The organism is Pseudomonas putida, from assembly GCF_028682175.1.
Taxonomy (GTDB): domain Bacteria; phylum Pseudomonadota; class Gammaproteobacteria; order Pseudomonadales; family Pseudomonadaceae; genus Aquipseudomonas; species Aquipseudomonas putida_AD.
Genome location: NZ_JANHKS010000001.1, coordinates 115,343 through 344,196, shown reverse-complemented (window position 1 = coordinate 344,196; position 228,854 = coordinate 115,343). Strand labels below are relative to the sequence as shown.

The 228,854-nt window shown below is 58.9% G+C and carries 210 protein-coding genes, 6 tRNA genes and 3 pseudogenes (1 of these 219 cut by a window edge); 130 read left to right on the top strand and 89 right to left on the bottom strand.

Annotated features, from left to right (window positions below; translation table 11 throughout):
- Window positions 1-153: 153 nt before the first annotated feature.
- The 3 genes from NPS29_RS01580 to NPS29_RS01570 all read left to right on the top strand — a co-directional run bounded on the left by NPS29_RS01580 (window position 154) and on the right by NPS29_RS01570 (window position 4,005).
- A complete protein-coding gene (locus tag NPS29_RS01580; protein ID WP_274130274.1) occupies window positions 154-1,206 on the top strand; it encodes a LacI family DNA-binding transcriptional regulator in 1,053 nt (350 codons plus the stop codon).
- 177 nt (window positions 1,207-1,383) lie between these two features.
- Window positions 1,384-2,544, top strand: a complete 1,161-nt coding sequence (locus NPS29_RS01575) for an L-talarate/galactarate dehydratase (RefSeq protein WP_274130273.1) — start codon at window positions 1,384-1,386, stop codon at window positions 2,542-2,544.
- 93 nt (window positions 2,545-2,637) lie between these two features.
- Window positions 2,638-4,005 (top strand): MFS transporter, encoded by a 1,368-nt coding sequence (locus NPS29_RS01570; RefSeq protein WP_274130272.1) that lies wholly within the window; start codon window positions 2,638-2,640, stop codon window positions 4,003-4,005.
- A 123-nt stretch (window positions 4,006-4,128) separates the two neighbouring features.
- Here the strand turns inward: NPS29_RS01570 and NPS29_RS01565 are convergent, their stop codons facing one another.
- The 3 genes from NPS29_RS01565 to qhpR all read right to left on the bottom strand — a co-directional run bounded on the left by NPS29_RS01565 (window position 4,129) and on the right by qhpR (window position 7,540).
- Window positions 4,129-4,830, bottom strand: coding sequence for a FadR/GntR family transcriptional regulator (locus NPS29_RS01565; RefSeq protein ID WP_274130271.1), 702 nt, complete (start codon window positions 4,828-4,830; stop codon window positions 4,129-4,131).
- Between the two features lie 65 nt (window positions 4,831-4,895).
- A complete protein-coding gene (locus NPS29_RS01560) occupies window positions 4,896-6,209 on the bottom strand; it encodes a C4-dicarboxylate transporter DctA (RefSeq protein ID WP_274130270.1) in 1,314 nt (437 codons plus the stop codon).
- A 278-nt stretch (window positions 6,210-6,487) separates the two neighbouring features.
- Window positions 6,488-7,540 (bottom strand): AraC-like transcriptional regulator QhpR, encoded by a 1,053-nt coding sequence (qhpR, locus tag NPS29_RS01555; RefSeq protein ID WP_274130269.1) that lies wholly within the window; start codon window positions 7,538-7,540, stop codon window positions 6,488-6,490.
- A 473-nt stretch (window positions 7,541-8,013) separates the two neighbouring features.
- Between qhpR and eat the strand changes: the two genes are divergently transcribed.
- Genes eat through eutC form a run of 3 tightly spaced genes read left to right on the top strand, consistent with a single transcriptional unit; the run spans window position 8,014 to window position 11,625 of the window.
- Window positions 8,014-9,366: an ethanolamine permease gene (eat, locus tag NPS29_RS01550; protein WP_274130268.1), complete on the top strand. Its 1,353-nt coding sequence runs from the start codon at window positions 8,014-8,016 to the stop codon at window positions 9,364-9,366.
- 27 nt (window positions 9,367-9,393) lie between these two features.
- Window positions 9,394-10,785: an ethanolamine ammonia-lyase subunit EutB gene (locus tag NPS29_RS01545; RefSeq protein WP_274130267.1), complete on the top strand. Its 1,392-nt coding sequence runs from the start codon at window positions 9,394-9,396 to the stop codon at window positions 10,783-10,785.
- A gap of 21 nt (window positions 10,786-10,806) precedes the next feature.
- Entirely contained in the window at window positions 10,807-11,625 is an 819-nt protein-coding gene (gene eutC, locus NPS29_RS01540; RefSeq protein WP_274130266.1) for an ethanolamine ammonia-lyase subunit EutC, read from the top strand.
- Between the two features lie 123 nt (window positions 11,626-11,748).
- On the opposite strand, the gene NPS29_RS01535 is transcribed toward eutC, so the two are convergent.
- Window positions 11,749-12,903 carry a gamma-butyrobetaine dioxygenase gene (locus NPS29_RS01535; RefSeq protein WP_274130265.1) on the bottom strand — a complete coding sequence of 385 codons (1,155 nt, stop codon included), beginning with the start codon at window positions 12,901-12,903 and terminating at the stop codon, window positions 11,749-11,751.
- Between the two features lie 17 nt (window positions 12,904-12,920).
- A complete protein-coding gene (locus NPS29_RS01530; RefSeq protein ID WP_274130264.1) occupies window positions 12,921-13,892 on the bottom strand; it encodes a DMT family transporter in 972 nt (323 codons plus the stop codon).
- Between the two features lie 208 nt (window positions 13,893-14,100).
- On the opposite strand from NPS29_RS01530, the gene NPS29_RS01525 reads away from it, so the two are divergent.
- The gene (locus tag NPS29_RS01525; protein ID WP_274130263.1) at window positions 14,101-15,009 is read left to right on the top strand and encodes a LysR substrate-binding domain-containing protein; all 909 of its coding nucleotides are present in this window, start codon (window positions 14,101-14,103) and stop codon (window positions 15,007-15,009) included.
- 12 nt (window positions 15,010-15,021) lie between these two features.
- Here NPS29_RS01525 and argC read toward each other — a convergent pair whose 3' ends face one another.
- Complete coding sequence (gene argC / locus NPS29_RS01520) at window positions 15,022-15,945, bottom strand: N-acetyl-gamma-glutamyl-phosphate reductase (protein ID WP_274130262.1); 924 nt, start codon at window positions 15,943-15,945, stop codon at window positions 15,022-15,024.
- A gap of 114 nt (window positions 15,946-16,059) precedes the next feature.
- Between argC and NPS29_RS01515 the strand changes: the two genes are divergently transcribed.
- The gene (locus NPS29_RS01515) at window positions 16,060-16,944 is read left to right on the top strand and encodes a LysR family transcriptional regulator (protein WP_274130260.1); all 885 of its coding nucleotides are present in this window, start codon (window positions 16,060-16,062) and stop codon (window positions 16,942-16,944) included.
- A 238-nt stretch (window positions 16,945-17,182) separates the two neighbouring features.
- Here the strand turns inward: NPS29_RS01515 and NPS29_RS01510 are convergent, their stop codons facing one another.
- The gene (locus tag NPS29_RS01510) at window positions 17,183-19,315 is read right to left on the bottom strand and encodes a cytochrome-c peroxidase (RefSeq protein ID WP_274130259.1); all 2,133 of its coding nucleotides are present in this window, start codon (window positions 19,313-19,315) and stop codon (window positions 17,183-17,185) included.
- 27 nt (window positions 19,316-19,342) lie between these two features.
- Between NPS29_RS01510 and NPS29_RS01505 the strand changes: the two genes are divergently transcribed.
- From NPS29_RS01505 to NPS29_RS01455, 11 genes are all read left to right on the top strand, one after another.
- Window positions 19,343-19,774, top strand: a complete 432-nt coding sequence (locus NPS29_RS01505) for a hypothetical protein (RefSeq protein ID WP_274130258.1) — start codon at window positions 19,343-19,345, stop codon at window positions 19,772-19,774.
- Between the two features lie 306 nt (window positions 19,775-20,080).
- Window positions 20,081-20,968, top strand: coding sequence for a YghX family hydrolase (gene yghX, locus NPS29_RS01500; protein WP_274130257.1), 888 nt, complete (start codon window positions 20,081-20,083; stop codon window positions 20,966-20,968).
- 89 nt (window positions 20,969-21,057) lie between these two features.
- The gene (locus NPS29_RS01495; RefSeq protein ID WP_274130255.1) at window positions 21,058-22,182 is read left to right on the top strand and encodes a saccharopine dehydrogenase NADP-binding domain-containing protein; all 1,125 of its coding nucleotides are present in this window, start codon (window positions 21,058-21,060) and stop codon (window positions 22,180-22,182) included.
- 117 nt (window positions 22,183-22,299) lie between these two features.
- Window positions 22,300-23,115: a hypothetical protein gene (locus tag NPS29_RS01490; RefSeq protein WP_274130253.1), complete on the top strand. Its 816-nt coding sequence runs from the start codon at window positions 22,300-22,302 to the stop codon at window positions 23,113-23,115.
- 560 nt (window positions 23,116-23,675) lie between these two features.
- The gene (wecB, locus tag NPS29_RS01485; RefSeq protein WP_274130251.1) at window positions 23,676-24,908 is read left to right on the top strand and encodes a non-hydrolyzing UDP-N-acetylglucosamine 2-epimerase; all 1,233 of its coding nucleotides are present in this window, start codon (window positions 23,676-23,678) and stop codon (window positions 24,906-24,908) included.
- A gap of 157 nt (window positions 24,909-25,065) precedes the next feature.
- Window positions 25,066-27,273 (top strand): cellulose biosynthesis cyclic di-GMP-binding regulatory protein BcsB, encoded by a 2,208-nt coding sequence (locus NPS29_RS01480; RefSeq protein ID WP_274130250.1) that lies wholly within the window; start codon window positions 25,066-25,068, stop codon window positions 27,271-27,273.
- A gap of 14 nt (window positions 27,274-27,287) precedes the next feature.
- A complete protein-coding gene (locus NPS29_RS01475) occupies window positions 27,288-29,408 on the top strand; it encodes a glycosyl transferase family protein (protein WP_274130248.1) in 2,121 nt (706 codons plus the stop codon).
- The gene (locus tag NPS29_RS01470) at window positions 29,405-31,372 is read left to right on the top strand and encodes an NfrA family protein (protein ID WP_274130246.1); all 1,968 of its coding nucleotides are present in this window, start codon (window positions 29,405-29,407) and stop codon (window positions 31,370-31,372) included. The genes NPS29_RS01475 and NPS29_RS01470 overlap by 4 nt, the downstream gene beginning before the upstream one ends.
- A 19-nt stretch (window positions 31,373-31,391) precedes the next feature.
- Entirely contained in the window at window positions 31,392-32,237 is an 846-nt protein-coding gene (locus tag NPS29_RS01465) for a hypothetical protein (RefSeq protein WP_274130244.1), read from the top strand.
- Between the two features lie 202 nt (window positions 32,238-32,439).
- Window positions 32,440-34,257 (top strand): allophanate hydrolase, encoded by a 1,818-nt coding sequence (gene atzF, locus NPS29_RS01460; RefSeq protein ID WP_274130242.1) that lies wholly within the window; start codon window positions 32,440-32,442, stop codon window positions 34,255-34,257.
- A gap of 159 nt (window positions 34,258-34,416) precedes the next feature.
- Window positions 34,417-35,124, top strand: coding sequence for a GntR family transcriptional regulator (locus NPS29_RS01455; protein ID WP_274130241.1), 708 nt, complete (start codon window positions 34,417-34,419; stop codon window positions 35,122-35,124).
- Between the two features lie 53 nt (window positions 35,125-35,177).
- Here NPS29_RS01455 and NPS29_RS01450 read toward each other — a convergent pair whose 3' ends face one another.
- Together NPS29_RS01450 and NPS29_RS01445 are read right to left on the bottom strand one after the other, a co-directional pair.
- Window positions 35,178-35,381, bottom strand: a complete 204-nt coding sequence (locus tag NPS29_RS01450) for a DUF2790 domain-containing protein (protein WP_274130239.1) — start codon at window positions 35,379-35,381, stop codon at window positions 35,178-35,180.
- Between the two features lie 809 nt (window positions 35,382-36,190).
- Window positions 36,191-37,402: a CynX/NimT family MFS transporter gene (locus tag NPS29_RS01445; protein WP_274130237.1), complete on the bottom strand. Its 1,212-nt coding sequence runs from the start codon at window positions 37,400-37,402 to the stop codon at window positions 36,191-36,193.
- A 151-nt stretch (window positions 37,403-37,553) separates the two neighbouring features.
- On the opposite strand from NPS29_RS01445, the gene NPS29_RS01440 reads away from it, so the two are divergent.
- Window positions 37,554-38,360, top strand: a complete 807-nt coding sequence (locus NPS29_RS01440) for an AraC family transcriptional regulator (RefSeq protein WP_274130235.1) — start codon at window positions 37,554-37,556, stop codon at window positions 38,358-38,360.
- A gap of 179 nt (window positions 38,361-38,539) precedes the next feature.
- Here the strand turns inward: NPS29_RS01440 and NPS29_RS01435 are convergent, their stop codons facing one another.
- Window positions 38,540-39,667 carry an alkene reductase gene (locus tag NPS29_RS01435; RefSeq protein ID WP_274130233.1) on the bottom strand — a complete coding sequence of 376 codons (1,128 nt, stop codon included), beginning with the start codon at window positions 39,665-39,667 and terminating at the stop codon, window positions 38,540-38,542.
- Between the two features lie 133 nt (window positions 39,668-39,800).
- Between NPS29_RS01435 and NPS29_RS01430 the strand changes: the two genes are divergently transcribed.
- Window positions 39,801-40,730, top strand: coding sequence for a LysR family transcriptional regulator (locus tag NPS29_RS01430; protein WP_274130231.1), 930 nt, complete (start codon window positions 39,801-39,803; stop codon window positions 40,728-40,730).
- 45 nt (window positions 40,731-40,775) lie between these two features.
- Here NPS29_RS01430 and NPS29_RS01425 read toward each other — a convergent pair whose 3' ends face one another.
- Together NPS29_RS01425 and NPS29_RS01420 are read right to left on the bottom strand one after the other, a co-directional pair.
- Complete coding sequence (locus NPS29_RS01425) at window positions 40,776-41,663, bottom strand: dihydrodipicolinate synthase family protein (protein WP_274130229.1); 888 nt, start codon at window positions 41,661-41,663, stop codon at window positions 40,776-40,778.
- A 26-nt stretch (window positions 41,664-41,689) separates the two neighbouring features.
- A complete protein-coding gene (locus tag NPS29_RS01420; protein WP_274130227.1) occupies window positions 41,690-42,472 on the bottom strand; it encodes an aldolase in 783 nt (260 codons plus the stop codon).
- Between the two features lie 151 nt (window positions 42,473-42,623).
- Between NPS29_RS01420 and NPS29_RS01415 the strand changes: the two genes are divergently transcribed.
- On the top strand, window positions 42,624-43,175 hold the full coding sequence (locus tag NPS29_RS01415; protein WP_274130225.1) for a helix-turn-helix domain-containing protein: 552 nt from the start codon (window positions 42,624-42,626) through the stop codon (window positions 43,173-43,175).
- A 1-nt stretch (window position 43,176) separates the two neighbouring features.
- Here NPS29_RS01415 and NPS29_RS01410 read toward each other — a convergent pair whose 3' ends face one another.
- The 6 genes from NPS29_RS01410 to NPS29_RS01385 all read right to left on the bottom strand — a co-directional run bounded on the left by NPS29_RS01410 (window position 43,177) and on the right by NPS29_RS01385 (window position 50,482).
- Window positions 43,177-44,073 (bottom strand): NAD(P)-dependent oxidoreductase, encoded by an 897-nt coding sequence (locus NPS29_RS01410; RefSeq protein ID WP_274130223.1) that lies wholly within the window; start codon window positions 44,071-44,073, stop codon window positions 43,177-43,179.
- 96 nt (window positions 44,074-44,169) lie between these two features.
- On the bottom strand, window positions 44,170-45,009 hold the full coding sequence (locus tag NPS29_RS01405; protein WP_274130221.1) for an ABC transporter ATP-binding protein: 840 nt from the start codon (window positions 45,007-45,009) through the stop codon (window positions 44,170-44,172).
- Window positions 44,997-45,800 carry an ABC transporter permease gene (locus NPS29_RS01400; RefSeq protein ID WP_274130219.1) on the bottom strand — a complete coding sequence of 268 codons (804 nt, stop codon included), beginning with the start codon at window positions 45,798-45,800 and terminating at the stop codon, window positions 44,997-44,999. Before NPS29_RS01400 ends, NPS29_RS01405 begins: the two co-directional genes overlap by 13 nt.
- A 15-nt stretch (window positions 45,801-45,815) precedes the next feature.
- Entirely contained in the window at window positions 45,816-46,802 is a 987-nt protein-coding gene (locus tag NPS29_RS01395; RefSeq protein WP_274130217.1) for an ABC transporter substrate-binding protein, read from the bottom strand.
- Window positions 46,803-47,170: 368 nt separating this feature from the next.
- Window positions 47,171-48,814: a GMC family oxidoreductase gene (locus NPS29_RS01390; protein ID WP_274130216.1), complete on the bottom strand. Its 1,644-nt coding sequence runs from the start codon at window positions 48,812-48,814 to the stop codon at window positions 47,171-47,173.
- Between the two features lie 177 nt (window positions 48,815-48,991).
- On the bottom strand, window positions 48,992-50,482 hold the full coding sequence (locus NPS29_RS01385) for an aldehyde dehydrogenase (RefSeq protein ID WP_274130215.1): 1,491 nt from the start codon (window positions 50,480-50,482) through the stop codon (window positions 48,992-48,994).
- 283 nt (window positions 50,483-50,765) lie between these two features.
- Here NPS29_RS01385 and NPS29_RS01380 point away from each other — a divergent pair, with 283 nt between their 5' ends.
- Window positions 50,766-51,671 carry a LysR family transcriptional regulator gene (locus NPS29_RS01380; protein WP_274130214.1) on the top strand — a complete coding sequence of 302 codons (906 nt, stop codon included), beginning with the start codon at window positions 50,766-50,768 and terminating at the stop codon, window positions 51,669-51,671.
- 101 nt (window positions 51,672-51,772) lie between these two features.
- Here the strand turns inward: NPS29_RS01380 and argE are convergent, their stop codons facing one another.
- From argE to NPS29_RS01365, 3 genes are all read right to left on the bottom strand, one after another.
- Complete coding sequence (gene argE / locus NPS29_RS01375; RefSeq protein WP_274130213.1) at window positions 51,773-52,945, bottom strand: acetylornithine deacetylase; 1,173 nt, start codon at window positions 52,943-52,945, stop codon at window positions 51,773-51,775.
- Window positions 52,938-53,612, bottom strand: a complete 675-nt coding sequence (locus NPS29_RS01370) for a DUF1028 domain-containing protein (protein ID WP_274130212.1) — start codon at window positions 53,610-53,612, stop codon at window positions 52,938-52,940. The genes argE and NPS29_RS01370 overlap by 8 nt, the downstream gene beginning before the upstream one ends.
- A gap of 178 nt (window positions 53,613-53,790) precedes the next feature.
- Window positions 53,791-55,185, bottom strand: a complete 1,395-nt coding sequence (locus NPS29_RS01365) for an aspartate aminotransferase family protein (RefSeq protein ID WP_274130211.1) — start codon at window positions 55,183-55,185, stop codon at window positions 53,791-53,793.
- Window positions 55,186-55,340: 155 nt separating this feature from the next.
- Here NPS29_RS01365 and NPS29_RS01360 point away from each other — a divergent pair, with 155 nt between their 5' ends.
- From NPS29_RS01360 to NPS29_RS01345, 4 genes are all read left to right on the top strand, one after another.
- Window positions 55,341-55,946: a TetR/AcrR family transcriptional regulator gene (locus NPS29_RS01360; RefSeq protein WP_274130210.1), complete on the top strand. Its 606-nt coding sequence runs from the start codon at window positions 55,341-55,343 to the stop codon at window positions 55,944-55,946.
- A gap of 147 nt (window positions 55,947-56,093) precedes the next feature.
- Complete coding sequence (locus tag NPS29_RS01355; protein ID WP_274130209.1) at window positions 56,094-57,140, top strand: class I SAM-dependent methyltransferase; 1,047 nt, start codon at window positions 56,094-56,096, stop codon at window positions 57,138-57,140.
- 152 nt (window positions 57,141-57,292) lie between these two features.
- On the top strand, window positions 57,293-58,603 hold the full coding sequence (locus tag NPS29_RS01350) for a flavin-containing monooxygenase (RefSeq protein WP_274130208.1): 1,311 nt from the start codon (window positions 57,293-57,295) through the stop codon (window positions 58,601-58,603).
- 66 nt (window positions 58,604-58,669) lie between these two features.
- Window positions 58,670-59,104 carry a RidA family protein gene (locus tag NPS29_RS01345; protein WP_274130207.1) on the top strand — a complete coding sequence of 145 codons (435 nt, stop codon included), beginning with the start codon at window positions 58,670-58,672 and terminating at the stop codon, window positions 59,102-59,104.
- 130 nt (window positions 59,105-59,234) lie between these two features.
- On the opposite strand, the gene NPS29_RS01340 is transcribed toward NPS29_RS01345, so the two are convergent.
- From NPS29_RS01340 to NPS29_RS01330, 3 genes are all read right to left on the bottom strand, one after another.
- Complete coding sequence (locus tag NPS29_RS01340; protein WP_274130206.1) at window positions 59,235-59,828, bottom strand: TIGR00730 family Rossman fold protein; 594 nt, start codon at window positions 59,826-59,828, stop codon at window positions 59,235-59,237.
- 31 nt (window positions 59,829-59,859) lie between these two features.
- Window positions 59,860-61,275: a PLP-dependent aminotransferase family protein gene (locus tag NPS29_RS01335; protein WP_274130205.1), complete on the bottom strand. Its 1,416-nt coding sequence runs from the start codon at window positions 61,273-61,275 to the stop codon at window positions 59,860-59,862.
- A 90-nt stretch (window positions 61,276-61,365) separates the two neighbouring features.
- The gene (locus NPS29_RS01330; protein ID WP_274130204.1) at window positions 61,366-61,980 is read right to left on the bottom strand and encodes an FMN-dependent NADH-azoreductase; all 615 of its coding nucleotides are present in this window, start codon (window positions 61,978-61,980) and stop codon (window positions 61,366-61,368) included.
- Between the two features lie 198 nt (window positions 61,981-62,178).
- On the opposite strand from NPS29_RS01330, the gene NPS29_RS01325 reads away from it, so the two are divergent.
- Window positions 62,179-62,631 (top strand): carboxymuconolactone decarboxylase family protein, encoded by a 453-nt coding sequence (locus tag NPS29_RS01325; RefSeq protein ID WP_274130202.1) that lies wholly within the window; start codon window positions 62,179-62,181, stop codon window positions 62,629-62,631.
- Between the two features lie 91 nt (window positions 62,632-62,722).
- The gene (locus NPS29_RS01320; protein WP_274130201.1) at window positions 62,723-63,043 is read left to right on the top strand and encodes a DMT family transporter; all 321 of its coding nucleotides are present in this window, start codon (window positions 62,723-62,725) and stop codon (window positions 63,041-63,043) included.
- A 185-nt stretch (window positions 63,044-63,228) separates the two neighbouring features.
- On the opposite strand, the gene NPS29_RS01315 is transcribed toward NPS29_RS01320, so the two are convergent.
- From NPS29_RS01315 to NPS29_RS01305, 3 genes are all read right to left on the bottom strand, one after another.
- Complete coding sequence (locus tag NPS29_RS01315; protein ID WP_274130200.1) at window positions 63,229-63,483, bottom strand: hypothetical protein; 255 nt, start codon at window positions 63,481-63,483, stop codon at window positions 63,229-63,231.
- Window positions 63,484-63,683: 200 nt separating this feature from the next.
- Window positions 63,684-65,174: an MDR family MFS transporter gene (locus tag NPS29_RS01310; protein ID WP_274130283.1), complete on the bottom strand. Its 1,491-nt coding sequence runs from the start codon at window positions 65,172-65,174 to the stop codon at window positions 63,684-63,686.
- Between the two features lie 49 nt (window positions 65,175-65,223).
- On the bottom strand, window positions 65,224-66,279 hold the full coding sequence (locus NPS29_RS01305; protein WP_274130199.1) for an HlyD family secretion protein: 1,056 nt from the start codon (window positions 66,277-66,279) through the stop codon (window positions 65,224-65,226).
- 240 nt (window positions 66,280-66,519) lie between these two features.
- Between NPS29_RS01305 and gltX the strand changes: the two genes are divergently transcribed.
- The 9 genes from gltX (at window position 66,520) to NPS29_RS01260 (ending at window position 71,553) form a co-directional block, all read left to right on the top strand.
- Complete coding sequence (gltX, locus tag NPS29_RS01300) at window positions 66,520-68,001, top strand: glutamate--tRNA ligase (RefSeq protein WP_274130198.1); 1,482 nt, start codon at window positions 66,520-66,522, stop codon at window positions 67,999-68,001.
- Between the two features lie 234 nt (window positions 68,002-68,235).
- A tRNA-Ala gene (locus NPS29_RS01295) sits at window positions 68,236-68,311 on the top strand.
- An 85-nt stretch (window positions 68,312-68,396) separates the two neighbouring features.
- Window positions 68,397-68,472, top strand: a tRNA-Glu gene (locus NPS29_RS01290).
- A 53-nt stretch (window positions 68,473-68,525) separates the two neighbouring features.
- Window positions 68,526-68,601, top strand: a tRNA-Ala gene (locus NPS29_RS01285).
- Between the two features lie 52 nt (window positions 68,602-68,653).
- Window positions 68,654-68,729, top strand: a tRNA-Glu gene (locus tag NPS29_RS01280).
- Window positions 68,730-68,896: 167 nt separating this feature from the next.
- Window positions 68,897-69,436 carry a TetR/AcrR family transcriptional regulator gene (locus NPS29_RS01275; protein ID WP_274130197.1) on the top strand — a complete coding sequence of 180 codons (540 nt, stop codon included), beginning with the start codon at window positions 68,897-68,899 and terminating at the stop codon, window positions 69,434-69,436.
- Between the two features lie 83 nt (window positions 69,437-69,519).
- Complete coding sequence (locus NPS29_RS01270) at window positions 69,520-69,960, top strand: acyl-CoA thioesterase (protein ID WP_274130196.1); 441 nt, start codon at window positions 69,520-69,522, stop codon at window positions 69,958-69,960.
- A gap of 75 nt (window positions 69,961-70,035) precedes the next feature.
- On the top strand, window positions 70,036-70,995 hold the full coding sequence (locus NPS29_RS01265; RefSeq protein ID WP_274130195.1) for a tRNA dihydrouridine synthase: 960 nt from the start codon (window positions 70,036-70,038) through the stop codon (window positions 70,993-70,995).
- Window positions 70,996-71,109: 114 nt separating this feature from the next.
- Window positions 71,110-71,553, top strand: a complete 444-nt coding sequence (locus NPS29_RS01260; protein ID WP_274130194.1) for an Hsp20 family protein — start codon at window positions 71,110-71,112, stop codon at window positions 71,551-71,553.
- Between the two features lie 178 nt (window positions 71,554-71,731).
- On the opposite strand, the pseudogene NPS29_RS01255 reads toward NPS29_RS01260, so the two are convergent.
- Window positions 71,732-73,819: pseudogene (locus NPS29_RS01255) on the bottom strand (putative bifunctional diguanylate cyclase/phosphodiesterase); the annotation flags it as partial.
- An 87-nt stretch (window positions 73,820-73,906) separates the two neighbouring features.
- The gene (locus NPS29_RS01250) at window positions 73,907-74,800 is read right to left on the bottom strand and encodes a LysR family transcriptional regulator (protein WP_274130193.1); all 894 of its coding nucleotides are present in this window, start codon (window positions 74,798-74,800) and stop codon (window positions 73,907-73,909) included.
- A 158-nt stretch (window positions 74,801-74,958) separates the two neighbouring features.
- Between NPS29_RS01250 and leuC the strand changes: the two genes are divergently transcribed.
- From leuC to asd, 4 genes are all read left to right on the top strand, one after another.
- Window positions 74,959-76,383 carry a 3-isopropylmalate dehydratase large subunit gene (gene leuC, locus NPS29_RS01245; RefSeq protein ID WP_274130192.1) on the top strand — a complete coding sequence of 475 codons (1,425 nt, stop codon included), beginning with the start codon at window positions 74,959-74,961 and terminating at the stop codon, window positions 76,381-76,383.
- 10 nt (window positions 76,384-76,393) lie between these two features.
- The gene (gene leuD, locus NPS29_RS01240; protein WP_274130191.1) at window positions 76,394-77,032 is read left to right on the top strand and encodes a 3-isopropylmalate dehydratase small subunit; all 639 of its coding nucleotides are present in this window, start codon (window positions 76,394-76,396) and stop codon (window positions 77,030-77,032) included.
- Between the two features lie 141 nt (window positions 77,033-77,173).
- Complete coding sequence (gene leuB / locus NPS29_RS01235; protein WP_274130190.1) at window positions 77,174-78,256, top strand: 3-isopropylmalate dehydrogenase; 1,083 nt, start codon at window positions 77,174-77,176, stop codon at window positions 78,254-78,256.
- An 80-nt stretch (window positions 78,257-78,336) separates the two neighbouring features.
- Window positions 78,337-79,449 carry an aspartate-semialdehyde dehydrogenase gene (gene asd, locus NPS29_RS01230; protein ID WP_274130189.1) on the top strand — a complete coding sequence of 371 codons (1,113 nt, stop codon included), beginning with the start codon at window positions 78,337-78,339 and terminating at the stop codon, window positions 79,447-79,449.
- Between the two features lie 797 nt (window positions 79,450-80,246).
- On the opposite strand, the gene NPS29_RS01225 is transcribed toward asd, so the two are convergent.
- Window positions 80,247-80,573: a hypothetical protein gene (locus tag NPS29_RS01225; RefSeq protein ID WP_274130188.1), complete on the bottom strand. Its 327-nt coding sequence runs from the start codon at window positions 80,571-80,573 to the stop codon at window positions 80,247-80,249.
- Window positions 80,574-80,656: 83 nt separating this feature from the next.
- On the bottom strand, window positions 80,657-81,568 hold the full coding sequence (locus NPS29_RS01220; RefSeq protein WP_274130187.1) for a LysR substrate-binding domain-containing protein: 912 nt from the start codon (window positions 81,566-81,568) through the stop codon (window positions 80,657-80,659).
- Window positions 81,569-81,687: 119 nt separating this feature from the next.
- Between NPS29_RS01220 and NPS29_RS01215 the strand changes: the two genes are divergently transcribed.
- From NPS29_RS01215 to pstB, 9 genes are all read left to right on the top strand, one after another.
- Window positions 81,688-82,812, top strand: a complete 1,125-nt coding sequence (locus NPS29_RS01215; RefSeq protein ID WP_274130186.1) for an NAD(P)/FAD-dependent oxidoreductase — start codon at window positions 81,688-81,690, stop codon at window positions 82,810-82,812.
- A complete protein-coding gene (locus tag NPS29_RS01210) occupies window positions 82,802-83,143 on the top strand; it encodes a (2Fe-2S)-binding protein (RefSeq protein WP_274130185.1) in 342 nt (113 codons plus the stop codon). The genes NPS29_RS01215 and NPS29_RS01210 overlap by 11 nt, the downstream gene beginning before the upstream one ends.
- Window positions 83,136-84,560: an FAD-dependent oxidoreductase gene (locus NPS29_RS01205; protein ID WP_274130184.1), complete on the top strand. Its 1,425-nt coding sequence runs from the start codon at window positions 83,136-83,138 to the stop codon at window positions 84,558-84,560. The genes NPS29_RS01210 and NPS29_RS01205 overlap by 8 nt, the downstream gene beginning before the upstream one ends.
- Window positions 84,557-84,913, top strand: coding sequence for a RidA family protein (locus tag NPS29_RS01200; protein ID WP_274130183.1), 357 nt, complete (start codon window positions 84,557-84,559; stop codon window positions 84,911-84,913). Before NPS29_RS01205 ends, NPS29_RS01200 begins: the two co-directional genes overlap by 4 nt.
- Before the next feature lie 133 nt (window positions 84,914-85,046).
- Complete coding sequence (locus tag NPS29_RS01195; protein WP_274130182.1) at window positions 85,047-85,823, top strand: ABC transporter substrate-binding protein; 777 nt, start codon at window positions 85,047-85,049, stop codon at window positions 85,821-85,823.
- Window positions 85,824-86,228: 405 nt separating this feature from the next.
- Window positions 86,229-87,245, top strand: a complete 1,017-nt coding sequence (gene pstS, locus NPS29_RS01190) for a phosphate ABC transporter substrate-binding protein PstS (protein WP_274130181.1) — start codon at window positions 86,229-86,231, stop codon at window positions 87,243-87,245.
- A 73-nt stretch (window positions 87,246-87,318) separates the two neighbouring features.
- Entirely contained in the window at window positions 87,319-88,314 is a 996-nt protein-coding gene (gene pstC / locus NPS29_RS01185) for a phosphate ABC transporter permease subunit PstC (RefSeq protein ID WP_274130180.1), read from the top strand.
- Entirely contained in the window at window positions 88,311-89,189 is an 879-nt protein-coding gene (gene pstA / locus NPS29_RS01180) for a phosphate ABC transporter permease PstA (RefSeq protein WP_274130179.1), read from the top strand. Before pstC ends, pstA begins: the two co-directional genes overlap by 4 nt.
- Window positions 89,189-89,968 carry a phosphate ABC transporter ATP-binding protein PstB gene (pstB, locus tag NPS29_RS01175; RefSeq protein WP_274130178.1) on the top strand — a complete coding sequence of 260 codons (780 nt, stop codon included), beginning with the start codon at window positions 89,189-89,191 and terminating at the stop codon, window positions 89,966-89,968. Before pstA ends, pstB begins: the two co-directional genes overlap by 1 nt.
- A 262-nt stretch (window positions 89,969-90,230) precedes the next feature.
- Here the strand turns inward: pstB and NPS29_RS01170 are convergent, their stop codons facing one another.
- On the bottom strand, window positions 90,231-91,163 hold the full coding sequence (locus NPS29_RS01170) for a LysR family transcriptional regulator (protein ID WP_274130176.1): 933 nt from the start codon (window positions 91,161-91,163) through the stop codon (window positions 90,231-90,233).
- Window positions 91,164-92,369: 1,206 nt separating this feature from the next.
- Between NPS29_RS01170 and NPS29_RS01165 the strand changes: the two genes are divergently transcribed.
- The 4 genes from NPS29_RS01165 (at window position 92,370) to NPS29_RS01150 (ending at window position 94,481) form a co-directional block, all read left to right on the top strand.
- On the top strand, window positions 92,370-93,170 hold the full coding sequence (locus tag NPS29_RS01165) for a glucose 1-dehydrogenase (protein ID WP_274130175.1): 801 nt from the start codon (window positions 92,370-92,372) through the stop codon (window positions 93,168-93,170).
- 12 nt (window positions 93,171-93,182) lie between these two features.
- Window positions 93,183-93,392: a DUF2945 domain-containing protein gene (locus NPS29_RS01160; protein ID WP_274130174.1), complete on the top strand. Its 210-nt coding sequence runs from the start codon at window positions 93,183-93,185 to the stop codon at window positions 93,390-93,392.
- A gap of 148 nt (window positions 93,393-93,540) precedes the next feature.
- Window positions 93,541-94,035 carry a type VI secretion system amidase effector protein Tae4 gene (locus NPS29_RS01155; RefSeq protein ID WP_274130173.1) on the top strand — a complete coding sequence of 165 codons (495 nt, stop codon included), beginning with the start codon at window positions 93,541-93,543 and terminating at the stop codon, window positions 94,033-94,035.
- Window positions 94,032-94,481 (top strand): type VI secretion system amidase immunity protein Tai4, encoded by a 450-nt coding sequence (locus NPS29_RS01150; protein ID WP_425312422.1) that lies wholly within the window; start codon window positions 94,032-94,034, stop codon window positions 94,479-94,481. Before NPS29_RS01155 ends, NPS29_RS01150 begins: the two co-directional genes overlap by 4 nt.
- Before the next feature lie 60 nt (window positions 94,482-94,541).
- On the opposite strand, the gene NPS29_RS01145 is transcribed toward NPS29_RS01150, so the two are convergent.
- The 5 genes from NPS29_RS01145 to NPS29_RS01125 are packed head-to-tail and all read right to left on the bottom strand — an operon-like array spanning window position 94,542 to window position 100,526.
- On the bottom strand, window positions 94,542-95,969 hold the full coding sequence (locus tag NPS29_RS01145) for a DUF2723 domain-containing protein (RefSeq protein WP_274130172.1): 1,428 nt from the start codon (window positions 95,967-95,969) through the stop codon (window positions 94,542-94,544).
- A 40-nt stretch (window positions 95,970-96,009) separates the two neighbouring features.
- A complete protein-coding gene (locus tag NPS29_RS01140; protein ID WP_274130171.1) occupies window positions 96,010-96,990 on the bottom strand; it encodes a lysylphosphatidylglycerol synthase transmembrane domain-containing protein in 981 nt (326 codons plus the stop codon).
- On the bottom strand, window positions 96,987-97,733 hold the full coding sequence (locus NPS29_RS01135) for an SDR family oxidoreductase (RefSeq protein WP_274130170.1): 747 nt from the start codon (window positions 97,731-97,733) through the stop codon (window positions 96,987-96,989). Before NPS29_RS01135 ends, NPS29_RS01140 begins: the two co-directional genes overlap by 4 nt.
- 28 nt (window positions 97,734-97,761) lie before the next feature.
- A complete protein-coding gene (locus NPS29_RS01130; RefSeq protein ID WP_274130169.1) occupies window positions 97,762-99,078 on the bottom strand; it encodes an FAD-binding oxidoreductase in 1,317 nt (438 codons plus the stop codon).
- Window positions 99,075-100,526: a UbiA family prenyltransferase gene (locus NPS29_RS01125; RefSeq protein ID WP_274130168.1), complete on the bottom strand. Its 1,452-nt coding sequence runs from the start codon at window positions 100,524-100,526 to the stop codon at window positions 99,075-99,077. Before NPS29_RS01125 ends, NPS29_RS01130 begins: the two co-directional genes overlap by 4 nt.
- 316 nt (window positions 100,527-100,842) lie before the next feature.
- Here NPS29_RS01125 and norR point away from each other — a divergent pair, with 316 nt between their 5' ends.
- On the top strand, window positions 100,843-102,402 hold the full coding sequence (gene norR, locus NPS29_RS01120; protein WP_274130167.1) for a nitric oxide reductase transcriptional regulator NorR: 1,560 nt from the start codon (window positions 100,843-100,845) through the stop codon (window positions 102,400-102,402).
- A gap of 205 nt (window positions 102,403-102,607) precedes the next feature.
- On the opposite strand, the gene NPS29_RS01115 is transcribed toward norR, so the two are convergent.
- On the bottom strand, window positions 102,608-104,044 hold the full coding sequence (locus NPS29_RS01115) for an MFS transporter (protein WP_274130166.1): 1,437 nt from the start codon (window positions 104,042-104,044) through the stop codon (window positions 102,608-102,610).
- 128 nt (window positions 104,045-104,172) lie between these two features.
- Here NPS29_RS01115 and NPS29_RS01110 point away from each other — a divergent pair, with 128 nt between their 5' ends.
- A complete protein-coding gene (locus NPS29_RS01110; RefSeq protein ID WP_274130165.1) occupies window positions 104,173-105,492 on the top strand; it encodes an Nramp family divalent metal transporter in 1,320 nt (439 codons plus the stop codon).
- Window positions 105,493-105,642: 150 nt separating this feature from the next.
- Here NPS29_RS01110 and NPS29_RS01105 read toward each other — a convergent pair whose 3' ends face one another.
- Together NPS29_RS01105 and pbpG are read right to left on the bottom strand one after the other, a co-directional pair.
- Entirely contained in the window at window positions 105,643-106,101 is a 459-nt protein-coding gene (locus NPS29_RS01105; RefSeq protein WP_274130164.1) for a DUF2214 family protein, read from the bottom strand.
- A 179-nt stretch (window positions 106,102-106,280) separates the two neighbouring features.
- Window positions 106,281-107,216 carry a D-alanyl-D-alanine endopeptidase gene (gene pbpG, locus NPS29_RS01100; RefSeq protein ID WP_274130163.1) on the bottom strand — a complete coding sequence of 312 codons (936 nt, stop codon included), beginning with the start codon at window positions 107,214-107,216 and terminating at the stop codon, window positions 106,281-106,283.
- Between the two features lie 281 nt (window positions 107,217-107,497).
- Between pbpG and NPS29_RS01095 the strand changes: the two genes are divergently transcribed.
- Complete coding sequence (locus tag NPS29_RS01095) at window positions 107,498-108,058, top strand: hypothetical protein (protein ID WP_274130162.1); 561 nt, start codon at window positions 107,498-107,500, stop codon at window positions 108,056-108,058.
- Window positions 108,059-108,154: 96 nt separating this feature from the next.
- Here the strand turns inward: NPS29_RS01095 and NPS29_RS01090 are convergent, their stop codons facing one another.
- Both NPS29_RS01090 and NPS29_RS01085 read right to left on the bottom strand, forming a co-directional pair.
- Window positions 108,155-108,337 (bottom strand): hypothetical protein, encoded by a 183-nt coding sequence (locus NPS29_RS01090; protein WP_274130161.1) that lies wholly within the window; start codon window positions 108,335-108,337, stop codon window positions 108,155-108,157.
- A 237-nt stretch (window positions 108,338-108,574) separates the two neighbouring features.
- Window positions 108,575-108,925, bottom strand: coding sequence for a hypothetical protein (locus NPS29_RS01085; protein WP_274130160.1), 351 nt, complete (start codon window positions 108,923-108,925; stop codon window positions 108,575-108,577).
- A 227-nt stretch (window positions 108,926-109,152) separates the two neighbouring features.
- Between NPS29_RS01085 and NPS29_RS01080 the strand changes: the two genes are divergently transcribed.
- The gene (locus NPS29_RS01080; protein WP_274130159.1) at window positions 109,153-109,968 is read left to right on the top strand and encodes a shikimate 5-dehydrogenase; all 816 of its coding nucleotides are present in this window, start codon (window positions 109,153-109,155) and stop codon (window positions 109,966-109,968) included.
- A gap of 215 nt (window positions 109,969-110,183) precedes the next feature.
- Here NPS29_RS01080 and NPS29_RS01075 read toward each other — a convergent pair whose 3' ends face one another.
- Window positions 110,184-110,852: a YceH family protein gene (locus tag NPS29_RS01075; RefSeq protein WP_274130158.1), complete on the bottom strand. Its 669-nt coding sequence runs from the start codon at window positions 110,850-110,852 to the stop codon at window positions 110,184-110,186.
- Between the two features lie 119 nt (window positions 110,853-110,971).
- Here NPS29_RS01075 and NPS29_RS01070 point away from each other — a divergent pair, with 119 nt between their 5' ends.
- Together NPS29_RS01070 and NPS29_RS01065 are read left to right on the top strand one after the other, a co-directional pair.
- Window positions 110,972-111,481 carry a DUF1993 domain-containing protein gene (locus NPS29_RS01070; protein ID WP_274130157.1) on the top strand — a complete coding sequence of 170 codons (510 nt, stop codon included), beginning with the start codon at window positions 110,972-110,974 and terminating at the stop codon, window positions 111,479-111,481.
- Between the two features lie 77 nt (window positions 111,482-111,558).
- Window positions 111,559-112,716 carry an MFS transporter gene (locus NPS29_RS01065; RefSeq protein WP_274130156.1) on the top strand — a complete coding sequence of 386 codons (1,158 nt, stop codon included), beginning with the start codon at window positions 111,559-111,561 and terminating at the stop codon, window positions 112,714-112,716.
- Here NPS29_RS01065 and nhaR read toward each other — a convergent pair.
- Window positions 112,713-113,609, bottom strand: coding sequence for a transcriptional activator NhaR (gene nhaR / locus NPS29_RS01060; RefSeq protein WP_274130155.1), 897 nt, complete (start codon window positions 113,607-113,609; stop codon window positions 112,713-112,715). The genes NPS29_RS01065 and nhaR overlap by 4 nt on opposite strands.
- 127 nt (window positions 113,610-113,736) lie before the next feature.
- On the opposite strand from nhaR, the gene NPS29_RS01055 reads away from it, so the two are divergent.
- Window positions 113,737-114,501: a TerC family protein gene (locus NPS29_RS01055; protein ID WP_274130154.1), complete on the top strand. Its 765-nt coding sequence runs from the start codon at window positions 113,737-113,739 to the stop codon at window positions 114,499-114,501.
- Window positions 114,502-115,017: 516 nt separating this feature from the next.
- Entirely contained in the window at window positions 115,018-115,704 is a 687-nt protein-coding gene (locus NPS29_RS01050) for a cysteine peptidase family C39 domain-containing protein (RefSeq protein ID WP_274130153.1), read from the top strand.
- 148 nt (window positions 115,705-115,852) lie between these two features.
- Here the strand turns inward: NPS29_RS01050 and NPS29_RS01045 are convergent, their stop codons facing one another.
- On the bottom strand, window positions 115,853-117,136 hold the full coding sequence (locus NPS29_RS01045) for an NAD(P)/FAD-dependent oxidoreductase (protein WP_274130152.1): 1,284 nt from the start codon (window positions 117,134-117,136) through the stop codon (window positions 115,853-115,855).
- Between the two features lie 205 nt (window positions 117,137-117,341).
- Here NPS29_RS01045 and NPS29_RS01040 point away from each other — a divergent pair.
- Window positions 117,342-117,418: transfer RNA gene (locus NPS29_RS01040), tRNA-Val, on the top strand.
- Window positions 117,419-117,625: 207 nt separating this feature from the next.
- Here the strand turns inward: NPS29_RS01040 and NPS29_RS01035 are convergent.
- The 3 genes from NPS29_RS01035 to NPS29_RS01025 all read right to left on the bottom strand — a co-directional run bounded on the left by NPS29_RS01035 (window position 117,626) and on the right by NPS29_RS01025 (window position 119,469).
- Window positions 117,626-117,844: a hypothetical protein gene (locus tag NPS29_RS01035; protein WP_274130151.1), complete on the bottom strand. Its 219-nt coding sequence runs from the start codon at window positions 117,842-117,844 to the stop codon at window positions 117,626-117,628.
- Window positions 117,845-117,997: 153 nt separating this feature from the next.
- A complete protein-coding gene (locus NPS29_RS01030; protein WP_274130150.1) occupies window positions 117,998-118,333 on the bottom strand; it encodes a hypothetical protein in 336 nt (111 codons plus the stop codon).
- 95 nt (window positions 118,334-118,428) lie between these two features.
- Window positions 118,429-119,469 (bottom strand): hypothetical protein, encoded by a 1,041-nt coding sequence (locus NPS29_RS01025; RefSeq protein WP_274130149.1) that lies wholly within the window; start codon window positions 119,467-119,469, stop codon window positions 118,429-118,431.
- Window positions 119,470-119,698: 229 nt separating this feature from the next.
- Between NPS29_RS01025 and NPS29_RS01020 the strand changes: the two genes are divergently transcribed.
- The 3 genes from NPS29_RS01020 (at window position 119,699) to NPS29_RS01010 (ending at window position 120,978) form a co-directional block, all read left to right on the top strand.
- Window positions 119,699-119,775 (top strand) — tRNA-Val (locus tag NPS29_RS01020).
- 231 nt (window positions 119,776-120,006) lie between these two features.
- The gene (locus tag NPS29_RS01015; RefSeq protein ID WP_274130148.1) at window positions 120,007-120,561 is read left to right on the top strand and encodes a DUF4174 domain-containing protein; all 555 of its coding nucleotides are present in this window, start codon (window positions 120,007-120,009) and stop codon (window positions 120,559-120,561) included.
- 72 nt (window positions 120,562-120,633) lie between these two features.
- Complete coding sequence (locus tag NPS29_RS01010; RefSeq protein WP_274130147.1) at window positions 120,634-120,978, top strand: 2-oxoacid ferredoxin oxidoreductase; 345 nt, start codon at window positions 120,634-120,636, stop codon at window positions 120,976-120,978.
- A 567-nt stretch (window positions 120,979-121,545) separates the two neighbouring features.
- Here NPS29_RS01010 and NPS29_RS01005 read toward each other — a convergent pair.
- Entirely contained in the window at window positions 121,546-122,178 is a 633-nt protein-coding gene (locus NPS29_RS01005) for a DUF5666 domain-containing protein (RefSeq protein ID WP_274130146.1), read from the bottom strand.
- A gap of 148 nt (window positions 122,179-122,326) precedes the next feature.
- Window positions 122,327-123,793, bottom strand: coding sequence for a D-alanyl-D-alanine carboxypeptidase/D-alanyl-D-alanine endopeptidase (dacB, locus tag NPS29_RS01000; protein WP_274130145.1), 1,467 nt, complete (start codon window positions 123,791-123,793; stop codon window positions 122,327-122,329).
- Between the two features lie 317 nt (window positions 123,794-124,110).
- Here dacB and NPS29_RS00995 point away from each other — a divergent pair, with 317 nt between their 5' ends.
- Entirely contained in the window at window positions 124,111-124,455 is a 345-nt protein-coding gene (locus tag NPS29_RS00995; protein ID WP_274130144.1) for a YggL family protein, read from the top strand.
- 68 nt (window positions 124,456-124,523) lie between these two features.
- Here the strand turns inward: NPS29_RS00995 and NPS29_RS00990 are convergent, their stop codons facing one another.
- The 3 genes from NPS29_RS00990 to NPS29_RS00980 form a co-directional block, all read right to left on the bottom strand.
- Window positions 124,524-128,156, bottom strand: a complete 3,633-nt coding sequence (locus NPS29_RS00990; protein WP_274130143.1) for a transporter substrate-binding domain-containing protein — start codon at window positions 128,154-128,156, stop codon at window positions 124,524-124,526.
- 8 nt (window positions 128,157-128,164) lie between these two features.
- Window positions 128,165-128,641, bottom strand: a complete 477-nt coding sequence (locus tag NPS29_RS00985) for a response regulator transcription factor (protein ID WP_274130281.1) — start codon at window positions 128,639-128,641, stop codon at window positions 128,165-128,167.
- Window positions 128,642-128,919: 278 nt separating this feature from the next.
- Window positions 128,920-129,831, bottom strand: coding sequence for an abortive infection family protein (locus NPS29_RS00980; protein ID WP_274130142.1), 912 nt, complete (start codon window positions 129,829-129,831; stop codon window positions 128,920-128,922).
- A 359-nt stretch (window positions 129,832-130,190) separates the two neighbouring features.
- Here NPS29_RS00980 and NPS29_RS00975 point away from each other — a divergent pair, with 359 nt between their 5' ends.
- Window positions 130,191-131,027 (top strand): hypothetical protein, encoded by an 837-nt coding sequence (locus NPS29_RS00975; protein WP_274130141.1) that lies wholly within the window; start codon window positions 130,191-130,193, stop codon window positions 131,025-131,027.
- Window positions 131,028-131,165: 138 nt separating this feature from the next.
- Complete coding sequence (locus NPS29_RS00970) at window positions 131,166-132,389, top strand: hypothetical protein (protein ID WP_274130140.1); 1,224 nt, start codon at window positions 131,166-131,168, stop codon at window positions 132,387-132,389.
- A gap of 69 nt (window positions 132,390-132,458) precedes the next feature.
- On the opposite strand, the gene NPS29_RS00965 is transcribed toward NPS29_RS00970, so the two are convergent.
- The gene (locus tag NPS29_RS00965) at window positions 132,459-133,157 is read right to left on the bottom strand and encodes a hypothetical protein (protein WP_274130139.1); all 699 of its coding nucleotides are present in this window, start codon (window positions 133,155-133,157) and stop codon (window positions 132,459-132,461) included.
- 855 nt (window positions 133,158-134,012) lie between these two features.
- Here NPS29_RS00965 and NPS29_RS00960 point away from each other — a divergent pair.
- The gene (locus NPS29_RS00960; RefSeq protein WP_274130138.1) at window positions 134,013-134,231 is read left to right on the top strand and encodes a hypothetical protein; all 219 of its coding nucleotides are present in this window, start codon (window positions 134,013-134,015) and stop codon (window positions 134,229-134,231) included.
- Between the two features lie 284 nt (window positions 134,232-134,515).
- On the opposite strand, the gene NPS29_RS00955 is transcribed toward NPS29_RS00960, so the two are convergent.
- Entirely contained in the window at window positions 134,516-134,956 is a 441-nt protein-coding gene (locus tag NPS29_RS00955) for a helix-turn-helix domain-containing protein (RefSeq protein ID WP_274130137.1), read from the bottom strand.
- Between the two features lie 257 nt (window positions 134,957-135,213).
- Here NPS29_RS00955 and NPS29_RS00950 point away from each other — a divergent pair, with 257 nt between their 5' ends.
- From NPS29_RS00950 to NPS29_RS00935, 4 genes are all read left to right on the top strand, one after another.
- The gene (locus tag NPS29_RS00950) at window positions 135,214-135,960 is read left to right on the top strand and encodes a metallophosphoesterase (protein ID WP_274130280.1); all 747 of its coding nucleotides are present in this window, start codon (window positions 135,214-135,216) and stop codon (window positions 135,958-135,960) included.
- A 14-nt stretch (window positions 135,961-135,974) separates the two neighbouring features.
- On the top strand, window positions 135,975-136,283 hold the full coding sequence (locus NPS29_RS00945; RefSeq protein WP_274130136.1) for a hypothetical protein: 309 nt from the start codon (window positions 135,975-135,977) through the stop codon (window positions 136,281-136,283).
- Between the two features lie 81 nt (window positions 136,284-136,364).
- On the top strand, window positions 136,365-136,874 hold the full coding sequence (locus NPS29_RS00940) for a hypothetical protein (RefSeq protein WP_274130135.1): 510 nt from the start codon (window positions 136,365-136,367) through the stop codon (window positions 136,872-136,874).
- Window positions 136,875-138,130: 1,256 nt separating this feature from the next.
- Complete coding sequence (locus NPS29_RS00935) at window positions 138,131-138,838, top strand: DUF6957 family protein (protein WP_274130134.1); 708 nt, start codon at window positions 138,131-138,133, stop codon at window positions 138,836-138,838.
- Window positions 138,839-140,268: 1,430 nt separating this feature from the next.
- Here the strand turns inward: NPS29_RS00935 and NPS29_RS00930 are convergent.
- Window positions 140,269-140,517 carry a hypothetical protein gene (locus NPS29_RS00930; protein WP_274130133.1) on the bottom strand — a complete coding sequence of 83 codons (249 nt, stop codon included), beginning with the start codon at window positions 140,515-140,517 and terminating at the stop codon, window positions 140,269-140,271.
- Window positions 140,518-140,642: 125 nt separating this feature from the next.
- Between NPS29_RS00930 and NPS29_RS00925 the strand changes: the two genes are divergently transcribed.
- The 3 genes from NPS29_RS00925 to NPS29_RS00915 all read left to right on the top strand — a co-directional run bounded on the left by NPS29_RS00925 (window position 140,643) and on the right by NPS29_RS00915 (window position 141,800).
- Complete coding sequence (locus NPS29_RS00925) at window positions 140,643-140,975, top strand: hypothetical protein (RefSeq protein WP_274130132.1); 333 nt, start codon at window positions 140,643-140,645, stop codon at window positions 140,973-140,975.
- A 239-nt stretch (window positions 140,976-141,214) separates the two neighbouring features.
- Window positions 141,215-141,439 (top strand): DUF6555 family protein, encoded by a 225-nt coding sequence (locus NPS29_RS00920; RefSeq protein ID WP_274130131.1) that lies wholly within the window; start codon window positions 141,215-141,217, stop codon window positions 141,437-141,439.
- 130 nt (window positions 141,440-141,569) lie between these two features.
- Window positions 141,570-141,800, top strand: coding sequence for a hypothetical protein (locus NPS29_RS00915; protein WP_274130130.1), 231 nt, complete (start codon window positions 141,570-141,572; stop codon window positions 141,798-141,800).
- A gap of 167 nt (window positions 141,801-141,967) precedes the next feature.
- Here NPS29_RS00915 and NPS29_RS00910 read toward each other — a convergent pair whose 3' ends face one another.
- Window positions 141,968-142,201, bottom strand: a complete 234-nt coding sequence (locus NPS29_RS00910; RefSeq protein WP_274130129.1) for a hypothetical protein — start codon at window positions 142,199-142,201, stop codon at window positions 141,968-141,970.
- A 181-nt stretch (window positions 142,202-142,382) separates the two neighbouring features.
- On the opposite strand from NPS29_RS00910, the pseudogene NPS29_RS00905 reads away from it, so the two are divergent.
- Together NPS29_RS00905 and NPS29_RS00900 are read left to right on the top strand one after the other, a co-directional pair.
- Window positions 142,383-142,577 (top strand): annotated as a pseudogene (locus NPS29_RS00905) (DUF4113 domain-containing protein); the annotation flags it as partial.
- Window positions 142,578-142,599: 22 nt separating this feature from the next.
- A complete protein-coding gene (locus NPS29_RS00900) occupies window positions 142,600-142,839 on the top strand; it encodes a hypothetical protein (RefSeq protein ID WP_274130128.1) in 240 nt (79 codons plus the stop codon).
- Here NPS29_RS00900 and NPS29_RS00895 read toward each other — a convergent pair.
- Together NPS29_RS00895 and NPS29_RS00890 are read right to left on the bottom strand one after the other, a co-directional pair.
- Window positions 142,836-143,066 carry a hypothetical protein gene (locus NPS29_RS00895; protein ID WP_274130127.1) on the bottom strand — a complete coding sequence of 77 codons (231 nt, stop codon included), beginning with the start codon at window positions 143,064-143,066 and terminating at the stop codon, window positions 142,836-142,838. The genes NPS29_RS00900 and NPS29_RS00895 overlap by 4 nt on opposite strands.
- Before the next feature lie 470 nt (window positions 143,067-143,536).
- Entirely contained in the window at window positions 143,537-144,325 is a 789-nt protein-coding gene (locus tag NPS29_RS00890) for an alpha/beta fold hydrolase (RefSeq protein WP_274130126.1), read from the bottom strand.
- Between the two features lie 279 nt (window positions 144,326-144,604).
- Here NPS29_RS00890 and NPS29_RS00885 point away from each other — a divergent pair, with 279 nt between their 5' ends.
- Window positions 144,605-145,267: a TetR/AcrR family transcriptional regulator gene (locus tag NPS29_RS00885; protein WP_274130125.1), complete on the top strand. Its 663-nt coding sequence runs from the start codon at window positions 144,605-144,607 to the stop codon at window positions 145,265-145,267.
- Between the two features lie 528 nt (window positions 145,268-145,795).
- On the opposite strand, the gene NPS29_RS00880 is transcribed toward NPS29_RS00885, so the two are convergent.
- The 3 genes from NPS29_RS00880 to NPS29_RS00870 all read right to left on the bottom strand — a co-directional run bounded on the left by NPS29_RS00880 (window position 145,796) and on the right by NPS29_RS00870 (window position 149,309).
- The gene (locus NPS29_RS00880; RefSeq protein WP_274130124.1) at window positions 145,796-146,287 is read right to left on the bottom strand and encodes a helix-turn-helix domain-containing protein; all 492 of its coding nucleotides are present in this window, start codon (window positions 146,285-146,287) and stop codon (window positions 145,796-145,798) included.
- Between the two features lie 98 nt (window positions 146,288-146,385).
- On the bottom strand, window positions 146,386-147,216 hold the full coding sequence (locus tag NPS29_RS00875) for an AraC family transcriptional regulator (protein ID WP_274130123.1): 831 nt from the start codon (window positions 147,214-147,216) through the stop codon (window positions 146,386-146,388).
- Between the two features lie 1,157 nt (window positions 147,217-148,373).
- Window positions 148,374-149,309 (bottom strand): DMT family transporter, encoded by a 936-nt coding sequence (locus NPS29_RS00870; RefSeq protein WP_274130122.1) that lies wholly within the window; start codon window positions 149,307-149,309, stop codon window positions 148,374-148,376.
- Between the two features lie 100 nt (window positions 149,310-149,409).
- Between NPS29_RS00870 and NPS29_RS00865 the strand changes: the two genes are divergently transcribed.
- The gene (locus NPS29_RS00865; RefSeq protein ID WP_274130121.1) at window positions 149,410-150,264 is read left to right on the top strand and encodes a LysR family transcriptional regulator; all 855 of its coding nucleotides are present in this window, start codon (window positions 149,410-149,412) and stop codon (window positions 150,262-150,264) included.
- 287 nt (window positions 150,265-150,551) lie between these two features.
- On the opposite strand, the gene NPS29_RS00860 is transcribed toward NPS29_RS00865, so the two are convergent.
- Window positions 150,552-151,481 carry a LysR family transcriptional regulator gene (locus NPS29_RS00860; RefSeq protein ID WP_274130120.1) on the bottom strand — a complete coding sequence of 310 codons (930 nt, stop codon included), beginning with the start codon at window positions 151,479-151,481 and terminating at the stop codon, window positions 150,552-150,554.
- Window positions 151,482-151,609: 128 nt separating this feature from the next.
- Here NPS29_RS00860 and NPS29_RS00855 point away from each other — a divergent pair, with 128 nt between their 5' ends.
- On the top strand, window positions 151,610-152,326 hold the full coding sequence (locus NPS29_RS00855) for an SDR family oxidoreductase (RefSeq protein WP_274130119.1): 717 nt from the start codon (window positions 151,610-151,612) through the stop codon (window positions 152,324-152,326).
- A gap of 652 nt (window positions 152,327-152,978) precedes the next feature.
- On the opposite strand, the gene NPS29_RS00850 is transcribed toward NPS29_RS00855, so the two are convergent.
- On the bottom strand, window positions 152,979-153,911 hold the full coding sequence (locus NPS29_RS00850) for an AraC family transcriptional regulator (protein WP_274130118.1): 933 nt from the start codon (window positions 153,909-153,911) through the stop codon (window positions 152,979-152,981).
- Window positions 153,912-153,996: 85 nt separating this feature from the next.
- Between NPS29_RS00850 and NPS29_RS00845 the strand changes: the two genes are divergently transcribed.
- Window positions 153,997-154,962, top strand: a complete 966-nt coding sequence (locus NPS29_RS00845; protein WP_274130117.1) for an oxidoreductase — start codon at window positions 153,997-153,999, stop codon at window positions 154,960-154,962.
- 9 nt (window positions 154,963-154,971) lie between these two features.
- Here NPS29_RS00845 and NPS29_RS00840 read toward each other — a convergent pair whose 3' ends face one another.
- The 3 genes from NPS29_RS00840 to NPS29_RS28780 all read right to left on the bottom strand — a co-directional run bounded on the left by NPS29_RS00840 (window position 154,972) and on the right by NPS29_RS28780 (window position 156,483).
- The gene (locus tag NPS29_RS00840; RefSeq protein WP_425312419.1) at window positions 154,972-155,238 is read right to left on the bottom strand and encodes a hypothetical protein; all 267 of its coding nucleotides are present in this window, start codon (window positions 155,236-155,238) and stop codon (window positions 154,972-154,974) included.
- Between the two features lie 36 nt (window positions 155,239-155,274).
- A complete protein-coding gene (locus tag NPS29_RS00835; protein WP_274130116.1) occupies window positions 155,275-155,526 on the bottom strand; it encodes a hypothetical protein in 252 nt (83 codons plus the stop codon).
- Between the two features lie 642 nt (window positions 155,527-156,168).
- Entirely contained in the window at window positions 156,169-156,483 is a 315-nt protein-coding gene (locus tag NPS29_RS28780; protein ID WP_274130115.1) for a DUF6021 family protein, read from the bottom strand.
- A gap of 223 nt (window positions 156,484-156,706) precedes the next feature.
- On the opposite strand from NPS29_RS28780, the gene NPS29_RS00825 reads away from it, so the two are divergent.
- The 3 genes from NPS29_RS00825 (at window position 156,707) to NPS29_RS00815 (ending at window position 158,376) form a co-directional block, all read left to right on the top strand.
- The gene (locus NPS29_RS00825; RefSeq protein WP_274130114.1) at window positions 156,707-157,084 is read left to right on the top strand and encodes a termination factor Rho; all 378 of its coding nucleotides are present in this window, start codon (window positions 156,707-156,709) and stop codon (window positions 157,082-157,084) included.
- A gap of 105 nt (window positions 157,085-157,189) precedes the next feature.
- Window positions 157,190-157,621, top strand: coding sequence for a DNA methylase (locus NPS29_RS00820; protein WP_274130113.1), 432 nt, complete (start codon window positions 157,190-157,192; stop codon window positions 157,619-157,621).
- Window positions 157,618-158,376 (top strand): DUF72 domain-containing protein, encoded by a 759-nt coding sequence (locus tag NPS29_RS00815; protein WP_274130112.1) that lies wholly within the window; start codon window positions 157,618-157,620, stop codon window positions 158,374-158,376. The genes NPS29_RS00820 and NPS29_RS00815 overlap by 4 nt, the downstream gene beginning before the upstream one ends.
- A 116-nt stretch (window positions 158,377-158,492) precedes the next feature.
- Here the strand turns inward: NPS29_RS00815 and NPS29_RS00810 are convergent, their stop codons facing one another.
- Together NPS29_RS00810 and ligD are read right to left on the bottom strand one after the other, a co-directional pair.
- Window positions 158,493-158,717, bottom strand: coding sequence for a DUF2188 domain-containing protein (locus NPS29_RS00810; RefSeq protein WP_274130111.1), 225 nt, complete (start codon window positions 158,715-158,717; stop codon window positions 158,493-158,495).
- Between the two features lie 23 nt (window positions 158,718-158,740).
- Entirely contained in the window at window positions 158,741-162,196 is a 3,456-nt protein-coding gene (gene ligD, locus NPS29_RS00805) for a DNA ligase D (RefSeq protein WP_337993873.1), read from the bottom strand.
- A gap of 169 nt (window positions 162,197-162,365) precedes the next feature.
- Between ligD and NPS29_RS00795 the strand changes: the two genes are divergently transcribed.
- Window positions 162,366-162,596, top strand: coding sequence for a hypothetical protein (locus NPS29_RS00795; protein ID WP_274130110.1), 231 nt, complete (start codon window positions 162,366-162,368; stop codon window positions 162,594-162,596).
- 257 nt (window positions 162,597-162,853) lie between these two features.
- A complete protein-coding gene (locus tag NPS29_RS00790) occupies window positions 162,854-163,114 on the top strand; it encodes a DUF1652 domain-containing protein (RefSeq protein ID WP_274130109.1) in 261 nt (86 codons plus the stop codon).
- 314 nt (window positions 163,115-163,428) lie between these two features.
- Here the strand turns inward: NPS29_RS00790 and NPS29_RS00785 are convergent, their stop codons facing one another.
- Together NPS29_RS00785 and NPS29_RS00780 are read right to left on the bottom strand one after the other, a co-directional pair.
- Window positions 163,429-163,944 (bottom strand): DUF4142 domain-containing protein, encoded by a 516-nt coding sequence (locus NPS29_RS00785; RefSeq protein WP_274130108.1) that lies wholly within the window; start codon window positions 163,942-163,944, stop codon window positions 163,429-163,431.
- 150 nt (window positions 163,945-164,094) lie between these two features.
- Complete coding sequence (locus NPS29_RS00780; RefSeq protein WP_274130107.1) at window positions 164,095-164,394, bottom strand: RcnB family protein; 300 nt, start codon at window positions 164,392-164,394, stop codon at window positions 164,095-164,097.
- A gap of 490 nt (window positions 164,395-164,884) precedes the next feature.
- On the opposite strand from NPS29_RS00780, the gene NPS29_RS00775 reads away from it, so the two are divergent.
- Together NPS29_RS00775 and NPS29_RS00770 are read left to right on the top strand one after the other, a co-directional pair.
- Window positions 164,885-165,445, top strand: a complete 561-nt coding sequence (locus NPS29_RS00775) for a Gfo/Idh/MocA family protein (protein ID WP_274130106.1) — start codon at window positions 164,885-164,887, stop codon at window positions 165,443-165,445.
- Between the two features lie 2 nt (window positions 165,446-165,447).
- Window positions 165,448-165,990, top strand: a complete 543-nt coding sequence (locus NPS29_RS00770) for a Gfo/Idh/MocA family protein (RefSeq protein ID WP_337993872.1) — start codon at window positions 165,448-165,450, stop codon at window positions 165,988-165,990.
- Between the two features lie 86 nt (window positions 165,991-166,076).
- On the opposite strand, the gene NPS29_RS00765 is transcribed toward NPS29_RS00770, so the two are convergent.
- Window positions 166,077-166,880 carry an EAL domain-containing protein gene (locus tag NPS29_RS00765; protein WP_274130105.1) on the bottom strand — a complete coding sequence of 268 codons (804 nt, stop codon included), beginning with the start codon at window positions 166,878-166,880 and terminating at the stop codon, window positions 166,077-166,079.
- 149 nt (window positions 166,881-167,029) lie between these two features.
- Between NPS29_RS00765 and NPS29_RS00760 the strand changes: the two genes are divergently transcribed.
- Window positions 167,030-167,200 carry a hypothetical protein gene (locus NPS29_RS00760; RefSeq protein ID WP_274130104.1) on the top strand — a complete coding sequence of 57 codons (171 nt, stop codon included), beginning with the start codon at window positions 167,030-167,032 and terminating at the stop codon, window positions 167,198-167,200.
- 120 nt (window positions 167,201-167,320) lie between these two features.
- The gene (locus NPS29_RS00755) at window positions 167,321-167,755 is read left to right on the top strand and encodes a DUF1810 domain-containing protein (RefSeq protein WP_274130103.1); all 435 of its coding nucleotides are present in this window, start codon (window positions 167,321-167,323) and stop codon (window positions 167,753-167,755) included.
- Window positions 167,756-167,786: 31 nt separating this feature from the next.
- Here NPS29_RS00755 and NPS29_RS00750 read toward each other — a convergent pair whose 3' ends face one another.
- Complete coding sequence (locus tag NPS29_RS00750) at window positions 167,787-168,131, bottom strand: hypothetical protein (protein WP_274130102.1); 345 nt, start codon at window positions 168,129-168,131, stop codon at window positions 167,787-167,789.
- Between the two features lie 503 nt (window positions 168,132-168,634).
- On the opposite strand from NPS29_RS00750, the gene NPS29_RS00745 reads away from it, so the two are divergent.
- Window positions 168,635-169,018 carry a DUF6388 family protein gene (locus NPS29_RS00745; protein WP_274130101.1) on the top strand — a complete coding sequence of 128 codons (384 nt, stop codon included), beginning with the start codon at window positions 168,635-168,637 and terminating at the stop codon, window positions 169,016-169,018.
- A 254-nt stretch (window positions 169,019-169,272) separates the two neighbouring features.
- Window positions 169,273-169,527 carry a DUF1652 domain-containing protein gene (locus tag NPS29_RS00740; protein WP_274130100.1) on the top strand — a complete coding sequence of 85 codons (255 nt, stop codon included), beginning with the start codon at window positions 169,273-169,275 and terminating at the stop codon, window positions 169,525-169,527.
- 336 nt (window positions 169,528-169,863) lie between these two features.
- Here NPS29_RS00740 and NPS29_RS00735 read toward each other — a convergent pair whose 3' ends face one another.
- The 5 genes from NPS29_RS00735 to NPS29_RS00715 all read right to left on the bottom strand — a co-directional run bounded on the left by NPS29_RS00735 (window position 169,864) and on the right by NPS29_RS00715 (window position 175,402).
- A complete protein-coding gene (locus tag NPS29_RS00735; RefSeq protein ID WP_274130099.1) occupies window positions 169,864-170,298 on the bottom strand; it encodes a GFA family protein in 435 nt (144 codons plus the stop codon).
- A gap of 815 nt (window positions 170,299-171,113) precedes the next feature.
- The gene (locus tag NPS29_RS00730; RefSeq protein ID WP_274130098.1) at window positions 171,114-171,365 is read right to left on the bottom strand and encodes a hypothetical protein; all 252 of its coding nucleotides are present in this window, start codon (window positions 171,363-171,365) and stop codon (window positions 171,114-171,116) included.
- A 111-nt stretch (window positions 171,366-171,476) separates the two neighbouring features.
- Window positions 171,477-172,259 carry a substrate-binding periplasmic protein gene (locus NPS29_RS00725; protein WP_274130097.1) on the bottom strand — a complete coding sequence of 261 codons (783 nt, stop codon included), beginning with the start codon at window positions 172,257-172,259 and terminating at the stop codon, window positions 171,477-171,479.
- A gap of 1,144 nt (window positions 172,260-173,403) precedes the next feature.
- Window positions 173,404-174,597 carry a PAS domain-containing sensor histidine kinase gene (locus tag NPS29_RS00720; RefSeq protein WP_274130096.1) on the bottom strand — a complete coding sequence of 398 codons (1,194 nt, stop codon included), beginning with the start codon at window positions 174,595-174,597 and terminating at the stop codon, window positions 173,404-173,406.
- The gene (locus NPS29_RS00715) at window positions 174,587-175,402 is read right to left on the bottom strand and encodes an alpha/beta fold hydrolase (RefSeq protein ID WP_274130095.1); all 816 of its coding nucleotides are present in this window, start codon (window positions 175,400-175,402) and stop codon (window positions 174,587-174,589) included. The genes NPS29_RS00720 and NPS29_RS00715 overlap by 11 nt, the downstream gene beginning before the upstream one ends.
- 836 nt (window positions 175,403-176,238) lie before the next feature.
- Here NPS29_RS00715 and NPS29_RS00710 point away from each other — a divergent pair.
- The gene (locus NPS29_RS00710) at window positions 176,239-176,931 is read left to right on the top strand and encodes a hypothetical protein (protein ID WP_274130094.1); all 693 of its coding nucleotides are present in this window, start codon (window positions 176,239-176,241) and stop codon (window positions 176,929-176,931) included.
- 538 nt (window positions 176,932-177,469) lie between these two features.
- Here NPS29_RS00710 and NPS29_RS00705 read toward each other — a convergent pair.
- The 3 genes from NPS29_RS00705 to NPS29_RS00695 form a co-directional block, all read right to left on the bottom strand.
- Window positions 177,470-178,747, bottom strand: a complete 1,278-nt coding sequence (locus tag NPS29_RS00705; RefSeq protein ID WP_274130093.1) for a DUF2254 domain-containing protein — start codon at window positions 178,745-178,747, stop codon at window positions 177,470-177,472.
- Between the two features lie 55 nt (window positions 178,748-178,802).
- Window positions 178,803-180,155, bottom strand: a complete 1,353-nt coding sequence (gene nhaA, locus NPS29_RS00700; RefSeq protein ID WP_274130092.1) for a Na+/H+ antiporter NhaA — start codon at window positions 180,153-180,155, stop codon at window positions 178,803-178,805.
- Between the two features lie 215 nt (window positions 180,156-180,370).
- A complete protein-coding gene (locus NPS29_RS00695) occupies window positions 180,371-181,291 on the bottom strand; it encodes a LysR family transcriptional regulator (protein ID WP_274130091.1) in 921 nt (306 codons plus the stop codon).
- A gap of 346 nt (window positions 181,292-181,637) precedes the next feature.
- On the opposite strand from NPS29_RS00695, the gene NPS29_RS00690 reads away from it, so the two are divergent.
- Window positions 181,638-182,603 (top strand): nitronate monooxygenase, encoded by a 966-nt coding sequence (locus NPS29_RS00690; RefSeq protein ID WP_274130090.1) that lies wholly within the window; start codon window positions 181,638-181,640, stop codon window positions 182,601-182,603.
- Window positions 182,604-182,792: 189 nt separating this feature from the next.
- Here the strand turns inward: NPS29_RS00690 and NPS29_RS00685 are convergent, their stop codons facing one another.
- Window positions 182,793-183,515 carry a cyclase family protein gene (locus NPS29_RS00685; RefSeq protein ID WP_274130089.1) on the bottom strand — a complete coding sequence of 241 codons (723 nt, stop codon included), beginning with the start codon at window positions 183,513-183,515 and terminating at the stop codon, window positions 182,793-182,795.
- Between the two features lie 250 nt (window positions 183,516-183,765).
- On the opposite strand from NPS29_RS00685, the gene NPS29_RS00680 reads away from it, so the two are divergent.
- From NPS29_RS00680 to NPS29_RS00625, 12 genes are all read left to right on the top strand, one after another.
- Window positions 183,766-184,515, top strand: coding sequence for an SDR family NAD(P)-dependent oxidoreductase (locus NPS29_RS00680; protein WP_274130088.1), 750 nt, complete (start codon window positions 183,766-183,768; stop codon window positions 184,513-184,515).
- Window positions 184,516-184,851: 336 nt separating this feature from the next.
- Entirely contained in the window at window positions 184,852-185,757 is a 906-nt protein-coding gene (locus NPS29_RS00675; protein ID WP_274130086.1) for a hypothetical protein, read from the top strand.
- Window positions 185,747-186,586 (top strand): MBL fold metallo-hydrolase, encoded by an 840-nt coding sequence (locus NPS29_RS00670; protein ID WP_274130085.1) that lies wholly within the window; start codon window positions 185,747-185,749, stop codon window positions 186,584-186,586. The genes NPS29_RS00675 and NPS29_RS00670 overlap by 11 nt, the downstream gene beginning before the upstream one ends.
- Window positions 186,587-186,626: 40 nt before the next feature.
- Complete coding sequence (locus NPS29_RS00665; protein ID WP_274130083.1) at window positions 186,627-187,406, top strand: SDR family NAD(P)-dependent oxidoreductase; 780 nt, start codon at window positions 186,627-186,629, stop codon at window positions 187,404-187,406.
- Between the two features lie 56 nt (window positions 187,407-187,462).
- Window positions 187,463-188,692, top strand: a complete 1,230-nt coding sequence (gene fahA, locus NPS29_RS00660; RefSeq protein WP_274130082.1) for a fumarylacetoacetase — start codon at window positions 187,463-187,465, stop codon at window positions 188,690-188,692.
- A gap of 239 nt (window positions 188,693-188,931) precedes the next feature.
- Window positions 188,932-189,741, top strand: coding sequence for a cyclase family protein (locus NPS29_RS00655; protein WP_274130081.1), 810 nt, complete (start codon window positions 188,932-188,934; stop codon window positions 189,739-189,741).
- Between the two features lie 39 nt (window positions 189,742-189,780).
- A complete protein-coding gene (locus tag NPS29_RS00650) occupies window positions 189,781-190,575 on the top strand; it encodes a cyclase family protein (RefSeq protein WP_274130080.1) in 795 nt (264 codons plus the stop codon).
- Window positions 190,576-190,592: 17 nt separating this feature from the next.
- Window positions 190,593-191,510 carry a 3-hydroxyacyl-CoA dehydrogenase family protein gene (locus tag NPS29_RS00645; protein WP_274130079.1) on the top strand — a complete coding sequence of 306 codons (918 nt, stop codon included), beginning with the start codon at window positions 190,593-190,595 and terminating at the stop codon, window positions 191,508-191,510.
- A 206-nt stretch (window positions 191,511-191,716) separates the two neighbouring features.
- On the top strand, window positions 191,717-192,118 hold the full coding sequence (locus NPS29_RS00640; RefSeq protein ID WP_274130078.1) for a hypothetical protein: 402 nt from the start codon (window positions 191,717-191,719) through the stop codon (window positions 192,116-192,118).
- 526 nt (window positions 192,119-192,644) lie between these two features.
- Complete coding sequence (locus NPS29_RS00635) at window positions 192,645-193,586, top strand: helix-turn-helix domain-containing protein (protein ID WP_274130077.1); 942 nt, start codon at window positions 192,645-192,647, stop codon at window positions 193,584-193,586.
- A 69-nt stretch (window positions 193,587-193,655) separates the two neighbouring features.
- Window positions 193,656-194,258: a glutathione S-transferase N-terminal domain-containing protein gene (locus NPS29_RS00630; RefSeq protein WP_274130076.1), complete on the top strand. Its 603-nt coding sequence runs from the start codon at window positions 193,656-193,658 to the stop codon at window positions 194,256-194,258.
- Between the two features lie 128 nt (window positions 194,259-194,386).
- Window positions 194,387-195,097: an IclR family transcriptional regulator gene (locus NPS29_RS00625; RefSeq protein ID WP_274130075.1), complete on the top strand. Its 711-nt coding sequence runs from the start codon at window positions 194,387-194,389 to the stop codon at window positions 195,095-195,097.
- Between the two features lie 12 nt (window positions 195,098-195,109).
- On the opposite strand, the gene NPS29_RS00620 is transcribed toward NPS29_RS00625, so the two are convergent.
- On the bottom strand, window positions 195,110-196,513 hold the full coding sequence (locus NPS29_RS00620; RefSeq protein ID WP_274130074.1) for an MFS transporter: 1,404 nt from the start codon (window positions 196,511-196,513) through the stop codon (window positions 195,110-195,112).
- 352 nt (window positions 196,514-196,865) lie between these two features.
- Between NPS29_RS00620 and NPS29_RS00615 the strand changes: the two genes are divergently transcribed.
- Entirely contained in the window at window positions 196,866-197,783 is a 918-nt protein-coding gene (locus tag NPS29_RS00615) for a helix-turn-helix domain-containing protein (RefSeq protein ID WP_274130073.1), read from the top strand.
- 166 nt (window positions 197,784-197,949) lie between these two features.
- Window positions 197,950-198,852: a DMT family transporter gene (locus NPS29_RS00610; RefSeq protein ID WP_274130072.1), complete on the top strand. Its 903-nt coding sequence runs from the start codon at window positions 197,950-197,952 to the stop codon at window positions 198,850-198,852.
- A gap of 43 nt (window positions 198,853-198,895) precedes the next feature.
- On the opposite strand, the gene NPS29_RS00605 is transcribed toward NPS29_RS00610, so the two are convergent.
- Window positions 198,896-199,768: an arginase family protein gene (locus NPS29_RS00605; protein ID WP_274130071.1), complete on the bottom strand. Its 873-nt coding sequence runs from the start codon at window positions 199,766-199,768 to the stop codon at window positions 198,896-198,898.
- Window positions 199,769-200,493: 725 nt separating this feature from the next.
- Between NPS29_RS00605 and NPS29_RS00600 the strand changes: the two genes are divergently transcribed.
- The 4 genes from NPS29_RS00600 to NPS29_RS00585 all read left to right on the top strand — a co-directional run bounded on the left by NPS29_RS00600 (window position 200,494) and on the right by NPS29_RS00585 (window position 204,812).
- Window positions 200,494-201,735 (top strand): carbohydrate porin, encoded by a 1,242-nt coding sequence (locus tag NPS29_RS00600; RefSeq protein WP_274130070.1) that lies wholly within the window; start codon window positions 200,494-200,496, stop codon window positions 201,733-201,735.
- 360 nt (window positions 201,736-202,095) lie between these two features.
- Window positions 202,096-202,887 carry a histidinol-phosphatase gene (gene hisN, locus NPS29_RS00595; RefSeq protein ID WP_274130069.1) on the top strand — a complete coding sequence of 264 codons (792 nt, stop codon included), beginning with the start codon at window positions 202,096-202,098 and terminating at the stop codon, window positions 202,885-202,887.
- A gap of 454 nt (window positions 202,888-203,341) precedes the next feature.
- Complete coding sequence (locus NPS29_RS00590) at window positions 203,342-204,106, top strand: SDR family NAD(P)-dependent oxidoreductase (protein WP_274130068.1); 765 nt, start codon at window positions 203,342-203,344, stop codon at window positions 204,104-204,106.
- Window position 204,107: 1 nt separating this feature from the next.
- Complete coding sequence (locus NPS29_RS00585) at window positions 204,108-204,812, top strand: FadR/GntR family transcriptional regulator (RefSeq protein ID WP_274130067.1); 705 nt, start codon at window positions 204,108-204,110, stop codon at window positions 204,810-204,812.
- A 1-nt stretch (window position 204,813) separates the two neighbouring features.
- On the opposite strand, the gene NPS29_RS00580 is transcribed toward NPS29_RS00585, so the two are convergent.
- Window positions 204,814-206,031 carry a DUF3422 domain-containing protein gene (locus NPS29_RS00580; RefSeq protein WP_274130066.1) on the bottom strand — a complete coding sequence of 406 codons (1,218 nt, stop codon included), beginning with the start codon at window positions 206,029-206,031 and terminating at the stop codon, window positions 204,814-204,816.
- 697 nt (window positions 206,032-206,728) lie between these two features.
- Here NPS29_RS00580 and NPS29_RS00575 point away from each other — a divergent pair.
- The 11 genes from NPS29_RS00575 (at window position 206,729) to NPS29_RS00525 (ending at window position 221,790) form a co-directional block, all read left to right on the top strand.
- Entirely contained in the window at window positions 206,729-207,145 is a 417-nt protein-coding gene (locus NPS29_RS00575) for a GlcG/HbpS family heme-binding protein (protein ID WP_274130065.1), read from the top strand.
- 46 nt (window positions 207,146-207,191) lie between these two features.
- On the top strand, window positions 207,192-208,859 hold the full coding sequence (locus NPS29_RS00570) for a choline dehydrogenase (protein WP_274130064.1): 1,668 nt from the start codon (window positions 207,192-207,194) through the stop codon (window positions 208,857-208,859).
- 153 nt (window positions 208,860-209,012) lie between these two features.
- Window positions 209,013-210,506, top strand: a complete 1,494-nt coding sequence (locus NPS29_RS00565) for an APC family permease (RefSeq protein WP_274130063.1) — start codon at window positions 209,013-209,015, stop codon at window positions 210,504-210,506.
- A gap of 81 nt (window positions 210,507-210,587) precedes the next feature.
- Window positions 210,588-211,379 carry an SDR family NAD(P)-dependent oxidoreductase gene (locus NPS29_RS00560; protein ID WP_274130062.1) on the top strand — a complete coding sequence of 264 codons (792 nt, stop codon included), beginning with the start codon at window positions 210,588-210,590 and terminating at the stop codon, window positions 211,377-211,379.
- A 148-nt stretch (window positions 211,380-211,527) separates the two neighbouring features.
- Complete coding sequence (locus NPS29_RS00555) at window positions 211,528-213,603, top strand: hydantoinase/oxoprolinase family protein (protein ID WP_274130061.1); 2,076 nt, start codon at window positions 211,528-211,530, stop codon at window positions 213,601-213,603.
- 28 nt (window positions 213,604-213,631) lie between these two features.
- Entirely contained in the window at window positions 213,632-215,296 is a 1,665-nt protein-coding gene (locus NPS29_RS00550) for a hydantoinase B/oxoprolinase family protein (protein WP_274130060.1), read from the top strand.
- Between the two features lie 2 nt (window positions 215,297-215,298).
- The gene (locus tag NPS29_RS00545) at window positions 215,299-216,501 is read left to right on the top strand and encodes a pyridoxal phosphate-dependent aminotransferase (RefSeq protein WP_274130059.1); all 1,203 of its coding nucleotides are present in this window, start codon (window positions 215,299-215,301) and stop codon (window positions 216,499-216,501) included.
- A 28-nt stretch (window positions 216,502-216,529) separates the two neighbouring features.
- Entirely contained in the window at window positions 216,530-217,357 is an 828-nt protein-coding gene (locus NPS29_RS00540) for an NAD-dependent epimerase/dehydratase family protein (RefSeq protein WP_274130058.1), read from the top strand.
- A 5-nt stretch (window positions 217,358-217,362) separates the two neighbouring features.
- Window positions 217,363-218,559, top strand: coding sequence for an NAD(P)/FAD-dependent oxidoreductase (locus tag NPS29_RS00535; protein WP_274130057.1), 1,197 nt, complete (start codon window positions 217,363-217,365; stop codon window positions 218,557-218,559).
- A 26-nt stretch (window positions 218,560-218,585) separates the two neighbouring features.
- Entirely contained in the window at window positions 218,586-220,271 is a 1,686-nt protein-coding gene (locus tag NPS29_RS00530) for a thiamine pyrophosphate-binding protein (RefSeq protein WP_274130056.1), read from the top strand.
- A gap of 67 nt (window positions 220,272-220,338) precedes the next feature.
- Entirely contained in the window at window positions 220,339-221,790 is a 1,452-nt protein-coding gene (locus tag NPS29_RS00525; protein WP_274130055.1) for an NAD-dependent succinate-semialdehyde dehydrogenase, read from the top strand.
- 18 nt (window positions 221,791-221,808) lie between these two features.
- Here NPS29_RS00525 and NPS29_RS00520 read toward each other — a convergent pair whose 3' ends face one another.
- The 3 genes and pseudogenes from NPS29_RS00520 to NPS29_RS28770 all read right to left on the bottom strand — a co-directional run.
- Complete coding sequence (locus tag NPS29_RS00520) at window positions 221,809-222,534, bottom strand: FadR/GntR family transcriptional regulator (protein ID WP_274130054.1); 726 nt, start codon at window positions 222,532-222,534, stop codon at window positions 221,809-221,811.
- Between the two features lie 106 nt (window positions 222,535-222,640).
- Window positions 222,641-223,396 carry a methyl-accepting chemotaxis protein gene (locus tag NPS29_RS28775; RefSeq protein ID WP_425312424.1) on the bottom strand — a complete coding sequence of 252 codons (756 nt, stop codon included), beginning with the start codon at window positions 223,394-223,396 and terminating at the stop codon, window positions 222,641-222,643.
- A 102-nt stretch (window positions 223,397-223,498) separates the two neighbouring features.
- Window positions 223,499-224,614: pseudogene (locus tag NPS29_RS28770) on the bottom strand (HAMP domain-containing protein); the annotation flags it as partial.
- Window positions 224,615-225,167: 553 nt separating this feature from the next.
- Here NPS29_RS28770 and NPS29_RS00510 point away from each other — a divergent pair.
- Complete coding sequence (locus NPS29_RS00510) at window positions 225,168-225,737, top strand: TetR/AcrR family transcriptional regulator (RefSeq protein WP_274130052.1); 570 nt, start codon at window positions 225,168-225,170, stop codon at window positions 225,735-225,737.
- Between the two features lie 73 nt (window positions 225,738-225,810).
- Here the strand turns inward: NPS29_RS00510 and NPS29_RS00505 are convergent, their stop codons facing one another.
- Window positions 225,811-226,215, bottom strand: a complete 405-nt coding sequence (locus NPS29_RS00505; protein ID WP_274130051.1) for a helix-turn-helix domain-containing protein — start codon at window positions 226,213-226,215, stop codon at window positions 225,811-225,813.
- A 427-nt stretch (window positions 226,216-226,642) separates the two neighbouring features.
- Here NPS29_RS00505 and NPS29_RS00500 point away from each other — a divergent pair, with 427 nt between their 5' ends.
- The 3 genes from NPS29_RS00500 to NPS29_RS00490 form a co-directional block, all read left to right on the top strand.
- Window positions 226,643-227,392 (top strand): SDR family NAD(P)-dependent oxidoreductase, encoded by a 750-nt coding sequence (locus NPS29_RS00500; RefSeq protein WP_274130050.1) that lies wholly within the window; start codon window positions 226,643-226,645, stop codon window positions 227,390-227,392.
- A complete protein-coding gene (locus NPS29_RS00495) occupies window positions 227,385-228,146 on the top strand; it encodes an SDR family oxidoreductase (protein WP_274130049.1) in 762 nt (253 codons plus the stop codon). Before NPS29_RS00500 ends, NPS29_RS00495 begins: the two co-directional genes overlap by 8 nt.
- Window positions 228,147-228,297: 151 nt before the next feature.
- On the top strand, window positions 228,298-228,854 hold the start of the coding sequence (locus tag NPS29_RS00490; protein ID WP_274130048.1) for a hydantoinase/oxoprolinase family protein. It continues 1,522 nt past the right edge of the window; the window shows 557 of its 2,079 coding nt (coding positions 1-557); its start codon is at window positions 228,298-228,300; its stop codon lies beyond the right edge, outside the window.

The following is a 228,854-nucleotide window of genomic DNA, read 5'->3' as shown; positions in this document are numbered from 1 at the left end:
ACGCACAAAGGGAAGCCATTTCACAGACCCCGTAGCAGCCGGGCTTGCCCGCGGGAGCGATCCTGCGGGCGCCGCGAACGTATTCGAGTGCTTGTCCCCTCAGGCTTTGTTAAATTCCTTCCCTTGCGTTCTCCTATGTAACCGGAACCCTTCATGCCGAAAAAACCAGGCAAGCCTGCCGGGCTCGCGTCGTCCACTGTGCCGAAGAAGGCCTCCAGCCTTACCTTGATCGATGTCTCGAAAGTCGCGGGTGTTTCACCCATGACCGTGTCCCGGGCCTTGAACCGGCCTGATCTGGTGACCGAAGAAACCCGGGCCAAGGTGCGTGAGGCGGTGCGCCAGACCGGTTACGTGCCGAACATGATGGCCGGCAGCCTGGCGAGCAACAAAAGCCGCTTGGTGGCGATCTTCCTGCCAACCATCGCCAACTCGATCTTCGCCGACACCGTGCAGGCCCTGATGGACCGCTTGACCCAGGCCGGCTACCAGACCCTGCTGGGCCTGACCGGCTACGACCCCGATCAGGAAGAGAAACTGCTCGAAGCGGTGCTGGGTCGTCGTCCCGACGGGATCGTGCTGACCGGCACCCTGCACACCGAATCCAGCCGCGCGCGCCTGGCCCAGGCCGGCATCCCGGTGGTCGAGGCGTGGGACTTGAGCGAAGACCCCATCGACATGCTGGTGGGTTTCTCCCATGAACAGGTGGGTGAGGAAACCGCCCGCCATCTGCTGGGCAAGGGCTACAAGCGCTTCTCCATCGTCGCCATCGGTGACCCCCGCGGGCTGCGCCGCTTGAACAGCCTGACCGCCGAACTAAAGAAGCACGGCATCGACGATGTGCCGATGGAAGTCCTCGCGCCACCGGCCACCTTGCAGGTGGGCAGGGAAGGGCTGGCCGGATTGCTTGATCGTGGCGTGTCCACCGATGTGGTGGTGTGCAGTTCCGATACCGTCGCCCAGGGCGTACTGGCGGAGGCGGCGAGCCGTGGCCTGCGGGTGCCCGAGGATCTGGCGGTGATGGGTTTCGGTGACCTGAGCAGTGCCGCCCAGGTGTACCCGGCGCTCTCGACCGTGCGAGTCGATGGTAACCGCATCGGCCTGCAGGTGGCCCAGGCCTTGCTCGACCGCTTCCAGAACCAGAGCCCAAGCGCCTCGCCCGTGCGGGTCGATACCGGGTTTACGCTGATCGACCGCGCCAGCACCTGATCCCCGATTTCGCTCTCAGCCGACCAAACGCGCTATTGAATGATTGCGCAATCAGTGTAAGATCCGGTCCATGGTGATCCGCTTTTCCCGTGCGATCGCCTTTTTTACCGGTTCGTATGATTGCGCAATCATCGCCTTCAAATTTCCCATGCTGCATCCGATCAGGGGCGCGAATCCATGCTCGTACAACAAGAAAACAACCACAGCGGCGACAACGACCAGATCACCTGGGTCCAGGTCTCCCTGGTATTCCTTCCGCTGGCCAACCCGATCAGCGACGCCAAGGTGTTGACCGGGCGCCAGAAGCCTATGACCGAAATCGCCATTCTGGTGGCTGAAATCGAAACCAAAGACGGCCATCGCGGCCTGGGCTTCAGCTACTCCAAGCGCGCAGGCGGCCCGGGCCAGTTCGCCCACGCCAGGGAAATCGCCCCGGCGCTGATTGGCGAGAACCCAAGTGACATCGCCAAACTGTGGACCAAGCTGTGCTGGGCAGGGGCTTCGGTCGGCCGCAGCGGCATGGCGACCCAGGCCATCGGCGCCTTCGATGTGGCGTTGTGGGACCTGAAGGCCAAGCGCGCCAATCTGTCGGTAGCGCGTCTGCTGGGCGCTCATCGCGACTCGGTGCGCTGCTACAACACCTCGGGCGGTTTCCTGCACACGCCGCTGGACCAGTTGCTGCACAACACCGACATGTCCCGGGAAAAGGGCATCGGCGGCATCAAGCTGAAAGTGGGCCAGCCCGACTGCGCCATCGACCTGCACCGCGTGGCGACCGTGCGCAAGCACCTGGGCGATGACTTCCCGCTGATGGTCGACGCCAACCAGCAGTGGGACCGCCCGACCGCCCAGCGCATGTGCCGCCGCTTCGAAGAATTCAACCTGATCTGGATCGAAGAGCCGCTGGACTGCTACGACGCCGAAGGCCACGCCGCGCTGGCCCAGCAGTTCGACACGCCGATTGCCACCGGTGAAATGCTCACCAGCGTGGCCGAGCACGCCGAGTTCATCAAGCTGCGCGGCGCCGATTTCCTGATGCCAGACGCCCCACGGGTTGGCGGTATCACCCCGTACCTGAAAGTCGCGGCCATGGCCGAGCAGGCCGGTGTGATGCTCGCGCCGCACTTCGCCATGGAACTGCACGTGCACCTGGCGGCGGCGTACCCGACCGAGCCGTGGGTCGAGCACTTCGAGTGGATGGAGCCGCTGTTCAATGAACGCCTGGAAACCCGCGACGGCCGCATGCTGGTGCCGACCCGTCCGGGCCTGGGGCTGTCGCTCAGTGACCAGGTCAAGGCCTGGACGGCACACACCGTCGAGGTCGGTTCTCGCCCCTGACTGAACCCGGCAACAACGTTTGTGCATGACCGGGAGCGCCTCCTGTGGGGCGCTCTTGTGGCCGATCTATAACAACAAGATGAGGGCTTTCATGTGGAACATACCAACACCGCAAGTGCAGCCGCCCCGGCTGCCGCTGCTGCAACCGCTGTGCGCAGCAAGGTGCGTTTCGGCATTCTGGCGATGCTGTTCATCGTCACCGCAATCAACGTCGGCGACCGCGCCACGCTGTCGATCACAGGCTCCGCGCTGACCGAAGTGCTGGGCATCAACTCGATCACCCTGGGCTATATGTTCTCGGCGTTCGCCTGGGCCTATGTGCTCGGGCAGTTGCCGGGCGGCTGGTTGCTCGATAAGTTCGGCTCGGTGCGGGTGTACGGGCTGTCGCTGTTTCTCTGGTCCACCATCACGGTGGCGCAAGGGATGATCGGCTTCTTCTCGGTGCCCGTGGCCATCGGCACGCTGTTCGTTCTGCGCTTCCTGCTGGGCTTGATCGAGGCCCCGGTGTACCCGGCCAACAGCCGCATCGTCGCGGCGTGGTTTCCGTTGCAGGAACGCGGATTGGCGACGGTGATCTTCAACTCGTCGATGTACATGTCGGTCGTGTTGCTCGCGCCGGCCATGGGTTTCATCGCGCACCGCTATGGCTGGGAGCATGTGTACTGGTTCATGGGCGGGTTGGGGATAGTGGTCAGCCTGATCTGGTTCAGGTTCGTGAAAAACCCGACCGAGCATCCCTCGGTCAACCGCGGCGAGCTTGAGCACTTGCGTGAAGGCGGCGCTCAGGTGGACATGGACAAACCCAGGGAAAAGGGCGCGTTCGTGCCGCGTTTCTCGGACCTCAAAGTGCTGCTGAAAAGCCCGATGATGTGGTCGATTTACCTGGGCAAATACTGCGACACCTCGCTGCAGTATTTCTTCCTGACCTGGTTTCCGGTGTACCTGGTCAAGGGCCGCGGGCTGAACATCATGGAGGCGGGTGCCATCGCCGCTATCCCCGGCATATGCGGCCTGCTCGGCGCGCTGTGTGGCGGTGCGGTGTGCGATTTCCTGATCCGCAAGGGCTTCTCGCTGTCGGTGGCGCGCAAGATTCCGCTGGTGTGCGGCATGACCATGGGCGCAACGCTGGTGTTCTGCAACTTCACCGAATCGATGTGGGTGGTGACGGCGCTGATGTCCCTGGCGATCTTCGGCAAGGGCGTGGTGGCGGTGGACTGGACGCTGGTGTCGGACACCTCACCCAAGGAAATCACCGGCATGGCCGGAGGCCTGTTCAACATGTTCGGTAACTTCTCGGGGATCTTCACCCCGATCGTGATCGGCTACATCGTGCAGTCCACCGGATCGTTCTCCGGGGCGATGTACGTGGTGGCGGCCCACGCGCTGGTCGGGGCGCTGGCGTTCCTGAGCATGGGCAGCCTGCGGCGGCTGGAGTTGCAGCGTAAGGTGACAGGGGCTTGAGGTCACCCTCTATCCGTAGCAGCACGGCTTGCCGGCGGGGGCGGTGTGTCAGGCACCACAGATGTGACTGATCCACCGCTCCCGCCGGCAAGCCGTGCTGCTACGGGGCGTTGTGGCGTGAGGTCAATCCTGCCGTGGGATATCCAGATGGACCTCCATGCGCTGGCCTTCCTGCAGGATATGTTCGCGCATCAGCTCACTGGCACCGGCGCTGTCCTTGTTGCGGATGGCGCGCACCAGCGCTTCGGTTTCCTTGAGCCGTGCGGCCAAATGTTCCGGGGTGTTGCGCAGGGTCGGCGCGCATTGCTTGAGGGCCTGGCTGGTCTGCTGGACCATGTTGTGGAAGATCGGGTTGGACGTCAGGGCGAACAGCTGTTCATGGAAGGCGATGTAGGCGTTGCTGCCCGATTCGCTGTCCTGGTCTTCCAGGGCATCGCGCATGTCCATCAGGGTCAGGCGCAGCTCGGCGATTTCCTTCTGGCTGATCGACTGCGCCAGCAGGCTGACAATGAAAGGCTCCAGCGTGTAGCGCAGCTGCATGACATCGGCCAGTGTCGCGTCGGCCACCCCGTTGGCGGCCATGGGCTTGGTGCCCTGAGCTGACGGCTCGTCCAGCACCACCACGCCTTTGCCCGGCATCGAGCGCACCAGCCCCAGCGTCTCCAGCACGATCACCGCTTCGCGCAGGCTCGGTCGGCTGATGCCCATTTGTTCGGCCAGTTCGCGCTGGCCCGGCAGCATGTCGCCGGAGCGCCATTGCCCGCGGGCCAGTGCCGCCCGCAATTTTTCTACTACGCCGTTAACGACGGTCGATGAACTGATCATCCTGTTGTTCCTGATCGGTCAGTGAAGCGTCAGAGGGCGTCTTGTGGACGCCCGGTGCGAGCGCTTCAGAATTCCTGTTGGTGAAGGGGATTGGGCGTTTTCTTCGCTTGAAAGACAAAGCCCTGTTTACTGGCCAATACGTTGTTGGCGCGTTTCACGTCGATGTCGCGTTCCCAGCGCGCGATGGCGACGGTGGCCACGCAGTTGCCGATGAGGTTGGTCAGCGCCCGGCCGATGCCCATGAACCAGTCTACGGCCAGTACCAGCACCAGGCCCACCACCGGAATCGCCGGCACGGCGGTCAGGGTAGCGGCCAGGATCACCAGCGCCGACCCCGGAATCCCGTGGGCGCCTTTGGAGGTAATCAGCGACACCAGCAAAATCGTCAGCAGGTCGGTGAACGCCAGCGGCGTGCCGGTGGCATTGGCGATGAAGACGATGGCCAGGGTCAGGTAGATCGAGAAGCCGTCCAGGTTGAACGAATAACCGGTTGGAATCACCAGACCCACGGTCGAGCTGCCGATGCCCATGTGTTCCAGTTTGCGCATGATCTGTGGCAGTACGGCGTCGGAGGAGGCGGTGCCCAGCACGATCAGCAATTCTTCGCGCAGGTACTTGAGGAACGGCAGGATTTTAAGCCCCGAAGCGCGCATCACGCCGCCCAGGATGATCAGCACGAACGCCGAGCAGGTGAGGTAGAACAGCGCCACCAGGCTGCCCAGGTGCTGCAGCGACTGCACGCCGTATTTGCTGGTGGTGAACGCGATGGCGCCGAACACGCCAATGGGCGCCAGGCGCACGATCATGCCCATGATGCGAAACACCACGTGGCTCAGTTCGTTGATGAGTCGCGAGATGCCGCTGGCTGACTCGCCCACCAGGTTCAGGGCGCTGCCGAACAGTACGGCGAACAGCAGCACTTGCAGGATGTTGTTGTCGGCGAAGGCGCCGATCACCGAGGTCGGGATCAGGTCCATGAGAAAGGTGGACGCGCCATGAATCTGCTTGGTGCGCTCGGTGAGGTCGCCCATGTCGGCCACGGAGAGCTGATCCAGATGGATATTGGCGCCGTTGCCCAGGCCCGTGCCGTAGGCGACGATCAGGCCGATGACCAGTGCAATGGTGGTCAGCACTTCGAAATACAGCACGGATTTGAGGCCGATGCGGCCGACCTTTTTCAGATCGCCTGCGCCGGAAATGCCGCTGACGACCACGCAGAACACGATCACCCCGATGAGCATCTTGATCAGCTTGATGAAGCCGTCGCCCAGGGGTTTGAGCTGCGAGGAGAATTCGGGGAGGGCCAGGCCGCAGATGATGCCGAGCATCAATCCGATGACGACCTGAAGGAATATCGAGCGGGAGCACCATTTAAGCATGATGAGGATCTCTAGTCGGTGTCCTGACCGGGCGCGGGTGCCTCTGGCCGGACTTAATTATTGTGGTCTTACCGGTATGTCCAATGCAGGGTCAGTCTAGGCCCGTGTTTGGGGTTTTCACAAGAGGAGGGTATGAAAGATCTTACCGGTCTTACCAGTGGTTGCGCAGTTCCGCAAATCCCGTAGCAGCACGGCTTGCCGGCGGGAGCGGTGTGTCAGGCGGCACATGGGTAGCTGATCCACCGCTCCCGCCGGCAAGCCGTGCTGCTACGGGAAGCTTAAACCGTGGGAGTGCGCCACTGCTTGGGACTCACCCCAAACCAGCGCTTGAACGCGCGGGAGAACGCGCTGGTTTCCGAATAGCCGAGCAGGGAGGCCAGTTGGGTGACGCTCATGTGGCCTTGCTTGAGGTGGGCGATGGCCGAGTCCTGGCGGATCTGGTCCACCAGTTGGGTGAAGCTCAGGCCCAGGTCGCGCAACTTGCGTTGCAGCGCCCATTCGGACAGGCCCAGGTGATGGGCGATCTCGTCGAGCACCGGTTCGCCCAGGTGCAGGGTGGCGAGAATCGATTGGCGGGCGCGTTCCAGCAGAAGCGGTTCGCCGCCGGTATCACCCAACTGGCGAATGGCGTCCTTGATCAGCATCAACAGGATCGGGTCGCTGCCAGGCATTGCCTTGCCGATGATCTCGGACTTGGGCACCAGCAGCGAATTGCAGCCCTGGCCGAACAGCACGTCAGCGTGGAAGGCGTCGCGGTGTTCCTGCCAGTCTTGCGGGCGGCCGTGCTCGAACGCCACCTGACGCGGCGCCCAGTCCGGCCCGAGCACATGGCGCACCAGATTCAGCGCCATGCCCATGGTCAGTTCGGCATCCTGGCGCCGTTCGTTGATCGCGCCGTGGCGCACCTGATAGTCGAAGCGGTAACACTCGCCCTGATCCACCAGTTCGATCAGCGTGCTGTGCTGGTGAAAGGGGAAAGCCTGGGAAAAGTTGACCAGCGCATCTTCCAGCGTTGCCGAGCACAGGCCGATGTAGCCCAGCAGGCCCAGCGCCTGAGGCTGGAACTGCTGGCCGTAGCGCAGGCCGAAATTGTCGCAGCCGGTCTGGCGCGCCGCTTCTTCCAGCACCTTGCAGTAATTGGGCAGCGGCAGGCTCAGGGTCGGGTGCAGCAGTTGTTCGGGATCGATGCCGGAGCGGCCAAACACCCGATCCAGATCACCGCCATGTTGCACGATGAACCCGTCCAGTCCGTTGGCGGCAGCCGACAACACGCCGCGATTGCTGGCGGCTGCGGAGTTCGGTGCGCCCTGGGGAATGAGGTTCTGAAACATGGGAGTGAATGGCCTTCACGGTCTGTATGAATTTCATTCAAGCAAATGTCATACCTTGTTACGAATCGAGCCTCGCTCCGATGCCTGAATACACCGCGAACCTGTAGGAGTGAGCTTGCTCGCGATTGCTTTACGCGGGGCTCCAACGCTGCGTTGAAGGTCCGGACGTCATCGCGAGCAAGCTCACTCCTACAGGAGCGTGGAGTTCTGAAAGTTCGCAGCCATTTCCCACGACTTGCTACCCATCCACCCACCTCCCTGGGTAGTCAGGTGCCAACCCGGCCGGCATTTCTGACCCGCTATAAAGCACGGCGCCTGATTCGTGCGCTGCCATGGCGCACCCCGGCCAATCAGCTGAAAAACTTGACCGCACAGGACAACCCGCGCGCTTTGCGGTCAAGCCTTGGCCCGCAATCCGTGGCTATTCTCGCTGTCAGCAACATTCCGTCATCTGGCTTGCGGGGTAAACACACATGACTGTTACACAACTCAAACCGACCTTGGGAACCCTGCACCTGTGGGGGCTGGCCGTGGGCCTGGTGATTTCCGGCGAGTATTTTGGCTGGAGCTATGGCTGGGGCGCGGCGGGTACGCTGGGCTTTCTGGTCACCACGCTGATGGTGGCGGTGATGTACACCTGTTTCATCTTCAGTTACACCGAGCTGACCACTGCCATCCCGCACGCCGGCGGTCCATTTGCCTACAGCCTGCGTGCATTCGGTCCTGCGGGCGGGATGATCGCGGGCCTCGCGACCCTGATCGAATTCGTCTTCGCGCCACCGGCGATTGCCATGGCCATTGGTGCCTACCTCAACGTGCAGTACCCGTCCCTTGATCCCAGGGTCGCGGCCATCGGCGCCTATTTCGTGTTCATGACCCTGAACATCCTCGGCGTCAGCATCGCCGCCACCTTCGAACTGGTGGTCACCGTGCTGGCCGTCGCCGAACTGCTGGTGTTCATGGGCGTGGTTGCGCCGGGCTTCAGCTTCAGCAATTTCGTACTGGGCGGCTGGGCCGGTTCCGACACCTTCAGCCTGCCAGCGATCAGCGGCATCTTCGCCGCGATCCCGTTCGCGATCTGGTTCTTCCTCGCCATCGAAGGCGCGGCCATGGCCGCCGAAGAAGCCAAGGACCCGAAACGCACCATCCCTCGCGCCTATATCGCCGGCATCCTGACCCTGGTGGTGCTGGCCATCGGCGTGATGATCTTCGCCGGCGGCGTCGGCGACTGGCGCGCGCTTTCCAACATCAACGACCCGCTGCCCCAGGCGATGAAAACAGTGGTCGGCAATAACTCCAACTGGATGCACATGCTGGTGTGGATCGGCCTGTTCGGCCTGGTGGCCAGCTTCCACGGCATCATCCTGGGTTACTCGCGCCAGTTCTTCGCCCTGGCTCGGGCCGGGTTCCTGCCGTCGAGCCTGGCTAAACTGTCGCGCTTCCAGACCCCGCATCGCGCCATCCTCGCCGGGGGTGTGATCGGCATCGCCGCGATCCTCAGCGACGGCCTGGTCAACCTGCAAGGCATGACCCTGACCGCGGCGATGATTACCATGTCGGTGTTCGGGGCTATCGTGATGTACATCATCAGCATGCTCAGCCTGTTCAAGCTGCGTCGCAGCGAGCCGAACCTGGAACGCACCTTCCTTGCGCCGGGTTATCCGATCGTACCGGGCATCGCGCTGGTGCTGGCGGTGGTCTGCCTGATCGCCATGGTCTGGTTCAACGCGGTAATCTGCGGCATCTTCATCTGTCTGATGGCGGTGGGTGCGCTGTTCTGCAAAGTGGTACGCGGTCGCGAGTCGGTTGCAGCGGTCGCCGGTTAAACGCGAGTTGACGAAGGACGGGTGTGTATGAGTTTTTCCCATAGCATCGGTGGCATGGTCTGGCGCTTCGACAGCCTGCGCGAACTCATGGCCAAGGCCAGCCCCGCACGCTCCGGCGACTTCCTCGCTGAAGTCGCTGCCGCAAGCGATGCCGAGCGCGCGGCGGCGCAGATGACCCTGGCCGAGGTGCCGCTCAAGCGCTTCCTCAACGAAGCGCTGATTCCTTACGAACAGGACGAAGTCACCCGGCTGATCGTCGACAGCCATGACGCCGCCGCCTTTGCTGCGGTCAGCCACCTGACCGTCGGCGGCTTTCGTGACTGGCTGCTGGGCGATGACGCCACCGAAGACAGCCTCCGTGCCCTCGCGCCGGGGCTGACTCCGGAAATGGCGGCAGCGGTGTCCAAGATCATGCGCGTGCAGGACCTGGTGCTGGTGGCGCAGAAGATTCGCGTGGTCACCCGCTTTCGCAACACGGTCGGCCTGCGCGGGCGCATGTCGACCCGTCTGCAGCCCAACCATCCCACCGATGATCCGGCGGGTATCGCCGCCAGCGTGCTCGATGGTCTGCTGTACGGCAACGGCGATGCCATGATCGGCATCAACCCGGCCACCGACAGCATCAGCGCCATCAGCGAACTGCTGAAGATGCTCGATGGGGTCATCAGTCATTACCAGATTCCGACCCAGTCCTGCGTGCTGACCCACGTCACCTCTTCGGTGGCGGCGATCGAGAAGGGGGTGCCGCTGGACCTGGTGTTCCAGTCCATCGCCGGCACCGAGGCGGCCAACAGCAGTTTTGGCATCAGCCTGGAAATCCTCCGTGAAGGTTACGAAGCAGGCCTGAGCCTCAATCGCGGCACGCTGGGCAACAACCTGATGTACTTCGAAACCGGGCAGGGCAGTGCGCTGTCGGCCAACGCCCACCATGGCGTCGATCAGCAGACCTGCGAAGCCCGTGCCTATGCGGTGGCGCGGCATTTCAATCCATTCCTGGTGAACACCGTGGTCGGTTTCATCGGCCCGGAGTACCTGTACAACGGCAAGCAGATCATTCGCGCAGGCCTTGAAGATCACTTCTGCGGCAAGCTGTTGGGCGTGCCCATGGGCTGCGACATCTGCTACACCAACCACGCCGAAGCCGACCAGGACGACATGGACGTGCTGTTGACCCTGCTGGGTACCGCGGGGATCAATTTCATCATGGGCATTCCGGGTTCGGACGACGTGATGCTCAATTACCAGACCACCTCGTTCCACGATGCGCTGTATGCGCGCAAGACCATCGGCCTGCGCCCGGCGCCGGAGTTCGAGGAGTGGCTCACGCGCATGGATATCCTGCGTCAGGACGACGGCGGCGTGCGCCTGGGGCAGGGTGTGCCGCCGTTGTTCCGCAAGGCGCTGGCGCAGTTGAAGTAGCCGTTGAAAGAAGGATTGGCCATGAACGATGACAACAAGACGCCCGCCCAGCCCGACGCCTGGCGTCAACTGCGTTCCCTGACTTCGGCGCGAATCGCCCTGGGCCACGCCGGTACCAGCTTGCCGACGGCGGCGCAACTGGACTTCCAGTTTGCCCACGCCCAGGCCCGGGACGCCGTGCACTTGCCGTTCGATCATGCTGCACTGAGTGAGCAGCTCAAGGGCCGTGGGCGCGAGGTGCTGACCGTCCACAGCTCGGCGCCGGACCGCAACGTGTATCTGCAACGGCCCGATCTGGGGCGGCGTTTATCCGAGGAATCTGCCGCACGGTTGCGTGAGTGCGCACAGGGCCATGACCAGGGTTTTGACCTGGCGGTGGTGGTGGCCGACGGGCTGTCGTCCCTTGCGGTGCAGCGCCACAGCCCGGCCATGCTGGAGCGTATCGACGAACTGGCAACGGCCGAGGGCTGGAGCCTGGCGCCGGTGACGCTGGTGGAGCAGGGGCGGGTGGCGGTTGCCGATGAAGTGGGGCAACTGCTCAAGGCACGGATGGTGGTGATCCTGATCGGCGAGCGGCCGGGGCTCAGTTCGCCGGACAGCCTGGGCCTGTATTTCACCTATGGGCCCAGGGTGGGCCTGAACGATGCGGCACGCAATTGCATCTCCAACGTGCGGCTCGAAGGCATGAGCTACGCGATGGCCGCGCACAAGTTGCTGTACCTGATGCGCGAGGCCTGGCGCCGGCAGTTGTCGGGGGTCAACCTCAAGGACGAAGCCCAGGTGCCGGTGCTGGAAGCGGGTGAAGCCGAGCGGCCGGGGAATTTCCTGATCGGGCCGTGAGGCCTGCCATAGCCTGCCTCGTAGCAGCACGGCTTGCCGGCGGGGGCGGCGTGTCAGGCGCCACATGTGTAACTGACCCACCGCTCCCGCCGGCAAGCCGTGCTGCTACGGGATTGTGGGCGCCTACCTCTGCAACACCAATATCCGCGACAACAACTCATCCCGATCCACATAACATCCCTGAAAATGCCGGGCGCCGCTGGCCGGGTCGAAGGCGTCGCGGGCGTGGAGGGTGCGGCGGTTGTCGAAACACCACAGTTGCCCGGCCTCAAGCCGCTGGCAGAACTGGAAACGCGGCTGGCGGGTCATCTCGATGAAGCGCCGATACGCCCGGTAGTACGGCTGCATCAACTCGGGCGCCATGTTGAACGGCCCACGCAGGAAGTTAGCCATGCGCACCTCGGCCACTTCGCCGCGGGCATCCAGCGCGATCACCGGCGCCAGGCAGCGATAGTCGCTGTGGCGATCCTTGTTGCGAAACTCCACCGCCACCTCGCACAGCAAGCGATACGCCTGCGGATCTTCCTCGTGCAAGGCCTGGGCGATGGCGAAACCATCGACGAAACGGCTGTCGCCACCGCTGGCGTCATTGACCAGGCAATGCAGGAACTGCAACCCCGGCTGCAACTCGCGGGTCGGCAAGTCGCTGTGCAGCGGCAGGTTGAAAGCGGTGTAGGCGTTGCTGTCGGCGTTGGCCTTGGATTGCACGTTGAACAGCACGCCGAAGTTGCTCTCGCGGATGAACGAAATGCGCCTGGCCACCTGGCTCAATGAACCCGGATCGGTGGGCACGCCGCGTACCTGGGTCAGCCCTGTGTCGCGCACGGCCAGCAGCCACTGGAGCAGGGTGGCGTCGTCTTCCATGACCGCCTGGTAATCGAACACCGGCAACTGAAAGCCTGCGACCCAGCGCTGTTTTTGTGGGCGGCTGGCCTCCCGGTCGGCGCGGGATTGGTCGTCATAGGCGTGGGCCCGCAGCCAGCCGGGGTCGAAGCGGCTGTGGTGCCCATCGTTCCAGCGCACGGACAATGCCCCGGATTCGTCGATTTCGGCGTGCTGCGCTGCGAGATTTTCCGCGACGTCAGCGATCTCGAATACCTGCTCGCGAGTCACGCTGTAGACGCACACCGGGCACGGGCAATTGTCCCGCAGCCACAGGTGGTGAAAGGGGCTGCGGCGCTGATCCGACCAGGTCACTTCGATCAGGTCCGGGTGCTGCTGCACGCTGAGCAGGGGGCTGATGAGCGGGTAGGTGCGGTAGTCGGCGATAGCGTTCATGGGACAGGCTCCTGGGTTCACAGACAAGCGTTTGGGCAAGGGGCGGTGCGGGCTGGGCTCATGATGATTCGCACCGAATAAACCGCCCCGAACAGGATCAGCACCAGGCCCATGGCCTCGAAGTTGCTGGGGGCGCGGCCATGAAAGGCCAGGCCCAGGGCGGTGGCAAAGAAGGACTCAAGGGCGATCAGTTGCCCCGACAGCACCATCGGCAGGCGGCGCGAAGCGTGGTTCCAGGCCCAGGCGCCGATCACCGAAGACAGCAGGGCGATCAGCCCGGCGCAGGCGTAAAGCTTGAGCGCGGCGGGTGTGGCGAATCCTTGAATCGGCAGCAGCAACAGGTCCCGCGACCAGGCCAGCGGGGTCAGCAGCAGCGCGGCAAGACCCGCGCCGATCATCATCAGGCAGGTCCAGGCGCCGGTGGCTCCGGTATGCAGACGCTCGACCGCTGTCTGGTTGACCACGCTGAACGACAACCACAACAGCACTGCGCCAAGGGAGAACCCGAGGCCGGTCCACAGGTGTGTGTGGGCGGCGGGCGCATCGGTGAGGACTTGCAGGTTGATGAGCACCAGGCCAAGGCACAGCAAGCCCAGCGGCATCGCCAACTGGCTCCAGCGCAGCGCACGGTTCTGCGCGTTGCCCAGCAGCGCTTGCAGCACCGGCACGGCGCCGATGAAAGCGGCAATCATCAAGGGCCCGCCGTAGATCACGCCACCGGCGATGCAACTGCTGTAGGCCAGATAACCAAGCGCGCCGAGAGCCATACCGGTCAGCCACTGGCTCACCTGCAAACCGCGCAGTTGCCGACGGTACAGCGGCAGGACCAGGGCGCCGAGCAGCCCGGCCATGACGAAACGCACCAGCATGAAATCCGCGATGCCGTAGCCTTGCAGCACATAGGGCGCGATGAAGTTGCAGGCCCAGCACAGGGTGGCGATCACGGCGAAGGCCACGCCCTGGATGATGATCGAGCGGGGTGATGTCATGGAAGTACTCAGCGTCGTGGCGAGAATAACCCGTCGTAGCAGCACGGCTTGCCGGCGGGAGCGGTGTATCAGGCGCCGCATGTGTTGCCTGACACACCGCCCCCGCCGGCAAGCCGTGCTGCTACGGGTATTTGCGTTGGGCTTATCTTGCTTGCGCCGGTGGCTGTGCTACAAATGATGTCTTCGTCTCGATGCATTACCAAAGATTATGAATAAGCTCGGTAAATCCCTGCCGCCACTGGCCAGTCTCCTGCCCTTCGAGGCGGCTGCGCGGCTGTTGAGTTTTTCCCGTGCGGCCGACGAGCTGAACCTCACCCAGGCAGCCGTGAGTAGGCAGATTCGCGCATTGGAGGAGGACCTGGGCCTGGCCTTGTTCCAGCGCCGCAACCGGGCGGTGTTCCTGACCGATGCCGGGCGCGAGTTAAGCGTTACGCTGAGTAATGCGTTGCGTGACGTCGCCAGCACCTCCGACCGCCTGCGTGGAACCGCTGGGCGCAACGAAGTGGTATTGCTGTGTCAGCCCTGCGAGGCGTTTCACTGGTTGATGCCACGGCTGTCGAATTTTCATCAGCAGTACCCCGAAATCGAACTGAAGATGGTCACCTGGGCGCAGCCGCTGACCGACTTTCAGGGCTACTTCGACGTGGCGATGCAAAGCAGCAACCGTGACCATGGCCTGCACCCGCTGCTGTTCAGCGCATCCGATGAAGTCTTTCCGGTGTGCAGCCCCACATACCTCAAAGGGCGCGAGGTGCCGATCGCGCTGGACCGGCTGGGCAGCCACACCTTGCTGCACCACGATGCGCAACCGGCTTATCAACTGGAATGGGACACCTGGCTCGCCGAGTTTGGCCACGAGCTGCCCCGCCAGGCGCGAGGGCTGGCCTTCGACAGCTATTCACTGATGCTGCACGCGGCGGTGGAAGGCCATGGCCTGGCGATGGGCTGGCGACGAACCTCCCAGCGCATGCTCGACAACGGCGTGTTGATCGCGCCCTTCGCCCAGAGCGTTCATCTGCAGCAGGCGCTGTCGGTCTATCGCCGCCACGGACAGGCTCGCCGGGAGGAGGCGAACCTGTTGGTGGACTGGTTGCGGGTCGAACTGGGGCTTGCTTGAAGGTCGGCCGCCTCAGTGGCCTGCAATCAGCAGATCCAGGTTCTGCACAGCAGCCCCGGCCGCGCCCTTGCCCAGGTTGTCGAACACCGCCGCCAGCAGCACGTGCCCCGCGTTTTCGAAGACCATCAGGCGCAGTTTGTCGGTGCCGTTCAGCACCCGAGGATCGAGGCCGGTCAAGGCGCCGGACTGTTCCATCGTCAGCACCTCGACGAATTCGCTGCCTGCGTAATGCTGCTCAAGGCATTGATGCAGCGTCGTCCCGCTCACGCCCGCTGGCAGCAGACGCAGTTGCAGCGCCACGGTCAGCACGATGCCCTGGCGAAACGAGCCATAGGCCGGGATGAACACCGGACGTTCGCTCAGGCCGCTGTACTGCTGGATCTCCGGCACGTGCTTGTGGGCCAGGCCCAGGCCGTAGATCTGAAAGGGTGTGGCCTGGGCCGCATCCGGCCCTTCGAATTCGTCGACCCCTGCGCGGCCCTTGCCCGAATACCCGGACACCGCGTTGATGGTGATCGGGTAGTCCTTCGGCACCAGACCTGCGTCCAGCAGCGGGCGCAGCAAGCCGATGGCACCGGTCGGGTAGCAACCGGGGTTGGTGATGCGCGTGGCATTGGCGATGGCCTGTTTCTGCTGGGCCCCCATCTGCGCAAAACCGTACACCCAGTCAGGGGCGGTGCGGTGTGCGGAGCTGGCGTCGATCACCCGCACGTTGGGGTTTTCGATGCTGGCCACGGCGGCGCGGGCGGCGTCGTCGGGCAGGCACAGGATGGCGATGTCACAGGCGTTGATCGCAGCGGCGCGGCTGAGCGGGTTCTTGCGCTGCTCGGCGGGCAGCGTGACCAGTTTCAGATCGGTCCGGCCTTGCAACCGCTGGTGGATCTGCAGGCCGGTGGTGCCTTGGTCGCCGTCGATGAAAACCACTGGGAGGGTCATGGTGGGTGCTCGTTGAAAGTGATCGATGGCGATCATCTTCAGTCAGGGCTTAAGATAGGAAAAGTTGAATTTAATAACGATCAGATTCAGATTTACTGAATCAAGAGGAAGCCCATGCGTGAGATCAGCCTGGACCGTTTGCGCACGCTGGTGGCGATTGCCGACCATGGCTCGTTCGCTGAAGCTGCGCGGGTGCTGAACCTGGCGCCGCCGACGGTCAGCCTGCACATTGCTGACCTTGAGGCGCGGGTGGGTGGCAGCCTGTTGTCGCGAAGCCGCGGGCGGGTGCAGCCGTCGGCCATCGGCGAGACGCTCATCGAACGCGCCCGGCGACTGCTGGCCGATGCCGAACAGGCGCTGGAGGATGTCGAACGCCAGGTTCAGGGGCTCGCGGGCAGGGTGCGGTTGGGCGCGTCCACCGGGGTCATTGCGCAACTGATTCCCCAGGCACTGGAAACCCTGGAGCAGCAGCACGCGGGGATCGACGTGCAGGTGGCCGTCCTGACCTCCCAGCAGACCCTGCAGAAACTGGCCGATGGCAGCCTGGACATCGGAGTGATCGCCTTGCCCCAGGCGCCGGTCAAGGGCTTGCAGATCCAGACCTGGCGCCGCGACCCGATCATGGCGTTCGTGCCGGCCCGCCGGGAGTGCCCCGATCCGGTCACCCCGACCTGGCTCGCGGGGCAGCCGCTGATCCTCAACGACAGCACCACGCGGTTGTCGCGTCAGGTGGCGGAGTGGTTCGCCACCGAAGGGCCACAGCCGACGCCGCGCATCCAGCTCAATTACAACGACGCGATCAAAAGCCTGGTGGCGGCGGGGTACGGCGCCACGTTACTGCCCCACGAAGCGTCCACGCCGCTGCCCGACAGCCGGATCCTGATGCGAGCGCTGCAGCCGCCGATGTGGCGGGAGCTGGGGATCGCACATCGTGCGGGGGAGGTAGAGCGCTCGACGCGGCATGTGCTGGAGGTGTTGTGGGGGTTGGAGGCGTTGTAGGTTGGCTTTGGCTTTAGATGGCTACATGGAAGCCTTTCAGGCCTGGTCGCGGGCAAGCGCGCTCCTACATTTGTTGAAACGTACCGCATTCTGGTGGACCGAGTGGTGAGCCTTGCAAAGCAATCAACTCGGTCCATCAGGCCATGGCACGTTGCAAAAGATGTAGGAGCGCGCTTGCCCGCGACCAGGCCCGATGGGCATCAATGACCGCGAAGTGCTCGCGGTCGGCTTGGAACATCTACCGCAGATCGTTGACGAACGGCATCAGCGGGCCATCGGTTGGGCGACGTCCGGTGGCGCCCACGGCGTTGAGCATGATTTCCTGATCCTTGGCCCGTGGTGTGCTGGACTGGGCATCCACCGGCCGGGTGACCACGTTGTTTTCATCGCCGACTTCACCCTGGGCGATGGTCAGTGAAGGGTGGTCGAACGGCGCCTGTTCCCAGGCCACGCGCGGGTCGGTCAAGCCTACTTCCATGAACCGCACCAGCGCATCGATCTCGCTCGGGGTCAGGTTGAGGTTGGTCATGTCCGGGTCCAGGTTGGACATGTTGTGCTGGTTCACGCTCGGATGGTCGAAGCCTGTGGTGTTGTTGGCGTCCTGGCCGCGACGGTCACCGCCACGGTTGTAGAACTCCACCACCTGCTTGAGCGTGGAACGGCTGCCGTTGTGGAAGTACGGGCCGGTCAGCGCGATGTTACGCAGGGTCGGGGTCTTGAACGCGCCGTCCACCGAATCGCGGAAGTTGACGTTGGGCTTGAGCGTGGCGTCGCACGGAATGGCCGGGCTCAGCGGCGCCTCGAACTTGCACACGTCCACGTCGAACGGATCCGGCACGTTCTGGCCCTGCAGGATGCTGTTGTACTGCCGGGTGAAAGACAGCGGGTTGCCCCACGGATCGCTGCCACCCACGGCCAGGTCTTCTTCGGTCGGGCGCACGCCGGTGTTGTAGAAACCGTTGTCGTACAGGGTGATGAGGTTGTCGGCCATCACCATCCGTTCGATGCGTTCCCGCGGCTCCAGGCGCAGGCGGGTGGCGGCGTTGGTCAGCTCGGGGCCGGCATGGCAGGCCACGCATTTGCCCTTGCCGGTGAACAGGTTCATGCCTTCGATCTGCTGGGCGTCCATGGCCTGGGTGTTGCCGGCCAGATAGGCATCGAGCGGGGTCTGGTCAGACACCAGCGTGGCTTCGTACATCTGGATCGCCAGGCCAAAGAACAGCGAGAAGTTGGCCTCGATCTGCGGATAATCCACGCCGCCCAGGGATACCGGTTGGGTGGCATTCCACAGCCGTGGATGGAACGCGGCCTTGATCATGTCGCGGTAGGTCGGACGACGCACTGCCATTGACGACAGCATCGAGTCGTTTGTGGCGATGCGCTGGTGGCTGAGGACCAGGGAGTCGAGCATGCGCCGGCCGATGTCGGCGAAGTTGCGTCCGCCGCAGGACATTTCCACGCCGTTGCCGGGAGGGCCCACGGCTTGCGAGGCTGCCGAGGCGTCGTTGAGGGCCAGGCGAACCTTGGTGGCGACGGGGTTGCGTTCGGTGGTCACGTAGATGCCGGCGTCCGGGTCGCGGTTGCCGAACGGCGAGAAGCCGTTGAACACGTTGTTCGCCCGGCCGTCCCAGAAGTTGCGCACGTTGAAGGCGGCATTGATCACGCTCGGAGCATTGCGCCCAGTAGTGCGGCGCACGCTGACCTTGTTCACGGTGTACAGCGGGTCCATCTGTTGGGTGCAGCGGTCGAAACGCGGCTGACGCGGCCTTACGTAGCTGGCCTCGAACACGCCTGCCGAGCCCATCACATCGTCGGTCGAGTAGAGGATTGCCGAGTTGCGATCCAGCGGATCGGCCAGCACGTGGGTCGGGAAGTCGGTTTTCTTCATGGTGTAGTTCGGCCCGCCCTTGCCACCGGAAAGTGTGGTGTAGGAGGGCACGTCACCTGGAATGTTCGGCGCAATGAACGGCTTGTTGAACAGCGAGGCGACGTTGGGATTGGTATGGGCCGCGCCTGGGTTGAGCTGGTTGGTGATGCGGTGATCGACCCCTGCGTGGTAGTGGCAGGAGGCGCAGGCGGTGTAGCCGTCGCTGCCGAAATCCTGGTCCCAGAACATCGCCTTGCCCAGGCGAATGGCGGCATCGCGGTTGAGCACGAAGTCGCCCATCAGGTCGACCTTGCGCCCGCCCTCGGTGCCGGACGGGTCGGGCGGGGTGAGCCCGCGCATCGATTGCAGGGTAGGGATGTCCGCCGCCGGGCCCGGATCGACCACCGCCACCGGCGCCGCCGCGAAGACAGCAGGTGTAATCAGCAATCCGGCAATGAGGCCGCCGTTCAGACGCAAAGATCGAAAGCTAATCGGGTAATTCATGATCTGGGCACTCTCGATGAGTGATGGATGACAACTGTCGTTGTTGTTCTTGTAAAAACCGGGCGCAAAGAAACGGCGGTCAGCGTGAATGTCACGTCGACGATTAGTTGTTCGGCACGGTGCAAGTACTGTCTTTTAGGACAGAGGGCTGCTGAGAGTGACTGTAGCGCTGCCATAAAAAAATGGAAGATACATTTAGAAATATATTTGAATAAAGTGATGGCCGGTAAGTGTTCGCTTCATGGCGTGTTAAATGCGGATCCAAGACCGGTGCTGGTTAAAGCGTGTCCCCGAATGTTGGGGATTGCTTTGCCCGGATTTGGGGGTGCCCGGTGTTTGCGTATTGTTGCTAACCCTATGATTGAAATCATTTTTATTATTGGAGTTGGGATGGGGGATGGAGTTGGCAAACAAATTGCTCCCTACCCTGTCAGGTGGGCGTATTTCGTCCATGGATAGAGACGGATATATAAGCGGTCTGGCAGTTTAGTTGTCAGGTTTAATGGATGTGCGCCGCAGTTGTGAAGTAGCGCTTGTGTGAAGTCACACGGCGTTAGCTATGGCGTGTTTATATATTGAAGAGGGTCGTTACATTGCCACTCACGGTCGCATCGGACATTGGACGACTACCTGGTTAATCCCCCTCCGTTGCAAAGAGCACGGTCAAGGTCACAAATCACTGCTTTAATGATTGTTCGTTGCTGCGCCTGCGAACCTGATCGTTTGCTGACGCCGCCTGTCGACAATCGATGAGGAAGTGCACCGATGACCCGTCTCACCGCCAAGGATTTCTCCCCTGAGCTGCTCGAACTCTACGATTACTACGTCCACGGCAAGATCAACCGCCGGGAATTCCTCGACCGTGCCGCGCTGTTCACCCTGGGCGGCCTGACTGCCACGGCGATCCTCGCTTCGCTGAGCCCCAACTACGCCCTGGCCGAGCAGGTCGAGTTCACCGACCCGGACATCCTCGCCGAGTACATTTCCTACCCCTCGCCAAAAGGCCACGGCCAGGTGCGTGGCTATCTGGTGCGTCCGGCCAAGGCGAGCGGCAAGGTGCCGGCGGTGCTGGTGGTGCATGAGAACCGTGGCTTGAATCCCTATATCGAAGACGTCGCCCGGCGCCTGGCCAAGGCCGGTTTCGTGGCGCTGGCGCCGGACGGATTGTCTTCGGTGGGCGGCTACCCCGGCAACGATGAAAAGGGTCGCGAGTTGCAACAGAAGGTCGATCCGGAAAAGCTGATGAACGATTTCTTCGCCGGCATCGAATGGCTGATGGCGCACAACGCCTCCACCGGCAAGGTCGGCATCACCGGCTTCTGCTATGGCGGCGGGGTGTCCAACGCGGCGGCCGTGGCCTACCCGGAGCTGGCCGCGGCGGTGCCGTTCTACGGGCGCCAGCCGAAGGCCGAAGACGTCGCCCGGATCAAGGCGCCCCTGCTGCTGCACTACGCCGAACTCGACAAACCCATCACCGACGGCTGGCCGGCTTACGAGCAGGCGCTCAAGGCAGCGGGCAAGACCTATCAGGCCTACGTCTACCCCGGCGTGAACCACGGCTTTCATAACGATTCCACCCCGCGCTATGACGACGCAGCCGCCCGCCTGGCCTGGGACAGGACGCTGGAGTGGTTCAACAAGTATCTGGCTTGAGGTCTGCACCGGGCTTGCACCATCACCCGATATCAAAGAAGCTCCCGGGTTTGCAGTGAACAGAAGACCGAATTTCAGGGAAGCGCTCGATGGTATTCAGGGTGATGGTGGTGGGCGGCTACGGCAATTTCGGCAGCATCATTTGTCGACATCTGGCCGTCATGCCCGGTGTGCACCTGGTGGTGGCCGGCCGTGATGACAGTAAGCTGCGCAGCAAAGTCCAGGCGTTGCAGGCACTGTCTGGCAGCGACTGCGAGGGATGGTGCGGGGATGCCATGGGGCCGCAGCTGCCCTCGGCGTTGCGGACGCTGGGCATTGATCTGGTGGTTCACACCGGGGGGCCGTTCCAGGGGCAGCCGTATTCGGTGGCGCTCAATTGCATTGAAGCCGGGGTGCATTACTGCGACCTGTCGGACTGCCGTGAATTCGTCTCCGGTATCAGCGTGCTCGATGGCCGCGCTCGCGAGGCAGGTATTGCGGTTCTCAGCGGTTGCAGTTCCGTGCCTTCGTTGTCAGCTGCCATCATCGACGAAAACCGTCAGCGTTTTCAGCGCATCGACACCATCGAGCACGGCATTTCTTCCTCGGCGAAAATGCCGGGGCTCTCCACCGTGCAGGGCGTGCTGGCCTATGCAGGCAAGCCGATCCGCCAGTTCAGGAACGGCCAGCCGCACTACGTGCCCGGCTGGCAGGACCTGACCCTGCGCAGGATGCCCGGCCTGGGCACCCGCCTGTTGGCCAACGTCGATGCACCGGACATGGACATTTTCGTCGGGCGCTACGGCGCGCAGAACCTGTCGTTCAAGGCAGGCTCGGGGCTCAAGCTCGGCGGCCTGGCCAACTACCTCTTCGCCAGGGCCGCTGGTGCCGGGCTGATCAAGGATCGCTCGCGCTGGGCGGCACGCCTGCATCGGCTGGGCACGTATTTCGAGCGTTTCAGTGACCGCAAGAGCGCGATGTACATCGACGTCACGGGTATCGGCACCGATGGTCAGCCGCTGCGCATGACCGCGCAACTGACGGCAACCCGCGACAAGGGCCCGGAGATTCCCAGCTGCGCCGCCGTGGCACTGGCCAGCAAAATGTCCAAAGGTTATGTGCCGCAACCCGGCGCGCGTGCCTGTGTAGGAGAAATCACCGTCGAGCAATACATGACGGCGATCAACGAACCCGAAAACCTGGACCTGAGTGTGAGGTTTTTCCCTGACCGTTGAGCGGCATCGGATCGATGCGGGCGGTCATCCATGAACTGGAGTGTGTGAGTTTCGATGACGAGTGTGACGGGTGCAAAGCGTGGTGCTGTTCAAGGGATAGTCAAAGGGGCGGCTGCGGTGTCGCTGCTGCTGTTGGCCACCGGCGGTTTTTTTGCCTGGCAGCATTTCGCGCCGGTCAGCGCCGCCACCGGCTGGGACTATCGGGTGGCCCATGACGATGTGCCGAAGGCCGCCGGCCTGGCCATCGATGAGCAGGGCAACCTTCTGGTCACCGAGGAGTTGCGCAAGAAGCAGGGCGCGATGCGCCGTATCGCTCCGGATGGCCAGCGCTCGCTGGTGCTCGATGGCCTGACCAAGCCTGACGGCCTGACGGCGTTCATGGGCGGTATTGCCTTCAGCCAGGAGACCGGCGATGCCCCGGTGTCGCTGCTCAAGGATGGCAAGGTCACCACGCTGTTCATGGCCAATGACGGCCAGGGCCTCAAGGCCGACGGGCCGCTGCTGTACGCCATCGAGGACCGCAAGGGCGATGGCCGGCTGATGCGTTACGACGCCAGGACCCAGGCCCTCGAGGTGCTCAGGGACAACCTGAGCGAGTCCGAGTCCATCGAGATCTGCCCGGGCAACAAGATGCTCTACACGGTCAAGGAGCAGGGCGTGGTGCGCCAGTTGAGCGAGGACAAGACTGACCCCGTGTATCTGGATGGCCTGAAGGAGCCGACTTTCCTGCTATGCGACGAGCGCGGGCTGTGGATCGTCGAGGACCAGACTCACCAGGCGCGCCTGTGGCTGCTGGACAACAGCGGCAAGTTGCAGGCCGTGCTTTCAAACCTGCGTGCGCCACAGGCGTTGTTGCCGACAGGCCCCGGTCACTATCTGCTGGCCGAAGGCGGGCGTAACCGGGTATTGGCGCTATCGTTCACGGGAAACTAACTACATCCCGATGCCGTATCACTTCTGGTGGTGCGGCAAGTTAGCCCGCGTGAGATTCCGTCTGTCATAAATATCCGATAGCGCGTGCAGAGCAATATAATCAGGACTAAAGTTGGATCCATGACGTCAATTTCTTGTTGTTGTCGTCGTAACTTTTGATGAGCAGCCCGTTGGGCGCGGGATGACAGTGGCGCCAGTTGAAAGTTCCACGCTTTACACTTGAGTGCCAACTGGTGCACACTTCGTTACGTATCTGGAAGGCTCTGCAACGGGGCTTTTCCCCAGTAAAACCTTAGATTGACCTTCGTTTTTGGCGAAAGTTTAGAAATGACATTAGTTGTTAAAATGGTTATAAAATCTTTTGCAATGTGATGTTTATCTGCTAATAATCCTTCCTGTTTCGGGCACTAAGGAATGTCCTGTCGTCACACTGAAGTGAAGATCGAATCAACTCTGCGATTACAGCCGTCCGACCATTACACCAACTTTCGAGCGACTTGAGCCCTTCCGGTACAAGTACGCTGCCGTGCGGCGCATGCAAATGCGCGGGAGAACTGTAAATGGCTCGAGCTCATCCAAGACTCAAAGTCCTGTCGATTTTCGGCACGCGTCCGGAAGCCATCAAGATGGCTCCACTGGTCAAGGCGCTGGCTGCGGAACCCGGAATCGACTCACACATCTGCATCACCGGGCAACACCAGACCATGCTCCAGCAGGTGCTGGACATGTTCGAACTCAAGGCCGATTACACCCTCGACGTCATGACCCCCGGGCAGACGCTCAACACCCTGACCGCCGCGCTGTACGCTGCCATCGATCCGGTGCTCGAACAGGTGCAGCCGGACAAGGTGCTGGTGCACGGCGACACCACCTCGGCGCTGGTCGCGGCGATGTCGGCGTTTCATCGGCGCATTCCCGTGGCGCACATCGAAGCCGGCCTGCGCACGGGCGATATCCACCAGCCGTGGCCGGAGGAGATGAACCGGCGCAACATCGACCTGATCTCCGATCACCTGTTCACGCCCACCGAAGCGTCGCGGCGCAACGTGCTGGGTGAGCGCTTGCAGGGCAAGTCGTTCGTCACCGGCAACACGGTGATCGACGCGCTGCAAATGACCGCCGAACGCATCGACCGCAATCGCCAGTTGCGCGTGGCGCTGGATCGCCAGTTCAACTTCCTGGTGCCCGGTCGCAAGGTACTGCTGGTGACGGGGCATCGTCGGGAGAACTTCGGCGAAGGCTTCCTCGACATCTGCAAGGCGCTGCGCACCCTGGCCCGCCGCGATGACGTGCAGATCGTCTACCCGGTCCACCTCAATCCCAACGTGTTGGGGCCGGTCACCGAGCACCTCGGCGATCTGCCCAACGTGCACCTGATCAAGCCGCTGGACTACCTGTCGTTCGTGCGCCTGATGCAACTGGCCCATGTGATCCTCACGGACTCCGGTGGCGTGCAGGAAGAAGCGCCGTCCCTGGGCAAACCGGTGCTGGTGATGCGCGACGTGACCGAACGTCCCGAGGCCGTGACCGCAGGCACCGTGCGCCTGGTGGGGACCGATCCCGACACCATCGTGCGCGGGGTGTGCGAGCTGTTCGACGACGATGCGTTGTGGCGCCGGACCTCCCAGGCCGCCAACCCTTACGGCGATGGCAAGGCCTGTTCACGCATCGTCGATGCGCTGATGGGCCGGCCGGTGGACGAGTTCGTCGTGGAGCCGCCGGCAAGGCGACCCGCACCGACCGAGGCGCAACGCCCGGCCGCGCCACTGCGTTCGGTCTCCCGCCTGCATTAGCGGCGGCTGCGAACGCCGGGCCCGCCACTTCGGTGGCAGGCCCTGCCGAACATCTTGTGGGAGCGGACTCATCCGCGAAGAGGCCGGTTGGTCATGCCGACTTGCCTGCGATTGCCGCTCTCCCACGCCACATTTGCTTTGACCGAGATCTGCCTGAATGAAGTCTTCCGTAACCGTTCCCACGGGGGCGTTGCACGTCCTCGCCTGCGGCATGAGCCTGCTGGCCGTCGCTCCAGCCTTTGCCGCCGAGAGCCCGTTGAGCCAGGCGATCAGTCGCCTGAACGCCGACACCCGTCAGCAGCGGGTCATCGAATTGAAGGACCTGGGCATCGACCGCCCGATCATCCTCAACGCCACCGACGCGCGCCGCGAACTGTACCTGCCGGTGCCGGCGGACGTGCCGCTGACCGATGCCACGCTGCACTTCGACGCCAGTTACCTCAATGGCGAATCCGGTCGCAACACGCTGCTGCTGTCGCTGGACGGCTACCCCGTGCGGGCACTGGGGCTGAACGAAGGCGAGGGCGATGCCAGCGCCACGCTGGGCGTCGACAAGGCGCCTCGCGACAGCGGTTCGGTGCGGTTGGGGATTGCCTGGTCGTCGATCATTTCCCGCATTCAATGCGAAGACGAACGCGCCATCGGCAACGTGCTGCGCATCGCACCGGACACGCGCCTGAGCTACAGCTTCGACGCCAGCCAGTTGCAGGATGTGGGTGCTGCCTGGAATGCGCTGCCCGGCAAACCGGGGATTCTGCTGGCGCCGGGCAAACTGTCCACGGCCAGCTACGACGCAGCCTGGCGCCTGGGCGTGGCGCTGGAACGCATCGGCAAGCAGGCGCGCATCGTGCAGTTCCCGCAGGTCAAGGACAGCATCGACCTCACGGGGGTGAGCATCCCGGCCGAACTCAAACAGATTCCGGCCTTCGCCAGCCTCGACGGCAAGGGGCTGCACACTCTCGACGATGCGGCGCAGATCGGTGCGCTGCTGATGCTCGGCCAGACCCCGGCGTTCAATGCCGATCTTGCGGTCAGCGATCCGCAACTGCTCAAGGCGGTCAACGAATCGCTGGACGCCTTGCAGGCCCAGGTGCAGCGCCTCGATGCGACGGCGGGCAGTGCGTTCAATCAATGGCGTGAGCGGCATGTCAACGGCGCGCTCGCCACGGCGGGCAGCGACAACGTGCGCCTGGCGATGCTCGGCGCGCACCCGCTGCTGATGATCAATCAGGACGCGGCGGGCAAGGCAATCGGCCTGTTCAGTGCGGCCTGGAACAAACTCGCCCGCACTCGCCAGTTGACCGTGGGCGAGGAGGCCAACATGCCGCTCAGCGATGACGGCCGCGTGGCGTTGACCCGCCTGGGTGGCAAGCCGGGCAGCGTCGACGTGCTGGCCAAGACCGACTGGAGCGCGAGCTTCCCGCTGGGCAGCGTGGCCTACGACGGGCGCATCCCGACCCACGCTGCGGTGGACGTTTCCGCAGCGCCGGGTGCGTCCGGCACGCCGCCGATTGCCAGCCTGTTCCTGAACGACTACCTGATTGGCGCCAGACAGCTCGATGCCGATGGCCAGAAAGAACGCATCGAAGCCCGCATTCCGCGCTACGCACTGGCAGCGCAGAACACCTTGCGCGTGTCGTTCCAGCGTCAGCCGGTCAGCGACCTGTGCCGCGAAACCCCTCAGGCGTTCCCGGTGGCGGTGTTGCCGAGCAGCCATGTGACTCTGGAAAAGAGCGCGCTGGACGGCGACTTTTCGGGCATGGCCGCACGCTTTGCCACGGGCGCCCAGGTGCTGATTCCCCAAGGCTATCTGGAGCGTCCGGCGGGCAGCCTGCCACAGTTGATTCGCGTCGCCAGCGCCAGCGGTGTGTCGCCGTTGCGCGCCGACCTCAAGGTCAGCGACGACGCCAACACCGCACTGTCGCCGGACACGTCATTCCTGGCCTTCGAAGTACCGATCAAGGGCAGCGACGAATCGCTGCAGGTCGATGCCCAGGGCCATCTGCTGATCCATCACAAGGAGCAGACGCTGCTGGACCTCAAGTCGCTCAATCACCTGGCGGCGCTGCAGGTGGTCGAGTCCGGCAGCCAGCACGGCATGGTCTACCGCACCCTGGGCGGGCAGGCGCCGAACTTCGCACGGCCGGTGTTGCTGGAGCGCGGCAATGTCACCGTACTGGGGGACAACGGCCCGTTGACCACCTTCGACGCGAAAGACCCCACCGGCAGCCAGATGATCGATGACGATGAGCCCAAGGGCCTGGATGCCTGGCGCAAGCCCTCGGCGCTGTGGCTGATTCCCGCAGTCGTGATCGGTTTCCTCGTGTTGTTGCTGGCCGGCCGTCGCGCCCGTCGCAACCGTTAGTAACGGGAGCCGCGATGACCTCGCTTTATTGGCCGTACTGGCTGGCCCATTACTACAGCGCCCTTGAGGTCGCGACCATCGTGGTCGCGGCCATCATCCTGGTGTCGAGTCTGGATGACCTGTTCATCGACCTGTGGTACTGGGCCCGGCGCATCTATCGCAAGTTCACCGCCGAACGGCGCTACCGCCCGTTGACCGCCGAGCAACTGATTGCCCGCGACGAACAGCCGCTGGCGATCATGGTGCCGGCGTGGCTGGAATACGACGTCATCGCGCCGATGATCGAGAACATGGTCTCGACCCTGGACTACCAGAACTACGTGGTCTTCGTCGGCACCTACGTCAACGATCAGCGCACCATCGATGAAGTCGAGCGCATGCGCCGTCGCTACAAGCAGTTGCATCGCGTCGAAGTGCCCCACGCCGGGCCGACCTGCAAGGCGGACTGCCTGAACTGGGTGATCCAGGCGATCTTCCTCTACGAGCAGACCCACGGCGTGCACTTCGCCGGGGTGGTGTTGCACGACAGCGAAGACGTGCTGCACCCGCTGGAAATGCGCCTGTTCAACTACCTGCTGCCGCGCAAGGACATGATCCAGTTGCCGGTGGTGTCGCTGGAGCGCAACTGGTACGAGTGGGTCGCGGGTACCTACATGGACGAGTTCGCCGAATGGCACGGCAAGGACCTGGTGGTGCGCGAGAGCATGACCGACAGCGTGCCCTCGGCGGGCGTCGGCACCTGTTTTTCGCGCCGGGCGTTGCAGGTGCTGGCCGACGAAACCAGCAACCAGCCGTTCAACACCGACAGCCTCACCGAGGACTACGACGTCGGTGCCAGGCTGGCCCGCTACGGCATGAGCGCGATCTTCGTGCGCTTCCCGGTGCAGTACCGGGTGCTGCGCAAATCCTGGTTCCGCGAGCCCTACGAATCGACCCTGGAAATGCCGCTGTGCGTGCGCGAATTCTTCCCTGACACCTTCCGCACCGCGTTCCGCCAGAAGGCCCGCTGGACCCTTGGCATCGGCCTGCAAGGCTGGGAGCAGATGGGCTGGAACGGCTCCCTGGCCAATCGTTACCTGCTGTTTCGGGACCGCAAGGGGATTGTCACCTCGTTCGTCAGCATCATCGCCTACCTGATCCTGGCGCAGTTGCTGGCGCTGATCGTGCTGCGCGCCAGCGGGCTGTGGAACACCAGCTTCCCGACACCGTTCGACACCAACGGTCTGGTGGGTTTCCTGCTGGCGGCCAATGGCGTCGCCTTGCTCTGGCGCATGGCGCACCGTTGCTACTTCACCACCATCATCTACGGCTGGCAGCACGGGCTGTTGTCGATGCCGCGCATGGTGATCGGCAACTTCGTCAACTTCATGGCTGCGGCCAGGGCGTGGCGGCTGTTCCTGGTGGGCAAGGTGCTCAATCGCAAGCTGGTCTGGGACAAGACCATGCACGATTTTCCCTCCACCGACCTGGTCGCCCGTGCGCCGCGCAAGCTGGGTAGCGTGCTGCTGTCTTGGCAGGCGATCAACGACGAAAAACTGCAAAGCGCGCTCGACGAACAGCAGACCCGGCAGATGCCCCTGGGGCGGATCCTGCTCAGCCGTGGCTGGCTCGACGACGAAACCCTGGCCGAGGCCATCGCCTTCCAGAACGACTTGCCACGGGTGTTCGACATCGCCGCCAAGGTGTCGGCGCAGCCGTTGCTGGCCGATGAATTCTGCCTGCGCTGGCGCGTGGTGCCACTGGCGCTGGACATCGACGGGCGCCCGGAAATCGCGGTCGCAAACCCCTTGTCCGAAGACGGCCTGCAGCAAGTCAGCGAACAGCTGGGCGTGGAACCGGTGCAGTTGATCGCCCGTGAAAGCGAGATCGTCGAGCAGTTGCGCAAGCTCGACGCAGTCGCCGGCCAGCCGCTCCCGGCTGCGACGCCACTGCTGGGCGAGCTGCTGATCGATCAGGGCCTGCTGGATCGCCCGACCTTCAACCGCGCCATGCTCGGCTACCGCCCGCACATGCACGGCCGCATCGGCGACTACCTGGTGGACATCGGCGTGCTGTCGCGCGAGACCATCGAGCAGGCCGTGGCCCGGCAACACCGCCATTCTTCACCTGACGCACCCACGGAGCAGCCCTCATGAGACTTCCGATTTTTCTGAGCCTGAGCGTCCTGCCTGCGTTGTGCCAGGCCCAGTTCAACTCGGCCACGCAACCGCAGATCCTGCCGCTGGCCCTGACCGGCCCGGCCTACGAGATCGCCAACCAGGCCTACGCCGCCTACAACGACAAGGACTACGACCTGGCGATTGCCAAGGCCGAGGAAGCCCTGCGTCAGCGCAGCGACGTGGACCGCTTGCGCAAGCTGATCCAGCTGGCAGAACGCGACAAGGATCGTCGCGACCACCCCGAGCGCTATCCCGGCAACAAGAAGGGTTTCCAGAATGGCGACCGCTCCCTGCGTGCCTACGCCAACGGCGACTACGACCGCGCCGAGGAGTACGCCCGCAGGGCCATCGCCGAGGCACCGAAGAACCCCGATTACCGCATGATGCTGATCGAGGCGCTGCAGCGTCAGCAGCATCTGGATGAGGCGGAGCAGGCAATCAGCGACGCCGTTGCGGTACTGGGTGAGTCGCCACAACTGAGCCGGCGTCTGCAAGCGGTTCACGAGCAGAGGGCGGTCAACATCGCCGCCGCCGGTTATGCGTCCCTGGCCCGTGGCGACAACGATGCTGCCGTCAGCTACGCCCGCGACGTGGTGCGCCAGTACCCTCAGGAAATCGCTTACCGCCGCCTGCTGGTCAGCGCCTTGATCGCCCAGGAGCAATACTCGGCGGCCCGTTCGGCGGCCACCGAGGCCCTTGCGCTCAAGGGCAACGATGCGACCCTGCTGGCTCAGCGTGGCCAGATGCGCATGCGCCTGGGCGACAAGAGCGGCGCCCAGCAGGACTTCAGCCAGGCACTGGCGGTAGGTACGCTGCCGTTGCGCGATCAGGCGTCGCTCTACGCGGCGCTCGGCCAGCCCAAGGAAGCCCTGGCGCGCATCCAGCAGGCCCGCGACAGGGGCCAGCTCAAGCGGGGGGATGAAGTGCAGATCGCCTATTTCCTCAGCCAGGCCGGCGACGATAAAGGCGCGCTGGCGGAGTTCAAGCGTGTCGATCGCAGCACAGGGCTGACTCCCAAAGAGACACAGGACGCCGCCTACAGCGCCATGCGCGCGCCGGACGACGTGCAGGCCATCTCGTATTTCAAACGTGTGCTGGATTATCAGCAGACCGGTGACTTGCACATGCCTGATCAGCAGGTGTTCGACACCCGCCGCGCCGTCTCGGACCTGTCCCGGGTGTGGGGCGTGACCAACACCACGACCTACCGCGGCGCCAGTACCAGCAACGGTTTGAGTGGCGCGCCGAGCAGCAGCAATGACAGTTTGCAGAACAGCACCGAGGTGTTCTGGCGCCCGGAAGGGTATCGCAATGCACGTTTCGTCGAGTTGTACGGGCGCGTCACCGATACCCTGTGGAACAAGGAAAGCGGCAACGATAAAGGCCTGGACGCCTTGCAGGGCGCGGTCGGGATCCGCATCAAGCCATTTACCGAATACAACGTGATGGCCGCGTTCGAGCGCACCTTCCCGTTGGCGGGCAGCAACGTCAGTGGCGACTGGCTGGTGCGCCTGGGCTACGGTTCGAGCATCGGCACCGACCTGCGGGTGGACAAGAAGAGCTGGTGGACCTCGCAGCTCTACGCCGAAGGCGGGCGCTACCTGCGCGACAAACGCAACTACTTCAACAGCGAGTGGCAACTGGGCCGCAGCATTCGCCTGGACAGCATCAGCCCAAGGCTGGTGATTTTTCCCCACGTGGTGGCGGCGGCCAACTACGACTCGAAAATGCACAGTCAGGTGGATGCCCTGGGGCGCAACCACACGTCCTCGGACAGCGCCGGCGGCGCCGGTGTCGGGATCGGCGTGCGCTACTGGTTCCGCGAAACCAAACACAAGGCGCCGCAGTCCTACATCGACTTCTCCGTGCAGTACCGCGAGAAGATTTTCGGCGACGACAGCGCCCAGGGCGTGTTCGCCCGCATGACCTACTCGTGGTGATGGCTTGGACGGATCTGTGATGTCACGGCTGCTGAAGACTTCCCTCGCCGCGCTGTTGATCGGCGCGCTGGGGTTGGCAATCGATGCGCTGTACGAGTTGGGGCAGGGCATGCGCCCCGACATCGCCGGCATCGTCTGGCAGCCGGACAACGCCACCGTGGACATTCAAGGCGAGTGGGACACACTTGGCGCCCACGAATTGCTGGTGCAGTGGACGGCGGTGGACGGCCAGTCATTCGTGGCCGGCTCCGGCCTGCCCGAGGTGCCGAAGTTGCCGGACTGGGCGCGGATTGCCAAAGAGCCCTGGGCGCAGGATGTGATCGTCGGGCTGGCGGGTTTTTTCAGTGAAAACCGCTCGCGGGACAACATCGAGGAGCTGGCCACGCTGTCCGAGCGCATGGCCAAGGTCAAGACGCCGCTGAACGTCACCGGCTGGTATTTCCCGGCCGAGGTCGACCCCAGCTGGACCCGCGCCAAAGAGCTGCCCGCGCTACTCGCCCGCTTGCCCAGGCCGCTGTGGATCAGCGTCTACGACGGCGCCAACATCGGCCCCGAGGCCACCGCCGACTGGCTCAAGACCTGGCTGCCCGACGACATCGGCGTGTTCTTCCAGGACGGCGTCGGTGTGTATGCCCGCACCGCGCCTGTGGCCAGAACCTACGCCGACGCCCTGCGCAAGAAGCTGGGCAAGCACCGGGTGAAGATCATCGTCGAAGCCTTTCGCCCACAAGTCGGCGGCGGCTTTCGCCCGGCCACGGTCGATGAACTCAAGCCACAGATCGCAGCGTATCGCGGCTATCCCCTGTACCTGTTCGACGGCCCGCACTATGTGACGCCGGAGGTGGTGAAGGGGTTGAGCAGGTAGGACACGTTGAGGGCAGCCACGCAGCAGCCCGGCCTCGCGGCACCAGCACCAAAACAATCCACCCTGCGCTTCATGAGTGAGCATCTTCGCGCTTGCAGCGGGTATCCACTTTAACCTGAGCCCCGGAAAACCAGCCCTCCTAACCAATGGCCCGGCTTTTGCTTTTGCAGGATTCAAACTTGGATACAAGATGGAATCCACCATGCAAAACGACCAACACCCGCAGTTCGGCTGGACCGTGAACGAATGGCTCGACGCTTATCGCAAGGGGGCGCTGACGCCTGATGTGTTGCTGGGTCTGCGAACGGCTTATCCCGAGCAGGATAACGCCTGGATTTCTCTGGTCAGCCCCGCGCAACTCGAGGCGCAACTGGCTGAACTGGCCCAGCGGCTGGACGTTGCGCAAGGCGATCTGGCGCAGTTGCCAATGTACGGCGTGCCCTTCGCGATCAAGGACAATATCGACGCCGCCGACTGGCCAACCACCGCCGCCTGCCCCGAATTCGCCTACACCGCCAGCCGCGATGCCACGGTTGTTTCCCGACTGCGCGCAGCCGGTGCCATCCTCATGGGCAAGACCAACCTCGACCAGTTCGCCACCGGACTGGTCGGCACGCGCTCACCCTACGGCGCGGTGTCTAACAGTTTCCATCCGGATTACGTCAGTGGCGGCTCCAGTTCAGGCTCCGCGTCAGTGGTCGCTCGCGGGCTGGTAGCGTTCTCGCTGGGCACCGACACGGCAGGCTCGGGCAGGGTGCCGGCAGGCTTCAACAACATCGTCGGGCTCAAGCCGACCAAGGGCCGCTTGCCCAATACCGGACTTGTGCCGGCGTGTCGCAGCGTCGACTGCATCTCGGTGTTCGCGCTGACCGTCGAGGACGCCGAATGCGTGGCCGGGATCGCCGAAGGCTATGACGCCGAGGATGCCTATTCGCGCAACAACCCGGCCAGTGCGCCGGTGGCGTTCAGCGCGGGATTCAGGATCGCGGTGCCGGACAGCCTCGAGTTTTTCGGCGACACGCAGAATCAGGCGGTGTATGAGCAGGCGCTGCTGACCTTGAGCAAGATGGGCGCCGAGATCAGCCGTATCGACTTCGCGCCGTTCAAGGCGCTGGCCGAGCAGTTGTACTTTGGCCCGTGGGTGGCCGAACGTACCGTGGCGCTTGAGCCGGTGCTTGCGAGCAACCCGGATGCGATCAACCCGGTGGTGCGCGGCATCGTCGAAAACGGCTTGGGGTACAGCGCCTGCGATGCCTACAAGGCGGAGTACCTGCGCGCAAGCTTGAGCCGCCAGATCAATGAGGCACTCGCGGGCTTCGATGCCCTGGTGGTGCCGACCTCGGCGACCATTCGTACCCTGGCTGAAATGGCCGAGGAGCCTGTGCGGTACAACTCGCAATTCGGCTTCTACACCAACTTCACTAACCTGGCCGACCTCTCGGCACTTGCCTTGCCAGCCGGGCTGCGGGCCGATGGCCTGCCTGCCGGCATCACCCTGATCGCCCCGGCCTGGCACGACACGGCGCTGGCGAGCTTTGGCAAACGCTGGCAGGCTCAGCAAAACTTGACGATGGGCGCCACCGGGCGAGCGCTCCCGGCATGCAGGACTGTGGCCGCTGCGGCCAAAGGCAGCGTGCGTGTGGCTGTGGTCGGCGCGCATCTGACCGGCATGCCGTTGAATTTTCAGCTCACCGGCCGTGATGCGGTGTTGGTCGAACAGACCCTGACCGAGCGCGAGTACCGCCTCTATGCACTGCAGGGCACCGTGCCGCCCAAGCCGGGCCTGGCCAGGGCGCAGGGCGGGCAGTCGATCATCGTCGAGCTGTGGGATATTCCGCTGGCGCGCTTCGGTGAATTCGTCGCCGAGATTCCCGCGCCGTTGGGCATTGGCAATCTCACTCTGATCGACGGGCGCACGGTGAAGGGCTTCATCTGCGAGCCCTGGGCGCTCGCCGATGCGCAAGACATCACGGCCTTCGGCGGCTGGCGCGCTTACATCGCGAGTTTGAATAAAGCCTGATCCGGCCTGATCCCCTCTCCGTAGCAGCACGGCTTGCCGGCGGGAGCGGTGTGTCAGGCGACGCAACTGCGACAGGTCGACCGCTCCCGCCGGCAAGCCGTGCTGCTACGGTATCGGGGTGACCGGTCATGTAAGGGAATTCATCATTCGAGAACAAGCATGCAAATCGCTCCATCGAAAAAAACCAGGGATCGCCCGGACAACATGGTCGAGGGGATCTATCGGCAGCTCAAGGACGACATCTTCGAGTTTCGCCTGATGCCAGGTGATCGTTTCAGCGAGAGCGAGGTGGCCGAGCGTGTGCAGGCCAGTCGCACGCCGGTGCGTCAGGCGCTGTACCGGCTCGAGCGCGAAGGCTACCTGTTGGTGCATTTTCGCAGCGGCTGGCAGGTGAGGGCGTTCGATTTCAAGTACTTCGAAGAGTTGTATGACGTGCGCATCGTGCTGGAAACGGCAGCGCTGGCAAGGCTGGGGCAGATGGATCTTGAGGGCAACGCGCAGATCGCAATCCTGCGAGAGACCTGGCAGGTGCCAGAGAGCGAACGCTTGCAGGATGCCGCTCAGGTGTCGGCGCTGGACGAGCGCTTTCACTGTGCGCTGGTGGAGGCGGCGGGCAATGCGGAAATGGCGCGCATGCACCTGGAGATCACCGAGAAGATCCGCATCATCCGGCGTCTGGATTTCACCCAGGCACCAAGGATCGAGGCGACTTACATCGAGCACGGGCAGATTCTTCAGGCACTGCTTGAGCGTCGTATCGAGCTGGCGCAGCAGTTGCTCAAAAGTCATATCGAGATCAGCAAGCAGGAGGTGCGCAAGATCACCTTGCACCGTTTGCATGTGGCGCGGGAGCTGGCAGGAGGCTGAGGCTTTTGCGCCCGTTCCGAAGGTCGGATCGGGCGCGGGGTTTCGGGGCGGGTTCAGCCGTTCTGGTTGTGGCAGTTGTCGACGGCTTTGAGGTAGTCGAGCATCTGGGTCTTGCCGCTGCTGTCCTTGTAGGTGATGTGGCTGGTGACCAGGCCGCAGGTGGTGGTGTCTTGGGTGGCGGCTTCGGCGCGGGCGGCGAAGGTGCAGATGTTCAGGGCGGCGAACAGGCAGGCGGCGACGGTCAGTTTGGTGTTCATGTGTGTATCCTCAAGGTTGTGATGGGGTTTGCCGGGAGGCGCTGTGTGTGGCCTCGATGGAATGTATTTAACGCCGACTGCGTATCCCGGATGTGTCGTGGCACAGCGGGTAAAGCAACGAAACGTATTGGGGGAGGGGAGTGATACACAGCGATACAAATCAGGTGGGGATGCGGCGCAGCAGCGCGCTCCTGCATTTGCCCTGATCGTTCCCACGCTCCGCGTGGTAACGCAGTGTTTGACGCTCTGCGTCTTGGGGGACTTTGAGGTCGGGTGTATATCCGTTTCCGCGGTGGTTGGGGTTATGGGTTTCGCCCCTTACGGGCGACCTACTTTCTTTCGGGAAAGTAGGCAAACCATTTGCTCCTGGATGGGGTCCTCCTTCGTCGGACTTCCCTCGACTCCGGCGCCGTTCCGGGGGCACGCCGTGATGGGCCGTCCCTGGCCCGCACGGCTTTCGCGGCTTCCTGCCGCTCATCCCCCTCCACGACGCCTGCGCTCGGCCTGGCGCCTTTACGTCGCGCCCTGTGTCGCCTGCACCACCGCGTAAGAGGATCAAGATCAAAAGCTTTGGTTGGACACCGCCCCGTAGCAGTCCGGCTTGCCGGCGTCGGCGCCCCCAAAATCGCCACCGCTGGCAAGCCGGACTGCTACGCGTGAATGACCTCAACCTTGTAGGAGCGCGCTTGCCCGCGATGGCGTTGGTGCATCCGACACTTTTCCATCGAATGTACCGGCCATTCGCGGGCAAGCGCGCTCCTACGGTTCCGGGTATGGCAAGACCGCTCCCCCCGGCATGCCGTGTTGCCTCAAGCCACCGAAGCCTGCAGCTTCACCTCCCGCTCGGGCCTGAGCAGCGGCGTCACGCCGAGCATCGCCACCAGCACCCCAAACAACAATTCATACCCCAATCCATACCCACCAGTGACATCCCTCAACACCCCGAAGCAGATCGGGCCCAGTGCCGCTATCAGGTAGCCGACGAACAACATGAACACCGTCCAGGCCCCCGCCTGCTCGGGGGTGGTGGCGTTGTCCAGCGGCAGGGTCATGGCCACGGTGAAGCCCATCCCCAGGCCAATGGCCGCGAGCACCACGTAAAGCGCTGGTGCCCAGTTCGGCGCAAAGGCCATCCCGGCGATGCCCAGCGCTGCCAGCAGTGTCGACAGGCCCACCAGCGCCCGACGGTCGTGAGCCTGGCCCGGAATCAACCCTGCGCCCACACTGGCAATCGCAAACACCGCCGTGAACATCCCCAGCAACACACCCGACGGCAGCGAGGTCACCCCGGTCTCGGACGATGCAGGCGCCAGCCAGGCGAACAGTGCGTACACCACGAACTGCCCGGCACCGAAGTTGAACGCCACCAGCCACGCCTGGCGATTGCCCCACGGCAGGCGTGCGCGCTGCGTTGCGGGTCTGGATGGCGCCGTGCGCGTGGCAAAGCGCCGGGCCATCCACCGCCAGCTGATAATTGCGGTGATGCACAAAACCGCCCAGATGCCGGCACCTACGCGCCAGTCCTGCGCCAGTTGCGCAACCGGCGCGGTGAAGACTGCCGCCAGCGTGGCGCCAAGGCTGAGCCCCGCCGCATAGATGCCCATGAACAGTGATGCACGGTGAGGGAAGTGTGCCTTGATCCAGCCACCGATCAGCGCCCCGGCAATGGCGATGCCGACGCTCGCCAGAAAGGTGCTGGCCAGCAGCAGAAATGGCCCCGGCGACAATGCTCGACATACCGTCGCCAAGCCGAGCAAGGCCAACGCCAGCACCACGCAACGGTCGATACCGAAGCGCCGTGCCAGGTCGGGCGCCATGAGCGCGAACACGGCCATGCACAGGTCAGGAATCGATGTGAGCAGTGCCGCCTGGGTGAAGCTCAGGTCGAAGTGCTGCTGGATCAGCAACAGGATCGGCCCGATGGACACGATGGCCGGGCGCAAGGCGATGGACAGGACCAGCAGGCCAATGACCGCTGCCAACGTATGCCGGGTGGCGGGTGAACCGGGTGACTTGCTCATGTGCAAACCCTCGTGCAGGTGATGAATGAGGGAAATGCTAATGACGTCTGAAAAGCTACGAATGCCAGATAGTGTCGAGAAAGTGACAAATCTGCTTGACGCCATCCCCATGACCGGGCGACATGCCACTGTCGCCCGACGAGCCCGCAGCATGAAGAAAACCGCCCGCACCCTCGCTGCCAATACCGAGCGCAGCGTGGACTATCAGGATTATCGCGACGTACCGCGGCCAATGACCGTGCTGGTGCGCGATCAACAAACCGGCGAATACAACGCGCCCCATGACCACCGCCACGGCCAGATCCTGTACGCCGCCAGCGGCATGATGCGCGCGGTGACCGAGGACGGCCTGTGGTTCCTGCCGCCCCGGCGGGCGCTGTGGATTCCGCCCGGGATCGTCCACGACCAGTTGATGCTCAGCCCCGTGCAGCTGCGCTCGGTGTACATCGAGCCGCATCTGGCCGAGGGCTTTGGTGACAGCTGCAAGATCGTCGAAGTCTCTGTCATGTTGCGCGAGCTGATCCTGGCGCTGGCCGACCAGCCTATCGAATACCCCCAGGAGGGGCGCAACGCGCACATCGTCGCCTTGATCCTCCATGAGATCGCCTCGGCGCAAAGCCTGCCGCTGCAAATACCCTGGCCCGTGGACCGGCGGCTGGTGACGGTGTGCAAGGCGATTCTGGAGCACCCTGAACAACCGCATTCGGTGGAGTTCTGGGCGGACAAGGTCGGCGCCAGTTCGCGCACGCTGATTCGGCTGTTCATCAAGGAAACCGGGCTGACGTTCCGGCACTGGGTGCAACAGGTCAGGCTGGCCACGGCCATCGACCGGCTGGAACAGGGACAGGCGGTGGGCAGGGTTGCGCGGGATCTGGGCTACGCCAGCCAGAGTGCGTTCAGTGCGATGTTCAGGCGGGTGATGGGGGAGTCGCCGAGGGAGTTTCTGTACCGGGAGTGATGGGGGGGGTAATTCAGTGTGTGTCGAAACAACGCGCCGGACAATTCTGTGGGAGCGGGCTTGCCCGCGAATGCGACGGACCTGGCACATCGAAGGTGACTGGTCCGTCGCATTCGCGGGCAAGCCCGCTCCCACAGAGCGTTCGTTGAACGCTGCTACATATCGGTGATCGATCCGGATCAGACTGCCGCGTACGGCGGATAGTCCACATACCCTTTGGCATCACCGCCGTAGTAGGTGTCGCGATCCGGCGTGGTCAGGGGCCAGCCGTTCTTCAGGCGGGCGACCAGGTCAGGGTTGGCGATGAAGGGCTGGCCGAAGCCTGCGAGGTCGATCAGGCCGGCGTCCACCAGGTCCTGCGCGCGTTCCAGGGTCATGTCGCCGGCGAGGATCAGCGCGGTGTCGCCCAGTTGTTCCTTGCAGTGTTGCAGCAGGGTGCGCAGCGCCTGTTCCTGGGCGTCGGCGCCTTCCTGGGCGAGGAAGAAGTGCGACTGGTCCATGACGTGCACGTAGGAAATGCCGCGCTGGCTCATGCCGGCGCACAGCGCCGAGTAGGTTTCGTCGATTTCCGGATAGATCGGCATGTCGAACAGTTGGCCGTAGGGCGACACGCGAATCCCGACGCGGTGAGCGCCGATCCGGGCGATGACGGCGTCGACCACTTCGAACACGAAGCGCAGGCGACCTTCCAGGGTCTGGGCCGAGTAGCGGTCGCTGCGATCGTTGATCAGCGGGTTGAGGAACTGCTCGATCAGGTAGCCGTTGGCACCGTGGATTTCCACGCCGTCGAAGCCCGCGTCGATGGCGTTCTGCGCGGCCTGGGCGAAGTCTTCGACCACGCGGCCGACTTCTTCGGTGGCCAGGGCACGAGGTGTCGAGGTCGCGACGAAACCGGGCTCGCCGTCATCGGTGTAGCCGAAGGCGATGGCGCCCTGGGCCGGTTTGTCGGTGGAGCTGACCGGGGCCTTGCCGTCGATCTGGATCGAGGTGTGGGACACGCGGCCCACGTGCCACAGCTGGGCGAACATGCGTCCGCCGACGCTGCGCACCGAGTCGGTGACCAGTTTCCAGCCTGCGATCTGCTCCTGGGTGAAAATGCCGGGGTTGAACAGATAGCCCTGGCCTTCGCGGGAGATCGGCGTGCCTTCCGAGACGATCAGCCCGGCGGTGCCGCGCTGGGTGTAATGCAGCGCGATCTGCGCGGTGGCGATGTCTTGCGGCGCCCGCGAGCGGGTCATCGGTGCCATGACGAAACGGTTGTTCAGGGTCAGGCCGTTGAGGTCATAGGGGGCGAACAGGTCGATCATAAAGGGGCTCCGGCTGCGCGATGGCAGGTGGTAATGAAGAATGCAGCGATGGTAGAAGCTTGCTGAAACAGCCACAATGCAGTGCATTCGCAAAAGACCATTGCGATTTCAGCAATCGCACGGGAGCCTCGGCATGCACCTCAAAGCCCATCGTTTCTTCGCCATGGTGGCCGTGACCGGCAGTTTCTCCGCCACCGCGCGGCACTTCCAGGTGCCGGCGTCCTCGGTTTCGCGCTTCATCGCAGCGCTGGAACGTGAGGTCGGGCAGCAACTGCTGTACCGCAACACCCGCGCCGTGACGCTGACCGAGGCGGGCGAGCGCTATTACCTGCAAATCCGCGAAGTGCTGGACCTGCTGGACGCTGCCGACGAGCAAGTCACCGGCAAGGGCGGCGGGATTCTGGGTCTGGTGCGGATCAATGCGCCGGTGGCGCTGGGGCATCTGCACATCGTCAAGCTGCTGGACGGCCTGTACGAGCGCTACCCGGAATTGACGGTGGAACTGACGGTGTCGGACGTCTACATCGACCCGGTGCAGGAAGGATTCGACCTTACCTTCAGGGTCGGGCATCTGCAGGATTCGGCGCTGATCGGGCGCAAGATCTGCGATCAGCATTTCGTGCTGTGCGCCAGTCCCGCCTATGTCCAGCGGTACGGCGAGCCGAAGACTCCCGAGGATCTGCGCAATCACCAGTGCCTGGTGTACAAGGGGTCGAGCGGGGCGCAGCGCTGGCATTTGCGCAAGTCCGCAGGGGGCGCGGCGCAGGTCATCGACGTCAACGGGCCGCTGCGCAGCAACAACGCGCAGGTGCTGGTGGAGGCGGCATTGGCGGGCAGGGGGCTGGTGTTTTTCCCCACCTGGCTGTTCAGCAAGGCGCATTTCACCAGCGGTGAACTGGTCAGGCTGATGCCGCAGTGGTGCGGCTCGGTGGAGGAAATCCCCAGCCCCATTCACCTGATTTCCCCCGAAAACCGCCTGCGGTCGCAGAAGACCCGGGCGGTCTGGGATTACTTCCTGCAAGCGATTGGCTCGCCGCCGTACTGGGACGACCTGGGCAACTGAGCGTGCCGGATGCCCGACTCGTCAGCCGGGCATCCAGCCGCGCTGTCAGCGCAGGTCAGCCAGCAGTTTTTGCAGTTGCGAGCGCGCCTGTTCCTCGAGCGGGAACACCGGCAGGCGCGGGGCGCCGGCTTCCAGTCCGGTCATGCCCAGGCCGGCCTTGATCGTCGCCGGCAATCCGCCCTTGAGGATGAACTCCAGCATCGGCAACTGCCGGTAGAACGATTCCTGCGCCCGCGACAGATCGCCTTCGAGAATGGCGTCGTAGAGGTCGAGGTTGTGTGCGGCAATCAGGTTCGGCGCCGCGGTGCACCAGCCCTTGGCGCCGGCCACGAAAGCCTCCAGCGCCAGCGGGTTGCAGCCGTTGTAGAACGGTATCTGACCTTCGCCCAGTTGCTGCAATTTGTGCATGCGCTGGATGTCGCCGGTGCTCTCCTTGACCATGGTCACGTTTTCCACCGCACGCACGATCTTCAGGATCAGGTCCACCGACATGTCGGTGCCGCTGGTGGCCGGGTTGTTGTAGAGCATGATCGGCGTTGCGATGCTGTCGCCGATGGCCTGGTAGTGCTGCAGGATTTCCTTCTCGCTGAGCTTCCAGTACGAGGCCGGCAGGACCATCACCGCATCGGCGCCGCGGGCTTCGGCAAAACGGGCCCGCTGGATGGCCTTGGCGGTGGTGAGGTCGGACACGCTGACGATCACGGGTACCCGCTTGTTGACGTAGCCAGTGCTGAATTCGGCGACTTCCTGCCATTCGGCGTCGCTCAGGTAGGCGCCTTCGCCAGTGCTGCCCAGTGGCGCGATGGCGTGCACGCCGCCTTCGATCATGCGGTCGATGGAAGCGCCCAGGGCGGCAAGGTCAAGGCCGGTGCCGTCAGCGCTGAACGGGGTGATGGTGTAGCCGATGATGCCGTGGATATCAGGGGTAGACATGTGCAGTGCTCCAGATTTCGATGGGGTCAGGCGAGGCAGTCGACGTGCTGGCGCAGGGTGCGGCGCACGTAGTAATTGAAAGCGGCGGCGTGGCGTCGTGGCCGGGAAATCCAGTCATGGGCTTCGTTGCCAAGGGCAGGCGGGATGGGCTGGATTTCACCCGCCGACATCGCCAGTAACTGCAACCTGGCAGCGCGCTCGATCAGCACCGAAATCACGCAGGCTTCTTCCACGGTGCTCCCGGTGGACAACTGGCCGTGGTGGGAGAGCAGCACCGCGCGTTTGTCGCCCAGGGCGGCGGAGATGATCTCGCCTTCTTCGTTGCCCACCGGCACGCCGGGCCAGTCCTTGAGGAAGGCGCAGTCGTCGTAGAGCGGGCAGAGGTCCATGTGCGAGACGGCCAGGGGCACTTCGAGCATCGACAATGCAGCGATGTGCGTGGGGTGCGTGTGGATGATGCACTGCACGTCCGGGCGGGCGCGGTAGACCCAGGTGTGGAAGCGGTTGGCCGGGTTGGGCATGCCGTGGCCTTCGAGCACTTCGAGGTCTTCGTTGACCAGCAGCAGGTTGCTGGCGGTGATTTCATCGAAGCCCAGGCCCAGTTGCTGGGTGTAGAAGGTGCCCGGTTGCTCGCCGCGAGCGGTGATCTGGCCGGCCAGGCCTGAGTCATGTCCGTTGTCGAACAGGATGCGGCAGGTCAGCGCCAGCTTCTGGCGGATCGTCCAGGTGTTGTCTTTTAACGTAGTATCCATCTTTGCGTTGGAACGCGAGATGAGGTGTTCTTTCGAGAGTTCCAGAGTGGTGGCCATTGCAGGGTCCTCTGCAGCTAAGGTCAGGGTCATTCGGGTGAAAGCCGGTGAGAGGGCTTTCAGGGTTTGAAATGACACAAAACAATCCTAATGACACAAAGTGTCATTGGCAATGCATAATTTTGCCGTTCGACGGAAAAAGTCTTTATCCATGTCCATTCGTTTGAAGCTGCTGCGCAAGAAAATGGGGGTCACGCTGGAGGCGTTGGCTGAAAGCTCCGGCATGACCAAGAGCTACCTGTCCAAGGTCGAGCGTGGCCTGAACACGCCCTCGATTGCCGCTGCGCTGAAGCTCGCCAAGGCCCTGCACGTCAATGTCGAGGACCTGTTCAGCGAGAGCGAGGCGAACATCGATGGCTACAGCCTGGTGCGCCACGACCAGCGCCGCCTGCTGACCAACAGCGAGCAGGGCTCAAGCTATGCGGTGCTGGCCCATCAGGTCAGTGACCGCAACCTGCTGCCGTTCATGATGTCGCCGCCGGCGGAATTCGCCGGCACCACCTTCAAGGAGCACGTGGGCGAGGAGTTTCTGTTCGTCCACGAAGGCCGCGTCGAGGTGGACTTCATGAACGAACGGGTGATTCTCGAACGCGGCGACGCACTGCACTTCAACGCGCAGAAACCTCACAGACTGCGCTCAGTGGGCGAGGTGCAGGCGCAACTGCTGGTGGTCGTGCACAGCGAGAAGGACGACGACGCCTGAGCTACACCGTGTTGCGCCGTTCCTCGACCTCGGCCAGCACGGCCAGGTCTTTCTCGCCGTCGCCGTGATCGACGGCATCCTTGAGGTTGGCGCGGATCATGTCGGCGCTGGGCATCTGCACCGACACCTGGCTGGCCGCGGCGAGGATCAGGTCCACGTCCTTGAGGCCGAGCACGGCCTTGAATGCGGCGGGTTCGTAGCGGCGTTCACCGATCAGCGCGCCGTAGCCGGAATAGACCGGCCCGGTGAAGATGGTGCTGGACACCAGGTCCACCAGATCCGCCGATTTCAGGCCGTGGCGGGTGACCAGCACCGACGCCTCGCTCATTGCTTGCACCGCTGAAACCAGCAGGAAGTTGGTCGCAAGCTTCATCGCGTTGGCGGCCGAGGCCTTCTCGCCCAGGCGCCAGGTCTTGCGCCCGATCAGATCAAGCAGCGGCTGTACCTTGTCGATGGCTGTTTCGGGGCCGGCCGCGAGGATGTTCAGTTGCGCGGCAGCGGCGACATTGGGACGGCCCATCACCGGCGCGGCGATGTATTCGACGCCCTGGGCCTGATGCAGCCCGGCCAGTTCGTCGGCGAAGGTGACGGCGATGGTCGCCAGGTTGACGTGGATCAGCGGCGCCTTGAGTTGCTTGAGCAACCCGGAATCGATCAGCACCGAACGCAGGGCCTTGTCGTCGGCCAGCATGCTGAACACCACGTCGGCAGCGAACGCCTGGGCCGGCTCGGCGACAGCCTGCGCGCCGAGTTCCACCAAGGGTTCAGTGGCCTTGGGCGAGCGGTTCCAGACCAGCAGTTGATGGCCGCCCTTGAGCAGGTTGGTGGCGATGGCCTGACCCATGTTGCCCAGACCCAGGAAACCGATTTTCATCCGATGTACCTCGTTGAACCGCAAGAGTGATGCGCAACTCTAGCACCGCGAGGCATTACGCGCGGTCATACCAAGGTGTCGGGCGGGGGGGAGAGGGCGCGTCCGTTGCGCCCGTCGGGTTCAGTCCAGGTGCTCTTCGGGGCCGTCGTGCAGCAGGTGGAAGATGTTGCGCTTCATGCGGATGAAATCCGGATCCATGACCATGTCCAGGTTGCGCGGACGGCCCATGGGCACGTCGAGCACTTCCTTGATCCGGCCGGGGCGCGCGCCCATGACGAAGATGCGGTCGCCCAGCAGGATGGCCTCGTCGATGTCGTGGGTGACGAACAGCACGGTCTTCTTGCTGTGCTCCCAGACCTTGAGCAGCAGTTGCTGCATGTGCAGGCGGGTCTGGCTGTCGAGGGCGCCGAAGGGTTCGTCCATCAACAGGATCTGCGGATCGTTGGCCAGGGCGCGGGCGATGGCCACGCGCTGCATCATGCCGCCCGACAGCTGCTTGGAGTAGTTGTCGGCAAAGCGCAGCAAGCCCACTTCGTTGAGGTAGAACTCGACGATCTCCTTGCGTTCGGCGGCAGGCATGCCACGGCGCTTGAGGCCGAACTCGATGTTCTTGCGCACGGTCAGCCAGGGGAACAGGGTGTAGCCCTGGAACACCATGCCGCGATCTGCGCCGGGGCCGTCGACCTGCTGGCCGCCGACGTAGATGTCCCCCGAAGTCGGTTCGGCAAGGCCTGCGGTGAGGTACAGAAGGCTCGACTTGCCGCAGCCCGAGGGGCCGACCAGCACGGCGAACTGCTGGTCGGGCACATCGAAACTGACCTTGTCCAGCGCGGTGAAGGTGCTGCCCGACGGGGTCTTGTATTGCAGCGTGACGTTGTCCACCCTAAGGCGCGGCGTGGCGGGCGCTGGCACTGGCATCGGCTGCAGACGTAGCGGTGAGGTTGCGGTTACTGAGCCCATGCGGCCACCTTCAGGCGAAGAAGTCGGAAAAGTTGATCGGTAATCAGGCCCAGCAGGCCGATGACAGCGATCGCCAGGAAAATCACGTCAACCTGAAAGCCGCGCATGGCCTTGAGGCTCAGGTAACCCAGGCCGCTGGAAGCCGCGACCAGTTCGGCCACCACCAGGTAGGTCCAGGCCCAGCCCATGGTCACCCGCAGGGTGTCTAGCACACCGGGCAGGGACGCCGGCGCGATGACGTGCAGCACGGCATCGGTGCGGCTGGAACCCAGGGTGTATGAGGCGTTTATCAGGTCTTTGGAGATGCCCTTGGAGACGTCGGCAATCATCACCAGTTGCTGGAAGAACACACCGAAGATGATGATGGAGACACGCTGCTCCAGGCCGATGCCGATCCACAGGATGAACAGCGGCACGAAGGAGGTCACGGGCAGGTAGCGAATGAAGTTCACCAGGGGTTCGAGAAACGCCTGCACCACCCGGAAGCTGCCCATCATCAGACCGATGGGTACGGCCACCACCGAGGAGATGATGAAGCCGACCATTACCACCTCGACGCTGGCCCACACGTGCGGCCCCAGGGTGCCGTCATGGGCCAGGCGCATGGCTGCGTCGAACACAGCCCCGGGCGTGGGCAGGAACATCGCCGGCACCACGCCGCCGTAGGAAAGGATCGCCCACAGGCCGATCAGCAGGGCCCAGGCCAGGCCGCTGGCGCTCCAGATCACCTGCACCGGCAGGCTGGTCTTGGGCGTGAGGCAGCGGTTGAGCCACGAATTGCGCTTGGACATGACGTGCTCCTGAAATTATTTCGGGCTGATGTAACGGTTGTCGACCAGCTCGTTGAAGCTGACGTTGAACGGCTTGCCCTGCAGCTCGCTGGCGGTTTCGTTGGCCAGCTTGATGACGTCCGCCGCATCGCCGCTGGTGCCGTTGCTGCCCAGCAGTTTTTCGCTCATGGCCTGGTCATAGAAGCGCACGCCCTTGGCCGCAGCTTCCAGTTCCTTCGGATCGGCCAGGTAACCGCCGACGCCCTTGGCCATGATCGCGTAGGCCTCTTTCGGATGGTCCTTGGTGTATTGCACGGCCTTGTACAGGCCGGCCACCAGGGCCTTGACGTCTTGTGGCTGTTTCTCGATGACCTCGCAGCTCAGGGCGACCACATCGACGATCACGCCTGGGGTCGAGCTGCTGTCCACCAGCACCTTGCCTTGCTGCTTGTTGCGCACGCCGGTCAGGTGCGGCTCCCAGGTCACGGCGGCAGGCACGCGCCCGGCGATGAAGGCGGTGGCGGCGTCGTCGGCGGTCATGTTCTGGATGGTCAGGTCGCTCATCTTCATGCCGGCGTTTTTCAGCAGGTAGTTGAGCCAGAATTGCGAGACCGAACCTTCGTTGACGGCCACGGCCTTGCCCTTGAGGTCCTTAAGGCTGGTCACGTCCTTGCCTACCAGCACGCCGTCGCCACCGTGGCTTTCATCCAGCGCGGCCACGGCCTTGAAGCAGAATTGCGGGCGGTACTTGAGGATTTCGTCGATGGTGGAGGCCGAGCCGGACAGCTGGCCGGAGGCCTGGGCGGCCATGTACATCGAGGCCTCTTCGATGGTCGGCAGCTCGACGGTCAGGCCCTGTTCCTTGAAGTAGCCAAGGTCTTGAGCCAGGTACAGGGTGCCGTAGCCGACCCAGGTGGTATGACCGATGGACAGGGTGCCGGCCTGGGCGCCGCTGGCAATGCCGGCAGCCAGGGCCGTCACGGCCAGCGGACGCACACAACGCGATACGAAAGACTTGATCATGGAGCACTCCCGGATTGGTGTTTTTTAAAATCGTTATTCACGGGGCAGTGGGGCTAGACGCCAAAAACAGACAACGCTTGTGGCCTCTGACGGACCTTTTGCCTCTGTGGGGCGAAGTTGATGTTGGCCGATGTCGAGGGATAGGAAAATTAGTAAATATGTGGTCCCTGATGAGGAAAAAACTGGGGTAAAAATCGTGCGCGAAGGTGGGGCGAGAGCGGCTTGAAATGCCCCATAAACACGCGGTGTATGAAATTCTGTGGGAGCGGGCTTGCCCGCGATGGTGGTGGTTCGATCACCCTCGATGTATCAGACCGGACGCATTCGCGGGCAAGCCCGCTCCCACAGAAATTTTCATGAGTGACCTGTTACGGGGTTTGTGGCGCGGTGGCGAGGATGTGATTGTCGTGCGACGTGGCCGGGGATGCGGGGCGCAGGATGATGTGCGCGGCTTTCTCGCCGATCATGATGCACGGCGCGTTGGTGTTGCCGCTGATCAGCGTCGGCATGATCGAGGCATCGACCACGCGCAAGCCCTGGATGCCATGCACCTTCAATTCGGGATCGACCACCGCCATCGGGTCGGTGCCCATCTTGCAGGTGCCCACCGGGTGGAACACGGTGGCGGCGTAGTCGCGCACGTAGGTCATCAACTGCTCATCGGTCTGCACCTGCGCGCCGGGCAGCATCTCCTTGCCGCGTATCCCGTCGAAGTGCTGATCGGCGAGGATCTTGCGCGCAAGCTTCAACCCCTCCACCAATACCTTCGCGTCCTCGGGATCGGACAGGAAATTGAAGTCGATCACCGGCTTCCCATCCCGCCCCAGGCGGATTTCACCGATGCTTCTGGGGCGCAACACGCAGGTGTGCACGGCATAGCCATGGCCCCATTCGAACAGCCGCCCGCGATGGCTGCGATAGCCCGGCACGAAGTGGAATTGCACATCGGGCAGCGAGTCAGCCAATGGCGTGCGGGCGAAGCCTCCGGCTTCGACGTAGTTGGTGGTCAGCCAGCCCTTCCTGCGCGCCAGATAACGCAACGGCGAGAGCAGAATGCTCGGCAGCGAGCCCAGGGAAATCCCCAGCGTCACCGGGCTTTTCGAGCGTACGGTCACCAGTCCGTCGAGGTGATCCTGCAGGTTCTTGCCGACGCCCGGCAGGTCATGCTCGACCCTGATGCCTGCGTTGCGCAGATCGCTCGCCGGGCCTATCCCCGAGGCCAGCAACAGACTCGGGCTGCCTAAGGAGCCTGCCGACAGAATCACTTCGCGCCGAGCCTTCAATGCCATCGGCTGACCGTCGCACACCACCTTCACGCCCTTGGCGACCCGTTGCTCGATCATCACCGATTGCACAGTGCAGTCGGTGATGATCGTCAGGTTAGGGCGCTCCAGCACGGGGGCGACGAACGCGCGATAACTCGACAGCCGTCGGGCGTTTTTCTGGGTGAGGTTGTAGAGGCCGCAACCTTCCAGATGTTCGCCGTTGAAGTCGTCGTTGTGCCGAATGCCCACCCGCTGCGCCGCCTTGACGAACAGCCGCGACACCGGATTGGGATCTCGCGCCGCCTCGACATGCAACTCGCCGGCGGTGCCGTGAAGACGCGGGTCCTGGCCCAGGCGGTTGTTCTCTGACTTCTTGAAGAATGGCAGCACGCCGTTCCAGTCCCAGCCGGGGCAACCGGCTTGTGCCCAGCGGTCGTAATCGCTGGCGTGACCACGGATGTAGATCATGCTGTTCATCGAGCTTGAGCCGCCCAGGGCCTTGCCACGCGGGGTGTGCAGGGAGCGGCCGTTGAGGTTTTTCTGCGGCGCCGAGAAGAAATTCCAGCTGTACTTGCGGCTCTTGTACAGCGTGATGGTCCCGGCGGGCGTCTGGATGCGCAGGCTGTTGTCATGGCCGCCGGCCTCGATCAGGCACACGCGCACGGACGGATCCGCGCTCAGCCGGTTGGCCAACACGCAACCGGACGACCCGGCGCCGACGATGATGTAGTCGTATTCGGTGTTCATGGTGGAGTACTCACGTAGCGCATAATGCATTCTTTCAAGCACGCCCGGACCCTGTAGGAGTGAGCTTGCTCGCGATGCGCCGGTCCGGTCACCATGGTCTGGCAGACGAACCGCCATCGCGAGCAAGCTCACTCCTACAGGTATGGGGCCGCACGTTAGGGCGCGTAGAGCCAAGCCTCAGCGCAACTGAAACCAGGTGGTCTTCAACTGGGTGTATTTGTCGAACGAGTGCAGCGACAGGTCGCGGCCGAAGCCCGATTGCTTGCCGCCGCCAAAGGGCACGCAGACATCCAGCGCGTCCACCGTGTTCACCGACACCGTCCCTGCATTCAGGCGGCTGGCCACGCGGTGGGCGCGGTTGAGGTCGTCGCTCCAGACCGACGCGGCCAGGCCGTAGATGTGATCGTTGGCCATCTGCACCGCCTGATCCTCATCATCGAACGGGGTGATCGCCAGTACCGGGCCAAACACCTCCTCGCGAGACAGGCGCATGTCGCAGGTCACGCCGGTGAGCAGCGTGGGCTGGATGAAATTGTCCGACCCGTTGATCGACACCCGATTACCGCCCGCCACTAACTGCGCCCCACTGGCGCTGGCATCGGCGATGTAATCCATCACCCGTGTCGCCTGAGTGGCGTCGACGATGGCGCCCATCTTGCTCGCCGGATCCAGCGGGTCACCGGGTTGCCATTGCCTGGCCTTGTCGATCATGCGCTCGACGAACTCATCATGAATCGAACGCTGCACCAGCAGCCGCGAGTTGGCCGAGCAGACCTCACCTTGATTGAAGAAGATCCCGAACGCGGCTTTTTCGGCGGCCAGATCCAGGTCCTGACAATCGGCGAACACCAGGTTCGGGCTCTTGCCGCCGCACTCCAACCAAACCTGCTTGAGGTTCGATTGCCCGGCGTACTGCATGAAGTATTTGCCAACCTGGGTGGACCCTGTGAACACCAGCGCGTCGACGTCCGGGTGCAGGCCCAAGGCGCGACCGGCCTGTTCGCCCAGGCCCGTGACGACGTTCAGCACGCTTTCGGGCACCCCGGCCTCCAGCGCCAGCTCGGCCAGGCGCAGCGCAGAGAACGGCGATTGCTCGGCAGGTTTGAGGATCACGCTGTTCCCCGCGGCCAGCGCAGGCGCGAGCTTCCAGGCGGCCATGTCCAGGGGGAAGTTCCACGGCACCACGGCGGCGATCACTCCCAGCGGCGCCCGGGTGATGGTGGCCAGGGTGCCGGGGCCGGTCGGCGCGACCTGATCGTAGAGCTTGTCCAGGCTTTCGGCGTACCAGGCAAACACATGGGCAGCGCCGGGCACGTCGATGTTGAAGGCGTCCATTACCGGCTTGCCCATGCTCAAAGAGTCGAGCAGCGCCAGTTCTTCACGATGGGCCAGAATCAGCTCGGACAAGCGCAGCAGCGTCGCCTTGCGCTCCCGTGGCTGCATGCGTGCCCAGGGGCCAGTGGCGAAGCTCTTGCGGGCGGCGCGCACGGCCAGGTCCACATCGGCGTCCGCGCAGGCCGCAACGTTGGCCAGCGGTGCGTTGGTGGCCGGGTTGACCACGGCGAAGGTTTCCCCGCTCAGCGCCTGGTGGCCCTTGCCGGCGATGTTGGCCGTATCGATCAAGCGTTGGTTTTGTGCCAGGCGCTGCCAGCTTTTCAAGTCCGTCACTGCTCACTCCCCGATGGCCTCTGTGGGCCATGTCAGTTATCCGTGGTGCCGATAGTGGAGGATGTGGGGAGGGCAGGAAATGAGGAAAAATGTCTTCGCTATCGATAAAAAAACTCGCCAGTTACGCACTACGCTGGTGCTGTCGTGCACCACATTCTTACAGCAGGGCGGGGCAGGTTTTTTAGCCTCAATGGTGAGGAATTTGCTTGTTTCTCCCAAACCTCTGACGTCGCAGAATAACGCGCACGATCCGGGTCACGGTTCAATCAAGTTTGAGGTAGCAATGGCAGCCTACAACCTGCGACAACTCAAGTATTTCGTCACCACGGTGGAGTGCGGCAGCGTTGCCGAGGCTTCGCGCAAGCTCTACATCGCCCAGCCGTCGGTCTCGACCGCGATCAAGCACCTGGAAGAAAGCTTTGCCGTGCAGCTGTTCATCCGCCACCACGCCCAGGGGGTGTCGCTGACGCCCAGCGGCGCGCGCTTCTACCGCAAGGCGCAGGAGCTTTTGCGGGTGGCTCACGAGTTCGAACAGAATGCCCTGGCCGACAACGACGTGGTGGCCGGGCAGATCGACATCGGCTGTTTCGAGACCGTTGCGCCCTTGTATTTGCCGCGCCTGATCGCAGGCTTCAGGGACCGCTGGCCCGGGGTGGAAATCCGCATTCGCGATGGCGAGCAACAGGAGCTGGTGCAGGCGCTGACGTCGGGCAGCATCGATCTGGCGATTCTCTACGAGCACGACCTGGACAGCACCATCGACACTGTGTCGCTGATGGCCCCGCAGCAACCCTACGCGCTGTTGCCCGAGGGCCATCGCTTCGCCCATCAGTCGAAGGTGTCGCTCAATGATCTGGTGCTTGAACCCATGGTGCTGCTGGACGTGCAACCGAGCCGTACCTACTTCGTGAGCATCTTCGAAGAGCGCGGGCTGACCCCGCACATCCAGTTCAGCTCGCCGTCCATCGAGATGGTCCGGGGCATGGTGGGGCGCGGGTTCGGCTTCTCGATCCTGGTGACCCGGCCTACGTCGGACTACACCTATGACGGGCAGAAACTGGTGTGCGTACCGCTGGCCGAACAGGTCACCGGGTCGGGCCTGTCGGCCGCCTGGCTGCGCCGCGCGCAATTGACCAAACCGGCGCAGTTGTTCGTGGATTATTGTCAGGAAGAACTGGCGCCGAAATGACCGACCACCGCAGCCCGTAGCAGCACGGCTTGCCGGCGGGAGCGGTGGATCATTCGATATCGCGGTGCCTGACACACCGCCCCCGCGGGCAAGCCCGGCTGCTACGGGATTGCGGGGGGCTGGAGGCTTTCGATGATTCTCTGCAGCATCGCATCGCACGCCTCAAGCTGCGCGACGCTGACGAACTCGTCGGGCTTGTGCCCCTGATCCATGCTCCCTGGCCCGCAGACCACGGTCGCAATGCCGATGGCGTCGAACAATCCGCCCTCGGTGCCGAAGGCCACGGTGGTGAAGGCGTCCGAGCCGCAGAACTGTGCGATCAACTGCGCCGCCTGGCTGTTCGCATCGGTGGCCAGGCCCGGATAGGCCGACAACTGCGTGAAGCGGATATCGGTTTCGGGGTGCACCGCCTGCATGCGCGGCAGCACCTGCTCTGTCGCGTATTGCTGCAATTGCCGGGCAACCTGCAGCGGATCGTCGGCGGGCAGGGCGCGTACTTCAAAGTCGAAGCGGCAGTCGGCAGGGACGATGTTCAACGCCTTGCCGCCGCTGATGACGCCCGTCTGCACGGTGGTGAAGGGCGGGTCGAACCGAGCGTCGTGCCGCTCAGGGCTGCGCAGCCCGGTGCCGATGCGCCCCAGCTCGCCGATCAGTTCGGCCGCATATTCGATGGCATTCACCCCTTGGGGCGCGTACGCCGAATGGCAGGCCGCGCCATGCACGTCGCAGCGCATCGCCAGCTTGCCCTTGTGCCCGAGCACGGGCTTGAGTTCGGTAGGTTCACCGATGATGCACAGCAGTGGCTTGACCGGGCGCCGCTCAAGCTCGGCGAGCAGCGAGCGCACGCCCAGGCAGCCGACCTCTTCGTCATAGGACAGCGCAATGTGCACCGGCATCCGCAACGGCGCGGCGAGCAGGGCAGGCACCGCTGCCAGGACGCAGGCGATATAGCCTTTCATGTCCGCTGTGCCGCGTCCGAACAGCTTGCCGTCACGTTCGCTCAATTCGAACGGCGCCACCGTCCAGGGCTGACCGTCCACCGGCACCACATCGGTGTGGCCGGACAGCACGATGCCCGGACGATCCGCAGGGCCAATGGTGGCGAACAGGTTGGCCTTGCTGCGCGTGTCGTTGTAGATCAGCTCGCAGGGCACATCAAACTGCGCCAGATAATCGCGAACGAACTCGATCAGTTGCAGGTTCGACTCACGACTGGTGGTGTCAAAACCCACCAGGGTGGCCAGCAGTTCCTTGCTGCGGATGGCGTTACTCATCGCCCGGCACGCCATAGCTCGGGGCCTTGGTCGGATCCAGTGCGCGGGTGATGTAGTCCTGCATCTGCGGACGGTAGTCGGCCCACAACTGCGCGAGCTTGCCGATGGGGTCCTGGTCAGCCCAATCGACGCGCAAATCGATGATCGGCCAGGTCAGTTCGCCCACCACCACCAACGCCGCCGAATGCACCGGGCCTGCTTCACCCCCGGCGGCCACCGCAGCCTGCATGGCTGCGATCAACCGGTCGGCGAGCTGGCCGCCGCTGTTTTCGAAGGTCTGCACCAGAGTTTCGATCACGGCGCGGTCTGCCAGCATGTTGCCGGCGCCGACGCATTGCTCTCCGGAGATGGCGTTGTGCGTGCCCAAGGTCTGGCTGCCGCTGAAGTGCGCGGTCTGGCCCAGGTGGTCGATGGCGGTGAGCTGGCGAAACTGGCTGTAGCCATTGCGGGTCAGCGCCTGGTCCAGCGCCTGGGCCGGCGACAGGCCGCTCTCCATCTGATCCAGCACTTGCGGGCCGAGGGCCGGGAGGGTGATGTTCTGCGTGGCGACAGCGCCGACCCCAGGCCGCAGCCAGGGGCAGCGGGCGCCGACGGCAATGCTGGAGGAGCTGATGGCGATGCCCAGTTGACCGGTTTCGGCGCAGCGGCCGACGATGGAAAACGTCATGGTGTGTTCGTCCTGTTTCGTCCTGACCTGCCATCCCGCGCTCCGGCAGTGCAACTGAATCTGCCGGGGCGCGGAATGGGACATGGCTTGCATTCTGGAGATGCGCTGGCGCCTGCGAAACGAGGTTTTTTGTGGAGCCTGATTACCTAAAAACTTCTCAGCCCCACAGACATCAGCGCTACAGGCGGCCGTACTCTCGTGCAGTGCGGTCCACGGCGATGCGGGTCTTGTCCACCAGCTCGTCCAGCTCGGCACGGGTGGCGATCAGCGCCGGGGCCATGATCATGCGGCCCAGGGTCGAGCGGATGATGATGCCCTCCTCGAAACCGATGGTGCGGCAGCGCCAGGCGATGTCGTTCTCGTTGGCGAAGCGCTTGCGCGTGGCCTTGTCTTCGGCGAACTGCAACGCCGCCACCAGCCCCACACCCTGAACCTCGCCCACCAGCGGATGATTGCCGAACACCTCGCGCAGGCAGGTCTGCAGATACGGTCCGGTGTCGTTCTTCACTTGGGTGACCACGCCTTCGTCGCGCAGGGCCTTGAGGTTGGCGATGGCCACAGCCGCAGCCACGGGATGTCCGGAGTAGGTCAGGCCATGGGCGAACACGCCGCCTTTCTCCACCAGGGCCTCGGCCATGCGCCGCGACAGTATCAGGCCGCCCATGGGGATGTAGCCCGAGGTCAGGCCCTTGGCGATGGACAGGGTGTCAGGCTCGAACACCAGGGCCTGGTGGGCGAACCACTCGCCGGTACGCCCGAAGCCGCCGATCACCTCATCGGCGCACAGCAACACGTCATATTTGCGGCAGATGCGCTGGATTTCCGGCCAGTAGGTCGCAGGCGGGATGATCATGCCGCCTGCGCCCTGGAAGGGTTCGGCGACAAAGGCGGCGACCTTGTCGGCGCCCAGTTCCAGGATCTTGTCTTCCAGTTGGCGAGCCGCGCGCAGGCCGAACTCTTCGGGGCTCAGGTCGCCCTCGTGGGCGAACCAGTAGGGCTCGTCGATGTGAGCGACGTCGGGGATGGTGCCGCCCATTTCATGCATGAACTTCATGCCGCCCAGCGCCGTCGCCGCCAGGGTCGAGCCGTGGTAACCGTTCCAGCGGCCAATCATGACCTTCTTCTCTGGCTTGCCCATCACCTGCCAGAACTTGCGCACGGTGCGGATCAGCACTTCGTTGGCCTCGGAACCGGAGTTGGTGTAGATCGCGTGGCTGTAGTGGGGCGGCAGCAGACTGAACAGCAGCTCGGACAGCTCGATCACCGCCGGGTGAGTGGTGTGGAAGAACATGTTGTAGTAGGGCAGTTGCTCAAGCTGGGCGCTGGCCGCCGCGGCCAGGTCCTTGCGGCCATAACCCAGGTTGGTGCACCACAGGCCCGACATCCCGTCCAGATAGCGCTTGCCGTCGTTGTCCCACAGCGCCAGACGTTCGCCCCTGACCATCACGCGCGGGCCTTCTTCGTTGAGGGCTTTCTGGTCAACGAATGCGTGAATGTGGTGGGCGGCATCGGATGCCTGATAGTCGCTCGTGCTGCGGCTGTTGTTGCGTTCGGTATCGAGTTCGATGGACATGACGCTTCTCCTGGCTGACGGCGCCCTTGGGTGGGGTGCGGGCTGTGTTGTGTAATAAGTTTTGTCAGCTAAAAATATTTTTGTAAAGAAAATATTTGTGGAGAAAAACCGGATTCCGTACCCTGACCGCCACGATTCCCCATGCCAGAGCCCCCATGACCGGATTGCGAGAAAGGCAGAAAGAGCAGCGTCGCCGCGACATCGCCCAGGCCGCCCTTGCCTTGTTCAAGGCCAACGGCTTCGCCGCCACGACCCTTGAGCAGATCGCCAGCCAGGCAGGGGTGTCGGCGCCTACGGTGGTGAACTACTTCGGCGGCAAGCAGGAGATCCTGCTCACACTGCTGAAGGCCCCGGACGAGCAGGCCATGAGCGAGGCGCGGGCCAACCTGGGTGAAAACTCAGACCCGCTGGAGGCCCTGTGCGAACTCGAAGGCCTGATGACGCGCTATCAGCTCCAGGCCATGCCGGCCTCGCTCTGGCGTGAGCTGGCGCCGTATCTGTTCACTGGTGAGCTGGCCGAAGCCTTCGGGCCATGGAACGCCGCCGTGGTCGAGGCTGCTCGGTCGCTGCTGGTGCATTTCCAGCAGTTGGGCAAGGTTCGCCCGTCAGTTGACGTCGAGGTCGCGGCGACCCTGTTCAATCAGTACGCCAACCTGGCCTTCATTCGTCTGGCGACCGAGGGCGAACCTGACCGCGAGGCCCACGCCAGGCACATGCGCAGTGTGTTGGGGTTGATCTGCCATGGCATGTTGAGCGAGTGAGCTGACCGCAGGTCTATGCAGCCTTCGCTCAGGGTCTAGACTTACAGGCCTTCCCCAACCGGGGCCAAGATCATCTGGCCACCGCCAGCAGCTTTCAGGTCCGCCAATGCCCGTGCCGACGATGGCCTTCCTACAGGAGGGCAGGAAATGGACGAGGCCAAACTTCAGGAATTCATGGGCAGGCTGGTGTCCGACATGGGCGCTGCGGCGATGCTCGCCAATGTCATCCTCGGCGACGAACTGGGGCTGTACAAGGCCATGGCCGACAGCCAGCCGGTGACACCCGACACCCTCGCCAGCCGCACCGGCTGCAACCCCCGACTGATCAAGGAATGGCTCAGTGCCCACGTGGCATCGGGCTACATGGAGCATCATGACGGGCAATTCGTGCTGCCCGAAGAACAGGCGCTGGCCCTGGCCATCGAGGATTCTCCGGTGTACGTCGCGGGCGGCATCATGGTGGTGGCGTCGATGTTCCACGACAAGGACAAACTGGTGGCCGCCATGCGCGGTGACGGCGCGCTGGCCTGGGGCGATCACCATCCGTGCATGTTCAGCGGCACCGAGCGCTTCTTCAGGCCGGGGTACAAAAGCTTTCTGGTCGGCCACTGGCTGCCGGCGCTGGACGGCGTGGTTGCCAAGCTTGAAGCGGGCGCGAAAGTGGCCGATATCGGCTGTGGCCACGGTGCCTCGACCATCGTCATGGCCAAGGCCTTTCCAGCCTCGCGGTTTGACGGCTTCGACTACCACGAGCCGTCCATCGCCACTGCCACGGACCGCGCCAGAGAAGGAGGTGTCAGCGATCGCGTGAACTTCGCCCAGGGCACGGCGAAGGATTACCCCGGCAAGGATTACGACCTGGTGTGCTATTTCGATTGCCTGCACGACATGGGCGACCCGGTCGGCGCGGCCAGGCACGCCTACCAGTCGCTGAAGCCGGACGGCACGGTGTTGCTGGTCGAGCCCTACGCCAATGACAGCCTCGATCAGAACATCAACCCCGTCGGGCGCCTGTTTTACGCCGCATCGACCTTCATCTGCACGCCCAATTCGCTGTCTCAGGAGGTCGGCCTCGGGCTGGGCGCGCAGGCCGGTGAGACCCGGCTGCGCGGTGTGTTTGTCCAGGCAGGTTTCACCCACTTCAGGCGTGCGGCCGAGACGCCGTTCAACCTGATCCTGGAGGCGCGAAAGTAGCCCTTAGGCAGAACGCCCGGCGCGAGGCAGCGTCGGGCGTGACGCCCATGGCCCTAGCTTTTTCCTGCTCTGCGACGACAAAAATCATAATTTCGCTATCCCCTGATCCTGCACAGAATACGCCCACACCCGCCTTCGTGAAGGACACAGGTATGACAGCTGCAAACATAGACATCGATACGCTCGTGGTAGGCGCAGGTCAGGCTGGCGTGGCCATGAGCGAGCACTTGAGCAAACTGGGCATTGCGCACCTGGTCCTTGAGCGCAACCGGATTGCCGAAGCCTGGCGCACCGGGCGCTGGGATTCGCTGGTCGCCAACGGGCCGGCCTGGCACGATCGTTTTCCGGGGCTGGAATTCGATGACCTGAGTCCTGACGCTTTTGCGTCCAAGGAGCGGGTCGCCGCTTATTTCGAAGCCTATGCGCGCAAGTTCAAGGCGCCCATCCGCACAGGTGTCGAGGTGCGCAAGGTGACGCGCAATGTCGGTCGCCCAGGTTTCACGGTCGAGACATCCGAAGGCGTGATTGCCGCCAGTCGCGTGGTGGTGGCCACCGGGCCTTTCCAGCGCCCGGTGATCCCGGCCATAGCCCCGAAGGACGAACGCCTGACGCAGATTCATTCCGCGCAGTACCGCAACCCGCAGCAACTGCCCGAAGGCGCGGTGCTGGTGGTGGGGGCCGGATCTTCCGGAACGCAGATCGCCGATGAATTGCAGCGCGCCGGCAAACAGGTCTATCTCTCGGTGGGCCAGCATGACCGGCCACCGCGGGCCTATCGCAACCGGGATTTCTGCTGGTGGCTGGGGGTGCTTGGCGAGTGGGATCAGGCGGCGATGAAGCCGGGCAGGGAGCACGTGACCATCGCGGTCAGTGGCGCCCACGGCGGGCGTACCGTGGACTTTCGCGAGCTGGCCCAGCGCGGCATGAAGCTGGTAGGCGTGACCCGTTCGTTCGACAACGGCGTGGTCAGCTTTCAGCCGGACCTGGCCGAGAACCTGGCGCGGGGCGACGAAAACTATCTGGCCGTGCTCGATGCGGCAGACGCCTACATCGAACGCAACGGCCTGGACCTGCCCCTGGAGCCTGAAGCGCGCCGGGTTTTCCCGGATCCGGAGTGCGTGCGCAACCCGCTGCTTGAGATGGACCTGGCCAAGGCCGGGATCACCACGATCATCTGGGCGACCGGCTTTGCCACGGACCATAGCTGGCTGAAGGTCGATGCGTTCGACGCCAAGGGCAAGCCGCAGCACCAGCGCGGCGTATCGACTGAACCGGGTATCTATTTCCTCGGCCTGCCATGGCAGTCGCGGCGCGGGTCGTCGTTCATCTGGGGCGTGTGGCACGACGCCAAATATGTCGCCGACCACATTGCCACCCAGCGCCAGTACCTGACCTATCGCGATGCAGCCGAGCGCGAGGCGCTGGAGGTTGCTCCAGTGGTGGCGTCCGTCGTCAGCGCCTGAATCTTGTCATCCGCGCTAATAGGTTAACCCCGGCACGGCGATTATCACCTGTTCAAGGAATTTCACATGGCACAGCCCACCCATACCCGCATTCGCATGTTCAACACCAAGGAAACCTATCCCAACCAGGCGCTGGACAATGACCTATGCCAGGCGGTTCGCGCCGGCAACACCATCTACGTGCGCGGCCAGATCGGCACCGATTTCGAGGGTAACCTGGTCGGCTTGGGTGATCCGCGTGCCCAGGCCGAGCAGGCGATGAAGAACGTCAAGCAGTTGCTGGAAGAGGCGGGCTCGGACCTGTCGCACATCGTCAAGACCACCACTTACATCATCGACCCGCGCTACCGGGAGCCGGTGTATCAGGAGATCGGCAAATGGCTCAAGGGCGTGTTCCCGATTTCCACCGGGCTGGTGATTTCCGGGTTGGGGCAACCGCAGTGGCTGATGGAGATCGACGTGATCGCCGTGGTGCCGGATGACTGGCAACCGGCGCGCTGAAGGTTTGCTTGCGGGTCCACTCTAGATCGCTCCCGCGGGCAAGCCCGGCTGCTACGGGTGAGCAGGTGTTCGTGGAAAGTGCGGTCACCGCGAATCCTGTAGCAGCACGGCTTGCCGGCGGGGGCGTCCTCTAGATCGCTGCGCAAGCCGGATCGATCCATTTGTTCACGGTCGGGGCTTGCCACTGCTCAAGGGCGTCGAGCAATGCGCCGGGCTCGGCAGCGAAAATCAGCATCTCGCTGTGCTCGACCTTCATGAAACCTTCGCTGACCGAGTGCGCGAGCAGGGTGCGCACCGGGGTAAAGAATTCATTGATGTTCAGGCAGCCCAAGGCTTTGCTGTGTTCGCCCAGTTGGGTCAGCGTGGCTACCTCGAACAGCTCTTCGAAAGTGCCAAGTCCTCCCGGCAGGGCGATGAACGCGTCGGCACAGTCACTCATCCGGGCCTTGCGGCTGCGCATGTCCGGGGTGACTTCATGGCGGGTCAATCGGCTGTGCAGGTGCCCGAGTCCAAACAACCGCTCGGTGATGATACCGACCACTTCGCCGCCTTCGGCCAGTACCGTGTCGGCCATCACCCCCATCAACCCCTTGTCGGTGCCGCCGTAGACAAGACGCAGGCCACGTCGGGCGATCTCCCGGCCCAGCGCTTGCGCCCCTTGGGCATACGCCGGGCTGAAACCGAAGTTGGAACCGGAAAATACTGCAATGCTCTTGAGGCTCATGATGATCCTTGCTCAGGGTTCGGAAGGGGTGTTACAGCAGCGCCAGAATGCGCTCGCCCAGTTGCTCGGCCGCAGCCTGCGATTCGATGTTGGCGAAGCCCAGCAACAGGCCTTGTGCCCTGGTGCTGGCGATGCTCCATTCACTCAGCGCCTCGGCATAAATCCCTGCCTGACGCAGGCGTTCGGCCAAGGCTATGTCGGACTGATCCCCGGTAAACCGCAAAATCAGATGCATGCCGCCGGGCTGTTCGTCGATCCGGATCTGCTCGCCCAACACGCTCTGCAGGCCTCTGGCCGTGGCCTCCCGACGCTCGGCGTAAAGCTTGCGCATGCGCAGGATATGCCGGGCGAAGTGCCCCTCGGTCAGGAAGGTGGCGACGATGGCCTGGGTCAGCTCCGGACAGTGGCCGAGAAACAGTTGACCGACCTGCTCGAAGCGTTCGACCAGTGCAGCAGGGACCACCAGATAGCCGATACGAATCCCGGGAAACAGCACCTTGCTGAAGGTTCCTGCGTACAGCACCCGTGCGTGACGGTCCAGGCTCTTGAGCGCCGGCAGCGGACGGCTGACGTAGCGGTACTCGCCATCATAGTCATCCTCGACAATCCAGGCGTCGTGCTCGCGGGCCCAGTCCAGCAGCGCCAGGCGGCGGGGCAGGGACAGCGAAACGCACAGCGGACTCTGATGCGCGGGCGTCACCACGGCAGCTCGGGCCATGAGTGGCGCGCTCACGACCTGGGCGACGATCAGGCCGTTGCCGTCCACGGCGATCGGTACCGGCTGCATGCCCAAGTGGCCGAGCAATTGCCGGGTCGGCAGGTACCCCGGATCCTCGACGAACACTTTGTCGCCGGGTGTGAGCAACGCCTGAGCGATCAGTGTCAGGGTGTTGCGATAGCCTGCGGTCACGAATACCTGCGCCGAGGTGCAGTCGATGCCTCGGGACATATGCAGGTAACCGGCGATGGCCGTGCGCAGGGATTCCAGGCCATACACTGTGGGGTGGGCCATGTCCTGCAAGCGGGTGGCGCGCACGCAGCGGGCGCCGATCTGCGCCCAGATCTTGCGCGGGAATGCATCCAGCGCCGGCACTGCCATCTGAAACGGGAGCAGTGGCGGCCTGTCCCGTACTGACGGGCTTTCGTAGGCAGCCCGGACATGTTGTGATGCTTTGAGCACCTGTGAAGCCACGCCTGCGCTGACCACCGTCCCGGCCTGCCCGCGAGTCTGCAGGTAGCCTTCGGCGGTCAGCAGGGCATAGGCGGAATCGACGGTGCCCCTGGCCAGTCCCAGTTCCTTGGCCAATGCCCGGGCAGCAGGCACGCGCTCGCCGGGGCTGAGCACGCCTTCACCGATGGCGGTGCGCACGCGCCAGTAAATCTGCCGGTAGATCGGCTCCGTGGACGCAGGGTCAAGGGGCGAAAAACGCTGAGCGGACGATGTCATGGCGTACTCACAGGCGTGTCGTGGGCGGGCTGCACGGCATTCCCATTGTGGGCGACCGGCACCGCTTGCGCCAATGCAGGCCGGTTTCGATCAGGCATGTCGTGCCGAGGCGAAGTGTGCGTGCAGCGCTTCATCGGCCTGGTTCCTGGCTTCGTCGATGGCCTGGGGTCCCATTGCGGTGCCTTGTACCGAGAAGAGTCTCAAATCGTGCAGGCCGATCATGTTCAGCACGTCGCGCAGGTACGGCGTCAGGTAGTCCGGCTGTCGCGCACGCTCCCCGGAAAACCGCCCTCCGGACGCGATGGCGATGAACACGGGCCGGTCCGGCAGCAGGGCGGCCTTGCCTTGGGCGCTGATGGTGAATGTGCGGCGCACCCGGGCAACGTGGTCGATCCAGGCTTTCAGGGCCGATGGCAGGCTGAAGTTGTGCATCGGGGTACTGATGACCAGCACATCGGCCTGTTCCACCTCGGCGATAAGCTGGTCGGACAACGCCAGGGAACCGCCTTCTGACACATCGGCGGTGGACTGCTGGGACGTCGCGTAGCTGCCATCGACATGAGGCAGGTTCTCGCCGCCGACAAGCCGGGTTACCACCAGGGCCGAAGGTTCGCGGTTCAACAGGCGCTCGATGATGTTGCGGGCCAGGCGGCTGCTCTCGGACGCAGGTCCTCGGGGACTACAGCTTACGTGCAGGATGTTCATGTCTGACTCTTGATGGAGGTGGATCGGACCTGCACGGTAAGCGGCCCATGCCCCAGCCAAAAGAGCCAAGAACCGACAGATGGACTGGGCCAAGTCCGGGCATCAATGGACCAGTCCGAAATGCAGATCTTGGACCTTTAGCGCTGGGCCAAGACACTCGAACATGGCGCCTCCATTCAGCCCCTTCGAGGCAATTTCATGAGCAATCGCATCAACTACTCCGCTGTTTCGCCAGACATCTACAAAGCCTTCGGCAACGTATATGGCTCGGTGCTGCAGTGCGGGCTGGCCAAGGATCTGGTCGATCTGGTCTACCTGCGCATTTCCCAGATCAACGGCTGCGCATTCTGCATCGACATGCACTCCCGCGACCTGCTCAAGCAAGGCCTGAGCGTGGAAAAGCTGGTCCTGGTGCCGGTCTGGCATGACGCAGGCCAGCTGTTCACCCCCCGTGAGCGAGTTGCACTGTCCTGGGCAGAAACCGTCACCCGGGTCGCAGAAACCGGCGTTCCGGACGCCGACTACCAGGCGGCGCTGGCCGAGTTCGGCGACAAGGGCCTGGCTGACCTGACCTATGCCATCGGCCTGATGAACGCCTTCAACCGTTTCGGCGTGGCTTTCCGCCCGGCACCGGCTGCGGTCAACGCCTGAACCTCGAGTGACCGTGCCCGCCGGCGCGGTCATCTTGTCTCTTTGCCCGCCCGGTGACTGGCCCGGCGGGTCGCCTTGCGGGTATACAAACATGGCATGGGTTTTATTGAGTCTGGCCGGGCTTCTGGAAATCGGATTTGCCCTGGCGATGAAAGCGTCTGAAGGCTTCACTCGCCTGACCCCGGCGCTGTTTACCGTGGGCGCAGGCGTTTCGAGCGTGATCATGCTGTCGATGGCTTTGCGCACGCTACCGGTGGGCACCGGCTACGCCGTCTGGACCGGCATCGGCGCGGCCGGCACCGCGATCGTCGGCATGGCCCTGCTCGGCGACAGCGCAGCTCCGTTGCGCGTGCTGTGCATCCTGCTGATTCTGGCGGGTGTTATCGGGTTGAAACTGGTGTCGGCGAGTTGATGGGGAAGGGGGGGCCGTGTTCACCGCATAACCCGTAGCAGTCCGGCTTGCCGGCGACAGCGATCTTGAAGCCGCTACGCCGGCAAGCCGGACTGCTACGGAGTCGTGGAGGTAGGGTTCACAGCGGATCCGTAGCAGCACGGCTTGCCGGCGGGGGCGTGCTGGAACTCGCCGCCCAAGTTCGATCAATACCGCTGAAATTGCGAACCGAACTCCGAGCGCACCTCGGCCACGGTCTCGGCGTTCTTCGCGTCGAAGGTCACCGATGCGGTCTGGAAGGCTTTCAGGTGATCGGCGCCATCAGCGGCGACCTGCTCCTGAGTGGCCGGGGCGCTGATCTGGGCGCCCTGGTACTGCTTGAGGTGCTCTGCGCCATCGGCGGCAAATACGTTGGCGGCCAGGACAGACAGGGCGATGCTGAGAAGGATCTGACGTTTCATGGTGTGAACTCCTGCAAAGGGTTTTCAAGGTTTGGTTAGCGTCGCCGTTCAAGTGGGCTGCGCTGTTCGACGTGCCTAGTAAACCGTGCAGGTGTATCGCGTCTGTGTCCGGGATCGGGCGTGAATGCGGGTGGATGTATCGCTGGCGTCGCTGTACACAGAGCGATACAAAAAGCCCTGCGCACACCCCCATGGCTCCTTCAGTGAGCCTCACCCGCCTTGATCCCCACCGGCAGTTTCTTGGTCAGCATCACCGCCAGCATGCTGATCCCCAATGCCAGTGCGACGAAATGGAATGCATCGTTGTAGGCCATGATCGCGGCCTGTTGGTGGGTGATTTCGCTGAGCTTGCCCAGTGCGGCGGTTTCGTTGCCGAGGCGGTCGGTGAGTTGCGCCAGGCGTTCGGCAACCTGCGGGTTGGCCGGGGAGATGGATTCGCGCAGGTAGTCGAAGTAGGTCTTGGTCCGTGCGTCCAGCAAGGTGGCCAGCAGCGCGATGCCGATGGCGCCGCCCAGGTTGCGCAGGATGTTGAACAGGCTCGAGGCCGAACCTGCGTCCTGAGGCTGGATGTATGACGTGGCAATCAGCGAGATGGTGACCATGATCATCGGTTGGCCCAGCGCGCGGACAATCTGGATGTGGTTGAACTGCGGCCCGGCAAAGTCCGGATTGAGCACCCCCGAGAGAAAACTCGCCGCGCCGAACAGGCCGAACCCCAGCGTGCACAGCACTTTGGGCGGGATGATTTTCATCAATTGCGGCACCAGCGGGATCAGGAACAGCTGCGGGATTCCCATCCACATGATCACCTCGCCGATCTGCTGGGCGTTATAGCCCTGAATCTGCGCCAGATACAGCGGCAGCAGGTAGACCGAGCCGTACAATCCCACCCCCATGCCGACGCTGGAAATGCTCGACAGGCCGAAATTGCGATTGCCAAGGATGCCCAGGTTGATCAGCGGCCGGTCCTTGGAGAACTGGATAATCACGAAGGCGATCAGGCTGAGCAGGGCGATGCTGCCCAGGGTGACGATCAGGCTCGATTCGAGCCAGTCCTTGCGGTGGCCTTCTTCGAGAAACACCTGCAGGCAGCCCAATCCCACACCCAGGGTGACGATGCCGGCGTGGTCGGTGCTCTTGAGCAGCTCCCAGTGCGGTGCTTTCTTCTCAAGGCCGTACATGAGCCCTGCGATCATCACCAGTCCCGGTGGCACGTTGATGTAGAAGATGTACTCCCAGCCGAAGTTTTCCGTCAGCCAGCCGCCCAGGGTCGGGCCGATGGAAGGGGCGAAGGTCGCGGTCATGGCGAACAGGGCCATGCCCTTGGCGCGATGGTGTTCGGGCAGCTTGATGAGGGTCAGGGTGAACGCCAGGGGAATCAGCGCGCCACCGGTAAACCCCTGCATGGCGCGGAACACGATCATGCTTTCCAGGCTCCAGGCCATGGAGCACAGCAGCGACGAAGCCAGAAAACCCAGTGACACCCACACCGCCAGCCTGCGGGCCGAGAGCAACTGCACCAGCCAGGCGGTGAGCGGGATCATGATGATTTCCGCCACCAGGTAGGACGTGGAAATCCACGAGCCTTCTTCCAGGGTGGCTGACAGCGCGCCCTGAATGTCCTTGAGCGAGGAGTTGGTGATCTGGATGTCGAGCACCGCCATAAAGGCGCCGAGCATCACGCTCATCACCGCGATCCAGTCGCGCCGGGTCGGTTCGCCGACCGGGCGGATCAGCTCGTCACCGGCCACTGTCGGCCTCGTGCGCTGGCTTGATGTCCACCGCGACGGTCACCGACATGCCGGGGCGGATCTTGCCGTGCAGCGGGTTGTCCGGCGCAAAGGTGAGCTTGACCGGAATGCGCTGCACGACCTTGGTGAAGTTGCCGGTGGCGTTGTCCGGCGGCAGCAGGCTGAACTGCGCACCGGAGGCTGCGAACAGGCTGTCGACCCGGCCCTGGATCGGCGTGCTGGGGAAGCTGTCGAAGGTCAGCTCGGCGCGCTGGCCGATCTGCATGTGTTCGATCTGGGTTTCCTTGAAGTTGGCCTGCACCCAGATGTCCTCGTCGGGCACGATGGACAGCAGGTAGGCGCCGCCCTGCACGTACTGGCCGTTGCGCGCGGCGCGCTGGCCGATCATGCCGCTGATGGGCGAGTGGATTTCGGTGCGCCTGGAGTTGATTTCAGCCTGGGCGAGATCGGCGCGGGCGCTGGCGATCTGTGCGTCCAGGCGCTTGATCTCGGCGGTCAAGGCCATCACTTGCTGGCGCTGCCCCTGGGCATCGGCCTGAGCCTTGCTGACCTGAGAGCGGGCGACGCTGCTGTCGGCGGTCATGGTGGTGACTTGTGCTTCGGAGACAAACCCCGGCTTGCGCAGCTTTTGCAGGCGTGCGAGGTCTAGTTGCGTGCGCCCCAGGGTGGCCTGGTTGGCCTGCACCTGCGCGTCACTGGCGGCGATCAGGCTCGATTGCTGGGTCAGCTTGCTTTGTGCCTGCACCCGCTCGGCTTCACGGGTCGCGAGGGTGGCCTGGGCCCGTTCGACGGCCAGGCGGAAATCGTCCGGCTCCAGGCGCACCAGCAACTGGCCCTTGTCCACGTGCTGGTTATCCTGCACCAACACCTCGCTGACCCGCGCCCCCAACTGGCTGGAAATCCGCGTGATCTCGCCCTGCACATAGGCGTTGTCAGTGGTTTCGACGAACCGCCCCTTGAAATACCACTGGGCGAAAAAGGCGAGGGCGATCAGCAGGACCACCACGAGAAAGATGAACAGGCGGCGTTTGAGTTGGGCAGGCATGGGCGTTCTTGGTTATTAGAATGTAAGGAAATTTATCAGCAAATGAGGTCTGGCAACTAGCCATCGTCGAAATAATGACTGGATATGATAATCCGGTATTCATTTCTGGCACTTGGCCGCGCACTGGCTACGCTCAATTCCCACCCACGCGAATCCACCGTGCATTCGGTCCCGACGCTGGAGCCGCGAGGGCTGCGCCTGTTAAGATTCGCGGCTTGTTCGACCTATTCGGAAATTTCCATGACCACCGTTCGTACCCGCATCGCGCCATCGCCTACCGGCGACCCCCACGTTGGCACGGCTTACATCGCGCTCTTCAACTATTGCTTCGCCAAGCAGCACGGCGGCGAATTCATCCTGCGCATTGAAGACACCGACCAGCTGCGCTCGACCCGCGAGTCCGAACAACAGATTTTCGACGCATTGCGCTGGCTCGGTATCGAGTGGAGCGAAGGCCCGGACGTTGGCGGCCCCCATGGTCCGTACCGTCAGAGCGAACGCGGCGACATCTACAAGAAATACACCCAGCAACTGGTCGATGCCGGTCACGCCTTCCCGTGCTTCTGCACCGCCGAAGAACTGGACCAGATGCGCGCCGAACAGATGGCCCGTGGCGAAACCCCACGCTATGACGGCCGCGCGCTGCTGCTGTCCAAGGAAGAAGTCGAGCGCCGCCTGGCCGCTGGCGAGCCCCATGTGATCCGCATGAAGGTGCCGAGCGAAGGCGTGTGCGTGGTGCCGGACATCCTGCGTGGCGAAGTCGAAATCCCTTGGGACCGCATGGACATGCAGGTCCTGATGAAGACCGACGGCCTGCCGACCTACTTCCTGGCCAACGTCGTCGATGACCACCTGATGGGCATCACCCACGTGCTGCGCGGCGAGGAATGGCTGCCGTCGGCGCCCAAGCTGATCCTGCTCTACGAATACTTCGGCTGGGAAAAGCCGGCACTGTGCTACATGCCGCTGCTGCGTAACCCGGACAAGAGCAAACTGTCCAAGCGCAAGAACCCGACCTCGGTGACCTTCTACGAGCGCATGGGCTTCATGCCCGAGGCGATGCTCAACTACCTGGGCCGCATGGGCTGGTCGATGCCGGACGAGCGCGAGAAGTTCTCGCTGCAGGAAATGGTCGACAACTTCGACCTGAACCGCGTCTCCCTGGGCGGCCCGATCTTCGACATCGAGAAACTGTCCTGGCTCAACGGCCAGTGGCTGCGCGAGCTGCCGGTTCAGGAGTTTGCCGCGCGCGTGCAGAAGTGGGCGTTCAACAGCGACTACATGATGAAGATCGCGCCCCACGTACAGGGCCGCGTCGAAACCTTCAGCCAGGTAGCGCCGCTGGGCGGCTTCTTCTTTGCCGGTGGCGTGACGCCGGACGTGAAGCTGTTCGAGCACAAGAAGCTGTCCCCCGAGCAGGTGCGTCAGGTGATGCAGTTGATCCTGTGGAAGCTCGAATCCCTGCGTCAGTGGGAGAAGGACCGCATCATGGGCTGCATCCAGGCGGTGGTCGATCACCTGGAGCTGAAACTGCGCGACGCCATGCCGCTGATGTTCGCCGCGATCACAGGGCAGGCCAACTCCGTGTCGGTCACCGACGCGATGGAAATCCTCGGCCCGGACCTGACGCGCTACCGTCTGCGCCAGGCCCTGGACCTCTTGGGTGGCGTGTCCAAGAAAGAAAACAAGGAATGGGAAAAGCTGCTCGGCGCCATTGCCTGAGTGGTGAGCGCCCCTGTTGCCTCGCAGCCGTGCGCTGCGACAGGGGCGGCAACCCCCTGCTTTTCTTGGGGAAAGCCGGGGGAGGGCGGTAAGTGATTGTTATCCCGGAAATTTTTTTTGAAATTTGTTTAAAAAAAGTTTGACAGGTACCCGGGTCGCACTTAATATGCGCCCCGTCCACACGGCAACACGGAAAACACAGCGGCAACGCAGCGTGATCCGAGAGTGTAATGTGGGGCTATAGCTCAGCTGGGAGAGCGCCTGCATGGCATGCAGGAGGTCAGCGGTTCGATCCCGCTTAGCTCCACCAAATTAGAAGCTTCGAGGTTGGCTACACTGCCTTGAAGTTTGTACCGCGAATCGGAACCAGCGCCGATAGGGTACACAAGGGTTACGTCCCCTTCGTCTAGTGGCCTAGGACACCGCCCTTTCACGGCGGTAACAGGGGTTCGAGTCCCCTAGGGGACGCCACGTTTCACCGAGTGATGCCGCAAGGTTGATCTCCGCCGCGAGGCGATAAATCTGGGGCTATAGCTCAGCTGGGAGAGCGCCTGCATGGCATGCAGGAGGTCAGCGGTTCGATCCCGCTTAGCTCCACCAATTTCGCCAGGGTTCGTTGTGTTGTTTGAACGAACCTGACAGAAGGTTTTGCGTCCCCTTCGTCTAGTGGCCTAGGACACCGCCCTTTCACGGCGGTAACAGGGGTTCGAGTCCCCTAGGGGACGCCACGATTACTCGCTCTGCGAGACCAAGGGTCATTCGATTATTGAATGGCCCTTTTGTTTTTCTGGGGTTTTAATTTCCCTGTCTCCCCCGATCCCGGGTCGCGGTGCACCTCCCTCTTGCCTTCCCCCATGATGCAGATAATATTACTGCCATCATCCGGGAGGCGGACATGAACGACAAAAAAGCACAAACCCGCGAGCGTATCCTCGGTGCTGCCAGTGCGGCGCTGATCGCTCGCGGTCCGGTCGAGCCCAGCGTCAACGAAATCATGGGCGCGGCAGGGCTCACGGTCGGTGGCTTCTATGCCCATTTCGACAGCAAGGAAGCCTTGATGCTGGAGGCTTTCAATCAATTGCTCAGCGAGCGGCGCCAGATGGTCGCCACCATCGACGACCAGCTTCCGGGCGATGAACGCCGCGCCTTGCTCGCTGCCTTCTACCTCTCGCGCAAACACCGCGACGCCGAAGACCACGCCTGCCCGCTGCCGACGGCGATAGGGGAGATGGCGCGGCTGTCGGATGATTTTCGCGACGCCTTGGCCGAGCACATTGAACTGATGGTCGCGCAACTGGCCGCAAGCCCCGAAGAAACCGACAAGACCCTGGCCGATATCGCCCTGATGCTGGGCGGCCTGGCGCTGGCCCGTGCGCTGGGGCCGTGCGAAATGTCCGACCGGGTGCTGCGAGCGGCCAAGTCGGCCGTGCAGTAAGGCGTTAGCGACAGATCCGGGCCATCCACCAGCGCTTTTCGTTACACTGTCCGCCGAATCAATTCTTGAGGACAGGAGCGAGCATGGTCTGGGATCTGGCAACGCCATTCGTCATCGATCTGCAAGTGAGCGACGACGACATCGACGGATTGGGGCACGCCAACAATGCGGTGTACGTGACCTGGCTTGAGCGCTGCGCCTGGCGCCACTCGCAGCAGCTGGGCCTGGACCTGACCGAATATCGACGCCTGGACCGCGCCATGGCCGTGGTACGCCATGAAATCGACTACCTGGCCAGCGCCTATCTGGAAGATGAGCTGCAACTGGCCACCTGGATCGTCGATTGGGACCAGAAGCTCAAGATGACCCGTCGTTTCCAGCTCCGGCGGCCAAGCGACGGCGTGACGCTGCTGCGCGCGCAAACCACCTTTGTCTGCATCGAACTGTCCACCGGCAAGCCCAAGCGCATGCCGACCGAGTTCATCGAGGGCTATGCCCCTGCGCTGCAGATGGCCGTTTCCTGACGCCCGGCGCGTCGAGATCGTTTCCAATCGACGCGCCACTGCGTAAACTGCCGGACTTTTTTTCGAGTGTGACCCATGCAAATTGCCCTGGCGCCGATGGAAGGCCTGGTCGACGACATTCTGCGCGATGTGCTGACTCAAGTAGGCGGCATCGACTGGTGCGTGACGGAATTCATCCGCGTCACCGAGCGGCTGTTGCCTGAGCACTACTTCCACAAGTTCGCCTCCGAGCTGCTCACCGGCGCGAAAACCCGCGCGGGCGTGCCGCTGCGCGTGCAGTTGCTGGGTTCTGACCCTGTGTGCCTGGCGGAGAACGCGGCCCTTGCCGCCGAGCTGGGGGCGCCGGTCATCGACTTGAACTTCGGCTGCCCGGCCAAGACGGTGAACAAGTCCCGTGGTGGCGCCGTTCTGCTCAAAGAGCCTGAGCTGCTGCACTCGATCCTCAGCCATGTGCGCCGTGCCGTGCCCGCGCATATTCCGGTCACCGCGAAGATGCGCCTGGGCTACGACAGTACCGAACCTGCCCTGGACTGCGCCCGTGCCCTGGAAGCCGGCGGCGCCGAGCACATCGTGGTGCACGCCCGCACCAAGGTCGATGGCTACAAGCCGCCGGCGCATTGGGAATGGATCGGCAAGATCCAGGACGTGGTAAAGATCCCGATCATCGCCAATGGCGAGATCTGGACCGTGGACGACTGGCGCCGTTGCCGCGAGATCTGCGGTGCGCGGGACATCATGATCGGTCGCGGACTGGTGGCGCGCCCTGATCTGGGCCGGCAGATCGCCGCGGCCGAGGCGGGGCGTGAAGTCGTCGAGATGACCTGGCAGGAGCTGCAACCGCTGCTGCGGCATTTCTGGCTGCAGGCCATGGCCAAGATGACCCGCGTCCAGGCGCCGGGCCGGCTCAAGCAGTGGGTGGTGTTGCTGACCAAGAGTTACCCCGAAGCCACGGTGCTGTTCGACTCGCTGCGCCGGGAGACCGACTGCGAGCGCATCAGCCAGATGCTTGGCGTGACACAACCCGAAGCGGCCTGAGAAAATTTTTCATAGCGACTCTTGAAACAGAAGTGACCGTCCTTATCTAGGGATTACGCGATGCCGAAGTCGGGTCGCGGATACAAATACTTGCTGATTATTCAGGAGATTCACATGACTACCGCATTTTCCCTGGCTCCACTGTTCCGCTCTTCCGTGGGCTTCGACCGTTTCAACGACCTGTTCGAATCGGCCGCCCGTAACGAGTCGGCCAGCAGCTACCCTCCGTACAACGTCGAGAAACACGCAGATGACCAATACCGCATCGTCATCGCGGCTGCGGGTTTCCAGGAAGAAGACCTCGAGCTGCAGGTCGAGAAGGGCGTGCTGACCGTCACCGGCAGCAAGCGTGACAAGGCCGCCGAAGGCGTGACCTTCCTGCACCAGGGCATCGCCCAGCGCGCGTTCAAGCTGTCGTTCCGCCTGGCCGACCACATCGAAGTGCAAAACGCAGCCCTGGCCAACGGCCTGCTGAACATCGACCTGCTGCGCCTGGTGCCTGAAGAGGCCAAGCCAAAGCGCATCCAGATCAACGGCCAGAAAACCCTGGCGCATTGATTTCAGGTTGATACGAAAAAAGGCACCCTGCGGGGTGCCTTTTTTGTGCCCGACGCGATCCTCGCCACACCTCGAACCCCGTAGCAGCACGGCCGGGCGGCGATCCGATGCCGGCGGCGCGGTGTGTCATTGGAAGATTTTTTGCCTGACACAACGCCCCCGCCGGCAAGCCGTGCTGCTACGGGGGAGATGCATAATGCCTGCGCAACAACCCTTCAAACCCCGCCACGCTCAGGGGTTCGCTGAACAGAAACCCCTGATACAGATGGCAGTCAAGCTGGGTCAGGAAATCCAGTTGCTCCTGTTGCTCCACCCCTTCGGCGATGATGGACAGGTTCAGGCTGGCGGCCATGGCGACGATGGCGCGCACGATCTCGGCGTCGTTGGGGTCGGTGGTGGCGTCGCGCACGAAGGACTGGTCGATTTTAAGCGCATCCACCGGCAGCCGCTTGAGGTAGGTCAGCGACGAGTAGCCGGTGCCGAAGTCGTCCATGGCGAAACTGACCCCCAGTTCCTTGAGCTGCAGCATCTTGGCGATGGTGTCGTCCAGATTCTGGATGACGATGCCTTCGGTGATCTCCAGCTTGAGCATGTCGCGGGGCAGTTCGCAGGTGCGCAGGCAGTTCTCGACGCGCTCGACGAAGTCGATCTGACGGAACTGCCTGGGGCTGATGTTCACGCACAGGTTGAAGTCATGGCCGTCGATCAGCCTCTTGCGGATCAGTTCGCCGCCGGTCTTGCAGGCCTCTTCCAGAATCCAGTTGCCGACCTCGAGGATCATGCCGCTTTCTTCCATGACCTTGATGAACTGGTTCGGCGGCAGGTTGCCCAGTACCGGGTGCTGCCAGCGCAGCAGGGCTTCGGCGCCGACGATACGGTTGCCGCGGGTGTCCACCTGGGGTTGGTAGCTGAGGCTGAATTCGCCCCGGGCCTGGGCCTGACGCAGTTCGTTTTCCAGGCGCAGCCGGTCGCTGGCGGCCTTTTGCATGGTGTCGTGGAACATCTGCGTGGCGTTGCGCCCGGCATCCTTGGCGCGGTACAGCGCGATGTCGGCGCGTTTGAGCAGGTCGGCCGGGGTCGAACCATGATCGGGAATCAGCGCCACGCCAATACTGGGCGTGACCTGCAACCGGTGCCCATCGAGAAACATGGGTTCGGCGAGCAGCTCGCGCAAGGTGTCGGCCAGACGCGCCACCTGATCGATCACCTCGTCGCGGGTGCCTTCCAGGCCGCTGATGAGCACCACGAACTCATCGCCGCCCAGCCGCGCGACGGTGTCTTCCATGCGCACGCTGGCCTCCAGGCGCGCAGTGATGATTTTCAGCACGCTGTCGCCCACCGGATGGCCGAGGGAGTCGTTGATGTGCTTGAAGTGATCCAGATCCAGAAACAGCAGGGCACCGCGCAAATCATGACGCTTGAGCAGGGCGATCTGCTGGCTCAGGCGGTCCATCAGCAGGGCGCGGTTGGGCAGGTTGGTCAGGGGGTCGTGGTAGGCCAGGTGCTGGATCTGCGCCTGGGCGTTCTTCAACTGGCTGATGTCCCGGGCGGTAATCAGCAGGCAGGCGGTGTCGTTGAGCTCCAGCGGGTCGATGGACACGTCAACGGTGATGAGCTCGCCATTCTTGTTGCGCCCCAGCAGCTCGCGGTTGCGCACCCGGCCATAGTCCTGGACTTCCTGAATCAACCGTTCGCGCTGGGTGATGTCGGCCATGATGACGAATTCGAACACTGTGTGGCCGATCACGTCGCTGGCGCTGTAGCCCGACAGCCGGGAGAAGCCGTCGTTGACCTCGATGTAACGCCCCGTGGCTTTCTCGGTGATGATGATGGCGTCCGGGCTTGAGTGAAAGGCCCGGGCGAATTTCTCCTCGCTGGCCTTCAGGGCCTGCTGCGCACGCTTGTGTTCGGTGGTGTCGATGAAAGTGCTGAGCAGGTACAGGCCGTCGCTCAGCTCGATCTTCTGGGTATACAGGGTGCCGTCATGGGCGCTGCCCTGGCGCCCCTGCCACTGGGTTTCCAGATTGGCCGGCAGCGGCGAGGCAAAGGTCTTGTCCAGCGCCAGCTGGCGTTGTGCAGGTTCCAGCCACAGGCCGATGTCGAGGGTGGTGCGGCCCACGCAGTCCTTGAGCGGCCAGCCAAAGGTCGTTTCGAAATGCCTGTTGGCATTGCAGATCAGCCCGTCTTCGAAGCGGGTCAGTAACACGACGTTGGGGCTGAGGTTGAAAAGAGTGGCGAAGTGTTTCTCCGACTCCTTTGCGGTCAGGGCCAGGCCGGTCAATTGAAACATCGAGTTGTCTGCGGTTGTGGGCATGTGATCACGAGCCTTGAAGGCATAAAGCCGGTAAGTCGATCAGTGAGCTTCACCGCTCAGGACATGCGCCTGGGCATCCAGCAGCGCCATGAACGCCTTTGCCGCGTTCGACAGCGTGCGTTCCGTGTGGACAATGTAGCCTAGCTCGCGGCGCAGCTGTATGCCCGGCAACGGAATACGTGCAACTTGTTCGTCCAGCATGGTTCTGGGCAGCACACTCCATGCCAGGCCGATGGATACCATCATCTTGATGGTTTCCATGTAGTTGGTGCTCATGGCGATATTGGGCTTGATCCCCTGGGCTTCGCACAGGCCACTGACGATGTGATGGGTAAAGGTGTTGCCGCCGGGAAACACCGCCGGATAGCCCGCGACATCGGCCAGGCTGACGTTTTCGATGTTGGCCAGCGGATGCTCGGGCGCGGCCACGAACTCCAGCAGGTCGTCCCAGACCGCCACCGCCTTGACCGATGAATGCGGCTGGGGTGCCAGAGTGATGACCGCAAGCTCGGCGCGGCCGTGGAGGATCTCGTCGTAGGCGACTTCCGAATCGAGAAACTCGATATCCAGCGCGACATTGGGGTAGGTGCGGGTGAATGTCCTCAATAGTGGGGGCAAGCGGTGCAGGCCGATGTGATGGCTGGTGGCCAGGCTCAGGCGCCCGGTGACCTCGCCGGTGAGGTTGGTCAGCGCCCGGCGGGTGTCGTCCAGCACGTTCAGAATCTGGTAGGCCCTGGGCAGCAGCGCCCGGCCGGCCTCGGTCAGGTTGATCTCGCGGCCCAGCCGGTCGAACAGGCGCACATTCAATTGTTGCTCAAGCCCTGCGATACGCTTGCTGATGGCCGGTTGCGTCAGGTGCAGGCGCTCGCCCGCTGCAGAGAAGCTGCCGGTCTCGGCGATGGCAATAAAGGCGTTGAGGTTGGCCAGGTCCATCTCGAATTCCTGTTGGTTATCCAAAGCATGAAAATTATGAATTTGAGTTATTTAAGCATATTCCATAGCATCTCCCTCACAAGCCAAGGGGTTTTTAAGAGACGTCATCGAGATGTCCGACCCAAGGCACCGAAACACGCTGATGAGGAAACCGTCTGATGGCTGGCAAAACGCTCTACGACAAGCTCTGGGATTCGCATTTGGTCAAACAGCGCGACGATGGCTCGGCGCTGATCTACATCGACCGTCATATCATCCACGAAGTGACTTCGCCGCAAGCGTTTGAAGGCCTGCGTCTGGCCGGTCGCAAGCCTTGGCGCATCGACGCCAATATCGCGACCCCGGACCACAACGTACCGACCACCCCTGAGCGCAAGGGCGGCATCGAAGCCATTGCCGACCAGGTGTCGCGCCTGCAGGTCCAGACTCTGGACGACAACTGCGACGAGTACGGCATCACCGAATTCAAGATGAACGACACCCGTCAGGGCATCGTTCACGTGATCGGCCCGGAGCAGGGCGCCACCTTGCCGGGCATGACCGTGGTCTGCGGTGACTCCCACACCTCGACCCACGGCGCGTTCGGCGCGCTGGCCCACGGTATCGGCACCTCCGAGGTCGAGCACGTGCTCGCCACTCAGTGCCTGGTCGCCAAGAAAATGAAAAACATGCAGGTGAAGGTCGAAGGCAAACTGCCGTTCGGCGTGACCGCCAAGGACATCGTCCTGGCCATCATCGGCAAGATCGGTACTGCCGGCGGCAACGGCCATGCCATCGAGTTCGCTGGCAGCGCGATCCGCGACTTGTCCGTCGAAGGCCGCATGACCATCTGCAACATGTCCATCGAGGCAGGCGCCCGCGTCGGCCTGGTGGCCACCGATGAAAAGACCATTGCCTACGTCAAGGGCCGCCCGTTCGCACCGACTGCCGAGCAGTGGGATGCAGCGGTCGAAGCCTGGAAAGACCTGGTGTCCGACGACGACGCGGTGTTCGACACCGTGGTCGAGCTCGACGCTGCGCAGATCAAGCCGCAAGTGAGCTGGGGCACTTCGCCTGAAATGGTTCTGGCTGTGGATCAGAACGTGCCGGATCCTGCGAAGGAAACCGACCTGGTCAAGCGTGGCTCCATCGAGCGCGCCCTGAAATACATGGGCCTGAGCGCCAATCAGGCGATCACCGACATCCAGCTCGATCGCGTGTTCATCGGTTCCTGCACCAACTCGCGGATCGAAGACCTGCGCGCCGCCGCGGATATCGCCAAGGGCCGCAAGGTGGCTTCGACCATCAAGCAGGCGATCGTGGTGCCGGGCTCGGGCCTGGTCAAGGAACAGGCCGAGAAGGAAGGGCTGGACAAGATCTTCATCGAAGCCGGTTTCGAATGGCGTGAGCCAGGCTGCTCGATGTGCCTGGCGATGAACCCGGACCGCCTGGAGAGTGGCGAGCATTGCGCGTCCACCTCCAACCGCAACTTCGAAGGCCGTCAGGGCGCCGGTGGTCGTACCCACCTGGTGAGCCCGGCGATGGCTGCGGCGGCAGCGGTCAACGGTCGTTTCGTCGATGTTCGCACCATGAGCCAGCACTAAGGAGCCCAGCATGAAGCCATTTACCCAACACACCGGCCTGGTCGCTCCGCTGGATCGTGCCAACGTCGACACCGACCAGATCATTCCCAAGCAGTTTCTGAAGTCGATCAAGCGCACCGGTTTCGGTCCGAACCTGTTCGACGAGTGGCGTTACCTGGACGTGGGTCAGCCGTATCAGGACAACTCCAAGCGTCCGCTGAACAAGGAGTTCGTGCTCAACCACGAGCGTTATCAGGGCGCCAGCGTGCTGCTGGCCCGTGAGAACTTCGGCTGCGGTTCGAGCCGCGAACACGCACCGTGGGCGCTGGAAGAGTACGGTTTCCGCAGCATCATCGCGCCGAGCTACGCCGACATCTTCTTCAACAACAGCTTCAAGAACGGTCTGTTGCCGATCATTCTGAGCGAAAGCGAGGTTGACGAGCTGTTCAAGGCGGTCGAGGCGAAGGAAGGCTACCAGCTGAAGATCGACCTGCAGGCGCAGACAGTCACCGGCGAAGATGGCAAGGTGTACAGCTTCGAAGTCGACGCGTTCCGCAAGCATTGCCTGCTCAACGGCCTGGACGACATCGGCCTGACCCTGGTGGACGGCGACGCGATTGCAGCGTTCGAGGGCAAGCACCGCGCAGCGCAACCCTGGCTCTTCCGCTGACAAGCAGCTTCAAGCTTTAAGCTACAAGCGGCAAGTTGTCCGTGGCGCGGCTGCTTTTTCTTGCAGCTTGCAGCTCGAAGCTTGCCGCTCCCGAGTCGGCTCCGTATATGGGGCCGACAGCAATTTTGAAACGAGGGTTTTATGAGCAAGCAGATTCTGATTCTCCCTGGTGACGGCATTGGTCCGGAAATCATGGCTGAGGCGGTCAAGGTGCTGGAACTGGCCAATGACAAGTACCAGTTGGGTTTCGAATTGAGCCACGACGTTATCGGCGGCGCTGCCATCGACAAGCATGGCGTGCCGCTGGCCGACGAGACCCTGGAGCGTGCCCGCGCTGCCGACGCCGTGCTGCTGGGCGCGGTGGGCGGCCCGAAATGGGACACCATCGAGCGTGACATCCGCCCAGAGCGCGGCCTGCTGAAGATTCGTTCGCAACTGGGCCTGTTCGCCAACCTGCGTCCGGCCATCCTGTACCCGCAACTGGCCGAGGCGTCGAGCCTGAAGCCGGAAATCGTTTCGGGCCTGGACATTCTCATCGTCCGTGAGCTGACCGGCGGTATCTACTTCGGCGCGCCACGTGGCACCCGCGAGCTGGAAAACGGCGAGCGCCAGGCTTACGACACCCTGCCGTACAGCGAAAGCGAAATCCGCCGCATCGCCCGTGTCGGTTTCGACATGGCCCGCGTGCGTGGCAAGAAGCTGTGCTCGGTGGACAAGGCCAACGTCCTGGCTTCCAGCCAGCTGTGGCGTGAAGTGGTCGAGCAGGTCGCCAAGGACTATCCGGACGTCGAACTGAGCCACATGTACGTCGACAACGCCGCCATGCAGCTGGTCCGCGCGCCGAAGCAATTCGACGTGATGGTCACCGACAACATGTTCGGCGACATCCTGTCGGACGAAGCTTCGATGCTGACCGGTTCCATCGGTATGCTGCCATCGGCCTCGCTGGATTCGAACAACAAGGGCATGTACGAGCCTTGCCACGGTTCGGCGCCGGACATCGCGGGCAAAGGCATCGCCAACCCGCTGGCGACCATCCTGTCGGTGTCGATGATGCTGCGTTACAGCTTCAATCAGCACAGCGCCGCAGACGCCATCGAGAAGGCCGTCAGCCTGGTTCTTGACCAGGGCCTGCGCACCGGTGACATCTGGTCCGAAGGCAATGCCAAAGTCGGTACGCAGGAAATGGGTGACGCCGTAGTCGCCGCGCTGCGCAATCTGTAATATCTCGGGCCCACTGCTGCAATGTCGAGCTTCGGCTCCGTGCAAGAAGGGGCCCCACTTTTAACTAAGGTGTAGTTGCGATGAAACGTGTAGGTCTGGTCGGTTGGCGCGGTATGGTTGGTTCCGTGCTCATGCAGCGCATGCTGGAAGAGCAGGATTTCGATCTCATTGAGCCGGTTTTTTTCACCACCTCCAACGTCGGCGGCCAAGGCCCGTCGGTGGGCAAGGACATTGCGCCGCTCAAGGATGCCTACAGCATCGATGAGCTCAAGACCCTTGACGTGGTACTGACCTGCCAGGGCGGCGACTACACCAATGAGGTGTTCCCCAAGCTGCGTGAAGCGGGCTGGCAGGGTTACTGGATCGACGCGGCTTCTTCCCTGCGCATGCAGGACGACGCGGTCATCATCCTCGATCCGGTCAACCGCAAGGTCATCGACCAGCAACTGGACACCGGTACCCGGAACTTCATCGGCGGCAACTGCACCGTCAGCCTGATGCTGATGGGCCTGGGCGGCCTGTTCGAAGCCGGTCTGGTCGAGTGGATGAACGTCATGACCTACCAGGCGGCATCCGGTGCCGGTGCGCAGAACATGCGTGAACTGATCAAGCAGATGGGCGCGATCAATGCGTCGGTGGCCGACGATCTGGCCAATCCGGCCAGCGCGATTCTGGACATCGACCGCAAAGTGGCCGAAGCCATGCGCGGCGACAGCTTCCCGACCGAAAACTTCGGCGTGCCGCTGGCCGGCAGCCTGATCCCGTGGATCGACAAGGAACTGCCGAACGGCCAGAGCCGCGAAGAGTGGAAAGGCCAGGCGGAAACCAACAAGATCCTGGGCCGCTTCAAGAGCCCGATCCCGGTGGACGGCATCTGCGTGCGCATCGGCGCCATGCGTTGCCACAGCCAGGCGCTGACCATCAAGCTGAACAAAGACGTGCCGATCACTGACATCGAAGGGCTGATCAGCCAGCACAACCCGTGGGTCAAGCTGGTGCCGAACACCCGTGAAGCCAGCATCCAGGAACTGAGCCCGACCTCGGTGACCGGCACGCTGAACATTCCGGTGGGTCGTCTGCGCAAGCTGAACATGGGTTCGCAGTACCTGGGCGCGTTCACCGTGGGTGACCAGCTGCTGTGGGGCGCGGCCGAACCGCTGCGCCGCATGCTGCGTATCCTGCTGGAGCGTTGATTCGCAAGGTTTGATGCCTAAACAGAAAAACCGCCCTCAGGGGCGGTTTTTTGTTTTCACGCCTCCACTCCGGCGCCACTCGGGGGCATGCCATGATGGGCCATCCATGCCCAGGACTGGTACGGATGTAGTCACCTCAACCCTGTAGTAGCGCGCTTGCCGCGATAGCGTCCACAAGATCACCGACGCCGGCAAGCCGGACTGCTACGGATGACTTGTACTGGTCTTGTAGGAGCGCGCTTGCCCGCGATAGCGTCCACAAGATCGCCGACGCCGGCAAGCCTGACTGCTACGGATGTGGCTGACCTCACCCCTGTAGGAGTGAGCTTGCTCGCGATGACGCCTTTGAGATCGCTCCCGCCGGCAAGCCGTGCTGCTACGGGGCGGTGTACAACCAAAGATTTTGATTTTGATCTTCGTGCGCGATGGTCCAGGCGACACAGGACGCGACGTTAAGGCGCCAGGCCGAGCGCAGGCGTCGTGCAGGGGGATGAGCGGCAGGGATGCCGCTAGCCGTGCTGGCCATGGACGGCGCTCAGATGGACGGGATGGCGTGCCCCCGGAACGGCGCCGAAGTCGAGGGAAGTCCGAAGGACCCCAGCCTGTCGCAGGGCTTTTTTGGTTACTTTTTCAGCTCTTGGAAAAAGTGACCCGCCGTAAGGGCGGAAGGCACACTTCGCACCTCAGACACTACTGGATATACACCCGACAGAGCGTCACCCAACAACGCGGAGCGTCTTGAGCAATGTTCCCACGCGGAGCGTGGGAACCAGCGCCGGACCTGCAGCTACAGTTCCTTACTTGGCACCACTCCCACCACCCGAACCCGAGCTACCACCTGCACCACCGCCACTACCACCCATCCCGTTGCCATTACTCATCCCGCCACCCTGGCTGGTGCTGCCATTAGTGCCGTTATTCCCGCCCATGCCTTTGGTCCCAGGCGTGGAAGTCTTCGGTGAAGTCGTCGAGCCGTCAGTGTTCTGCCCCATGCTCGAACTCCCGGTACGCGGACTGTTGTTGTCCACCGGATCAGTAGGGCCGGTTGAGCCTGCGAACGCAGAACCCGCCGCAACACTCAGCAGGCCGGCAAGGGTCAAGGCAGTCAGTTTTTTGGTGATCATGATGTGAATCCCTTTTTGGTCATGGATACACATTGGTCTAACGTTCCCGCCCAGACGTGCAGTCATACCGACAGACGGTCAGCTCACGCCGTGAAGCGGTACGCCTTGGGCACATGACGCTCGATGAACGCCTGGGTGTGCTCCAGAAACGCCGTATGCAGCTTGGACACCGGACCGTGAACCGGCAGCAGCATCGCGAAATCCATCTCGATGGCAGGCTCGAACGGCTTGAACACGATGCTGCTGCCACGATAATTCACGGCGCTCAGGGCATCGACCAGGGCAACCCCCAGCCCATGCTCGACGAATTCGCACATCGGCTGCGACAACTGGGTTTCCAGACGCAGTTCGCGCTCGACGCCATGGGCGGCGAAGATCGTGTCGATCTGCTGGCGCGAGCCGATGGAGTGGGGATAGGAGATGAACGCCTCGCCGCGCAGGTCTTCGGGCACGATCACCGGCTTCTCGCACAGCGAGTGGGAAGCAGGCAGGGCGCACAGCATGCGGGTGGCGATCAACTGTTCCGAGCGCGGGCTGGGGTAGGTGTTGGGCAGCACGATGATGCCCAGGTCGCAGCGCTGGCCGACCATCAGCTCGATCACCTGCGCCGAAGAGTGGACGACCAGGGAAACGTGCACCCCCTCGTGTTCGGCCATGAACGAGGCAATGACGCGGGGCATGAAGATCAGGCCCATGGCCGGGGCGCAGGCAATGTGCAACGAACCGCGCTTGAGGCTGCGGATGTCCTGGGCAGTGCGGGCGATGCGTTCCACGCCGATCAGTGAGCGCTGCACTTCCTGGTACAGCGTCAAGGCTTCCGGTGTGGGCTGCAGCCGGCCCTTGACCCGGTCGAACAGCTCGAAGCCGATGTCCGCTTCAAGGCTTGCGATCAGTCGTGTCGCGGCGGGTTGCGAGATGTGCAGCATCTCGGCTGCACGGGTGACGGTCTGACCGAGAATCACTGCACGAAAAGCTTCCAGCTGTCGTAGATTCATCCTGAATTCCATAACGAAAGAACATGACCGGCAGACAATAAAGCATTTTTCACGCCATTGTCTGGCCACTAGGATCGGTGGTGTCGGAATTCACAGCCAGGCAGGCCGGGTAGTTGTACATGGACAAGACAGATGTAATTGTCGTCGGTGGCGGTTTGGTGGGTATGTCCATTGCGTATGGACTGGCACTGGCCGGACGCCGCGTCACCGTGCTTGACGAAGGTGATGACGCATTGCGCGCCGCCCGTGGCAACTTTGGCCTGCTCTGGGTTCAGGGCAAGGGCTATCGCAACAGCCCGTATGCCAGCTGGACCCGTCAATCCGTGGCACTTTGGCCGCGTCTGAATGAACTGCTCCACGCTGACACCGGCATCGACCTGCACCTGCGTCAGCCTGGCGGCTTCCAGTTGTGCATGGACGATGCCGAGCTTGCCGAAGAAACCCGTCGCCTGAACTGGTTGCGCGATGCCTTTGGCGGCGACTATCCCTTCGAATTGCTGGACCCCGCACAGTTGAAGAAGCGCCTGCCCGGTGTCGGACCGGGTGTCGTGGGCGCCTGCTATTCGCCCATGGATGGCCACGTCAACCCGCTCAAACTGCTGCGCGCATTATATGTAGCGTGCCGCGCCCGTGGCGTGGTCATCGTCAATGGCCAGAGCGTGAACGCCATCGATCAGTGCGTTAACGGGTTCGAAGTGCGCACCGCCGAACATCGCTTCAATGCCGAATACCTGGTGCTCGCAGCGGGGCTGGGCAACCGCCAGCTGGGCGCGATGCTCGGCATGGAGGTGCCGGTGCGGCCCAATCGCGGGCAGATCCTGGTTACCGAACGCTTGCAGCCGTTCCTGCATTACCCCACCACATACGTACGCCAGACTGACGAAGGCACGGTGCAACTGGGCGACTCGCTGGAGGCCACCGGCTTCGATGACCGCACCAGCAGCCCGGTAATGGCCGAGATCGCGGCCCGCGCCGTCAAATGCTTCCCGCGCCTTGAAAACGTCAGGATGGTCCGGGCCTGGGGCGCGTTGCGCGTGCTCAGCGCCGATGGCTACCCGATCTACGAAGCGGCCCATGACAGCCCCGGCGCGTTCGTCGTGACCTGCCATAGCGGCGTGACCCTGGCCGCCGCTCACGCCTTGCGACTGGCGCCGTGGATCGCAGGCGAGCTTGACGAGCCGGCCATCGCACCCTTCAACCTGGCCCGGTTCAAGGATTTACGCGAGGTGCGCTATGCCCACTGACGCCTTGTTTCGCCGTATGCAGCAGAGCGGACGGCAGGTGCGCATCGAATTCGAAGGCCGGTCGTTGAACGTCCCGGCGGACGTCTCGCTGGCCGCCGCGTTGCTGCTCCACGACGTCGGCCACACCCGCGAAAGCGCGGTCAACGGCAGGCCCGGCGCGCCCTATTGCATGATGGGCGTGTGTTTCGAATGCCTGATGGAGGTCGACGGTCAGGCCAACGCACAGGCCTGTCTGATTGAAGTGGCGGACGGCATGTCGGTCCGTCGTCAGCGTGGGGCGCGGGATCTGATGATCGATCCGCAGCCGGACCAGGAGGTGGTCGATGAGTGATTCACGGGTGGACCTTATCGTCATCGGCGCAGGCCCTGCCGGCATAAGCGCGGCACTCGAGGCCGCAGCCCAGGGGCTCAAGGTGATATTACTCGATGAGCAACGCCAGCCCGGCGGACAGATCTATCGCAATGTCGGGCAGGCCGACGAGCGCAGCCGCAAGATACTCGGCGCGGACTACAGGGCCGGCAAGCAGCTGGTGCAGGCATTGCTCGCCAGTGAGGTGCGCTACGTGCCCAATGCCGCAGTGTGGCAGGTGACGGACGAGCATCGGGTGCATGTGCTGCTCAATGGCAATGCCCGGGTGCTGCAAGGTCGCCAGATCCTGATCGCCACCGGCGCCATGGAGCGCCCCATGCCCATCCCCGGCTGGACCTTGCCTGGCGTGATGACCGCAGGTGCCGGGCAGATTCTCTTGAAAAGCGCGGCGATGGTGCCCCAGGGGCCCGTGGTGCTGGCGGGCTGCGGACCGTTGCTGTATTTGCTCGCGGTGCAGTACATGCGCGCCGGGATTCACATCGAAGCCCTGGTCGACACCAGTGGCCGCCGCGAAGCCTTCAGGCACGGCCGGCAACTGCGCGCGGCACTGGCCGGCTGGCCGGATCTGCTCAAAGGCGTGTCGTTGCTGGCCAGGCTCAAGTGGGCGGGCGTGCGGCATTACCGCGCTGCGCGCAACTTGCGGATAGAGGGCGAACGGCGCGCCGAGGCGCTGAGCTTCGACAGCGAAGGGCAGTCGCACAAGGTCTGGGCCTCGCTGATTCTGCTGCATCAGGGCGTGGTGCCCAATACCCAGATCAGCCAGTCCCTGCGCGCTGAACACGACTGGGATGAACAGCAGCTGTGTTGGGTCGCTCGCCGTGACAGCTGGGGCGAAACCAGCGTTTCCGGGATTTTCATTGCCGGTGATGGCGCAGCGATTGGCGGTGCGAAGGCGGCTGCGAGCCAGGGGCGTCTGGCGGCGCTGGCCATCGCCCATCGCCTGCACAGGCTCGATGAACTGAAGCTGACCTCACTCGCCCAGCCCTGGCAGCGGCGGCTGCGCCGACAAATCGCGGCGCGCCCGTTGATCGATGCCCTGTATCGCCCGCAATCGCCGAACCGCATCCCCGAGGACGACACCATCGTCTGTCGCTGCGAAGAAGTCAGCGCTGGCGCGATTCGCAGCTATGTCGACCTCGGCTGCCTGGGCCCCAATCAGACCAAGGCCTTCGGCCGCTGCGGCATGGGCCCTTGCCAGGGCCGGCAGTGCGGGCTGAGCGTCACCGAGATCATCGCCGAGCACCGCAAGGTCGCTGCCGGCCAAGTGGGTTACTACCGCATTCGTCCCCCTCTGAAACCCATCACCCTGGGCCAGATGGCGGGCGAGCGTGAGTTCGATCTGTCTGTTTTTTCACCCTTGAAAAGGATTCCGTCATGAGCACCCCGATTCAACGCATCGAAAGCAACCCACGCCTGAGCCGCAGCGTGGTGCACAACGGCGTGGCATACCTGGCCGGCATCGTCGCCGCCGATTGCACCCAGGACATCCGTGGCCAGACCCGTCAGGTGCTGGCCCGTGTCGACGAGCTGCTGGCGGCCTCTGGCAGCGACAAGAGCCGCCTGCTCAGCGTGCAGATCTGGATGAAAGACATGACCGCCGATTTCGCCGGCATGAATGAAACCTGGAGCGCCTGGGTCGATGCCACCCAGACCCCGGCACGGGCGACCTGCCAGGTGCAGTTCGACGACCCTGAAATTCTCGTGGAGATCATCGTCACCGCGGCGCTTTAAGCGTTGCAGGGCAGGGCGTCGTCCTTCGGGAATCAAGAACGCCCGCCCACCGTTCACATTGCTGCTGCCATAACGGGCGCTGTCCTGAATCCAGGGGCGTGCCCGACCTGAACAACATCGTTTGGAGCTTTGCATGAACATCAAGACCCTCATTGGTACCCTGAGCCTGGCCTCTGTGCTGGCCTTCAACGCCCATGCCGCTGACGCCCCTCTGAAGCTGGGGATCGAGGCTGCTTACCCGCCATTCGCCTCCAAGACCGCCGACAACCAGATCGTGGGCTTCGACTACGACATCGGCCAGGCCCTCTGCGCCGAGATGAAGGTGAAGTGCGAGTGGAAGGAAAACGAGTTCGACGGGCTGATCCCGGCGCTCAAGGTGAAGAAGGTCGATGCGATCATCTCTTCGATGTCGATCACCCCTGAGCGGATGAAATCGGTGGACTTCACCAACCGCTACTACCGCATTCCGGCGCGTCTGGTGGTGCGCAAGGACAGCGGCATCACCGAGGTTCCTGCCCAGCTCAAAGGCCTGCGCATCGGCGTGCAGCGCTCCACCAACTTCGAGCGCTACGTGACCGACAAATTCGTTCCCGCCGGCGCCACCATCGTCAGCTACGCCTCCCAGAGCGAAGTGTTCCTGGACCTGCTGGGCGGGCGCATCGACGCCACCATGGCAAGCTCGGTGGCTATCGACGAAGCATTGCTGAAGAAGCCTGAAGGCAAGGACTACACCTTCGTGGGCCCTGCGTTCACCGAAGAACAGTATTTCGGCACCGGCATAGGCGTGGCCGTGCGCAAGGGCGATCCGTTGCAGGAGCGCTTCAACCAGGCCCTGGCCAGCATCCGTGCCAACGGCACCTACGCGAAGATCGAGAAAAAGTACTTCGATTTCGATATTTACGGGGAGTGAGGCAGGGGGCTTTCCACGCTCGATCAGCTTCGCTGCAAAACTTCGACACACTTAAGCGGAACGAGGTGTTCGTCAAATGACGGTGAATCTCCTGCAAGCCCCGCCAGCCGTGGCTTGCAAGAAACATAACTGTCATAAACAGGCGAAAAATCACCTCTGAAATGCCCACTGAATGACGAAATGTGGCGCATTGCTATTAATTTCTCGAAAACTAGACAACCCCCGGTTTCTCCAATGAAACCGGGGGTTTTGCGTTTACACGCTGTAGGAAAATGCCTACGAAAATCTCCAGATTTGGCGGTCTGTCCCCGGACTGTCATCAAACAGAAATGTTTCGGGTTTTAAATCTGCATCGGGTCTTCAAGTGCGACCACAAATACACATTCTCTTTGTTGAGGTATTGCCGTGAATCTGCTGACAAAAACACGCCTGTCACTCCTGCTGGCTTCGATGGCCCTGTCCGGAATGGCACACGCTACGGACGTCACTGGTGCTGGTTCGAGCTTCGTGTTCCCAGTCATCTCCAAATGGGCGACCGAGTACAGCGCAAAATCCGGCAACAAGGTGAACTATCAGTCGATCGGTTCGGGCGGCGGTATCGCTCAGATCAAGGCAGCCACCGTTGACTTCGGTGCCTCCGACGCCCCTCTGAAAGCTGAAGACCTGCAGGCCAGTGGCCTGGGTCAGTTCCCAAGCGTTATCGGCGGTATCGTTCCAGTGATCAACGTTGAAGGCGTTGAAACCGGCAAGCTGGAACTGAGCGGCAAAGTCCTGGCTGACATCTTCCAGGGCAAAATCACCAAGTGGAACGATCCAGCGATCGTTGCGCTGAACAAGGGCCTGAAGCTGCCAGAAACCGCGATCACCGTGGTTCACCGTTCGGACGGTTCGGGTACTTCGTTCAACTTCACCAACTACCTGAGCAAAGTCAGCCCTGACTGGAAAGCAGGTCCTGGCGAAGGTTCGGCCGTTCAATGGCCAGTCGGTGTGGGTGGCAAGGGTAACGAAGGTGTGGCTGCTTACGTGAAGCAGATCAAAGGTTCGATCGGCTACGTCGAATTCGCCTACGCCAAGACCAACAACATCTCCTACGCCAAGCTGGAAAACGCTGCCGGCAAGACCGTCGAGCCTAGCGCCAAATCGTTCGCCGCTGCTGCTGCCACCGCTGACTGGGCAAGCGCCAAGGACTTCAACCTGATCATGACCAACGCCCCGGGCGCTGAAGCATGGCCAATCACTGCGACTACCTGGATCATCATGTACAAGCAGCCGAAGAAGGCTGAAGAAAGCAAGGCTGCTTTCGACTTCTTCAAATGGTCCCTGGAAAACGGTCAGGCTCACGCCGAGTCGCTGGAATACGTACCACTGCCTAAAGAGCTGGTCGCCAAGATCGAAACCTACTGGAAGTCCGAGTTCAAATAAGAACTCGACGTTATCCGGCTTGCCCCTGTCACCGAGCGCTCGGTGACAGGGTTTCCTTTCGAGTGGACCCACCATGACTGAAAACACCCAATATATGTCCGCTGTCATTCCGGATGCGATTTCCGAGAGCGAAAAACGCGCGGCCCGCGATCACCGACACGACGCCTGGTTCAGGCGCACGATGATGGGAGCGGCTCTGTTGGTGCTGCTGTTGCTGGCGAGCATCGCCGGCTCGACACTCTGGGGCGGAGCCCTGGCGTTCAAGACTTTTGGTTTCGAATTTCTTACCAGTACTGAATGGGATGCGGTCAACGGCCACTTTGGCGCGTTGGTTCCGATCTACGGCACCTTGGTGACATCCTTTCTCGCGCTGCTGATCGCGGTTCCCGTGAGTTTCGGCATCGCGATTTTTCTGACTGAAGTGGCGCCGCCGTGGTTGCGGATGCCGATTGCCTCTGCCGTCGAACTGCTGGCAGGCATTCCTTCGATCATCTACGGCATGTGGGGCCTGTTCGTGTTCGGTCCGTTCATGGCGGCCTACCTGGCTCCGTGGATCAACGACAATCTGGGCGCACTGCCTCTGATCGGCCCGGTCTTCCAGGGCCCGCCTCTGGGTATCGGCATGCTGACCGCCGGTATCGTGCTGGCGATCATGATCATCCCGTTCATCACCTCGGTCATGACCGAAGTGTTCCGCACCGTTCCGGTGGCTCTGAAAGAGTCTGCCTACGCTCTGGGCGGCACCACCTGGGAAGTGGTCTGGGACATCGTCCTGCCGTATACCCGCACAGCGGTGGTCGGCGGTATCTTCCTGGGTCTGGGTCGTGCTCTGGGTGAAACCATGGCGGTGACCTTCGTTCTGGGTAACGCCCACAACTTCTCAGCGTCGCTGATGATGCCAAGCAGCTCGATTGCTTCGGTGATCGCCAACGAATTCAGCGAGGCCTACACCGACCTGCATCGTTCCTCGCTGATCGCCCTGGGCTTCCTGCTGTTTGTCGTCACCTTCATCGTGCTGGCAATTGCCCGTCTGATGCTGTCTCGTCTGTCGCGCAAGGAGGGTGTATGAGCAAGGTCGATAACGAAAACCTGTACCGGATGCGCGCGCTGAAAAACAAGCTCGCGATGGTGTTGAGCTGCGGCGCGACCCTGTTCGGTCTACTGTGGCTGGTGTGGATCCTGATCACCACCATCGTCAACGGTTTCCAGGCGCTGAACCTGCGCCTGTTCACCGACATGACCCCGCCACCGGGCTCTGAGGGTGGCCTGGCCAACGCCTTTTACGGCAGCATCCTGATGTCCGGCATTGGCCTGTTGATCGGCACGCCTATCGGCCTGATGGCCGGCATCTGGCTGGCCGAGTTCGCTCGCCACACCAAGCTGGGTAACGCGGTTCGCTTCATCAACGACATTCTGCTGTCGGCGCCGTCCATCGTGCTGGGCCTGTTTGTCTACACCGCGGTGATCCTGCCGGTCAGTGCCTTGACCAACCACCAGGTCGGCTTCTCGGCATTCGCCGGTGCCCTGGCCCTGGCCCTGCTGGTGATCCCGGTCGTGGTGCGTACCACCGATGAAATGCTGCAACTGCAACCGGCGACCATGCGTGAAGCCGCGCTGGCGCTGGGCGTACCGCAGTGGAAACTGACCCTGCAGATCGTCCTGCGTGCCGCACGTGCCGGCGTCGTGACCGGTATCCTGCTGGCCCTGGCCCGCATCACCGGCGAAACCGCACCGCTGCTGTTCACGGCATTCGGTAACCAGTTCTGGAGCGGCAACCTGCTCAAGCCGATCGCCAGCATCCCGGTCGTGATCTTCCAGTACGCCATGAGCCCGTTCGATGACTGGCATTCCCTGGCGTGGGCCGGTGCCTTGATCATGACTCTGTTTGTACTGGTGCTGAGCCTCAGCTCCCGTCTCCTTCTTTTGCGCAATAGGGCGTCCTGATGAACAACCTCTCTCTGGCCGACGAAAAAACCAAAATCCAGGTACGCAACCTCGACTTCTACTACAACGGCCACCAGTCGTTGAAGTCCATCAACATGAACATCCCCGAGAAGCGCATCACTGCGATCATCGGGCCTTCGGGTTGCGGCAAGTCGACCATGCTGCGTGTATTCAACCGCATCTACTCGATGTACCCGAAACTGGAAGCCAAGGGCGAAGTGTTGCTCAACGGCGAAAACATCCTGGCCCCTGGCTACTCGATGAACCGCCTGCGCAGCCACGTCGGCATGGTGTTCCAGAAGCCGGTGCCGTTCCCGATGTCGATCTACGACAACATCTCGTACGCAGTGAAGCACCACGAGAAGCTGTCCCGTCGCGAGATGGAAGAGCGCGTGGAAGAAGCCCTGCGTGGCGCGGCGTTGTGGGATGAAGTCAAGGACAAGCTCAAGCAGAGCGCCCAGAGCCTGTCCGGCGGTCAGCAGCAGCGTCTGTGCATCGCCCGCACCATCGCCCTGCGTCCGCAGGTGTTGTTGCTGGACGAACCGACCTCGGCCCTCGACCCGATCTCCACCGGTCGTATCGAGCAGTTGATCACCGAGCTCAAAGAGCAGTTCACCGTGGTCATCGTGACGCACAACATGCAACAGGCCGCCCGTTGCTCGGACTACACCGCGTTCATGTTCCTGGGTGAACTGATCGAACACGGCGACACCGACACCATCTTCACCAAGCCGACCAAGACCCAGACCGAAGACTACATTACCGGTCGTTTCGGTTAAGGCCGAACCCCAGCGACGGCAAGGACGCCGTCACCTGTAGCAGCCGGGCTTGCCCGCGGGACGATCATGATGACGACCCCGCTGGCAAGCTTTTTTGCTATTGGGACGGGTCCTGTGCGAGGTTGCCTGACCTGGATCTGTGGGAGCGGGCTTGCCCGCGAAGGTGGTGGATGGACCACCACCAAATCGTCAGTGCGGACGTATTCGCGGGCAAGCCCGCTCCCACAGATTATTGACCTTGCCGCCGGATTCCATGACTGGCTCAACCCAACGGGACAGGGGGCACGGTGCTGTGGTCGCCCATGAACTGTTCCAGCCGCTTGCGCAGCCAGCGCTCGGCAGGGTCGGTGTCCATCACGCTCAGCCAGACCATCGACAACTCCAGGTTCGGCGTGATGAACGGCAACGGCTCGCCCTTCAACAATCCCGTCTTGTTCATCGCCAGGGTCAGGTGATCCGGCAGGTTGCACAACAGATCCGTCCCCTCCATCAACGCCGGCAACGTGCTGTATTGCGGCACCGACAGCACCGCCGTGCGCTTGCGCCCGATCGCTGCCAGCCATTCATCGGCGAAGCTTGAGATGTTCGCCACATGGGACACCACCACGTGGGGGCGCGAGCAGTATTCATCGAGAGTCAAGGGTTCGGGAGACTTGTCCGCCCGCACCACCATCGGCGCCACCGTGCGCAGCAGCTTGCGCTTGGCGTTTGCGGGCAATTCGCGGGTCAGGCAGACGCCCACCGTGATCTCGCCGGACATCAGCAATTCCGAGATATTCCAGTAGTTGACCTGCTTGATGACGATGACGATTCCCGGCGCCTCCTGGCGAATCGCCCGCAGCAGGGGCGGCAGCAGGCTGTATTCGACGTCATCGGACAGGCCGATGCGGAAGGTCATGTCGCTGCTGGCCGGATCGAAATCCCGGGTCAGGCTCAGGGCCACGGACATTGCGTCCAGCGCTGGCGAGAGGTGATTGATGATCTCGTTGGCGCGGGCCGTGGGTTCCATGCGATGGCCAACGCGAATGAACAGCGGGTCATTGAACAGTGCGCGCAGGCGATTGAGTGCGGCGCTGATGGTGGGTTGGCCGAGAAACAGTTTCTCGGCGGCACGGGTGACGTTGCGCTCCTGCATCAAGGTTTCGAACACCACCATCAGGTTGATATCGGCCTTGCGCAGTTCATTGCGATTCATAAAACGTCCCCGTTGCCGGCCGGTTTTTCAGCAGAACCGGCGAAATGATGGGTGACAGTTTATGGAGGGCGGTCTGCTGGCGTCCAGTGTGGGGTTGTGAACACGCCGGTTTGATGATCGTTTTGATGATCGTTCCCACGCTCTGCGTGGTAACGGCTGTCTTGGCGCTCCGCGTCTTGGGGTGACGCGAGAGTAGCGTGTATATCCGTTTCCTTGGGTGGTGCTGATTGCGCTTTCCGCCATTACGGCGGGTCACTTTTGGCATTCGCCCCAAAAGTAACCAAAAGGTCTTTGCGACAGGCTGGGCCCGACTGCGTCGGGTTCCCTCGACTCCGGCGCCGTTCCGGGGGCACGCCGTGATGGGCCGTCCCTGGCCCGCACGGCTTTCGCGGCTTCCTGCCGCTCATCCCCCTACACGACGCCTGCGCTCGGCCTGGCGCCTTGACGTCGCATTCTGGGGCGCCTGCACCATCGCGCGCGAAGATCAAAATCAAGATCAAAATCTAAAACACGCCACCGTCCCGTAGCAGCACGGCTTGCCGGCGGGAGCGATCTCAAGAACGCCATCGCGGGCAAGCGCGCTCCTACAAGATGATGATCGTTCCCACGCTCTGCGTGGTAACGGCTGTCTTGACGCTCCGCGTCTTGGGTGACGCGCGGATGAGGCGCATATCCGTTCGCGGCGGTGATGCTGATTCACCTTTGCGCCCTTACGGCGCGTTACTTTGTTTCGGCAAAGTAACCAAACCATTTGCGACAGGCTGGGCCCGACTGCGTCGGGTTCTCTCGACTCCGGCGCCGTTCCGGGGGCACGCCGTGATGGGCCTTCCCTGGCCCGCACGGCTTTCGTGGCTTCCTGCCGCTCATCCCCCTCCACGACGCCTGCGCTCGGCCTGGCGCCTTGACGTCGCGTTCTGCGGCGCCTGCACCATCGCGTACGAAGATCAAGATCAAGATCAAAATCTAAAACACGCCACCGTTCCGTAGCAGCACGGCTTGCCGGCGGGAGCGATTTCAAGGACGCCATCGCGGGCAAGCGCGCTCCTACAGACGTAGACACAAACGCGTAGCAGTCCGGCTTGCCGGCGTCGGCAATGTTGGATTCGCCCCCACCGCCAAGCCGAGCCGCGGCGGTGGGAGTTTTCTGAACTTAGCTTGAGCGCCATCAGTCAGCATCTACACGCTCATCACAAGGCTGAATACCCCATGCAGATTTCCTTGAAGGGCCAGGTCGCGTTGGTCACTGGTGCCAGTTCCGGTCTTGGCGCGGCGGCGGCGAAGGGGCTGGCGGACTCCGGTGCGGCGGTGGTGGTGAATTTCCATTCCCAGGCCGCGCCTGCTGAAAAGCTCGTCGATGAAATTCGCGCAGCCGGTGGCCAGGCGATTGCCGTGGGCGCCGATGTCTCGAAGGAAGAGGAGGTCGAGCAGCTCTTCGAGAAAACCATCGAGGCATTCGGCAGGCTCGACATCCTGCTGGCCAATTCCGGCCTGCAGCAGGACGCTGCCATCGACCAGATGACCCTGGAACAATGGAACACGGTCATCAACGTCAACCTCACCGGCCAGTTCCTCTGCGCCCGCGCGGCCTTGCGCCGGTTCGCCACGCAAGAGATCCGTCCCGACATTTCCCGCGCCCTGGGCAAGATCATCCACATGAGTTCAGTGCATCAGGTCATCCCCTGGGCCGGTCACGTCAACTATGCGGCGTCCAAGGGCGGGGTGGATCTGCTGATGCGCAGCATCGCTCAGGAAGTCGGCGAGCGGCGCATCCGCGTCAACAGCATCGCACCGGGCGCCATCCGCACGGCGATCAACACCAAGGCCACCTCAGGCGACGCCGAGAGCAAGCTACTCAAGCTGATCCCCTATGGCCGGGTCGGCGAGCCCGAGGATGTTGCCAACGCGGTGGTCTGGCTCGCCAGCGATGCCTCGGATTACATACACGGCGCAACCTTGTTCATCGACGGCGGCATGAGCCTCTACCCAGGCTTTCGCGACAACGGTTGAAGGAGCAGCATCATGAGTCACGCATTCAAGAAGGGCGACCACGTGCGGTGGAATTCCGATGTCGGGCACGTAGTGGGCGTCGTCACCCGGGTGATCACCCACGACGTCGAATTCATGGGCCGCCAGCGCCACGCCTCCAAAGAGCAGCCTCAGTACGAAGTCAAAAGCGACAAGACCGGCCACCTCGCGCTGCACAAGGAGGAGGCGCTGGAGAAGGTTTGACCGGATGTGGGATTTGATAAATGGCGTTGTAGGAAGATATATCGCGAGAGTGTAAGTCCTCTCCTGATTTTTTCTCGCCTCTTTTGCACGCCCAGATGCTTGATAGGTTGTCGGCTCTATCAATGTTCAGCATCAAGGATGGCCGACAATGCGACCCCTTTTCAGTTTTGCCTGGGCAGCATCTCAACGCATTTATGACCCTTCCAATTCAAGCGCTAAAGTCGCGCAGATGATTGGTGGAAACGTAGCGTTCAACATCAACAGCCCTGATCCAGCACTGCGGTGGACCAATACTTGCGCGGTCCGTATGAGTTACATCTTGAATGAGTCCGGTATGGTGATCCCACCCATTCTCAAAGAGACAGTTTCCGGTGCAGACAAACGGCAGTATTTCTACCGGGTCAGGAATCTGATCACATTTCTCGAAAGGCGTTGGGGGCAGCCCGAAATCATCAAGTATCCGACGTCTTCAGAGAGCATGGGGGATAGGAAAGGCCTGATACTTTTTGAAATTTCAGGATGGTCTGATGCGCAAGGCCACGCGACGTTGTTTAACGGACGTACTTGCTACGACCACTGCTACTTCAACCAGCCAGAGGCTCTGTACCGCACGGACAAGGCAAATTTCTGGAGCTTGCGATGAGCAAGCACTGGACTGTCGTCTTGGGCGTTTTGATGATCGGCGTCGGTACTTCTGTCTCCTCGGCTTCGGATCAAATCAGAAACTCCCCTCAAGCAGGTGGAAGGACGTACGCCCAAAATTACCGGGATATGGTTCTGGCTACTTGTATCGCCACTGCCTACAGAGGTGATGCCGATGCTGCCAAAGACGCGGGTAGTAGCGTGAGTGCGTTGCGAGACTGGACTTACTACGACATTGACGAGGCCTCGCACGCTATTCATGACCTGGTGAAGGATTATCTGGATCGTGACTATCACAACCCCGTTGTGGAGGCGGAAGTAAAGGGCGTTCGATTCGATCTGCTGAAGTGTCTGGATCTCTATCACAGTGACGAGTTAAAGGGGCAAGTGCAACGCTGGGTTTCTCCGCCGGATCATACCTATCGGCAAGACAACCCTCCTCGTTGAACTCGAAAGACCCACACGCTTATGCCCATCGATTGCCCGAGGCATAAGCGTGTTGTTTTTTTATTTCAACCGCAACTCAAACCCCACCGCCATCGCCTGCAAGTCGAACCTGTCCGCGACCCCTGCGCAGTAGCTGGTGCGTGCCAGGTAGGCGCCCGGGCCCTTGAGATAGGCGTCGATGTTGGCGACTTCTTCGCACAGTTCGAAGGTACGGTCTTTGAGCAAGCCGCTGGCCTGGGCCGAGCGCAGTGCGCCGTTGGGGGTCCAGTCGGCGATGATGAGGGCGCCCTGGGGGGCGGATTTTTCGTAGCTCAGGACGAACTGTTCGGCGGAACGATCCGGCAGGTAGGGGGCCATGAAGTAATGAATGTCGTCCCTGAACGGCAGTGCTTCCTTGTGGGTGGGCAGTCCGATCAGGCCGCTTGCGTACACCGCGAACACGCTGAGGATCACCGCGGGTGCGCCGAGGGGCGAGGCGTTGAGCAGCGGGGTGGCGCGGCGTGGCAGCAGGGCGTGCAATTGCATCACGCCGATGATGCTAAGCAGTACCCCGCCGGGCAGGAAGAAGGTGAAGCGGTCGGTGACGTTGTAGGACACCGCAAACACGAAGTTCATCATCGCCGCCACCCACAGCAGCCGCAGTTTCGGATTGCGCGGGAGCAGCACCAGCCCGAGCACCTGCGGGCCGAGCAGGGAGAGCAATAGCAGGCCGACGGAGTTCTTCTCGTGCCACATGTCGTCGAAGCGGAACAGCGAACCCTGCCAGCTCTGTTCGGTGGTCTTGTCGGGGATGCCGATCAGGTAACGATGGCCGATGTCGATCAGGCCCAGACCGTTTTGCAGCTCATGGTAGATGCCGGGGAAGGCCACGCTGAAGCCCAGGGCAAAGCCGGGCAGGGTGATGAGCGTTCGAGCCTTGTATTGCCAGACCAGTTGTACGTAGAGCGGGAACAGCACGATGAAGGTGAGCTGATGAATCGCCCCGGCCAGCCCCGTGAGCATGCCGATCAGAAACAGCCTGGGCAGCACACCAAACCGCGACTGCGGGTCCAGGTGCAGCATGTAGGCCAGCGTCACCAGCAGTGTGTGCAGCAGGTACACCTCGGCCTTGGTCGATACCCAGAACACGCAGTGGCAGAGGAGTGCGGCGGCGGCGCAGAGCAGGGCGATCTGCGGGTTGGCGCCGGCGTTCTTCGCCAGCCGGTAGACGGCCCAGGCCAGCGGAATCAGCAGCAACGAGTTCATGAAGCTGAGCAACAGCGGCCCGAACGCCGAGAACAGCGCCGTGGTGACGAACAGGTACAGCGGATGATCCAGCGGCCCCAGGGTCTGGCTGAAGTAGTTGCCCTGGGACGCGTCGGCGAGAAACATGCCGTTGTCCATCCACTGGATCGGCCCGCTGGACGCATGAAAACTGGCGAGGATCGCGCCGATCACCAATAACAGCGGTATCACCACCGACGCCCGCATCCTGACTTCTGCCACCATGAAATGCACTCCTGTCCCTGTTCGCGCGTTGTTGTGAAGGTTATCGAGCGGCCTGCGGTTCGGGCGCGTTTGCGCCTTTGAGCCGCAGCAGCATCACGGCGCCGATGGCCACGGCGAACCACAGCGTGGCCAGGCGAATCAGTACGGTGGCGGCCACGGCGTCGGCGCCGTTCATGCCCTTGTAGACCAGCAACCCGACCATCACCGCTTCCGCGCCACCCAGCCCGCCAGGCATGAAACTCACCGCGCCTGCGAGCATCGCCAGGGCGTAGACGAACACCGCAAAGGTGAGCTCGATGTCAGCGCCCATCCATTGCAGAATCCAGTGAAAGGCCACGGCCTCGGCACTCCAGGCCACCACGCTGAGCAGCGTCAGGCCAAGCATCAAATGAAGGCGATGGCATTGCTGGGCGTGCCCCAGCACTTGCAGCAGATGGCGCAGCAGGCTGGTCACCTTGCCGCCTTCGACGGGAATCATCAGGGTCAGCCGAGCCAGCAGCCGGCGCTGGGACAGCACCAGTAATCCGATCATCACCAAAGCGACACCCACCACGATCATCGGCATCGCCTCCGGGTACAGCGACAGGCCGAACAGGGTCAGCAGCACCACGGCGAACAGATCCGACAGCCGCTCGCTGAAAAACGCAGCAAAGCTCTGCGGCCAAGGCACGCCCCAGCGTTTGAGCAGCACCCCGCGCAGGGCTTCGCCGGCCTTGCCGGGGGTGGTGGTCAGGGCGAACCCGGCCAGATAAATGCTCAGGCTCGGTCGCCACGGCATGGGGTGGCCCAACACCTTGAGGTAGCACTGCCAGCGCAGGAACCGCAAACCGTAGTTGATGCCCGACATCGCCAGCGCGATGACGATGCCCAGCAGCCCGACTTTCCCCACCGCCGCGCCCACTGCCTGCCAGCCGCCCCACAGGGAAAAACCCAGGTAGCCCAGGGCCGAGCCCACCACGGACAGGATCACCGCCCGATAGCGCCAGCCCGACAAGTGCAGCGCGGCGGGTTCGCGGGTCACAGGTTCAGCCTCTTGAACACCGGCTGCGGGATCGAGCGGATGACCAGCATGATCAGGCCCCAGAAACCCGGTGCGTACAGGGTCGGCACCTTGTTGGCGATGCCCTTGACGATGCGTTGGGCGACCTGTGCCGGCTGCGCCAGGAGGGCCGCGGGCAGCGACAGGCCCTGGGTCATGGGCGTGTCGACGAAGCCCGGCTTGATGGTGGTCACGTGCACGCCGACCTTGAACAAGCGCGCCTGCAGGCCTTCGCAATAGGTTGAAACCGCCGCCTTCGCGCTGCCGTAAAGGTAGTTGGAAGGACGTCCGCGATCGGCCGCCACCGAGGAGATGATCGCCAGGCTGCCGCAACGCTGGGTCTCGAACTGGTTGGCCAGGGAGGTCAGCAGCGCGATCACCGAGGTGCCGTTGTTGGCGAACTCGCGCAGGGCCAGATCGACGTCGTGCTCGCAGGCTTTCTGGTCGGGCAGGGTGCCGTGGGCGATCAGCGCGATATCGATCTGCCCCAATGCCGTCAGGCAGCGCCCCAGCATCAGGGGGTGCGCCTGGATGTCGGTGGCGTCCATCTCGTGCAGGGTGACGTTCTTCGCCCCCCGGGACTTGAGGTCGGCGGCGGTCTGCTGGAGCTTGTCGACGTTGCGCGCCACCAGGAAGAAATCGCTGCCTTCGCTGGCCCAGAGACGGGCGCAGGCGCTGGCGATGGCCGAGGTGGCACCGATGATCAAGACTTTCTTGGTGTTCAATCCATTCGCTCCTTCATGAACAGCTCCTTTATGCCAAGACGCGGCGCCAGAACCGGGACATCAGCGCGGGGTCACGCAGCGATTCGAGCTGCTCCCACGCGGGGTAGGCGCGACGAAAATCCGCGCCCGTCATGTGCGCATCCTTGGCCGGATACAACCGGCCACCCGCGGCCCGGACAATCTCGTCCAGGCGCGGGAAAACCACGCTTTGCAGGTGTTCGCTCTGGGGGAAATCCAGGGCCAGGGACGTCCCTGGCATCGGAAACGACAGCAGGCCCGGCGAGCGTATGTCGCCGCAGCGCTTGAGCACGGCCAGGAACGAACCCAGGCCGGCTTCGGCGATGGCCCGCAGCAGTTCGCCCATGGCCGCTTCGGCATTGGCGCCGGGGATCACGCACTGATACTGCTGGAAGCCCCGGCGGCCATAGATGCGGTTCCAGTGCAGAATGCGATCCAGCGGGTAGAAAAACGGCTCGTAGGCGCTGCGGCCCAGGGTTCGCTGGGCGGGATGCAAACGCCAATAGAGGTTGTTGAAGGCCCCCAGCGACAGGGTGTTGATCAGCGAGACCGGTGGCGTGACCGGCATGCTGAACCTGGCCCGCTGGCCGGTGTCCAGCGAGCCGTACTGCGCATGGTCGCCGACGATGAACACGCCGCGCCCGGTGTTGGCGCCCTTGGCCAGGCAGTCGATCCAGGCCACGCTGTACTCGTGCTTTTCATCCAGCTCATCGGACAGCGCGAAGAACTCGGCCAGATTGGCAAAGCGCACGGTGGTGGTATCGATCTGGCTGGCGCGGATGGGCATCAACTGAATCTGCGCCCAGTGCACGATACCGGTCAGGCCCAGCCCGCCGATGGTGGCAGCGAACAGCGAGGTGTTGCTGCTCGCCGAACAGGTGATTTGCGCCTGGCCGTGACGCAGCAAGCCGAAACTGCGTACATGTCGGCCAAAGGTGCCGCGCACATGGTGATTCTTGCCGTGCACATCGTTGGCGATGGCGCCGCCCACCGTGGCGAACTGGGTCCCGGGCGTCACCGGCAAGAACCAGCCGCGGGGGATCGCCACCTTCAACACCTCCGCCAGCGTGATGCCGGCCTCGACCTTGAGCAGGCCATGCTCCCAGTCGGCTTCGATCAGCCGATCCAGCGAGCGCATGTCCAGCACTTCGCCGCTGGCGGCCAGACAGCTGTCGCCATAGCTGCGGCCGTTGCCGTAGGGCAGACTGCTGGCGTGGTCGTCCACCACGCGCTGCAAGTGCGCCGGCAGATCGTCCAGCCATACGCAACGATGTCCGTGCTGCGGGGCACGGGGAAAGCGTCCCCATGAATACAGGTCGGTACTCATGCGGCGATCCAGAACATCAGCAGGAACACCGCGCCGATCATCTGGCTGGTGCGGTCACGCATGGCGAACACCACCGGGTCTTCGTTCATTTCGCCGCGATGGGTGAGCATCCACACACGAGTCACCCAGAACAGCAGCAGCGGGCAGGCCAGCCAGATGACATGGGGCGTGACGTAAAGCTCGGTGGTTTTCACATCCTGGATGTACAGCGCCAGCACCATCACCGCCAGGTAGCCCGAGGAGGCGCCGAGCGAGGCGATCATGTCCAGGTCACCGGGGTAGTAGCCGCGCCCTCGGGCCAGGGTCGTGACTTCCCGGACCCTGGCATCGCGCAGTTCGGCGTAGCGCTTGACCATGGCCAGGCTCAGGAAGATGAACATCGAGAAGGCCAGGATCCAGAAGGTCAGCGTCAGGCTGAATGCCGCGACCCCGGCGATGATGCGCGCGGTGTAGAGCATCGCCAGGACGATCACGTCCACCGCCATCAGCCGCTTGAGCTTGAGCGAATAGGCCAGTGTCACCACGTAGTAGGCCGCCATGACCGCCGAGAACTGCCAGGGCAGCAGGGTCAGCGCCGCGCCGAACGCCAGGATCAGCAGCGCCGGCACGGCGATCAGCCCGGCCTTGATCGACAAGCGTCCGCTGGCGAAGGGCCGGTTGCATTTGGTCTTGTGGTGGCGGTCGTCGCCCAGGTCCAGCATGTCGTTGAGGATGTAAACGCTGGAGGCGCACAGGCCGAAGCAGAAAAACGCAAACACGCCGTCGCGCATCAGCTCGAATTGGGTAAAGCGGTGGGAGGCCAGCAGCGGCACGAAGATCAGCGCATTCTTGAGCCACTGGTGCAGGCGCATCGCCTTGCGCCAGTCGCGCAGTTTGACAGTGTTGGTGTGCAACGTCGGCTGGACTTCGCTCATGGCGCTGACCCGCGATTCGACACCGCGATCAGGGTTGACTACATGGGCGTTGCGCGACACTTTCCAGATCGGCAGATCGTCTCTGGAGTTGCCGACGTAGTCGAAACCACCTTCACCAAAGTGGGCAACTAACAGGTCGCGCTTATTGTTACCGGACAAGTTTCGGTTGGCGTTGGAGGCCAATACCAGATCGAAGAGTTGCAGGTGTTCGGCGATGCGTTCGGCCAGGCTTACATGGCTTGCCGTGGCCAGCACGATCATCCGCCCGTTGGCCTGTTCGGTCTTGATCATCTCGATGACTTGGGCATCGTAGGGCAGCACTGAGACGTCAATCCAGGTCTCCAGCGCCAGCCCTTCCTTGAGCGCAGGCTTGCCCCGGAGCAGCCAGCCCAGCAGCTTGAAGACCTTCAGTGGCTGGCTCCTGATGAAAGCCATCGCGGTTTCCATCAGAAGATCGGTGCGCAGCAGCGTGCCGTCCAGATCCACCACCAAGGGGGGGAAGTCCTCTAGAGCTCGTCCCTGAATTCTTGCCATATCGAGTGCTCCGTTCGAGTGCATCTCGAATATAAACAAAATATTTCCGGTAAAGACTTAATTAAATCAAAGTGCGTCAGTAACTGCGGCAACTGCTTGGCGCCAGAATTAAATAGTCAACTTAATATAATGTTCGACTACGGGCGTTTCAGGCATGAAACAAACCGCGCCGGTTAGTTGGCGACCGGTTGCTGACGCGCCTGTGGTGTTGCGCAGCATTGCGCCCAACGCTCTGTTGTAGTCTTTCGAGGGGCACTGTGGTCATAATGACCGCATTTTCCGCGACGCGATCCGGATCATTACGCCCGGAGTCTTCATGACTAACCCTTTGCTGTTGGCGCTGGTTCCACTGGTTGCCGACCTGTCCCGCGAGCTGCCGGATGACGAACGCTATCGCCGCCTGCTGCGAGCCTTGCGCCAATTGCTGCCGTGCGATGCAGTGGCGTTGCTCAAGCTTGAAGACGATGTGCTGGTGCCGCTGTCAGTCGAAGGCCTGAGCCCCGACACGGTGGGGCGCAGGTTTCGTCTGGGCGAGCATCCGCGGCTGGACATCATCCTGCAGCACCGCGAGCCGACCCGCTTTTCCACCGACTGCGACCTGCCTGACCCCTATGACGGACTGGTGGACGGGGTGCACGGGCATCTGGAAGTTCACGATTGCCTGGGCTGTCCGTTGTACGTGCAGGACACATTGTGGGGCGTGATCACCCTTGATTCGCTGAACCCGGCCAGCTTCGGCAGCGTCGACCTGGACAACCTGCAGGCTTTCGCGAGCCTGGCGGCGGCGACGGTCATGGCCAGCGAGCGGATCAATCAACTGGCGCGCAATTTCGAAGACCAGCGGCAACTGGCCGAGGTCTACAAGCGCGCGGCGGGCGGGCGAGGGCCTCGGGAGCTGATCGGTCAGAGCGCGGTGCATCGTCGTTTGCAACAGGAAATCCAGTTGGTGGGCAACAGCCCGCTCACAGTGCTGATCACCGGGGAAACCGGGGTCGGCAAGGAACTGGTGGCCGAGGCGATTCACCTCAGTTCACCCCGGGCGCAGAAACCGCTGATCAGCCTCAACTGCGCGGCACTCCCGGAACTGTTGGTCGAGAGCGAGCTGTTTGGCCACGTCAAAGGCGCGTTCTCGGGGGCGGTGAGCGGGCGCAGTGGCAAGTTCGAACTGGCCGACGGCGGCTCGATTTTTCTCGACGAGGTGGGGGAGTTGCCGCTGCCGGTGCAATCCAAACTGCTGCGGGTGCTGCAGAGTGGGCAATTGCAGCGGGTGGGTTCCGATCAGGAGCATCGTGTGGACGTGCGGATCATCGCCGCGACCAACCGCGATCTCGCCGAAGAAGTGCGTGCCGGGCGGTTTCGTGCTGACCTTTACCATCGCTTGAGCGTCTATCCGCTGGTGGTGCCGCCGTTGCGTGAGCGTGGGCGCGATGTGTTGCTGCTGGCGGGCTATTTTCTGGAGGAAAACCGTGCGCGCATGGGGCTGCGCAGCCTGCGCATGAGCAGCGAGGCGCAGAAGGTGCTGGTGGCGTATCCCTGGCCGGGCAACGTGCGGGAGCTTGAACACCTGATCAGCCGTGCGGTGCTCAAGGCGCTGTCGGCCCACCCCGAGCGGTCGCGCATTCTGACCATCGAGGCGCCGATGCTGGGGCTCGATGAAGAGGTTCGGATCGATGCGGCGCTTGTGCCTGCGCCGGGAATTGCGTCGCCGGTGGTCAAGCCTGGAGAAGGGCTGAAGGAAACCGTCGATGCGTTTCAGAAAGTGCTGATCGAAGATGCGCTGGCGCGGTATCAAGGCAAATGGGCCGAAGTCGCCCGTGAACTGAACGTCGACCGGGCCAACCTCAGTCGGCTGGCGAAGCGGTTGGGGATTCGCTGAGAGCTGGCAAGGATCTGTGGGAGCGGGCTTGCCCGCGAAGGCGTCTGGTCTGACGCCTGGGTGGTGCATGATCCGCCGCATTCGCGGGCAAGCCCGCTCCCACAGATTAATCAGTGCAGCCCCTCGGATTTCTTGAGCACCCTGGCCCAGTAGCAGCCGGGCTTGCCCGCGGGGGCGTCGTCATGGTCGCCGCGTGAACGGCGGCTCACCGATGAGCAATGTCCTCCAGCGCCAGGTTGCGGGTCCTGGGCCCGAACGCGCCGATGGTGATGATCACGATCAGCATGCTGACGACGATAAAGGTCAGCACCCCCGGCGTGCCGAAGTGATCGAGAAACAAGCCGATCAGCAGGCTGCTGAACACCGTCGACAGGCGGCTGAACGAATAGCAGAACCCCACCGCCCGGGCGCGGATGTTGGTGGGAAACAGCTCGCTCTGATACGAGTGATAGCTGAAGCTCAGCCACGCATTGCAGAAGGTGATCATCACCCCGCAGACGATCAGCCCCACCGGCGTGGTCTGCTGCGCGAAGAGGGTACCGAAGATCATGGCGCCCAGGGCCGAGCCGACAATCTGCCACTTGTTCTCGAAACGGTTGGCGAATTTCACGAACAGCAACGGCCCCAGCGGGTACGCCAGGGTAATGATGAACGCATACGCCAGGCTGTGGGTCACGCTCACGCCCTGGCCGGACAGCAGCGCCGGCAACCAGTTGCCAAAGCCGAAGAAACCGATGGCCTGGAACACGTGGAAGACGATCAGCATCAATGCACGACGGCGATAGGGCGGCTGCCAGATGTCGGCGAAACGCCCTTTGCCTTCGACCGCAACGTTGTGGGTTTCCGGCATGTCCAGCGCCTTGCCATGGTCCTTGATGCAGCGGGCTTCCAGGTCATCCATGATCTTTTCCGCTTCGGCAAAGCGCCCCTGCTGCGCCAGCCAGCGCGGCGACTCGGGCAGGCGCGAGCGCAGCCACCAGATGAACAGCGCAAACACGGCGCTGGCGATTACCACGAAGCGCCAGCCGCTGAAGCCGAACGGGTCCTGGGGCACCAGCCACCAGGACATCAGCGCCACCGCAGGCACCGACAGAAACTGCACGAAAAACGCAAAGGCGAACGCCGAGCTGCGCATGCGCTTGGGCACCAGTTCCGAAAGATAGGCGTCGATGGTCACAAGCTCGATCCCTAAGCCAATGCCCACCAGAAAGCGCAGGCAGATGATGCCCAGGGCCGAGGTCTGCAGGCCCATCAGCACGGTGGCGACGGTGTACCAGACCAGCGCGAAGGTGAAGATCGCCCGCCGGCCGTACCTGTCGGCGATGGGGCTGAGCAGGCTGGCGCCCAGGAACAGGCCCAGGAAGGTCGCCGAGGCGAACGCGGCCTGGTCGGAGAAGCCGAATACACCTTCGGCGCCGGTGGCGAACAAACCGGCGCGAATCAGCCCGGGGCTGATGTAGGCGGTCTGGAACAGGTCGTAGAGTTCGAAGAAGCCGCCGATGGACAGCAACGCCACCAGTTTCCACAAGGTGGCGACAGCGGGCAGGCGGTCGATACGTGCCGAAATGTGCGCGGCGCGCACCGGGTCCAGGCCGTCGGCTGGTGAATGTGCAGGGCCAGAGGAGGGGGAAAGGGCAGACATTATTGTTTTCCGATTCTTTTTTCGAAAGCGTGGGACCCCGCATGTTAGAGCTTTTGAATAGATTCAAGACAAAATATTTCCGTGCGAGGTAAGCTTCAGGGCTGATCGCAATCACTTCCCGGATCCCCGTGAAATACAGACTCCCGACTACGGCCACCGCGCCGTTCTGCCCCTCGGCGGTGACCGACAGCGTCGCCATTCCGGCCAATGCCTCGTTCCTGCGCAAGATGATGCTGTTCGTGGGGCCGGGTCTGTTGGTCTCCATCGGCTACATGGACCCCGGCAACTGGGCGACGGCCATCGAAGCCGGCTCGCGCTTTGGTTACGCGTTGCTGTTCGTGGTGGTGCTGGCCAGCCTGTCCGGCATGGTGTTGCAGAACCTCTGTTCGCGGCTGGGCATCGCGACCGGGCGCGACCTGGCGCAATTGTCCGCCGAGCGCTACAGCCGGCGTGTAGGCATGGGTCAGTGGATTCTGGCGGAGCTGTCGATCCTGGCCACCGACCTCGCCGAAGTGCTGGGCGCGGCCCTGGCGTTTCATCTGCTGCTGGGGGTGTCGATCACCACCGGCGTGGCGTTGACCGCGTTCGACACAGTGATCGTCCTGGCCTTGCAAGGCGCCAACTTCCGTCGCCTGGAAGCCATCGTGCTGGGCCTGATCGCAACCATCGCCACCTGCTTTTTCATCGAGCTGGTGCTGATCAAACCCTTCTGGCCGGACGTCGCCGCAGGGCTCAAGCCCTCGTGGGACGTGCTGAGCAATCAGGAGCCGCTGTACATCGCCATCGGCATTCTCGGGGCGACGGTCATGCCGCATAACCTGTACCTGCATTCGTCGGTGGTGCAGACCCGGGTCAACGGTTCATCCGTTGAAAGCAAGGCCAGCGCGATTCGCTATGCGCGGGTGGACACCATTGCCTCCCTGAGCATGGCGCTGGTGATCAACGCGGCGATCCTGATCCTGGCGGCGGCTGCGTTCCACGGCACGGGACATGCCGATGTGGTGGAAATCCAGGACGCTTATCACCTGCTCGATCCGCTGGTGGGCGGCGCGCTTGCCAGTGTGCTGTTCGGCGTTGCACTGCTGGCGGCGGGGCAGAGTTCGACTTTTACCGGCACCATCGCCGGTCAGGTGGTGCTCGAAGGCTTTCTCAACGCGAAGATTCCTTGCTGGCAGCGGCGCCTGATTACCCGGGCACTGGCACTGATTCCGGCGCTGGCAGGGGTAATCTGGTTCGGCGATGGCGCGGTGGGCAAGATGCTGGTGCTCAGTCAGGTGGTGTTGAGCCTGCAACTGCCGTTTGCCCTGTGGCCGTTGATTCGCTTTACCAGCGACAGGCAACTGATGGGCCCCTTTGCCAATAACGCTGTGACAAAAGTGCTGGCGTGGGGCTTGTTCAGCCTGATCTCGGCGGCCAACGTGGCGTTGCTGGTTTTCTGGGTGAATTGAACAGGGCCCGGATCCCACCTGTAGCAGTACGATGCTGTGAACACCCACCTCGCTGTGGGAGCTGGCTTGCCAGCGAAGGCGTAGGGTCGGTCGCCATGGGGTTGGATGACACGACGCTTTCGCGGGCAAGCCCGCTCCCACGGGCTATGTTCAACTGATCAGAATCCCCCGCGCCATCCCTGTCGCGGCGATCACGATGATCACCATCAACGCCGCTTCCATATGGCTGATCCGCGCAAAGCGGCGCGAGCGGCTGGTGTCGATGGGCTGGTTTTTCTTGAATGCGATGCGCCAGCCGATCAGGGCGAACATCGGCACGACCTCAAGCGCCAGGATCGCCACGAACGCGGTCATCTTCAGGTGGAACAGAGGTTGATGCAGGTAGTAGAACGAGCCTTTCTCAAGCCCGCCGAAGGCGCGGAATGCGCCGGTGATCAACAGAATGCCCGCTGACAGGCCCCAGATATTGTCCACCACGAACACATCGCGAAACGAGCGCGGGTCATCGGTACGCAACCGGCGCAAGGCCCGCCCCCGAGCCAGAACCGCCGCCAACGCAAAGCCAAAAGCCAACAAATGCAGCGCAGCCAGTACCCATTTGATGAGCATGGTTCAACTCCCCCGAGCGATGTGCGAAGCCAGCATCAACAACACAAGCGTAGCGGGTGGTTGGGGGTTGTGCGTTGTGCCATGGATGAAACAATTGACAGGATCCGCTGGCGCGTTGCGCAGCGCAGGGAAGGAAGCGCAGAGGCCGCCCGGCGCGGGGCGGCTCTGGTCGGGCAGGTTTATTCGGCGGCCTGCAGGCCTTTCTGCTTCATGATCAGGTTTTTTTCTTTCTTGTACTGCAACGCCACTTCCGGCGCCGGGCCGCTCTTGCCGGTTTCCATCCACAGGCGCATGCGGCTGGCATCGGCGAAGTGGGTGTACTTGCCGAACGCATCCAGAATCACCACCGACACCTGACGGTTGGCCATGCTGGTCAGCAGCACCAGACAGTGCCCGGCCTGGTTGGTGAAGCCGGTCTTGGTCAGCTTGATGTCCCAGTTGGACTTGCGCACCAGGTGGTCAGTGTTGCTGAAACCCAGGGTGTAGGTGGGTTTGCGGAAGGTGACGGTCTTCTCGGGCGTGGTGCTCAGTTCACGCAGCATCGGGTAGTTGCGCGCGGCCAGCGCCAGTTTGGTCAGGTCGCGAGCGGTGGACACGTTGAAGACCGACAAGCCAGTAGGTTCCATATAGACGGTGTGGCTCATGCCCAGCGCCTTGGCCTTGGCGTTCATGGCCTTGATGAACGCCGGGTAGCCGCCCGGATAGCTGTGGGCGAGGCTGGCCGCTGCGCGGTTTTCCGACGACATCAGGGTAATCAGCAACATGTCGTGGCGATTGAGTTCACTGCCCAGCTTGACCCTGGAAAACACGCCTTTCATTTCGGCGGTCTGGGAGATGTCGACCTTGACCATCTCGTCCATAGGCAGCTTGGCATCGAGGGTGACCATGGCCGTCATCAGTTTGGTGACCGAGGCGATGGGCACGATGACGTCCGGGTTGCTGGAATACAGCACCTGGCCGGTCTGCAGATCGGTGATCATGGCGCTGCCGGAGGCCAGATGAAGGTTGGCCGGGTCACGGTTGAAAGCAGCAGGTTCGTTCGCAAGTGCACCGGTGGAGAGTGCGGAGCCTGTAAGTGCAAATAATAGGCCGATGAGGGATGTGCGAATTTTCAAGAGCGAAGCTCACTTTGATTGGAGACAGCGTGGAAAGCCGTACTTTTTTCAAGAACGACAACAAGATCGGCGCATTTTAGGAGCATGTTTCTAAGTATGTCGATGGGGTGCCTTGGACGTTTGCGTAATAAAAACAGCCTGTATGGCATTCGTTCAGGTTAAGGATCCAAAAAGCCTGTATTTAAGGCGGTTGCGCCGATATTCATGGCACTCGGGGCAGCCACCGATTAGCATTCCACGCCATCGAAACCATTCATTCGAATTGACCTAGGAGTTGTGCAATGCCCAAAGGGTTTATCAGCAAGGACTACGCCGCCCTGGTGTTTGTCGCGGTAGTCGTTGCGGTGCTCTTGCTGGTGGCGGGTTTGTTTGTCAGGCCGTCCGACTGGGCAGGCTGGATCCAGGCCATCGGTTTGATCGTCGGCCTGATGATGGCCGTCACCGTGCCTGCCATCCAGCGCCGCCAGGACCTGGCAGCCCGGCAGAAACAACTGCGTGACCGCGAAACCGGCTACGCACGCCGCATGCAGTACCTGTGTGGCGAGCTGAACGAGTTGCTGGCCAGGATCACGGTCAACCTGGTGCATCTGCGCGCCACTGACCGCCACCGTTTGCAGCGCACCCTGGAGGATTACCTGCACCGCCTGTTCGAGTCCCACAAGCTGGACCAGAACGATGACCGCGTGGTGATCGCCCATGAGTTGCGACTGGTGGCCAACGACATGATCGAGGAACTCGAAAGCGGTCGATCCGATCGCGTGGTGCTGGGCGCCCTGGAAAAGCGCCTGCAGAAACTGGCCCATAGTTGCCAGGTCAACGCGACCCAGGCCGAGCGCATCTGAGCCAGGCGAATCGCAGCCAAAAAAAAGCCCGCGTCAGGGATGCGGGCTAAAGGGAAGTGCGGAGCAACGCACGATTCAGGGAAGAGCGAATTCGTTTCAGCCGTTGAGCTGACGGGTTTCCAACTGTTGCGACAGTGCTTGTGCCGCAGGCAGTGACGACAGAGGACCGCTGACAGGCTCGCCGTTGTGCATCAGGTACCAGCACGCCAGCAGGCCGCGTTCACGAAGCTGTGCGGGGACTGCGCTGCCAACTACCGACATGATTTGAACCTTGGTCATAAGTGCCTCCATCAATCTATGGCGCTACTTTACGGCCGGGCTCGGGCGAGCAGAAATCACTGCTCTCGATAGTCGTCATTGACGAGCCAGAGGTCAGTTCCTTATCAAGGACGCATGAAGGATCAGACGGGCGCTCTTGCGTACAAAGCACCCATGAACGACAACCCCGCCTTGATAGCGGGGTTGTCGTTTGTGTGCTGCCGATGAAAACCGGAAGCTTGCGGGGTCAGCCAGCCGTTACCAGCGGCCGCCACCGTGGTAATAGCCGTGGGGCGGGCCGTAGTAGCGAGGCGGGCCGTAGTAGGCCGGGCCGTATACCACCGGACGTTCAACCACGTAGGCCGGCTGCACGTAGACAGGCGGTGGAGGTGGTGGCGCGTAATACACAGGCTGCGGCGGTGCCACATACACCGGGGCTGGCGCTGCATACACAGGGCCTGACGCCACGGCTGCACCCACAACGCCACCGACGACTGCGCCGATCACTGCCGCTCCGCCCCAGCCCGGGCCGCCGCCATGGGCTTGAGCCTGACCTGCAAGGGCGAGGGCACCTAACAACAAGGCAACCTTGGGGATGTGACGAATCATGACTGTTCCTCGGGTGTTCAGTCCCGTTGTCGCCAGCCTGCGTTACGCTCAGGCAATGCCACGGGATAACTTCTCAGACAACGGGTTTCAGGAATTCTGCGAAGCCGTTGCGTAAATTTTGTGTAAGGTATTCGACAACATTGAGAACAATTGCTCGGGTTTGTGCCGCAAGCGATTGAATTCTACGCTGTTGTCCTGGTGTTCACTAATACCGTTCAGGAGATTTCATGTTCCATACCCCAACCAGGGAAACCCTGCTGTGTATGTCGCTGGCCGCCCGGCCGGGCAACTTCGGTGTGCGCTTTCACAATCACTTGTACGAGCAGTTGGGGCTGAATTTCTATTACAAGGCCTTTGCGCCGACTGACTTGCCCGCAGCCATCGCCGGGATGCGTTCGTTGGGCATTCGCGGCTGTGGGGTGTCGATGCCGTTCAAGGAGGCGTGCATAGCGCTGGTGGACGAGATGGACGCTTCGGCGGCGGCGATTGAGTCGATCAATACCATCGTCAACACGGATGGCCATCTGAAGGCCTACAACACCGATTACATCGCGGTGGCGCAACTGGTCGACAGTCACAAGGTGCCCCGCACCCGGTTTGCCCTGCGCGGCAGCGGCGGCATGGCCAAGGCCGTGGCCTGCGCCATGCGCGATGCGGGGTTCACCGATGGGCTCATCGTTGCGCGCAACGAGCAGGCGGGCAGGGCGCTGGCGCGCACCTGTGGGTTTGAGTGGCAGCCTGAACTGGGCGCCGAGCGTGTGCCGCTGCTGGTGAACGTGACGCCATTGGGGATGATCGGCGATCAGGCCGAGGCCCTGGCGTTTGACGTGGACGCCATCGAGGCGGCGGACACCGCGTTCGACGTGGTCGCCAGCCCTGCGCGCACGCCGTTTATCCTTCATGCCGAAAAGCATGGCAAGCAGGTGATTACCGGGGATCAGGTCGCGGCGATCCAGGCGCTGGAGCAGTTCATTCTGTACACCGGCGTGACACCGAGCGAGGAGCAATATCAGGCGGCCGCAGCGTTCGCCCGGGCGATTTGACGGGTTGCCCTGTCCCTGTGGGAGCGGGCTTGCCCGCGAAGGTGTCGTGTCATACGACCATGGGGTGACTGGCCGTACGCCTTCGCGGGCAAGCCCGCTCCCACAGATGGCCATCGTGCTGCGGGCAAACTCATTCCGTAGCAGCCGGGCTTGCCCGCGGGGGCGTCCGTGAGATCGCCCCCAGCCGGCAAGCCGTGCAGCTACGGGTGAACGGGTTAGCCCTCCAGCCGGGCCAGGCGTTCTTCCAGTGCGGCGATGCGCGCTTCCAGTTCCTCGACGCGCTCGGCCAGCGCCGGGTTGCCGCTGCTGGCGCGTTCCACGGGGTTGTGCCGTGCCGCGACAATCGCCTCCATGTCCGCCGGATCGCCCAGGGTGTGCATGTAGCGGTCTTCGCGCTGGCCGGCCTGTTTCGGAATCAGCACCGCCAGCCCGCGAGCGATCAAACGCTCGAGTTGGTGAACCACCGCGTCGCTGTCGTCGAAATCGTGCATGCGGTTGCTGCGGGTCAGCAGTTCGTTGACTGTCTGCGGGCCGCGTAGCAGCAACAGCCCGGTGAGGATCACCTGCGCCGGCACCAGCTCCAGGGTCTTGTCGACACGGTGCTCCCAACGGTCGGCGCGGCTGCCCATGACCAGCCGGGTCAACTGATGCCCCTCCAGCGCCCGCAGGCTCTGCCCGACTTGCCCGGGCGTGAGGTTCATCACCGGCTCGCGGCTGGTTTTCTGGTTGCAGGCCAGTACCAAAGCGTTGAGCGTCAGGGGATAGGTCTCGGGATTGGTGGCCTGTTTTTCGATCAGGCAGCCCAGGATGCGCACCTCAAAGCTGTTCAGTTGCAGGGCGGCTGCGTCATCGCCAGTGTTTTCAGAATCCGGTTCGGTGGACATGACCCTTTCCCTAAGCGTTGAAAAGGCTATGAGGGTAGGGTCTGGATGAGGTAAAAGACAAGCCGCGTCAGCATGCACTGCATGTCTTTTCATTGCGACTCAACCCATCAGGAACTGCCATGACCATTTCTCTCTACGCCGCTTCGATTCCTGTGTTCAAACAGATGCTAACCGCCCTGGGCGCGGTGCTGAAAAAAGGCGAAGAGCACGCCGCCGCCAAAAACATCCAGCCTGATGCCCTGCTGCAGGCGCGTCTGTTCCCGGACATGTTCCCGCTGGTGAAACAGGTGCAGATCGCGGTCGACTTCGCCAAGGGTGCCGGTGCGCGCCTGTCCGGCATCGAGCCGCCGAAATATGAAGACACCGAAACCACCTTCGCCGAACTGCAGGCTCTGCTGTCCAAGGTCCTGGCATTCCTGGACACCATCACCCCGGATCAGGTCGATGGCAACGAAGAGCGCGAAATCGTCCTGCGCCCAGGCACCGACAAAGAGAAGCGCCTGAGCACCCAGAAATACCTGCTGCATTACTCCCTGCCGCAGTTCTTCTTCCACGTCACCACCACTTATGACCTGCTGCGTCACAACGGTGTGGAAGTCGGCAAGCGCGACTACATGGGCACTTTCTAAGCGTTCACCGCTACTGCTCAGTGTCACCCGACCGACCGCTCCGTGAGGACTGGTCGGTTCGTCTTTCTGGAGATTCGATGTTTTTCCCAATTTACCTGTTGTCAGCCGCAGGCTTCACGGTGCTGACCACAGAGTTCGTCATCGTCGGCCTGTTGCCGGCCATCGCCCGCGATCTGGCGGTTACCATCCCCCAGGCCGGGCTACTGGTCACGCTGTTCGCTTTCACCGTCGCCTGCTTCGGGCCGTTCCTGACCGCCTACTTCTCACGCTTCGAACGCAAGCGTCTGTTCATTTCGGTGCTGATCATGTTCGGGGTGGCCAACGCTGTTGCGGCGATGGCGCCGAACATAGGCGTCATGGCCATTGCCCGGCTGATTCCGGCGCTGGGGTTGCCGGTGTTCTGGGCGCTGGCCAGTGAAACGGCGGTGGACATCGTCGGCCCTGACCACGCCGGCCGCGCCATTGCCAAGATTGGCTTCGGTATCGTCTGCGCCACGGTGTTCGGCATTCCGGTCGGCACCCTGATTTCCGACGCCTTCGGCTGGCGCAGCGCCTTTGCGATCCTGTCGGTGGTGGCCTTCGCCAAGGCCTTGCTGCTCTTCATCTACCTGCCGCGCAGCGTGCACAAGGATCAGGCGTCTTTTCGCAGCCAGTTCGCCATCCTGCGCAGCAAGCTGATGCAGGGCCATGTGCTGCTGTCGGTGCTGGTGTTCAGCGGCATGTTCACGGCCTACACCTACCTTGCCGACATGCTCGAACGCCTGGCCGGATTCAACGGCACGGTAGTGGGCTGGTGCCTGATGGGCTTCGGCGCGGTGGGACTGGTGGGCAACTCCCTGGGCGGGCGCCTGGTGGATCGTCACCCGCTGATCGCCAGCCTCACGTTCTGCACCTTCATGATCGGCGGCATGGTCACCGTGGTGCCGAGCATGCATTCGGTGCCGGCGCTGGCCCTGGCGCTGGCAGTCTGGGGTGTGACCCAGGCGGCGTTGTTCCTGGTCAGCCACGTGCGCCTGATGAAGGCCGCGCCACAGGCTCCGGCCTTCGCCGCCTCGCTGAACATTGCCGGCGGCAATCTGGGGATCGGCCTGGGAGCCCTCATCGGCGGCCGGGTCATCGACCACCTGGGGCTGGACAACCTGGGCTTCGCCGCCGCAGGCATCATTCTGCTGGCGATCCTGCTGGCGTTGCTGCTCATGACCGCCAGGCCTGACGCCGAGCCCTGCAACGCTTAGTCAGTGAATAGCTGCTGCCTCGCACCCTCGGTAATCGCCACGATGCCAGGGTGCTTGACCTTGCGCTCGACTGAGATCGCGTAAAACGACTCGGTCACCGCATCTGTCTGGCCGATCAGCTCGACGTCGTACTGCTCCATCACCTCGTCGGCAATCACGCTTGGGGCGATGAAGATCCCGCTGCCGGATTTGCCAAAGGCCTTCATCAAGGCACTGTCGTCGAACTCGCCGACGATCCGCGGCTGCACGTTCTGCTCGGCGAACCAGCGCATCAGGCGGCTGCGCACCACGGTCTGCTGTCCAGGCACCAGCAGCGGCGCACCTTGCATGTCATGGGGGAAGTTCTGGCCATGGGCCCTGGCCAGGGCTGCCGTGGCAAAAAAACTGATGCCGCATTCCCCCAGTTTCTGGCTGTAGCCCTTGATGTCCAGATGGGACGGCATGGGGCTGTCGGAGATCACCAGGTCCAGGCGCTGAATGGCCAGGTCCGCCAACAGCCGCTCCAGTTGATCCTCGCGGCAGGTGATGCGCAGCGGCTCGTTCAGCGTCATGGTCGGGGCAAGCAGGCGATAGACGATGGACTTGGGCACCACGTCGGCCACACCGACCCGAAACAGGATCTGCTGTTCATCCGGCTGGGCACGCAGCAAGGTTTCCAGCTCGCCACCCAGTTGAAACATCTGCTCGGCGTAGGGCAGGGCGATGCGTCCGGTTTCGGTCAGTTCCAGCCGCCGTCCGACGCGCTTGAACAGCGCCACGCCATAGGTCTGTTCCAGCAGGCTGATCTGCCCGCTGATGGTCTGCGGCGTGAGGTTCAACTGCTCGCAGGCGCGCACGATGCTGCCGGTCTTGGCCACCACCCAGAAGTAATGCAGTTGCCGATAATTGAGCATCAGACGACAGGCCCTTCAATACTTCGTAATAACCGAAGTATATACCTGAAAAATACGAATTTTCCTGAAGTGTTTGCCTCCCTAGAATGCCGCCTATCTTCTCGAACCGTATCAGGATGTGTAGAGCATGGAATATCTTCTGGAACTGGCGGCAAGCCCCACGGCGTGGATCGCTCTGGCGACGTTGGTGGTCATGGAAATCGTGCTGGGTATCGATAACCTGATCTTCATCTCGATCCTGACCAACAAGCTGCCGGTGCACCAACGCACCAAGGCGCGCCGGGTCGGCATCAGCATGGCGTTGATCCTGCGCCTGGGCCTGCTGACCACCGTGGCCTGGATCGTCCAGTTGACGGAGCCGGTCATTGACATCCTGGGGCAGGTGTTCTCATGGAAGGACATGATCCTGATCGCCGGTGGCCTGTTCCTGGTGTGGAAGGCGACCACCGAGATCCATCACAGCATGGATGCCAAGACCGAAGAGGAAAAAACCGTTTCCAGCACCGTGACCATGGGCATGGCGGCTGCGATCGGGCAGATCCTGATGCTGGACCTGGTGTTCTCCATCGACAGCATCGTGACCGCTGTCGGCATGACCGAACACTTGCCGATCATGGTGATCGCGGTGATCGCGGCTGTCATCGTGATGCTGGTGGCGTCCGAGCCCCTGGCCAAATTCATCAATGACAACCCTACGGTCGTGATGCTGGCGCTGGGCTTCCTGATCATGATCGGCATGACGCTGATCGCCGAAGGCTTCGGCGCCCATGTACCCAAAGGGTATGTGTACACCGCGATGGCGTTCTCGGCCCTGATCGAGGGCCTGAACATGCTGGCCCGTCGGGCGAAGCAGAAGAAGGCGGACGCCCAGGCTCAGGTTCAGAAGGTCTGAGTCAGGCCCGGGGTTAAACGCCACGCCATTGAAAACGGTCGGGATGGGAACACCATCACCGACCGTTTTGTCATTTCAGCTATGGATCCGAGTCAGAAAAAGTTTCAGTGCGCGTGGGCGTGACGATGTTTGCGCGACGGCGCCTGAGCGGGTTTCACATTCGCGTGGGTACGGTGTTGCGGATGATGGCGGCGGGATATGCGCATCACACCCCACAACATAGCGCCAGCGACAGCCAGCCACGCAGCGATCAACATCACAATGGTCATTCCGAGGCTCATGGATTCCTCCGGTCTTTTCTTTTCGTCTCATTGTAACCGACAGTCTAGTACGCCCGTTGTTGCTGAAAATTGACCGAAGGTCGAGAGGGCAGGACCGATTTGTTCTATCCCGGCCTCCTGACTGCATGTTGAGGCTATACCCGGACGGGCTGCGGTTCTATGATCGGCGCTCGGCCGGGTCGCGGGTTGCCCGGCGCCAGACAAGCGAGTGAACAACGTGTCGGTACTGTCTCGAATGGATAGCTCTGCAATCAAAAGGACGTGGTGGGCAATGGGCCTGGCCCTGTTTCTGGCCGGCTGCGCGGATTCCCACGGCTACAAACCCGGGTACCCGGCGATGTACAAGACCCTGCCGGACCGGGTCGAGATCAACTCGGTGCCGTTCTTCCGTGGCCAGGCCTTCCAGAGCGGCCCCAATGCGCTGGCCAGCATGTTGACCGTGCATGGCGTGCAGACCACCCCGGGCCTTCTGGAAAAACCGCTGAAGTTGCCGGGTGCAGAAGAAAAGCTCGACCAGAACATGAGCAACCTGGCCCGTGAGTATGGCTTTGTGGTGTACCCGGTGGACCATCAGTTCACCGACCTGCTGGCTCAGGTGGCGGCGGGTTATCCGGTGCTGCTGCGTTTCTCGGAGGGTTCGATGTGGTGGAAGGACCAGCGCTATGGCGTGCTGGTGGGCTTCAACCAGAACAAGCGCACGGTGCTGATTTACACCGGGCTTGGGCGGCTTACGGTGAGCTTTGACGAGTTCACCTCTGACTGGAACAACGCCGGCAACTGGGCGGTGCTGGTGCAGAGCCCACGGCAGTTGCCCACACCGGTAGACCGCGACCGCTGGCTCAAGGCCGCCAATGACCTGGCGCAAGCCGGGCAGGAGCAAGCGGCAGGGGAAGCGGTGAAGGCGATCAACAACGCCAGGTGACGGCGGGTGCGCGGTCCGCTCATGCCTGTGGGAGCGGGCTTGCCCGCGAATGCGTCAGGACTGACGATGTGATGGTGGCTAATCCGACGCCTTCGCGGGCAAGCCCGCTCCCACAGTTCCCCGCCGTCGCCTGCAAGCCGGATCGCGGTCAGAACCCCAGCTTGTCCCGCAAGCTGTAATACCAGGCGCCCATCGCCGTCAACGGTGTACGCAGCAGCTGCCCGCCCGGGAACGGGTAATGCGGCAGGCCGGCGAAGGCGTCGAAGCGCTCGGCCTGGCCGCGCAGCGCTTCGGCCAGTACCTTGCCCGCCAAATGGGTGTAGGTCACGCCATGGCCGCTGCAGCCCTGGGAGTAATAGATGTTGTCGCCCAGACGCCCCACCTGCGGCAAGCGCGACAGGGTCAGCAGGAAATTGCCGGTCCAGGCGTAGTCGATCTTCACGTTCTTGAGCTGCGGGAAAGCCTTGAGCATCTTGGGCCGGATGATCGCCTCGATGTTCGCCGGGTCACGCGCGCCATACACCACGCCGCCACCGAAGATCAGACGCTTGTCGGCGGTCAGGCGGTAGTAGTCGAGCAGGTAATTGCAGTCCTCGACGCAATAGTCCTGAGGCAACAGGCTGCGCGCCAGTTCTTCGCCCAATGGCTCGGTGGTGATCACCTGCGTGCCGCAAGGCATCGATTTGGCCGCCAGTTCCGGCACCAGATTGCCCAGATAGGCGTTGCCCGCAACAATGATGAATTTCGCCCGGACCTTGCCCTGTGCAGTGTGCACGACGGGGTTCGCACCACGATCGATGCGAACCGCCGCCGATTGCTCGTAGATGACGCCACCCAGCGATTCCACCGCTGCCGCTTCACCGAGGGCCAGGTTCAGCGGATGGATGTGGCCGCCACTCATGTCGAGCATGCCGCCGATGTACTCGTCGCAGGCCACGACTTCACGAATGCGCCGCTTGTCCATCAGTTCCAGCTGGGTATGCCCGTAGCGCTCCCAAAGCTTTTTCTGCGACTCCAGATGGCCCATCTGCTTGGGGGTGAGCGCGGCAAACACGCCGCCGTCCTTGAGGTCGCACTGGATGTGATATTTGGCCACGCGTTCGCGTATGATGCGCGCACCCTCGAACGCCATCTGGCCCATCAGTTGCGCCTGTTTGGGGCCGACCGTGCGTTCGATGACGTCGATGTCGCGGCTGTAGCTGTTGACGATCTGCCCGCCATTGCGACCCGAGGCGCCGAAGCCGACCTTGGCGGCTTCCAGAACGGTGACCTTGAAACCGTTTTCCAGCAGGAACAGGGCGCTCGACAACCCGGTGTAACCGGCACCGATGACGCACACATCGGTTTCCACTTCGCCTTGCAGCATGGGCCGGGCAGGGGCGGAATTGGCCGAGGCGGCGTAGTAAGACTGAGGGTATGCGGTGTTCGTCATCCTGTAAGCCCCTGTTTTATATTTTAAACGAATGCGTCGATCCTACCTGAGATAACAGGGCGCCACCAGCGGGTTCGAGGGGTAAAAGTGTCTTAGATATGTGCCACTTGGCCCGCATGTCGTTCGAAATTCCATAGTATTCAAAGAGTTGTGAAAATTACCGCTTGACAGTTTGTCGAATATTCGTAGAATGCCAACCCACAGCAGGCACGTAGCTCAGTTGGTTAGAGCACCACCTTGACATGGTGGGGGTCGTTGGTTCGAGTCCAATCGTGCCTACCAGATAAATCCGCCCTGCTGGCGGTAACGAAAAGGGCGATCCGAAAGGGTCGCCCTTTTTTGTTGTACCTGTCTCAGGCACGCGGCGGGATGAGTTCAGGCTTCTGAAACGTGCGCTAGCAATTTGATATCAAGCCAGTCAAAAAATGCGTGCTTCACCTCGATCGCCATGGAATGCGACATGACTGAAGCAGTGCTGGTTGCGTTGCGCTAACCCTTGGCGCGTACGATGCGGCCCGCCCTGATTTCGTCGACGTAAGCGCGTAGCCTGTCGGCATCCCGGTATTGCTGGTTCATCAGGTGCAGCACGGCGACCACGTCCACATCATCGATGCTCTCGGCCAGCCGGCTGATTTCTCCTGCGGTTCGTTCAAGATTGCCGGCGATGGCGTTCAGATCGCGCTTGAATTCCAGCGCTGACTTTTTCATTCCCACGGTATCGATCCCCCCAGGACAGAACTTGGTTAGCCCTGTCCCGTCTTAACAGCGCAGCATAACAACGGCGTGATAGTAGCCGTTGTCAGGGGCGTTATCCGTCGGACAATTCCGTGATAGAGGTAGGTGATTTCTGAACGCTACAGCTCAACCGCCAACACCGCCCGCGCTCGAAGAGCTGCCTGACGACCCCTTGGAGTTGCTGCCGGTAGAGCCGCTACCGGTGGTGTCGCCGCCGGGAAGGTCCGCGTCATTGTTGCGGGTGTCAGTGCCGGTATTCATGCCTCGACGAATGCCAGTAGCTGGATCGCCTTTGTCCTGATCGGTGCCCTGGCGCTGCATGTCGGCCCCTTGGGTTCTGGGGTCCACGCCCATTTGTGATGGCGTGGGGCCCATCTCCGGTGCTGCCGCTCCCGCCAGTGTGGTCAGGGAGGTGATGCTCAGTGCACAACCCAATGCCAGTGCCGCAAATGATGTGTTCATCAGGAGATCTCCATGTCTTAGGTCCTGTCCTGATGTTGGGCTGTCGGATCTCGAACATAGTGCCATCATGGCGACCAGCGGCAGTCCGGCGCCGATCATGGTGTCAGGGGAGGCGGTGTGTCGGGGACAACGGTTTCCAGGGATGACGGCAATAACGGCGCATCGCCCAGGCTGCCTTCGATCTCTCCTGCCAGGTAATACACCCCGGACATGACGCCGAATTCCGGGTTGTCGATCAGGCTGCGCTTCTTGTCATTGAGCGCTGTATAGAGGCTGTTGCGCATCTGTTCTTCCATCGAGGCGCGTTCGTTCTGATGGGTGATGGCACCGAACCCGGCCATACCCACCGAAATCATCAGCCCGGCGACCCTGCCGACGGCCGCCGCAATGGCACTGGCGGCGCCCCGGGGCGCAAGGCTGGCTTCGAGTTTTTCGCTGGAGCGAATGGCGACCGAGGAGATTCCCGCATCAGGCCTGCCGGCTTCCGGTCCTGTCGCGGCCCGGTGGATACGCTCGATGAGGGCGATGTAAGCGGGCAGCTTCACCAAGGGTTCGGCATGCACCAACTGGTACAGGGTGGCGTCGCTGCTGGACGGTGGCGCAAGGGAGATGGCCGGAATGTCGTTCAGGTGCGCGGCGAACTGGTCGTCGGGAATGTTGTGCTGCTGTGCAATCTGCGGCAACTGCTGGCCCAGTTGCTGGATGTAATACGCCGTTGCCTGATGGGTGACCGCTTCGGGGTCGATCTGTTTGGACACAGGGTCGAGCACGCGTTCGTGATATTGCTCTTGCAGGTAGGCATCCAGGCGCTGGGCGGCGGTCGGCTCACCTTTTTTAGCGCTGACTTTGTACCAGCTCACTTTCAGAGTCAGCCACTGCTGGGTCCAGTAACCGGCGAACCAGGGGATGAAGTGCGTCTCGGTTCGCTGGTAGACGCTGTCCATCCAGCTGTCCATGGTCTGGGTGGCGTACTGGCGGGCGGGAAGGGTCGCGTTCTTGGACGCCGCAACGATTTCCTGATCCACCTGATGCCAGGTCTCGGCGGGAATCTGGACGGCGGCGGGCGCAGGTTTGTGAGCGGATGCGCAGCTGGCGAGTATCACTATCACGGGAAACAGCAGGGCGCGCACGTTCACGATGGCAGTCCCCTGGGTGTCTGGGCAATCGATCCGCAGCAGGCCCGAGCGGGCAAGCCACTGGTTTTTCCAGTATAGGCAGTGAAAAAGCCGGGGGCTCTGCGGGTGAGAACTTCCCGAGCCTGCGAGGTGGGCGACGGGCACCGCAAAAAATTCGCATATTCATAGGGTTAGTGTGAAAAAAGACGTTGACACACTTTTGAAATTCCGTAGAATGCCGCCTCACAGCAGGCACGTAGCTCAGTTGGTTAGAGCACCACCTTGACATGGTGGGGGTCGTTGGTTCGAGTCCAATCGCGCCTACCAAACAAAATCCGCTCTGCTGGGCGGTGACGAAAAGGGCGAATCGAAAGATTCGCCCTTTTTTGTTGTCTAGAATTTATCGACCTTCAACGCCCGTCATACGAGGGGCATGCACCTTTGGGCGATATCCAGCCGCCTGCTTTCCCGAAAAAAATCCTGATTTTTCAATCCATCGGCTGGACCTTTTGCCACGATGCGCGATCATCAGTGCATGGATTTCGAAAGGAGGTGCGTATGTTAAGTCGGTCACTGACCCTTGCCATTCTGTTTGCCGTGTCCAGCCCGTTGCTGGCGGCCGACAGCGATACCCCACTGGCCCAGGAGCGTGGCAGGTCTCGTCCGTTGATCATCATCGCCTCAAGTTCGGTGGACCCGACGCTGGTGAGCCTCAAGAAGAGTCTCGACGAGCCGGCCAACAAGGAGGCCTTCACCAAGCGCAACATGGTTCTCTATACCATCGTCAACATGATGGGCAAGCGTGACGGCAAGGACATGGACGCCCAGTCGACCATGGCGTTGATCCGCGATCTCAAGCTGGGTGCGCGGGCGGGCTCCGAGGCGCAGGTGATTCTGGTGGGCAAGGACGGCGAGACGAAGATCGACCACAAGGGCGCCATCGATCCCAAGGAGATTTTCAGCACCATCGACCAGATGCCGATGGCCGAGAAAGAGGCCGCCGCGGCGGCACCGGTTGCCCCTGCCGCCGAGCCCAAGGCGGCTGCGAACGGCAAGCCCGGCAAGGCTGGCAAGGGTGCTGCGTCCGCTCCGCCGGCGCCGCTGGATGACTGACCGGGTGTGACAAAGATAGGGGCGGCTTTGGCTTGCTGCTAATATCGCTCCTTTTTGATCGAAAGGACTGTCATGAAACACTGGGCGGGAGCTGTAGCGCTGGCGATGCTGGCGGGGTGCATGAGCTTGAATTCGACGCGTTCGGCGGGGCCGGTGCAGGTTTATGCCAGTCAGAAGCCTGCGGTTGCGGTGGCTGAGTGCATCAAGGTGACCTGGGCCAATGTGCAGATGTTCGGCGATGTGGCGGATGTGTTCATGGACAAGGGCAAGCCGGGTGAGTTTACGGTCTATACCACTGAGGGTGAGTATTTTGCCGATGTGGCGGGCAAGGGTGGTTCGACGGCGATCAGTTTCTATGCCAAGGCGGGTGGCAAGGCTGTAGATCAGCGTGGGGCGGCGTTGGCTACTTGTCTTTGATTTGCTGAAGGTTGCTTAGCGTGGCTGATCGTTCACACGCTCCGCGTGGGAATGCCTTGGGTGACGCTCTGCGTCACCGGGGACGCTTGGATGGGGTGTATATCCGTTCTCTCTGGAGGTTCGGGTTATGCCTTCCGCCCTTACGGCGGGTCACTTTTTCCAAGAGCTGAAAAAGTAACCAAAAAAGCCCTGCGACAGGCTGGGCCTCGACTTCGTCTCGGTTCCCTCCCTCCGGCGCCGTTCCGGGGGCACGCCATGATGGGCCATCCATGGCCCGCACGGCTTTCGCGGCTTCCTGCCGCTCATCCCCCTCCACGACACCTGCGCTCGGCCTGGCGCCTTGACGTCGCGTTCGGCGGCGCCTGTGCCATCGCGCACCAAGATCAAAAGCCTTGGTTGTACACCGTCCCGTAGCAGCACGGCTTGCCGGCGGGAGCGATCTCAAGGACGCCGTCGCGGGCAAGCGCGCTCCTACAGACATAGACACAACCCGTAGCAGTCCGGCTTGCCGGCGTCGGCGGTTTTCAGGCCGCCTCCCGCCAGCAAGCTGACTTCCGCGAGGCCTTTTTACATCGGCGGGGTCACGCCATTCTCACCCGCTGAAATAGACATCGCGTTCAATGCGCCGTCTTCGGCTTTCTGGGCCTGGAGCACGATTTTCACGCCGGGTTTGAGCAGGGTGCGGTCGGCCGGTACCAGGTTGACGATGGGCACGTCGTCGGGGATGACGATTTTCTTCTGGCCGCCTTTGTAGTTCACGGTGATGGTGCGGCCATTGCTGTTGACCAGGTCGCCGACGGAGCCGTTGGTCATGGTGCTGTCCTTGCCCAGGTCGAACGCGCGGTGGCCGTCGCCGGTGCCTGCCATTTCGGGCGGGAAGACGTGGACTTCCAGTGCCTTGAGGGTGCCGTCCGCTTGCGGAACGGCGGCTGAGCCTACGTAGCTGCCGGGCTTGATGTCGGCGACCTGGGCGAGGGTCACGCCGCGTACCTGGGTGTCTTTGGTCAGGTTGACCTGCAAGTCTTCGCCGCGATTGCTGTGCACCTTGAGTACGTCGCCATCGACAGCGGTGATCGCGCCGCGCACTCGGGTGGGTTTGGCGTCGTCGGCGAAGGAGGGGATGGCCATGAGCAGGGCTGACGCCAGCAGGCTGGAGGTCAGCAGGGTGTCGAGCAGTCGTTTGCCGGGGGTGAGTTTCATGGTGGTCACAGTCCTGTGGGTCGGAGCGAGTGACTGAGCATAGCGCCGCTGCTGGGCGCTGTTCATGACGTCTGTGTCAGAAACGGCAGTGGGCAATGGGCAAAAAAACCGATCCAGCGAGGGATCGGTCTTTTTCACGACAGAGGCGTTACTGCTGCAGCGAGATCGTGGTGTTCGCCAGTTTTGGCTGGTTGAACATGCTCACCAGCACTTCATCGAGAATCGACGAGGCGCCCCATGGACGTGGGTCGTTGAGGATGGCGACCACGGCCCAGGTGTTGCCGTTGCTGTCACGGCTGAAGCCCGAGATGGCGCGCACGGTGTTCAGGGTGCCGGTCTTGATGTGGGCTTCGCCACGCAGCGCGGTGCGTTTGAGGCGCTTGCGCATGGTGCCGTCCATGCCGGCCAGCGGCAAGGAGCTCATGAACTCGGCTTGATACGGGCTGTTCCAGGCGGCTTGAAGCATCTGCGCCATTTCCCGGGCGCTGACACGTTCGGCGCGGGACAGGCCCGAGCCGTTCTCCATTACCAGGTGCGGGGCGGTGATGCCTTTCTTCGCCAGCCACTGGCGGATCACTCGCTGCGCAGCCTTGGCATCGTCGCCGTCGGCCTCGTTGCGGAACTCCGAACCCAGGCTCAGGAACAGTTGCTGGGCCATGGTGTTGTTACTGAACTTGTTGATGTCGCGAATGATTTCAGCCAGATCCGGTGAGTAGGCCTTGGCCAGCAGTTTGGCGCTGCCCGGCACGACGTCCAGGCGGTCCTTGCCCAGGATGGTGCCGCCCAGTTCCTGCCAGATCGCGCGCACCGCGCCTGCGGTGTAGGTCGGATGATCGAGCAGCGACAGATAGGTTTGCGAGTTGCAGCCGTCACCCAGTTGACCGGACACCGTCACGGTAATGCCGCCGTCGGCTTCCGGCACCGGGTTGTACAGCACGTCACCGGTGCACTTGTTCGACGCCAGCGCCTTGACCTGGTTGTTGATGCGGATCGCGGCAATCGGCGGCTCCACCGACACCAGAATCTTGCCGCCGTCGTTGCGGGTCACGAAGCGCAGGGCCTTGAGGTTGACCATCAGCGAGTCGGGGCGCACCAGGAACGGTTTGTTCTTGTCGTTGCCGTCATCGTCGAACACCGGCAGTTGCGGCTGGACGAAGTGGCTGCGGTCGAGCACCAGGTCACCGGTCACCTGCTGTACGCCGTTGGCGCGCAGGTCACGCATCAGCAGCCAGAGCTTTTCCATGTTCAGCTTCGGGTCGCCGCCACCCTTGAGGTACAGGTTGCCGCGCAGCACGCCGTTGCTCAGGGTGCCATCGGTGTAGAACTCGGTCTTCCACTGGTGGGTTGGGCCGAGCATTTCGAGTGCCGCATAGGTGGTGACCAGCTTCATGGTCGAGGCCGGGTTGACGGAGACGTCGGCGTTGAAGACGGTCGGGGTACCCGGCCCGGTCAGTGGCAGCAACACCAGTGACAGTGCGTTGCTGTCGAGTTTGCTGGCCTTGAGGGCCTGCTCGACCTTGGGCGGCAGCGCGGTATTGATGGGGGCGGCAGAAACGCAGAAAGAAATCGGCAGAAGCAGGGAGGCGAGAAACAGGGGACGCAAAGATTTGATCATTCAATAAAACCCTACTGCAAGACCAGATGGAGAGGGGATGGATTCCCTCATGACTCAAAGAACCGGAACGGGTGAAAAAGTCCCGCGCCGCCGGAAGGCACAGAAGCCCTCCGATAAAGCGGCATTATGCCGCAAGCTTTGGTGACTTGCGCCAGAGTATCGCCGTCAAAAGCGGCTATTTTTGCAAATGCCTGCCGATTGTCACGTTAAAACCTGACTTTCTGCGCTGTGTCGTCGGGCGACGGCGTGGTTTTCGGGCTTTTGGGCGCCCAAGCTGGTAGAGTGCCGCCCGATATTTACTTTTGAGGATTGTTTCCATGGCGACTAATCGTTCCCGCCGTCTGCGCAAAAAACTGTGCGTCGATGAATTTCAGGAACTGGGCTTTGAATTGAACCTGGAGTTCAAGGAAGACCTGGACGATGCGGCGGTCGATGCCTTCCTCGACGCTTTCCTGGAAGAGGCGATGGATGCCAACGGTCTGGACTACGTTGGCGGCGATGACTACGGTCTGGTGTGCTCGGCCAAGCGTGGCTCGGTCACCGAAGAGCAGCGCGCCACCGTCGAAAGCTGGTTGAAAGCTCGCAGCGAAGTGACCAAGGTCGAAGTCAGCCCGCTGATGGATGCCTGGTACCCTGAGAAGCCGATCAACCCGGTTGCCTGATTGCTACCGCGTTGAACAAGGGGAAGCAGGCGTCGAGCCTGCTTCCCTTTTTGCTTTCTGCGACCCTGTCAGCGCTGCTGGTGCTGTAACAGCCCCTGTTCCAGCGCGGCCATGGCCTCGACGAGGCGCTGTCCCAATGGGGCGAGCAGCGTTTCACCGGCGTGGTCGTCGCACGCCAGTTCCAGTTGCCCGCACAAATCGATCACCCGGCCCGCGCTGATGATCTTCGCCGCGCCCTTGATCTTGTGCGCGACGTCATGAATCTCCTGCCTGTCACCCCGTGCACTCGCCTGGACCAGTTCGGCGGCGTCGTCACGGCAACTGCGGATCAACTGGTCGATCAGGTGCTGGATCATTTCCGGGCGATCCCCGGTCAATGCCACGATGCTGCTCATCTCGAAGGGCGGGCTGCCGCGCTGCTGCTCCGGGCGCCCTGGGCGCACGCCGACCCGTGACAGGCGATCATTGAGCGCGCTCAGGCTGATGGGTTTGAACAGGCAGTCGTCCATGCCCGCCTCGCGGCAGCGCTGCTTCTCTTCGGGCTGGGCGTTGGCGGTGAAGCCCAGCACGATGCAGGGTGCAAGGCCTTGCTCCTGTTCGTGGGCGCGGATGGCGCGCGCCAGGTCATAGCCGTTCATCACGGGCATGTTGCAATCGACGATGACCAGATCGAAATGGCGGGCCAGCCAGTGCTCCAGCCCCTCGGCGCCCTGTTCGGCGATCTCGCAACGATGCCCCAGGAATCCCAGTTGCTGACACAGCAACAGGCGGTTGGCGGGATGGTCGTCGACCACCAGGATGTCCAGTGTGGCCGCGCCGTGGGCGTCGTTTTCCTTTGGCGCGGGCAGGTTGGCCAGGGGGTCCAGGGTCATCAGCTCGAAGGTCATCTGCACCCGGGTTCCGACGCCCGGCTGGCTGTCCAGGGTCAGGGTCCCGCCCATCATTTCGCACAGGCTGCGGCAGATCACCAGGCCCAGCCCGGCGCCGGTCCTTGCCAGTTGCCCGCTGTTGTCCGCCTGGGCGAAGGGGGCGAACAGGCGCTGCTGGTCTTCGTCGGAAATCCCGATGCCGCTGTCCTGGATGACCACCACCAGGCGGATCAGCTGTTCACTGGTGGCGTCCTCGCTCTGCAGGCTGATGCGAATCTGCCCCTGCGGGGTGAACTTGATCGCGTTGCTGATCAGGTTGGAGAGAATCTGCTTGAAGCGCAGCGGGTCGATCAGCACGTCGATGTTGGTCCGGCTGTCCAGGTCCAGTTGCAGGGTCAGGCTCTTCTGCCGGGCAAGGCCGTCGAACACCCGGACCACCGACTCGACCAGTTGGCGCAGGTTGGCGCGTTCGGGACTGAGGGTCAGGCGGCCTGACTCGATGCGGGCGATGTCGAGAATATCGCCGATCAACTCCAGCAGGTCCTTGGCCGAACTGTAGGCGACCTCAATGGCGGGGCGGTCGAGCTGGCCCTGATCGGCGCGCTTGAGGGCCAGTTCCAGCATGCCGATGACGGCATTCATGGGGGTCCTGATTTCGTGGCTCATGGTTGCCAGGAAGGTGCTCTTGGCCCGGTTTGCGTCGTCGGCCTGCTGCTTGGCCGATTGCAGGTCCTCGATCAACTGGCGCCGTTCGCTGATGTCGATCCAGCCGCCGATGATGCCCTGGACCTTGCCCAGGGAATCACGGAACGGCAGGATCCAGTGATAGATGGTCAGCGAGCGGTCGCCGATATGCAGCGAGCGGTCCAGGATCAGCGGCGCGCCATCGGTCATCACCTGCTGATAGTCGGCAACGTACTGGCGGGCCTCCTGGGCATCGCTGAGCACGCCGTCCAGGATGGTCTTGCCGATCACCTCTTCGCGCCTGGCCGAAAACGCCGTCAGGTAGCTCTCGTTGCACATCTGCAACAGGCCCTTGCGATCGCGCACGTAGATGGGGTGCGGCGTGCCGTTGACCAGCGCGCTCATGAATTCGAACTGATCGCTGAGCGCCCGTTCTGCTCGCTCGCGCTGTTTGATCTGGCGGCGCATCCAGGCGTTCCAGGCCAGCGAGCCGAGCAGCAGCAAGCCCGCACCGACGACGATCTGGTAGACCAGCAACTGGTAGTCCTGCCAGGCGCCGCGGCTGGGTGGGATGTAGGTTCTCCAGCGGTTGTTGATCACGGCCAGGTCTTCGGGTGCGATGCTCGACAGGGCCTTGTCGATGATGGCCGTGAGCTCGGTGGCATTGCGCGAGGTGGCCATCGCGATGCGTGCCGGCTCCTGGCCTACCGTGACGCGCATTTGCAAATCGTTCTGCAGGGCCCGGGAAGAGATGTAGTAGCTGGCGCTGAACAGCGAAGTGACGGCGCCTTCGACCCGGCCGTGGGCAAGCATGTCCAGTGCCTGTGGCGGGTTGTCGACTTCCACCGGATAGATGCGCGGATGCTCTCGCCGCAGGTAGGGCAGGGTCGGGCTGCCGAGGGCCAGGGCCACGCGTTTGCCATCCAGTTGTTCAAGGTTGGCGGGGCTCGCCGGCTCCTTGCGGGTGACCAGCACGAAGGCGTTGTCCATGTACGGGCGACTGAAATTGAAGCGTGCCTCGCGCTCGTCGCTGGGCGCCAGCGCGCCGATCAGGTCGGCCTGGCCCTGGCTCACGCGGTTCATCATGTCGGCCATGCTGGGTGCGCGGCTGACTTCGAATTGCAGGCCGGTGCGCAGGCGGATCAGGTCGAGCAGGTCGGCGGTCACCCCGCGAAAGTTGCCGCTGGCATCGAAGAAGGTCAGGGGGGCGTAGGCGTCGTTTATCAGCACGCGCACCTTGGGGTGCTGGGCGATCCAGCGCTCTTCGCGCTGGGTGAGCAGCAGTTTCTGATCGGTCAGCAGCAGGTCGGTGCCCGCTCCCCAGCGTTTGGAGATGGCAATGCGTTCGTCGATCGGGATGCCCTTGAGCACCAGGTTGACTACGTCCAGCAACGCTGTGTTGTCCGCGCGCACGGCAAAGCTGAAGCCGTTGGCCTCGTGCTTGCCGAAGTTGGCCATCTGGATGTTGTTGAGATAGCCCTTGCTGATGACGTAATGCGTGGAGATGGCATCGCCCAGGAAAACGTCGGCCTGATTGAAGGCCACGGCGTTGATCGCGCTCTGGAACGAGGGAAAGAGTTCCAGCCGGGCCTTGGGGTACAGCGCCCTGATGTCGTCCGGCGGCAGGTAGTGGTACGCCATGCTCAAGCGCAGGCCGTTGAGGCCGTCGGTCAGGGACCGGGCCTCACCGGTGCGGGTGACCAGCACCGGCTGATCGACCGCGTAGGGCGACGACAGGGTGATGCGACCCGTGGCGGCCTCGTAGCCATTGGCGCTGCCCAGCAGGTCGATCTGGCCGTCGACGAGGGCGTCGATGGCCTGGTCCCGCGTTTCGAAGCGCAGGACCTTGACCGGCAGCTCCAGGGCGCGGCCCAGGATACCGGCGTAGTCTGCGGTGAAGCCTTCGTAATCGTGACCGGTCAGGGTCATGTCGAACGGGGGGTAGTCCGGAGCGGTCGTGCCCAGGATCAGTTCGCGCTTGTTGCGCACCCACTGCCATTGGGTTCGATCCAGCGTGACGTCCATGTGCGCCGGATTGGAACGACTCAGCAGGGTGTAACGTTCGGCCGCATGGGCCTGGGTCTGAGCGGTCAGGCTCAGACAGGCGAGTGCGGCTGCTATGCAGTAGTCCTTTAGCCCCTTCGACATCCTATCTCTCACACCAGCGAATTGCGTTTAGCCATCTCTATTAGTTCAACCAGAGTCTTGGCTTTGAGTTTTTGCATGAGGCGGGTCTTGTATGTACTGACCGTCTTGTTGCTCAGGAACATGCCCTTGGCGATTTCCTTGTTTGTTCGCCCCTGGGCAAATAGCTGCAATACCATCAATTCGCGGTCGTTGACCAGTTTGAAACGCTCGAGTTCGTCCGGGTCACCATCGCGGGCCGACATTGCGCCGAGCGCCTGGCTTGGAAAGTAATTGTAGCCGGATAATACCGCTTTCACCGCGCTGACAAGTTCACTGAGGTCTTCCTGTTTGCATACATAACCTGCGGCACCCGACTGCATGCAACGTATCGCAAAGAGCCCCGGTGCCTGGGCAGTCAATACCAGAATCTTTGCGGGAAGATTCATGGCGTTGAACCGGGCCAGCACCTCCAGGCCATCGAGCTTCGGGATGCTGATGTCGAGAATTTTCTAGACAAGGCCTATCTAGTGTCAAAGCCCACAAGGCTTTGACTGCCTTTGAGCCCTTGATTTGCTTTGCTTTGAGGCCAAAGCCCACAAGGCTTTGGTGCTCCTGCTCCTGCTCCTGCTCCTGCTCCTGCTCCTGCTCCTGCTCCTGCTCCTGCTTTAGACAGGAAGCTTAAGATGCCTTATTGACTGGGAGTGATCCTGAATAGCTATCCCTGACACACCTCAATATATGGCAAAACCCGCGACGCCGAATTATTTGCAGCGGCTTGTGCTGGTCAGTGATTGCTCATGTGTGCTTTCAGTTTTTGCAATATATAGATCGCAACCGCCCCAGCCAGGTTATTTGAAAGTCTCGCTATATCCGCGCTGGCCTCTTTGTCTCCGCCATGAGCTGTGCCCAAGTGAGTTCTTAATGCGCCAGTTCCTTGAGCGATAGACTTCATGCCTCCCAGCAATGATTTGATATCTTTGGAGTGGTCAGTCCCATCGGGAATTATAATTGGCGGAAAGTCGTCCACTACCGCGTTAATTAGCTCAGTTATCGTTTTCTTGTTTCCGAGAGGAATTTGCCGCTTGTCGAGATAGTGGCGGCAAACCGATTCCAGAAACTGGTTGCTGCGGGTGAGGGAATCGCTTGCGTCGACGTCGATGATCGAACGTGCCCCGGCCCACTGTTTTTCGAAATAGTCGCCCTGCATTAAGTCTGACAAATCTCTGTCGATGCTCTCACTTTGATCATCGGAAAACTCGGAGAGAAGCCTTGCAGCACTTTTGGCTTCGCCAAGCTTTTCTCTGATCTTTACCTCGGCGGCTAGCCAGAGTGATTCAATGGATTCTGGGGACGCGAGCTTGGTAATTTTGTCGTCGTCATTGAAGTCACTGATGTGAAAGCTGCTCATGAGTCCCTCGTAGGGTGTCCCGAAATACTGAGCATCCTCCATGGTGTCCGACGTCAAAATTCGCAGGCTCTGCCCATCAAAACTTAACATGCCGTATGCCCAGGCATCCTCGTCAATCTTCCCAAACGTGATCCGCTTTCCGCAGAAGTAAAGGCTCAAACCGTTAAGGCTTTCACGAAGATCTTGCTCAACGATTTCCAAGCCAGCCCGGATCTCGCTGCGCGTATCCAGCACTGTTGAGACAAGCGCGATAGCGCCTCTTTTCTTGTCGTCATGAATGGTGAGCATCCGCAAGTCGATGTGGTTTCGAAGGGGCGTGCGAACGCCGCCGGGAGCATGATCGGTTCTAGCCTCCCAATTGGGCAAGCAGCTTGTTTAAGCGCACGAGGGCGGTTCCAACGGAGCAGGAGGGCTGCAGCCTGGGCCTATCTGACTACCTCTGCTCAAGCGGGTCGATGATCATTTGATGGAGACATACTCACCAAGATGGAATCACTCACCGAGGTGGAGACACGGGCCAGGATGCAGAAACATTCGTCGGTACGCACTCCTGGAACCACTGCGCAGGAGTACCGGTTGATTGCTGATCTATAAAGAAATCCCTCGGTGGAGCGATACAGACACACATCTTTGTATAGAGTGTCTTCATGTCCTTCCTTTGGAATCTTCAACTACTCAAAGAAGAGTGTTGCGACTTCATCACTGAAACATACCAATCAATACGCGAACGCATGACTGGCTCGATGGTGATTGCGTTGCTTTCGCTGGCTGCAACGGCTGGGTCTACTGTCGCTGCTTTCCTCGCCTGGGACGTTTCTCGCAACGCCAGTCGAGTTTCAGAAGCATCCCAAGCCCTGGCGCTGAAGGTTTACACCGATCAGATCGCGCTCGGACATCCGTCGGTTTCTGTCCTATCGGGGGAGAGCACTATTTCGGCAGTCCAGCATCGAGGATATTCGCTGGATGACGCCTATGAGTACGTAGCAAAATTGGTTCTGAGAAACTCAGGCCAGCGCGATTCGCCGCGAGCCTGGATAGCGCTGTATGGAGAGTCCTCCATCTCAGACAGGCCTATCGTGTCAGTCGTTACTCTTCCCAAGGAGACCGACGTTGGAGTCAGATTTCCATTAGGCACATTTTTTGGGGTCAATGAGAACGAAAGTTCATGGCTAGTTGCAGTTATCTACGAGGACGAGGTGCCCGCGCCGGTGATCAGCAGCGATGGCTCGACTGCCTCCAAGACACTGCATCGGGTGTGCGCGCCTCCTGTTGTGTTCCGAGTGACGTCGTGGGTCAAGGAGCGAGGGCAAGACCCTGCAATCAGGTCGTTTTCCTCAGGCTCACCTGTTGCAGCGGAACAACCACCTCAAACATCTCAGCAGTGGGATCCCCGCGAAGAAACGGCCCAGAAAATACAGGCTGTCAAAGATGAGGTGATCCGGGCTGCAAACACCGTTAATGCCTGCATGGAAGGTTCTCCCTGACTTCGGTAAGCACACCTTCAAGAACAGAGCTCTTTTGCGCCGTCTGCGTGTGGGTGTTCGTCGGGTGGGGAGGAGGGGGCGGATGGGGACTGAGGAGGCTATGCTCGACCAACCGTGTTTGGCCTCTCGGAGCTCTGCATGATGTGGACACACCGTCACGTTTGCGTAGGTTGCATCGCAGAACCTTATCTCCAGGAACAGCTTGAAAGCTCTGCCGACCTCAAAGTCAGTACATGTTTTTACTGCGGTAACCTACGTGGCGGCATCACTCTGGATGACCTCGCTGAGCGTTGCGGCGGTGCGATTGATGCGAATTTTCGAGAGCCTGACCTGACACCAGCCAGTGCTTGCGGCAGTGGCTTCGGTGATGCGAGCGCTACATTCACCCTCGCGGAGGTTCTTCGGTTAGTCCTCAATGCTCATTCCGACCTTCTACTCGACATTGAGGCGTCGCTTCACACCGCTTGGGCTCAAGATGACGGCTACGATCCTCGCTTTGCGTTAGGCCCAGATCTAGATCCAGCGGGTGTCTACCACTCAGCACTCGCTGATGTGAGCGTGAGGCCAAGCCCTGCCTTCGCTGACCTTTCAGGAAAGATCGGCGAGATGCAGGGATGTGATGCAAGCCCCATTCATTGGCTCGGGCCCGGGTGTCTGATTCAAAGCCTCTACAAGGCTCGTTCCTTCCCGACTCTTGAATCGGCGGAATCGGCGTTGCATTCACCTGAATTCGAGACGGCATTTAACTTTTGCCGCGCAGATGACAAGCCAGACAAGGCTTGGCGATTTTCTGCCTCGACGGATATCAATCTTGCAATCGCCGATGCGAGGCCCTGGATGGGGTCATGTGTGATGACAGCTGAAGTCTACATCAAGCAATCCATTGCCCTGTTGGACTTGAGGCGACTCAGCGAGATGCCTCTTCAGGTCAACGGGAGCTACTTCAGTTCAACGCAGGCAAGGCAAGGGCAGTTCCACGCGTTCTTTCGGACGCTGCAGCAAGCATTAAATACTGAGCGGCACCTTCAGGAGTCTGAATGGTGCACAAGCTTTGGGTACCTGGCATTGTCAATGCTTTGGACATATCTGCGTAAAGGCGATTTGAAGATCGAAGGTGTTTTGCTGTCGCCCGCCTCAACCTCCAAGTGGTGGGAGGAACCCGGATGCACAGTCTTGTTGTGGAGCTGCCCGTCCTTGATATCAGCGCATAACAGCGACAGCTTCACGGTGGGACGCTCAGACGATGGGGTTTTTCAGCTGGATTGGGAAAGCGTCAGGGTTCACTACGTTCAGCGCATGACGATACAACGGGTTGAAATAGCCTCGCACCATTTTGCTTTTCGCGAGAGTCGAGGGCGCTGATTAGATGCGGCCTCGATGATGAGAGGCGAATCGGGCTGCTCCATCATCGCCTCTGTAGTCATTTACGGTTCAACCTTCGTTATGCCCGTTACACAGATCAGATAGCGATTGATCATCTCTACAGGCGATTCTCACGGCGTCGGCAACGGTAGCGGCGTTGGTGGGTATCCAGAGGTTATCCACGACGAGATACCTTTGTTTTGTCGAGCGGTTGCGTAGCTTCAGGGTCTTCAGCGTCTCATCGATCGCGCCGAGAACGGCGTTCGTAGGTGCGGTTTCAAACGTGATGTCAAAGACAGCCGCGTCTAGCTGTACGTAATTTTTGCTGTTGGTGGGTGGCATCAGGAAGGGGGTGACTTTATTGGCTGGTAGCACCTTTCCATCAAGATCGTGAAATTCACTCACAGGAATTTCACTTACGTTGCCCCCTGGAAGTTCGTATCCACCCGCGCCGCTCGCTGTAGCTGCAATTTGGCGCGTGACGTGGCCAATTACGTGCTGGGGCGGGTAATCGACCTTGAAGCGCGTGATGAGCTGATCTGCTGGGCTGTTGTTTTCTAGGTTGAAATCATAATAGCGACCATGAGACTTTACGAACGCGAGACTCACATCCCCGACCAAGAAGTTGTAGGTGGTGGTCATCAGCAAAGAGAAGACGCCCAGGGCCCCGCCGATGCCGACCGCCCGAGTTAGCCAGCGTTTCGATGCAGAGTACCGCTGAGGGCGTTTGAAGGATTTCGCATCTTTCGAGGATCGTTTGTTAGCCAAGATTATGATTCCATTCCTATTAAAAGCTCATCATCTCTCCTTCGCTTAAGGCGAGGAAACCCCGAGGCAGAGAGCCTCCGCAACAAATAGCTGATCAGCTGATTCGAGAGTGAGTATCGATGGCTCACCAATGATTGGGCAAGCTAGGGGCGGTGACTTATGAGTATGCTCCCGCCTCTCCAATGTAGGTGGAGACTCAGATAATGCTGCTGAGAGAGACTTAGGAGAAATGCATCGCGCACGATGTCCGCTCCCGGTGATCACGACCCTTCCAGGTAGTAAAAGCTTCCAACTCGATTGCCGTCGCTCGCCTGCATTTGATAGCGCGCTAGCGGTTCGACACCATACAGTCGGTATTCAAGGAATGACTCATGCTCATGATCAGGAAGTACACCCCCAAATTTTCCAGCAGTAGAGAGATCGAGGCGCGGCGCTATGCCAAAAGGTTGGTCTGGCCTGCTCGTATTGCTTCAGCGCTTCTCGCTTTCCCATTGACGCAGTTGGTTGCAGTGATCGTTAGTCTTGCACTGGGACTGGTCGTCTATGTGGTCGGACGAGTCTTTCGACAGCATGAAAGAGAGCTAGCCGCTGAGACGCCTTTTTTGCGTCGAGCATGGATCATGAGGAGGGGATTCAGCTTTTGGCTTGTCTCTACCATTGCGTTGGGCACTGCGTTAGGGCAGACGGGTTGGCTGGGGTGGAGTCATTTTCACCATGAAGCTGTCCAGGTTGCGTTGAGCGTCCTTAGTATGATTGAGGCTTTGTTGAAGTAGGTTAACCTCTCGGAGGTGGTCTGAATCTGCAGGTGACCACCTGACCCCTGACCAATTGACAACCTGGAATCTGGACGTTGCGGTGGGGAAATTCGCACGTAGCGCCGCGTGTAAAGAGCCTGCAGATCACAGCTTGGGTAATGTCATGGGATTGAATCCATTCCATGATTTTTCGGCCTGGTCGGCGCTCAAGGCACCTCAAGAGATTCCGCTGCTTCAAGCCTTCGAAGTCCCCGCGCTGGATGTCAAGGAGGAGATGGATGCCTGGATTACAGCGGCTAAAGCGACAGCCGGAATCTGAGAGCAGCTTCAAGTAAGAATGGCTGGATCGACGCAGATGCAACACAGGTCACTCAGGCCTGCGTTTGCGCACCGCTGATTCTGTCGACGACCGGGCTTGGAGGGTGTTTGTATGTTTCGTTTTTGACAGAGCTCGGTTTGGCCCCGAATTCGGCCAAATCCAATTAATCTGGAGGTGGATGACCGCATGCAATGGAAGCGATGTGGAACCTTCGTTTTGATGCTCGATCTACCTGTGGGCCATGTGCTTCAGGGGCCGCCACTACCAACGCATCCCACGCCGGACTACCAGTGACGGGCCGTCGTCGACTTGGCGATCCCCATCAGCCGAGATACTTCCGCTTTACTGTGCCCCAGCGCTTTTAGCCGCTGCACCTCGTCACGCACTTTCTCCGCTTGGACGATTCGTGGATGCACTGCGGGTTGGTCATCAAGAGAAATCGGTTGAGTCATCCCGTCGACAGATTCGAGCTCCGCCCTTACGCGTTCCAGCAGCTCCGCCGGTGCAATCTGCTGGCTGCCGCCCCAAGCAAGGGCGGCCAACGAAAGCGGGTGTACGCCGAGCTGTGCAGCGATCTCTTCCAACTTCTCCAGCGTCACGCTGGTCTCGCCTTTTTCTAGTCGGCTGATATGAGACTGTGAGACGCCACCTTCAAAGTCCGCCTGATGAACGGAGTGGTGGCGGCGCAGGAGCCGCAGTGCGTGGGCGAAAGCTGTACGAAGCATGAGCGGCCGTTACCGGTAAATTGCACTGTATGCCGGGTTTGCACAGTTCGATACAAACCCGTATATTCATACGAGAAGTCCTATACGGCCTTGTGACGTTCCCAGGATGGGTAGTGCGCTCAGTGACTTAAATCAGCACGCCTCAATAATCCGCTAAAGGATCATTTTTAGCGGGCGAGTCGGCCTGTTCCAGGCGTTACCAATCATCGGATGGATGTGCCTGAGTTTTCTGAAGACCATGAATCGGAGTGATGCTGTTGAGAGTCCGGATCTACTCCGACCTGCACCTTGAGATAGACCCACGGCTCGCAGTGCTTGAGGTGCTGGCAAGTGACGCGGATGTTGTGATTCTCGCAGGCGATATCCATACGCGCGCACGCGGCGTTAATTGGGCTCTGCAAAATTTTGGGGTACCTGTCGCCTACATCCCGGGCAACCACGAATTTTATAAAGGCCACGTCGACCGCACGCTCCAGTCCATGAAGGAGCTGGCTGCCGGCACCAACGTGCATGTCCTTGAGAACGAGTCACTCGTGGTCGGTAACGTACGGATCTTGGGGGCAACCGCCTGGACAGACTTTTCAGCCAGCGGAAACGTTTTTCAGTCGTCCCAAGAAGCGAGAAGGGGTATGAACGACTTCCGCTTGATCCGAGCGGGCGAAGGCTATCGCGCGTTGAGTGTCAGTGACGTGATTGATCGAAATCATCAGACCTATCAGTGGTTAAAGGAAGAACTGTCAAAAAAATTTGACGGCAAAACCATGGTGGTGACCCATCATTGCCCCTTGATCGATTACTGCGGGCCGGAGAAAGGGTCTTTGCTGATGCCAGCTTATACAAATAACTGGCCCGAGCTAGTGGAGCAAGCTGACTACTGGGTGTTCGGTCACACGCATAGTCACGTTGACGAAATGTTGGGCGGCTGCCGGCTTGTCAGTAATCCAAAGGGTTATCCGGGTGAAGAGTGCGGGTTCGATCCCGGTTTTATGATTGAAGTGACCTGAGCAAGTTGGTTTCGATGAATAACTACGAACAGAAGTTGGCTGAAGCTGCACTGAAAATTTTCAGCCGTCCCGTCACAGGCTTTTTTCTTGATGCCCGGATCAAGGGAGAGGGCGTCAGAGGGGCGATTTTCAAAGATTCTCTAAACCGGTACGAGGATGGAGATACGTTCACCACTAGCCCGGTACAGCAGACATGGAGCGAGCATGGATACACGCTGTTCGCTACCGAGGCTGGCTCGTGTTACGTCGCTGTGACCCATCTGATGTTCGTTGAAGAAAATTTTGAGGGCGTGCCGCAGATGTTGATATTTCGCGCGAGTTGAAGAGGGTTTCACTCCAACCGTGCCGTCCAGATGAAACCGTCGGATCATAATCGTACCGGCCTATAGTGCTTAAGGAAATGCATGTCTGATCTTACAAAGATGACGGTTGTTGTCAAAAATTATAAGGATTCCGAAGGCGAAGGGCTCGATCGTCTGTATAAACGAGTCCGTCTGGAAGACCCGGCAGGTAATACGTTCTATTTCAAAAATGTGGTGGTGCCCAAGTATCTCCAAGGCAAAGGGGCGTTCGCTCATGACGTGCCACGGACTTGGAATTTCAAAAATCTCGATAAGAATTCAATCATCATCATTGCATTCGAGACGAAGACTGGAAAGGTTGAATACGATCTTGATGATCTTCAAGACATTGCACGATCTACCATATTCAAGGGTGTGGTTTATGGCCTTGGGTCGATCCCTGCAGGGGTGATCGTGGCAACCGCTACCTTTGGGGTCGGGCTTCTGATCATTCCGTTTGGTCTGTGGTACGGGTATCGGTTCGTGTTCAAGGTGCCAAGCATGTTGAGTCGTAAAACTTTGCAGAACGATCTCGCAGGGCATGGGATCGGTTTGGGTGGATCGGTAACTTAAGGAGCTATTGAAGTGAATCGCGAAGGAGAGTTTCCGAAAGCGGTAACAGAGGCATTGCTGGTCAAGTTCGACCCGCCGATCACAGCGATTCTCTATCTGCCTGAGGTCGAGGGCTTTTCCCTTTTGGGCAATGTTTTCCGGGACAGTGGGGGAAGGTTCGCTGATGGCAGGCTGATTCGCACATCGACGATTATCAAGTTCAGTGACGTTTCGGGATATACCGTTGCGATAACTTTCTCAGGGAGCCGATATGTGCTTGTGTCGTCAACCGGGGCTGACGTTCAAAATCTCCTGTCGCCTAGATTGACTGAGTCGGCATGCCATTAGTGCAAGCGATCCGTACAGCTCAAAGCGTGACATGTCCAGCTTCGCGGGTTTCTCTTGGAAGGCGGAGTAGTCTGCAAGATCGCGCTTGCTGAGAGTACCGATCAGGAGATCGAAGGGCAGGGGAGTGGAGCGTACTGTTATTTTTCACTGAACTTTGACAGTCAAGCCATGAGGAGCACCTACGCTTGAAATCAAATGTCTTCTCCATCAACAGCTCCTTCTCAACGAGGGACGTGACGGGTTCGGGAGAGCAGAAACCAGCGGAGGTTGAGCAGGCGATGGCATACGACTGGGGTGTTTTCGTAGACGCCTATCTATGCAATGGCCGCGGGTAGGTGATCGGTACGCAGCCACTGCCTATTTTGGTCAACCAGGCGAGATCCCGAATGGGGCAACTGTGGCGACGCATCCACTCAGAGAGGTTGCAACGAATAGGGCATTCAGATTGTTCCAAACTTTGGATGGGGCTGATCACTACGTGCTTGTCTCCGAGCAAAGAATAGGAAGCCATAGTGGCGATAGTACTTAATTGGCCACCAGCGGTATTACGCGCAGCAGCCCTCCAATTCAAAGCGCCTGTGAGCGGGATTCTATGGCTACCGGAAATCGACTACCCCTGCCTGACGGGCCGGGTTTTTATGCATATCAGCGATCAATTCGCAGATGGAGAGTTCATACGCACCTCGGAGGTCAGAGAGCTGATCGAAGAAGGTGACTACACAATTGCGCGCACCCATGGACGTACCCATTACCTGTTGGTAGAGGTTCGCGGAAACTCATTCGCGGGATTGCGTCGGCTCCCCCGAGTACGCCCTTGTTTCAGTGGGAGCCTTCACTGATTCGTCACCTGGACGACCTGTTCGGCTATCTAGTTTTGATCGCGGCAAGATCGCCAAACCCATTTCATTTTTTCAGCTGCAGGGGGCTCAATGATGGAAACGGATTTATACAGGCTGCTAGAGCTCAGCGGCGACCAGGTCGAGGGCGCTACGTATGCTGACGCCGAGCGTCTAAAGGAGCTTGGGGCGAGAACGTGGAAACCACACTGTGTGCTGTATTCCTGGATCGTGCTCGATTTGGTCGACGGCGACGTGGCTGACTTAATCCTGGGTGACCAGGCGTCAGACATTGATGGTCGTCAGGCGGATCCTCAGCATGGAGATGCTGCTGCAAGCTCGCACCTACCCATCGTGCTCTTCGGGCACTACGTGGAGTTTCACAGTGCTGGCGAATATGGGAAGGGCAGCGTCATCAGAACTGGGCCTGCGGTGGAGTACGACGGTCGCGGAATATTTGAAACCGAGGACACCATTTTCGTGCTGCTCGGCAAGGGCTATCGCCGACCGGCCTCTGTTGAACTGGTTAACTCACTTCCCTTGGGAGTGATACCGGAGGATCACCCAGTCCGCAAGCGTGAACGGCCTCGTGGTGGAGTTGCTTCTGCGCGGCAGTTCACAGATGTTATTTACTGTGATCTGCAAATGTCGCACACGCAGGGCCATGAGCTCTTGGCACTGGTCGCGAAGCTGCGTTCAAGCGGCAGCTATCCTGGGCTGGAGAGCGTGTTCATCGATATTGAGCGAGAACTCAGCCATTCCACGTTGATGGTCGAATCTGCACCGTTCCGCCGACGATAAAGAGGTCGGCAAGCTAGCAGGCGTCACCGAAGCCCTCGCAGTGGATGAATACGGAGGGTAGCACTGGCATGCATCACGTAGTCAGCCACTCACACGCTCAGAGGGGAGGGTTCGTGGCATGTCAGGCATTTGTTTTTGACGCCTTCGAGACGATCCTTCAAATCCAATCCGAAGTGCATCCTTATCGGTAGGTATTTCGGGAGGGGATGAGTAAAGGTCGGCGGCCGCGACGACGCCAGCTCGCTATGGCTCCCAGATCCGCTCCCCATTCTGCTCGATCACCCCGCTGTCCGGCACTCGGGCCGTACCGCGCACAATCAACCGCCCCGGCAACACTTCCTGAATCGCTAGAATCGGTTAAAAGACTGATTTCACAAATTATTCACTTGTATCCGATTACGGTAGCGACTACTCCTTTTGTATCCCTTTAAGCCCGCCGCTCCAGCGGGCTTTTTTCTGCCCGCGGTATCGGTGACTGTTGGGCACTCTGCTTGATGCTCCCTCTGTGGGCCGTCTTTGAGCGCGTCACCGAGCAGCCCTTTCGATGACGTTCTGACTCAAATTGTGGGTACCAATCACGCGGCGTTGAGCTGTACATCTCTCACCAAAAGGACTCACGACGAGGAGTGTGAGGATTTGATGCTGGGCTGGTTAGAGGTGTGATGAGGCTTCATGAGCCTATGTACAGTGGTGGCTGTTTCAGCTTCACAAATTTTGGGCGCAGCTATACCAACAGTGCCAGCGCAGCTGGAAGCCGCTTTTTTCAAAATCGAGCTGATGCTTTTATTGGCAGCAAAGAAGCAGTAGCGGCGAAGCCGCTAAGAGACGATTTCCTTTATGCCCCTGGCTGCTCCCCGAGCAGCTAATTATGCTCAATTCCGGGAGAGTCAAAAGCGTCAAACGCGAGCCAGAAAAAACCGTATGAATTCTGTGCCAGGTGTGGTGGTAGGGACTCCGCCGCTTTTTCTTTGCCCTCAAATATATAAACTCCGTCGTTGAGAAAGTTTTTCAAGGAGGTAGGGGGTAGATCTATTTTCACACTGTGAACTGCGTCACGTTTTTAGGCCGTTTTGCCCTCTCGAACCCGAGTCGCCGGCCTTGGCTTGTTGCCGCAGATTCAAACCCGGAGCGATCTTGATGCAGACGATTGCTACGCCGCGTCTTGGCCATAATTCCATCCCTGATCAACCTCGACTCATCATTTGAGCAGCGTACCCAGGTAACGGCTTATCTCGCACTGACGAGCGCCCTTGAGGCAACCCCAGTCGATAGATCATACCCTTGCGCTGGGTGCGTTCAGATCAGGGAGCCGGTTTGTTGGCATGTTCAGCGTTATCTGCAGCAGCAATTGATTCGCGATGGGCAAGCGACCGGAGCTATACGTGACTCTGCGTTTGCGGGCGACTTGGGCGTCTAGAACATGTGAGACCTTAAAGGGGTTTGGATGAGTACCCCTGTCCACCTGTGGACTCGCCGTCGTCATCGAACCGCTTCATCAGGCCGATGGCTAAGCAATTCAATCGGACGTTGAAAGCATCAAGCATTTCCTGGACTTGCCCGACTTGATGACCGGAAACCTCGACCGACTTGGCCGTCGTAAGAATCGCCTCAACGGTTGAGTTGAATTCGATTTGGTTCCGGACGAGTTCAGAGTAAAAGACGGTGACTGCCTCGCTCATGTCGTTCTCCTTCACATGCCCGGTCGCACTATTGGTCGTCGGGTTTGATGCTACTCACATTTTCGTGAATAGAGGTGAATGATAGAATACTTGGAACCGAGAAATTGCTCTCACCTGGATATTGCATGAACCCTACACTCAGTGAAGAAGAGATGCGCCGCGCGCTTTTTGGTAACCCTGCGTCCGCTCCTAATGTCACCTCTCCACCATCTCCAGAGCCTGTCCCTGAGGTCGTGTTCGTGAAACCTACGGCGCCAGCTCCCAAGAAAAGAGTCGCGAAGGCCTTCACGCCTCGCCTTAAGGTCACGCTGCGTGTGGGAAACGAATTTGAAGGCAAAACCTACGAGCTGATTCTCGAAGCTGACACGCTTAGCAAACTCCAGGCGGAGCTGGATGTTGTGAAAGCTGCTCGCAAAAAATACCGGTATGTAGAGGTGGTCTCGGTCAAGTCGATGTAGAGGATGGCGTACCGAGTCCACTCCATCCTTTTCCAATGGAGCCAAGCGCTTCGAGGCCTACCTTCGTGATGGTCAGTTTTGCCGCAGCGATGCGAGACATACCCTTCGTTTGATAACCTAGAATTGGGCAGGGCAATTCATTTGAATGAATGCGCTAACTGACTGTTAAATATATGGAATTATTTCTTTGTCGGACAATCTTTGGCTAGGTGGATCAGACTTTCCCCAAGGAGTGAACGATGGCGCAAGAGCAACATTTCCGGATCGATTATCTGCTCAATGGAGCCTACAAGACCTTTTACATCCGCGCGGCATCAATGGATAACGCGCAGGCTTGGCATTGGGCGACCGTGGACGCGGGTATCGGCCAGATCCCCAAGTACCGAACCGACCCTACCCCTCGTTTGAGCAAGCCTCAGGCGGAAAAACATGGGATTACCAATGTCGAGTGGAAGCGTGCCTAGGTGTGATCGACCAAGTAGGAGCGTTGCACCAATCTCTTATGACCGCTGGGATACTTTGATCGAACAACTGGGGATATGGGCCCTTCGAACACAGTAGGTCGTGAATGATTTGCGGCCAAGCGAGGTGCATATGAACAGTTCGACAATACCCGGTGAAAATAGAGACGACGGCGATGTCATCCAGCCATTGGAACCTGGTCGTCCCGACGTCATGCCCAATCCGCCACCTGGCGGCGATGAAGGTGATTTGAAAGAGGACGGTGTATCTCCACCATCCGATGACGATGTAAAGCTGGATGAAGACATGTCGGACGTGGAAGCCAATGACTCGGTCTCCGAGGAGCATCCACCTCTGCGCTGAGGCGGTCGCAGAGGGAGCCGTGGGTCGCAAGCCTCTTCCTACCGCTGTATAGGGGAGTGAACACTGCGTTTGCTCCCCGTGTTATTTGCCTCGCCCCAAACCCCCGAAACTGATCTCAGTGCTGGCCACGGGAATTCGCTGAGAGGCGTCCAGTGGCCAAGGATGTATCAGTTACTGTCTGCAACTTTTCGCTTGATATTATCGGTGGCACGTTTTAAGTCTTCAGCTTCCTGCTCCTTGGAGCGGATGGACGAGGGGGTGATGACCTCGTCAACGGCGCGGGTGTCGTCATCACGATCCTCGAGGTCTCTTTTGACAACGTCGACAGGTTTCCCGGACGCATCCACTGAAGGTACGGTGGACGGGGTAACGCTTGCTTTTTTAGTTTGGTCATCGTTCATGCCGGGAACCTCCAGTCAGTTAAACGTTGGAGAGTGGCTGTCCACGCGAGTTCGCAATAATTTCAACCGTGACTGCATTTGTCCCAACAGTCAAAGCCCAGCGAAAAATGAGCAAGTAGCTAAGCGCCAGGCTGCTGATCAGCTTGGCTGTGGTCTTGTGATCTATCAGTCATGATCGGTCGTTCTCGCTCATTCGCAGCCGGCTATGGCCGATACATTGATGAGTGTGTTGGACGACTTAAACGGTAGGTGGGGCAGGGGGACGCTTAGGGTGGCCAGTGTTCCTAAGGATCCAGGTTGGGCGATGCGCCGCGATCTTATGAGCCAGAGCTACACGACGCGGTTGGATCAGCTGTGGACTGTCAAAGCCATCTAGGGGCGAAAGAGTGGGAGTCGAGATGAGTGATACGAACCAAAACCTGCGTAGAGAATTGCAGGGAATAGCTGCTGACTTGAAGTGGTCAGCTGTGGAGCTCGTGCGCATTGCGGAGCGTTTGAGCCAAGCCGGCAATGATCCCGATGCTCAAGCCTTGCACCGGATGATCGCGATGTTCCAACGGGAGGAAATTCGGCTCCAAGGTATGGTGAACGATGTTGCTGAGGGGCGGATCGTTCACTTGGAAGCAGTGTCAGGTTAATCCTGATCGCGCTGGCAATTCTCCATGCTGTCGTGGCGCTCCATCAAGCTCTTGGACAGGGCGCTGATTTGAGAATGGAAGCTCCCCATCCTCTCTTGCAGATCGGTGATGTGAGTAGCTGATACGCCGCGAGAGGCCGCTTCATCAATCAGTGATTGAAGGGTAGAGGTGAGCTCAGTCTGGTTCTGAATCAGGTCGCTGTACGCTGTCGTGATTGCGTCTTTCATGCTGGATTTCCTTTTGATTCATTCGAGACCAATCGATGCGGCGAGTTTTAGAGTGGGCCGCCTTCGGCGGACGGCTGTCGTGAACCAAGCCGCTCCGCTTCGCAGGCGTCTTGGCCCTGCGGGCTTCCATCCTCCCACCTTCGGCCACGGCCTGCGCGCTCCGCTTGCGTTTGGCCTACATCCCGCATCCTGAGGTTTTTTGCTAGGTCGGTGCCACCAAGCCTATTCAAACGTAGAGGTTAGAAGTCAGGAGGCGATGATTGCGACGTCTCATATTTTGTCCCGTTTTTTAAGCCGTCCTCTCAGGCGCCCGTGAACGACCTGTGTACATTGGTCGATGAGTAAAACTGGGCTTACCGGCGGTCGACGGGTGAACCGACAGGATGAATCTGCCGCTAACGGCGCGAGCCTGAACGGCGAGCTCTGCTAGGGAGCTGCCGTCGAGTCATCGCAGAGCCATCCGTTTTTTTTCAGAGTTGCTTCAGGAAGCTGTGCAGAATTCCGTTGAACGCGTTGGGGGACTCGATAGGGGGGAAATGCCCGACACCTTCTAGCATCTCTATGGGGGCCCCACCTAATGCTCGGGCTAGGGCTTCAATGATCTCGTAGGGGACATTAATGTCGGCGCTCCCACCCACAACCAGAGCAGGGCAGGAGATCTTGTCAATGTCTTGAGTTAGATCGAGGTCTGACACCATTCCCCAGATCGCACCGTGCGCAAACGCGTCCTGTCGTAACAGTGTGGCTGTCGCCCTATCGAGAACGTCGGGCCTTCGAATGCCGTAGCCAGGCGCGAACCACCGTTCGATGGTCATGCCTACAATACTCGCCATACCTTCGCTGAGCGCATAAGCGGCTCGCTGCTTAAGTGCTGTCCTTGCAGATACGGCTGTATGAGTCGTGCCGACGAGCACGAGTGACCGAACGACCTCTGGATGGCGCAGCGCCAAGTGTTGAGCAATCATCCCCCCAAATGAAAGACCAACAACATGAGCTTGCCTAATATCCAATTTGTTCAGTACGGTCGATACAGTGTCAGCAAGTTGTGCGAAACTCGGCTCGGACACGAGAGGGGATGAAAGCCCGTGTCCTGGCATATCTATCGCTACGACGTCATATTCCTGCGCAAATACTGATATCTGGTTGTCGAACCAGGTACTGTCCAAGCCAACAGGATGAAGAAAAAGCAACGTTTTTCGTGTACGCGGCCCTGTTCGTATCACATTGATAGGGCCGCTCTCAGGGGTATCAACTAGCATCGTATGTCTCCTTAGTCTAGAGGTAGCAAGCAAGCGGCGCGAAGATGTCCCAGAGTCTGCGAATATATAGTCCGCCGCTCATGGGGTTCTGCGTTCGATCAAAACTGTCTAATTGTAATGTCTGTATTTTTCCTAGGGGCTTAGAAATGGCCCTAGGCAATGATAAATAATTACAATCAGAAGAATTACGATAGGGAGTTGCTGACTCGCTATCGGATATCGACTGCATGGGTTAATGTTATACGAGTAACCATTTAGATTTGTACTCGCTTAGAATTCATGAAAAATAACTCACGAAAAACCGCCGCAACGGCCCGGAAACAGCCACTTCAGAGGCGCTCGGTCACTACGGTCGCCGCGATTATTGAGGCGGCTGCTCGCATTCTCGAGGAGCGAGGCCATGCCGGGTACAACACCAATAATATCGCCCAGCTTGCAGGCGTCAGCGTGGGGTCGCTCTATCAATATTTTCCGAACAAGGATGCGATCACCATCGCTTTACTCCTGCGCGAGCTGAAGGCATTGAGAGCCGCCATCGAGGCAGACGCCGGCGACGGGTTCGATGCTGGTGCCCTTGAGCGAATGATCGAGACTGCCGCGAGGCATCAGCTTGAGCGCTCCAGGTTGGCAAAGTTCCTAGATTTAGAGGAGGCCCGGCTTCCTGCTGACCAGTTGCTTTATGAAGAGCGACAAAAACTGATGACGATCATCCAGAGTTTCTTTGAAGGCTCGGCTCTGGGGGGCGGTGATAGCGATCAGGTAGCCCAGGATGTATTTGACATCGTGAGAGGCCTTGTCGACGCTGCAGGGTTTAGAGGGGAGACCGATATCTTGGGCCTTACAGTCCGAGTAAAGTGGGCAGTATCCGGATATTTACGCGCGCGCGAATCATCGCTGGGCCTTTCCGGTTATTGCTGGGCGGGTACGCCTGGCCGCGGCTAGCAGTCCAAAGGAAGGTATGCGCGGATGTTTCGAGACTGCTCCCAAAGTGTTCAATCATGATGGTTCGTCCTACTGCTCTTTGAGGAGATCTCCAGCCGTCCGAGCTCGATGAACTCATGAGCTCACACCCCAACAGCAAAAAGCAGATAGTCATTCATGTACTGCGGGGGGGGCTCTAGCGATTTAACGACCGTTAGCGGTTTACCGTCATCGCCATTTGGTAATCATTCAAAGTGAGCCTCAGTGGATGGGAGCCGGGCAGGTGATGGCTCCGAGGCGGGCATGATCAGGTGAGCTGAGCCATTATCATCTATACAGGCGTGCTCCCCGGACGCTCGCAGCACACGTAAATATGCTGCATCTAGAGTCTAACTATTGATGAATACTCAGCGTATTCCTTCGCGTGGGGAATTTGCGCGATCGTCCCTTCGCGCGAGCAGCTCGATCCGTGCCTGAAGGCCGATGATTGTGGAGTGCTTTCTTCCATCAATCCAAAGGAACGCGGAGCTATGGAGCAAGGTTTGAGAGTCAAGTGCTGAAGCCGATCTTCCCTCGCCATTTTTTAGGCGGCATACCGAATGCCTTGGAAAAACTTCTGGTGAAGTGTGCCTGATCTGCAAACCCGCAGTCTAAGCCTACCTGTGTGATGGACAAGTCCGTGTGTTCAAGCAGCTCTCTGGCCCTGGTCAGTCTGGCATGCTTTAGCCAGTCTCTTGGAGAGTAACCTGTTGTGTTTTTGAAGGCCCGTGAGAAATTGCTTCGTGATAGGCAACATCCTTGGGCTACGGCTGAAATCTGAATGCCAGCACTCAGATTATCCAGCATGATTTTCTTGGCTTTTTGCTCTTGCCAAGAACTCAGTTGCGCTTGGCCCTGGCGCGACTGAATCAAGCTCAGGTAGACCTGGACGATGCCCCTACGCCGGTCTGCCTCCAGCCCGCCAATGTATCTCCATCGCGCCATTAAGGCATCGATCTCAGGAGGCGATTCGAAGATTTCAGAAAAATGCTCTTCGCGCATAATGACCTCTGGTACTCGCGACTTTATTAATTGTCGCTAACCGTCATTGCGGGAATCTGCTCTATCGCGCCACCCTTGCGTCCTTTTGGGACATACCTCTAGCGAGGCCTCCTCATCTCACTGGGTGATCGCCCCAAGAAACGTTTGAACAACCGGGCTAGGTAAGAAGGCGAGTCCAACCCTACGAGGAGACTCACCTCAAGAATAGAGAAGGACGTCGTTGAAATCAGGTGGGCTGCCTTCTCTACCCGTGCGCGCATCGTGAACTCCGAGAGAGTTTCGTGCGCGACGGTTTTGAAAATTCGGGTCAGGTGGCGTCGTGAAAGGTGAAACTCATGCGCCAGAAACTCCACATTGAGATCAGTTTCCAGGTTTTCCCGGACGTATCGTTGAATGTCCTGCACCAGCAACGCATGGGACTTGTGTTCGTTAAGTTGACTTGTGGGGTGGCTAGCAATGGCCCGCGCGCACTCCTCGAATATTAGGTGCTTCAGATGGGGCAGCTGCCGTTGGAAGGCCGCGTTGGAAATACTGCTTTCAAGTTGGTCATGCAAGCGCAAGATGCCGTCCAACACATTGGTAGATTCCCAAATTCCTGGACGATTTACCTGGTCGGCGAGAGTCCGATAGCCGTGGATAAGCCCTTGTCGCTTCACATAAGTAGCATCGACGTACAAGGTCATGTGTTCCTCACGACCGGGGGCAGCTACAGTGGCGTGCGCGAAGTCGGCCGGCACAAAGGAGAACGCTTGACGACAAACGTGAGTTGACTGTGTGCTTTCGGTGGAGAGAAATAACGAACCCTGACGTGGCAAAAGCAGCATGTGGCAATCATGGGCGTGCCAATCCACGGCATAGCCGGTAGTGTCGCTAGTCTCCAGACAGAACACATCCGAGATGTCATTCAACTTGCGCGACATGTAGGGCATAGATCGACTTTTCCGATGAAGTTGTGCTAACCACTGGCATCAACTGGACGTTTAAATGGGGGAAGCCCGGTATCGGGAACGATCCGCATTATCATACATTCAATATTCTTAACATACGACGTGGTACGTACGTTTTCAGATTGGCACGTAGGGGGGGCATCAGCGATATCCTACCTACTTTCACAGCTGGCCGTCCTGCTGCTGGATGAGGAACCTGCCCTTTAATGAGTGCTCGCGGCACGCTCACCTTGGATGGTCAGAACGCGTTTGGTTTGCACCCAGACTATTTGAATGGAGTGTCAACGCGAGAGGCCGAGAAATCGCTGCGGCTGCAGGCAGGCTTAAGGCCAGTGAAATGACGCCACAGGCTTGGGCGGGAGCCATCTGATTCACCGAACTTTTCTTGGGACTTTTTGCCTTACTTAAGGGTTTCTAAATTGAGTCATGGGCAAGGAGGGCCTAATGCCTAACGGCGGCAGATCAAAACGTCAGCTCGAGAGCTTACGGCGAGTACGTGACTGGCATTTGGAGAGTGCATTGCGTGCTCAGTTAGAGGGTAGAAGTGAGGACTTCAGATTTCACATGCACTATTACCGATTACTAGGCCCAGCTGTTGATGTCGCATCAAGCCACGCGCCGGGCTCTTGGATGTAGGTATCTGAGCACAAAAAGAGCCGAGTTCCGTCTCATGCTGCCATGCCTGCGCTCGGGGGGTAGGCGCCAGATATATCTCGCTAGCCTCCGAAACGCTAGTCGGGCTAAGATTTCAAATCGCTATCTTGGTCTGACTCCGTGTGAATGCATGCTCGACGCCCGCGCTAGGAAGCTCCTCTGTACTTTCAAAGACGATAATTTTCGACAGGTTGACCCGATGGATTTCACATCACTGATCTTTCTACAGGAGCGGGGATATGTAGTGGTGCACCTCAATGCTGGGAAGATTTCCGCTGCACGAACGTTCGCAGGGAAACAACTCTTCAACCGAATTTGGGGTAGTCGGTAATGTTGCTAGGGACGTATCTAGCGATGATCGTGTACAACTACTAATGACCTTGACCGAGTGATCTTGGTCTTCGATAGGAATAGCGGCTTGAATCGGCTATCCCTAGCAACTAGGTTTAGCCGTATAGCAAGTCTTCTGTGTTGCTTGAAACGCTTTAACGGGCCGTAGAGCTTGAATCGTGTGACGCCTCGGAGGCTGTTCGGGCTTCGACGCCCATCACTAGCCAAATGCCTATCGCGGAAACTGCCATCCCGACCGCCATTTGCCACGACAGCGGCTCATCGAACATGGCCCAGGCCCAGAGCAAGGTTATCGGCGGGCTTAGATACAGCACGCTGGTCACCCGCGTCTCGCTGGTTCGGTGCAAACAGAGCCAATACAACCCATAGCCGCCAAGTGTGGACAGGCCTGTCCATAGCACGCTCGAAGCGAAGCCCATGCTGGAGGGCGGCATCAGACTGCCCTGGCTGCCCTCAATGCCAGCAAAGGCGAAGATCGACACAAAGCATTGCAACCAAAGATTGGGCAGAACCTTCATTGATTGCGAAGTGCCGATGCGTTTTTGCCACAACGTCGCTAACGCCAGTGAAAGCATGCCAGCTACTGGCAGTACGCAGGCCCAAAGCGGCGCCTCGCCTAACCCGAGTGCACTGTGGCTAACCCACAGCACACCGATCAGGCCCAAGATCAGACCGAGCCATACCTGGCGCTTCAGCCGCTCCCCCCAAAATACCGCCGCTAGAAGCGCCATGCCCATCGGCAGCAGATCTGCGCATAGAGCGGTGAGTCCTGCTGGAACTCCGAGCGTGATCCCCTGCGTTAGCCCTGTCAGGTAGCCTGCCATCGCCAGCAGTCCAATCCCGGCGTGCCTCAGCAGGTTACGAAAAGAGGTTTCACGCAACGCTTTCCAAACGAATGGCAACAGGAGAAGGCAAACCACCACGCAACGCCATAGGCCCACCAACAGCGCTGGTGCGTAATCAATCGACAGGCGTGCACCAATGAATCCCGAACTCCATGCCAGTAATAGACCGGCTTCAAGCAGCAGTAGCGGTACCGTGTGGGGCCAATCGACGGCGCGATATCTCATATTGTTGACTCTATAAGCTCGTTCATTCCCCGAGCCTACGAAAGAGATGTGGTTTAATAAATCAATATATAATTGAGAATCTGTTTAAGAATGGTGGATTATGTCTGTAATATTAGACATTGACCTGTTGCGCACTTTTCATGCGGTGGTACGCATTGGAAAATTCAGGAAGGCAGCCGAGCATTTGCATAAGAGTGCGGCGGCGGTCAGCGTTCACATTCAGCGTCTAGAAAATGTGGCGGGTGGTCGGCTGTTAAATCGCGATAACCAGTCACTTTCCCTGACCGACCTGGGCAGGCGCTTGCTGATCTCGACTGAACCGTTGTTACGAACGCATGATCAGGCATTGGCTGATCTGCACGGCACTCGTCTCGCCGGACGTATCAGATTGGGAGTACCAGATGAGTACGCAACTCATGTCATCACGGAAATTCTGCCCACGTTCACTTCCACCTGGCCAAACGTAATACTGGAACTCAAAACGGCGCCCAGTCCTGTTCTAAAGGAGTGGATCCGGCGCGGCGAATTGGAAGCTGCCGTGGTGTCTGAGCCTCTTGGGGATGTCGACGGGGACACCCAGATTTTGATGTCGACAACACCGGTCTGGGTCGGCCCGAGGAGTACCTCTGTGGCGTACGATGATCCATTGCCTTTGGCTGTACATACAGTGCAATGCTGCTATCGCGCGGCCATGCTTGAATCGCTCAAGGTGTCAGGTCGGCGTTCGCGCATCGTGCTCGAAAGCCTCTCCAGTCAGGCGGTAAAGGCATGCGTTGAGGCCGGATTGGCAGTGAGCTTGATCGACCGTGGCAAGGTCACAGAACGTATGCAGATACTCCAGGGAATGCCCGCTATCCCAGAGTATTACATCGTACTGATGCGCAGTGCAGCGTCTCATAAGGATGAGGCCGTTGAGTTGTTGGCGCGTGCAATGCAGACCTCATTTCGGTTGTAGGTGGCAGCCGCAAAGCTTAGTCTGGTGCGGTCTGCGTGGCCTGCATTTGTCTGTAGGCGTGCCCCGAAAATTTGTGGTGGATAATAGCTATGGATGGGTAGCTACGCAGCAAAGACAATGCGGCAGACCTATGCGGAGCGTCCCAAATACTCAATCGTAAGGGGCTGACGGCATCGGGATTTCGACCGATTTCCAGTTGCCGACCCCGCTAGTCCTACGGCATATAAGCGTGAAACGCGGGACACATATTCTAGGTATCTCTTGCTCGGCCCACGCTGTGTTCGCACTCAAACATCCTCAACAGGATAGGCTTCCTGGCATACCGAAATGATGCAGTTCCTCAAAGATCGATGTACTGGATCAGCGTCCATCCGGGGATGCCACATCGCTGAGATCTGAAAACCAGGGAGCGATGCGGGGAGTTCAAATATGCTCACATCTAAAGTGGGCCCTTGTAAATGAGGGATACCCAGGCAGGAGCGAGGGACTAAACCGATCAGCTCTGATTGGCGAACTATCCGCATTGCGTCTTGGTAACTCGGTACTACAACCCTCACTCTGCGCTCCAGGCCAAATGACTCAAGCTCATTCCTGAGCAGCTCGGTTCCCGCTCCTTCCTGCAACGCTGATACATGATCGAATGCGGCGAAATCCTGCGCCGTCACTTTCCCCCCCTTTAAGATCGCATGTCCCTCTCGAACAACCCCTACGTAAGCGTCATGGAAAAGGAAACGGGTTCGAATCTCCGGGGCTAGTGTTTCAATCAGACCAATATCCAGGTCGACCACTCCCTCACGAAGTGGCTGCGCGTCTTTCTGCGGGCGGGCTTCGAACCTTAAACACATGCGCGGTGCCAGTTGGCTTACCGCCGTTACCACAGGGCCAGAAAGCCACTTCATGAAACACTGGCTGGCCCGGATGGTGAAAGTCCCGGTGATCGAGGCCATATCAAGGTCGCTGGCTTGGGGGCGCAGAATAGCCTTGGCGTCACGGGTCACTTCATGAACCTGATCACGTATTTCCAAGGCGCGAGGGGTAGGAACCAACGCTCGCCCGGCCCTCACCAAAAGGGGATCGCCAGTGACCTTGCGCAAACGCGAAAGCGTGCGGCTCATCGCCGAGGTACTGACATGCAGCCGATGCGCAGCTTTGGTGACGCTGCATTCTGCAAGCAACATATCAAGGGACAAGAGAAGATTTAGATCAAGATCGCTCATGAAAGTCCGGTTTCAAAAGGTATTTAGGATGAGGCGTTTGGTGCAACTGTATTGTGATCTTCATGCGTCTACCGCTTCTTGGGTCGGTTTCCTATAGTGAGATGACCAACCAGCAACGGAGATGAATGATGTCAGCGACTGAATCTAAAGCCTTGTCCCGCAACGTTCTCATTATCGGCGCATCGCGCGGCATCGGCTATGCCATGGCTGCGGAGTTTCTGGAGAGGGGATGGAACGTTACAGGGACGATTCGAGGCACTGCCAGAACGCAGCTGCATGATTTAGCCGTCAGATACGAAGGTCGTGTCGAGATTGAGTCACTGGACATCACGCAACCCGACGAAATTAAAGCGCTGAAGGGGCGCTTGGCTGAAAGACGCTTCGATATACTTTTCGTCAATGCGGGTACCGCCAATGACAATCAGGACGAAACGATTGCAGAAGTTTCAACAGACGATTTCGTACGAGTCATGATCACCAATGCGCTGAGTCCAATGCGTGTGATCGAAGGCCTGCAATCCTTGGTGTCCGCTGAAGGACTGATCGGCGTCATGTCCTCAGGACAAGGCAGCGTGAGTAACAACGAGAAAGGCGGTCACGAGGTTTATCGGGGGAGCAAGGCAGCACTTAATATGTACATGCGTAGCTATGCTGCTCGGCACGCCGAAGACCGCCGATCCTTGGTGCTAATGGCTCCGGGCTGGATTCGCACGGCACTCGGAGGGCCAGATGCTGCGTTCAGCCTAGAAGAAACAATCTCAGAAATCGTCACATCCTTGCTTTCACAGCAGGGCAAGCAAGGTCTGAAATATATTGATCGGAAAGGCGAAACCGTCCCGTGGTGATCGCATCTTGTTCATCACTCAATGCGATGGTGAGTGTCGATGCTGAGGGGGATCGTTTAAGTTGAAACAGTACCAGGCTGATCCTGATCGCAGCGGTAGTCCTCAACGTTGTCGCGACGCTCCATCAAACTTTTGGACAGGGCGTTGAGATAGAGTCGAAGCTCTCCATCCTCTTTCGCAGGTCGGTGATATGAGTGGCTGATACGCCGCGTGAGGCCGCTTCATCGGTCAGTAATTGGAGCGTCGAAGTGAGCTCAATCTAATTTTGAATCAGGTCGCTGTAAGCTTCAGTGAGGGGCATCCTTCATGTCTTACTCTTTTTGGATCCGCCCATTGAAATGGCTTTTGGGATGGGCCGCCTGTAGGGGACGGCTGTCGTAAACCGAGCCCTCGCGGTACCCGCTTAGTCTCGGCCCTGCGGGCTTTCATACTCCCACAAGCCTGAGGAGAGAGTTTGAAGTAATCAAGGCGATTGTTCATGGCGGTCACTCACAGTGGATTGATTTGCTGGAACCCACTGTAATCACGGGTGGCCTAGTCACACTGGGCCAAGAAGAGACCTTTCAACTAAGCCATGGTGAGTTTGATCCAATATCTGCTGATCCTCATCGTGACTTTCCGGGTTGAGTGCCAATCAGAGCGCGCAGTGCTGCTATTGAATGTGTTCACGCATTGCGTCTCGCCGATACTGACCAGGCGATTGCCCGTGAACTCGACGGAAGGCCACTCCAAAAGCAGCATCGGACAGATAACCCAGGGAGGCAGCGACTGTCGCCACACTGTCACGGCCCGTGCACAACCTGGATGCAGCAACTTGCATGCGCCAGCGAGTCGCGTACTCGACAGGAGAATGTCCTACCCGGTGCTTGAACAGTGCGGCGAAGCTGGATCGCGACATACAAGCGATCTCCGCCATCTGTGCCAATGTCCAAGATTTCTCCGGGGCACCATGAATGGCGCGCATCACTTTCGCGATAGTAGGGTCGCGCAGGCCTCCCAGCCAGGCAAGGTCGGCGACATCGGCTGTGCTGATGTGATGGCGCAACCCATGGAGGAAAATCAGACGAAGCAGGTCGTTGCACATGGCGTTGGCGCCTGGTTGCGTTGACTGCCATTCTCTATCCAGTTCATCCAGCAACCAGGCAAACGACGAGGCGGCACCCGATGCTGCACTGATGATGATCGCAGGCGGCAGCAGCGACAGAAACTGGCCGGCGCCGGCATTGATCAGGCTCACACTGCCGCCCAATAATTCCACATCATCACCGGCACCCAAGGTGGCGAGTGTGCTGGACTGGGCGAAGGCCTCGGACGCATTGATCGCATCGCCCTCCGGATCGCTCGCCAGGATGAACGGGGTGCGAGAAATCACGAAGCAGTCGCCCGCCCGCAATTGACGCGGCTGGCTGCCTTCGATGCGCAGCCAGCACTGACCACGTCGCACGACGTTGAATTTGAGTTCAATCGGTCGAAAACGCAGGGCCCATTGCCCACCTGCCTGCAGGCGTACGGAGCATGCGGCGCGAAGCCCTGCCAGCGCGAGTACGTCGGATAAGGGATCTGAAACGGGATTTTGGATGATCAAGACAGAAACCTGGATTATCTGAACTGTTTCGTCCAGGCATGTTAAAGAACAATGGGCGCTCACGCCATCCAACTGGGAGCCCATCATGACAACGCCGCAGGAACCTCTTGTTTCAACTTTCACCGCTGCCACTACTGCGACTGAAGTCATGGCCGGGGTGGATCTAGCTGGGCATCTGGCCGTTGTCACCGGTGGATACTCCGGCTTAGGGCTGGTCACCGCTAAAAGCCTGGCCCGTGCAGGTGCTCAGGTCATAGTTCCGGCCAGAGATCCTGATCGTGCGCGCAAGGCTCTGGCGGGCGAGGAGGGTGTCACTGTCCACCCGATGGATCTGATTAATCCCGACTCCATTCAAGCTTTCGCCGCTCAATTCGTTCAGCGCGGACAACCGCTTTCGTTATTGATCAATTGTGCGGGCGTCATGGCCTCGCCCTTGGCACGAGATGTTGATGGGCACGAAAGTCAGTTCGCGATCAACCATCTGGGGCACTTCCGTCTAGTGTGCGGTCTGTGGCCAGCCCTTATCGCGGCTCGCACTGCTCGGGTGATTGCGGTGTCATCGCGAGGACATCAGATTGCAGGTGTCGACTTTGATGACATCGACTTCACTCATCGTCCGTATGATAAATGGGCGGCGTATGGTCAGTCGAAAACAGCCAACGCGCTGTTCGCAATGGGTCTCGACCATCGCGGTTCTGGTCTCGGCGTGCGCGCGTTTTCGCTTCACCCCGGTCAGATCCTGACTGACTTGGGACGCCATCTGAGCCGTGCAGAGATCGACGCGTTCGACGTCTATGATGAGAATGGCCAGCAAAAGGTCGCACCGCAGCTCGGTCTCAAAACCCTGGAGCAGGGAGCGGCAACGGGTTTGTGGTGCGCAACCAGCCCTGAGCTGAATGGCAAGGGCGGCGTCTACTGCGAAGACTGCAACATCGCGCCGATCAACGGCGCCGAGATAGGTCGCAAGGGAGTGGCAAGTTGGGCGGCCAATCCAGAATTCTCCGAGCACCTCTGGCGCATTTCCGAAACGTGGACGGGAGTTTCCCTGTGACCAGAAACGCTAATTACTTTGCTCTTTTGGGGAGCCGTTACGGCTTCTGAAATTTTTTCTGAACCCGCGAAGGTTCATCGCGAACAGGCATACCTGCAGGACGATCAATGCATAGGCATGAGCCGAAAGCCCCCAGATAATCCATAGGATATTGCTCAGGATGAAGCACCAGAACCCTGTCATTCTCCGCCGCGCTTGCTGCGAGCCAATGAGCCACGCTGCAAGAACGGTAACCAGCATCGCCGGCCACTGCACCCAGTCAACGCTGTTCACCATGTTAACTGCCCCTGAGGCCTGGGATTGAAACTAGCTTCAAAGCGCATCGGGCTCCCCTCGCTGAGTGGCTGTCCTGTTTTTCATAAAGCCCCTGATATTCATTCCACACAGTATTCCGTCCAGCAAAGCAAGGGCGTAAGCCTCTACATACAGCCCCCAGACGATCCACAATAGGTTGCCGAGGATGAAGCCTAGGAAAGCGAGCTTTCGCCTTTTGGCACGCTGGGATGCTGCCAGCCATGATGCGACCAGAATCACAACCATGGCAGGCCATTGAATAATATCCATGGATTCCTTTAGCCTCTCGAACGCACTCGCGCATGGTCGGCAGATAGCCCTTCGGTCACCTATCTGGAGTTATGTACGTAGGGATCGTTCAAAAGCGTCGGTAGCTGGAAGACCAAAACGCACGATGTCGGTATACGGCCGTGTTAACGGCTCGCCACCAGCTGATGTAATTTGGGGAGGAGTATTCACCGCTCGGATAGGAACCATTCAACAGAAAGATCGTATTTGGAACTCCTGATGAAGTATGGTGACAAATCGCCATCAATGAGCCGTTAGGTGACTTTCAATGCTCGAATCTCGTGCGCTAAGGCTTCTATCGACCTTCAAGGACGACACCTCGCGCGCAATCGATCCTCTCGATTTCACACTTCTACTGGTATTGAAGGAGCGGGGTTATGTGGAAATTGAGTTAGTAGTGGGGAAGGTCATCGCGAAGCGGACACTGAAAGGAAAAAATGCTCTCTTAAAGGCCGTCCGTTGAAGGGCGAACCGCCAGACTCTGGCAAAATTCCCTCCTCAATGACATAGATCTCTCGGCTGAAGTCAAAGTCATTAGTCCCCGTTGTTTAAAGCGCAATCTACCCCAGATGGCTGATGGTTGATTAAGGAATCGCCTATCAGCCTATGGGGCTGATCACCCGGTCAGGGCGCAGGGTCGTTGCTCGTGCGCGCCGGGTGTGGCGAATCGATCTGAGGATCGGTCACATCTGGCGAGTCAGGGTCGAACCCTAACTCCTGGGCATCACTCGCGCCGCCGTTTTCACGGTTCGTCTGGGCATCCTGATCAGAGCCTGGATTTCCTGGTGGAGGATTCCAGTCCTCTGGTCGCTCTTGCGAACCTTGCTTGGGCTCGGAAGGCGTTTTTTCCAAGCCTGAGTCATGACCCTCTCCAGTATCAGGCGCTTTCTCATCTGGGCCGGGGTACGCAGCGTCTGGCCCGTTGTTATCAACTGACATGGCAATTCTCCGTTCTGAACGCAGTTCATCCGCGTATAGAGTTCAGAGGTGGAGTACTTGGTAGAAGTGCTCTTGTAGCGACGAGCGGGACTCGATGATTCGAGCATGACTCGCGGCACAGTGGATTGGTAGAAAACTCGGTGAACTTTCTCGGGAAAATCGACTTCCCTAATGGCATAGGCGCGAACGCGCGTCGTCGATTTTCGATTTGGAGGTATCAGTCATGCCACGTGGAAGCAAAGCTAAATACACCGAAGAGCAGAAACGAAAAGCGGAACGTATTGAAGAAAGCTACGAGGATAAGGGCACACCCAAAGGTGAAGCGCAGGCCCGTGCCTGGGCGACCGTGAACAAGCAGTCCGGTGGAGGTGAGAAGGCGGGGGGTTCAGGTAAGAAAACATCTGCCTCTGCAAAGGCCCAAGCCAAGTCGGATTCGGGCAAGAGGGCTGCGCAAACTCGGAGCGGCCATGGTCGAGACTCTAAGTCATCACTTGAAAGTCAGAGTAAAGCGAGTCTCATGACGGAGGCGCGATCTCGCAATGTGTCTGGGCGCTCGAAAATGACCAAGGCCGAGTTGATCCAAGCGCTGCGGACGAAATGACTCTCTGGTCGGCGCGAACGCTCCAAAAAGGCGGGCATAGGCGTTGGCAGAACTGGTCGAGTGGTCGAGTGGTCGAGGCATTGTGCTGCCTAAAGGAGGTGCGCCATGAGCAAGATTACCAATGCTGCGGATCTAAATATTGATCTGAGCAGCGACGATGAGCACGACCTATTCAAATGGTTTATCGCCAGCTTTCTGATGGGGAAGCGGATCCGCTCAGACATCGCCGCAGCTGCCTACCGGGTCATCATCAAAAAGAATCAACGTGATACCGCGCGCAAGCTAGGCTCGTGCACCCATGGCGAATTGGTGAGAATGCTGGGCGAAGGGGGCTACGCACGATACGACGAATCTACTGCGCAACGCTTACTCAAACTCAGCAAAAAACTGAGCGATGAATACGGCGGCAAAATTGAGAACATTCGGCAGGCAAGCCATGACCGAATAGAGTTTGAAAAGCGCCTCGCTGAATTTGAAGGGATCGGCCCTAAGACCATTGAGATCTTCATGCGTGACGCGCAACAGGTATTGTTTTGAAAACCGCAGAGGTTTACGTAGGGTGCGCTGGCTGGAAGCTGGCACGGGAGTTCGCACCTGAATTTGAAGGCGAAGGTACGCATCTGCAACGTTACGCACTACGGCTGGGCGCTGCTGAGATCAACAGCTCCTTCTATCGCCCGCACAGACCTGCAACCTACGCGAAGTGGGCATCATCGGTAAGCAGAGATTTTCGCTTCTCAGTGAAAATCCCCAAGTCGATCACTCATGAGAGCCGGCTCGCGGACTGCTCAGAGCTGCTTGATAAATTCTTATTGGAGATCACGGCACTGGGCAGCGCGCTTGGCTGCCTGCTGATCCAACTTCCACCTTGTCTTTCATTCGATGCCCGGGTCGCAAGTCACTTCTTCGACGCCCTGAGAGCTCGCTTTTTAGGGCATGTAGTCATCGAGCCGCGTCATGAGTCCTGGGTGAACGCCCATCAGCTCTTGGTCGAGCAACACATAGGACAAGTAGCGGCTGATCCTGTCAGGTTGAGTAATGGCGCGCAGCCAAGTGGCTGGCCGGGAGTTCGCTATTGGCGCTTGCACGGAGCCCGGAGGATCTACTACAGCGCTTACGAACCGCCCTGGTTGGAACAACTCTCGCGGCGCATTCAGGCCTTGCCGAAGGACGATGTGCCGACCTGGTGTATTTTTGACAACACTGCTCGCGATGCCGCGCTTGAAAACGCTCTGCTCATGCAAAAGCTGCTAAAGATGGGTTGCCTAACTGAGCAGGAACCGGCCAGATAGTCTGCGAGTATTCCCTACGGCCTCAGTTGCCAAGGCAGAGCGTCAACACTCCTGCCTTGGTCACCTGATCATGCGCAACAAGGATGAGCATGGAGTCGAGGAGCAAGGGAGCATGTCTATCCTTTTGTCTTGGCCGGGTCGGCGGATCTTGGGTAGGTGCGTTCTTCTTGGATCGTGCCATCCTCTTTATGGATCTTCAGTGAGGCCGTCTTGCCCTCAAGGAACTCGCTGGCGAGAGCGGTGATTTCTGCTTTGGTCGACGCCGTTTTCGATGCACGGTCAGCGCCCTGTTTCGTGAGCGCCCAGCCCTTATCGGTTTTGGTGATGTGGTAGTTGCCCATTGTCTTTCTCCTCGTGTGATTCGCTATTTGATGCCTACTCGCCGACGCATGTCGGCGGTGATGGTTTGCCGGGTCGTCGGCAGGTCTGCCCACGGATCGCTGTCAAGCTGTCCCAGGCGCTCATGAAGGTTGTGAATGTTCCAGACGTTGGCACCTTTGATCTCAAGCAGCTCCTCGCGAAAGATGGGTACCGATACCGGAAGCCCCTCCCGCGTGCGGACTGAGTAGGCGCTGATCATCGTGGCGCCCAGGCCATTTCGCAGGTAATCGATAAAGATGCGCCCCACACGGTTTTTCGGCCCCGAGACGGCTGAGAAACGATCTGGCAGCAGCTTGGCGATGTGTTTGACGATGGCATGGCTGAAGCTTTTTACAGCCTCCCAGTCCGCCTTGGGTGTGAGCGGCACGACCAAGTGAATGCCTTTGCCGCCGCTGGTCTTAAGGAATGACTTGAGTCCCAGTTCATCGAGCACCGTCAAGGTCAGCTGCGTGGCTTCCACCATGCTCTTCCACGGCAGAGCGGGATCAGGGTCGAGGTCGAGCACGAAGCGGTCGGGCCGCTCCAGATCTTTGGAAACAGCGTTCCAGGTATGCAGCTCCATCGCGCTCATCTGCACGGCCCCGATCAGGGCTTCAAGATTCTTGATAAGCATGACCGGATGGCCGGTGTATTCCTTGCCCATCGTCTCGATGCCCGGGATTGCCAGACGATCAGCGTTTTTCTGAAAGAACATCTCGCCAGTGATGCCTTCGGGCGCCCTGACTAGCGCAACAGGGCGTTGCGCTAACTGCGGTAGCAACCAATCGGAGACGCTGATGTAGTAGTCCGCCAAGTCACGCTTGGTCGATCCGCTCGTGGGGTCAATGATGCGCTCGGGGTGGGTTAAGCGGATCTTTCCTGATGTCGACCCCGCAGCGGAATCTGATTTTTGAGTTGGGGCGACCTTGGCGATTCTGCTTCGAGTGGCTTTCCCAACTGGGGTCTTCTCGACGTCTGAGGGCGGGGTAGGGCGTTCTTCAGTGATGGACTTGGCGGGCTTGTCTGTGCGCAAGCCGTGGAACACCGCGTGTCTGACGGAGCCGTCCTTCGTGATCTCAGCGAATGCCACCTCGGCCAGCAACTGAGGCTTGAGCCAGTGCACATCCTTGGCCTCGAAGCCGGTAGGTGGATTGACCACGGTCGCTTTCTTTACCTCCAGCGGGACGAGCTGATGGAAGATTGTGTTGAGTGTCGCTTCATCGAAGCCCGTCCCGACCTTGCCCGAAAACCGCAGTTCGCCGCTATCGGCATCGTGAAGGCCCAGCAGCAGCGCGCCGAATTTGCTCCGAGCGCCCTTTGGCTCGGTGTAGCCGACCACCACGAACTCTTGCCGGCGCCTGCACTTAAGTTTGATCCAGTCGCCGCTGCGCCTGGACACATAGGGGCTGCCTACGCGCTTCCCAATCAGGCCTTCCATCTTCATCTGACAGGCGCTGTTGAGCAGAGCGTTGGGGGCTTCACCAAAATCTTCGGAAAACCTGAGTATTTCGTCCTCGCTGGCTTCCAGCACTTTGGCCAAGGCGGCGCGCCTTTGCTCGACCGGCACCTCGCGCAAATCTATACCGTTGAGGAAGGGCATGTCGAACAGGTAGTAAACGATATTGCCGCTGCGCTCGGATTCGAATGCGTTCTGCAATGCCTGGAAGTCAGGGACACCGTCCTCGTTGGCGACCACCATCTCGCCGTCCAGCCACGCAGAGGCCAGCCCGAGACTGGCGATGGCTTCGGCTTGGCGCGGGAGCTTGTGCGTCCAGTCATGGCCATTGCGGGTGAACAGTTGCACTTTCCCGTCATCCACCCTGGCCATGACCCGATAGCCGTCGAACTTGATCTCGTAGCGCCAGTCGCCGTCGGGGGCTGACTCCACCAGCGTCGCCAGCTCCGGTTTAAGAGTATCGGGGAGGTCTGCCGCCTGTGCCCCTTCAAGCTTGGCTTTCGCCGGCCTTTTCTTGCGTGCTGGCACTTTCTCGACGGGTTTCGGTTCGGCAGCTTTGCCACCTCTTTTCCTGGCCACGATTGTCCGTTCGCTCAACACGCTGTTGGGCTGTTCCTTGACGATGTCGTGATCCGATTCAGCACGGGCAAAATCGTCCTGATGCTTGATCAGGAACCACTGCTCCTGCTTGCCAGGGATATGGGTCTTTACCAGGTTCCATACGCCGCCAAGCTTCTCGCCCTGCAACTCGAATTTCAGTCGTCCCTTGGCGTAGGCCTCGGCGGGGTCTGACAATGGTTTCCAGATGCCCCGATCCCACACGATGACATCGCCAGCCCCGTAATGGCCTTCGGGGATGCTGCCTTCAAACGTTGCGTAATCGATGGGGTGATCTTCGACATGCACGGCCAAGCGTTTGGCTTTGGGATCAAGGGAAGGGCCTTTGGGTACGGCCCAGCTCTTCAACGTGCCATTCAGTTCCAGCCGAAAATCATAATGAAGCCGGGTTGCATCGTGCTTCTGAATGCAGAACTGAAGCGCTTGATCGGAAGCCTTTCGCGTTGAGCCACGTTTGTGGTCGCCGCCACCGGCTGGCTCGGATGTCGCGTTGAAGTCACGTTTGCGATTGTACTCTTCAAGGCTCGAATGAGTTTCGCTGTGAGCTGACGGCGAGGCAGCGGGTTGGCTTCTCTTCCGGGTTTTCTTTTCCGGCTTCTGTGGCGCATCTCCAATGCGAATCCAGGTGGGTGCGTGATCGCTCGCGTGCTCTTCGCCGCGCACCCAGGCGTCCACACCCGCATCTTGCAGACGGGGCGCCAGTACTGGGTTCAGCAGGAGGTGGTCGATGCGCAGGCCAGAGTTTGTCTGCCAGTGCTGACGGAAGTAATCCCAGAACGTGTAGACGCGTTCGTCCGGATACAGGTGCCTAACCGAGTCGATCCAGCCTTGAGCCAGCAGCCGGCGATAGCATTCGCGACTCTCGGGCTGAAGCAAAGCGTCCTTGAGCCACGAGCGTGGGTTGTAGATGTCTTCGTCAGTCGGCACCACATTGAAATCCCCGGCCAGCACGACTGGATGTTCACTGGCCTGCAATGATTCCGCGTGCTCGATCAGGTGTTCGAACCAACGAAGCTTGTAGTCGAATTTAGGCCCGGGCTGAGGGTTGCCGTTGGGCAGGTAAAGACAGGCGACAATGACGCCATGGGCCGCTGCCTCGATGTACCGCGCCTGGGTATCGGCTTCCTCACCTGGCAAGCCCTTGTGGATCAGCAATGGCTCAGAATCCCGCGCCAGAATGGCAACGCCGTTCCAAGAGGTTTGTCCGAGATGCAGCGACCCGTAGCCTGCGGCTTCAATCTCTCGTGCCGGGAACGCTTTGTCCGGTGCCTTAAGCTCTTGTAGGCAGACGATGTCGGGCTGCTCGCGGTCAAGCCATTGCAACAAATTGGGCAGTCGGGCGCCGATGCCATTCACGTTGTACGTGGCGATCTTCAGGTCTTGCACCTTTGCGTACCTTCCAGCAGTCCTAGCCTACTCATGTGAGGGTTTGCAGGGGGAGGAGTTCGCGATTTATCGCCAGGGAATGACCGTTCGAGAACTTCATCGAACGGGAAGCACAAAGCGATTTCGAAACCTGTAGATCGCGACTCTTTCGTGGTCGAGCGAGGTGCTTATGAACAGTTCCGCAATACCCGGTGATGACAGAGATGCCAATGATGCGATCAAGCCATTGGAACCAGGTCGTCCTGACGTGATGCCCAATCCACCTCCTGGAAGCGATGAGGGTGATTCTGAGGACAACGAACCGGCGCCAATCCTCGACGGGGACATCCTGGTGGACGAGGACATGTCAGACGTAGAAGCCAATGACTCCATATCTCGGGAGCATCCACTGCAACGCTGAGACTGAAGGTGTTAGCGATAGTGAAGGGCCGCCTTTCAAAGGCGGCTTTTTTGACGGGTGACCGCCTCCTCAAGCGAGAAGTTGATCAGCCGCGTTTCTTCGCTTCTATGATTGTGGCCAGAGTTTCTTCCATTTCCGATAGGCAAGCTTCCAAACGCTCGAAGCTAAGCAGAAGGCTCTGTCTCGACTCCACTGCCGAGAGATTGAATTAATACATTCGCCTTGCAGTCCACCGCTCACATAACAAGGAAATCACCATGGCTATTTCACTGCTCGAATTACGTCACATCATCGAATCGGGTTTTCTGCCTCTTCAGTGTCGGTGTACCTCTCCCTCAGCCAACGAGCTCACCATAGAGATTATTGACCGAACCACAGGCGCCAATTTCGTCGTGGGTGGGATTGATGTGGCCACACTGGGCACAAGTCGTGCGATCTCGGAGCTGATTGCGAAGTTGCGAACTGAGTTCGTTGGCCGATCACTATCCGATGAGCAGCTGTCTGCCAAGATTGCATGAGGGGATGTGAGAAGCTTGAATAAGAGAGGACACTTTATTTGTCATCCATCGCCTGCAAACGTGCAGATCTGTACTTGCCTAAAGCCAGTCGGTCGGTTCAAGTGGCCGACATAGTTCACTACCCCCAGCCATTCGGGATATTCGGCTCTGAGCTTGATGAACGCAACGGTGAGAAGATGGCGGGGTGGAATTTTATCATCGCCTGCGGACACGCAAAGCGAAGCGAACCACCGTAGGGGATAACCATGAGCGAAATCCTTTTCTACATTGAGTAAAAGCGCCGCGCATTACATTAAATGGCGGCGCATCTGGTCTCAGTTCGCGGCATCACCACCATGAGCTTTTGCCAAGGCCTTAGCATGCTCCAGATGGGCTTTCAATTTTGGTAGGGTATCGGTGGCGAAGGCTTTGAGATCTGCATCCTTGCCATTGGATGCTTCCTCTTCAAACAGGGCAATTGTCGCTTCGTGCGCCTTGACCTGATTATTGGCATAGGCTTGGTCGAAAGACTTGGCGCTGCGCAGTTCCAGAATCATCGCCTTAGCTTTGTCGACCAGCTCGGCACTGTCCGAAACTTCAAGGTTTTTCTTGTCAGCAATGGACTTGAGCTTGGAGTTCGCGGCTGTATGGTCTTTGACCATCATGTCCGCGAAACTTTTAACATCCGCAGCGCTTCCTTTCTCTTGTGCAAGCTTGCCAGCCTCCACCTCAGCCACGCCTTTAGCGGAGGCGTCTTCCACAAAATCATCGTTGTCCTGCGCCGCGAAAGCGCTTTGCGTGCCCAGTCCGATTAGCAGAGTCAGTGCGCAAGTATTCAGTACGTTCGCCATTTTTATTTTCCTCATCATTCCATGATGGGCATTAGCGCCCATGCGGTTGAGAGCAGTAGCGGGCATTAACGTTCAGCGATTATTACTAAGCGGTAAGCTCAATGCCATTCTCGCCACTTGTCGGCCAGGTCACCTGCTGAACCCTCTCGATTACTTGTTGACCATCTCCTTGATGGTGCCCGTAGGTACGCTGATCAAGGCATATTTGCCTTTGATTTGTACCCACTGCTCGTGCTCGCCAGGTGCCTTCAAATGCCGACTTTTCCAGTCTTTGACTTCCATGCTTTCGCGTTGATATTCATCGGGCACGGGATCACCCACTTTGTATTCCCTGTCCCCGGTTCCGGGGCGATCCAGAGTAACGGCAGGATCATTAGCTGCATGAGAAACGCCTGATACTGCGCAAAGCAGGGTGAGGGCTAAAGCAGCGATTGGTTGTTTGGACGGCATAAGTCATTCCTTTGGTGTAAAAATTTTAGGTGTCGAGCTACCCGTTCTTCTCACCATCACAAAGGGGGTGAGGGCTGCGCTTGGGCAGTGATCAGCGGGAAATACCTGAAGCCGCTTCGACTGTTAGTAGGATTACGCCGACGCAGAAAATCACCACCCCCAGCATTAGGCTCGGGTGAGGGATGAAACTGGCGACAGCTCGGGAGTTTTTGAGGTCGTCCAAGGTTTGCATGGTGTGTACTCCGCCTCATCAGATCCGGAAGTTTCCGGAAGAGCCTGCAAGGGCAAGGGCCAAATGAAGAGTTTGTCTCATAAGATGATTTCTTTCGCCCGGTATCGTTCCGAGTGAAAGATCACTGGTTGGCCGTAGGTGTAGATTGATGCGGGCGGAAAAGGTGCTTGCAGGCAGCGTGCTGACAAAGATGGAACCTTGGTAGGGCGGACTTGCCCACTCCCTGTGTGATCAGTTGAGACTCGACAGGAGAATGTGATGCCCAACTCAGATGGAAAGATTCGGTATGCCGTGGTGGCAGGTGGTTCAATTTCTCAGGGCGCTTTCATGCCTGGTGTTGGCCAGACTGATAACTCAGTGATGACAGCCCTTGTTACAGGGGATCCGGTCAAGGCACAGGATCTGGCATCGATCTATGGCCTGAAGTCTTATTCGTATGCTGAGTATCCCGAGCTTCTGGCTTCCGGTGAAATCGACGCTGTCTACGTAGCGACACCGAATTTCCTGCATACCCAGTATGTGATCCCCGCGCTTAACGCCGGTATCCATGTTCTTTTGGAAAAGCCCATGGCAACTACCGAAGCCGAGTGCCGGGAGATGGCAGACGCTGCAGAACGGACGGGCGCAAAACTCATGGTCGGTTATCGGCTGCATTGTGAGCCCGGGACGCTTGAGATGATTGAACGCGTGCAAAAGGGCGAGTTCGGTGACCCTCGGGTGTTCACGTCGACCTTCGCGCAGGTCGTTAAAGCCAGCAACCACCGCAACAAAAATGGCTTCGCCGCTGGCCCCGTGGCGGACATGGGCCGTACCCGTTGAACATGGTGAGGAAGCTTTTCGACGCTGAGCCCATTGAGGTCATGGCATTAGGTTCAAAGACGTCAGGCTCCCCGCTGGACTCATGGGACACAGTGACCGTCTCGCTGCGTTTCCCGCAAGAGCGGCTGGCTCACTTTACCGTGAGCTATACACTGCCGGACACCGAGCGCTTTCAGCTCCTCGGTACCACGGGTGAGATCGAGGCATCGCCATGTTTCGGGTATGGGGAAGGCGTGGCGATCAGTTACCGGGCGACGATCAACGGCGAGACCAGTGAGCATGTGCACACGGTTGTTGATCAGTTCGCTGGCGAGACCGCGTATTTTTCCAGCTGCATTCTCAATGACCAAGCACCTGAGCCTGATGGCGAAGAAGGATGGCGGGACGTGCGGGTTGTGATGGCGATTGAGCGAGCGCTGGAAACCGGGCTGCCGCAAAAGTTGGAGCCATTAGCGGCCAGACGCTTGCCTCGGAGCACGCAGTGTCGAAAGTTGGCGCTGGCCGATGTGCCTCCCTTCATCAATACCGAATCGCCAACTGAGTGATCGGCGAAGCCGACGAGTGAGGCGCAGGTCATCACCCGTCGGCTTACCAATTGATAGTGTTGGACTCCTGGCCTTCGGTGCCCAGATCACGTCTCGGGGGGTGAAGCGATCAGTGATTGAGGCATGGTCTGCAGTTCGCCTACACCAGGTTTGGCAAAGAGGTAGCCCTGCATGAGATCGATCCCCAGCGCGAGCAGAGTGTCACGTTCCTCAAGCGTCTCGATGCCTTCCGCCACGACCGTGATTCCCAGCCGCTCAGATACTAGCACGATGCCCTCAACAATGGCGCGTCGTACTCCATCCCGGTCAATACCCCGTGTCAGCGCCATGTCGATCTTGAGAACATTCGGCTGAAACATCGCCAGGAAATTCAGGCCTGAATACCCTGACCCAAAGTCGTCGATTGCGGTAGTGAAACCTTGGCGCTCGTACTCCTGAAAAATAGATTTCAGATGATCAGGGTCATCGACTCGTTCACCTTCGGTTACCTCAAACATCAGACGCTCAACTGGGAAGTCAAACATTCGTGCAGCTTCCAAGGTGGCACGAATGCAGGTTTCGGCCCTGTACACGGCATTGGGAAGGAAGTTGATGCTGAGCTTGCACTCTGGGATGGCGGGTAAGCCCAAGTCCGCTGCAAGCTCAATGGCCCGCACGCGGCATGCCTGGTCAAAGCGGTATCGGTTCTGGTCATTCGCCAGTCCCAGAATGCTGGCAGCGGACTCACCATTGAGACCACGAACAAGGGCTTCGTAGGCATATGGCAAGCCTGTCCTGACGTTGAAGATTGGCTGGAAGGCCATGGTGAAGCTAAAACCCAGACTATCAAGGTTTCGACATTCGGCGCACCCAACGGACTTGAATAGGGTCACCGGTATTTGTTCTGCCATAGAGGTTCCTGATTTGACGGTTCGCCGCAGTGCACTTTCGTGTAATAGCCCAGACTCTTACTGTAGTTGACTGCAAGTCTGCCTGTCGCGATCAGGTTGAACGTACGCATTCGCGAGACTTCTAAACCTCAACACTAGGAGGACTCACCATGCAGCCAAAAACTGAAGGCTTTGAAGAGCAAGGCCCTAGCCGCGTCCCATTCATCAATGATCCGCAGAAACCGTCTTCCAAATCCTTTAACAGGAATGGTGAGTCTGTTGAGGAGGACGACGAGGAAATCGAGCCGGATCCCGACGGCAACGTAGACGCTGACCGGTAGAGCAACCGACCGGTTAGGAGGCACCGACCGTGTATGTTGGACGGTCATTCAGCTGCACTTGCTGCCAATGGTGTGCCGAAGATATGTGCATTGCCCGATGATATGCCAAGGAGTCTCAGCATGAGCGACTCTTTTAATCTCTCGCGATTTGTTGAAGCGCAGCGTCCAGTTATCAGCCGGGTCATGGATGAACTGCGGTCAGGCCGTAAGACGAGCCATTGGATGTGGTTCGTTTTCCCGCAGTTGAAGGGGTTGGGCAGAAGCGAAATCGCGATGCGTTTTGGCATTACCGGTATGGAAGAGGCACGAGCCTATCTCTCCCATCCGGTGCTCGGGCCGCGACTTAATGACTGCGTCCATGCGCTGTTAGAGCATCGCAATTTGAGCGCATTCCAGATTTTTGGCACGCCAGATGATCTCAAGCTGCACTCGTGCCTGACATTGTTCAACGAGGTTGCTTCGGAACCCGCCTTGTTTCAGCGAGCGCTCGATCAGTTCTTTGGCGCAGAGCCGGACGACAGAACAATCCATTTGCTCCATGCGTCCCGTGAGTGATCTTGTTGGACACAACGGTCTTATTGGTTTATCAGTTATCACTGCGATGCGTCGCTACATTTACCTCACATGAGTCCGGGTCTTCCTGCCGGATCGAGACAGAATCCGGCTGATTGACCCGTTCTACCGCCGCCACCCAAGCGCTTTTGATCTCAACCCGCATTGCTGCCTCTTCCACAGAGGTCACGAGCTTACTCTCCACCAAATGTGACAGCAGGGCGGAGCAGCGTCGAAAGCAGTCAGCAGCCAAATGAGCATCCCGGCTCAGCTGAAGCTTTAGAAGCGCCTGCCGCCATTGGATATTGCTCTGCGCGGGTTCAGCCTTTCGTAAATCTGGTGATGGTTCTGCCAAGTGCCGACTCTGCTGACCAGTCATTTTGGGCTTCTCATGGCTACTGCCTAGTCGCTTAACCTGCGCTTTTTCGCATGGATGCGAAAGAGAGGCATAAGGCCATACCAATATCCGGCATATCTTTTCTAAGCGGGCACCGCTAGCTAGGGAAGTTCATCCCAGGTTGGGTGAGGCGTCGGTTCTTGGCGGAGAAGGGAGAAGTGTTAGCGAATGTCTTACAAATTCTTCAGCACATTGGCCGTTTACGGCGAATGGCCTCAGGCATAAATTGGATCCATCAACTGGAGTGCAGGAGTGCTTCAGAGGTCAAGGATGATCTGCCATCGGCCAAGGCGGCCTCTGACAGGATGTTGGGATGGTGTTGATAGAAAAGAACCCGCCTCGGCGGGTTTTTTATTGTTCAAACACTCGGTATTGCATGCTTCTGACCTCGCTCATGTGCAGGTGATGCGAGCCGCCAAGCAGACGAGTTGCATGTAAGTTCAAGCGCTGCCGATTGAGATCCAGTGCAAATCAGGGGGAAACAAATGCCGTTCACGGATCATAGTGTCGCCAAAGCGCTCGAGATTTTTATCAGTCGCAACGAGAAGCTTCAAAAAGAGCTGGCGAACCTGAGCCGGCACCCTGGCGGGTTATATGTCGAAGAGCTTCGCGCGAGGCACGCGCAAGCTGCCTACCTAAATGCGGTCGAGGAGCAGGGCACCAATCCCTACGACTTCGCGTTGCGCTTCTTAGCCAGAACCCCGGCTGAACTCGAAGAGATGCGAGAGTCACGCCGCAAGGAGCTTCGTCAGAACGTTCAGTGCGGGCACGTATCCAAGGCTGAAATCCTGCAGGCAATGCCAACGACAGCTTCCAGCCCGCCACATCGCAGAGAGCTTTGGGTGCCCGTTGATCTCAATGGTCTGTAGTCGAGCCTTCGCGAATCCCCGACGAGTTGACGAGGCAGACAACGAGCCAGGTGATGAGGCTTGGCGCAGAATTATCGCGGCTGCCCTCTTCTAGAAATGACCGCAGGCGTGAACGTGTTGCTGGTCACATTTGGATACCCTAATTCGCCGGTTTGTCTCTGACTCTCTGCTAAAACAAGGTGAGGCGCGTGCGTCAATCAATGAGCCGCGTAGGCTCGCCTCACGCCCCAAAACAATAACAGGGAGTGTTCTTCATGGCTCTATCTGAGCTTGAGCTGCGCCATATCATCGAGCGTGGTTTCCTGCCCCTTCAGTGCAAGTGCATCATCGATTCGCGCGGCGATCTTTCAGTCGAGTTGCTCGATCAATCGACAGGCCAGGACCTGGTGGCAGGTGGGATTCCCCGGTCTCAGTTCGACTCATGCCGTGGGATCGCCAACTTCGTTGCCGAAATGAAAGCGCAGTTGGCGATGCAAGGTGGGGTAGAGGCGGTTTCGCGTAGGGGGTGACCTTTACTTGAGCGATCAGCCACGTTCTTGATCGAGAATCTGGTGCAGCTCTGCCCAAGGCATGGCTGCCACCTCGTCCTTGGCCTTGCAGTAAAAGACTCACCACTCTGGGTGATCGGCTGGCCACGCATGCACCCGGTGCATACGACGATTCCTCCGACCAAAGCCCAGGCCGCTGACCAATGAATCATGCGTTGATTGCTGTCCATGCTGTCGCATCCTTTGCGTCGATGATCAGCTTTAGGCTAAGTCTGTCAGCCGGCCCTGTATACGCTCAAACAGATGAACTCATGTGGGGGCATGGCGGGAGTCGAGGAAGCTAGGTGAAGTCGAAGGTCACCGATTGGACGGCACAAACCGCAGGACACCTACGATCCCACTGCCGCCGCGATTTACTCGGTCGGACGGATGATTCACTCCATCGTTAACGGGAATCTCCTCAAAATCGAACGGGCTGACACCCTCCAGGCATGAGACATTGATCCCGAGCTGGTCGGGATTGGATCTACGTTGGTGGTGGGTGTAGATACCGCATCTGGAGCAAAAATAGTGCTTCGCGATGTGGGTGTTGAATTGGTAGAGCCCCAGGGATTGCTCGCCAGAGAGAAGATCGAAGTCTTTTGATGATGCCGTCACGACGACCGCTCCTCGCATGCGGCAATAGGAGCAGTCACAGCGGCGAGCAGTCTTCAGGCCCTCGGAGAGTCTCACTTGGAAGCGCACTGTCCCGCAGTGGCATGAGCCTTGAAATTCAGTCGTTTCATTGTTCATTTGATCTCCTTCTCAAGTTACACAATGCAGGTCGTGGTAGTAGGGTCAGTCGCCGAAATGAGACCGGAGACCTGAAACATGTTCGAAGATATTGGAGCCATTCAGTTCCGTAATGGCCTTTGCGTTTTGGCCTCGCGGGACTAGGATCATGCTGCTGCCATGCGGAGAGGACACGATGCATCCAAAGCTACGGAAGGTTGCCGCCACATTTGGAGTGATCATAATCGGATCAGGGGCGGTGTATTCGGCCCAGTTTGTATCCAATGAGGTCAGGTACCTCTATTCCAGGTTTGAGCCTTCTGCCGAAGCGTTTTCTCATGATCAGTTTGCTTCGTGGGCGCCGTCGGACTCGGCATTGAATGTCTCAGCAGATCTTTCACCAGAGGCTATCCGAGAGGTCTTGAACACGCGGGCGCCGCCCACAGTTATCTCTCGTTCGATTGCTTCGCAGTGATCGGCTAGCGCTTGTCTGGTCTATGAACTATCAAGCCTCGTTGGTAGAGTCAAGGTGACCACTGGTCGGCATTTTGTTAATGAGAATGGTTTATAAAACGGATTTCACATTTTGTTCACTTCTCGTCGATTATCGTGACATCTACTCCTTTGAATCCCTTTAAGCCCGCCACCCCTGCGGGCTTTTTTCTTCCTGCGATTCCTTCAAATCTACGGGGCTATCGGATGACTCGCAGGATTCTTCGCCTGAGTCTGGCGCCAAACGATTTGAAGGTCGCCACTGGTGTCGAACCTCAAGGTTGCCAGGAGGCGGCGACCGATACATCACCGTGGACGTAGTTGAGACGCAGGGAGACGGTGGCTTAATGCATGCTCAGTTTTACGATCATCCCCGTTCCAGCTTCCTTGGCGTGCCGGCGCACCTTGTCTTCAGCCTCCTGAATCCCTTTCGCCAATTCAATCAACACCATGGCCTCCAGATCTTGCCCAGCTTCAGCTAATCGCACCGCCACTGATAACAGAGAAGTGGATGAGCCTTTCAGAGTGACGGCGACTTCACGCATGCTCCGAATGAGCTCTGCGGTTGGTGCATTCGTGTGGCTGAGTTTGTTCACAACTCTGGATTCCAAGGTGCGTGGAGGACGTATTATCTAACGATATCGCGCTCTGAAATGAGGAGCTACTGCAAGAGCCGGTCGAGCCTGTTCGCAATGGAGATCTGTGGGCTAAGGGGCGGAACTGTTCAGCCATTTGCTTTGGATTGAAGCAAAAGTGCCGTTTTGCTTGATGCGTTGCAGTTCAGCCCGAAAGCGATCAACCAATGCGTCGGGCGTGCTTGGGCTGAACGCCAAGTACAACCCGTCCTCATTCGATAGTTCAGGCAGGGGCAATGATCGCACCATCGTAGTCGCTGGATCATCCCCGTTTTTGCGCATCAGGTGCATGGCATTGAGCTCATTGGAGATCCACAGCTCAACGTGATCGACCTTGAGCTTGCGGTAGTTGTTCTCGTACATGCTGCTGGATTGAAGCTCTTTGCCGACCTGGAATCCGTGGGCTATCAGGTACTGCTCACCGACGTCCTTGTTAACGGTCGCGATGTGATACTGATGTGCGTCGTCGAGGGAATTCAGCCAAATAGGTCGCTCGGACAGGCTATACAAAAACCAGGTCGTCGGTGCGATTGCGCCGACCCATTTGAATTGATGTTCGCGCTCTGGTGTTCTCGCCATTGAATAGATCAGGACATTGTCGGAATGCTGTGCCAAGTCATAGGCGCGAGCCCAGGGCAGGATCTCGATCTTGGGGTTGAGCCCCACACCGGCCATAACTGCCTGCACGATCTCCGTGCTCAGGCCTGTGACCTTTCCGTTTTCCGCCATGTTGTAGGGCGGCAGCTCCTCAGTAACCACTCGTATCTGGGCTGCAGTTGGATCTAAGGCGGAGGAGAGGCCTGAGGCAGCGAGTAAAAGGACAGCGCACGACAGCCTCAAAAGCTGGGATATCATTTTGCACCTCTGTTCTCGTCGGATCCTACCGGCAGGTCGGAATGCATGAACCTTAGGAATTGTCTGTCTATGGGCTTTAGGTCATGTCATACCCTTAGGAGTTCATCCGCGTGAAACCTAAAGCTTGGCTTAGAAGAAACTCGACTGACTCTCTGGAGTGGCAACTGGTTTGATCCCAATTCCAGGCATCCGGGTAAGGTCTGAGCGCAGGTGGTACCCGAGATAAACTCAGGTGACCATCGCTTCACCTTGAGTATTTTTTACGTGCAAGTACCTAGCGGCCATTACCTCCCTTCAAATCTCTAATTCCTGGCCAAAGCAATTCACCGACATGTGTTCTAAAGTGTGAGAGTTACTGCACTGCGATCTTCAGGACATAGATGGTCGAGGGGCTTAGCTTGAGCTGGTGAAGCTGCCGGGACGATTTAGCGTTCGTGACGGTCATCCAGGCTGGCCCCCTATCGCTGGTCAATGGTTATCCACACGCTCATCACGCGCCATGCAGTTGCACCACTGCTAGCAGTGAGCGCCAAACTGGATTGCGGATCAGCTAGAGAAATTCGTTGAAGGGGTACGCGACAGTTCGCTCTGGTGAAGCTTTGCCGTTTTGTTTCATATTGGAGGTGAAACATGGCTGTTACGCGACGAATAGGGAAGCCTGACACGCTTGAGTGCGTGGAAATGGATCATCAGCTGGATGAAGATGAAACCATATCATCGTTCTTTTTAACTGCGTTAGGCAGGCATGACGGCCTGGCGATGTACGCTACAGTTGCGACATGGGTTGCCACTGCTGTGTATGGGGGGCTGCGCAATGGAGACGTCTTCCTGCTCACCATACCTTTCATTTTTTCCCACCTAGCGGTGCTTACCTACGCAGTCTCTTCCTCTGTGAGTCGCAGTGGATGGGGAGGAGCCCTGTGCATCGTCCTGATGAACAGCATGCTTTGGCGCCATTACCCTTTGTAGAGTTTGGGCCCTAAGTTCTTGTGATACGAAGTTGCAGCGGGCGTCGCCACTGGCTTGAGGGGCATTCCGATTCAGCTTCGACCGGGAGCTAAAGCTTGATCGATGAGCAGGCTGAAACATTAGGTGACAGTTTGTGAGCTGCCAGCCCTAGAAGCCATAGCCATGCCCATATCGGCTAATCCAGAACTTTGCTCATCGTTTCTATTTTTGGAATCTTAATGAGGAAGGTTGTGCCGTTATCAGCACTTGATGTGAGCGAAACGTCTCCGCCATGGGCAACTGCAATTTCTCGCACGATAAAGAGGCCAAGGCCTATGCTTCGGACGTCCTCGTCCTTCACGCTGCCGCGAGTCATTGGCTCGAACAGGTGTTCGATGATTGAGGGAGGTATCTGAGGCCCTTGGTTGTGCACCGATAGAGAGATAACCCCACCGTCGACTTCAGAGACGATGGTAATGGGGAACTGCGGGTCGCCGTACGCGACGCCGTTCGCAACCAGATTCCCAATCATTTGCTCGATACGATCCGCGTCAAGTTCGGCGATGCCGGCCCCTTTGCTACGATGCTCAAGCGTGGCTTGGGGAAAAGTGACTTGTAATTCGCTGATGCTTTGGCCGACGACTTTGTGCAAATCCAATGAGCTGCGCGTGATAGCGATGCCCCGACCAACCCTTGCAAGCGCGAGATCAAGCAGGTCAGCAATCATTCTTTGCGCTCGCTCTGAGGACTGGCTGATGTGCCGAAGCAACTGAGTATCCTTGGCGCTACGCTCGCTTCTCGCGAGGAATTCAGAAGCCATCTTGATTGCGGTCAGAGGGTTCTTCAGGTCATGGCTGGCAATCGCAACCATCTGTTCAGCGAACAGCGCTCGGCGTTGTGATTTTTCGTAAGCAATGCTCAATTCAGACTGCAACTGTTGCAGCGCCGATTCAGCAGCAATCTTCTCCCTGAGCAGATCCTCGGCGTGCCTGCGTGCATCGAGCAACTCGCGCTCATAGGCATCTCGGTCAGTCGTGCTGAACAAGGCCAGTTCGTTATAGGCACCACTGGCATGTTCGCGTCTGACGCCATTGAGCAGCATAGTGACGGTATGGCCGTCTCGGTGCAGCAGGTCTAGTTTCACCTCGGCAACAGAGCCCTGCATTTGCATCAAGGGAGCCCAGTGGGTTTGATGAAAGATTCGACCACCCATGGTCAGCAGGCTTTGAAACCGCAATCCCGCTAACTCGGCGGCGCTACGACCGATCCACGTGCAGAAGATCTGGTTGGCTCGCAGGATCGTGCCGTCTTCCCTGGATACGATCAGCCCGCAAGGTGCGTCTTCGAACAGGGCGTCAGCGTCTGGCAATGGCAGCTGTTCAAGGGACATGTTTGCCTACCCATGGCTCCAGAAACCTATCCATTGCTTCGGTACAGGCGCTGGGTGCGCTCATGTGGGGGCAATGACCGACATTAGGTACGAGGCATAAGGTGCTATCAGGAAGGATCGCGTGCAGGTATTCGCCCACAGCGACTGGCGCGATCAGATCTTCAGTCGATTGAAGAATCAGCGTCGGCGTGCGCAATCCTGCTACGTCTTTGCGGTTGTCGGACATAAAGGTCACGCGCGCAAACTGCTTCGCAATTTCCGGTTCGGTGCGGCAGAAACTATTCGTCAACTCAGCACTCAGGCTGGGCTGTCCGGGAGCCCCCATGATGACCGGCGCCATGGTGCTCGACCAACCCAGATAGTTGCTGTCCAGGGTGTCGAGCAAGGAATGGATATCCTCAAGCTTGAAACCACCAACGTAGTCACCTGAGTCGATGTAGCAGGGAGAAGGCCCAACCATGATGTGCGCTGTGATCTTTCCTGGCAGCAGACGATCAGCTAGCGCGCCGATCATGGCGCTCACAGAATGGCCCACCAAAATGACAGGGCCGAGCGCATATCGATTAATGATTTCCACCAGATCGTGCGCGTATCCGGACAATGAACCGTATTTCTCCCGGCTGTAAGCGGTGAGGTCAGACTGGCCCGCGCCTACCAAGTCGTACATGACCACTCGAAACCTGCTTGTGAAATGCTGGTACAGATAGCTCCACATGGTCTGGTCACAGCCGAAACCGTGGGAAAAGATGAGCGTCGCTGGGCCATCGCCGACGACGGTCACGTTGTTGCGCAGCTCAACACTCATACAATCTCTCCAGTTAGCCAAAGCCAGTCTGGCTACGGTTCGGCGATCATGCCCGGCGGTATCGTTTGGGGCAAGGATAGCGATGCGCAGTTGATTGCATTATTTTCGATAACGATCTGAACGTCCTGACTCTTCGACACTCAACCGTTGATGAGCTCACGAGGTAATGGCAATGACAATCAGCGACGGGTTGCTCGAATGGAGTTCGCGATGGCGGCTCAGCGCTGGATTGGTCATTTGTAGACAATGCCAGGCACAACAATCAGAGATGCATCAGGCTCAACCTTTTGAGCACGGGGTTGGATGTCTTAATCAGCGCTTTGGGCTCAAGCCTTGGGCCGAGCTCACGGGCCTGGTTCCTTTGAAAGGGTAGGGTGGACATCTCCATCGGAGGGTAACTTCGACCTGACTTCGCTAATCCTGGGCGCAGTCCGGCGTGGGTCTTCCAAGCAACGCTTCTCCCCGATTGAATCTCTTAGCTCTTACAGATCTTGCAAACGTCCCTGCCATGGGAACGCAGTGCTATCTATGCCTAGGATTGCGTTATGGACATGGGGGCGGGCTCAGCAGCCAGGCTGTGCGACGTGCTTTCTCAGAATACCAATGCCAGACCGCCGAGCACGTTAGATCAAACGATCTAACAAGTGTGATTTTGGCGGAGCTCCCCGTTTCAGAAATACAGTTTTCAAGATGAAACGTGTTTCGCATTCCTAGCACATCAAGCTGACACTCCCTATCGAAATATCGGATGTCGAACATTCATGAAAAAAATGTGAAAAATTCGTGAAATTTCGCTACAAGGGGCAGCTCTTCTAAAGCAGCCTTAGGAAATCCGAATGCCCCAAGCGACGCACAGCCAATTGATTAGCGCCTCATTAGGCATTTTGCTTCGAATAGGACTGGTGGGATTGGCCTTCGGGATGCTTTGGTTAGATCTCGCAGTATTTCAGACCGAGATCCTCGAAATCTCGTTTACCGAGATCGCGCAGGAAACCATGCTGTTCTTATGTGCAGTGCTGTTTTGGACGGCTCCAGGTGCGACATCGGAACGTGGCTTCAAGATTCTCGCCGGTGGCTTTTTCGCTTGCCTCCTCATGCGCGAGTTGGATGGTCTTTTCGATCCAATCAGTCATAGCGCTTGGTGTTGGCCATTTTGTGCGATTGCGATGGTCAGTATCTGGAAAGCCTTCAAACCTGGAAACGGAAAGAATTCTTTCGAGGCGCTGGCGGCGTTCACAAGCACGCCGATGTTTGGTTCTCTAGCGACTGGGCTCGGGGTTTTGATTTTTTCCCGAATCTTTGGCACCGGCGCCTTGTGGCATATCATTCTTGAGGATGGCTACGCCAGGCTGGCTAAGACAGCTGCAGAGGAAGGAATTGAGCTACTGACGTATTCGATGTGGTTGGCTGCGGGCATCGAATATTTTCTCGCTCAGCGATCTGCCTTCGCAAAGCCGTCAACCATAAATGACCTCAATGCTGAGGCTTCTTACTCGAATCAACATCGACAAGCATCGCAACATCGCTAGGCAGGTCGCTAACCGAGCTGCCTCAATATCGCCCGCCACTGCGCGGGCCTCAAACCAAAGGCTACGGCTACGCCAGCATAAAATCCTAATGCAGCGAATGGGTGGCGACCAATGACGTCTTCATTCACATACTCGATGTGCAGGGCTACTAGGCTCGTGCACGCTGCCATCCAATGAGCCGCGAATCTTGACAGAGGAGATGACGAGGGCAGCAGTACATCCACCAAACGGCCTACTGTTGTCAGTGTCACGACCAGTACTGAACCAAGCATCAGGCCCCAGCAGGTGCACATCAGTACGAATATCAGCTCTATCACTTCGCATCATCCTAAGCGGTCAGAGAGGGAGATATTATTTTAGTCCGACCTTTGTGACCGCTTATAGCTCCGTTGTGCATGGCACAGATATCTTCTCTGTGGGGCAAATTCAGTGGGCCTGAGAAAAGGGGCGCTGATCTAGACAATAGGGTTCACCTACCTTCATCGGTAGCCCTGAGCACGCCGCTGAAAGCCGTTGGTGCACGCCAATCATCATGATCTTAGGGCTTGATCATATTGGCCAATGAGACGAGCTGGTCTTTCTCATACTGCAACGTCAGCTTGACATCTGATCGTTTGACCAGATTAGCGGCGTGCACCGCGCAAACATCTCCAAAGAGCGCAGGGTTTATTTGGGTGAGGCTGCGCAGAGCTTTAAGCAGGCGAATATTCACTTCCATAAGGGCTGCGCCATCTCTGCTGATAGGCCCAAAGAAATCATCAAATAAATCGTAGATACGTAGGCTTTTCAGGAAGATTCGCTCGCAGCCAGGCATTACCTCTGAGGTAGAGCGGACGTGCATCTGACCCCAACAGGTCATGATTCGAATACCGCGTCCGATGACGTCAATCGCAGTTCCAGGATCGTTGACCGCCGGCGAAAGGGCGCGGGATGCAATTTCAGAAAGCACGGAAAGCCCGAAACGAGGATCGTGTTCGAATGTCCGCCTAATACCTATTGTCAGCGTTTGAAGGATCCTCCCTTTGATATCGGCGTGAGCATCTGCTTCGGGAGGAAGCCCGTCGATCTTTGCGAGATGCATCCCCATATGGACAAAGCTGCCAGGAAGCACTTCGACGTAGATTCGAAGCTGATGCGCGGTAGCAATGGCTCCCAGCGCTTGCACATCAATGTGCTGGATGTATCCAGTGTCTTCGCTCGGCACAAAGTCCAAGTCGGTCGGAATAGCCAAGGGAGCTGGATAGGCTGATCCACCGAGGTAAGGCCACTCGACTCGGTGGTTGAGCGCTTCCAGCGCTGCGCTTTCCACACGGTCTATGGTTTCACCGACCCTGCCCAGCCGGGACAAGTGGTCGATCCACCGCAGGAGCGTGTACACGATCAGGATAATCACCACTATCGTGACCGCGAAGAGAAAGGCGCGTCCCTCGGCGCCATAGACCCCAGTGCTTAGCGCGATGATGCCAACTAGGCTGAACAGAAACGAACCGATAAAGGTCGCCAGAGCATTCTGGGTTGTGGTGTCTTCCATTACCAATGTTGTTGCACGAGGCGTTACCCCGCTGCTAGCCGCGCTATAAGCGGACACCATGGTACTCAACGAGAACGTCGTGACTGCGAGCATGCTGGAAGCAATGATGCTCAGTATGTTGTCCACCGCATCCGCCCCGATTCGGGTGGACAAAGAGGGTGGGATGCTGCCGTCGAAAACAACGGCAAGCAACGCGGTAGCAACTCCTAGCACGGAAAAAAGCGAAGCCCTGAACCAGAGCCGCTTCGTCAGTCGAATCGCCAACCAGTGCCAACGAGCTGTCATGTGAAATACCCAAAGTTGTTGGACAGGCAGAATGGACAGCCCACGGCAGTGAAAGTTATTTCGTGATAGTTCGCCTTTTGAAATACCACATGCCCCATAGCAGCCCGATAGTTGCGGACGCTGTGGAGGCACAGAGCACGCTCAATTTAGCTGCTGCCAGCAAGTGTGCATCGTTAAACGCGAGGCCCGCGATGAAAATCGACATCGTGAAGCCTATACCCGCGAGCAGCCCAACCAGTGTGACACCCCCCCATGTAACACGGTCTGGCAGTCTGCAAAGTCCCGAGCGAACCAAAACGAAGGTGGCGAGCATGACTCCGATGGGTTTGCCCAGCACCAACGCCATGACCACACCGAGGACAACTGGGATTGCAGTAGTCTCACCCAGATGGGCACCGTGCAGATTCACCCCAGCATTCGCCAGGGCGAAGAGTGGCATGATGACGAACGCGACCCATGGGTGTAGGCGCTCCTGAATACGCTGCACAGGAGGGATAACTTCCCGCTCTGCGAAGCGGATCTGCTTGAGCGGGGCCGAGACTTTCTTCTCGCCTTCACCTACCCGGTGGGTGAGGTCGTGGAAGGCCTTCGACATGATCTCCAACGGTCGTTCACGAGATGGCGCTGATCGTACCGGTGTGATAAGTCCCAGTACCACGCCAGCCAGGGTGGGATGAACGCCCAAGTTAAGCAGGCCGCTCCACATGATCGCGCCAGGCACGAGATAGGGCCACGCCGAGCCTATCCCCATCCGTTGCATTGTGAATACAAGCGCAAGGCCAACACCCGCGATTCCCAGGCCTGTAAAGTTCAGGCTGGTGGTATAGAACACCGCGATGATAAGGATCGCCGCAATGTCGTCGATGATCGCTAAGGCCAGCAGGAAAACTCGCAGGTTGGCAGGAATCGATTTGCCCAGCAGGGCGAGTACGCCCACAGCGAATGCAATGTCTGTCGCGGTAGGCACTGCCCAACCATGAGCCGAGTCAGTCCCCACGTTGTACGCAAGGTAAATTCCAGCAGGAACCAGCACTCCCCCCAACGCCGCTCCAAGAGGCAGCGTTGCCAATTTTGCATTGGATAGGGCTCCGTCTTGAATTTCCTGTCGAATCTCCATCCCCACCACCAGGAAAAAAATGGTCATTAGGCCGTCGTTGACCAGAAAGTGTAAGGACTGGCCCAAGCTGAGAGATCCGAAGGTGATACTCACTTGAGTGTGCCAGAAGTCCCCATAAGAGAGGCTGATCGAACTGTTCGCCCAAAGCAGCGCAGCAATGGCCGCGATCACAAGAACGACACCGCTGACGGCTTCGATATGGCTGAAACGCTCTACGGCGGCCAGGGTTTGGCTTGTGAGGATTTGCGGACGAGGTATGACGTTTGATGCAGGCGTGTTGGGCGCGGGCACGGCTATTCCTCGCTAGCGGCCCGACCAGCGTAGAACTTTAACCTGCGGATCGGCACATCGCCTTACGCACCCGAAGTGATTGTACGCACACCAATTGTGGTGTCGCAAAGATCTACCAGCGAGCGAAGAAGCTGGTTTGTGCTTGGCGCAGCCAGAATGCATCTGTAAGGCGATCCTTGTTCCATGTGGAAAAGAGCCGCCATGAGCTCTTTCGGCTATCTGGATGTGGTGGTTTGGTCTTGCGCATACTCGGCGAAGATCTCCATCGTCCAGTCGATGAATGCTCTCACCTTTGGAGGTAGTTGGTTGCGGGCAGGGTAGAGCACACTGACAGGCATTGTGCTGGCGTCCACATGGGTGAGCACCGGCACGAGACGCCCTGCTGCCAACTCTTCCTGTATGCCCAGACTCCCGACCTGGGCCAACCCCAGCCCCTTCACCGCGCAATCCACATAGGCTTCGTGGTCATTGGTCATCAACGCCGGCTTCATCCGGATTGACTGTATTTTGCCCTTCACTATGAACTGCCACTCCTTGACCTTGCGATTGCGTCCGTGGAAATAGACGATTCCTGCATGTTTCTCCAGATCGCTCAGCGTCTGCGGTGCGCCGTGTTTTTCTAGATAAGCTGGTGAGGCACATGTCACGGTCGGCGTGTTGTGAACGAGACGACTTACCAAGCTGGTGGAGGCCAGCTCTCCCACCCTCAAGACGCAGTCAACACTCTCTGCTACTAGGTCAACCTGCTGATCGCTAATCCCCAGCGCTAACTCCACTTTAGGATAGAGGGCCAAGAAACGGTCAATGTTAGGGATGATCACTGACTTGGCAATGGAGTTGCTCATATCCACCCTCAACTTGCCGGATGGTTCAAGCACATTGGCGCTGAAGAAGCTTCGTGCCTCGTCTACCGCATTCAACGTTGCTCTCGCTTGATCCAGGTATGCGCGGCCATCCCCAGTGAGCGTTGTGCGTCGAGTAGTACGATGGAGCAGCCTGACGCCAACCTCTTTTTCCAACTCATTCAGCGCGATGGTTACGCTCGGCCGAGTGAGCCTCAGGGATTCGGCTGCCTTGGCGAAGCTTTCGTATTCCACAACGGCGCTGAAGACCTTCAGCTTTTGAATGAAGTCCACGCTGACCCCCTAGCCCCCTAGAACTTGCAGTAATAGTTTCGAATATTTATAACAAAGTAGTTCATTGTGTATGAATTCCGCAATCGTTCGTGGCCGCGTAACCTCGTAGATAAATCATGCCGGTAGGGATTAGTAATTCACTAGGCGCTGTTCACTGGTGTGCACCGCCTATCACGGGCAGGGTGACGACAGCGGTGAGGATGTCCTCCTCCTTCAGGTGCGAGCGAGCACCTATTGAGCCCCGTGAGAAGCGCTCCCGTTTATGGGAAAGAGTGATCCCGTCAGATCGATGGCCTTGGCCTGCTAGGCAAATCATTTTCCTAACATTTGAACGAGAATTTTTTTGATGGCTTACGAAGGTTCACGGGTCGCCAGAATGCTGGGCATCAAGTTCCCATTGATTCAGGCTCCCATGTCTTGGGTCACCGACGCGCGTCTTGTTGCAGCGGTGTCGGAAGCAGGTGGCCTGGGCGTTTTGGGCCCTAACGCTGGCTACAGCACGCTCGCGAAAGACCCGGACGAAACGATTGAGAGAATGCGCAGCGAGATTCGCAAAGTGCTCACGCTGACCGACAAGCCGTTTGGTCTGAATGTGCTCCTCATGAGTGATGAGTCGCTGGACGAGTTCACTCAAAAATGGGTGCGGATGGCGTCTGATGAAGGGGTGAGGCACTTCGTCTCGGTGGGTAATGCTTGCGAGCAGGCGTTTGGTTTCATGAAGGAACTGGACGGCATCATCATTCACCGCCCGCTGACACCGACCGTGGCCAACATGCGTCAAGCTGAGGCCCTGGGCGCTGATGTACTGGTCGCAACGGGTTACGACGAGGGCGGCCTGATTCCCGCCAGTGCGCTTGGCACCTTCACCGTTGTTCCAACGATGGTCGATGCCGTCAGGGTTCCAGTGATGGCTACTGGGGGGATCAACGATCGTCGTGGTGTCAAAGCTGCTTTCGCGCTTGGCGCTGAGGGCGTGTACATCGGTACTCGGTTTATTGTCACCCAAGAGTCGCCAGCCGCCGATAACGTTAAGAACATGATCATCACCTCGGGTTACGCCGATATGCAGTCCGTGTCTCCACTGCAGCGTTCAATTCGTACGCGCACTTCTGATCGCCTCGCTGCCCTGTATCTGGATAAGCAGAACACGCTCGATCTGGATCTTGAGATCCGAAAATTGGGTGGCCTGCGCCCTAGCATGCTCGCAGGTGATTTGGATGAAGGGATCGTATCCGTCAACACCGGTATCGACGTCATCAAGTCAAATCCGACAGTCAAAGAGTTGATCGCTGACCTCCTTGAGCTGAACTGACTCTTAAAAGGCTTCCAAGACACCATGGCATGCACGCGCTCGATCAGTCATGACTGATTGAGCGAACCGAAAGTAAAGGAGGAACAGCAAGCCATCATGGCTAGGGAAGATTCCCGCTTCTTGTATCGTTGCTTCTGGGTCAAATTGCGAGACAGTGCTTAGGCACCGGTCTCGCAATGAGTGAGGCGATTAGTGAGTGATCTTCGCAAAAATACGCGCCGGGAAACTCGCCATCTCCACCCGAGGAGGGATGGCAGTCAGCGTGGCTTTCTTGCCCGACGCGGCCATGATATTGGTCATGTCCTCAGCAACGGTAATGCCGTTGCCCAGAAGAATATCGTGGGCGGGTACTGCGCTTGAATCGTGAAAATTGTCGATCAGAGGAGCATCGATGCCAACGAGCTTAGCCTTATGCTGCACCAACCAGGTTGCCGCAGCTGTCGACAAGTAGGGGTAGTCCTGACCGTAGTTGACCTTCCCAAAATTGCTGTCTTCACCGGTGTGGAGGAGCACGGCCTTTCCTTTGACATCTGAACCTCGGAAGTCCTGAATTTCAAAGGTTTTCCCGTTTTTCGCCTTGGGAATAACAATGATCGGAAGATCAGCCAGATCTTCGAGTGACAGCTCGGATATTTTCTTGCCGTGTTCGCTCACATGATATGGGGCATCGATATATGTTGAAGTGATTCCATACATTCTGATGCTGTCGATGTAAGCACCATTGGCGTAACGCGGTTCCTTGGCATAGATATCAACCTCGCTGGTGCCAGGAAAAGTGATCATGTCCTTAGTGATAATGTGGTTCAGGTCAATGTATTGAGTATCATTGGAGTAAGCCTGCGGTGTGAATCCTAGAAGCGTTGCTAGTGCCGAAGGAATAGCGAGGCTTAGTTTGAATACTTGTTTCTTCATCACAGTTCCTAGATAGATATCGCTGGCTCTTGGCCAAATGCTTAGGCTGAGTGCGCAGATATTTAGTTATGGCAGTGTGGAGGGGGAAGTCGTTTTTATTCTACAGGCTGGGGGCCGTTCGCAATGTTGTCATGGCCTGATTGAAATATTTTTGCTGTGGGCGCCAACAGTTTTACTGGCGGCGCCACAGGCTTGATTCACCCTATTGGTACTCATACTGTGGTGCCAATTATCTTATGGAGAAAGAGAAATGGTAACTAAGGTCGTCCTCGTGACAGGCGCGCTGGCTGGTATAGGTCAAGCTGCTGCCCTGAAGTTTATTGATTCCGAGACTCTCATCGTCGTGTCTGGGCGCGATGAGGCTCGTGGCGAATCACTGGTTGCCGAGATCACAGCGCAGGGTGGGAACGCAGCTTTCATCAAGGCGGACGTGACTCGCGAACAGGACGTCGCTCACCTGCATGACACCATCGTTTCGAAGTTCGGTCGCCTGGACGTCGCAATAAATAATGCGGGTACGGAAGGTGTGCCAGGCCCGTTGAGTGAGCAAAACTCTCAGTCGTACCGGGCAACCTTCGATACTAACGTGATGGGCGTTGTCCTGAGCCTGCGCCATCAGGCGCAGATCATGCAAAAGCAAGGCTTCGGATCTATCGTTAACGTGTCATCTTCCTTTGGGCATAAGGGGGCGGCAGGCGCGTCGATCTATGCTGCCAGCAAGCATGCGGTTGAGGGGCTGACCAAGTCTGCAGCGCTGGAGCTTGCTGGCAATGGGGTCAGGGTCAACGCGGTGGCGCCTGGGCCGGTCGACACGGACATGCTGACTCGGTGGACAGGGACTGAGCAGGTCAAACAGGACATGGCGAAGGCCACAGTTCCGTTGGGTCGAGTTGGGAAACCGGATGAGGTCGCGCAAGCTGTCTATTTCTTGGCGTCGGAAGGGGCCAGCTTTATCACCGGCCAGATTCTCGGCGTTGATGGTGGACAGTCCGCATCCTGACCGACCTATCCCGGTTAGCGGTGCTGGGTGACCAGTCTACTCCCGGGTTCGCAAGAGGTTGCCTCATGGCTTATTACACCAAAACGCCAGAACGTGATGCTTTGGCGCTATGAGCGGACTGGTTGGCAGTGACAGTCATGCGGCTCCCATAGCAACTGATTATGCTTGAAGTGAGGATTCAAACTAGAAGCCATTTTGTGCTGGGAATCTGACAAAAATAATAGCGCGTTGAATCGGGCTGGTCTTTGGATCTATAGCCTGGTTTAAGGCAGCCGAAGATTACTGAAGAGTGCGGTGAGACATTTTATCTATGTCCGAGGCGCACTGGAGATCAAAATGGAAGCGTTTTTTGGTTCCGTTCCTGTCCTGTATCGACGCCCAGAAGTCCATGAAGAGATTTTCTATAAATATTGGCACGATATTCATGGGAATTTCGTGGCGAAGTTTGTCGGCCCCTATCGCTACCGGCAGTTACATTTTCTACCGTACGACCCCGTCATTTGGCAAAGCGATGTTGTAGACAAAGGCTTGCATGAGTCTCGTCAGCTCGGCGGGACGGCCGAGTTTATCTTTGACAGTGAACAGAAGCGCAGTTGGTGGTTGCAAAATGTTGGGATTTTCGCGGATTCCGACGATGCGACGGTTTTTCGGCGCTCAGCCTCCTACAACGTATCGATGGAAGGGTTTAGCTCTCCGCGCGCAAGGCTGACAAATCCTGCTGTAGATGAAAGCAGTTACCGCATATTCGCCATGCTTGTCGCCAACGAGCCGGGGTCTGCATTTAATCACTATGCGCATACCGAACTGGGCCCAGCAATCAGCGCCGCGCACGGAGTCAAGCATGTGCAAATCACCTCATATGAGCCCTATGAGACGCCGACCCGTGAGTACTTCGGTGGCGTAGATGTGGGGCGCCATTTGTTGCCCGACGAGCAGCATCAGGCCTCGATTGAGATCGTTTTTGAAAATCGGGTGGAGGTCGACAGCTTTTTCCTCAATGGTTTCAAGTCTCTGGAAGCAGCATTTGCTCGGCACGTCAAACGAGTGCACGCGTACCAAATTCGGGGTGCCTATACGCTCATCGAAAATGAGCTCCTGACCCTTGCAGGGTTCATCGGCGTCTCTGCATCGAAAATCGTCACGCAACTGGAACCGCAAAGCGTGCTGTCAGAGCTCGATAAGGCGAACGAGCTCAGAAGGCAGGAAATTTCCAAAATATTCGGAGGCCCTGATGCGCGGTGATTACCAAATCCAGCGCACTGAGCACACGTGTGCAATCAGCGTTGGTGACATTCGCATAACCGCCATTCGGGAAAGCTTCGTGGACGCCCCGTCCGGGATGCTTGTTCAGGGGGAGGGGCTCCCCGTCCCTGAGGTGCCTGCAAGCAAGATTTCGATCAACTGCTTCTTGGTAGAAACCCCTGACGCGCTGGTGTTGATCGATACCGGCCTGGGCGGTCAGGAGGCAGAGTTTAGTGGTCGCCTGATCAAGGAACTCAGCAAGCTGGGTATAAAGCCTGAGGACATCTCTCACGTGTTATTCACGCACCTTCATGCAGATCACTTCGGCGGGGCAATCGATGAAGACGGTGTCAGTTTATTCCCGCGCTCCGTGTTTGTCGCCCATCCGCTCGAACGCGATTTTCTGTTTGTAGGGAAGGTGCCATCCGGCAACGAGGCTGTCATGCAGCAGTTCAACGCCGCGCAACGCCTCAATGGTGTCCTGCCGCAATTTGAGTGGTTGACTCCTAGTCAGGTGTTGCCAGGAATCGAGATGGTGCATCTGCCTGGTCATACGCCGGGTCACAGTGGCTTTCGTATCGAATCACAAGGTGAAACTGTCCTGCTGTGGGGCGACATCGTTCACGCACCCGATTGGCAATTCTCTGATACCGGCATTGGTGTTTCTTTTGATGTGAACGCCCGTCTAGCCGAAGAAACCCGGCGAAACACCATGCGCCAGGTCGCGGAGGATGAACAAATTATCGCGGGCACCCATACCGATATGCCGGGTTTTGGAAGGTTGAAAGCGAGCGGAGCTGGGTATCGTTTTGTCCCGCTTGCGGATTGATTCGTAAGTCGTCTGATTAGCAAACATCTGCGAGGAATTCATGAAAGATCTAAGTGGCAAAGTGACCATTATCACAGGCGCCTCAGGTGGCATCGGACAAGTCATTGCTGAGAAATTTGCCCAGGCCGGCAGCACTGTCGCTATCTGCGATGTTGCCTTCGAGAAGGCCAGCGCACTCGCCAGCGCACTCAGCGGTGCAGGCCACAATGCATTTGCCATTGAGTTGGACGTCGCGTCCGAACAAAGCTGGCAGCTCGCCTGCGAAGAGGTTCTGCATCGGGCTGGCCGTGTCGATATTCTCGTGAACAATGCCGGCATCAATGATCGCGGAACGATGATGACCACTGATCTCGACAAGTGGGATCGTACATTCTCCGTCAATCTCAAAGGCGCATACATTGGAATGCGCACCGTGGCGCCTATCATGCGTGAGGGTGGGGGCGGATCGATCATCAACACCTGCTCGCTTGCATCTCATCATGGCGAGGCTTTTGTTGCCTATGGCGCGAGCAAGTGGGCTCTGCGGGGATTGACCAAAATCGCGGCGATGGATTTTGTGGACTGGAACATTCGCGTCAACTCCGTCAGTCCTGGCGTGATTGAGACTGAGTTGAACGCAGGCCAGCCTTACATCCAGCCGATGGCTTCGCTTACACCCATGGGGCGTAACGGCAGGGGCGAAGAGGTCGCTGCATGCATGCTATTTCTGGCGAGCGACGATGCAAGCTTCGTTACGGGCCATGACATGCCTGTTGATGGTGGTTTCACGGCAGGGGCTGCGGCGAAGTACGTTGGTAAACTAATCGCCCAGAACGCTTAGGTTTTGCTCAAAGCCCATAAGCCTAAAGCTGGATCTGTCATGCGGAGTTCTAACCAATGCCCCTTTTGAAAAGTTGGGTCGAAAGTGCCAATAGCCCAACGACCGATTTTCCACTCAATAATTTGCCTTATGGTGTGTTCTCGCTGCCTGGGATTGCACCTCACTGCGGTGTTGCCATCGGGGACTACGTGCTCGACGTTGTGAATATCGACCACGGCCTAGACCCGCAGTATTTCAACAGGCCGACCTGGAACGATTTCATGGCTGCCGGCCCGGTGGTGTGGTCAACGTTCAGGGCGCGACTCACCGAACTGCTGACAGACAAGCAGTACGAGGAATCGGTGCGTGCACATCTAGTGCCCCGCAAGGACGTACAGCTTTTGCTGCCTCTGGACGTCACCGAATACACCGATTTTTATTCCAGCAAGCAACATGCAACGAACGTTGGAACAATGTTTCGTGGTAAGGAAAACGCGCTGACGCCTAACTGGCTGTGGATGCCTATCGGATACAATGGTCGTGCTTCATCGGTCTGCGTCTCCGGGACACCCGTCCAGCGCCCTTGGGGTCAGTTGAAGCGTGAGGGGGTAGACCCTGTCTTTTCGCCGTGTGAACGTTTTGACATAGAGCTAGAAGTGGGCGCTATTGTCGGACAGCCCTCATCCGGAATGGTTTCTGTGGAACAAGCAGACGACATGATTTTCGGCTATGTGCTTTTGAATGATTGGTCTGCACGCGATATCCAGTCGTGGGAGTACCAACCGCTTGGGCCTTTCCAGTCCAAGGCGACCGCGACGACGATCTCACCATGGATCGTTTCCAAGGCAGCTTTGGAGCCATTCCGCACTCGCTCTAAAGAGCGTGATGTCCCGTTACTCAAGCATTTGCAGGAAACGCGGGACATGCTCTACGACATCGATCTGGAAGTAGTGCTTACTCCAGGCGCCGGAGAGCCAACTACACTCGCTCGCACTAACTACAAAGAACTCTATTTCTCCGCTCCTCAGCAACTATGTCATCACACTTCCTGTGGCTGCAGTATGCGAGTGGGCGACTTGCTTGGTTCGGGAACTATCTCTGGGCCACGGCCTGATAACTTCGGCTCCCTGCTTGAATTGTCCTGGGGTGGGAAACACCCTATTGAGCTCAACGGCGGCGGAACTCGTAGTTTTCTCAATGATGGCGACACAGTGACGCTCAAAGGAAGCGCCAAGGGAGACGGATTTAAGATCGGTTTTGGGGATTGCGTAGGCACGATCGTGCCGGCCAGAGCAGCTCCTGTCTGAAATGCGATACGGCTTTGAGGGGATTTCCTCATGGGAGCTCAGGCTCCCTTTTTTTGGCACCGTCAGCGCAACGCTTGGCATTCAGAGCCAAGCCGACATTAAGTCCATCACGTACGATTGAACAATGCAGTAACGAACTTCAATCACCCAGTGCCGTTGGTGTTGAACTAGCCTCGCGCAGAACTCTCTGGGTGGGTCTCAGGCTGTCCAAGATTTAATAGTTTAATGAGGAGAATAATATGTTTGAGGTTACAGATCCTTGGTCGGGCCTTAAGCTCGTGGAACTAAGCCACGAGTGGGGCTTTGGTGTTCCTTCTCTGCCAGGTCACAATGATGTTCTGATGCACCGTTCGGTCAAACACGCTGAGCACGGCGTAATGGCCACTCGCGTGCGTATGGTTATGCATACCGGCACGCACATGAACGCACCGATCCATCTCGTGCAGCGCGGTATCGGGATCGGTCAACTGCCGCTCAACTGCTTCTTCGGCAATGGTGTTGTTCTGGACATCCCCAAAGCGCGATGGGAAACCATTGATGCTGAAGATTTCGAAAAGGCCATTCCGAAGATCGAAGCTGGCGATTTTGTAGTAGTGGTGACCGGCTGGCACACGAAGTACAGCGATAGCCTGGAGTATTTCGGAGAGGCTCCTGGCCTGTCTGCAAGTGGTGCCCGTTGGCTGGTCGAGCGTCAGATTCGCACGTTCGCTATCGATACTCCGCATGTAGACCACCCTCTGGCTACTTCCATGGGGGCGCATCGTGGTGGCCCGCTGATGAAGCGTCTGCCAGGTCACTACAAAAGCGAAACCGGCCGTAACCCTAATGATGACCACCCAGTGTGGAACGTTGCGCACAAAACGTTGCTGGAGGCAGGTATCCCTACCATCGAGCAGGTAGGCGGAGATGTCTCGGAGCTGGTGGGCTCGCGCTGCACATTCCATGCAGCCCCATGGCGCGGAAACATGCTGGACGCCTGTCCGATTCGCTTCGTAGCTCTCATCGACCCTACTGGCTCTGCCCGCGTTGAACCCGGGAACAGCCACTGAGCGACGCCTACCTACCATCTTTGAAATGAGGCACCCAACATGTCTGCCAACCTGCAATATTTCGACCTGACTCACCCTTGGGGCCACGGTATGCCTGAATGGCCATCTAACCCAGGTATCAACGTCGTGACCAAGAAGTTTCATGCCCGTGACGGCGTCTATGAGACCGAGTTCGAAGGGATCATGCACCGTGGTACCCACGTCGACGCTCCGCTGCACGTGACTGAAGATACCCCTGATTTGATGGGCTATCCGATGTGGCGCTTCTTCGGTACCGGTGTGGTGGTCTCCATTCCAAAAGGCAAGTGGGAAGTCATCACGGCTGCCGACCTTGAAGCAGCAAGCCCAGCGATTCGTGAAGGCGATATCGTGATGATTAACACCGGCATGCACAAGAAGATGGCTGACACCGACGAGTACTACTCCTACTCGCCAGGCATCTACCGTGATGGCGCGCAATGGCTGGTCGACAAGAAGGTCAAGTTGGTGGGCTACGACGTCCAGTCCAACGACCACCCCATGGCGACCAAGCTTGTCGACCACGGTCTTGGCCCGACTCACCCGCACCTGATCGAAGAGTACAAGGAATACACCGGTCGAGATCCAAAAAAGGATTTTCCTGACTGGGAAGCAGGTCACAAGACCCTGATGGTTAAGGGTGGTATTCCTGGCATCGAAAACGTCGGTGGTAATCTCGATGCGGTCACCGGCCAGCGGTGCACGTTCATGTGCTTTCCATGGCGCTGGCCGGGCGGCGAAGGTTGCGGCGTGCGCATCATTGCCGTGATCGACCCCGACCAAACCTTCCGATTCGGTGAAGGCCCTAAGCGCTGATGTAAGGAGGCATGGGTATGAAACACATCACCGTGATTGGTGCCGGGCTGATGGGGCAAGGGATTGCCCAGCTCTTCGCTGCCAGCGGCCATAAGGTTGTCTTGCACGATGTATCGCATGAGAGCCTTCAGCGAGCGCAGTTGAACATCGACAAGATCTGCGAGCAGATGGGGAGTCCTGCAGAAACAGCTGCTCGCATCGCGGTCTCGACCAACCTCATCGAAGCGGTGGGGGAGGCTGACCTGGTTGTGGAGGCCGTTTCCGAAAAGCTTGAGATTAAGCAGGCGATTTTCGCGGCACTGGATGCGCATTCGCCTTCGCATGCTGTGTTGGCTTCCAACACTTCCGTGATCCCAATCACTCGTATCGCGGAGCCTGTGATCGACAAATCTCGCGTAATGGGGATGCACTTCTGGAATCCCCCCTACTTGGTGCCTTTGGTCGAGGTGGTGGAGATCGAACAAACCAGTCCGCAACGTAGGGATGAGATGGTGGATCTGCTCGCGTCGGTGGGCCAGGAGCCCGTGGTTGTTCACCGCGATATTCCGGGGTTTATCGGGAACAGGCTCCAGCACGCTCTCAAGCGTGAAGCCATCGCGTTGGTTGCCAATGGTGTCTGTGATGCCGAAACGGTCGACAAGGTCATCAAGCTTGGCTTTGGGTCTCGACTGGGCGTACTGGGTACCTTGGAGCAGTCCGATATGGTCGGCCTCAACCTGACCCTGGATATCCACAACGTGATCATCTCTGACCTGGACGTGTGCCCTGGCCCGCATCCCTACCTTGAACAGTTGGTCTCCGGGGGCAATCTCGGTATGAAAACTGGCAAGGGCTTTTACGAATGGACTGATGAAAAGGCCGCTGCGGTCAGGAACCGTCTGAGCGCGTATCTCAACGAGCAGCGAACCAAGAGGCTACAGCGCGCTGGCGACTAATCCACCTATCTTGCCCGGCAGCTGCGCCATTACGCGATGCCTAGTAGGCGCTCCCTGCTGAAATCTTCCTCCACTCCTCCAGTGACCGTCCGCGTCGCCGCTGACCGCAGCGGCGCTGACTCATCCAGCATTTTCAGCTCTCGCGCCAAGGCCAGGAGCGCTCATGGGGCTTCGAATCGGCATGTTTAACCCCTTGGCCAACCGTCATGATGCCTTGGATATCCCTGATTTACGTTCAGCTGCCGCTGTTGGATTCCCCCAATCGTATGGAGTACGAGTTCAGTCAATGCCAGCTTGAAAATGGCGTGCTGAGTGCGGATTTAAACGTTGCGAAGATCGTGGGCACGGTTGATTACTTACCTAAATCTGCAAGTTGGATCGAAGTGCAAATCGGTGTTCCAGCCCCTCAGAATGACGCCAAGGGAACCGAAGCTGAGGAAAAGACTGCCCCTTCGTTCAACGATTGTGCAGGCGATGGACAGAGAAAATCTTCCCTTGGTGACATATCCCACCTAGATGCAACCCCCTCCCTGCTCAATCAGCTATCCATGGATGGCGGAAACACAACGGCGCGTTTGCCGGCGCAGGATTGCGCGCTATTACCATAACTGTGGGGGACATCAGAGGCGGTCGCCAAGCGGTCTCCAATCCGGTGGTTGCCCATTCCGAGCAATTGCTTGTCAGCAAAGCCTTCGGCTATGAGCAGGCCACGCCCGACCCGCGAGCCCCTCGTGCTCTCCCAAGTGCCAACGTGATGCGTCGAGGGTTGCTCGACGCTCAAGTATGAGAGCCCAGCCCTACCAACCGCGCGGACGCCCGATTCACAGGCGGTATGGGCACGTCAGTTGAAGGTCATGGTTGAAGTCGAAGCTCCTCGGTTGAATGAACTCAGCTTCCGACAATTGGCTGGTTAAGAAACTTCATATTTTTCAATGTGATACGTTTATCGCTGACGCTGGCTGCTTGCCCGGTGATATTGACGTCCGGATTCATGAAGGGTAGTGTTCGTATATCGATCATTTTCGTTCGCATATCGAACGAATTTGGCGATGGGAAGGGTTCGGCGCTGCGGTGCAGCTAAGAGCACGTATCCCTCCCGGACGCTACAAGTCAGACCTTTGAACGGTGATCATCATGTCCGCCAGTACGCTTCTAGATAAGAATAAATCCCTAGAAACTCCCACTGACGCCGCCGGCATCTTGCGGGAGCATTACGGCGATACGCTTCGGGTATCAAAAACAGTTAGTAAGATCAGCGCCCAGCAGATCCAGAACATTGCCCAGGGTCGGATGATCAGCCTTCGATCGGGGCGATTGGGGGTAGGTGTAGGTCATCTGGCGGTCACGGACGGTGATCGTGGGGATAGCTATTACCTTTACGTGTGCCTGTCTGGCGTCCTGGAAATCGAAAGCGCACACAGAGCGGCCAGGGTGTCGGCAGGGGGCCTACTGATGGTCGACGGCGCCGAGAGATTCTCGGTCAAGGTCACAGCCTTGACTCATCTGGTCAGCATACGGCTTGAGAGATATCTGGTAGACGAGTCCTATCGCAGTCCGAAGGATTTGTTGTGGGAGGTCACTGAAGGCGCAGATGCTTTTGCCGCCATTACGGCAGCGTCCCTGCAAGGATTTGCTTCCTCTTCGCGGTTCAGTGAGTCGACCCGAGATCAGGAAATGCTCAGTCAGATCCTGGCGGAGGCTGCCCTGAAGTATTTATCCACTAATTGCTCAACCAAAGATCGCAGCGTGGAGCATGACAAGCTCGCGAAAGCCAAGCGGTACATCCTCAAATACATCTCCGATCCAGATCTCAGTGCCGAGAGGGTGGCGAAAGGGGTAGGGCTGTCGACGAGATCGCTGTACCGACTATTTTCCGACGACAGCACGACCTTCATGCGGTGGCTGATCTCTAAACGGATTGAGGCGAGCTACGAAGCGTTGGCTGCCGGGAATTGCCGGGACGTGACGGACGCCGCCTTCAGCAACGGATTCAAAAACCTTTCACATTTCAGCCGCTCCTTCAGAAAGCAATACAGGAGGTCTCCTGTCAGCGTTCTTCGAAGCCAGGCTGTTTGAACTTTCTGTCTGGGAGTCAAGCTGGTCTGGGGAATCCCCATTCATAACAATATGGAGCTGTAGGCGCCAATGAAGATCTACTACGCACTGCCTTCCCCTTTTGTGAGGAAAGTAATCGTCACTGCGCACGTGCTGGGCCTAAACGACAGCATCGAGAGGCTATCTGGGAAAGCTCACCCCATTAATCGCGATCTGGATATCGTGAAGGGCAATCCGCTAGGGAAAATTCCGACATTCTTCAAAGACGATGGTGAGCCCCTGTTCGACAGTCGCGTCATTTGTGAGTACCTCGACAGCCTCGGGCGGAAAAAGATATTCCCCACCGGTGAACTGCGTTGGCAAGCATTACGTGAACAGGCGCTTGCAGATGGGTTGCTGGACGCTGCGATGATCATTCGTTATGAGAAAGCGTTTCGCCCTGAGGCATTACACTGGGCCCCATGGTTAGATGGCCAGAAAGAGAAAATCATCTCGGCGCTTGATCACTTCGTATCCATTGTCGATCAGTTACGTGAGCGCATTGATATTGGCACTATCAGTATCGGATGCGCGCTGGGGTACTTGGATTTCAGGTTCCCTGATTACCAATGGCGCAATGGACGCGAGGATTTGGCCGCCTGGTTCAAAGAGTTTGATGAGCTTCCTTACATGAAGCAGACCCGTCCCGAATAGCGGACTTACTTTCTTAAATTTATCCCTGCAACATGGGTGGTTTACCAGTCAGTGGCCAAGCTGGCCCTTGGGGAGCCGACCGCCTATCATGGCGCAATTCAAATTTACGGCGCTGCTTAGGGGGCCATGTGTCAGAGATTTCGTCAACCGGCGACTTGATGCTAGAGGTGCTGGAGAAGGTGGCGCAAGAGGGGCCTATATCGGTCGCCGATGTGGCCAAATCCTGCAGCATCAACCGCACGGTGGCGCACAGGTTGCTCTCGACGCTGGCGGGTCGATCGTTCGTTAGAAAGACCGACCGTGGCTATGCGTTAGGTTTTGCTATTCCGAGGCTAAACCAATTGGCGGGCCCTAGCCTTCAGGTTATCGCAAGGCCGTTCATGGCTGAGCTCGTATCCCGTTGCGCAGAGTCTGTCTCGCTGCATGGCCTGGATGGCAAACAAGCGGTGGTGCTCGATCAGGTCGTCGCCACCGGCCACCTTGTCCAAGTCCAGCACACTCCAGGCTCTCATTATCCTGCCTATCTTGGCGCCAGTGGCCTCGCCCTGTTGGCATGTCAGCCTCAACCAACCATCGACCGGGTGCTTGAGGGCGTTCCTGGATCCGACGAAATTTTCAAGCGCTTGGAGGGAATTCGCTCGGCGGGTTTTGCTCATTCCCATGATGAGCTGCAGAACGGGGTGCATGCCATCGCTGCGCCGCTAATCGATAGCAGCGGCGCATGTCGTGGGAGTCTGGCGCTGTTCGTTCCCACGATCCGATCCGAAAATCTCCTGCGGTTTCGCGATGAGATCCTTCGCGCGGCGGAGCAGATTGTGGGAAGCTTGGACGCTGAGTAACGTCAGGGTCACTTACCTCGGCTCAAGGGCGTTTAGGGTGCTGCGCGCTTCGATTCCATTATCCTGCGCTGCCTGAGCGTTCTCAACTCGTCGGGCTTGGTCGCCCTTGCGGCGCTTTTGCGAATCGATGTACCAAGCCACTGCGAAGAAGGCGGTGACTGCAATCGGGAAGAGGGCGGCCAACTCAAACATGTGTGTGGTCGACTGACTCATGACCCAATCGAATTCAGGCGTTTTGTCCTTGAGTGCTTCGAAAGCTTGAGCTCCGCCGGCAACCTTCACCTTGGTCTGATCGAACAACACACCGAAACCTGCGATGAGGGTGTAGGACGACAGCATTCCACAGGACGCCATTACACCGATCGCGAGCGAGCCGCCTTTGGGAAACCTCTCCGAGGTACTTCCGAGCATCGTAGGCCACATGACGCTGGTTCCCATTCCGAAAAGCAGCGCCGCGAACATCCCGGCCCATGCGCTGGCGGCCTGGCTCATAACCAGCAGCCCCACGGCGGCGAATGCAGCACCAAAGAACATGATTCCACTTGAGCCAATGTAGCGATTGAACAAGCCCGTGCATAACCGCACAGCGATTTGAACCGTATACACAAAGGCGACCAGCCAGAACCCTTCGATGCCCACGATGCGCGTCAGGGTCAAATCCATCCAGTTACTGGGTACCATCTCGGTAGCAGCCGTAAGTAGCATCGCGAACAGGAACACGTAGAAAGCCGCGCGTCCAAAGGTGTACTTGAACATCTGAGGCAGCGAGACACCTTCAGTGACCCGCTCGCTTGGGGGGTAACGCAACCGAAGCGCCAGGCACAGCGCGATGACCGCCGGAATCAAGACCAAGCAGATCTGGATACGCCAGCTGATGTGGTAGGTGTCGATCAGCACTGACGTGGGCGCTGCGATCAGCATGCCGAGCGCGAATGCGCTGAAGAACAGATTCAGCTTGGGTACTTTCTGCTTGGGATAGATCGAGACGATCAACGGGTTCAAGGCGGCCTCTATCCAGCCCCAAGCGATGCCCTGAATTAACGACCCACCCCACAGGAGCATGTAGGCGTCGTCGTGATCGGGCTGGGCATTGGCGATCAGCATTGTGCCGCCGGTGAAGAGCGCAATACTGCCGATATGTACTTTTCGGATACCTAGCAGGTCGATGAACGGCGCCATCAGCAGGTTGGAGATGGCGAACCCCAAATAGATGACACCTAGGATCTCACCGATCATCGCTCCGGAAGTAAGTGGGTGAGAGACGTCAAAGAACTCACCTTTGATTTTTGTGGCCGCACTGATGCGCAGCAGCACTTCGTATCCCATACAAAACTGGGTGATGAAGGCTGCAATGAAGATGCTTTTGGCGGATGACACGTTCGCTATCAGACGGTTAATTGGCCGTGTGTCTTGCATCGCTACGTCCCTTGAATTGTTAGTTGTTCTGAAGGGCGAAACCCATGGGTTCGCAAGGTCGCCAGCGCTGTCGGCCGTCTACTTGCGAACTTCATCGTATGCAGGTCAAACAAGTGCGGCTTTGTCCTCAATGCCAATCTCTTGGTCTGCCGTGCCAACCGACGGGTGATTGGCTGATTACGCGATGGAAGCTGCTATGATCAGGCTCGTACCGTGCAGGCAGACTCAGTCTTGGCAGTGACGCGCGGTGGTGGCCACGGAGGCTCTTGAAAACCCTGTTTGGTCGTACGCACATAATTGTGATGTGCGACTTTTCCTAATGCCCGTGTCCAGAGATTGGCAGGAGGGAGTGATGACTCAAATCCATGCCCATAGCTTTGAGTGCACCGATTTTGCCAAATGGCATTCAGTCGTTTGTTCCACCTATGACAAGACCAATGGTCAGTTGTTGGTAACTGATGATTTCCACGGTTCGCTGGAGGTGAAATCCTTCGGGCCCTGCCAGATCAGCCATATCTCATCCAAACCAGTCGCTTATCACAGGCGTCCGGAAAGCGAGGCCGATCTGTATTACATCGTCCTCTCAATGTGCCCAGTCGCTCAGGTTGTTCAAAATGCCCGGGAGTCACTGCAAAAAGCTGGAGACATCGTCATTTACGATAGCTCCCGTCCTTACTCATGCAGCTTCCCCAATGGTGATGATCAGATCATCCTGAGCGTCCCGCATAGCGTAATGAACAAGCATGTGTTCAAGGCGCCCTCCCTGCTCAGTCTGACTCTGCATGGGAACGAAGGTGTGGGGAAAATCACTCGGTCAATGATGATGGAGATGTGGCGGTCACAACCTGCCGACGGCAATATCGAGGGCCGGCTGCTTGGCTCACTGCTGGATGTCTTGTCCGCCAGCTTTGACGCTGAATACGGTGATACCGACGTCAAAGAGGAAGCGCGACAGCTGCAGCAGCTCAACCGCATCAAGTCCTTCATCCTCGCCAACCTGGGCAATTCCGATCTGACGATCGAGTCAGTGGCGTTCGATACCCATGTCTCCGAGCGTACGTTGAACCGGCTGTTCGCTGGTGAAAATACGACGGCCTACAAATGGCTTTGGCAGCAGCGCCTCACCGCCAGTCACCGCCTGCTGGTCACCAATAAGAGCAAATCGATCAGTGATATCGCGACTGATTTTGGCTTCAAAAACCTCTCGCACTTCAGTAGATCCTTCAAAGATTACTACGGGATGACCCCCCGTGAGACTCGCCGCCTGTAGGCGGGCGGAGCGCAATTTTTGGCGGGCATAGCAAAAAGCCTCGGAGCCGGATCCGTATAGTGCAAAGGGCACCCTCCGCATAATAAAAAGAGTCAGTCGCCCTCGGTGTACTCGGGTGGCTGGCACGGCTTTTCTATACCTGCCGGTACCTATGAGGCATCTACAAATGAACCGAGGCTATATCTACGTCTTACTTTGCTACGCCCTGTTAGGAATAGGGTATCCAGTCGCCAAAAACGCAATCGAATCCTTCCCGCCTTGGATCTTCACTTGCGTCACCATGCTGATTGGCGGGATCGTATTGATCCCAATCTCCCTGAAGTTCGACAAAGGCGCCTTGTTCAGGCTTTCCAAGAAAGACTGGGGCATCATCGCTGCCCAATCCGTGATCGGTTCGGTGCTGTACACCGTGTTCCTGCTTTATGGAATGGAATCGTCGACGGCTGTGATGGCCTCGATTTTCACCAGCCTGACGCCTGCTTTTGTGCTTCTGCTTTCCGCAGCTGTGCTCAAAGAGTCGCTGAATCTCAGAAAGCTCATCGCGATTGCCCTGGCGATTGGAGGGGTCTTCCTGCTGACGGTTCCTGCTTCTGATACCGCTGGGCATAACACGATATTCGGTATGTCTATGCTCTTGCTGTCGACGCTGTCTTCCGCCGTGTACGTAATCGTTGCCAAGAAGTACAGCGTTGATATTCCGGCGGCTACGATAGCGCTCGGGATCTGCATGACGGGGGCGATTTTTACGCTGCCAATGGCACTCAACGAACTCTCGTCTTTCGACTACGGGCTCATGAGCAAAACGAACGTCAGCCTGCTGGTTTTCTATGGCATCACGTGTTGGGCAGTGCCTACGCTGCTGTTCTTTGCAGGCGTAACCAGAATTCCTGCCAGCGCTGCCGGGATGGCATTTGCCGCGACGCCTTTGACGGCCTCTGTATTCTCGATTTTGTTCCTGGGTGAGCACCTGACAATTTACAGTGCTGCCGCTCTGGCTCTGGTGATCATCTCTATTCTCATCGCGGAAGCTCAGGGAAAGACTGAGCGGTTAGAACAACCGCTTGCTTGATGAACTGCAACTAAAAAATCGGCTCATCCTTGAGCCGATTTTTTTATCCGCGAAACAGCGGAAGATCCGACATCATTTTCTTCAGGGCAATGGCGTCCCAAGGGAAATGCTCAGTGATGCCGATAGCTACAACTTCCACCTCAGCACCCACGTCCTTTATCAGCCGTACGACTTGAGGGATGGTCATCTTGCCACGCGCGATGCCATCGTAGGTGCTCTTAGGCACATGCGGGTTATTGAAGAGGATTGAGCCGAAGCTCGAAGGATCCAGAACGTCCAGGTCGAAGTGAACTGCAACGTATTTGGCCTTGATCGAGCGCAGCCAATCGAGGATGGGTTGGCTATTTTCCTTGAGGTCGTCTCCGCTGGCGCTGCGCAAGCCCAACCGGTCGATGAAACCTTTCTCGAACTCAGTGGGGTCTTCCAGGCCAGCGTACATTACATTCTGAGGTTTGACCGGCACTTCGACTCGGCTGCGAAACTCTTCGTCGCCTTCGCCCAGCAAGTTGCCCAGAACCATGGCGTGAGCGTTGTTGAATTCCTTGGGGGTCATGATGTCCGGGTGTGCATCGACCCACAGGATCGCGAAATCATCGCCATACTTTTCGCTCAGGTAGGCGAAAGGCGCCAGGTCTACCAGGCAGTCACCGCCCAGAACGATGAGGCTGTCTGGTGCGTGCTGCTTGATGATCGCCCGCGCATCGTCAGTTTGCTTGAGCAATTGAGCGCGCCCCATGATGCCCCGCTCTTCCTTCAGGGAGGCGGCGTCGGGTACGGGAACTTCAAGTCTCACGACGGGGCCAGTGGCCTCAGGAGCCAGCCAGTTCAGCAGTTCGGCTCCGATACCATATTGCTCGCGCGCACCGCCCTGCCATTGTGGGAAAACAAGTCTAAGTGGAGGTTTTCTGCTCGTCACGGGGTCTCTCCATTTCTCTGGTGTTGCCCATCAGGGGTTAGCCCAATTGTCTCAATTACGGCGCTTGCAAATTGTTGCCTGAACGCCAGAGCGTTTGACTCAGTCCGCCAAACCAGCCGATGGAAAAGCGGACGAAGGTATGGCTCCTGACAGTGAAGATTGTGCATGGATCCTGAGGTTACCCCTATCTCAGCTCCAAGCATCCCGCTTCTTAATCAAGTTCTGAACGCTGCAGCTTGACGCGGTGGTCAGGAGTCGCTGGCCACAAGTTCCAGCCAGGCAATCTCAGCACAGTGATTGGCAACCAGAGCCGAGCGTTGATGATTACGAGCCATCATCCTAGTCACAGGCGCGTCTAGGTAGGTGAGGTGATCTCCATGCAGGAGCGGTTATCTAGCGAGATGGAGCCTAGAAGAAATGCTCACGAGTTAATTTCTCCATGGCATGAATTAACAATGCTTGCCAGTTCATGCCATGGGTAGTTTGGGCATAACTTCGAATACTAATAATAATTCAAGTTGTCTTCCAAAAGGTACATTGTTGTGAGAACAATAAAAGTAGGTGCGGCGATTCCTTGTGTTGCAATTTTTTGGGCTGGCTTTGTAGGAGCTAGCGTTAATCAGAGTTCTAGTCCCTCCCCGAGCGCAAGTGATAGCTCAACATCTGAGTCAAGTTCTAATCCATCACCTACAGCGGCGTACACTGATGAAGGAGGGGATCAGTGGATGCTGGGCAACTGGGGAGGTTTGAGGAATGAGCTCGAGGAGCACGGATATGCATTGAGCATTACCTATCGAAATGATGCGGCGTCAAATATAAGAGGCGGATTTGATAAAAGTAAGGCGTTGATGTTTGCTGATCAATACACATTTACTTTGAGCGCGGATCTTCAGAAGATTGCAGGTATAGCTGACGCCAACTTTCTAACTGTTATCTCTGATCGGAACGGGAAAGACCTTTCGGCTGAGAGGTTGATTGATAAGCGACAGGGGCAGCTAGGGTCGTCGCAGGAAGTGTTTGGGCGCGGGAGTGTTGTCCGCCTGACACGATTCGTTTTTCAACAAAGATTGTTTGAGGGCAAGCTCGAATATAGCGTAGGGCGCTTTGGGCCTGATGCTTTCGGCCAATTTACTTGCGATTTCCAAAATCTCGACTTCTGTGGCAGTTCGCCCGGGAACTGGCATGGTGACGATTGGTACAATTTTCCAATCAGCCAGTGGGGGAGCAGCGCCAAGCTAAACTTCGCTCCGGAATGGGCGTTCCAGATCGGGGTGTTTGAGCAAAATCCCACGCTTATGGAAAACAGGAATCACCTAAAGCTTAGCACCAGTGGAGGTGACGGCGTCATCGTCCCGATTGAGTTGCTGTGGTTCCCTAAGCAAGCGCTTTTAGGCTATCCAGCTGAGTACCGGGTTGGCGCCTTTTTTAACACATCCGATGCCAATGACCTTTACTATGGCGAGGATGGTCAGCCACAGCCGTTGACTCCAAACGGTGAGTTTAAAAATCACTCTCACCGCACAGGCTGGTGGTACGTGGCTCGTCAAACAGTGGGACTGATCAATAATAACCCTAAGCGTAATGTCGAGATGTTTAGCCAAGGTTTTTGGAACGATCGTGCTACTGGCTACATTGCAAGGCACTTTACGCTCGGTGTAACAATCAACGGCCCATTCGATGAGCGTCAAGCCGATGCAATTGGCATAGCGGTTGGCGGCTTAAGCGTTGCAGACGACGTTAGCAAACGTCAGCGATTGATCAATCAACTTAGTGGAGTCTTTGATTACAATGACCCTAGGTATTTTCCTGTCCAAGGGGATGAATACAGTGCCGAGATTTACTACGGCGCGAAGCTAAACGGCTGGCTGACACTGCGCCCCAACCTTCAGTACATCGTTCATCCCGGGGGTGTCAATCAGGTTGATAGTGCGCTGGTTGGGGGGCTGATGGTGCGTGCGTCTTTCTAAATTTCCGGAAGGCTGGGGTATCAACTGACGGTTGAATTACCTGGTCTTCTTTCTTGCACATCGAAAGTCGCCGCGCAGATGCGAGTCACTATGGCCATTCTGGTGCTGCCCGGCGACTGGCGCAAGGGGGAGGCGACAAGGCGGTGTGTGCATCAGGGGAGGTCTAAGCAAAAATACACCTCTTTTGAACGCTCATCATCAACAGATAACGGGCAAGCGAAGTCTGGATTTCATTTATGAGCGTAAATAACTAAGGTCTCGTTGAGAAATGCTCCCGGGAATCGTGCCAAAATCCGCAATTCAGCTCTGAGCAATCGACGACAGCGGGCAGCGTCTGAGTTAACAATCCAGGAGTACAATGTGGTGACCTCCATCCTACCCATCACAGAGCTGACAGCTTTCGCTGAGGGTCTTGCGGCAATCGCAGCAGATATCACCCTTCCAGCTTTCCGAAACACGAAAGAGGTAGAAAATAAGCTACAGGCCGGGTTTGACCCTGTCACGCTCGCTGACAAGGAAGCAGAACGGGCGATGTCCCAGATGATCAGGGCTCGATACCCTGAACATGGCATCCTAGGTGAGGAGTATGGGCGAGTCTCAGGAACATCACCGCTGACTTGGGTGTTAGACCCCATCGATGGTACCCGCGCCTTCATTACCGGGATGCCCCTGTGGGGGACGCTGATCGCGCTCAATGACGGTCAAAGGCCGGTGCTGGGTGTCATGAGTCAGCCATTTACGAAAGAAATATTTGTCGGAACATCAAACGGCAGTTGGCTCAATGGAAGGCGATTAAAAACCCGTTCCTGCAGTGATATCGAAAGCGCGGTCTTAATGAGTACCTCCCCAGAACTCTTTGACATTCCGCAGCGTCGAGAGGCGTTCGATCAACTGATGAGGCGGGCTCGGCTTACGCGTTTCGGAGGGGATTGTTATTCCTACTGCATGGTGGCGATGGGGTTGGTCGACGTTGTGATTGAGGATAATCTCAAACCTTATGATGTTCAGGCGTTGATCCCTATCATTGAGGGGGCGGGAGGAGTGATGACCTCTTGGGAAGGAGGTAGCGCTCAGGGTGGAGGGGCGATCGTGGCGTGTGGAGATCCTAATCTACATGCTTGGCTCGTAAAGCATTTGTCTCAAGCACTATGAGGGATCCTCACGGCTGCTGCCGACGGAGCCTAACGCTAGCCAAATAACGAGCTTTGCTGAACAAATGCGCAGAAGCTGCGCGGCACGACATCGTTCTCTTTGCAGACTAATGCGCCGCGACGGAAAATTTCAAGATCAGGAGGGCTCAAAGGGCAGGTGAAATCTTACCCATTCGCGAGCGATTGCCTTCCCTAAGTTACGGCGAACGCCTACATCGCATGCGACTTTCCACGGATGCCAATCGTCTGCGCTGCATGCATGTGTAGACGAGACCGCTGTCAGTGCTGCTCAATCGCTCCCGTTGCGTCTCGGCCTGTTTGATCAAGACTTTGAGGCACCTACTTGCCGCGAGACAAGTCATCGGGCAAGGCGTGCGTGTTAGCATTACGCGTTGTCTTGTGGCGGCTGACCTCGGTCGCTTCTCATTGGTACGTTCCTGTCTGTAGGTGGTGAAATGGCGAAGCTTCAAAGGAAGGTGTGTTTCATCACAGGAGGAGCCAATGGCATAGGCAAAGCGACAGTGGAACTTTTTGCTGCTGAAGGGGGCCTGGTTTATTTCGTAGACACTGATGAGCTGGCGGGACAGAGGCTGGTTGAGAAAGTCCGCACTCAGGGCGGTCAGGCTACATTCATACCTGGCAATGTCAGTGTCTTAGAAGATTGCCAGCGCGCAGTCCATCACGTCATTTCCACCGAAGGCCGGATTGATGTCCTGTTTAACCATGCCGGGGTTATTACCGCGAAAGGGTTCTTGGAATACACCTTGGAGGATTGGGATTGGCTGTTCGAGAACAACGCAAAAAGCGTTTTCATGGTGACACGTGCAGTGCTCCCTCATATGCTCGTTCAGGGCAAAGGCGTGATCATCGCCACGTCTTCCTCCTCCGCGAAGGCCGTCACCAGCTTTGAAAGCGTTTACTGCGCCTCAAAGAGTGCCATGCACCAGTTATGCAGGGCTATTGCTGTCGAGTACCGAGATGCTGGAATTCGATGCAATTTGATCGTTCCGAGTTTTGTTCGCACTGGGCATGCGTCACGTGAGATTGAGCAACTTCGCTCCCATGGAATTCTTGCAACAGAAAGCGACATTGCGTTGATGCAGGGCAGAATTTGCGAGCCTGAAGAGGTTGCAACCATTGCATTGTTCCTGGCCAATGACGACTCGAGTTTCATCAATGGCGCCGAAATAATGGCCGACAATACCTTTACGGCGATCTGAAATGTTATACGGCATCTCACCAATCAAGTCTGTTGCGACCTATGGCGCGGCGGCTGAACGAATCAGGCAGGAAATCACGCTCGGTAATTTTCTCCCAGGCGCTAAGCTTCCGGCGGAACGCAAGTTTTCTGACGAGTTGGGCGTAGCGCGTATCACGCTACGGGAAGCGCTGAAGCTTCTGGATTCAGAAGGCTATTTTGAGATCCGCCGTGGAGTTAATGGTGGCACGTTCATCGTTGACGAATTGAAACTCGAGGAGATCGGCATCGCTCAGCTTAACAAGTCGCAGTCTGCTTGTTTGAGAGCGATGGAGTATTGGCGAATCAATCAGGTGGCTTGTGCCAGGTTTGCCGCTGTCCGTCGCTCTCCGGCTGATCTGAAACGCATGCGTGAAGCGCTTGAGGCTCTGAGGCAAGAACCTGAACGAGCGCTACGAAGGAGGGCAGAGAGCGAGTTGTGTTTATCGGTTGCTGCGGCCACAGGAAATATCTGGCTAGCGGACGCGGCTCACGATTCTCTAGCCGCTTCCTACCTTCCATTCGTGCCCCTGATGTCGCAAGACCAGCACTTCTCGCTGCTGATGGTGGAGGAGTTGATTTCCTCCATTCACGATCATCAGGAAGAGCAGGCTACCGAGCTTATGGCGTCGGTCTGCGAGACCTTCATCGCACGATTCAAGGCTCTGCTAATCCGAGGGGCGATTTGAGCTATTCGTTCGCCTCGAGTTTCTTGATGCTTCGCCGGCTGTGCCAGATGACCGCTAGAGTGATCGGGATAGAAATCAGAATGGCAGTGGCCGTTGGGAATATTACGCCAAGCTCGGTGGTTCCTTGATAAATGAGCTTCAGCAAGCTGATTAAGTAGTAGGCAGTCGCGATAACCGAAAGGCCCTCAACCGCTTTTTGAATTTTTATCTGTGTGCTGGCTCTTGCATTCAAGCTCTGCAAAATTTTCGCGTTCTGTTGCTCAACCTCGACTTGCGCTCGCGCCTGAACCAGATCACTAAGGCTACTGACGCTGTCGGCTAATAGGCTGAGCCGGCTTTGAATCGCCATGCAGTACCGCACTGAGGGTAAGAATCTACGTTCGATGAAAACTCCGATCCGTTGGCTTTCGCCTGTGTGGCTCTCTCGAAGCTCCCCTATTCGTTCAGAGACCAGGTCTGCGTAGGCAATGGTTGCCGCGAACCTCTTCTGCGATTGCGCCTTGAGCTGAGTAATTTTGGTCGAAAGGCTCGCGACGTCCTCAACCAGCAAATGCGATGGCTCGAATGTCATACGACTGGTTCGCTCAGTGAGATCAATCAGCACGAGCTCAAGTTTTTCAAGTTCTTTGGCGATCGATTGCGCGAGTGGCAGAGAAAGCAAGGCCATCATCCTGTAGGTCTCTATCTCAAGAACCCGTCGTGTCATACGCCCAAGGCGGTATGAGTTGAGGGATTTGTTGACGAGAATAAACCGGCAGAGCCCATCGTCATCAAGGATGAAATCAGACCACAGTGACGCGTCATGATTTCCGATAGCAGACCCTGCCGGATCGGTCAGGCCAATCTGCTCACCAGGCAGAAGCGTATCGTCACTGGTCAAAACCTGGACATAGGTCAAGCTAATCAGCAGATGACTGAATTCAGCCGTAATTCCTTTCAGAAGCTCAGGGGCGCTCGACCAGCCAGCACCTTGGCAATACTGAACGACGCATGTGATCGTCAGGAATTCCCCGTGTTTTTCCCACTTGTAGTTGACGGCGCCATTGGTAATAAATCCGTGCGGCTTTGATCGGTCGTGTCCGACAAGCTGTAGCAGTATTCGGGTTGCTTCCTCGCCCGAGGCTACGAATGCAGCATGGAAGACGCAGGCTGGCCCATCAAAGTAGATGGAAGGTCGCGCGTGTAGCTCATTGTGGAGGTCGAGGCGTAATTGGTGCATGGCTTAGTCCAGGGGCCTAGGGGCACACCATCGAAGCTTCGTTAGGTGTGGTATTTACTGTGTGTTCAGCCATCCATCCTTTGGCACATCGAGTCCTAGAGCTCAGCCACTCGATCGGCAAGCAACCCGAAGTCCGTCAATGTCTGCTTGGCATCGCCACCCGCAGTGCAGGCTTCAAAGCATTGCATGACTAGGAATTTGTAATGTAAGACATCTGATGCCTGATGTAAACGCAGTCATACCGACGCATTGCCAGGCGAGCGGGTTCAGGGGAGTGCGGCCAGGGGAGCAATAAGCCGAGCTGACGCGGCTCATTTAACGTTGAAGAAACTCAGTCGACAAATGGTATGTGTGTAGAACCTTTTTGGATTGAAATGCTTGGGAATCGAGGTTGTGCCTGCGAACTGCTGAGAATCTAGCGAGTTCTGACGTCTGGCTACATCGTGCCTAAGATTAGATTAACCTGCTGATTTATATGTATTTTATCCTGTTTTCTGAGTTTTTTTTGGCTGTAATGACCTTGTAGCGTGTGTGTGCACGCTCGTTGACAACGCCATGCCTGAGGCGTACGGTTTCTCAAAAGGTATTTAAATAGACCAAAAAAATCTTAGCTTCATTTTTTCTTTACTGCCCTCGAAATTCATTCTGGCGACGTCGTCGTACGTGGCTGAGATTCAACAATAAATAGGGGTGTTTTATGCATTTGACTTCTCAGATCGCTCAAGCTGCCATCAAGGCTGGAGAGCAGAAGGTTCAGGAGCTAAACGAACCGTCTTGCCTCTCTATCGTTGACGCTGGCGGCAACCTGATCGCTTTTCTGCGAACTGATGCTGCGGCTTTTGGATTGGGTGACTTGGCAACCAACAAGGCTTACACCGCCGCCGCTCTCAAGGTCTCTACCGCAGACCTATACTCCGATGCGCAGCCAGGAGGCGAGGTATTCGGAATTCAGGGGGCTGCGACTCGCCCGTTCGTGGTTTTTGGAGGTGGAATCCCCGTCCGCTGGCAGGGCGATGTAATCGCGGCTGTTGGTGTGTCGGGCGGGCCTGTCGAAGCGGACGTGGCGATAGCAACCGCGATGGTTGACTCGATTCTTGGTTCGCTGAGCCGCTAAGGCGCGGTTTTCAGGGGCAAATACACAATAGTTGCGGCTATCGGTTTTGGGTGATCAAAAAGTGACAAATGCTAAGTTTGTGCAAGAAGTAGATTACGTTGTGGTGGGCGGCGGTTCAGCTGGCTGTGTTCTGGCGTCTCGTCTGACAGAAAATGAACAGACCAGCGTATTGCTGCTCGAAGCGGGCGCAAAAGCACCGGGCATTTTTGATTACTGGAAAATCGATATGCCAGCCGCCTTCGACCGCGCGTGGCGTAATCCAACCTATAACTGGATGTTCGATGGTGAGCCGGAGCCGCATCTCAATAATCGGAAGATTTTCCAGCCTCGTGGCAAGGTGTTAGGCGGCTCATCGTCCATCAATGGCATGTGCTACATCCGAGGTCACGCCCTGGATTTCGAGCGTTGGGTGGGTGAGGGGGCAAGCGGGTGGTCGTGGAACGAAGTGCTTCCTTACTTCAAGCGAATTGAGACATGGGAAGGTGGCAGTTCTGAATATCGCGGCGGCACTGGCCCGATGAATATCCAGAAGGGTAAGTATCCATCGCCGCTTTACGACATCTTTCTCAGCGCTGGCGAGCAAGCTGGATACCCTTTGTCCGATGACATCAACGGCGAGAATCAGGAAGGTCTAGGGGCTTTTCAGATGAACGTTAAAAATGGTGTCCGTGCTTCGACCGCGCAGGCCTATATCTACCCCCATCTGAGTCGCCCGAATCTAACTGTGACGGATCGAGCTCTTGCGGAAGAAATTCTGATTGAGAATGGTGTTGCCAAGGGCGTGGTGTACCGGCGCCATGGTGTTCAGTACACCGTGATCGCGCGCAAAGAAGTTTTGGTTTCGAGTGGGGCCGTTGCAAGCCCGCAACTCCTGATGCTCTCGGGGATAGGCCCAGCTGAACACCTCAAGGAAATGGGGATTACTTGCAAAGTGGATCTCCCTGGCGTGGGACAGAACCTTCAAGATCACCCGATCGTGTACATGAAGTGGCAGATCGAGAAGCCTGTGTCGATGAGTCGATACATGCGAAAAGATCTGATGCTGTACACGGGGGCGCGCTGGATCGCAACTCACACTGGCCCAGGGGCTACAAACAATGTTGAGACTTGCGCGATGCTGCGCAGTGACCCATCGGTCAAGCATCCTGACATTGAGATTCAATACCTGCCTGTGATTACGGATCATGATAACGGCGTGAGCCCTGATCGCCATGGTTTTACATACTGTATTGGGCCGACCCGGGTCGAAGGGACTGGCTGGGTGAAACTTAGCTCTCGTGACCCTTCTGCTGCGCCTAGAATTTTTTCAAATTTCCTGTCTACCGACTACGACATGAACCAAATGCGTCACTCCATTCGTATCGGTCGAGAGCTGGTCGCCCAACGAGCCCATAACGGACTAGGGGTAAAAGAAGTAGAGCCAGGGCCGGCTCTTAATTCAGCCTCGGATATTGACTCCTACATCAGAAACTTCACATCTGGCGATTTCCATCTTTGTGGCACGTGCAAGATGGGCGTTGACAAGATGGCTGTCGTTGATAACGAGCTGAAAGTTTACGGGGTTGAACGCCTAAGGGTCATCGACGCTTCGGTCATGCCTAGTATCGTGAGTGCGAATACAAACGCAACAACGATCATGATTGCGGAGAAAGCTGCTGATCTGATTCAACGTATCCCACTGCTGCCTCCGACGAAAGTTGCGCTCCCTGTATAAGTTGGCGACCGATCAACTGGGTACTTTCTGATGGGTGGTTGATAGTTGAATACCACCCGGACGGGTGGATGAGTTCTTAAAATGGTGGCAAAGATTTACGCCGCCCAGCTGCCTACTGCCTAAAATTCAATAATTAAACGCGGGAGTAGTAAAATGAATACAAAAGTTTCTGTGCAATCAAGTGCGGACGGAGAACAGGATACACCCCGGCAGTTTCACCGAACTATGGGGCTGATTTCCAATTTCTCTCTGGGCTTTACCTACTTATCCCCGCTTTCAGGGGTTTATGCACTGTTTGCATTTGCGCTTGCATTAGCAGGGCCGCCGGCGATGTGGTGGATCCTGATTGTCGGTGCCGGGCAGATGTTGGTCGCTCTAATTTTTGGTGAAGTTGCGTCGCAATATCCGATCACTGGCGGCTTGTATCCTTGGTGTCGCAGATTGTGGGGGCGTCGATATGCCTGGTTGGCAGCATGGGTGTATTTGTGGGCTAACGTGGTGATGATCACGTCGGTCGCACAGTACAGCACGACATTTATCGGTACGCTCTTCGGGTTCAAGATCAATGCTGAGACGGGCTTGCTAACCGCTGGTGCGGTTCTGTTGGTCGCTATGGCGTTTAATATGAGTGGGACTAAAACTCTGGCGCGTGTAGCTAGGCTGGGTTTTTGGTGCGAGATTATTGGCGTTATCGCTTTAGGGATATACCTGCTGGTATTCCATCGAGTGAATGACTTCTCAGTATTGTTCGATACCTTTGGAATGCTTGCCTCGGACGGCTCCTATTACAGCGCTTTCTTGGCAGCATCGCTATTGGGTTTGTACATGTTTTTTGGCTTTGAGGCGTGTGGTAATGTCGCTGAAGAGGTTCAAAACCCAAGTCGTGGCATTCCCAAGGCGATGATTTTGAGCATCGTGTTTGGCGCTATCTCGGCAATCATCTCGTTCGCCGGATATTTGCTGGCTGCCCCAAGCCTGAAGGACATCGTCAACGGACAGATCACCGATCCAATTCCAGTCATTCTCAACGAGGCCCTAGGTGATTGGGGAGCAAAGGGGTTCTTGGTAATTGCGATCATTGCATTCCTATCTTGCGTGTTGTCTTTGCAGGCGGCAGTAAGTCGGTTGATTTTCTCCTTTGCTCGAGACCAAATGCTTCCTGCTAGTAAATGGCTTTCGACTCTGTCTAACAACGCCGTTCCTAATAACGCAATGCTTGTGTCTTGTGCCGCACCGCTGCTCATCTGTTTTTGGATCTACTTGCAGCCGGACAACCTGAACAGAATCACGGCGTTTGCGGTGGTGGGTGTTTACCTCAGTTTCATGATGGTTGTTTTCGCTGCCTTGCGTAAACGCCTCCAAGGCTGGAAACCCGGTGGTGAGTGGACACTTGGCTCGTGGGGGATATTGGTCAACATTGCTGCCCTAGTCTACCAAGTCGCCGCAGTGTTTCTATTGGTATCTCCAGTGCAGGGTGACTTACCTTGGTATGACCGTTGGGTGGTAATCACTGGACTGTCGGTAGTGCTTGGCGTCGGCTTTATATATATGTTCAGTGCGCGTCCATATGGTCGCTCTAATGCGTTGGAAAACGATGCGATAGAGCACGCTAATAAACTCAGGGCTTCGAGAAGCGCTTCGCTGTAATTGTTATTGACTTTGGGGCCTGTACTCAGGCACTGCTATCTGTTGTCTTGATTTCAAGTTTTCTGATGTATGGAGATAGTTATGATTGATATACCTGAGCCGCGTGCGTCCTATCCATGTTTCAAAGGAAGTCATGTCCTGATTTCTGGTGGGGGCAAAGGGATGGGCCGAGCAGCAGCCCTTTTGTATGCGAAGCAAGGCTCAAAGATCAGCATTCTCGATCTGGATGCGGCAGCAGCCCAAGAGACCGTGGAGGCGATCCATAGTCTTGGAGCAGCGGCAAAGTATTGGAAGGTCGATGTGAGTGATGGTGCTCAGGTTAACGATTCCATTGAATCCGCTGTCCGTCATTTCGGAAACATTGACCATCTGTTTAACCATGCGGGTATTGTCACCGTTGGTCACTTTCATGAGATGGAGGAGGCTGACTACAACAAGATCTTCAATGTCAATGTGAAGTCAGCTTTCTTGGTCTGTAAAAATGTCGTTTCAAGGATGGCGGAGTCTGGTGGAGGTACGGTTGTAATCACGTCCTCTATTTCGGGTGAGCAGGCGTTCCCATTGGAAGCGTTGTACAACATGACCAAAGCCGCGACGATCATGTTGTCCAAGTCCATCTGCTCCGAGTATCGAACCAAAAACATACGCTCCAACACTATCTGCCCGGCCTTTGTTCGCACGCAGCATGGCCTGAAGGAAATTGAAGACTTCGCTGCTATGGGTCAGCCTTGGGATGAGTCCTCGCTGAGCACAACTCAACTTCGCATTTGTGAGCCTGAGGAAGCGGCAGAGGCTGTGTTGTTCCTCGCCTCTGATGCGGCCAGCTTCATCAATGGGCAAGCCCTCACATTGGACAATGGCTGGTTTCCGTGAAGGGCAGCCCCGGGGAGAAAGGATTCTCACCTGGCGCATTGAGCTTGGATTGCCGATACATTACTAAACATTCCTGTAAGACAACATATAACTGACATTATAAGTTACGCGTTGCGTGATTTAACGAATTAATGTTTGGGAGATAAAGATGAACGCTTCCTCATGCCGTGTAGGCGTGGACATAGGCGGTACCTTCACGGATATCGCTTTGGAACATAACGGCGTGATGCATTCAACTAAGGTGCTCACTGACTATACCAAGCCTGAGCGTGCGATCCTCAAAGGTGTGAATGAAGTTGTTGCTGCGGCAGGCCTGACGCTGGGTGACATCGATCAATTGATCCACGGCACCACCCTGGCAACTAACGCGTTGATTGAGCGTCGTGGCGCCCGCACCGCGTTCATTACCACGGAAGGGTTCCGCGATACGCTCGAGATGCGTACTGAAAACCGCTTCGAGCAGTACGACATCAACATCTCATTGCCGCCACCACTCATTGAGCGGGAGCATCGCTACACGCTCCATGAACGACTGGATGTAAATGGGCAAGTCCTGATTGCTCCCTCCCGGACGGAAATTGATGAGCTTGTAGAGCGCATTGCTGCCGGCGATTACGAAAGCGTTGCCATTGGCTTCATCCACAGCTACGTCAACGGTGCTCATGAGGAGCAACTGCGGGACGTTCTGCAAGCTCGTTTGCCACAGGTTTCGATCTCGATTTCCAGCGAAGTCTCGCCGCAAATGCGTGAGTTCGAGCGGTTCAATACTGTCTGCGCGAACGCGTACGTCAAGCCGCTCATCAAGTCCTACCTTGATCGGTTGGTGGTGACGCTCGAGGAAGCGGGAGGGCGTTGTCCGGTATTTATGATCCACTCCGGCGGGGGAATTATTTCGGTGCAAAGCGCTGCCGAATTCCCAGTCCGCCTCGTAGAGTCAGGCCCTGCTGGCGGCGCTATTTTCGCTGCTGACGTGGCCCGTAAATATGGACTCAATAACGTCGTCTCGTTTGATATGGGCGGGACTACCGCCAAGATCTGCCTGATTGAAAACAAGGTTCCAAAAACCGCGAAAACGTTTGAGGTTGCGCGCACATATCGATTCAAAAAAGGCAGCGGAATGCCCATCTCCATTCCAGTCGTCGAGATGGTGGAAATCGGCGCTGGCGGAGGTTCCATTGCCAGTATCGACAGCATGCGCCAAATCCGGGTTGGGCCACACAGTGCTGGCTCCGAACCTGGGCCTGCCTGCTACAACCGTGGCGGCGAGCAGCCCACCATTACCGACGCGAACCTCCTGCTCGGTCGGTTAGATCCTGACAATTTTGCTGGTGGCAGTCTGCTCCTCTCTGTCGAGAACTCGAGCGCGGCAATGCTTCAGGTCGTCGGCTCCCCTCTGGGCCTTGATGCAAACACTGCGGCTTACGGCGTATGTGAAGTCGTCGACGAAAACATGGCCAACGCTGGCCGAGTCCATGCGGTTGAGAGCGGCAAGGACATCGGTGATTTCACGATGATCACGTTTGGTGGAGGTGGGCCGCTGCATGCCGCCAGGCTGTGCGAAAAGATGGGAGTATCGCGTTTCATCGTGCCGGCAGGCGCTGGTGTTGGATCTGCCATCGGCTTCTTGCGCGCCCCGTTTGGATATGAAGCTGTTCGCAGCTCGTTTACACGCCTCTCTGCCTTCGATGCCAATGCGGTCAATGATCTCATTGACGACATGACTTCAGAGGCGATGGGCTTCCTGCGCCAAGGCATGCCTGAGGGTGAGCCCGAGCTGGAATGCACCGCATTCATGCGCTACGTCGGCCAAGGGTGGGAGATCCCGGTCGACATGCCTTTCAAAGCATTTGTGGACACCGATGTCGCGGACTTCAAAACTCGTTTTGAGGCTGCCTATACCGTCTTCTTCGGTCGCCCTATCGAGGGGCCGGATATTGAAGTCGTCAGCTGGTCTGTAAAAGCGAGCTCCCCTTTGCCGCCTGTAGACGAGGTCGTTCAGATCAACGCTTCGTACCGCGCAGAACCAATTACGTATCGCCAGGTGTTCGATGTAGTCAGCGGTGGCTACGTCAAAGCCGGCATTTACGAGCGCGAAACCTTGCAAGTCGGCGCCCGAGTCGATGGCCCGGCAATTATTGCTGAGCGCGAAACCTCCACATTTGTCTCGTCTTCATTTGTCGCCACAGTCCAGCCAGATGGTTGCCTGCTGGTCATCAAACGTTAAGCGCTATCCGCACAGAAGGTTTTATCTCATGAGCGAAACAATGATCGATATCCAGATGCAGGTGATGTGGAATCGCTTGGTCTCTGTGGTGGAAGAGCAGGCTTTGACCCTCATCCGTACTGCGTTTTCTACAAGTGTACGCGAGGCGGGCGATCTCTCAGCAGGAGTCTTTGACCGCGAAGGCAACATGCTCGCACAGGCTGTGACGGGAACTCCTGGTCACGTCAACACGATGGCTGAGGCAGTTGTTCATTTCATCAATGACATCGGCCAAGACAACATCTTTGAAGGCGACGTCTACGTCACCAATGACCCTTGGAAGGGCACTGGACACCTACACGACATCACGATCGTTTCTCCATCGTTCCATCAGGGCAGGCTGATCGGCTACTTCGCCAGTACAGCTCACGTGGTAGATATCGGTGGTCGTGGGTTTGGCCCGGATGCTCGGGAAGTCTACGAAGAAGGTCTGTTCATCCCGATCATGAAACTGTTCGAGCGCGGCAAGGTTAATCGTGACCTGATCAATATCCTGCGTAACAACGTCCGTGAGAATGATCGGGTCGTAGGAGATTTCTACGCGCTGGCGGCATGTAACGAAACAGGCCACAAGCGTCTGTTGGACATGCTCAAAGAGTTCCGTCTTGAAGACCTGGACATGATCGGAGGCTTCATTCTGGAGCACAGTCGTCGCGCTACTCTCGAGTGCTTCAAGTCATTGCCGCACGGTACCTACACCAATAGCATGACCCTCGACGGATACGATGTGCCGGTCACCTTGGCCGTGACGCTGACCGTCGGGCCTGACGGTATCAAAAGCGATTTTGTCGGTACCTCAGGCATGAGTCAGTTCGGCATCAACGTGCCACTGGGGTATGCGAAGGCATATGCCTGCTACGGACTCAAGTGCATCGTGGCGCCTGAAATCCCCAACAACACTGCATCGCTTGCACCCTTTGAGGTTGTCGCGCCAGAGGGCTGCATTCTAAACGCTAAGCACCCTGCACCGGTTTCAGTGCGCCACGTGCTGGGCCATTTTGTGCCTGATTTGGTGCTTGGTGCGTTGCATAAATGTCTTCCGGGCCAGGTTCCTGCAGAGGGGGCGAGCGCGCTGTGGAACCTCCATCTCTCTGTCCGACCAGAAGAGGGTAATACCACCGGGCGTCACGCAGAAATGCTGATGTTCAACAGCGGTGGTATGGGGGCTCGTGCACGCCTGGATGGCCTATCGGCAACAGCATTCCCTAGCGGTGTGCACACCATGCCAGTTGAGGCTACTGAGCACGCTGGCCCAGTCATCGTGTGGCGTAAAGAACTGCGCGATGGTTCTGGCGGTGCAGGTGCGTTGCGTGGTGGCCTTGGCCAGGAAATCGAGGTCTCCGCAGCAGAAGGCTACAACTTCCGCTTCAGTGCCATGTTCGACCGAATCGGCTATCCCGCCCGAGGTTTGGAAGGCGGAGGCGAGGGGGCATGCGGTTATGTTGGCCTGGACGACGGCACAAAACTGCGCGGCAAAGGACAGCAGTTCGTACCAGCGGGCCGCAAGCTCGTCCTCAGCCTGCCAGGTGGCGGTGGCTACGGAGATCCGAAACAACGGCCTCGCTCTGAAGTTGAGCGTGACATTCGGTTTGGCTACATCACCAAGCTCCAAGCTCTCGAACTTTACGGCTATGAAGCCGCAGGGGAGAAATGATCATGGATTTCCAGAGCACTCGAGTGCGTACTGTCAAAAGCTCGCCTAGCATGGCAGTTTCTGAGCTCGCTAAGAAAATGCTGGCTGATGGTGAGTCGGTGATCAACCTTAGCCTCGGCGAACCAGACTTCAATACTCCACCTCATGTGATTGAGGCTGCCCACAAAGCGATGCTGGAGGGCAACAACGGCTACACCGCGCCGAATGGATTTCCAAGCTTGCGTAAGGCGATCGTCTCGAAGTTCAAGCGTGAAAACGACCTGGACTATCACGAGGACGAGGTCTGCGTGGCCAACGGCGCGAAGCAACTGCTGTTCAATGCTTTCTTGGCGACTTTGGAGCCGGGAGATGAGGTGATCACCCCGGCTCCTTACTGGGTGTCTTACACCGACATGGTACTTCTCAACGGGGGAGTGCCTAAGGTGTTGCCTTGTGAGGCAGAAGCCGGCTTCAAGCTTAACGCTGAGACGTTGGAAGCTGCGATCACCCCTCGTACCCGTTGGGTCATGCTCAATTCTCCGAATAACCCGACCGGTGCCATCTACACGCGTGAGGAGTTCGCTGCCCTCGGTGAGGTAATCGCTCGTCATCCGCGCGTATTGGTGATCTCAGATGAGATCTACGAACACATTCTGTTGGGCGATAAACCGTTCACCCCTTTTGTGATCGCGTGCCCGCAATTGCGTGATCGCACCCTGGTGATCAATGGCGTATCCAAGGCATACGCCATGACAGGCTATCGCTTGGGTTATGCCGCCGGCCCGCGCGACTTGATCGTCGCGATGAACAAAACCCAATCACAGACGACCACGTGTCCATCCTCTATCTCGCAACTGGCTGCTGTGGCCGCACTCAATGGCCCACAAGATTTCGTTGCGCAAGCCTTGATTGAGTACAAGGCGCGGGGTGCCATGGTCATTGAGGGACTCTCTGGTATTGAAGGTCTGGAGCTTCAAATGCCGGAAGGCGCGTTCTATGCGTTCCCCAAATGCGCAGGCTTTATTGGTAAGCGCACCCCGTCTGGCGCACTGATTTCCAATGACGCTGATTTGGCGAGTTACCTACTGCGCGAAGGCAAGGTAGCTACCGTCCCTGGCTCAGCTTTTGGCGTTGAGCCGTACATCCGGCTGTCGTTTGCGACCTCGCGTGAACAGTTGGCCCAAGCGCTTCAACAGTTGCGCGATGCCTTGGCCGCACTCGCCTGAGCTTGTAACTCATAAACGGGAGGACGTTATGAAAAAACCATTTAAAAGAATTCTGATCACTGGTGCGGCTGGTCGGTTGGGCAGCGTGTTGCGTAAATCGCTTCAGGCTCACGCTGACGTACTGCGTCTCACCGACATTGCCGATCTTGGCCCGCTCGCTGCTCATGAGGAAGGCAGCAAGGTAGATCTGGGGAATCTTGAGGCAGTACTGCCTCTGCTTGAGGGAGTTGATGCCGTGGTGCATGCCGGCGGGGTACCGCTGGAAAATACGTTTGCCAACATCCTCAACGGCAACATCGTTGGCACCTACAACATTTATGAAGCAGCGCGCCAGCACGGTGTTAAACGTGTGGTGTACACCAGCTCCAATCACGCCATCGGGTTCTATGATCGCACTGAGACGATTGATGCCAGTGTCGCCCACCGTCCTGACAGCTTGTACGGCCTGTCAAAGTGTTTTGCTGAAGACCTGGGGCGTTACTACTGGGACAAATTCGGGATTGAGTCTGTGAACCTGCGTATCGGCTCCTCCTTCGAGAAGCCCCTGGATCGGCGGATGCTCGCGACATGGTTGTCCTTTGGGGACTTCTCCCAACTGGTCGAGCGTTCACTGCTCGCTCCCCGCGTCGCTCACATGATCGTGTATGGCATGTCTGCCAATCGCGAATCGCTTTGGGATAACCGCTTGGCGAGTTCCATTGGCTATGTCCCGCAGGACAGTGCTGATGACTATCGCGAGCAGATCCTCGCTGAGCATCCGCCCCTGGATCGGAACGATCCTGCAGCACGGTACCACGGCGGCAACTTTGCAGGTGCCGGCCATTTTGAAGACTCCGCCCAAGAAACGAAACGGTGACATCCATGGCCACTACAGCAGCCAAAAAACATTACGACGTGATCATCGTGGGCGGCGCCGTGAACGGCAGTTCGGTAGCCTACTTCCTGTCAACCAATCCAGATTTCAATGGCTCAGTGCTAGTCATTGAACGCGACTGGACGTACAACAAATCTGCTACAGCGTTGTCTAGCAGCTCCATTCGCCAGCAGTTTTCCAATCCGATCAACATCGAAATCTCGAAGTTCGGTGCCGAGTTCGTACGCAACTTCCCTGACACGATGGAGCTGGATGGCGACCGCCCTGATCTGGCATTCCACGAGAACGGTTATCTGTTCCTGGGTGACCAGAAAGGCTTCGAAGTCCTCCGCCGACTGCACAGTACACAGGTGGCTCATGGGGCTGACGTGCAATTGCTTGACCCGGAGCAACTGATTCAGAAATTCCCCTGGGTTAATCCGGATAGCCTTGCAGGCGCAAGTTATGGTCAGTCCGGCGAGGGATGGTTCGACAGCCTGGGCATGCTTCAGGGCTTCCGTCGCAAGGCTCGCTCACTAGGTATCGAGTACATCGAAAATGAGGTTGTTGCCGTTCAGCGCGAAGGGGATCGAATTACTGGCGTAACGCTGTCCAGTGGTGAGGTCGTTAGTTGCGGCATTCTCGTCAACTGTGCTGGTACTCGTGGTACTAAAATCGCACGCCTTGCCGGTTTGGATATTCCGGTTGAGCCTCGCCGTCGTTCCCTATTCGTCTTTGACTGTCGTACGCCTTTGCAAGGCAAGGTACCGCTCACCATCGATCCGACAGGGGTCTTCTTCCGACCCGAAGGTCAGTTCTATCTCGGGGGGACGTACCCTAAAAACGATCCTGAAGTGGACTTTGAAGATTTCGAAGTGCTGCACGAAGAGTTCGATGAGGAGGTTTGGCCAATCCTCGCGGAGCGTGTACCTGCGTTTGAAGGCATCAAGGTAGTCAACTTTTGGGCTGGCCATTACGACTTCTGCGTACTCGATCATAACGCGATTGTGGGGCCGCACAACGAAGTCAAAAACTTCCTTTTCTGTAACGGCTTCAGCGGCCACGGCCTTCAGCAGGCGCCGGCAATTGGGCGTGGACTGTCCGAGCTGATCACTTACGGTGGTTACCGAGCGCTGGATCTCTCCCCTCTGTCGTACCAGCGGGTAATCGATAATGTTCCATTCCTGGAAGACTCGGTCATTTGACCGTTGCGGCTTGTGGAGAAACACAAATGAGTAATCCATCCAAAGACAAGCGCAGCGGCGGCCAAGTGTTGGTCGATGCACTGCGCGTAAATGGCGTTGAACGAGCTTTCTGCGTCCCAGGTGAGAGTTATCTCGCTGTTCTCGACGCCTTGCATGATGTACAGGACGAAATCGATCTGATCGTTTGCCGCCAAGAAGGCGGTGCAGCTTACATGGCGGAGGCCTACGGCAAGCTGACTGGGAAACCTGGTATCTGCCTCGTAACGCGCGGCCCAGGCGCCACGAACGCCTCTGTCGGCGTTCACGTGGCTTTCCAAGACTCTACACCGATGATTCTTTTCATCGGGCAGGTTGCGCGTGATCAGATCGAGCGTGAGGCGTTCCAAGAGGTCGATTATCGTCGGATGTTCGGGCAGATGGCCAAATGGGTTGTCCAAATCGACGATGCAAAGCGCATCCCTGAACTCGTAAACCAAGCTTTCCAACGTGCAATGAATGGCCGCCCAGGCCCCGTTGTCGTGGCTTTGCCCGAGGACATGCTCACCGATCTGGTAGAGGTTCCTGATGCTCGCGCTGCGGTTCGTGTTGAGGGTGCTCCCTCAACCGCAGCACTCGACCAGTTGCAGAAGCTACTGGCCAGGGCGCGCAAGCCATTGGTGATTGCTGGGGGCGGTGGATGGGACGCTGAGGCGGTCGCCGATCTCAAGCGTTTTGCTTACAAACAAAACCTGCCGGTCGCTGCTTCGTTCCGGTGCCAGGATCTATATGACAATGCTGACCGTCAGTACGCGGGCGATCTAGGGCTGGCTGCTGGCCCTGTGCTGGTTGAGGCCGTAAAAGAGGCGGACTTGCTGATTGTGGTGGGTGCGCGCCTCGGTGAGATGACCACGGGAGGCTATGCCCTTCTCGACATCCCAACTCCCAAGCAGACGCTGGTGCATGTACATGCCAGTGCCGAAGAGATCGGTCGAGTCTATCAACCGGACTTGGGTATCAACGCCGGGGCTGGCAGTTTTCTAAAACAGGCCGCCCAACTGCCTGCAATGCAGCCTGGCGCTTTCAATGACTGGGTCATTGAACTGAATGTTGGGTACCGTAGCAATTTTGAATGCCCGCCATCGCCGGGCAAGGTTCAGATGAGTCAGGTCATCGCCTGGCTCAATGAAAAGCTTCCCAAGGACAGCATTCTGACCTGTGGCGCTGGCAACTACACCGCTTGGGTACACAGAGGCTACCAGCATCGTGAGTTTCGCACTCTGCTCGGCCCAACCAATGGCTCAATGGGTTATGGCGTACCCGCCGCAGTAGCCGCCAAGCTGACTTACCCTGAACGCACAGTCGTCGCGTTTGCGGGTGACGGTTGCTTTTTGATGAATGGGCAAGAGCTCGCTACCGCCGCTCACTACGACGCGCGCGTCATTATCGTGGTCGTGAACAATGGCATGTACGGGACTATCCGTATGCACCAAGAGCGTCACTACCCTGGTCGTATCGCGGGCACGGAGCTGAGTAACCCAGATTTTGCTGCCTTTGCAAAGTCGTTCGGTCTGCACGGCGAGACAGTCACGGCCACTGACGAATTCTTTGATGCGTTCGCTCGGTGTCAGGCAAGCGGCAAGCCTTCACTGATTGAAGTGCAAATCGATCCTGAGGCACTCACTCCGAAAATGACACTTAGCCAAATCCGCGAGAAGGCCATGGCCGCCCGTTGATTTCCTTGTAGGGGTGGGCCCTCGTTGGCCCACCTTTTTTTTGGTCAAAAGTTGACGAGCTCAAGCAATGAATTTGAAAAAGCCAGAACTTATACGCAATCTTTGTTACATCGGAGGAGAGTGGTTGGGCGCTGATAGCAGGGACGTGATTGATGTCATCAACCCTGCCAACGGCACTGTGCTTGGCGTGGTTCCTCGTTTAGGTGCAATGCATACTCGCCAAGCTATCGCATGCGCAAATAGAGCTCTCCCAGCCTGGCGTGATCTGACTGCGCAAGCGCGTGGAATGCTACTGATGAAGTGGTATCACTTGATCCTGAACAACCTCGAGGATCTCGCTCAGATCATGACTGCTGAGCAAGGGAAGCCACTCAGCGAATCTCGCGGTGAGATCTCCTTTGCGGCTCAATACATCCAATGGTATGCGGAGGAGGGGAAGCGTCTGTACGGCGACATCATCCCATCTCCAACGCCAGGTCGAAGCCTGCTGGTCACGAAGGAGCCGATTGGTGTATGCGCTGCTATCACGCCGTGGAATTTCCCGGCGGCGATGATCACGCGCAAAGCTGCTCCGGCATTGGCTGCGGGCTGTACGCTCGTGTTGAAGCCAGCAGCTCAGACGCCGTTGTCTGCTCTTGCATTGTGTGTGCTCGCCGAGGAAGCAGGTATCCCCCCCGGCGTTTTGAATGTCGTTACAGGTGATGCTGGAGCCATTGGTGGCGAGCTAACGTCGAGCCCGATCGTTAGAAAGCTTTCCTTCACAGGATCCACTCCGATCGGCATAAAGCTGCTCGAACAATGCGCCGCGACCGTAAAAAAAGTCACGATGGAGTTGGGAGGCAACGCTCCCTTCATAGTCTTCGACGATGCGGATCTGGATGCTGCAGTGGAAGGGGCGCTGATTGCGAAGTTCCGAAATGCAGGGCAAACGTGTGTTTGCGCCAACCGTTTCTACGTGCAGGACGGGGTATACGATACCTTTCTGGAGAAATTCAAACAGCGTATAGAGCAGCTTCAAGTAGGGGACGGTAGTGACTCGGGGACAGTCGTTGGCCCCATGATTGATAGCAAGGCCGTGTCCGATGTCGATGCCATGGTTCGAGAAGCCGAGCAGCAGGGGGCGACAGTGCTCACGGGCGGCCAGCGCCATGCCCAGGGTGCTGCATTCTATCAACCGACGTTACTGTCGGATGTGACCCCTCGGATGCGCGTGGCATGTGAGGAAATCTTTGGCCCAGTGGCTCCGGTATTCCGCTTCAAGGAAGAGGAGGAAGTAATCGCGGCGGCCAATGACACTCCTTACGGGCTCGCGTGCTACATATTTGCACGGGATATTGGCCGAGTGTGGCGAGTTAGTAAGGCTCTCGAGTACGGAATGGTTGGCGTCAACGTTGGTGTCGTGGCTACAGAGGTTGCGCCATTTGGTGGTATCAAGGCATCCGGCTTGGGCCGCGAAGGTTCACGCTATGGCATAGAAGACTACGTTGAAATCAAATACGTCTGCCTGGGCGTAGCCTGACAGTGTGGTTGGCAGTGGTCACTGATCGCTGCCTACCAATCGCTGGTAGCGAAGCAGGCTTTCGTCGAGGTGTTTACGCAGAGCTGCACGGGCAGCATCAACATCTCCGATCATAATTGCGGTGAGGATCGCGGCATGTTCCTTTTCGATTTTTTCGATGTGTGACTTCCTATTTTTTTTGCTCGCTCGGCTGTGCTTGATTTGCAGATCAGAAATTATCTCTGGGCCTAGTGCTTCCATGAACTGAGTAAAGTGGGGGTTGTTCGTCGCACGAGCGATGGCCATGTGGAAGTCAAAGTCTGCTTTCACTTCTGCTTCCAAATCACTCCCATCCAGGGCATTGAACCGATCAAACGCTTCGGTCACTTCAGCAATACTCGTCGGGGAGCGCCTTTGCGCCGCGCGCGCCACTGACTCCAACTCAACCCCAAGCCTTAACTCAAGAACCTGAGCAGCCGCTCGGACATCGCCTGCAGGGGTGCTCAGCGCGTATCCGATGCGCTTGGTGTCTTGTTCGACCACAAACACGCCGATGCCTTGCCGGGCAACAAGGCGCCCGCCTAGGCGCAGCGACGCTACGGCTTCACGAATTACGGGGCGACTGACGTTGAATTCCTTGCCTAACGCTAGCTCCGATGGCAATTTCTCACCTGGTCGATAGGCGCCCGTGTCAATTCGGTTGGACAGTTCTCGAATTACCGTTTCTGCAAGGTTGCCTCGGCGGGCGTTAGCTGTGGCTTCCATAGGGTTGCCGCTCCTAAATGCGATATTTTCGCGTTAATTTGGTATTTACAATGAATTGTATGATAACAAACAACTGATATCAGCGGCGCATTACCCTGGGATATTCCTAAGCCTTAAAGTGGTCGGTCAGCGCCTGTTGTTCTTCCGCCAGCATTCTTAGTCGATTGCTGATGTCTGCAGACTCGGTGGCTCGCCCAGTCAGTGATTCTGTCACCTGGCGGATTGCAGCCACGTTGCGATTCACCTCTTCGGCCACAGCGCTTTGCTCTTCGGCTGCGCTGGCAATCTGAAGAGTCATGTCGCTTATGACTGAAACCGCGTCCGTTATTCGGCTCAACGCCATTGATGCTTGGCTAGTGTTCTTTGCATTCGCCAATGCTTTACTTTGGCTCCTCTGCATCGTCTCCACCACGGTCGCTGTGCTCTCCTGTAAGCGCTCGATAACAACTCGAATTTCTTCCACCGATTCTTGGGTGCGGCCAGCTAGCCTGCGCACTTCGTCCGCAACCACCGCAAACCCTCGTCCACTATCACCAGCGCGGGCTGCTTCGATGGCTGCATTTAGAGCCAGGAGGTTGGTCTGTTGGGCGATGGTTCGAATGACTTCAAGTACGCTTCCAATCTGTTCGCTGTTGTGTGCCAATGCCTCAACCTCTTGCATCGCCTTGGTCACTTCTTCTGCGAGCTCATGGATGTCCTTACCACTGCTGACGATAATTTCCATTCCTTCTTCAGTCGCATGGTCGGCGCCCTGTGCTGCAGATGCTGCATTGGATGCGCTATTTGCAACATCGAGAGCGGTGGCACTCATCTCGTTGGACGCTGTAGCGACTTGCTCGATTTCTCGGAATTGAATGTGCATGCCGTCACTGGTTTGACGAGCAATAGAGGAGGATTGATCAGCGGTGATCCTGGCCCTTCCAATGCTTTGCTTTATCTGTGCGACCGTAGGTTGTAATTTGTCGAGGAAGCTATTGAAACCTTTTGCCAAGTCGCCGAGCTCGTCATTTTTTAAATAGCTTAAGCGGCGTGTCAGGTCTCCCTCTCCACTGGCGATATCATTGAGCATTCGCGCTAGGGTATTGATGGGGCGGGTTATGCCTGATGCCGCGAGCCAAGTCAGCGCCAGTCCCAAAAGCGCAGCTCCTGAGGCCACCCCTACGGCACCTATAGTGGCGCGTGCTTGATGGTTTGCGAGTTTTTCCTGCATAACTATCACGTCGGCCAACAGCACTTCTTTTGGAACGGTAATTACTACCTTCCAAGGGGCGGCGCCCTCGAACGGGATGATTGGAAGCAGCGCTCGAATTTCTTTTTGATCTGTGGTCGTTGAGGCTATCAGCAAGGAGGTAGTGAGATCAGCCTCATTCACTTTCGATCCAACCGCTGCAGGCGCTCCACTGTCTGCAGCTACGACTCCACCAGGTGAGAAGATGGACAATCTCGCCTGACCTCCGAAGAGCTGGGACTGGGCTTTAATCGCCTCTGCTTGGAGCGTGCTGAGCGTTAGATCAACTGATACGACGCCTATAGGCTTTCCACTTGCCAGAATGGGCACTGATAGGGTGGTGAGTAAGGTTCGCTCACCGTTAATGCTGTCAGTATACGGCTCTTTTAGGCATGCATGGCTTGTGGCCAACGGGCATGTGTACCAACTGTTATATGGCTCTCCGGTGGGCCCGGTGGAAACGTCCGAAAAGCTCTCCTCCTCAATGGTGGAGTGCAAGTCACTTCCACCGAAACGGCTCCAATACGTTGAGAAACGACCAGTTTTATTGCTTCCGTGTTCAAGGTCACCAGTAAATTCGGTATCTTTTGAGTCCAAGGCATTCGGCTCAAACGCGACGCCAATACCCTGAATGCGTGGGGTGTCAAAGTAGGCACTCTTCACGGATTGATTGATGTCCTCCCTCAGTGCGGCAGGGGAAGTGTGCCTGGCTACCCAGGCGTTGCGTTGGTTCTCACTTTGGCGAGCGATCGTTTTGGCCAAGATCAGGATGTCGCTAAAGGTTTGCTGGAGTGCAAGGCTTCGCTCGCCTGCCTTCGCCTCAAGCGTCGAGCGAGCTCCGTTGCTGAGCATTTGTTCGCTGGTGGTATTCACGAGCACATTGCCCTGATGAGTTTCATACAGGTTGATCGCTACAACTGCACAGGCTGTGGCCGCGAGGCATAGGCTGGATAGAAGAATGATCTTTGACCGAATCGACAGCGACAATTTCATACGGTGCTCACTGGGTCTCTAAGCCTAGGGGGAGTTGTTATGGTAGTGCCCGCCAAAAGCGAAAGCGTAGGGCAAGGTAAGTCGTAAGACACCTTACATCTAAGTCGAGCAGTGCGCTATTCGATTGGAGTTGATGAGACGAGTGAGGGCGAGGGTATGAGCCTCATCCCAAGCACCATATGTGGGCATTTTTCTATATTTTGCTGGGCTTTGGTGCGCGTATCATGTCGTCTTTCCTGCCTTCCGTCAGGTGGTGGGCTTAGGCATCGTTATCAGAAACACAAAGCTTTACTATAAGACAGCAGTTGTCTTACATTTCGATGGCCCAATGACGGGTTTTCGCTGCCGAAGTATATTGCTTATGCCTCTTGATACGTGTGTGACAACAGCGGCCTCCACACCCAGAGATCGGGTGCTGGACGGTGCCATCGAGCTTTTTGCTCTGCATGGGTATCAAGCCATAGGACTGCGAGATTTGGCGGTACACGTCGGGCTGACCACTGGAGCTCTCTACAACCATTTTGAAAGTAAGCAAACCTTGTTGTATGAGCTGATTGAGGCCACTTGGTCGGATTTGCTTTTCCTGACCAGGCGCAGATTGAAATACACCCCTGCGGCCACGGAGCGGTTGCGCAAGTTCGTGAGAGCATTCTCTGATTTTCAGGGCGGAGCGGGGCACAGGGTCACACTGATGCTTAGAGAGCATTTGAACCTTACTGAGCTTCAAAGAGCGAAGGTTGACGCCCTGAAAGATGAGTATCTGAAGCTGTTGATCGACATCGTATCGCGAATTCATTCGGCTTCCGGCTGCCAAGCGTCGACGGTACGACCTGCTGCTGAAGCGATCATCGGAATGATGCTGAGTCAGTCCTACTACATTCGCTCCTCCCCCCAAAGTGAAGCTACGCCCGACCTGCTTGAACGATTTGCATTGGGCATCATCCTTTCAGACCGGTCTTTCCTGAGGCCTCAGCCACATTAAGCCGAATCCTTATAGGCAAACTTTGCTTGGGTTCGTTGTGCGTTTAGGCTTTCCGGAATAGCGGATGGCATCGTTAGTCGGTAAAGCGGAACTCAGTTTGCTGGGAAGCTTTCGCAGGAGGTCGACTCTTGGTCGCCATTATGGGGCGCGCCCAAGGCTCAGGTTCGGCAAGCTCGATTTGTAGTTCATTGAAAATACCTGCCTCCTTGAGTGCGACTAATTCACTCTCAGCGGTCTTAATCAACGACATGATTGACTGTCCAGCTTCTGCGGCCAGGGTGAGGGTGACCAAGGCGAGTGGACTCATACCAAGCGGAGAGCTCAACGTTGACATCATTTCGAGGGTTGGGCTGCTTTGCCCACGCTCAAGCTTTGAAATGTAGGTTCGGCTGCTGACCTGCGCCAGATTGTTCTGGGATAGCCCGCGAGCCTTTCGTGTTGCCTTAAGTACGGCAGCTATGGCGGTTTTGAGCGTCATAATGCGTTCCTATTTGATAGCTTCGATGGCCGGCGCCACTTCAGAATAGGGTGAAGCGCCATGCCTTTCGGGCCAGCGAAGCTACCACATACGTGAATTTTTGGTGCGTTGACCGAACACTATGACGCTCTAGGGTTGAAGTTCGGTCGCCCACTGACCACGATTTTCCGGGCTGTCAGGTAGCCCGCGACATCGTTATGCGCGTGTGGGGACGCATCTCGGGGGAGGTCGGAGTACGGCTCCAGCCCCGTGTAGCTCAGCTCTCACCGTATCACCCTATGCTTTGCCCAAACCACCCAATGGTCGTGGTGGCGGCGCGCATGGTTTTTTGTGCAAACGGAGGATTAAGGGGTTCAGCTGAGTAATCCAGTTTGACCAAATGTAAGACAACAGGCATCTTACGTAAAGACTAATAGCGGAGGTGTTTATGGAAGGGCAAACGGTCGTAATCGTCGGTGGCGCTTCGGGTCTAGGCTTGGAAACCGCCAAGCTGATGATCAAGCGCGGCGTCACTAAGATCGGCATCATTGATCGAAACGAGCAATTGATGGCGTCTGCGGCCGACATGCTCCGGGCTGAGGGTTGCGAGGTTGCGACCGCCGCTGGCGACATCTCCAGGCAAGCGTCCGCTCATAGGGCTTTCGAGCAGATTGTGGAAGTGGTGGGGCGGGTACATTGCTTGGTTAATAGTGCTGCCATCTACCCGCGTAAGGACATCTTCGACATCACTGACGAAGAGTGGGATTTGGAAAACGCTGTCAACATCAAAGGTACGTACCACATGATGGTCGCAGCGGTGAAGCACATGCAGCCTTTCGTCGCAGCCCCCGCAGTTACTGGTCGCATAGTCAATGTGACATCGGTCGATGCCTTCAAAGCTCATCCACAAAACGCCCATTACGCCGCCACAAAGGCTGCTGTGGTTAGTCTTACCAAATCTTTTGCCCATGCCTGCGCCAAAGACCAGATTCTGGTGAATTCCGTCGCGCCTGCAGGTTTTGCTACGGAGCGCGCGAAGCAACTGGGCTTCCTTGGCGAATTGGCTGCAGCGAACCCGTTAGGGCGCGCCGCTGAGCCTACGGAGATTGCCGAATGGATCGTCATGATGGGCAGCAGCCGTAATAGTTACGCCACGGGTGAAAATGTGATTGTTTCCGGGGGGTATATCTATGCTTGAGACTTTGGCGATATCGGCAAATTACCGTCGAGCGATGGTTACCGGCGCGACTAGCGGAATCGGTAGGGCCATTGTCTTGGCTTTGCGCGATGCTGGCCTGCAGGTCGTGGCGGTTGGTCGAAGCTTGCCGGCATTGGCGGAGCTTCGCGTTGAGCCGGGTGTAACGGTTGTTGAGGCGGATGTGCGGCAGACCGAGGTAGTTGCTCAGATTCTGAGCGAGCATCCGGTTGATGTGCTTGTGAATAACGCAGGTGTGCTGACATCACGCGCTCCCTTTCAGGAGATAGATCCAGCTGAAATAGGCAATATGCTGGATATCAATCTCAAGGCGCCGTTGCATCTGGCTCGTCACGTACTTCCAGGCATGATCAGGCGCGGTCATGGTCATCTGTTCTTTATAGGGTCAAGTGCTGGGCGTGCCCCTCATCCGGGGGCTTCGGTCTACGGCGCTTCCAAGGCCGGTATCAGCCTGTTCTGCGACGCATTGCGCTGCGACCTGTTAGGTAGCGGCGTCCGGGTTACTGAGATCGCCCCTGGCCGAGTGCAAACTCAGTTGTATAAGGAGGCAATGGGGATGCAGGCGGCGGGTGCAGAGTTGTACGAGGGATATGAGTCGATCATGCCTGCTGATATCGCAACCTTGGTTGTGGCGGCGCTCAGTCTGCCCGAGCAGGTCGACGTCTCTCGCCTTGAGGTTTTTCCCACTGCGCAGGCAGTGGGTGGCGCTCGGATGGTCAAAACCCAAGGCCGATGACTCAGGTGATGGTCACTCAGCGCTGACCTGTTAAGGCGCTGAGAGCGATCAAGATCAGGTAACGATGCTTGACTGCCTGTAAGACAACATATAACTTACATTCAAAGGGGTCTTAGCCCTTTGAAGATAATCCAAGAATTCAGGGGATACGATGATGACTGCGACTTCATGCCGGGTCGGTGTGGACATAGGTGGAACCTTCACCGATATCGCGTTGGATGTGGGCGGTGTATTGCATTCGACCAAAATTCTGACCGATTACGAATTGCCCGAGCGTGCCATTCTGACTGGGGTGAAAAGTGTTATCGAATCGGCTGGCCTGAAGCTGTCGGATATTAATCAACTCATCCACGGCACTACGTTGGCGACTAACGCGCTGATCGAAAGGCGGGGCGCCAGAACAGCATTCATTACCACCGAGGGCTTTCGCGATACGCTGGAAATGCGCACCGAAAATCGCTTTGAGCAATACGACATCAATATCGCCTTGCCCCCTCCACTGATCGAACGGGAGCATCGCTACACTCTGCGCGAGCGTCTGGACGTGCACGGCGAAGTGCTTATCGCTCCTGAACAAGCCGATATCGATGTGCTCGTCGAGCGCGTGGCAGAAGGCGGCTACGAGAGCATCGCGATCGGTCTGATCCACAGCTACGTAAACGGTGCCCACGAGCGCCTATTGCGTGATGCGCTGCAAGCCCGTCTGCC

Coding starts and splice junctions, on each gene's coding strand:
- NPS29_RS00580 (WP_274130066.1), bottom strand. CDS start 206,031: ATGCACCAATTACGCCTCGACCTCCACAATGAGCTACACGCGCGACCT.
- NPS29_RS01260 (WP_274130194.1), top strand. CDS start 71,110: ATGACTACCGCATTTTCCCTGGCTCCACTGTTCCGCTCTTCCGTGGGC.
- NPS29_RS01050 (WP_274130153.1), top strand. CDS start 115,018: ATGGATAGCTCTGCAATCAAAAGGACGTGGTGGGCAATGGGCCTGGCC.
- NPS29_RS01160 (WP_274130174.1), top strand. CDS start 93,183: ATGAGTCACGCATTCAAGAAGGGCGACCACGTGCGGTGGAATTCCGAT.
- NPS29_RS00550 (WP_274130060.1), top strand. CDS start 213,632: ATGAGCGAAACAATGATCGATATCCAGATGCAGGTGATGTGGAATCGC.
- NPS29_RS00575 (WP_274130065.1), top strand. CDS start 206,729: ATGCATTTGACTTCTCAGATCGCTCAAGCTGCCATCAAGGCTGGAGAG.
- NPS29_RS00500 (WP_274130050.1), top strand. CDS start 226,643: ATGGAAGGGCAAACGGTCGTAATCGTCGGTGGCGCTTCGGGTCTAGGC.
- NPS29_RS01330 (WP_274130204.1), bottom strand. CDS start 61,980: ATGAACATCCTGCACGTAAGCTGTAGTCCCCGAGGACCTGCGTCCGAG.
- NPS29_RS00680 (WP_274130088.1), top strand. CDS start 183,766: ATGGTAACTAAGGTCGTCCTCGTGACAGGCGCGCTGGCTGGTATAGGT.
- NPS29_RS28780 (WP_274130115.1), bottom strand. CDS start 156,483: ATGTCAGTTGATAACAACGGGCCAGACGCTGCGTACCCCGGCCCAGAT.
- NPS29_RS00975 (WP_274130141.1), top strand. CDS start 130,191: ATGTCCTTCCTTTGGAATCTTCAACTACTCAAAGAAGAGTGTTGCGAC.
- NPS29_RS00690 (WP_274130090.1), top strand. CDS start 181,638: ATGGCTTACGAAGGTTCACGGGTCGCCAGAATGCTGGGCATCAAGTTC.
- NPS29_RS00705 (WP_274130093.1), bottom strand. CDS start 178,747: ATGACAGCTCGTTGGCACTGGTTGGCGATTCGACTGACGAAGCGGCTC.
- NPS29_RS01360 (WP_274130210.1), top strand. CDS start 55,341: ATGACCGGATTGCGAGAAAGGCAGAAAGAGCAGCGTCGCCGCGACATC.
- NPS29_RS00900 (WP_274130128.1), top strand. CDS start 142,600: ATGAGTGATACGAACCAAAACCTGCGTAGAGAATTGCAGGGAATAGCT.
- NPS29_RS00525 (WP_274130055.1), top strand. CDS start 220,339: ATGAATTTGAAAAAGCCAGAACTTATACGCAATCTTTGTTACATCGGA.
- NPS29_RS00880 (WP_274130124.1), bottom strand. CDS start 146,287: ATGCGCGAAGAGCATTTTTCTGAAATCTTCGAATCGCCTCCTGAGATC.
- NPS29_RS00935 (WP_274130134.1), top strand. CDS start 138,131: ATGATGGAAACGGATTTATACAGGCTGCTAGAGCTCAGCGGCGACCAG.
- NPS29_RS00820 (WP_274130113.1), top strand. CDS start 157,190: ATGAGCAAGATTACCAATGCTGCGGATCTAAATATTGATCTGAGCAGC.
- NPS29_RS00530 (WP_274130056.1), top strand. CDS start 218,586: ATGAGTAATCCATCCAAAGACAAGCGCAGCGGCGGCCAAGTGTTGGTC.
- NPS29_RS01075 (WP_274130158.1), bottom strand. CDS start 110,852: ATGTCCACCGAACCGGATTCTGAAAACACTGGCGATGACGCAGCCGCC.
- NPS29_RS00770 (WP_337993872.1), top strand. CDS start 165,448: ATGGTGAGGAAGCTTTTCGACGCTGAGCCCATTGAGGTCATGGCATTA.
- NPS29_RS00585 (WP_274130067.1), top strand. CDS start 204,108: ATGTTATACGGCATCTCACCAATCAAGTCTGTTGCGACCTATGGCGCG.
- NPS29_RS00555 (WP_274130061.1), top strand. CDS start 211,528: ATGAACGCTTCCTCATGCCGTGTAGGCGTGGACATAGGCGGTACCTTC.
- NPS29_RS01105 (WP_274130164.1), bottom strand. CDS start 106,101: ATGCTCATCAAATGGGTACTGGCTGCGCTGCATTTGTTGGCTTTTGGC.
- NPS29_RS01115 (WP_274130166.1), bottom strand. CDS start 104,044: ATGTCTGCCCTTTCCCCCTCCTCTGGCCCTGCACATTCACCAGCCGAC.
- NPS29_RS00735 (WP_274130099.1), bottom strand. CDS start 170,298: ATGAACAATGAAACGACTGAATTTCAAGGCTCATGCCACTGCGGGACA.
- NPS29_RS00885 (WP_274130125.1), top strand. CDS start 144,605: ATGAAAAATAACTCACGAAAAACCGCCGCAACGGCCCGGAAACAGCCA.
- NPS29_RS01510 (WP_274130259.1), bottom strand. CDS start 19,315: ATGAATTACCCGATTAGCTTTCGATCTTTGCGTCTGAACGGCGGCCTC.
- NPS29_RS00940 (WP_274130135.1), top strand. CDS start 136,365: ATGTCTGATCTTACAAAGATGACGGTTGTTGTCAAAAATTATAAGGAT.
- NPS29_RS01470 (WP_274130246.1), top strand. CDS start 29,405: ATGAGACTTCCGATTTTTCTGAGCCTGAGCGTCCTGCCTGCGTTGTGC.
- NPS29_RS01515 (WP_274130260.1), top strand. CDS start 16,060: ATGCGTGAGATCAGCCTGGACCGTTTGCGCACGCTGGTGGCGATTGCC.
- yghX (WP_274130257.1), top strand. CDS start 20,081: ATGACCCGTCTCACCGCCAAGGATTTCTCCCCTGAGCTGCTCGAACTC.
- NPS29_RS01090 (WP_274130161.1), bottom strand. CDS start 108,337: ATGACCAAGGTTCAAATCATGTCGGTAGTTGGCAGCGCAGTCCCCGCA.
- NPS29_RS01455 (WP_274130241.1), top strand. CDS start 34,417: ATGCAAATCGCTCCATCGAAAAAAACCAGGGATCGCCCGGACAACATG.
- NPS29_RS00725 (WP_274130097.1), bottom strand. CDS start 172,259: ATGATATCCCAGCTTTTGAGGCTGTCGTGCGCTGTCCTTTTACTCGCT.
- NPS29_RS01505 (WP_274130258.1), top strand. CDS start 19,343: ATGACAACTGTCGTTGTTGTTCTTGTAAAAACCGGGCGCAAAGAAACG.
- wecB (WP_274130251.1), top strand. CDS start 23,676: ATGGCTCGAGCTCATCCAAGACTCAAAGTCCTGTCGATTTTCGGCACG.
- NPS29_RS01170 (WP_274130176.1), bottom strand. CDS start 91,163: ATGAATCGCAATGAACTGCGCAAGGCCGATATCAACCTGATGGTGGTG.
- NPS29_RS01065 (WP_274130156.1), top strand. CDS start 111,559: ATGTTTTTCCCAATTTACCTGTTGTCAGCCGCAGGCTTCACGGTGCTG.
- fahA (WP_274130082.1), top strand. CDS start 187,463: ATGCCCCTTTTGAAAAGTTGGGTCGAAAGTGCCAATAGCCCAACGACC.
- NPS29_RS01045 (WP_274130152.1), bottom strand. CDS start 117,136: ATGACGAACACCGCATACCCTCAGTCTTACTACGCCGCCTCGGCCAAT.
- NPS29_RS01365 (WP_274130211.1), bottom strand. CDS start 55,185: ATGTCCATCGAACTCGATACCGAACGCAACAACAGCCGCAGCACGAGC.
- NPS29_RS00665 (WP_274130083.1), top strand. CDS start 186,627: ATGAAAGATCTAAGTGGCAAAGTGACCATTATCACAGGCGCCTCAGGT.
- NPS29_RS00835 (WP_274130116.1), bottom strand. CDS start 155,526: ATGGATATTATTCAATGGCCTGCCATGGTTGTGATTCTGGTCGCATCA.
- nhaR (WP_274130155.1), bottom strand. CDS start 113,609: ATGCTCAATTATCGGCAACTGCATTACTTCTGGGTGGTGGCCAAGACC.
- dacB (WP_274130145.1), bottom strand. CDS start 123,793: ATGATCAAATCTTTGCGTCCCCTGTTTCTCGCCTCCCTGCTTCTGCCG.
- NPS29_RS00630 (WP_274130076.1), top strand. CDS start 193,656: ATGAAGATCTACTACGCACTGCCTTCCCCTTTTGTGAGGAAAGTAATC.
- argE (WP_274130213.1), bottom strand. CDS start 52,945: ATGAGTAACGCCATCCGCAGCAAGGAACTGCTGGCCACCCTGGTGGGT.
- NPS29_RS00810 (WP_274130111.1), bottom strand. CDS start 158,717: ATGGGCAACTACCACATCACCAAAACCGATAAGGGCTGGGCGCTCACG.
- NPS29_RS00505 (WP_274130051.1), bottom strand. CDS start 226,215: ATGACGCTCAAAACCGCCATAGCTGCCGTACTTAAGGCAACACGAAAG.
- pstC (WP_274130180.1), top strand. CDS start 87,319: ATGACTGAAAACACCCAATATATGTCCGCTGTCATTCCGGATGCGATT.
- NPS29_RS00675 (WP_274130086.1), top strand. CDS start 184,852: ATGGAAGCGTTTTTTGGTTCCGTTCCTGTCCTGTATCGACGCCCAGAA.
- NPS29_RS00495 (WP_274130049.1), top strand. CDS start 227,385: ATGCTTGAGACTTTGGCGATATCGGCAAATTACCGTCGAGCGATGGTT.
- NPS29_RS00745 (WP_274130101.1), top strand. CDS start 168,635: ATGCCGTTCACGGATCATAGTGTCGCCAAAGCGCTCGAGATTTTTATC.
- NPS29_RS00620 (WP_274130074.1), bottom strand. CDS start 196,513: ATGCAAGACACACGGCCAATTAACCGTCTGATAGCGAACGTGTCATCC.
- NPS29_RS00540 (WP_274130058.1), top strand. CDS start 216,530: ATGAAAAAACCATTTAAAAGAATTCTGATCACTGGTGCGGCTGGTCGG.
- NPS29_RS00645 (WP_274130079.1), top strand. CDS start 190,593: ATGAAACACATCACCGTGATTGGTGCCGGGCTGATGGGGCAAGGGATT.
- argC (WP_274130262.1), bottom strand. CDS start 15,945: ATGACCCTCCCAGTGGTTTTCATCGACGGCGACCAAGGCACCACCGGC.
- NPS29_RS01080 (WP_274130159.1), top strand. CDS start 109,153: ATGTTCCATACCCCAACCAGGGAAACCCTGCTGTGTATGTCGCTGGCC.
- eat (WP_274130268.1), top strand. CDS start 8,014: ATGACTGTTACACAACTCAAACCGACCTTGGGAACCCTGCACCTGTGG.
- asd (WP_274130189.1), top strand. CDS start 78,337: ATGAAACGTGTAGGTCTGGTCGGTTGGCGCGGTATGGTTGGTTCCGTG.
- NPS29_RS00720 (WP_274130096.1), bottom strand. CDS start 174,597: ATGTCCCTTGAACAGCTGCCATTGCCAGACGCTGACGCCCTGTTCGAA.
- NPS29_RS01035 (WP_274130151.1), bottom strand. CDS start 117,844: ATGAAAAAGTCAGCGCTGGAATTCAAGCGCGATCTGAACGCCATCGCC.
- NPS29_RS00545 (WP_274130059.1), top strand. CDS start 215,299: ATGGATTTCCAGAGCACTCGAGTGCGTACTGTCAAAAGCTCGCCTAGC.
- NPS29_RS01305 (WP_274130199.1), bottom strand. CDS start 66,279: ATGCCTGCCCAACTCAAACGCCGCCTGTTCATCTTTCTCGTGGTGGTC.
- NPS29_RS00970 (WP_274130140.1), top strand. CDS start 131,166: ATGATGTGGACACACCGTCACGTTTGCGTAGGTTGCATCGCAGAACCT.
- NPS29_RS00670 (WP_274130085.1), top strand. CDS start 185,747: ATGCGCGGTGATTACCAAATCCAGCGCACTGAGCACACGTGTGCAATC.
- qhpR (WP_274130269.1), bottom strand. CDS start 7,540: ATGTTTCAGAACCTCATTCCCCAGGGCGCACCGAACTCCGCAGCCGCC.
- NPS29_RS00855 (WP_274130119.1), top strand. CDS start 151,610: ATGTCAGCGACTGAATCTAAAGCCTTGTCCCGCAACGTTCTCATTATC.
- NPS29_RS01440 (WP_274130235.1), top strand. CDS start 37,554: ATGAAGAAAACCGCCCGCACCCTCGCTGCCAATACCGAGCGCAGCGTG.
- NPS29_RS01420 (WP_274130227.1), bottom strand. CDS start 42,472: ATGGCCACCACTCTGGAACTCTCGAAAGAACACCTCATCTCGCGTTCC.
- NPS29_RS01265 (WP_274130195.1), top strand. CDS start 70,036: ATGCAAATTGCCCTGGCGCCGATGGAAGGCCTGGTCGACGACATTCTG.
- NPS29_RS01165 (WP_274130175.1), top strand. CDS start 92,370: ATGCAGATTTCCTTGAAGGGCCAGGTCGCGTTGGTCACTGGTGCCAGT.
- NPS29_RS01275 (WP_274130197.1), top strand. CDS start 68,897: ATGAACGACAAAAAAGCACAAACCCGCGAGCGTATCCTCGGTGCTGCC.
- pstA (WP_274130179.1), top strand. CDS start 88,311: ATGAGCAAGGTCGATAACGAAAACCTGTACCGGATGCGCGCGCTGAAA.
- NPS29_RS00775 (WP_274130106.1), top strand. CDS start 164,885: ATGCCCAACTCAGATGGAAAGATTCGGTATGCCGTGGTGGCAGGTGGT.
- NPS29_RS01465 (WP_274130244.1), top strand. CDS start 31,392: ATGTCACGGCTGCTGAAGACTTCCCTCGCCGCGCTGTTGATCGGCGCG.
- NPS29_RS01415 (WP_274130225.1), top strand. CDS start 42,624: ATGTCCATTCGTTTGAAGCTGCTGCGCAAGAAAATGGGGGTCACGCTG.
- NPS29_RS00995 (WP_274130144.1), top strand. CDS start 124,111: ATGGCGACTAATCGTTCCCGCCGTCTGCGCAAAAAACTGTGCGTCGAT.
- NPS29_RS00825 (WP_274130114.1), top strand. CDS start 156,707: ATGCCACGTGGAAGCAAAGCTAAATACACCGAAGAGCAGAAACGAAAA.
- gltX (WP_274130198.1), top strand. CDS start 66,520: ATGACCACCGTTCGTACCCGCATCGCGCCATCGCCTACCGGCGACCCC.
- NPS29_RS01270 (WP_274130196.1), top strand. CDS start 69,520: ATGGTCTGGGATCTGGCAACGCCATTCGTCATCGATCTGCAAGTGAGC.
- NPS29_RS00930 (WP_274130133.1), bottom strand. CDS start 140,517: ATGAGCGAGGCAGTCACCGTCTTTTACTCTGAACTCGTCCGGAACCAA.
- NPS29_RS00590 (WP_274130068.1), top strand. CDS start 203,342: ATGGCGAAGCTTCAAAGGAAGGTGTGTTTCATCACAGGAGGAGCCAAT.
- NPS29_RS01005 (WP_274130146.1), bottom strand. CDS start 122,178: ATGAAACTCACCCCCGGCAAACGACTGCTCGACACCCTGCTGACCTCC.
- leuC (WP_274130192.1), top strand. CDS start 74,959: ATGGCTGGCAAAACGCTCTACGACAAGCTCTGGGATTCGCATTTGGTC.
- NPS29_RS01430 (WP_274130231.1), top strand. CDS start 39,801: ATGCACCTCAAAGCCCATCGTTTCTTCGCCATGGTGGCCGTGACCGGC.
- NPS29_RS01220 (WP_274130187.1), bottom strand. CDS start 81,568: ATGAATCTACGACAGCTGGAAGCTTTTCGTGCAGTGATTCTCGGTCAG.
- NPS29_RS01210 (WP_274130185.1), top strand. CDS start 82,802: ATGCCCACTGACGCCTTGTTTCGCCGTATGCAGCAGAGCGGACGGCAG.
- NPS29_RS01335 (WP_274130205.1), bottom strand. CDS start 61,275: ATGACATCGTCCGCTCAGCGTTTTTCGCCCCTTGACCCTGCGTCCACG.
- NPS29_RS01150 (WP_425312422.1), top strand. CDS start 94,032: ATGAGCAAGCACTGGACTGTCGTCTTGGGCGTTTTGATGATCGGCGTC.
- leuD (WP_274130191.1), top strand. CDS start 76,394: ATGAAGCCATTTACCCAACACACCGGCCTGGTCGCTCCGCTGGATCGT.
- NPS29_RS00685 (WP_274130089.1), bottom strand. CDS start 183,515: ATGAAGAAACAAGTATTCAAACTAAGCCTCGCTATTCCTTCGGCACTA.
- NPS29_RS00535 (WP_274130057.1), top strand. CDS start 217,363: ATGGCCACTACAGCAGCCAAAAAACATTACGACGTGATCATCGTGGGC.
- NPS29_RS01450 (WP_274130239.1), bottom strand. CDS start 35,381: ATGAACACCAAACTGACCGTCGCCGCCTGCCTGTTCGCCGCCCTGAAC.
- NPS29_RS00560 (WP_274130062.1), top strand. CDS start 210,588: ATGATTGATATACCTGAGCCGCGTGCGTCCTATCCATGTTTCAAAGGA.
- NPS29_RS01095 (WP_274130162.1), top strand. CDS start 107,498: ATGCCCAAAGGGTTTATCAGCAAGGACTACGCCGCCCTGGTGTTTGTC.
- NPS29_RS01200 (WP_274130183.1), top strand. CDS start 84,557: ATGAGCACCCCGATTCAACGCATCGAAAGCAACCCACGCCTGAGCCGC.
- NPS29_RS01480 (WP_274130250.1), top strand. CDS start 25,066: ATGAAGTCTTCCGTAACCGTTCCCACGGGGGCGTTGCACGTCCTCGCC.
- NPS29_RS01580 (WP_274130274.1), top strand. CDS start 154: ATGCCGAAAAAACCAGGCAAGCCTGCCGGGCTCGCGTCGTCCACTGTG.
- NPS29_RS00875 (WP_274130123.1), bottom strand. CDS start 147,216: ATGCCCTACATGTCGCGCAAGTTGAATGACATCTCGGATGTGTTCTGT.
- NPS29_RS00945 (WP_274130136.1), top strand. CDS start 135,975: ATGAATAACTACGAACAGAAGTTGGCTGAAGCTGCACTGAAAATTTTC.
- NPS29_RS01405 (WP_274130221.1), bottom strand. CDS start 45,009: ATGGGCTCAGTAACCGCAACCTCACCGCTACGTCTGCAGCCGATGCCA.
- NPS29_RS01390 (WP_274130216.1), bottom strand. CDS start 48,814: ATGAACACCGAATACGACTACATCATCGTCGGCGCCGGGTCGTCCGGT.
- NPS29_RS01530 (WP_274130264.1), bottom strand. CDS start 13,892: ATGACATCACCCCGCTCGATCATCATCCAGGGCGTGGCCTTCGCCGTG.
- NPS29_RS00980 (WP_274130142.1), bottom strand. CDS start 129,831: ATGCTCACCATTCATGACGACAAGAAAAGAGGCGCTATCGCGCTTGTC.
- NPS29_RS00860 (WP_274130120.1), bottom strand. CDS start 151,481: ATGAGCGATCTTGATCTAAATCTTCTCTTGTCCCTTGATATGTTGCTT.
- NPS29_RS00920 (WP_274130131.1), top strand. CDS start 141,215: ATGGCGCAAGAGCAACATTTCCGGATCGATTATCTGCTCAATGGAGCC.
- NPS29_RS01400 (WP_274130219.1), bottom strand. CDS start 45,800: ATGTCCAAGCGCAATTCGTGGCTCAACCGCTGCCTCACGCCCAAGACC.
- NPS29_RS01085 (WP_274130160.1), bottom strand. CDS start 108,925: ATGATTCGTCACATCCCCAAGGTTGCCTTGTTGTTAGGTGCCCTCGCC.
- NPS29_RS01350 (WP_274130208.1), top strand. CDS start 57,293: ATGACAGCTGCAAACATAGACATCGATACGCTCGTGGTAGGCGCAGGT.
- NPS29_RS01225 (WP_274130188.1), bottom strand. CDS start 80,573: ATGATCACCAAAAAACTGACTGCCTTGACCCTTGCCGGCCTGCTGAGT.
- NPS29_RS01575 (WP_274130273.1), top strand. CDS start 1,384: ATGCTCGTACAACAAGAAAACAACCACAGCGGCGACAACGACCAGATC.
- NPS29_RS00865 (WP_274130121.1), top strand. CDS start 149,410: ATGTCTGTAATATTAGACATTGACCTGTTGCGCACTTTTCATGCGGTG.
- NPS29_RS01535 (WP_274130265.1), bottom strand. CDS start 12,903: ATGAACGCTATCGCCGACTACCGCACCTACCCGCTCATCAGCCCCCTG.
- NPS29_RS00640 (WP_274130078.1), top strand. CDS start 191,717: ATGATGCCTTGGATATCCCTGATTTACGTTCAGCTGCCGCTGTTGGAT.
- NPS29_RS00785 (WP_274130108.1), bottom strand. CDS start 163,944: ATGGCGAACGTACTGAATACTTGCGCACTGACTCTGCTAATCGGACTG.
- NPS29_RS01320 (WP_274130201.1), top strand. CDS start 62,723: ATGGCATGGGTTTTATTGAGTCTGGCCGGGCTTCTGGAAATCGGATTT.
- NPS29_RS01125 (WP_274130168.1), bottom strand. CDS start 100,526: ATGGCAAGAATTCAGGGACGAGCTCTAGAGGACTTCCCCCCCTTGGTG.
- NPS29_RS00790 (WP_274130109.1), top strand. CDS start 162,854: ATGGCTATTTCACTGCTCGAATTACGTCACATCATCGAATCGGGTTTT.
- NPS29_RS01345 (WP_274130207.1), top strand. CDS start 58,670: ATGGCACAGCCCACCCATACCCGCATTCGCATGTTCAACACCAAGGAA.
- NPS29_RS01215 (WP_274130186.1), top strand. CDS start 81,688: ATGGACAAGACAGATGTAATTGTCGTCGGTGGCGGTTTGGTGGGTATG.
- NPS29_RS00990 (WP_274130143.1), bottom strand. CDS start 128,156: ATGTCGAAGGGGCTAAAGGACTACTGCATAGCAGCCGCACTCGCCTGT.
- atzF (WP_274130242.1), top strand. CDS start 32,440: ATGCAAAACGACCAACACCCGCAGTTCGGCTGGACCGTGAACGAATGG.
- NPS29_RS01545 (WP_274130267.1), top strand. CDS start 9,394: ATGAGTTTTTCCCATAGCATCGGTGGCATGGTCTGGCGCTTCGACAGC.
- NPS29_RS01495 (WP_274130255.1), top strand. CDS start 21,058: ATGGTATTCAGGGTGATGGTGGTGGGCGGCTACGGCAATTTCGGCAGC.
- NPS29_RS00565 (WP_274130063.1), top strand. CDS start 209,013: ATGAATACAAAAGTTTCTGTGCAATCAAGTGCGGACGGAGAACAGGAT.
- NPS29_RS01355 (WP_274130209.1), top strand. CDS start 56,094: ATGGACGAGGCCAAACTTCAGGAATTCATGGGCAGGCTGGTGTCCGAC.
- NPS29_RS01155 (WP_274130173.1), top strand. CDS start 93,541: ATGCGACCCCTTTTCAGTTTTGCCTGGGCAGCATCTCAACGCATTTAT.
- NPS29_RS00635 (WP_274130077.1), top strand. CDS start 192,645: ATGTCCGCCAGTACGCTTCTAGATAAGAATAAATCCCTAGAAACTCCC.
- NPS29_RS01145 (WP_274130172.1), bottom strand. CDS start 95,969: ATGGTGGCAGAAGTCAGGATGCGGGCGTCGGTGGTGATACCGCTGTTA.
- NPS29_RS00610 (WP_274130072.1), top strand. CDS start 197,950: ATGAACCGAGGCTATATCTACGTCTTACTTTGCTACGCCCTGTTAGGA.
- NPS29_RS00600 (WP_274130070.1), top strand. CDS start 200,494: ATGCTGGGCAACTGGGGAGGTTTGAGGAATGAGCTCGAGGAGCACGGA.
- NPS29_RS00765 (WP_274130105.1), bottom strand. CDS start 166,880: ATGGCAGAACAAATACCGGTGACCCTATTCAAGTCCGTTGGGTGCGCC.
- pstB (WP_274130178.1), top strand. CDS start 89,189: ATGAACAACCTCTCTCTGGCCGACGAAAAAACCAAAATCCAGGTACGC.
- NPS29_RS01565 (WP_274130271.1), bottom strand. CDS start 4,830: ATGATCAGTTCATCGACCGTCGTTAACGGCGTAGTAGAAAAATTGCGG.
- NPS29_RS00840 (WP_425312419.1), bottom strand. CDS start 155,238: ATGGTGAACAGCGTTGACTGGGTGCAGTGGCCGGCGATGCTGGTTACC.
- NPS29_RS28775 (WP_425312424.1), bottom strand. CDS start 223,396: ATGCACATTCAATTCCGAGAAATCGAGCAAGTCGCTACAGCGTCCAAC.
- NPS29_RS00655 (WP_274130081.1), top strand. CDS start 188,932: ATGTTTGAGGTTACAGATCCTTGGTCGGGCCTTAAGCTCGTGGAACTA.
- NPS29_RS00925 (WP_274130132.1), top strand. CDS start 140,643: ATGAACCCTACACTCAGTGAAGAAGAGATGCGCCGCGCGCTTTTTGGT.
- NPS29_RS01070 (WP_274130157.1), top strand. CDS start 110,972: ATGACCATTTCTCTCTACGCCGCTTCGATTCCTGTGTTCAAACAGATG.
- NPS29_RS01315 (WP_274130200.1), bottom strand. CDS start 63,483: ATGAAACGTCAGATCCTTCTCAGCATCGCCCTGTCTGTCCTGGCCGCC.
- NPS29_RS01560 (WP_274130270.1), bottom strand. CDS start 6,209: ATGCTTAAATGGTGCTCCCGCTCGATATTCCTTCAGGTCGTCATCGGA.
- NPS29_RS01370 (WP_274130212.1), bottom strand. CDS start 53,612: ATGACGTTTTCCATCGTCGGCCGCTGCGCCGAAACCGGTCAACTGGGC.
- NPS29_RS00615 (WP_274130073.1), top strand. CDS start 196,866: ATGACTCAAATCCATGCCCATAGCTTTGAGTGCACCGATTTTGCCAAA.
- NPS29_RS00890 (WP_274130126.1), bottom strand. CDS start 144,325: ATGCTAGTTGATACCCCTGAGAGCGGCCCTATCAATGTGATACGAACA.
- NPS29_RS00750 (WP_274130102.1), bottom strand. CDS start 168,131: ATGACTGGTCAGCAGAGTCGGCACTTGGCAGAACCATCACCAGATTTA.
- NPS29_RS01010 (WP_274130147.1), top strand. CDS start 120,634: ATGAAACACTGGGCGGGAGCTGTAGCGCTGGCGATGCTGGCGGGGTGC.
- NPS29_RS01475 (WP_274130248.1), top strand. CDS start 27,288: ATGACCTCGCTTTATTGGCCGTACTGGCTGGCCCATTACTACAGCGCC.
- NPS29_RS00895 (WP_274130127.1), bottom strand. CDS start 143,066: ATGAAAGACGCAATCACGACAGCGTACAGCGACCTGATTCAGAACCAG.
- NPS29_RS01250 (WP_274130193.1), bottom strand. CDS start 74,800: ATGGACCTGGCCAACCTCAACGCCTTTATTGCCATCGCCGAGACCGGC.
- NPS29_RS01015 (WP_274130148.1), top strand. CDS start 120,007: ATGTTAAGTCGGTCACTGACCCTTGCCATTCTGTTTGCCGTGTCCAGC.
- NPS29_RS00710 (WP_274130094.1), top strand. CDS start 176,239: ATGCCCCAAGCGACGCACAGCCAATTGATTAGCGCCTCATTAGGCATT.
- NPS29_RS01340 (WP_274130206.1), bottom strand. CDS start 59,828: ATGAGCCTCAAGAGCATTGCAGTATTTTCCGGTTCCAACTTCGGTTTC.
- NPS29_RS01130 (WP_274130169.1), bottom strand. CDS start 99,078: ATGAGTACCGACCTGTATTCATGGGGACGCTTTCCCCGTGCCCCGCAG.
- NPS29_RS00740 (WP_274130100.1), top strand. CDS start 169,273: ATGGCTCTATCTGAGCTTGAGCTGCGCCATATCATCGAGCGTGGTTTC.
- NPS29_RS00915 (WP_274130130.1), top strand. CDS start 141,570: ATGAACAGTTCGACAATACCCGGTGAAAATAGAGACGACGGCGATGTC.
- NPS29_RS00520 (WP_274130054.1), bottom strand. CDS start 222,534: ATGGAAGCCACAGCTAACGCCCGCCGAGGCAACCTTGCAGAAACGGTA.
- NPS29_RS01030 (WP_274130150.1), bottom strand. CDS start 118,333: ATGAACACATCATTTGCGGCACTGGCATTGGGTTGTGCACTGAGCATC.
- NPS29_RS00780 (WP_274130107.1), bottom strand. CDS start 164,394: ATGCCGTCCAAACAACCAATCGCTGCTTTAGCCCTCACCCTGCTTTGC.
- NPS29_RS00910 (WP_274130129.1), bottom strand. CDS start 142,201: ATGAACGATGACCAAACTAAAAAAGCAAGCGTTACCCCGTCCACCGTA.
- NPS29_RS01195 (WP_274130182.1), top strand. CDS start 85,047: ATGAACATCAAGACCCTCATTGGTACCCTGAGCCTGGCCTCTGTGCTG.
- NPS29_RS01325 (WP_274130202.1), top strand. CDS start 62,179: ATGAGCAATCGCATCAACTACTCCGCTGTTTCGCCAGACATCTACAAA.
- NPS29_RS01395 (WP_274130217.1), bottom strand. CDS start 46,802: ATGATCAAGTCTTTCGTATCGCGTTGTGTGCGTCCGCTGGCCGTGACG.
- NPS29_RS00795 (WP_274130110.1), top strand. CDS start 162,366: ATGAACAGTTCCGCAATACCCGGTGATGACAGAGATGCCAATGATGCG.
- NPS29_RS01525 (WP_274130263.1), top strand. CDS start 14,101: ATGAATAAGCTCGGTAAATCCCTGCCGCCACTGGCCAGTCTCCTGCCC.
- NPS29_RS01055 (WP_274130154.1), top strand. CDS start 113,737: ATGGAATATCTTCTGGAACTGGCGGCAAGCCCCACGGCGTGGATCGCT.
- norR (WP_274130167.1), top strand. CDS start 100,843: ATGACTAACCCTTTGCTGTTGGCGCTGGTTCCACTGGTTGCCGACCTG.
- NPS29_RS00870 (WP_274130122.1), bottom strand. CDS start 149,309: ATGAGATATCGCGCCGTCGATTGGCCCCACACGGTACCGCTACTGCTG.
- NPS29_RS00715 (WP_274130095.1), bottom strand. CDS start 175,402: ATGAGTGTTGAGCTGCGCAACAACGTGACCGTCGTCGGCGATGGCCCA.
- NPS29_RS00755 (WP_274130103.1), top strand. CDS start 167,321: ATGAGCGACTCTTTTAATCTCTCGCGATTTGTTGAAGCGCAGCGTCCA.
- NPS29_RS01205 (WP_274130184.1), top strand. CDS start 83,136: ATGAGTGATTCACGGGTGGACCTTATCGTCATCGGCGCAGGCCCTGCC.
- NPS29_RS00650 (WP_274130080.1), top strand. CDS start 189,781: ATGTCTGCCAACCTGCAATATTTCGACCTGACTCACCCTTGGGGCCAC.
- NPS29_RS00955 (WP_274130137.1), bottom strand. CDS start 134,956: ATGCTTCGTACAGCTTTCGCCCACGCACTGCGGCTCCTGCGCCGCCAC.
- NPS29_RS00760 (WP_274130104.1), top strand. CDS start 167,030: ATGCAGCCAAAAACTGAAGGCTTTGAAGAGCAAGGCCCTAGCCGCGTC.
- NPS29_RS01425 (WP_274130229.1), bottom strand. CDS start 41,663: ATGTCTACCCCTGATATCCACGGCATCATCGGCTACACCATCACCCCG.
- NPS29_RS01380 (WP_274130214.1), top strand. CDS start 50,766: ATGGCAGCCTACAACCTGCGACAACTCAAGTATTTCGTCACCACGGTG.
- leuB (WP_274130190.1), top strand. CDS start 77,174: ATGAGCAAGCAGATTCTGATTCTCCCTGGTGACGGCATTGGTCCGGAA.
- NPS29_RS01445 (WP_274130237.1), bottom strand. CDS start 37,402: ATGAGCAAGTCACCCGGTTCACCCGCCACCCGGCATACGTTGGCAGCG.
- NPS29_RS00845 (WP_274130117.1), top strand. CDS start 153,997: ATGACAACGCCGCAGGAACCTCTTGTTTCAACTTTCACCGCTGCCACT.
- NPS29_RS01435 (WP_274130233.1), bottom strand. CDS start 39,667: ATGATCGACCTGTTCGCCCCCTATGACCTCAACGGCCTGACCCTGAAC.
- eutC (WP_274130266.1), top strand. CDS start 10,807: ATGAACGATGACAACAAGACGCCCGCCCAGCCCGACGCCTGGCGTCAA.